The following is a 213509-nucleotide window of genomic DNA, read 5'->3' on the forward strand; positions in this document are numbered from 1 at the left end:
TTGCGATATTTAACCGAACATCTTTCAAAAAATAAATGCCGTCCAAAAATTCCTTGAATTCCATAAAACGTTTCGCTGGAACGGAAAGCTGCGCATTGATGCCCTCGTGCGCCACATAAATTCGGCCCAAAACGTCCTGCTCGTGCCAGGCTACAAAAAGATGATTTCTGAAAAGATGCGGGTTGCCTATCTTGGCATATTGATAAAAAGAAAGGGTAAGCCGTTCCTCTCCGGCCTGTTCCAAAAGTGTTTCCCTTTCCTTTGCACTTAGTTTATTGTACAGTTGCATGCTATACTTTTTTTAGGTGAAAAGAATTGATTTTAATAAATAAGGCGGCAAAAATAATCATTTCATTTTTTGTTAACAAAAAACAGTTTGCTGGACTTTTTACTTTTGTATCAAAAGCAAAGAAATAGTACATTAGCCTACTACTTTTATTTCATTAAAAACACTGAAAATGAGCACTGAAAAAGACGCCAAACTGAAAGCTTTAAAGCTAACCTTAGATAAATTAGATAAAACCTACGGAAAGGGAACCGTAATGAAAATGGGTGATAGCGCTGTGGAAGATGTGGACGTAATCCCCACCGGTTCATTGGGGCTCGACGTTGCCCTCGGAGTAGGAGGCTATCCCCGCGGCAGGGTAATAGAAATCTACGGCCCGGAATCCTCGGGTAAAACAACCCTAACATTACACGCGATTGCTGAAGCACAAAAAAAAGGCGGAATTGCCGCTTTCATTGACGCTGAACACGCATTCGATAGGAGTTATGCCGAAAAGTTGGGTGTAGATATCGAAAATCTCATCATTTCACAGCCAGACAATGGCGAGCAGGCTTTGGAAATCGCAGATAATTTAATCCGAAGTGGCGCAATTGATATTGTAATTATCGATTCGGTTGCGGCTCTTACTCCCAAAAGCGAAATTGAGGGCGAAATGGGCGACAGCAAAATGGGCCTGCACGCCCGCTTGATGAGCCAAGCTTTAAGAAAACTTACTGGCTCTATCAGCAAAACCAAATGTACCGTAATATTCATTAACCAATTGCGTGAAAAAATTGGCGTAATGTTCGGAAACCCAGAAACTACAACAGGTGGAAACGCTTTGAAATTTTACGCTTCGGTACGATTGGACATTCGCCGTTCCACACAAATTAAAGATACCGACAGCAACGCAACCGGAAACAAAACTCGCGTAAAAGTGGTGAAAAATAAAGTTGCGCCACCTTTCAAGCAGGCCGAATTTGACATTATGTATGGTGAAGGAATTTCAAAAGTGGGCGAGGTAATTGATCTTGGCGTTGATTTTGAAATAATTAAAAAAGCGGGTTCATGGTTCAGCTATGACGATACCAAACTGGGTCAAGGTCGCGATGCCGTAAAAGCCCTTTTACTGGACAACCCTGAATTGATGGACGAGCTCGAAAAGAAAATCAAAGACGCCATTGCGACAATAAACCAATAATTTTTCAGCGAGCTACGCAACCCTTTTAATACACCGGTATCTACAAAATGTAGGAACCTTGATTATTACGGTTGCCCTCTAAAATAACGGAGGTATTTACAACAAACCAAACTCACGGTACCGCATTTGACGTTAGACGAGCTCATAATACAATGTAAGCAGCAGAATGCAAGCGCACAGGGCGAATTGTACAAGCAATACAATAGAATATTATTCGCCATTTGCCTTCGGTATTCGCCAAATTATACCGAAGCCGAAGATAATTTGCAGGATGCGTTCCTTACAATTTTTAAAAAAGTTGGGCAGTACAATGGCAAAGGTTCTTTTGAAGGTTGGATGAAACGGGTAACCGTAAATACCGTCCTTCAAAAATACAGAAAGCAGCGTTCTTTTGAAATTGTTGATGAAGGGCAGATTCAGGATGAGGAAGAAGTAGAAATTGAAACGGACGAAATTCCGTTGGAATTTCTTCTGAAAATTGTTCAAGAATTGCCAGACAGATACAGATTGGTTTTTAGTATGTACGTGATGGACGGCTATCAGCACAAAGAGATAGCAGAAATGTTGGGAATCAGCGATGGTACATCTAAATCAAACCTGGCCCGCGCCAGAATAATTTTACAAAAAAAGATTGAAGAATATAATGCGAATAACGACACTTAAAGCATTATTTATTTTGAATATTTAGAATAAAAAAGCCCCTGCTGAAGGGTAGGGGTTTTAAAAAGGGATTTCCGCTGAAGTCAATCTTGAGCGAAGCCGAAAGGCGGAAATGACAATGAAAGAAAAGAAAAACATAGACAATATTTTTAACGAAGGTTTCAAAAATTTTGAAGCCACTCCTTCCCCGCGCGTTTGGGAAAACATCCAAGCGCAACTTAAAAAGGAGAAAGAAGACCGCAAGGTTATCCCATTGTGGATAAAATTGGGCAGCGTTGCTGCGTTGCTAGCTGTTATGCTTTCCGTTGGCAACTGGGTTTTTAGTCCATCAGATTTAGGATCTCCTTCCATTACCGATGAAAATGTTCAAAAGACTGAAGAAAAACTGCACGAAGATTCAAAGTTTGAAAAAGAAATAAGAGCGAACGAAACGCAAGTTGCTTCCGAAGAAAATACCCTGCAAAATGAATCTACAAAGGATTTGACTATTTTTGAAGATAAGGCTACAATAAACGAAAATAAAGCAAAATCTTCCGATAGAAATAATATTAAGTCTTCTGAAAATTCAAATCTTACCGTAATCGCTTCAAGTAATTCGGATAATAAGAATTTGAAATCAAAAGATAATTCACGTAAGGATTTGATTGATAAAAATTCGCAGAAAAATAAGGTAAATGAAAGAATTGCAAATTCCGATAAATCTTCTGAAAAAATTAATGCCGACAAAAAGGAATATAATGAAACCCTGATAAATACTGATAAATCTGTTTTCGATTACAAAAAAGAAGGTCTTGCCATTAAAGGCAATTCGGAAAAGAATAAATCCAAAAAGAATTTAGTAAAAACGGAGGAGGAAGTTGCTGAAGATTCCAAAAATAAAAAGTCAATTTTCGATGCCATTGCGGAGAAAGATGAACTTGCACCACCAACTGAAAAATCGAAAAAAGAAAAACCCGAACATCGATGGAATGTAGCGCCCACGGTGGCTCCTGTTTACTATAGTAGCCTGGGCAATGGCTCCTCCATTGATCCAGCTTTTGCTGACAATCCGCAAAAGGGAGATGTGAATATGAGTTACGGAGTGCAAGTAAGTTACGCTCTGAACAATCGCTTGAGCGTGCGCACCGGCGTTAATAATGTTGATTTAAGTTATAGCACTTCAGACATTGAAGTGGGAACCGGTCCCGTAGCTTATGCATTATCTTCTGTGGATTATGGTGGAAGAAATATAGTAACTACAGTGGTAGACAAAGGCGCTTTTGCGACTGCCGCTCCGTCAAATGGTTTTGGAGATGTAAGACCAAAATCTACCCAAGGAGACGCAAGGCTTATACAGAATATAAATTATTATGAAGTGCCGGTGGAGTTGAAATATGCAGTTTTGGATACAAAACTGGGCGTGAATGTAATTGGCGGTGTGAGCACTTTATTTTTAGGAAGCAATGAAGTTTCGGTTAAAGCAGATAATTTTAATACTGTGCTGGGAGATGCCAACAATCTCTCTTCCGTAAGTTTTTCAACTAACGTCGGGCTGGGATTGGACTATAAACTGTCCAAGAAATTTACGTTTAATATTGAGCCAATGTTTAAATACCAGCTCAACCCCTATACCGATTCTTCTGTAAACTTCAAGCCTTATTACTTAGGAGTTTATAGTGGATTGAGTTTTAAATTTTAGGTTAGTTTTTAGTTGAACTTGTTTGATTTTATACTTCAAACAGAATGATTGAAAAGACCGTTCTTCGCCATAGGACGGTTTTTTTATGGACTGAATTTACCTCAGCAATTATTCTAAACTGATGCATTCAGCAATTCTCCCAAAATAACATCGCGGGTTTGTTTCTTTAATTCCTTTCTGTTTTCCAAAGTTAAATTTGTAGTGGGAATTAGTTGATGAATTTTTGCTCTCATTTTTCCCGGACTGCCAATAAAAAAGGAATACGGCAACCGTTTTTTGTTATCGTGAAATGTCATGGGCGCAATGGGAATTTGATGTTCAATGGAAAGCCGAAATGCGCCATCCTTAAATTCATCCAATAATATTGAAAGATCATCCGGCACACCGCCCTCTGGGAAAATGCAAACGCTTAAACCCTCGTTCAAGCGAATTTCTGCCCTTCGAAAAGCTTCAACTCTGCTTTTTGTATTTCCGCGATCTACCAAAATACAAGTTCGTTTATAAATATACCCAAACAGCGGAATCTTGGCCAGTTCCTTTTTTCCCACGAAAACAAAGGGGTTTTTGGTGGCGTAAAACATCAACATAATATCTGTCATCGACGTATGGTTGGCCACGAACATGTAACTCTTTCCTTTTTCGTACTTAATTTCCCTTTTTATAATAGGAAAACACCCAATACCATAAAGTATGAAGGCAGACCAAGTGCGTGCAACCTTAAAAAAAAATGGATACCAGGAATATTTCAAAATACTGATTAGTAGAAAAGGAAAGAGGATAATTGTGGCAAGCGCTATTATTAAATAGAACCAAAGGCGATAAAACGTGGCAAAAATGGAAGACAATATTTTCATCAATAACCAAAAGTAATAATTTGAATGATGCCAATTAATCAAATAAAGTACCTTTGCTGAAAATTTTCAAAACAATGTCCAGAATCCTTACAGGAATACAAAGTACCGGTACGCCACACCTCGGAAATATTTTGGGAGCAATCATTCCCGCGATAGAAATGGCGAACGATCCAAAAAACGATTCCTTTCTATTTATTGCAGATATGCACTCGTTGACGCAAATAAAAAATGCAGAAACCCTACGTGAAAATACTTACAGTGTGGCCGCAACTTGGTTAGCCTTTGGGTTGGATATTGAACGTGTGGTTTTTTACCGCCAAAGCGATGTGCCGCAAACGGCAGAACTTTCGTGGTATTTAAGTTGCTTTTTCCCATTTCAGCGATTGACGTTGGCGCATTCCTTTAAAGACAAAGCTGACCGTTTGGAAGATGTGAACGCTGGGCTTTTTACATATCCAATGCTTATGGCGGCGGATATTTTATTATACGATGCCGAAATTGTGCCCGTGGGCAAAGACCAAATGCAGCACATTGAAATAACGCGCGATGTTGCGTCGCGTTTCCACACCCAAATGGGCGAAACATTTGTGTTGCCGGTGGGGAAAGTGCAGGAAGAAACCATGTATATTCCCGGCACCGATGGCGCTAAAATGAGTAAATCGAAGGGAAATATTATCAATATTTTTTTGGATGACAAGCAACTTCGAAAGCAAATAATGACTATTGAAACGGATAGCACTCCGCTTGAAGAACCCAAAAATCCGGACACATGCAATGTGTTTTCACTTTATAAAATATTAGGTTCCAAAGATGAAGTTTCACAAATGCGAAGAAATTACGAAGGCGGAAATTATGGGTACGGGCATGCAAAGCAAGCGTTGTTTGAATTGATTGTTGAAAAATTTTCTGAAGAAAGATCTCGCTACAATTATTTTATGAAAAATCTACCTGAAGTTGATGCGGCTTTGGCAACCGGCGCCGATAAAGCAAGAAAAGTAGCTGATGAGGTTTTGAAAAGAGTACGCGAAAAAGTGGGGTACTAAATCAATTGAAATAACTTCCCCGGCAACGGGCGAATAACGCCTTTCAATTCCATATTCATCAATACACTCGCAGTTTTAAATGCGGGGAGGTTGCATTCCAAAGCAATGATGTCCAGGAGTTCTTTTTCCCTTTCTTTTAAAAAATGGAAGATCACTTTTTCTTCCTCATCCAATTCAACGAATAGCTGGGTTTGTTTTGGTTTTTGTGCTGTTTTCAATTCCCAGCCCAACATATAAATTATATCGGCGGCGCTCGTCAATAACTGTGCTTTTTGTTGTTTTATCAAATTATTGCAGCCACGACTTTGACTGTCCGTTGCTCTTCCCGGAACAGCAAAAACTTCGCGATTGTATGAATTTGCAATATCGGCCGTAACCAAACTTCCGCCTTTTTCGGCAGATTCAATTACAATGGTTGCTTCGGAAAGACCCGCTATAATTCTATTTCTTTTCAGAAAATTATTTCTGTCAAAGGTATCGGTGCTCCAAAATTCAGTAATAAATCCACCATTTTCCTCTATTTTCTGAACATACTTTTTGTGATCCTTTGGATATACTTGATTTAGCCCGTGGGCCAAGCAAGCGATATTCTGCAAATTGTTGGCGATTGCGGCTTTATGTGCGCAAATATCTACCCCGTATGCCAACCCAGAAATAATAACAGGATTTAATGGCGCGAGTTCTTCAATGAGGTTTTCGCAGAATGCATTTCCATAACTGGTAATTTTTCGAGTTCCCACAATACTTATCATTTTCTTCCCCGCCAGATCTATATTTCCGCGATGGAAAAATAGAATGGGGCCATCTAAACAATGTTTTAATCTTTCCGGATAAGTCATGTCTTTAAAATAGCTGAATTCAATGTTATTGTCTTCAATAAATTTGAGCTCATTATCTGCATCTTCCAATTGTTTATTGAGATTGATGTCCTTTAGGCGCAAAAGTCCAATTCCATCAATCTTTGCGAGATTGCTTTTTTTCTCGGCAAAAACGGCCTCTGCGGAACCCATTTTCCGAAGCAATTTTTTCGCAGAAATATCCCCTAAATTTGGAATTCGCTGCAAGGCCAGCGTGTAACGCAGTTCATTTTTTGAAAGCATACCATTGAATTTTTTTAGGTGGGGAGGAAATCTAAAAATACACATTTTTGCGTTGTTAATAAATTACCAAAACAAAAATTGGATTGCCTCCAAAAAAGGCTAATTTTGTTAATATGCAACTTACAACCTACATAGCAGATCTTCTTTATCGATACGAATGTGTGATTATTCCCGGTTTCGGCGCTTTTTTGACGCGGTACAAATCTGCACATATTGACGATGTTTCAAATACGTTTCATCCGCCTTCAAAAATTGTTTCATTCAACAAACAATTGCAGGCCAATGATGGATTGTTTGCCAATTATGTAGCTTCGGTTGAAAAGTGCAGTTACGAAACCGCTTTGCAAAAAATTCGGATTTTTACAGCCGAAATTTCGAAAGAGCTGACTGAAGGAAAAACTATTTCCTTCAAAAATATTGGACAATTTTCCTTGAATGCTGAGAAATCCATTCAGTTTGAACCTTTGCAGCAGCAGAATTATAGCACTTCAGCTTTTGGTCTTTCTTCGTTTGTTTCGCCAAAAATAAGCCGTGAAGTTTACCAAGAAAGTATTGATACTTCGGAAGAAAAGGCTCCAATAATTTTCAGGCCCGAAAGAAAAGAAGCGAGGCCTTATTTAAAATATGCCGCGGTGGCCGTAATTGCTATTTCCGCAATAGGTTTCGGAAGTTTGAAGCTTTATGAAAACCAAGTTCAAAAATTCAATTATGCGGAAAGACAGAAGGCAAATTCTTTAGTAGAAAACCAAATTCAGGAAGCAACTTTTGTTATTGAAAATCCGTTGCCGGTACTAAATCTGCAACTTCCCAAACATATGGGTATGTACCATATAGTGGCCGGGGCGTATCGGGAGGAAGAGAATGCAAATAAAAAAATTGAACAGCTGCGTGAAAAGGGATATTCTCCATATAAAATGGATGCCACCCGTTATGGGCTGCATCAGGTTTTGTATGCAAGTTTCGAGGACCGTTTGGAAGCGTTGGCAAAACTTCGCCAAATTAAACATTCAGAAAATGGCGATGCCTGGCTTTTGGTTCAAAAAATACAGTAGTTTTTTCATCCCTTAAACCAGTTTTTCTTTCCTCATTTTCTCTTCTCTTTTTTCCGAACTTAGGTATCTTTGCGAAAAAATTTTCAGATGCACGCGAAAACTCCAAAGGATTCACATACGATTTATACAGACATGGTGCTTCCCAGCGAAACCAACCCCATCGGGAATATGTTCGGAGGTGAACTTTTGGCCCGAATGGACCGAGCTGCCAGCATAGCCGCGCGTCGCCACAGTCGTAGAATAGTTGTTACTGCCTCGGTTAACCACGTGGCTTTCAACAAAATGATTCCCTTGGGAAGCGTAGTGACCGTTGAAGCAAAGGTCTCACGGGCGTTTTCGAGTTCTATGGAAGTTTATATGGATGTTTATATTGAAGATAGGGAGAGCGGGGAGAGAAGCCTTTCAAATGAAGCAATCTATACTTTTGTGGCTGTCGATGAAATGGGCAATCCCGTTAGAGTGCCTGAACTTATTCCCGAAACCGAGATTGAGAAGCAACGTTTTGATGCCGCGCTCCGCAGAAAGCAATTGAGTCTTGTGCTTGCCGGAAAAATGAAACCGGGGGATGCGACGGAATTGAAGGCGCTTTTTCAATAAAATAGCTTTATAATCATCGATTTTGTCGATTTCTATAGGAATTTTGGTTGCGGCCAATCGATTATTTATGGTGAAAATTTCCGAGCGACTTTGAGATGAAGGCTAAAATCACTTATAATAGTCTCCCGATAAGTTTTGTGGAATTATAATTTTGATAATTTTCATTGCAACTTCTTTCATTTAAATCACTGATTTATATGTTAAAAGACAATTATTTCTTCAAATGATAATTGATTTTTTGCGGTTATTAAATATATTTGGAATCCTTTCATAAAAAACAGCTTTGTTTTTTTCAGAAATATATTTTCAACCCTTTCAAAATCTTTAATCGATGAAACAAAAATCTACTTTATCTACATTCCGAAATTTTGTTTTTGTGACGATGACCTTAGTGTTTTCATTCTCATTTGGACAAAATAATTCTGAAATAAATTTTCAGGGCGAAACTTTCAATATTCCTGAAAATATTGACACATTTCAATGGAACCAACTGTCCGAAGCTGCCAAACTGGCCAATGGTTATGTTGCATGGCTTCAGTTTTATGAAACGCCCACCCAGAACGTGCAAGATCTCTTTAAACAGCAAAAAATAGAATTGTTGGAATATATTCCCCACAAAACATATTTGGCATTCTTTCCAAAAAACACAGACGTAAATTTATTGCGAAACAACGGGGTACGCAGTATTATAACGGTACCGGCAAATGCAAAAATTGCGGCATCACTTAAATATCCACCTTATGATAATTATGCGATGGATGGAAATAATATTTTGGTTACCCTTCAATTCCATAAAAATGTTTCGGCAGAATATGTAATCCAGCAGCTGGCTGAAAAGCAGATCGCGGTGAAGCAACAATATAAAGGGTCGAATATCATAGATCTTGCCATACCCGATAATTGTTTGGAAGATTTGGCGAGCCAACCGTTTGTTAAATGGGTTGAACTTATTGTGGCTCCATCAACTCCAGACGACACTCGAGGGCGTAGTCTGCATCGCTCAAGCAATTTGGATACGCAGACTTCGGCAGGAAGGAATTATACCGGTTTGAATATTGGGGTAATGTGCCGCGATGATGGTATTGTGGGCCCGCATATTGATTTTAAGGGAAGAATTGACAATTCACTTGCCAGCGGTACAGGCCAAACACATGGCGACGGTGTTTCGGGCATTATGTCCGGCGCCGGGAATTTGAATCCCTCCAACCGAGGTATGGCTGCAGGTTCCTTGCTTTATGTAGTAAATTATCAACCCAACTTTTTGGATTCGCCAACAGTTTCGCTAATCAATAGCGGCGATGTACTTATCACGAATTCATCATACAGCAACGGCTGTAATGACGGCTATACCACTATCACCCAAACGGTTGATACACAAGTTCACAATATGCCGAATTTGCAACATACTTTTTCCGCCGGTAATTCCAATGGTAATAATTGTGGTTACGGTGCCGGAAGCCAATGGGGAAATATTACCGGAGGCCATAAACAGGGCAAGAATGTGATTGCAACGGCAAACGTTTATTTTGACGGTTCCCTAGTAACATCCAGCAGTCGCGGCCCGGCTCATGATGGAAGGATAAAACCGGACATAGCGGCAAACGGACAAAATCAAATTTCAACTGCTGAAAATAATACCTATCAAAGTTTTGGGGGTACTTCGGGAGCTTCGCCCGGAATTGCCGGAGTTTCTGCACAGTTATATCAGGCTTATTCCGAAGCAAATGGAAATGTTCTTCCTCCTTCTGCGCTTATAAAGGCAACTTTAATGAATACGGCGAACGATGCGGGGAATGTTGGGCCAGACTATAAATTCGGCTGGGGAATCGTGAACGGATTACGCGCCGCGAAACTTATTGAGGACAATCGTTATCTTTCCAGCACTATTTCCCAAGGGGGATCAAACGACCATTCCATAAATGTACCTGCTGGAACAAAACAGGTTCGATTTATGGTTTATTGGAGTGATAGCCCTGCTTCCCCAGGCGCCAATCCTGCTTTGGTGAACGACTTGGATCTTTTGGTAACTGACCCATCCAATAATGATTTGGAACCTTATATTTTAGATCATACTCCCAATCCTGTTACCTTGGATCTTCCCGCTACAAATGGTCCCGACCATTTGAACAATGTTGAACAAGTATTGGTAAACAATCCTGCTTCGGGCAATTATAATATCAATATTTCAGGATTTAATGTTCCGATGGGACCTCAGGAATATTTTGTAGTATATGAAATAATTTCTGACAACATAACTGTAACATATCCAAATGCAGGCGAAAGCTTCGTGCCCGGTGAAACTGAATCCATTCATTGGGATGCAGTTGCCGTCAATACCACTGGAAACTTTGTTCTTGAATATTCCACCAACAACGGTAGCTCTTGGAATGCTATTGCTACAGTTCCGAACACAACTACTAATTATGGGTGGACGGTTCCAAATTCAGTAACTGGTGATGCGCTAATTAGAGTTACCAACGGTTCGTCGCAGGACGTAAGTGATGAAACGTTCTCCATAGCACCTTTGGTTACCAATGTGCAAGTTACACAACTCTGTCCCACGGAGGCCACTTTTTCGTGGACTGCGGTGAGCGGAGCGGAATCGTATGATTTATATATTTTGGGCGAGAAATATATGGAAGTTGCGGGCACTTCAACTACCAATAATATTACCGTTACAATTTCGGATCCTTCAGCCCCAATGTGGTATGCTGCAGTTGCAAAAAATGCTGCGGATGATTGGGAGGGAAGAAGGAGCATCGCTGTATATTATGCTGGCGGATTGCTGAATTGTTCTCTTGCGAATGATTTGTCCATAGAAAGCAACAATGACCCGAGTGATTTCAATCTGGTTTGTAATCCTGGTCCAGCTATTGTTTCGACCACTATTAGAAACTTTGGAAGTACTACTGAAAGCAATTTCGAAGTAAGCTATCAATTGAACAGTGAACCGGCCGTTGTGGAAACCTTTACGGGATCGATAGCTCCCGGCGGACAGGCTGTTTACGATTTTACCGAACCGCTGAATATTATCGCCTCCGGCAATTATACTCTTACGGTTTCAGTCAATCTAACTGGCGATGAAAATCCAAGTAATGATGAAGACGTTCTAAATTTCTATGCTGCTACTGATGCCGAACCATTGGATTTTGAAGAGCCGTTCGATAGCAACGGAGTTCCGCCTCCGGGCTGGAATATTCTTAATGCCGATAACCAGGATACTTGGGTAGAAAGAAATGGTATCACCGGTAGTGATGGCGCTTCGACGACAGCCGCATATTTGGACAATTTTTCTTATAATGCTGCTGGCGAAGAAGATGCTTTGGAGACTTTATTTATAGACTTGTCCACTGCTACTTCTGCCGCTTTAGATTTTGATTTGGCAAAAGCCCAATTTTCCACAAGTTTCTCAGACGCATTCAGAGTTGATATATCAATAGATTGTGGGGCAACTTTTTCACAAATTTATTTCAAGGATGGCCTGGACCTTTCAACCGTTTCCGGTTATCAGTCTAGCACTTGGACCCCGACTTCTGCCTCCCATTGGCGAACAGAAACAATTGATTTAGCACCTTATTTGGGTGAAAAAGTACAGTTCCGTTTTGTGAACATAAATGGATATGGCAATAGTACTTTCGTAGATAACATCAATGTTAGGGGCTCATTGGGCATTTCCAAGCAAGATTTTGGGAACATTACAATGTTTCCAAATCCGGCCTCTAGCGAAGTATTCATCAATTTGAATACTGTTCGGAACAATGTATCAATTACATTATTCAACAGTTTAGGCCAACGTTTACACGTTATTTCAGAGGCGGAAATGACCGGGAAAACGCAGGCGGTACTGAATGTCTCCAACTACGCATCGGGTATTTACTTTGTAAAAATCAAGTCGGGAGAAAATATGGCTACCAAAAAATTGATAGTTAATTAGTATTCCAAATAAAAATTGAGATAGTAAAAGGGAGCCAGTTAGGCTCCCTTTTTTTACATTCTGTAAATCCAATCTGCCGGATTTATTTTTGTTTTGTTTTGATAAATGTAGAACTTCAAAACTGTTTTTCCCTCTGTTGGGCTTTTTGCCACCAAACCAATAGTTTGTTTGGTTGAAACCTTATCGCCCTTTTTAACCGACACCGAAGCGAGATTACTATAAACCGAAATATAATCCCCGTGTTGAATAAACACAACCTTATTCGCCCCTTTAATTACTTGAATGGACATAACCTGCCCTTCAAAAATTGAACGTACGGCAGCATTATCGGCAGTGGCGATTTCCACTCCGCTGCTGTTTGTGGTTACGTTCGGAAATTGTGGGTGCTGATGCGTTCCAAAACTTTTTACTACCATTCCCTTTTCAACCGGCCATGGCAACTTTCCTTTATTACTCGTGAAACTTGCCGCAAGCGCTTTATCTTCGGCGGTTAATGCAAATTCCTCAGTTTTTGCGGGTTTTGTTACTTCAGTTTTTGTTGACGGTGTTGCGGTATTCTCTTTTTTCTTTGCTTCGGCAAGCGCTTTTTCCCGCGCTATTCTGTTTGCTTCCTCAATTGCGGCTTTTATTAGCGCATCAATTTGTCGGTCAATTTCATCGGCCTGTTTTTGTTTGGTGCGTATTTGAGCGGTGAACTTGCTTTCGTCTTTTTTCAACGTGGCCACTAAATCCTGCTGGTCTTTGCGCTCTTCGGTCAAACGTTTTTTGGCCAATTCATTTTCGGCAATAAGCTTTTGCTTTGTCTTTTTTTGTTCAATCAAATCTGCATTGAGTTGCTGCAGTTCCTCCGTTTTCGCTTTGATGCCCTCGCCCTGTTTTTTTCGGAATTTGGCATATTGCTTCATATATTGAACGCGCTTGTATGCCTGTAAAAAATTTTCCGAAGAAAGCAAAAACATTATTCGGCTTTGTTGGCTCTTGCTTTTGTATGATTTTTGGATCATTGCGGCATAGTCGGCCTTCATTATTTTCAATTCCTCGCGAAGGGCACTTATCCGGTTAATATTGTCGTTTATATTTCGCGTAAGCAAATTTGCTTGTTGGTTGGTCACCCGAATTAAATTTTCCGAAGCCGAAATACGTTGATTTAAATCCTGAACTTGCGTTAACACCGATTTTTCCTCCTTTTTCGTTTTGAATAGGAGTGAATTGATCTGCTTTATTTCCTCAAGAATTGCCTGTCTTTTTTCTTCCAATTCTTTCTGTTTGTCAATTTGGGCGGAAACGGTAGAAACCGCAATCAGACAGAAAAAGAAAAGATATTTGCGAAAATGATTCATTTAGTTTAGTTGGATTTGATCGTAACCGGCAGGAATTTCAAACGGAAAGCTCACGTCCACATTCAAGTCAATTTTTTTGTAGTTGATTTCAATCTTTGTTTTTTCGCCTTTTTCCGAAGTATCAATTAATATTGTGGATGGAAAAAACTGTCCTTCCAATTTTTGATAATCACCGTAGCGAATGCTCAGCAATCGGTCATCCTGCGGCTGTGAAAGCGTTTCGGAAGCAATTTTGAAGTTTTCAGGATTTAAAAAGAGCGAATGTATAAAATTTTGTGCCTGTTGTTTTGGCTGCACTTTAAATTTATTCTGAAAAACTCCCGCCGAATATTCCGAAGCATTTAAGGTGAAAATGGATTGGCCCAATAGTAGGCTCTGCGCTTGCTGAAAATTGATGGGCGTCCCGATCCAGTCGCCGAGCAAGGCAAAATCGCCTTCAAAATAAGTTTTACCAATGGTTTCATAATAGCTAACGCGCGTTGGTGTAATTAGAACTTTGGCAATGGTAATTCCCAAAACGGAAGCTTTCACCCAAATATTTTTATCCTTTTCCATCCGTAGGCTGACGGTGACGCTCTGCAGTTTTGCATCGGTTTCATAAACGAGTTGCACGCGACCGGCCAGCGTTTTAAACTCCGGCGCGGCCGCTTTATGGGCGGCAATCACTTCTTTTGCGGAAACATCTTCAACATTTGAAATATTTTTCGTGCCGCCGCAGGAAGTTAGTACAATTAAAAGTAGAATATATACCGATTTAAATTTCATAGTTTTCAATTGGGCATTTTAATGGAAGATGCTTTTTCAGAATACAGCTTCGCTTTTTTTGAATCGCCTTTTGAGGTGTAGGCCACACCTAATTGTTGGTAAAAATCGACTTCCATTTTTGGGTCTTCCAAAATGAAATCGAGACCGGTTTCCAAACTTTCAATGGCGTCATCACTTTTGTTGAGACCGTTGTTTGCAACGCCGTTCAATAAATATAGCAACGCTTGCGCGGGAAATATCTCCAAGCCCTCGGAACTCAATTTTTCGGCGGCATCAAATTTTTTAAAATCGATTTGAAACAGCAACGTGTTTTTTAGAAGATTGTAATTATCCGGATCGGTTGCAATACCTTTTTCGTACGCATTCAGCGCATCTTCCTTTCGGTTCTTCGCCGCATAATAATCACCGAGCTTTTCATAAACACGCGCATTTTCGATGGAAAAATTTTCAACGATTGTGGCCAATTCGCTTTCGTATTGCGGATTTTCATTTACAAACTGAATAAAATCGCCCAATACTTTATACTTCGTTTCCTTATCAACTTCTTCCGAGGCAAAAACCGTTTTCATTGATTTTATTGCTTCGGGAGCATTGCCCTCATCCAAATAAAATTTATAAAGAGCCAAATGGACGAGTTCCGATTTTGGATTGTTACTCAATAGATTTTTTGCGGCCTCAAACGCTTTTTCTGAATTTCCTTGTTCGCTGTAAAGAAAAATAAGGTTGAGATATTCCTTTTCGTTTTTTGGATTGGTTTCAATTTTTTCTTCCAGATTTTCAATGGCACCGCTGGTATTTCCTGTTATTCGGTAAATCTGCGAGCGCAGCGCATTTCGAATATCGCTTTCGCCCCACACGTCATCCAATTCATCCAGTTGCGCCAGAGCCTTATCGTATTGCTTCGTTAAGGTATAAAGATTGGCAAGATCTTCTTTGTAATCGTCATCAAATGGAATAAGTTTCTGCACCAACGGAATTGACTTTTCATATTCCTTTTGCTGATAGTACAGTTCGTAAAACTGCTCCAGAACGTCCAGTCTGTCGCCTTCGGTTTTTAAAACCTTATTGAAATTTTCCTCGGCTTGCGCATATTGCTTCAAATAGGTGTGGTTTTTCCCCATTTCAAAATAAACCACCGATTTGTTTTTTTCCGTATTTGCGACTTTTTCGGCTTTGTTCAATGCAATCAATGCCAATTCATAATTTTCAATTCCCTTTTGTTTTAACGCTTCAAAAAAGTTTTCCTGAAATGCATCGGTAACGTTTCCGAGATTGTCGGACTGTGCCGCAATGGAATCATTTTCAATTTCTTGGGAATACGATTGCTGCGGAAGAATTGTTCCGAAGAAAATTAGAAGTATGTATATAAATTTTCGTTTCAAATTTATTGTCTGTTCGAGCGCAGTCGAAACCTATATTTTAGCACCCCTTGATTATGCTCTGGGAAGCATTTTTTTTGTTATTTCAATTCGGAATAATCGCCGATACTCACATTGGTAAATTTTCCATCAAAAGTAGCGTAATTGCCAATCATTGCGTTGTCCAAAGTAGCATTTTTGATTTTTGAATTGGTTTGGATTATACTGTTTTTAACAGTGCTGTCCTCAATTACTGTGCCTTCGCCAATGGAAACGTGTGGCCCAATGGTGCTGTTATTCAAAATCACGCCATCCGCGATAAAACAGGGCTCAATTATTTTTGAATTTTTATTCGTAATGTTTTTTGAAATCAACGCTTCCTTTGCTGCGGAAAGAAAGTCGAGCATTCTTTGGTTAGTTTCAATTGTAACGTCCTTATTGCCGCAGTCCATCCATTCATCCACCGTTCCGGTTTTGAAAATTTTGCCGTCGGCCATCATTCTTTTAATGCCATCATTTATTTGGTATTCGCCGCCATTGATGATGTTGTGGTCTAAAACAAATTGCAGCTCATTTTTCAATTCCGAAACATCCTTAAAATAGTAAATACCAATAACGGCTTGGTCGCTCACAAATTCTTTTGGCTTTTCAACAAGCTCAATTATTTCATTTTTATCATTAAGATTTACCACGCCGTAGGCCTCGGGATTTGCTACTTTTTTAGTCCAAATGACGGCATCGGCGTTTTTGTCCAAATCAAAATCAGCGCGAATCAATGTATCGGCATAAGCAATAACCGCAGGACCGGAAAGCGATTCCTTGGCGCACATAATGGCGTGGCCCGTTCCCTTAGGGTCGAGTTGGCGATAAATGGTTGGTTTTGCACCCAGATTTTCAGCTAGCTTTTTCAAACTTTTAACCACATCCTCCCCAAAAAAAGCTGGATCGCCGAGAATGAAAGCGATTTCGTCAATATTCTGGTTCAAAACTTCGGCGATATCTTCCACCAACCGATGGACGATTGGTTTTCCCGCAACGGGAATCAACGGCTTTGGAACCGTGAGTGTATGTGGGCGAAGGCGGCTGCCGCGACCTGCCATTGGGACTATTATTTTCATTTTTTATACCGCGAAAGCGGGAATTTTTTTAATTGAACTTCAATTTATTTCTTAGGTTAAAAAAGTTTTAGATTCCCGCCTTCGCGGGAATTGGTCATTTCAATCCGGTACTTCCAAATCCGCCAACGCCGCGGGTGGTTTCTCCCAGCGCCTCAACTTCTTCCCAAACGGCGCGCTCGTGTTTCGCGATTACTAATTGTGCAATACGCTCGCCGTGCTCAATAGTGAAATCCTCATTGGAAAGATTTACTAAAATCACTCCAATTTCACCACGATAATCGGCATCAATTGTTCCGGGAGAATTTAAAACTGTAATTCCTTTTTTCGCCGCCAAACCGCTACGTGGGCGAACCTGTGCTTCGTAACCGACGGGCAATTCAATAAAAAGTCCAGTTTTTACGATAGCTCTTTGCAATGGTTTTAAAGTTGAAGGGCCATCAACGCAGGCTCGCAGATCCATTCCTGCGGAGGCGATTGTTTCGTAATTTGGTAATGGGTGGTTGGATTTATTAATTATTTTTATGCTCGCAAAGGCGGGCATCTCTTGATTTTTACTCATATTTCAATTTTAAAAAAGGTCTCATCTGTGCTCGACCAGAAATATTTATTTTCGGATGATTTTCATAAACTCTTTCTTTTCAGAATAGAACATAATTGCGGCAAATACTAATAACAACGCAGTTCCCGTCCAAATATTTCCATTAAATCCGTAAAAGGAAATCGCGGAAAAACTGATTGCCAAAACCAAATACCCGCTTATTTTTTTTACTTCGTATGGTACGTTATAATATTTACGGCCGTAAAGGTACGAAAGGACCATCATACTTCCATAGGCGGCGAGCGTTGCGATCGCTGAACCCATATAACCAATTAATGGAATTAAAATATAGTTCAAAACAAGCGTCACAACGGCTGCAAAAATCGAAATGTATGCACCAAACTTTGTGCGGTCGGTAACTTTGTACCAAACAGAAAGGTTGTGGTAAATGCCCAAAAATAGATTTGCCAAAAGAATGAGCGGGACGATTTTCAATGCTTCCCAATATTGACTGTTTGGGATTAAAATTCTTTTAAAAATATCAATATAAACAACCACTACCAAAAGAATCAAACACCCAAAAAAGGTGAAATATTTTGTTATGGTAGCATAGGTATTTTTTGCGTTTTCGTTTCCGGAATGGTTGAAGAAAAAGGGTTCAATGCCCAAGCGGAAAGCCATCACGAAAAGTGTCATAAACATTCCCAATTTGTAGCAAGCGGAATAAAGCCCTACTTGCGTTTCGGCAATATTTTCGGGCAAAAGATATTTCAGTAGAATCCTATCAAAAGCTTCGTTTATGCTGAAAGCGATGCCGGCGATAAGCACTGGAACGGCATATTTCATCATTTGTTTCCAAATAATCTTGCTGAAACCAAAACCAATTTTCAAATAAAGTGGAAGCAAAACCAAAAGCGTTACAGCGCTCGCAATTAAATTCGCAATAAAAACGTAGGCAACTTTATTTTCCGGGAACCAAAGTGAATTCCAATAATTACTATTTTCTGCAAGTTTTGGAAGCAGTAAAAGGAAAAATAAATTGAGTGCAAGATTTATAGCGACATTGAAAATTTTAACGACCGCATATTTCATTGGTTTTTCATTGGCGCGGAACCAAACAAAGGGTAACACTACTAATGCATCCAATGCTAAAATTAGCAATCCGTAGGTGACATACTCGGGTTTAAAATCGGAGACTTCTGCGATGTAATTTGTAAAAAGCAATGTAATTCCCAAAAAAATAAGTGTCGAAACCGTAAGCGAAGTAAGGGTAGTGGATTGTACAATTTTTTGTTGTGATTTGTCTTTCGTTACAAATCTGAAAAACGCCGTTTCCATTCCGTAGCTCAGCAAAACATTCCCCAAAATTAAAAAAGCCATTACGGTTGAATAAATTCCGTATTCTTCCGGCAACAAAACTTTTACATACAGCGGAACGAGAATTACCGTTAAAATCCGCGGCAGCACAGTGGCCAATCCGTAAATAAAAGTTTGTTTGAAAAGTTTTTTGAAAACGCTCAATGCGGTGCGGTTTTATTGGGCAAAAGTATTGAAAATAATAGTCTTGAAAGGGAATTCTTTCCTTTCATATTCAAATGAAGAGTTGGGAAATTTCCCCTGTAATTTTAATAGGGCGAAAGGTTTTCGCATCCAAAAAGCACCAAAGTGTTTTGGCTTCCACAATAGTCTTTCCATCGGAAGGGCGAATAATTTTGTAACATCTTTCGCTTTTTACTCCTTCATAATTATCAATCCACGTTTGGGTTTCAAGTTCTTCGCCCAAAAAAGATGGGTTTTTATAGGAAATGGAATGCTCCAAAACTACCCAAACATATTCCTCTCGTTGCTTTTCAGAAGTTTTGGAAATCCAGTGCGCTTCCGCGGCATCCAGGCACCACTGCAAATAAGTAACGTTATTTACGTGGTTTAAGCCGTCGATGGCTGAATCTGGAACGGTAAATTTTTGCTTAAAAATAAAGGGTTTCAAAATCCAAGAATTAATTTCGCAATTAGAAAATAGGTGAGAATTCCAAAAACATCGTTGCTTGTGGTAATAAATGGACCCGTTGCTACGGCTGGATCAATGCCTTTTTTGTCCAAAATAATTGGTATAAAAGTGCCAATGAGTGCCGCCAAAATTATTACTGAAATAAGCGCGATGCCAATGCTGATGGATTCCAAATAAGTGGTGAAAAATAGAAAATGGCTTATTACCAAAACTACCAAAGCAATCGCCAAACCGTTAACGAGCGCAAGCCCTGATTCCCGCAAAAGGCGCGTTAAAATGTTTCCTCTTAAAGTATCATTTGCCAAACCCTGCACTACAATTGCACTGGACTGTACGCCCACATTTCCCGCAGTTGCCTGTATTAGTGGAACGAAAATTAGAAGTTTAGGAAAATTTTCTAAAATTGTCTGAAATCCTGAAATAATACTGGCTGCGCCGAGGCCGCCCAGCATTCCAATCATAAGCCAGGGAAGTCGGGCACGGGTTTGTTTAAAAAGACCGTCATCGGCTTCCACATCTTGCGAAATACCTGCGGCCATTTGGTAATCTTTTTCGGCTTCTTCTTTTATGAAATCCACAATATCATCGATGGTGATTCTTCCCACCAAAACGCCGTTATCATCAACAACGGGAATGGCTTCCAAATCGTATTTCTGCATAATTCGGGCAACATCCTCGGCTTCGGTGTGCACATTTACGTAATCGACCTTTGGAATGTAAACCTCGCTAATATGCGCCTTTCCGGGGGCTGTGAGCAAATCTTTTAGCGAAAGTCTTCCTTTCAGTTTTCCTTCTTTATCGGTAACATAAATAGAGTGCACACGGGTAACGTTTTCGGCCTGCCGGCGCATTTCGCGAACGCAACCGGCCACGGTCCAGGTTTCTTTTACTCGTACCAATTCCTTCGCCATTAAACCCCCAGCGGTATCTTCATCGTAACGCAAAAGGTCCACAATATCGGCGGCGTGCTCTTCGTCCTCAATGTGGTCAATTACCTGTTTTTGAACATCGTCGTCCAATTCCGCGATGATATCTGCTGCATCATCGGTGTCCATTTCGTCGAGCTCATCGGCAATTTCAGAAGGGGAAAGATTGTCCAAAATTCGCTCACGGAAATCGTCATCCAGCTCCATGAGCGCTTCGCTGGTAATTTCGCTGTCGAGAAGTTTTATGAGATAAGTTGCTTCTTCGGTATCCAATTCGTGAAGCAATTCGGCAACATCGGCAAAGTGAAAATCGTGCAAAAGTTCGGTCAGCGCATTGCGATTGTCATCGGCAATGTGCTGTTCAACCTGCTCGATAAATTCATCTGTCAGTTGAAATTGCATCATTTTCCAGTTTTTGGGTGAGGGCTATAAATTGCGAAACGGAAAGTTGTTCCGGGCGTTGCCCAAAGATAGCATCTTCTTTTATTTTATCGGAAAGATTGAAGGATTTTAAACTGTTGCGAAGCGTTTTTCTACGTTGCTGAAAGGCGGTTTTCACCACTTTATAAAGCATTTTTTCATCACAAGGAATGGCAAAATTTGCCTTTCTTTTTAAACGAAGTACGCCGCTCTCAACTTTTGGCGGCGGATTAAAAACAGATGGCGGCACGGTAAAAAGATATTCGGCCTCATAAAAAGCCTGCGCCAAAACTGAAAGAATTCCATAGGTTTTGCTGCCTTCCTTTTCACATATTCGTTGCGCAACTTCTTTTTGGAACATTCCCGTAAATTCTGGAATCTGCTCTTTCCATTCCAGCACTTTAAAAACTATTTGGGTAGAAATATTATATGGAAAATTGCCCGTTATGGCGAATTGTTCCGTTCGGAAAAGTTGCGAAAGGTCATGCTTAAGAAAGTCTGCTTCAACAATTTGAAGGTTTTTATTGAGAAAGTTTTTTTCCAAATAGACGATGGATTCCGTATCTAAATCCATGGCAATAACTTCAATGTTTTTTTGAATCAAATACTTTGTGAGTACGCCCATTCCCGGGCCAATTTCCAATACATTTTCATAGCCTTTCAAAGTCAGTGTATCGCCAATTTTTTCAGCAATAGCTTCATCCTTCAAAAAATGTTGGCCGAGATGCTTTTTGGCCCGTACAGTATTTGATTCCGAATTTTCTTTTGGCTTTTTGGAGTGGTCTTTTTTCATTTAAAAAAATTGGAATCTGTTTGCATCGAAAAAATAATTGCAGCGAATTAATCTTTTTTAAAAAGTTCGTTGTAGGCTTCCCCGATTACTTCCATTTCGGTACGAAATGCCACAAATTTCCCTTCAAAAGGTTTGCCTTGTGCACGCAGTTCTGGCGCGTTTTCGTTGTAATATTTTTCCAGGGTTTGCTTACTGTCTGTCGTGTATTGAACTGAATAAGTAATTCCGCCCATTTCTTCCTCGATAACCACGCGCGTCATCAACGCTTTGCTGAATTTTCCAGTGGCGAGCATGGCGGGAATATGTTCAGTTTTCATCCATTGGAGCCAACGCTCGTGTACGCTTTCTTCTATGTTTATGGTTACGTTGTAGATGTACATATTTTTTAGATTTCAAAAATCAAGCAGCAAATACCAAATGTCCTTTTGGAATTTAATTAATTTCATCGCCCCGAAGCGACCTGAATTTTTTTCGGGCTTCCACAAAATAAATGCTGTCCGCATAATTGAAAATAATCTGTTCGTATTCCTGCTTTGCTTTTTCGGGCTGGTTGAGCTTTGTTTCGTAGAGTTGCGCCAAACGGTAATGCGCATCATCGGCCAAAATGTCTTCTTTGTAAAATTCAATAATTTTCAAATAATTGGTTTCTGCTTTTTCAAATTCGCCAGTTTTTTCAAAAAGTTTTCCCTGCTTCAACAGGGCCTCATCCTCAATTTTTTCGCCTTTGTTGTTTGTTAAAATATCTTCCAAAACAGCGATTGATTCTGAATTTTTGTCTTGAAAAGCCAGTAAATCTGCCCGTGCATATTTTCTGAGAGCAGTTTGAGTGGAGTCTTCCAACGAGTTGTCACGAATCAAGAGGCTGAGTTGCATGGCATCGTTCGCCATTAGCTGTGAGGTGGATTTCTTGAGCACGTCCAACTGTACTTGCGCCCATTCAAAATCGCCTTTGAAATAGCTAGTTTGTGCTACTTTAAAGCGGGCTTCCTGCGCTAGCACATCGCTTTGCACTTTTTTCTGGATTTGGGAATAGTAAATAAGCGCTTCGTTGAATTTCTCGTCAAAAACCAAAATATCTGCGAGTTCCATTTTTACCCGTGCTTCCTGATAGGCATTCAATTGATCTTTTGCGAGTTTTTTGAGATTAGAGATAGCTTCTTCCTTTCGATTGTTTTGAAATGCCAAAAAATGGTTGTAATCAATTTGCAGCAAATAGGTTTCGCGGCCTCGACCGAATTCCTCAAACAGTTTTTCAAACTTTTTTTCTACTTCTGGGTATTGTTTTGGCGTGGCGGTTTTTACCTCCATTTTCATCAGGATCTGATTGCCTTGAAGTTTATTTTCCGGCGTATAGGAATTTTCAATAATGAAATTTACAATTTCCCTGCCGGTTTCATAATCTTCATCTGCAATGGCAATATAAGCCAGATCCGTAATTCCGGAGAGATCCTCCCCAATGCGCTTGTAAATTGCTTTTTCCTGCACAAAAGCTTTTTTATATTCTTTTTGCTGTATAAACAGCCAGCTAAGCAAATCGTTATAAAGAATGTCCGGATTTTGTTGCGACCGCTGTAGCAGGATTTTTTTGAAAGTAATGTTCGCTTCGTTTGTGGGATTTTCAGTGATATAAATGCTGAAATAGCGCTGCGCCACAGCTTTGAAACTCAAATTTTTGACAATAAGGTTTAAATAGCTGTCGAACATTTTCTCTAGCTTGCCCTGTTCCCCATAAATTTGCGCTAGATGTGAATTGAAATCCACTTTGTCACTCAAAGACATTGCTTTTTCATATATGGTGACGGCTTGGTCCAGCATACTATATTTTTCGAAAGCGGCGCCAACATTATATGCGTAACTTGGATTGGTATTCAATGTTTCAATCGCTTTAGTGTAATAATCTGTGGCCAATTCCTGTTTATTTTGAAGGACATAGTTGTGTCCAATTTCCACAAACAGCTGAGGAAAATTGCGACCGTCACCAAGTTTTTCCTTTAACAATTTTTCAGCTTCTGAAAATTTTTCAACTTGTTGGTAAGATGCTACCATCGCCAGAAAATAGTCTAAACGATATGGATTTTGATTGCTTAGTTTTTCGTAAATGGTTAAAGCCTTTTCAAACTGTCCCTGTTCGAAATAATTTTTTGCCAAGGCATCGCTTTGAGAAAAAGCTTTGGAAATACCGAAAAAAAGTAGAATAAATACAAAATTGCGCATGGCGTAAATATAAGCAAATGGCCGGATAGCTATCGGTTTCTGAAAATAATTATCAAAAACGGAGCCGCAATGATACTCGAATAAATAAAAAAAGGACCGCTATGAAGCAAAGTCCTTTTCTCTCAACATCAAAAAATCAACTCTTATTTTTTAACGAATTTATGAGTGGCCGATTTACCGTTGATGGTTAATTTCAAGATATATACACCCGGATTAAATGAAGCTACATTAATAGTTGCCTCATTTTGTTGGGGCGAAATTTCCAAAACTTTTTGGCCCAATACGGAATAGATTGAGACATGCTCAATATAATTTTGTGCTGAAAGGTTCAAAACTTCTTTTGAAGGATTGGGATATAATTTAAAATCATTTATGGTATTGTTTTCAGTCCCTAAAACGAAATTAGCAGAATCAAAATAAAGATTATATCCAAAACCTCCGCTGGACCCTGCGAAAGCCATGCAAGGGCTTGCATCGATTGTTTCGGCTACTGCGGAGGGAAAGCCATCGAAAACATGGATTAGCTCATCAGCAACGGTTTCGGAAGGTTGAAAATTAGTTCCATTAAAGGTCATCAATCTGTTTTGGTTGTTTAAAGTGTTGGAAACATGTTTTAATACATAACTAGTTTGAATTATTTCAGAATTCGTGGATCCTTTTCGTATCCAACTGTCCGTATGGCTTACGCTGTAGCCGGGTTCCGGCTCAACTTCACTAAAAACCGTAAACGTTCCTTCGTTTTCACGTAAATAGGCAATTCCTTTATATGCATCTGTGGAACCTGCATCTCTAGAAGAGGCGAAAATTAAAACTTTGTCGTCCACAATTTCATTTCTTGTGGCACGAATAGTTGGATTGAGTATTTCCGTTACGGCGCTATCTGTGATTGTTAGGTTTGTACCCCAAGATGCGGGATCGTTATAGCTATCATTTACGTTAGCTCGTAAATTTTTTGAATTATAACCTAAAAATGTTGTGTAGCACGAACCATTCAACCCATAAGTAAAGGCCAACTGTTCACCTAAAATTCCTAATGACACTTCATCTGCCCAATTGAAACCATAGCTTCCAGCGGTACTTCTGGCGGAGTATACAGAATTATCGGTTTTAATATATGTGGCAAAAACGCGTTGGCTGGCAGAACCGGAATAATTTGTATCCACGCTAAAATCCTCTACCCCTGAAACTATTGTATCAAAGCTGTAATTGCCATTGCTCATGTTCCAACGGAGCGCGGTAAATTGTCCATTGTCAAAAAGTATATATATAAGTATAAAATCTTCACCTGAACCAGAATCGTCAATAGAAATCATTTGAATTTTCTTTATCGCTGGTCCCGCACTCACTTCCTCATGGCCAAAAAGACTCCAAGAGATTCCATTGTCAGTAGACTTGTAAATTGAGACTGTATGGGAACTTGCTCCAGGTAAACTTTCGAACATTCCAATATAGAGGTCGCCAGAAAAGGCTACATCCATATCCAATCCATCTACATAACCTTCGTGAATTAATATGTCTGTGTTCCATTCAGGACGTGAAACTGGTTGTGGTTCTGTGCGGCTCACACTATTGGTGGAAGGTTCGGCCGCTTCGCCGGAAGGCCCAAATATAGGATCTGAGCCTATCAGAGGCTTGTAAAGCGCCGCAATATTTGGATCAATTAATTGCCAAGCCGCTTTGGTAGCCGCAATATTTGCATTTATTTCGGCGGCTGTTCCATTTCCATTAAGATACTCTGCTTGTTGGTAAAGGGCTTCTAATTCTGGCGTTTTTTCAGGAATTATTAATGTTTTCTGACTTAAATCTGATTGTGAAATACCTGTAAAAATACAAAGTGAACACATCAATAAGGTAATTACGTTTTTCATTATTTCATTATTTTAATTAAAATTATTTAATTCTTTAGTGTGGAAACATGAAAGAAGTCAACACCTGCGCAGATCTTTTTTTATACTCATTGTTGCTGAATGAACAAGTCTCTATTTTGAAAAAATTATTTTGTCGAATTCAGGAAATAAAAAAAGGACCGCGATAAAGCAAGTCCTTTTCTCTCAAAATTAAACAATCTCCTCTTATTGTTTAATGAATTTATGAGTGGCCGATTGGCCATTAATGGCTAATTTCAAAACATATACACCCGGTGTGAGTGAAGCTACTTGGATGATCGCTTCATTGTGTTGAGGCGAAGTTTCCAAAACCATTTGTCCCAATATGGAATAGATTGAAACATGCTCAATATTATTTTTGGCAGAGAGATTCAAAACTTCTTGTGCAGGATTTGGATAGAATTTGAAGCCGTCGAAACTGTTTTCATCAACGGACGCGGTAGAATTCTGGGCATCAAAATAAAGACCGAAACCAAAAATCCCACCTCCACTGGATCCGGCAAAAGCCATACAAGGATTTTCGTCAGAAGTTTCCGCAACTGCAGAAGGGAAGCCATCAAAAACATCGAGGCCACTATCGCCTACTCCTTCAAATGGACCAAATGCAGTGCCGTCATATTGATGGGAACGGTTTAGGTCGTTCTCCGAATTATCGATATCATCACGAACATAAGCCGTCTCAATTTTTTCCGAATTATTCACTTTTTGCATCCAGGATTCAATGTGGCTCACGCTTGCATCGGCACCCGCCGTAATGTAATTTAAAGGTGTGTAGGCAGCCTCATTTTCTCGCAAGTATGCTTGCCCGGTATAGGAATCTGAGCTTCCCTCGGGCCTGGATGAGGTGATTATAACCACTTCATCGCTTGGTAGTGATTTGCGTGTGGATCGAATGGTTGGATTCAAAGATTCGATAAGTGCACCGTCTGTAATTGTTTCGTTTGAGGTCCAAGAAGCGGGGTCATTGTTACTGTCACTAACATTGGCGCGCAGGCTTCGGCTATTGAAGCCAATGAAAGCCGTGTAGCAGCTGCCTACATAACCATAACTGAATGCCACTTGTTCCCCTACAATTCCCAAGGAGGTTTCATCGGCCCAGTTAAATCCGTAGTCTCCGGAGGTACTTCGAGCTGAATAAATGGTATTGGTATTTTTTCGGTAGGTTGCAAAAGAACGTTGTGAACCTGTGCTTCCCGGGTAATTGGTGTCTACTTCAAAATCTATCACGTCACTGGCAATTACTTCAGCAGTAAAGGCACCATTTGCCATGTTCCAACGCCATGCCTGAAGATTTTCCGTTGCCGTTACGAGATAGGCTATTAAATAGTTGTCTCCGCCAGCCTCATCATAAGTGATTAGTTGCAATTTGCGCATAGGAGCGGTTACCCCCACTTTTTGCCACTCTTGGAAAGTCAATCCGCCATCTTGGGAGCGATGGATAAAAATAGAATCAAACGTTCCGCCGAAATCAATTATGTTTTCGTAGGCAGCAATATAAATGTCTTTTGACGATCGGCCTGCATCCATATCAATTCCATCAATATAGTCATTTCGCAATAGCTGGTCAGTCCCCCATTCAGGAATGATTCCAGGGCCATCGCGCTCAAGTATTTCCGACGGCGTGTAAACTCCATTTATTGGAAAATTTTCGACGGTTTCGGGCAATTTGTTAGTTACAATTGGATTGTAAAGGGCTGCAACATTAGGGTCAATTTCCTGCCATGCATTTTTTATGGCAAGAATATTAGCATTGATTTGGGCTGCCGTTCCAGTTTCTTCAAGTGCTTTTGCTTGTTGGTAAAGAACGTTAAGTTCGGGTGTTCTTTCAGGAACAATTAGCGCGTTCCCGGTTTCATCTGATTGTGCTATCCCTGCGATAATACAAAGTGAGCACATTAAAAAGGTAATTACATTTTTCATGATTACATGTTTTTTTAATTAATACTTGTTTTTTCACTTTATAATTGGGGAGAAATGATATGAGTGATTTTATTCTGAAACAAAAGTATGGCAGCTTATAAATCTTGTATATAACAATTGTAACAAAGACTGTAACATATGTAACACCCACAAAAAAAGCCGAAAACACATAGGTTTTCGGCTTTCTTGGAATAGCGGTTTTTATTTTTTTACCCTAATTTTTCCAAATTTATTTCTTCAACGGCATCCCAAGTTTCATCCAAATCCATATTATTTCCTTTTGCCTCGAGGTAGAACCGATTCTTTTTCATTAGTTGAATAGTACTATTATTATTGCCGGAGCGGTATTCCTCAATGGCTTTTGTGCCATTTTTGGTTATGGTCTTTCGGGAACCCGTTTCCGTTTCTTCTTCAAAATCTTGGCTCATCAACATTCGAAGACCTGCGGTAGCGGCCGCACCAACTTGTCCGGCACCATCAATTACGTGAATAGAGAACTTTTTGGATTTGTCCTCGTTTGCATAAGTAGCTTCAATGGAGGCAATGCCCATCATTCCTGCTTGACCCGCTTTAAAACTAATGCGCTTCATTCCGTTAACCTCGACGGGCAACCACTGTTTTAATTGGTCATTGGTAAGCGGGGTGGTTTCTTGCAGCTCCTGAATATCGTCCTGCATTTTGTTCATTTCTTCCACGGCATTGGTGGTGTTTGAAACTGTTTCGCGCGTTTCTCTAATTTTTTTGCTTACGGGATTGTCCTTGCAGCTTATGGATGCCGAAAAAACAAAAAGAGCGAGTACAAACTTTTTCATATTTGATGCTATTAGTTATAATTGATAAATTGAATTTCACCAGCTAATATAGTCAAAGTCAATAAAATAGAACTAAATGAGGAAGTTGTAGTGAATAAACTACATTTCAGAAGCTGTCTTTTCAAGCTCAGCATACCAATTTTCACCAAATTTTCGAATAAGTGCGGTTTTCACAAATTTATAAACCGGCACTTGAAGCGATTTTCCTAATGAGCAGGCATCATCGCATATTGGCCAGCGGTGATAGTTAACCGCCGAAAATTCGCTATATTCTTGCACCCGAACTGGGTATAGATGGCATGAAATTGGTTTTCTGAATTCAATTTCCCCAGCGTTGAAAGCGTCTTCAATGCCACAGCTGGCAACGCCTATTTCCGTGAAGGTAACGTAGGCACATTCCTTGCCTTCCACCAAAGGAGTTTCAAGTTCGTTGTGCTCCGTTTCAATATGGGTGCCTTGGATTTCAATAGCCGCAATTCCTTCGGGACGCAGAAAGGGCTTCACTTTTGGATAAATTTCTTGTAGAATATGAACTTCTTCCGCGGTGATAGGTGCACCGGCTTCACCCTCGATACAGCAGGCGCCTTTACAAGCGTTGAGGTTGCATACAAAATCCTTTTGTATTAAATCTTCGGAAACTATTGTCTTGCCCAATTGAAACATGTGGCAAAGATACTTTGTTTCCATAATTCCTTTGAAAGAATTTTACTTTTATTACCATTCTTTATTATAAGCTAAAGGGAATATTTGCCTAATTTTGGGGCCTTAAATAAAAAGGAATGGATTTTAATTTTAAGCAAATTGCCACGGCCACCATGGTTCTTTTTGCGGTTGTGGATATAATTGGGAGTATTCCAATTATCATTGGGCTGCGCGAAAAGGCGGGGTATATTAATTCCGGCAAGGCGTCCATCATTGCTGCAATTGTGATGATCGTTTTTCTTTTTTTGGGTGAAAGTATTCTGCATCTTATAGGTGTAAACGTAAACGAATTCGCTGTTGCGGGATCTTTGATTCTGTTTTTTATTGCGTTGGAAATGATTCTTGGCGTTACGCTGTTTAAGGAAGGAGATACAAGTCCAGACTTGGCTTCCATTTTTCCTTTGGCGTTCCCCTTGCTTGCCGGCCCCGGCAGTTTGACAACCTTGCTTTCGTTGCGTGCGGAATATGCCATACAGAATATTATAGTGGCAATTCTCGTAAATATTATTATTATTTACGTGGTTCTAAAAACCTCCGGAAGGTTGCAGCGTTTTCTCGGGAAAAATGGGATTGCTGTAATCCAAAAGATTTTTGGTGTAATTTTGTTGGCCATTGCGGTGAAGCTTTTTACTTCGAATATTCAGGAACTTTTTAATTAAATGGGGAGCCAAAAGATTGCCTTAATGATGGGTTCTCTTAAAAAAAATCATAAAAATCGAAACTATGAAAATTCTAATTTACATTTTAATGGTTTGCGCTGCAGGTCTCGTTGTTTTTAACTTGACAAAATTGGATTTTGACCATTTGCTGGAGGGCGATAGCTCCATTGCGGCGGTTGGTATTTTGGCAGGGATGTGCGCAATCTTGGCGCTGGGGATATTGCTTATTTCGAAAATGATTGCTTGGAAGGTAAAAAAATAGCGACTTCGCTTTTAGTCCAAATGGTTTTTCGCTTCCAATTCAAGAACCTTTAAAATCATTGGATCGGTTTCGTTCAGAATTATTTCGTATTCATTGGGGCCATAAAGTTGTTGGGCAATATTGGCCTTTAAGGTTCTTTTCAATTCTTCGGTATAATTTGAAAGGTCTATTTGTGCTTCGTTAAACTTGGCATATTCAATAAATTCCTTTGAAAGTTTTTCGTCCACTTTAAAATTCTTTCTGAAGTCGTCAAATTTTATTCCCTTGAACATCATTCTGTTCTTTTCTAGATATTCAAATATAAAGTAGCTCATAAATCCGCTACGGGCCACATATTGCAGGGTTTCATTCTCCACGCTTGTATCTTTCGGCACGAACACATCGGGGATAATTCCACCGCCGCCGTAAACTACTTTTCCTTTTGGAGTTGTGTATTTTAAAGAATCAGCAACCTTAATACTGTCCGCATGTATCAATTCGCCATTACGGTAGCGTTTTTCATAATCACTATAGTAGGTGTCGTTTCCCTTTCCGTACGGACGTTGGATGGATCGGCCCGTGGGGGTATAATAACGTGCAATTGTTAACCGAACTGCACTACCATCGCCTAAAGCCATTTCACGCTGCACCAAACCTTTTCCGAAGGAACGGCGACCAATAATAGTACCTTTATCATTATCCTGAAGCGCACCGGCCACAATCTCACTAGCGGAAGCGGAGTTTTCGTTTATTAATACATATAGTTTCCCATGTTCAAAATCCCCACGGCGGGTGGCGTAGGTTTTATTGATATCACCACTTTTGTTTTTTGTTATCAGTACCAATTTGTCTTTTTCCAAAAACTCATCAACCACGCGCTCCGCTGTTGAAATGTACCCGCCCGGATTGCCACGAAGGTCTAATACCAATTTTTTAATTCCTAGATTTTTTAATTTTTCGAGGGCACTTTCGAATTCTTTAAATGTTGTTTCGGAAAAACGGTTGAGTTTTATGTAGCCTAAGTCGTCACTCAATTTATAGGATGCGTCCACGCTCACCAATGGAACTTGTTTTCGTCGCACGTTAATTTCCAAAGTTTTATTTTCACTGGGGCGGTAAACGTCTAAAGCAACTCTGCTATTTATTTCACCTTTTAAATAATTTGAAATACTATCGCGGTGCACCAACTGGCCAAAAAGTTTTTTTCCATCGGCATAAAGAATTCTGTCGCCTCCTTTTATTCCTGCTTTTTCTGCCGGACCACCTTCAATTGCACGAATTACAGCAATGGTATCATTGTAAACATAAAAACTTACCCCAATACCTGTGAAGGCGCCGCGCATATCATCTGCGTTGTGGGCATATTGGCTTTTCGGAATATATACGGAGTGGGGGTCCAGGTTTTCAAGAATACCGTTCACGGTAACATCAACAATGCTGTCTGTATTTACATTATCAACATATTCATAATCTATATAATCTATAAGTCGGTTGAGCTTATCTTTTTTGGAACTTGTGGCAAAGATTTTTTCAGTATTGTCATCAAAATTGAGCTTGGACCCGATAAATACCCCCATTGCAAGAGCTAACCCAATCCATAGAGGCAAATATTTTCTATAGTTTCCCATTATTCTATTTCCAAATCTGAAATATGTTGTATGCTTACTCCGGCCTTCTCTAAAAAAGCAATTCCGGCGTTGTCTTTATATTCATTAAGGTAAACCATTCGTTTAATACCGGCTTGGTGTATAAGTTTGCTGCATTCTTTACACGGTGACATAGTGATATAGAGTGTTGCGCCTTGGCAAGCCTGTGTGGAAGAGGCTACTTTCAAGATTGCATTGGCCTCGGCGTGTAGTACGTACCATTTTGTATAGCCTTCGTCATCTTCACAAATATTCTCAAAACCGGTGGGCGTACCGTTATAGCCGTCGCTGATAATCATTTTATCTTTTACAATAAGCGCGCCAACCTGTCTTCGTTTGCAATAGGAAAGTTTGCTCCATTCTTTCGCCATCCGTAGATACGCAATGTCATATTTGCGCTGTTTGCTGTCTTTCATACAATTATATAGGTAGCGAAATTAATGGGAAGTTACGCGACAGCCAAAAAAATTGTTGTTAACTTCTTGCCAAAGTGAAAGGGCGGTGAATCGATGGGTTATGAATTCATGTGGTTGTGGAAATTATTTAGAAAATCCAATTGTCGATCAGCATTGGGACAATCATACCAATGACTAGCGAAGAAACCACCAAAACCCAATCGCGCTTGTTAAAACGGAAAATAGTTTGGAAAATAAACCCGATTATTAAAAGGATTAGAACCACAATTATTTGTGCGGCTTCGATGCCAAGGGCGAATTCCAGCAATGGCAGGATTTCTTTTCTTCTGTCCAATGCATTAAAAAAGGAGGCAAAACCAAGTCCGTGGATTAATCCGAAAAAAATGGTAACAATATAAAAAATGCCCATCTTTTCCATTTTTTTCTCCTTTCCGGCCGTGAAAAGGTTAAATAGGGCAGTTACCAAAATAGTTACAGGAATTAAAAACTCAATAAGTTTCCCCGAAACCGTTACCACATTGTAGCTGGCCAATAACAATGAAATTGTGTGGCCAATGGTAAACATAGTTATCAAAACCAGCAGTCTTTTCCAAGCCGAAAAATTATAGGCCGCGCAGAGAACTATCAAAAAAAGTATGTGATCGTAGGCTTTCCAATCCAATACGTGGTGAAGCCCTAAATTAAAATACAACCAGAAATCAGACATTGGGGGTGGTGGTTTTTCAAGGTTTGCCCAAATATACGTATTGTGTGGAAGATTTCAATGTATTATTTATCATCGAAAATATTTCAATATAAATCGATTCAGATTACAGCGGTTTTTTCACTATTAAAATATGGAAAAAGCTTTCTTTTAACATCTGTTCTGCAAAATCATATTTTGATATATTAAATCGCTGAAATTGCCCGCCATATTTACGCCCGTGGTTGTTTCTTGGGATTTGTAAGCATCATTATTAATTGATAGATTTGGCGCCTATTTTAAATATCAATAAAACATTTAATGATGAAAAAATTACACCTTTACTTAGTATTGCTATTGGCAGCCGAGACTGTTGCCGAAGCACAAACTTATCCCACAACATTCTGGAGTGACTTAGCCGACACGAGTTGGTATGATGCCGCCCAGGACGAATTTACACTCACCTCTGCCGAAACCTTGGCCGGCTTGTCCCAACTGGTTGCCGATGGCAATTCATTTGAAGGCAAAACCATTTTAATTGGAGCCGACATAGACCTCGACGGCAATTTATGGAGCCCAATAGGTGTAGAATTCAATATTCCTTTTTCTGGTACGGTTAATGGAAATGATTACAAAATAAGTAATGTATGGGTAAACATGCCGTCGATCCCGATGGCTGGCCTTTTTGGACATACCGATGGTGCTTCCTTTTCGAATATCAATTTAGACACAGCCTATATTATCGGTGAAGACAATACGGGGGCTTTAGTAGCAAATCTTTATAATGGTGGTTCCATTATAAACTGTAGTGCTATAAATGTGGACGTTACGGGTGAATACACTACTGGCGGTTTGGTTGGTGGATTTTTAACCAATTCTTCTATTTCAAAAAGTTATTCAATCGGCAGTGTAAATGGTTTTGCACAAGTAGGAGGCCTAGCTGGAACTGGCTGGGACAATGTAACCGTTACCGAGTGTTATTCTGAAGGAACAGTTACCGCCGAGGTGTTGACTGGCGGATTAATTGGATCTTTTCCATTTGCATTTTCTGGCCAAAGTGTTGTAGATAATAGCTATTCCAGAGCTGCTGTAGTTTCTCTTATGGATCGTGCCGGTGGTTTAATTGGGGGTGGCGACAATGCCTTGCTAATTAAAAACTCCTACGCAACCGGTACAGTTACTGCGCCTGACAGTGCTGGTGCCATTATTGGTTTGTGGGGAGGGATTAATGCTGAAAACATGTATTTTGATTCTGAGTCCTCTGGAATGACAGAAGGAGTTGGCGTTATTCAAGGGCCACCGGTTACCCCGGATATTACCGCAAAAACTACGTCTGAAATGAAATCTACTGAATTAGTAGATTTGTTGAACGCAGGTTCAAGCGCAGCACCGTGGTCTATTGATCAGAACACGAATGATGGCTACCCAATACTAAATGCTGTTTTGAGTGTACAGGAAAATGATTTAGCTGCAGCGGCGGTAAAAGTATATCCAACCATTTTTGAAACTTCTTTTACAGTTTCGTCAACTGTGGGATTGGAATCTTACAACATTTACAATTTGGCTGGTGCATTAATTTCAAAAGGTACTTTAATCAATACTGTTTCAACGGTATCGGCGGGCAATCTTACAGCGGGAACCTATATTTTGGCTATCCAAACAACGGAAGGAAAGATTTCAAAAAAGATTATTAAGAAATAATAATTCTGTTATATATAGTATAACAATGGGATAAACCTCGTTACAAAATCCCCGGAAAATTTCTGGGGATTTTTTTATGGGCTACTATTTTATGGAGCTCCATTTATTATTCGCGAAAAATTTGGCGCAAAAAAAGCCTCAACATCCAGTCAAGGCTTTTGTACTCGAGGTGGGAATCGAACCCACACGTCCTAAAACACAGGATTTTGAATCCAGCGCGTCTACCAATTCCGCCACTCGAGCAAACGGGAGGCAAAAATAAACAATTATTTATAAACTACTAAAAATTTTATTCAGCTATTTTTTTAAATATCGCTAATTATTAATTTTTACCTTTACAACCTTTTAAAAACCTAAACAAATTGTTATGTCGACGGCCATTCCCGAACCAAAGATTTTTGCCTGCAAACAAAGTGAGGCGCTAGCGCAAGATATTGCAAAAGCCTTCGGAATACCGTTGGGCAGTGTAATTACAGCACACTATAGCGATGGAGAATTTCAACCTTCGTTTGAAGAATCCGTTCGCGGAAGCCGTGTGTTTCTTATCGGTTCCACATTTCCGAATAGCGATCATTTAATGGAGCTTTTGTTGATGATCGATGCCGCAAAACGAGCTTCGGCAAGACATATTACGGCAGTTTTGCCTTACTTCGGATGGGCGCGCCAGGACAGAAAGGATAAACCCCGTGTGCCAATTGCTGCGAAACTCGTTGCCAAAATGCTGGAAACGGCGGGCGCCACTCGAATAATTACTATGGATTTGCACGCCGACCAAATTCAAGGTTTTTTTGAAAAACCCGTGGACCATCTTTTTGCTTCCACAATATTTCTTCCCTATTTACGAAGCTTGAATTTAGACAATTTAACGATTGCTTCCCCAGATATGGGTGGATCGAAACGTGCTTATGCCTATTCCAAATTCTTGGAAAGTGATGTGGTAATTTGCTATAAACAGCGTGAAAAAGCCAATGTGATTTCACTAATGGAACTTATTGGCGATGTGAAGGGCAAAAACGTTGTGTTGGTCGATGATATGGTAGATACTGCCGGAACCCTAACCACCGCCGCCGATTTGATGATGGAGCGAGGCGCGCTAAGTGTTCGCGCCGTATGTACCCACCCGCTTCTTTCGGGAAATGCTTATGAGCGAATAGAAAAATCGCAATTGTTGGAACTTATTGTTTCAGATTCTATTCCCACCAAACCTAGCAAAAAGATTCGAGTCATTAGCTGTGCAAAACTTTTTGCAGATGTTATGTTAAGCGTAAATGCCAACAAATCTATCAGCGGGAAGTTTTTGATGTAGTTTGGAATTGGAGCAAAGACGAAAGGTAGCCACGAGTTAAGACGCTTTTTGTAAACTAAATGATGTTTTTTTCTGAGAGTCTTTTTCTATTAATCCATTAATCGTATTTGGGCCGCACTTTAGTCCTCTTTGCTATTTCATTCGAATCTTGTTTCAAAAAATCGGAAATCGCAAATCGTAAGTCCAAAATAAAACATATATTTGCCGTCCTTAAAAAATGGGTTTTTTAATAACCCAATAACTTAATAATTAATAACTTTTACAATGAAATCTATTACAATTAAAGGATCACAAAGAGAAAGCGTGGGCAAGAAGGCAACCAAAGCCCTACGTAATGCTGGAATGGTTCCTTGCGTAGTTTACGGAGGGGATGAGCCAATTAGCTTTTCAGCAGAAGAAATTGCATTTAAAAACTTGGTTTACACTCCAGACGTACACACGGTTGTAATCAACTTAGGAGGCACGAAAATTAATGCCATCCTTCAGGATATACAATTTCACCCGGTGACTGACCGTATTCTTCATATTGATTTTTATCAAATTTTTGAAGACAAGGAAGTTACTATGGAAATCCCAGTTCGTACCGTTGGTAATTCTCGCGGTGTGCGCAGCGGTGGGGTTTTGCGTATTGTGAATCGTAAACTTCGTGTTAAGGCCTTGCCAGAAAATCTACCGGATTTTATTGAGGCTGACATTACCGATATGCGAATTGGTAACAAGATGTACACAAAATCGCTTCAAACCGATAATTATAAAATAATGCACCCGGATAACACCGTGATTTGTCAAGTTAGAACTTCACGTACAGCAATTGCTGATGAGGTGGAGGATGATGCAGAAACAGCTGAGGGCGCAGAAGGAGAAGAAGTTCCAGCCACAGAGACAGATGATGTTGCTGCAGTAAAGGAATAAATTTCTTTTTAAGAAGATAACCTAAAAGCATCCCGTTAATTCGGGGTGCTTTTTTTATTTTTACCGAAGTTAGTCAACTGTATGTTTTCATTCATCAAAAAACTTTTTACGGCAAAAGATGCCGATCTTATTTCAGAAGAAACCGATCCAATGAAAAAATTTCTTATTGTAGGTTTGGGCAATATTGGCCCTAAATATGCAAACACTCGGCACAACATTGGCTTTAAAATGGTCGACTTTTATGCCGAAAAAAATTCGCTATCGTGGGAAACCGGTAAGTTGGGCGATATTACCACGCATAAACTAAAAGGAAGAACCTTAATTTTTCTTAAGCCGAGCACCTATATGAACCTAAGCGGAAAGGCTGTAAATTACTGGCTGGACAAAGAAAAGGTTCCCTTGGAAAATATGTTGATAATTACGGACGATCTAAATTTGGCATTCGGCACCATACGTATAAAAACCAAGGGAAGCGACGGTGGCCACAACGGTTTGAAAGATATCCAAAATACCTTGCAGACTACAAACTACAATCGATTTCGTTTCGGGATAAGCGATGCGTTTTCAAAAGGACGACAAGTAGATTATGTGCTGGGTGAATGGAACGCGGAAGAGGAAAACCAACTGCCCGAGCGAATGGAATTAGGATGCAATATTATAGAGTCATTTGTTCTTGCGGGAATCAACATTACTATGAACACCTTTAACGGAAAATAATTTTGAAGCAGTATTCTTCCGCATCGGCATATAAAAATACCCGTCAAAGTGTTGTCACAATCGGTACTTTCGACGGTGTGCATATTGGCCACAGGGCAATTTTGAAGCGCGTGGTTGAAACCGCAAAAAATGAAAATCTCCAATCAACTGTGCTCACCTTTTTTCCACATCCAAGAATGGTGCTGCAAGATAATGCAGAAATCCAGCTCCTAAATACCATTGAGGAACGCGCCCAATTGCTTAACAAAACGGGTCTGGACCATTTGATTATCCATCCTTTCACCCATGCCTTTTCCCGCTTGACTGCACTTGAATACGTTCGCGATATTTTGGTGACTAGCCTAAAGGCGAAAAAAATTATTATAGGATATGACCATCGTTTCGGGAGAAATAGAAATGCAAACATTGATGATTTAAAGGAATATGGCAAAACCTATGACTTTGGGGTAGAGGAAATTTCCGCGAGGGAGTTGGACGATGTTGCCATTAGCTCCACCAAAATCCGAAAAGCACTGAACCAGGGCGATGTGGAAACTGCCAACAAATATTTGGGTTATAATTTCATGATTTCCGGCACGGTGGTGAAGGGAAAAGCCATCGGTCGTACCATTAAATATCCAACCGCCAATTTACATTTGGCGGAATCTTATAAACTCATTCCCAAAAATGGAGTTTACGTGGTGCAATCCCAAATTGATGGCGAACTAATTTATGGTATAACCAGCATTGGTACCAACCCAACTGTGGGAGGAAAGGAAAAAACCATCGAAACCTATTTTATTGATTTCAATAAGGATTTGTACGGTACCGAAATTACCGTTGAGTTTTTAACATACATTCGCGAAGAAACTTCCTTTGATTCCCTGGAAAGTCTTCGACTAGAAATTATTAATGACGAAATTATTGCGAAGCAATTTATAAAAGACCGTGAATAGGTTTCTTTTCAAACAAATCGACAACATTGGTCTCGTTCTTTTTAGGGCGGTGTTCGGGCTTTTAATTACCATCGAAGCTTTTGGCGCAATTGCCACGGGATGGGTGCGGCGCACTTTGGTGGAAACCCCGTTCACCTTCAATTTTATTGGTTTCGATTTTTTGCAACAGCTGCAAGGCCCGGGCATGTACTATTACTTTGCCATTATGGGAATTTTTGGAATTTTCGCTACCATCGGTTTCAAGTATAGAATTAGTATGGTTGTCTATGCCGTAATGTGGACTTGCGTCTATTTAATGCAGAAAAGCAGCTATAACAACCATTATTATTTAATGATGCTGTTGTGCTGGATAATGGCTTTTTTGCCGGCGCATCGCTGGTTTTCCGTTGACGCGAAGATGAACCCGGAAATTAAAACGCCCTCCATGCCGCGATGGGTGCTTTTGATTTTAATCCTGCAAGTTTGGATAGTCTATACATATGCCTCTGTTGCCAAGTTATACCCCGATTGGCTCGATGCATCCATGGCCGCATTGTTGATGGAAGGAAGAAAGCACTACTGGCTCATCGGCGATTTGCTTCAGCAAAGCTGGGTGCACTGGGCAATTGCCTATACGGGAATTTTGTTTGATTTGCTTATAGTCCCTTTAATGCTTTGGAAACGTACCCGCCTTCTTGGATTTATCGTATCAATATTTTTTCATCTTTTCAATTCAATCGTTTTTCAGATTGGCATATTTCCCTATATGTCCATTGCTTTTGCCCTGTTTTTCTTTTCTCCGGAAATTCTTAGAAAAAGATTTCTTCCAAAGAAAATATTATATACGGGCAATGAAGTGATAGTACCAAATTATAGGAACGGATTAATTGCGGTTCTTGCTATTTACTTTGCCTTTCAAATCGGTTTGCCGCTGCGGCACTGGTTTTTTAAGGACGATGTACTCTGGACGGAAGAAGGACACAGGCTTAGCTGGAGAATGATGTTGCGCTCCAAAAGCGGCTCACTCACGGTTTTTGTAGTTGATAAGGCAAAGGGCGTGCGGGAAAGATATAATTACAGCGTCCTGTTGGGCCCAAAACAACAGCGTTCCGTGGCTACAAAACCTGACATAATGTGGCAACTTGCGCAAAAAATAAAAACAATCGAAGCCGAAAAAGGGCGCGATGTTGCTGTTTTTATGGAGGCCATGGTTCGGGTGAACAATGGGAAATATCATCCATTGACCAATCCGCAGGTAGATTTGGCTGCAGAGAAATGGTCGCATTTTACACATAGCGAATGGATTTTGCCATCGCCAAAGGATTATAATGAAAAGCCTGACACAGAATAACGTGATTTTTCTAACTTTGCGCTTCAATCTAAATCTGCAATATGCTACAGGTAACCGACATTCGCGAAAACAAGGAAAAATATATAAAAGCACTCGCTAAGCGGGGCATTGACGCAACTTCAGTTTTAGAAGAAGTTTTAAATGCCGATGAAGAACGCCGAAGCTCACAGGCACAATTGGATGAGGTTTTGGCGCAGAGCAATTCTTATTCAAAGGAAATCGGGAAACTATTTCAAACCGGCGAAACCCAAAGAGCGAATGAACTGAAAGAAAAAACAGTTCAGCTGAAAGAATCTTCAAAACAACTGAATGAACAAATGCTCGCCGCTGCCGAAAAATTGCAGCAATTGCTGTATTCCCTGCCAAACATCCCAAATGAATTGGTGCCGGCCGGAACCGATGAAAATGACAATGAACAAGTTTATGCTGAAGGAGAGATACCAAAATTGGTTGATGGGGCATTGCCACACTGGGAACTGGCAAAAAAATATGACCTGATTGATTTTGAGCTCGGCGTTAAAATTACCGGCGCTGGATTTCCGGTTTATAAGGGAAAAGGAGCGCGTTTGCAAAGAGGTTTGATTTCCTATTTTCTTGATAAAAACACTTCCGCTGGCTACACTGAATATCAAGTGCCACATCTGGTGAACGAAGCGTCCGGCTTCGGAACGGGACAATTGCCCGACAAGGAAGGGCAGATGTACCACGTGGGCATTGATGATTTATATTTAATTCCAACGGCAGAAGTTCCCGTAACAAATATGTTCCGTGGCAATTTGCTAACCCATAGCGAATTGCCCATAACCTGCACCGGATACACTCCGTGCTTTCGAAGAGAAGCTGGAAGTTACGGCGCCCATGTTCGAGGGTTAAACCGATTGCATCAATTTGATAAAGTTGAAATAGTTCGAATTGAACATCCCGATAATTCCTACGCTGCCTTGGACGGAATGGTGGCACATGTAAAAGAAATTCTGCGCGAGCTGAAATTGCCGTATCGCATTCTTCGACTTTGTGGTGGCGATTTGGGTTTTACCTCTGCCTTGACATATGATTTTGAAGTATTTTCCACGGCACAGGACCGTTGGCTGGAAATTTCTTCGGTTTCGAATTTTGAGACTTTTCAGGCCAATCGATTGAAACTGCGTTTTAAGGACACCGATGGCAAGAATAAACTTGTGCACACGTTGAACGGAAGTGCCTTGGCATTACCAAGGGTTTTGGCGGGTATTCTCGAAAACTATCAAACTGACAAGGGCATCAAAATTCCGGAAGTATTGGTGCCATATTGTGGATTTGATTTTATTGATTGATTTTTTTCCTATTCAATTTTACAATGGAAACTCTAATTTGAATAATACGGCTAGTTTTCCTGTGAAAGCGTTGTACATAATTGCATAAAAAAAAGGAGCCGCTTTGGGGCTCCTTTTTTCTGATTTATAGAATGAAGTTTAGTTATGATTTTTTATAACTTGAATAATATTCATCCATCAAATTCATTAATGCCTTCACCAAATCTTTTGTTTCCAGCAAAATACTGAAATATAAGGTAGTGTTTTTAGGGCTCGACTCCTCTGTTCGGGTGCGCGCTATCTGCTTTTCTATCTTATTTGAAAGACTTGTAAAAATTTCCTCCTTTTTTGCCAGTACATTTTTTATGCGCTGGAACTCTTTTTTGTGGAAGATGTCATCGATCTCATTCAAAAGTTCTTCCAAATGCTGATCTATTTCCTGCAAATCCTTTATTTGATTAAAACGAAGCGCCTTGTGGTTATTATTCACGTGCTTATAACTGGCCTTCGAAATAAATTCCAAGGATTGCACCACATCCGTTAGATAGCCTAAAATTATAATATAAAAGTTACTGCCGCGAACGCTTGTTTCATCCAGGTTTTTAATGAAATAGAAAATGTTGTCGCGCAATTCCTCTACTTCATCGGTTAGTTTGCTTACTCCCTTTTTGCTCTTTTTCAGTTTTTTGGTATCCTGTTTGGCTAAGCCACGAAGCATATCGCTATAAATTTTATTCGTACGGGAAACCACGTTGCTAATATTTTCGGCACTTTCCTGAATGATGCCTTGTACCGTTTTGCTCTCTGTTTTCTTTAGTCCGGATTTGTCCAGCTTCACTTTCACTTTGTTTTTATGGGATAGGTAGTTGCGAACCAATAAAAGAATGGCCATTAATAATAGCACGGCAATCATTGCTCCTCTACCTATATATATAAGATAGGTAAGCGTTCCGGCTGCAGCAAAGGCCACAAATGCTGTAAAAAACCAGCCACCTATAACGTTCAGTACTCCGGCCACTCGGTAAACAGCGCTTTCGCGACCCCAAGCTCTATCTGCCAAAGATGTTCCCATCGCTACCATAAACGTTACGTAGGTTGTTGAAAGTGGCAGTTTCATTGAGGTGGCGGTAGCAATCAAAATTCCGGCAACAACAAGGTTTATGGAAGCTCGAATCATATCAAAAGCCGGCAATTCATAAGTTTTATGTTTTGGAAGGTTGATTACAGGTTTTTCAAAACGTTTGTCCAATTTTTGTTGAAGAGATTGCGGCACGATGTAATTGAAATAGTTAGAGAGCTGGGTGCCGGATTTAACCAGAATTCGCGCAAACATGTTCGGATTGAATTTCTCATGCCCTTCTCCCTGTCGTGCAAGATCAATTTCAGTATCGGAAACGGAGCGTGCTTTTTTCGAAAACCACAGCGTCAGCACCATTATACCACCCGAAAGGAAAAGTAAAAGAGGTTCTGCAGGAACTTGTTGTGCAAGGCTGTCCATGCTGTATTCAGTGGCCGCTACTCCCGAGGTGGACCAATCAATATAACTGTGGTATGCCGCCATGGGTACCCCAATAAAATTCACCAGGTCATTCCCCGCAAAAGCGAGCGCAAGACTAAAAGTTCCCGCAGCAATTACAACAATGAGAATATTCTTTTTGAAAATCATCATAAATAGCTGGGAAAAAACGGTCCAAACAATGAAGCTAATGCCTATTAACAACCACGTGTCCGCTTCCACTACACCTTTAAAATTATCGTAAAATGGCGTTCCCTTTAAGCCTTTCATCAAAATGAAATAACTTATGGAAGTAAGGGCAAGACCTCCGAAGATTGCGCCAAAATATTTCATGCGCTGCTCTGCGTGGAAGGTGAAAATAAGTCGGGACAGGTATTGCACAACCATCCCCACAGTAAAGGCAATACCCACGGAGGCAACAATTCCAAAAATAATATCCGGCACCTTATCTGCATTAATATAATTGACGAGCGCGGAAATGCCTTCGGTATCGGAATGTCCTATTTTTATGAGAGCCATAATGACCGCGGCTCCCAAAAGTTCAAAAACTATGGAAACTGTAGTGGAGGTGGGTAATCCAATGGTATTGAAAAAATCCAGCAACAAAATATCGGTTATCATCACTGCCATGAAAATGATCATAATTTCATCAAAATAGAATTGCGAAGGTTGAAAGATTCCATTTCGCGCCACTTCCATCATACCACTGGAAAAACTGGCGCCAATAAAAATGCCGAGACTGGCAATAAGCAATATTCCCTTAAAGGGAATTGCTTTGGAACCGATTGCTGAATTCAAAAAGTTTACCGCGTCATTGCTCACGCCAACCACTAAATCTGCAACGGCAAGTGCCGCAAGGGCAACGATCATTAATAAATAAATATTATCCATTTGTCTATTGATTAAGTTGGTGCAAATTTCCCATAATAAACAGGATTGATTGTTACCAAATGGTTAAGTGTATATTTTTAAAAATGCAAATCAAATCCCAAGCGATATTCTATAAAACTGCTTTCACCCCCTACGGTTGCATAGGTTACATCGGTTTGCACTTTCAACTTATGCCCAACAATATATTTTGAACCGCCCAGGGTAAATAGATTTTGTGCATCATTATCTGAAAAATTAGTGTCGGGAATAATGGATGTAAACCGTCCGGCAACTTCCCAATTCGACTTAAAAACATAGCCGGCCTGAAAATTAAATCCCTGCCCGATATATACTTCTTGTTGAGTAAAGGAACCATCGCTATTTTTTGCAAGCGGGTCTTCAGCATCGCGATAGCTATATTCCCCCATGACGGAAAATCCGTTGTATTTAAACATTGCATCAATAAAGAGCGTGCTAATGTTGGTTTCGTAAAAACCAATGTCGTTTTCCATATAACTGCCTTGGTTACTTCGGGTTTTTACGGCATCCACATTAACGTCAAAGGTTGCGCCGATGGAGAGTTTTGGAGTTTTTTCGCGATAAATATCACCGCCAATATAGTCGCCCTTTTCAATAAACTTGCCAAATGGAAGAATTTCCACTCGAGTTGTGTATTGCAGACCGCCGAGATTTCCAGTAACCACATTTCTTCCTTCACCTTGGGACACGGCAAACATTTCTCTTATATGAAAATTTTCGGCGGCCTTAAAATTATGGCGCAATTGGAGGCCCAAATCTCTATCAATGTTGAATAAACTATTCATTCGGGAACGGTCTATAAACTGAAGATTTGCTGAAGAAACAACGCGCTCCCTGTTCCCCGGAAGCTTGGTCTGTCCGGCCCAGAGCTCCAAATTTTTGTAGAAATTCCACATTATTACGGCATCATAAATAATTCTTGGTGCATTACCGGTGAATTCTGATTCGCCCGCCATATCAAAATTTGAAAATCCCAGCTCAATTTTATACCGCAGTTTTGGAGAATATGCGAATCCGTCAAACTTAAGCCGGGCGCGGCGGATGTTGAAACTTTGGGTACTCTTTCCAAATCGATCCTCTTCATATTCCCAAAGAGAAAGTGCGCGCATTTGAATTCTTGGCGCAAAACGTACGCTCCACGTGCTGTCCTTGCCAACAAAGTTCAACATTCCCTCGCCGAATTTTGGAGTTGTTATTTGCGAATGGGCCGTGGATAGGGAAAATATTAAAATCCCAAATAGAAATATCTTACGGTTCATTAAAATTCGTTTTTAGTTTTTGTCGCTGCAAAGGACTTACTTTTCGGGAAAATGAATGTTTCCGAAATGTTAAGCAACCTTTCAAACTTCTTATAAATTTATAAAAAAAAGGGCTGTCCAAGAAGAACAGCCCATTTTGGAAATCTAGTCGACAAAAACTAAACGATTTCAACAATTGCCTTTTTATAGGCAAAACAAAGAAAGAATTTAATTTCTTTCACCATATAGAATTAGGTTTACCAAATCGTTAAATCATAATATGCATTTCGAAAATGTTCTTTAACAAACTATAAAACAATAGAATAGCGCCTCAAAGTTAATTTAAGGTTATGAAATAGTTTTCCTGAGGTTAATTTTATTCATTAAGGGAAAACCTTGCACGGCGAAAATAAAAGAGTCTCCTGTTTTCGAGAGACCTTTTTAAAAATTGAACGATGCGGGATTGATTAATTATGTATCCAGTCCCAACCAGAAATATCTACCGGAGTTCCGTTGAAGACCTCATCTTCGGGCGTTGATAGTGGCGTACCGTTAACCACTATATTTTGGAGCGGTCCGTCATCTTTCATATCCACATTGGTGCCATAGCCCGTTAATTGGATATTCGTGAAAGTTCCCCCAGATTCTTTTTTAAATTGAAATGCGATGCCACTTCCGGGACTGCTAGTGTTGACCGCCGTTAAATTAACAAATGACGGATTGTTATTGTCGCCATCGCCCTCTATGGCAGTGGAAAAACTAGAGCCATTGTTCAATATATAGGTGTTGGTAATTGTACCGCTCCAACCCTCAGTCCAATCTACGGAGTCATCTTCATTATTTTCAAAATATAAATTAGTTGCGGAAACAGTTCCGCCGAAAAACTCAATGCCGTCATCGGCACCATCTATCACCGCAACATTTTCGATTTGCGTGCCAGAGCCTACCGCATAAAGTGTTAAACCATTGTACTGCGATTCGGAATTGATTTGTGCTCCCGCCCCGCGAATTATCAAATATTTAATGGAGCCCGAATTATCGGCATCATCATTTCCTCCGTAGATTAATCCACCAACTTCCCCGGTAACATTTATACCTTCCGTTGTTGTTGCTTTTCCGCAGAGCAGTAAACCGCCCCAATCGCCGGTGTTGTTATTTGCAGATCGCATTACGACAGGGTTTGATGAGGTGCCCTGAATATCGATTTTTCCTCCCTGTTCCACGGCAATATAACGATCCGTTCCTACTTGGGAAATGATAGTGGTTCCTGCAGGAATGGTGAGTTTGGCGCCGGCCTTTACAAGGTATGGACCCGTTAGCGTGTATTGCTCGGAGGCTATTAAAATTCTATCCGATTGCAATGAGCCGGAGAGTTGTGTGTTTTCAATAGGTTCTTCTTCAGTTGTTGAAAAATCGTCGTCACTGCTACATCCCGAAAGGAATAGAGTGCTTATTGTTGCCATTGCCAATGTAAAATTTTTAATGTTTTTCATTTTCGTTTTTAGTTTAAGTTAGACATTCGTTGTTTAAAAGTTATAATTTAGGTTTATGCCCAATAGCGCACCTTGGGTGTATGAAAGCACTGTTTCTTCGGTCTCAATTTGCGTGGTGCTTGGCTTTATAAGTTGGGTGCGTTCTATTTCCGGGTTTAAAATATTTTTCGCTGAAATCCCTATTTTGAAATTCTGTGAGATTTCTTTACTGAGTATCAAATCCAGCGTTATATATCCTTTTTCAATAATTGCATCGTTATAATTCACATCGCCCGAAGTTTGAAAAGCAGGCGAGCCAAGAGCATAAATTTTTTCAGAGGAATAATTGCCGGAAATAGTGGCTTCGAATGGATTCTGGCTGCCTTTTCGGAAATTCAGCGAGCCGTTTATTATCCAATTCGCGGCTCCTTGAAGGCCGGTTTCGGTGAGACCCTTATACCGGAAAGTTCGGATTAAATTACCGGCTTCGTTAAAAACTTCTTTTAAATCCTGTTTGTGCCACATTCTTGCAACATTAACATTGAGTTTTAAAAGGGGGTTTTCATCGCTGGACAAAATATTTACACGCCCTTCCATTTCTAAGCCATAAACCTCGGCTTGGTTCCCCGCATTGAAATAAGAAAAAACCCCCGCAGCACCCCTGTCCAACACTTTATTGATTGGGTTTTCAATTTGTTTGTAAAAGCCTGTAAGGGATAGCAATTGATCTTTTGTGGGAAAGTATTCCCATTTAAGATCGAAATTTCTGTTTAGGGAAGCTTCAATTTCGGGATTCCCTCGCGTAACTTGGCCAATAGGAGAAACATATTCAAAGGGAGCAATTTCTTTAAATTCGGGAAGGGTAGTGGTATAGCTGTTCGCGAAACGAATGTTTTGTTTTTGATTTAGGGCATATTTTAAATTGACCGATGGAAATACCCTACGGTACTCTTTTTCCGTGCTGCCTTTTCTACCGGGGAAATTGTTGACGTCCCAGTTAACATCAATATTATCACTTTGAAACCTTAAACCGGCCTGCACTGTTATTTTCCCACGAACTCCGGTAACGTTTGCATATCCCGCTATGGAATTATGGGTTCCGAAATAGATATCGGGCGGAAGCGTGTTTCTTTTTAAAAGACCATTGTTGAAGTTTTGTTGTGTGAATATTCCAGACATTTCATCAATGGAGGGCGGGTTGACAGCATTCGTAACTGTTTCTTCCACACCATAAAATTGCGAACCAAAATCACGGGTTTTGTTCCGGAAAGTGCCACCAATGTTTATGTTGAAAATGTCCTCGTCACCATTTATAATTTTGAGTAAATTGTCCAACCGTCCATTATATTCAATATCTTCAATTTTTTGTACACTTTTTCGTTGCTGAAAACCACCATTACGCCCCAGTTGAACCAAGTTTTCATTGAAATTCAATTCATTGCGGATACGGTTTGGTTCGTCAGCATTTAAAAAATTGTATCCGGCGGCCCAGTTCAAATCATATTTTTCATGTAAAGAGTGCTCGGCAATAAACTGGGTCACGGAAAGTAGGGTTTGCTTGAGGTTTTGGTCCCGAACAAATTGTGACAAACCTTCCTGCGGATCCGTTTCCTCATAAATAATGGCCTCGCCGGAACGTCCGCCTTCGAAAACTTCGTCCTCAATTTTGTTTATCAATAAAGTGTTCAATTGAATATTGTGCCTGTCATTAGCCCTAAATCTGAGATTAAATAATCCCGAAGTGGCTATTTCTTTTTTCCACGAAATGGCATCTGGAATTATATCGTCCAAAAAGTTGGAACGATATTGTTTAAAAACCCCTTCCTTATATTCATAATCCGTTGTTTGTCCCGCGGTTAAAAGGACGCTCAATTTATTGCCAATTCTTGTTCCGGCACTGAGGGAATAGGAATTGTTTATTGGGAATTCCGCAGGGTCCGGATCCCAGCTTTGTTTCGTGATTGCCTGATATGTGGGCATACTTTTTTTATAGAAACCGAGCGATACATCTTTAAAATTGGGCGAAACCTTAAAATTCTTGAACACGTCCTCCTTCATAATATTCGTATTAACGGAACCGCTGACCCCTAAAGTGAGGAGCTTGCTGCCCGAAAGTTGCCCGGTTTTAATGTCAATATTTCCGGCGGCCTGATCAGCAGAAATATTTGGCGATGTGGTTTTACTAACTTCAATGCTTTCAATAAGTCGGGTGGGGAAGAGATTTAGGTTTATATTCTTTCTTTCAATATTATCCGAAGGAATAGGAAGTCCATTAAGGGTGGTATATAAATATCGGTCGCCAAGCCCGCGAACGAAAATAGCATCGTTGCCTTCCGATTTGGTAATGCCCGAAATTTTAGAAGTTGCCGCTGCGGCATCGGAAACGCCCAGTTTTTGCAATTGTTCAGCGCCAATACTTTCCCTGATTTCTACGGCTTTTTTCTGGTCCAATAATAGGGCGACCTCACTCACCCTTCGTGTTGTGGTTTTTACAACCACTTCCTCAAGAGCCGCCGCGCTGGCGCTCATGGGCACATTTAAACTTGTAATTTCCTTGGCATTGACGGTAACATTCGGAATTTCGACGCTGTTGTAGCCAATAAAACTATAAACTACTGTATAAACGCCGGGTTTTAAATTTTCAATTTTATAAAAACCATCCATAGCTGAGGTTACGCCAATGGAAGTGCCTTTTAAAACAACATTCGCAAAGGGTAGCGGTTCATTATTATAGTCTGAATCTGTCAGTTTGCCTACAATTGCCCCACTTTCCTGGGCATAGATTAATGTGGAAAAAAAGAGTAGAAAAAGTTGAAATGTAATCTTCATTTTTGTCGGTTTGATTTATTGGTGCAAAGAAAACTTTCCAATGTAAAGTCGGGGTTAAATGGCTATTACCAATTAGTCATTTTAGGGTTATCGGAAGGTTAATTTGAATTAAAAAAAATTGTAATCCTGGTATTGAAAATGGTATCTTGTCGCAAATTTTAAAGAATATGATGCAATGGGAACAGCTGCTCTCCTTACGGAAGCAGGGCATTAAAAATAAAAGGATCAGAATAGAAGAGAACGAAACCCGTTTGGGCTTTGAGGTGGATTATGACCGCGTTATTTTTTCGGCTGCTTTCCGAAGTTTGCAAGACAAAACCCAAGTAATACCACTTTCAAAAACCTCATTTGTACACACACGACTCACGCACAGCCTTGAGGTTTCCGTAGTTGGGCGCTCGTTGGGAAGAATTGTGGGCAAGGAAATATTAAAGAAACATCCGCACTTGCAGAATGTGCACGGTTATCAATTCAATGATTTTGGCGCCATTGTAGCCGCCGCCGCGCTATCTCACGATATTGGAAATCCACCATTTGGGCACAGTGGTGAAAAAGCCATCGGCGATTATTTTTTGAATGGAAATGGCCTTCGTTTCAAAAACCAACTTTCCGAAAAGGAATATCAGGATTTAGTGGATTTTGAAGGAAACGCGAACGGATTCAAAATTTTGACCGAAACAAAAAACGGAGTAGCGGGTGGATTGCGATTGACTTATGCCACACTTGGCGCTTTTATGAAATACCCAAAACAGTCACTTCCCAAAAAACCTTCAGCCCACGTAGCCGATAAAAAATTCGGCGTTTTTCAAAGTGAATTGGATTTTTTTGATGAAGTGGTCACGGAACTCGGCCTCTCGAGCCGAAATGAAAATTGCTACGCGCGCCATCCATTAACCTTTTTGGTAGAAGCGGCCGATGATATTTGTTATACCCTAATAGATTTTGAGGACGGGATAAATCTCGGTTTAATTGAAGAGGAGATTGCATTGGAATACTTGATCAACCTAGTTCGGGACAACATTCGGAAAGATGTTTATTACAGCCTGAAAACTTCGCAGGATAGATTGGCCTACTTACGTTCCCTTGCCATAAATACCTTAATTTCTGAGGCTGCTAATATTTTTGTTGGCAATGAAGACGAAATATTAAAGGGGACTTTTTCGGAAGGCTTGCTTGAAAAGAGCCAATATCGTGCACAGATTGCGGATATTATAAAAATCAGTGTTGAGAAAGTTTACCAAAGCGCCGAGGTGAGGGAAAAGGAAATCGCTGGTTATACGATACTTTCTACCTTACTCGATGTTTTCACTACGGCTTATGAAAATCATTATCTCGGAAAAGCCCGTCATTATGACAACCTATTATTGAAAATGTTAGAAGGGGATCTTTCCCAAAAGCCCAATTCGGTTTATGCTTATGTTATGGAATGTTGCAGTTTCATTTCAAGACTTACGGATGGAAATGCTCTACAAATTTTCCAGAAAGTAAAAGGAAATTTATAGTTGTTGCGCTTCAACGAAAGAAAGAATGTTAAAAGTTAAACTTAGATAGGTTTAATCACCAATTTTATGATATTTTTATAAATTCTATTTTTAGAAATTTTATATCAAAACAATTTTGGTCAATCATTTCTGATCGTAATCACCTAAAAACTTAATTTTTATCTTATGAAAAAAATTTTTTACTTAATTATCATTTTTGCTGTAAACGTATCCTTTGGTCAGGATTACAGCAGTGTGATAAAATCGTACCTTCAACAGAACCGAACGCAATTTTCGCTACAGCAGCAGGATATTTCGGATATTTCCATTGCCTCTCAAGGTTCCTCAAAAACCATGAATGTGCACAATGTGTATGTTGAACAGCGTCACCAAGGAATTAAAGTTTTCAATTCCGTATCTCCTTTCGTTATTAAGGATGGAGCAGTTTTAAATGCAAAACTTTCCTTTACCGAAAATGTAGCGGCTAAGGTTAACAGCAAAACTCCATCCATTTCTGCGGTAATGGCCATTTCAAAAGCGGCAAACGCCTTGGGCTTGGACAATCCTTCAAACCTAAATTTGGTGGAAACGGTTTCCGATACTCGTTATATCTTCTCAAACGGAAATATTTCCTTGGAAAACATTCCCGTTGAATTGGTGTATCAAAAAATGGATGACACTGGCGCCCTAAAATTGGCGTGGGATTTAAGCATATATCTTTTGGATGCCTCTCATTATTATAGTGTTCGTATTGACGCACTCACAGGAAATTTATTGGACTCACACGATTGGGTTGTAAGCTGTAATTTCGAAGGCTCGCATTCCCACACCAATACTGGCAGTCTTCTTTTTGCAGATACTAAAGTAGAAAATGCTAGCCGTACGCTTGGCGATGGCGCTTCCTACCGTGTTTTTGCTCTTCCGCTAATTGCGCCAAATGATGGTGCCGACCAAATAGTTTCAGACCCGTCTGATCCTGTGGCGTCTCCATTCGGATGGCATGATTGGGACGGTGTTGCCGGCCCAGAATTTACTGAAACAAAAGGAAACAACGTTTTAGCTAATGAGGATAGAAACGGAAATAATGGTAACGGCGCAACCGCTGAAGGTGGCCCGACGCTTACTTTCGATTTTCCTTACAACCTTCCTCAAACTCCCGTTAACTTTTTAGATGCCGCAATCACCAATTTGTTCTATATGAACAACATGATTCACGATATTTTATACCACTACGGTTTTGATGAAGAAAGTGGAAACTTCCAAAAAAATAATTACGGCAACCCAGGAAACGGTAATGATTTTGTTGTTGCAGATGCCCAGGACGGCAGCGGGATGAACAATGCGAACTTTGGAACTCCTCCTGATGGTGGCGCGCCAAGAATGCAAATGTATCTTTGGAATGCTCCAGGTAAAATATTGGGAACCTTCCTTACTGTAAACAATGGTCCGTTGGCTGGAGTTTATTATGCAGCAGATTCGAATTTCGCTCCACCATTGCCAGTTTCCCCTCTAACCGCAGAGCTTGAAGTTATATCTGATAGCAGTGGCGATCCGCACGACGGTTGTAACACTATAACAAATGGCGCAGATTTGAATGGTAAAATAGTGGTGATTAGAAGAGGAACCTGTGCCTACAACATTAAAACACTCGCTGCGCAAAATGCGGGAGCTATTGCCGTTATTGTTGTGAATGATGTTCCCGGTGATCCACTTGCCATGGGAGGAAACGGATCAGGTATCACGATTCCTGCCGTTATGGTATATCAATCGGACGGAGAAGCTCTAATTTCTTCAATATTAAACGGAGATACCATTAACGCCACTTTAGAAGATGACGGTTCTGGAAACGACCCTTTCCAAAGAGATGGAGATCTTGACAATGTAATTATTGGCCACGAATATGGCCATGGCGTTTCAAACCGATTAACAGGTGGACCAAGCCAAGCCGGTTGTCTTCAAAATGAAGAGCAGATGGGTGAAGGTTGGAGTGATTATATTGGACTGATGTTAACCATGAAAGTTGGTGATTCCAGAAACGATTATCGCGGAATAGGAACATATGCACTTGGTGAAGGAATCGGCGGAAGAGGTTTAAGAACCAAATATTACAATACAGATTTTGCAGTGAATGATTTCACTTACAATAGTATTAAAACCCAAGCCGTTCCACATGGAATAGGTTCTGTATGGGCAACAATGTTATGGGATCTAACTTGGGACTTGATAGACCGTTACGGTTTTGATCCAGATGTTAAAAATGGTACTGGAGGAAATAACATTGCACTTCAATTAGTAATGGATGGAATGAAACTGCAACCATGTAGTCCCGGATTTGTGGATGGCCGTGATGCAATTCTTGAGGCAGACCAATTGTTGTATGGTGGTGTTAATAGATGTTTGATCTGGAGAGCTTTTGCTAAGAGAGGTCTTGGAGAAAATGCAATCCAAGGAAACACCAATAGTAGAGCTGATGGAACTGAAAATTTTGATGTTCCCGCTGGTTGTGAGTTGGGCGTTTCAGATAATGACGCGAACGGAATCAACTTTATTATTTATCCAAATCCTTCAAATGGAGAGCTTAGCATCCAATCTAGAATGGATGTTGGAGAAGCCGCAATCTCTATTTTTGATATGAATGGAAGAAAAGTGTTCAATCAAACTGTGGAACTTCGTCAAAGCGCCACTATCAATGCTTCTGGACTTACTTCTGGTATTTATTTAATGCAGATTGATAGTGCAGAAAGATCACAGACTACCAAATTGATAATCAATTAATTTTCCATCAAATAAATAAAGTTAAAAGAGGCTCAATCGAGCCTCTTTTTTTTATAGGTTTCGTTGAAATATTTCCTTAATTTTTTCAACTGAAATTCCAGTGATTTCCTGCAATTCTTGAATACTTCCATGCTCGGGAAACATATCGGGAATACCAACAATTTCAATTTTATTTTTATACCCGTTCGCAGCAGCGAATGAAGCTACGGAGGCGCCAAGACCCCCAACAATAGTGCCTTCTTCAACCGTAATAATTATTTTATGTTTTTTAAAAACCTTGTGTAGAAGCACTTCGTCAATCGGCTTAAGAAAACGGATATCAATCAAACTAAATTTCTTCCGTTGCTCCAACGGCAAGAGTGCCGTTGCTTCCAGGGCATTTTCTATTATTGTGCCAATGGTCAAAACAGCAATATCGGTTCCCTCTGTCAAGATGGTTGCTTTTCCTATTTCAACCAAGTCAAGTGGTTTTTGCCATTCCAGAATTTTTCCCCTCCCGCGCGGATAACGTATAAAAATTGGCAAGTCCAACCCTTGCTCAGCGGTGAACATTATATTACGAAGTTCAATTTCATTTCTTGGCGAGAAAATGATGAGGTTTGGAATACAATTGAGAAATGCCAAATCAAATATACCATGATGTGTGGCGCCGTCTTCCCCTACCAAGCCAGCACGATCCAGACAGAAAATTACCGGAATTTTTTGTAAACAAACATCGTGAATCACCTGGTCATAGGCCCTTTGCAAAAACGTGGAATAAATATTACAAAATACAACAAACCCCTGGGTGGCAAGGCCAGCTGCAAAGGTTACCGCATGTTGCTCTGCAATCCCGACATCGAAAGCTCTTTCGGGAAATACTTCCATCATGAATTTTAGGGAACTTCCCGTTGGCATTGCAGGGGTTATCCCTATTACCTTTTCATTTTTAGAAGCAAGCTCCACAAGCGTTTTTCCAAAAACATCCTGAAATTTTGGAGCAAGAATTTCCTTGCTTTTTGGCGCCAAATCACCGGTCAGGGAATCAAATTTCCCCGGGGCGTGATATACAACTTGGTTTTCTTCAGCCTGTCGTAGCCCTTTTCCCTTTGTGGTTATCAAATGAAGAACTTTTGGGCCGGATACATTTTTAAGTCGTTCCAATGCTGAAATTACGAGCATTAAATTATGGCCGTCAATGGGGCCGGAATAATTAAAATTTAGGGCCTCAAAAATATTGTCAGCTTCCTTTGCATTATCAAGCTTTACTTTCGTAAAATAGTTTTTCAACGCGCCAACACTGGGGTCAATTCCAATGGCATTGTCATTTAAAATTACGAGAATATTAGTATCCGTGTCCCCTGCGTGATTGAGAGCTTCGAATGCCATTCCGCTTGCAATGGAGGCGTCACCTACCACGGCAACATGTTGTTTTGAGAAATCTCCATTTAATTTGGAAGCGATCGCCATTCCTAGTGCTGCTGAAATCGCGGTACTACTGTGTCCTACTCCAAAAGTATCGTATTTGCTTTCCTCACGTTTGGGAAAACCGCTTATGCCGCCCAATTGTCTATTGGTGTGAAAAATATCTTTTCTGCCTGTGAGGATTTTATGGCCATAAGCTTGATGCCCGACATCCCAAACCAAGATATCATCAGGCGTATTGAACACATAATGCAAGGCAATGGTAAGTTCCACCACGCCTAAACTGGCACCCAAATGGCCTTCCTTTGTGGCCACAATATTTATAATAAATTCACGAAGCTCCTGCGCTAATTGCGGCAATTTTTCCTTCGGAATTTGCCGTAAGTCAACCGGCGTTTCTATTGTATTTAATATCTTTTCTGACACACAGTAAAGATACAGTTATTGCGAAATTGTTATTTGGTGAATTCGTTAATTTGTATTTTCGTTCCTGCTATTACCAAAAAATTCCTTCAACTTGAAAATAATTGATCCATACGACGATGCTTATTTTATGAAGCGTGCCCTTCAGGAGGCGGAAGCGGCTTATGAAAAAGGCGAAATTCCCATTGGTGCCGTCATTGTAATTAACAATCAAATAATCGCCCGTTCCCACAATCTTACCGAAACTTTGAACGATGTTACTGCACATGCCGAGATGCAAGCAATTACGGCAGCTGCCAACTTTTTAGGTGGAAAATATCTAATAAATTGCACGTTATATGTTACCATCGAGCCGTGCCAAATGTGTGCGGGGGCTCTTTTCTGGAGCCAAATTTCAAAAATTGTTTATGGCGCGCGGGACGAATTGAGGGGTTGTATTTCACTAAATACCAAATTGCATCCCAAAACAAACCTTATCGGGGGGATTATGGCAGCGGAGGCATCGCAACTGTTAAAACGGTTTTTTATCGAGAAAAGAAATTTGAATTAAAACAAAAAAGCCTTTCTCCAATGAAAGGCTTTTACCATCCGTAACGTATATCTTTAGTCGTGGATTACGCGAACTTTAGCCGCAACACGTCCTTTTCTTCCTTCTTCTTCTACATATTCTACTTTGTCGCCTTCATTAATAGCTTCGCCGTTAAGGCCGGTTACGTGTACAAAAATGTCCTTCCCGGTGTCGTCGTTTGTGATAAAACCGAAACCTTTTGATTCGTTAAAAAACTTTACTGTTCCTTCCATTTTAAAATAAAAAATAAATTAATACTCATACAAATGTATAATAAATCTGAATTCAAATGTTAAGGAAATCAAAATATTTTAATCGACTATATTTTTTTGTTTTTTTGATAATCGTGCATTTTTTGAATATTTTCCTTGGTTAGCATGTAATCTTTTACATTGCGGTTTTTCCATCGATAGTAGATGAAAAGAGGCATCAATACAAAAAATCCGGCCATTAGGCTTATTCCTATTACTAAATTCCCGGTTGCCTCATTGGTAGCTTTCACGTAGAATCCAATTCCTAAACTGATAAGAATTAAGATGAACAGAATGGTAAGGAAATATTTCATATTTTTTTTAGTTTTAGGTCCACTGGATATCTTGGGCGTTCTGTTATTTTCCGGAAAAATCGATCAGTTTTCTTCGGTACGCTGTTAGTAATTTTGATTTCGAAACAAAGCCGTAATAGGCCCCATTCTTAATCACAGGAAGATTCCATGCCGCGGTATCCTGAAATTTTTTCATTACTTCGGTCATTTTATCCTTATCCAGATCAATCAGGCCCGGCGGACTGTTCATAAACTCTTTTGCCTTAATTTCCTTATAGAGTTTTTGGTCGAACATTACAGGCCGCAAATCATCCAATAGAATTATTCCTTCCAAAGCGTTTGTCTCCTTGTTTAACACGGGAAAAAGATTTCTCTTTGATTTTATTACAGCTTGGTGCACAATATCGCCGAGATCCATTTCAGGATATATAGCGATAAAATCGCGCTCGATTACGGTGGTAATGTCCATTAATGTTAATACCGCGTGATCTTTATTATGTGTTATAAGGTCACCTTTTCTTCCCAATTCCATTGCATAAACAGAATGGGGAATGAAATGTTTGGTGAGCGAAAAGGAAATGGCTGCAGTAATCATTAGCGGAATAAAAAGTTCATAGCCACCGGTTACTTCCGCAATTAAGAATATGGCGGTTAATGGCGCATGAAGCACTCCGGCCATTAAGCCCGTCATTCCAACCAATGTAAAATTACTTTCGGAAACCGGGTTGTTAAGTATTCCAATATTATTTAAAATCTTGGCAAAACAGTTGCCCATGAGGCTCCCCATAAAAAGAGTTGGTGCAAAAATTCCGCCCACGCCTCCCGCTCCGAAAGTGAGCGCGCTGGCAATGATTTTAAAAATTACCAAGCCGGCCAAAAGCAGAATTACCACCCAAATACTGGAAAGATCCAAATTAAAAAAATTGTTCTCCAAGGCGGCTTTGGGATTGCCTTGCACGAGATTGTTTATAACATCAAACCCTTCGCCATAAAGAGGCGGGATAAAATATACCAAAATTCCAAGACCGATGCCGCCGATTAACAAACGTTTGGTGGGACTTCCTATTTTTTCAAAGAAATCCTGAATTTTGGTGTACATTTTTGTGTAATAAATAGAAACCAGGGATGCCACCAAACCCAATAAAATATAGAAAGGAATATCGTTAATTTCGAACTTATCTGAAACTTTGAATGGAAGTAAAATATCGGTTCCCAAAAAAAAATAGGAAGTGGTAATGGCCGAAACGGAGGCCAGGAGCAAAGGCACCATGGAAGCCAGGGTAAGGTCCAAACTGAAAACTTCCACCGCAAAAATAATGGCGGCAATGGGTGCTTTAAAAATTGCGGACATTGCGCCGGCCCCTGCACAACCAATCAATAAGGTGCGCGTGGCTTGATTCATATGAAAAATTCGGGAAAGATTGGAACTTAAAGCGGCTCCCGTTGCCACCGTGGGACCCTCGAGACCCACCGACCCCCCAAAACCAACGGTAATGGGTGCCGTAATCAAACTGCCGAACATTTGGAACGGCCGCATAAGGCCCTTACGTTTGGAAATCGCAAATAAAGTGGAAGGTATTCCATGGCTTACCTTGTGACGGATTATTAGCCGCATTATAAGCATTACTATAGTGAGGCCAATAAGTGGGAAAATAAAATAGAAGGCTGTTTGATAATGGGCAATTAAATTTCCCTCTAAAAGCTGTTGGATTAAATGAGTGAAATTTTTGAGAATTACCGCGCCTGTTCCGGCGAGCAGACCCACCACTATGCTTAAAATTAGCACGAATTGTTTGTGGGAAATATGTCTAATTCTCCAAATAAGAAACCGCGTAAGTAAATTCCGTTTTTGTGTTGGCATCTTTAAAGCTATTAAAAAATCCCGCTTTAACGGGATTTTTCATTAGGATTTTATAACAACATTTAAATGTAGCTCATCCAATTGCTTATGGTCAATGGGCGCGGGCGCATCGATCATAACATCACGGCCGGAATTGTTTTTTGGGAATGCAATAAAATCGCGGATGGTTTCCTGTCCTCCCAAAATGGCAACTAGTCTGTCCAGACCAAAAGCAATTCCCCCGTGCGGTGGTGCGCCGTATTGGAAGGCATCCATTAAAAATCCGAACTGCGCTTTTGCTTCTTCGGGTGTGAAACCTAAATAATCAAACATTAACGCCTGTGTTTTTTTGTCGTGAATACGAATTGATCCCCCGCCGATTTCATTTCCATTTAAAACTAAATCGTAAGCATTTGCTTTTACTTCGCCGGGATTTGTGTCCAATAGCTCCAATTGTCCCGGTTTTGGGGAAGTGAACGGATGGTGCATGGCGTGATAACGGTTTGTTTCCTCGTCCCATTCCAAAAGTGGAAAATCAACAACCCAAAGTGGGGCGAATTCATTGCTTTTTCTTAAACCGAGTTGTTCTGCCAAGTACATTCTCAATGCGCTCAATTGGGTTTGTGTTTTATTTTTTTGCCCGGCCATTATCAGCATTAAATCTCCAGGTTTTGAATTGCATTTTTCAGCCCATTGCTTTAAAATTTCCTCACCAAAGAATTTATCGATTGAGGATTTTAACGTTCCGTCTGCATTATATTTTACCCAAATCAATCCTGTAGCACCAATCTGTGGGCGCTTTACCCAATCTACCAAAGCATCTATTTGCTTTCGGGTATATTCGGCACAGCCTTCTACATTAATGGCAACTACCAATTCTGCATTGTCAAAAACAGGAAATCCTTTAGGTTCAAAAGTTCCCACAACTCCCCCTTCGGTAGTTAGGGGGCAAAACTCCATTCCGAAACGAATATCCGGTTTATCATTTCCGTATTTTTCCATTGCTTCGTCATACGTCATTCTTGGAAACTCTGAAATCTCAACGCCGTTTATTTCTTTCAATAAATGTTTTGTCAACCCTTCAAAAGCGTTCAAAATATCCTCCTGTTCCACAAAGGCCATTTCGCAGTCAATTTGTGTGAATTCCGGCTGGCGGTCTGCGCGCAAATCCTCATCACGGAAGCATTTTACTATTTGGAAATATTTATCCATTCCGCCAACCATCAACAATTGCTTAAACGTTTGCGGACTCTGCGGAAGTGCATAAAACTGTCCTTCATTCATTCGGGATGGCACTACAAAATCGCGTGCGCCTTCCGGAGTGGATTTTATTAAATACGGAGTTTCAACCTCAATAAATCCTTCCTTCGAAAGATAATTGCGAACCGCCATCGCAACTTTTGAGCGGAAAATAAGATTATCTCGAACCGGTTTTCTGCGAATGTCGAGGTATCTATATTTCATTCGCAAATCCTCGCCGCCGTCGGTGTCGTCCTCAATGGTGAAGGGCGGGGTTTCGGATTGATTCAGAATAGTCAATTCAGAAACCAAAATTTCTACATCGCCGGTGGGCATGTTTGCGTTTTTGGACTCGCGCTCAATGACAGTTCCTTTTACTTGGATTACAAATTCGCGGCCAAGTTTTGTGGCTTTTTCAATTACCTCCTTTGAAGTTCTTTCCTCATCAAAAATAAGCTGGGTGATGCCGTAGCGGTCCCGAAGGTCCACCCAAACCATAAAACCTTTGTTGCGGATTTTTTGTACCCATCCTGCGAGGGTTACTTCTTTATTAATGTGTGCCGCGCGAAGTTGGCCGTTGTTGTGCGTTCTGTACATTTTCTTCTGAGAAAAATTTAGGTGGCAAATTTAATAAGTAATAAATGAATAGTTGTGAATTGATGGGATTATTATAATTTGAATAATAAAAAACCCTTTCTATTGAAAGGGTTTTTGTCAATGCTTATTCTGAAATCTGCTTCAACCGTGCTTTTTTCTGCTTTTCATCTGCAAACCTAATTTTCGCCCTGTTCAATAAATAGAACATTGTGGGCACAATTACCAACGTCAGGAATGTGGCAAAAGTAAGCCCGAAAATGATGGTCCACGATAGCGGACCCCAGAAAATGGTATTGTCGCCACCAATATAAATCTGCGGATCAAACTCGGTAAATAGCGTAAAAAAGTTGAGGTTGAAACCAATAGCTAACGGAATCAATCCCAAAATAGTAGTTATTGCCGTCAACAATACTGGGCGCAAACGGTTTTTTCCTGCCGCTATTATCAGCTCTCGGTAATCTTCGCGCGTGAGCAATTGTTCCTGTGGAATGCCGAGTTCTTCTTTTCTGCGGTCAATCAGTAATTGGGTATAATCTATAAGTACGATGGCGTTGTTCACCACAATTCCCGCGAGGGCAATGATACCCATCATCGTCATAATTACCACAAAATCCATTTGGAAAATAACCAACCCGAAGAGCACGCCAATAAAACTTAGCACAATGGCCACAAAAATGATAAACGGTTTTGAAATGGAATTGAACTGCGCCACAATAATCAAAAGAATTAATGACATTGCAATTACCAATGCCATGGAAAGGAATGCCAAGTTTTTGGCTTGTTCTTCCTGTTCGCCCGTAAAGTCATACGAAATATCCTGCGGCATTTCATAAGTTTTCATTGATCCTTCGATTTTTTGGACAATTTCAGTTGGGTTGAAACCTTCCAAAACATTGGAATAAATGGTGATTACCCTATCCAGATTTTTTCTTTTTATGGAACTGAACGTTGCGATATTCTTGGTGGTTACTAAAGAGGAAATTGGGATTGTTTTTAGATTTCCGTTGGTGTCCCTAAACGTAATATTTTGGTTGAAAAGCGCGCTTTGGTTATAACGATTTTCATCGCCAAATCGAACGAAAATATCAAAATCGTCATCGCCTTCCTTGTATGTTGAAGCGTCAAAACCGTAGATAGCGCTTCGCAAAGCTTGCCCAACCTGAGACGTGCTTACACCGAGTTCGCCCGCTTTTTTTCGGTCTACATAAACTTCCATTTCGGGTTTATTCTGGTTTACGTCCAGCTTCAATTCCTCAATTCCGGGAATGGAAAGGCTATTTATGTACGTCCGAACTTTTTCGGCTTCACTTAAAAGTTCGTCATAATCCTCGCCTTTCAATTCAAGATTAATGGCGTAACCGGCCGGAGGGCCGTTGGCATCCTTATCCACAATTACACTCACGCCGGGATAGCCCTGCACCGCCTGTCGCATTTCGGTCAAAACATCGGCGCTGCTTATCTTGTCGCCATCTTCATTATAGCGATATTTATATTCGCGAAAAAGCACAGTAACCTTACCCTTGTTGGGCATTTCATTTGAGGATGCGCCGTCTGTTTGTGGATTTCCGGCACCTTCACCTACTTGTGAAATGATGGACTCCGCCATAAAATTATATGGCTTTCCATCTTTTTCATATTGATATTTTCCCAATACATCAAACACTTGTTGCTCGATGGTTTTGGTCATTTCGTTGGTTTTTTCAATGTCCGTTCCCTCGGGATATTCAATATAAACAATAGCTTGATTTGGCTGGTTCTCCGGGAAGAAAAGTACGTTCGGAGTGGCAATGCCGAATACTATAAATGAAAGAATCAATAATCCAAAAGTTCCAAATACAAATTGATAGGCTCTACCTCCTTTTAAAGCAAACTCCAAAAATTTATGATATCTTTTTTCAAATGCCGGTAAATATTTGTACTGGAATTTACGAGATGCCGGGGTTAGAACGTATTTGAAAAACCAAAGCAAGATTGCCACGAAAACGAAAAGGTTTCCAAAGCCGGTAAGCGCTTTTGGACTTCCAACAAAACCGAGAATCAGAAACAGAACTCCAAGCGCCAAAAGGCCCAACCCTCTTTTTAATAGATAGGTTTTTTCACGGTTTCGCCAACCTCTATAGCACCAAAAAATCGCTAATAGTGTAACTATTGCTCCCAGTATTTGAAAAATAATATGCGTTTCGGTAAGTCCTGAAATAATCAGCAATATCCCAAAAATTAGGAGCGCGCTACTAAGTTTTATCAAATCGGAGCGCTTCAGTTCGCCTTCTTCGGTTTTCATAAAGGCCGAGGTGAGCATCGCATTCATCACCAGTGCTATTAATAGGGAGGAAAACAAGACTGTGGCAAGGGTAAGCGGGAAAAATATCATAAATTTTCCCATAATTCCCGGCCAAAAACCGAGCGGTAAAAAAGCCGCAATGGTGGTAGCAGTGGATGCAATAATTGGCCACGCGATTTCACCGACGCCTTGTTTTGCAGCTTCTAGTCGCGGCACGCCTTCATCCATCAAACGGTACACGTTTTCAACTACCACAATTCCGTTGTCCACGAGCATCCCCAAGCCCATTACCGTCGCGAAAAGTACCATTGTATTTAGGGTGATGTTCATTCCCAAGAAATCTCCCAAAATAGGAAGCAGCATAAAATTCAATAAAATTGAAAGTGGAATGGCAATACCCACAAAAAGTGCATTTCGGAAACCCAGGAAGAACATTAAAACCCCAACCACGAGCAATACCCCGAAAATGATACTATTCTCAAGTTCGGCAACCTGTGCCTCGGTACGGGTAGATTCGTCACTGGTTATGGAAATTTCAAGATTATCTGGAAGATATTCGCCTTTTGCTTCGTCTATTAAAACTTTGATTTTTTCCATGGCGACAATCTGGTTTTCGCCACTTTTTTTCTTTATGCTCAGCATCACCACCGGCTCGCCATATTCGCGGGCGTAGGTGGTTCGATCCTTTTCCCTAAAATTGATATTGGCAATGTCACGAAGCAAAACAACGCCACCGTCTTCTTTCACCACAACATTTTGAAGGTCCTCTGGCGCTTCAATTTCACCGATTACACGAATGTTTCTGCGCAGCCCGTTTTCAATTACGTTTCCGCCGGAAATGGTTACATTTTCATTCTGAATAGCGGCAATAATCTGGTTTATGGTGGCGTTTGCGGCGGTCATTTTGTAAACATCCACGGCTATTTCAACCTCCTTGTCCTGCACGCCCAAAAGCGTTGCTTCCTTTATTTCCGGCAAATCCTCAATTTCATCCTGTAAATCCTCGGCATAATCCTTCAGTTGTTGGGAAGGGTAATCGCCACGCAGGTTTATTTGCGCAATGGGCATTATTTCAGAAATATTTAGATCGAAAGCGTTCGGTTCTACCTTCGCTCCTCCGTCAATTGTGGGCCAATCCTGTTGTGCCTTTACGGCGTCAATCTTGTCCTTTACCTTTATTTTTGCGGCTTCGGGAGTGATGTCTTCCTCAAATTCCACGGTAATCATGGAATAATCCTGAAGTGAGTTTGAAGTAATTTTCGTTACTCCGGTAATATCATTCAATTCCTCTTCGAGCGGTTTTGTAATCAATTTTTCAACATCTTCCGCCGCATTTCCGGGGAAAACCGAACTCACGTAAATTTTTGATTCAATAACCTCCGGAAAGGATTCCCTTGGAAGATTCATATAACTCATCAATCCGCCGATGAGCACGATGGCAATGAGCACAAAGACCGTCATGCGGTTTTCGATGGCCCAGTTTGAAACGCCGAAATATTTTTTCTTAGTTTGTTCCATTAGGAAGGTTGTTTGTGGTTTCTTTGATTTTTACGGCAGAACCATCATTTAGCGTAAGCGCGCCTTCATTCACAATAGTTTCGCCGGGTTTTAGTCCGGAAATAACTTCTACCATGCCTTCATATTTTTTTCCAGTTTCTATTTGTTTACGAACAGCTTTAGCTTCATCAGCAACTCTTTCGGTTAACACAAAAACATATTTATCGCCTTTGCTGTTTTCCTGAATGGCGTTTGCAGGGATGAGTTGGGCATTTTCTTGGCTGTAGTCATTAATCTCGAGCTTGGCTACCAAATTTGGCTTTATTGCTTTGTCCTTATTGGGAACATCAATTTCAATCTGGAAGGTGCGGTTGTTTGGATTTATGTAATTGCCTACGTTTTTCACTTGGCCTTCCACAACTTTATTTATGGCCGGAAAAGTCATTTTCACTGAAGTTCCTTTTGCAATACTTCCTAAATAAGCTTCCGGTACGGAGGCTTTTACATACATATCGCCAAGTGCAACAATTCGCATTAACGGTTGGCCACCGGGACCTACCACGGTTCCTTGTTCCGTTATAATTTCATCAATGGTTCCAGAAAATGGCGCCCTAACCGTAGTTCTGCCCACTTGGGCGCGCATTTGGTCCACCGAACTTTTGGCGGCTTCCATATTTGCTTTTGCCTGTAAGTACTGAATTTCACTACCTATTTTTTGATTCCAAAGACGCTCCTGTCGCTCAAAGGTAGTTTTTGCCAAATCGTATTGCGTTTCCATTTGAGCCAGTTGGTTTGAAAGTCCACCGTCGTCAATGCGGGCAAGGGTTTGGCCTTTGCTAACCTTGTCGCCTTCGTTCACCAAAACACGTGTAAGCACCCCTTGGTATTCGGGATAAATCAAAAGATTTTGATCAGTCTCCACATTTCCTTGGATGTCAATGAAATGTTGAAATAAAGTGTCTTTTAAGGTGAAAGTTGTTACCAGTGGATATTTTTTCAAAGTATCTTTTTCGGTAATGGCTTTTTCCAGTCGGCCCAAGACTTGAGCAATGCTGTCATAGGACTTCAACACCTGTTCTTTCTTTGCCTTCATTGCGGAAAGGTCGCCGGATTCAATAACGGCTTCAACGGAGCCGGGGTCTTTTTGGCCGCAACTTACCATTATTAAACCTGCAAATAATATTGTGATTGTAGTTTTCATTAGTTTAGAAGTTGAAAAGTTTATGAGTTTAAAGTTGATTGTGTATACTTTTTGTTGACCTGATTTTTACAAAGACCATCCGGCATTGCTGCTATTTCTGAAATGTCTTCCGTATATTTTGATATTCTTCTTCTGAAATTTTTTGATAGACTTAATTGGTTTAAAAGTTCCAAAACTGAACCATAGTAAATCTCGGTAAATCGGGATTTATCTTTATATGAATATCTGTCCGTTACCTCAGCAATATTTGACGAAATTGAAATAGAAGCTCGCTGCATCTGACTTGTAATCCCAATTTTTTCTTCTACGTCAAAATATTTGGAGCATTTATAATTGTTTATTGAAAGTCGTCGCGCCTTTTGCCGAACCTGTAATTTTTCAAATGAAAATATTCTCATCGTTTCAATTTTTCTAAATTTTTGACCTAATAAACGTTTAAACCCTTCAACTTTTTAATATTTTCCCTTTATTTCCTCCGAAGAAATGCGGAGCTGGGGAATATTTAAAATCGTTTCCAAGTTTGCCTTTTCGTTAATAATGTCCAGCATTGACTGAAAATACTGCTGTTGGGCGGTATAAAGTTGGGTTTGCGATTGCCTCAAATCGAAACTGGATGAAAGGCCTTCCATAAATTTTATCTGGTTCTTGTTTTCAACCCGCTCTGCCAATTGCAGGTTTTTTTTGGCATTTTCATATTTTTCAATTGCAAAAAGGTAATTGCTCCGTGCAGTGGTTAGATCCAGTTTTATTTGTTGTTTTGTTTGTTCAAAATCTGTTTCGGCCTGGTCCAGCGCAATTTCTGATCGTTGGGTGCGGGCGCTCCGCATTCCGCTGCTGAATATTGGCACATTTAAGCTTACGCCCAATACAGATGATTGATACCATTTTTGGTCACCGTTTAAGAAAGTGAAGTCATTGTCATTTGCTGAGGTGCCATAGTTCACAAATGCGGAAAGGCTTGGAAGGAATTTGCTTCTTTCCAGCCTCATTTCAAAATAACGCTGTTGCACCAGATTGTTGGCAATTTTATAATCTACGTTCTCTTCCATGGTCAATGCGGCGTCCAATAAGGAAAGACTAATATTTTTGTCAGCAAGTTCATTTAACGAATCGGTTAAGATTACGGGTGCTTCCACATCAATGCCCAAGGAAAGGTTGAACATTTGTTTTGCAATGGATTGACTGCGGCGTACGTTGTTCAATTGGGTGTCCAGGTCTAAAAGTGTGATTTCCAACTGTTCAACGTTTTCTTCTTCCGTAAGACCGTTTTCGAAAACTTTGCGCGTTTCATTGAGGTTATTTTCCAGAGTTGCTTTGTTCTTTTCGAAAATATCCACCAATTCCTGAGCCAACAAAACGCTTCCGTAGGCATTGACTACGCCTCTTCTAACCTCTAAACGGGTTTTTTCATTTGCGTTTTCGGAATAATCCAAAAATGCCTTTGCCGCCTTTAGACCTACCAAATAGCTTCCATCAAAAATCAATTGGTTCAACGTTGCCACGGCGTTTGCGTTTTGTCTTGTTCCGAAGGTAACCGGAACAAATGTGCCAGCCTCGCCACTTCCGAACTCTGCAGGTATAAGGGTTACGGGCTGTTTTAAATTATTGTTGTACGATATATTTCCATCAATCTGTGGCAAGCCGGTTGCGGTTGTTTCCCACTTTTGTTGCAGGGCTTTTGCTATATCGCGTCGGGCATTTATGGAGGCGTAATTGCTGTCCAGTGCAAAAGTTACGGCTTCTTCCAAGCTAAATGAGTAATTTTTTGGTTGTTGAGAAAAACCAAAGGTTACGCTTAAAATTAAACTGAAGGTTGCGAGTGTTTTAATCATTTGTGTGGTGCTCTTTGATGAATTTTTTTAGGGTTAGAAAACCTTCGGCAGTAACTATGCCCCGAAGATGGTATTCAAGATATTCCTCTGTGACGAATTTTACGGGAAATTTACTTTTTGGAAATAAGCTCTGATCCTTTATTCCATGAATGCCCAAAAAGTAGAGCCTTGCCACAAAATCTGGATCCAAATTTCTTCGGTATAACCCTTGTTCGATGCCTTTTTTTACGTTTTTCCGGGTGCAATCCATCATTTTTTCGAATTGGCTTTGGTGCAATTTTTGGCTGATTTCCGGATAGTATTTTTGCAATTGGTATTGTGGCGAGGATTGGTCATCTTCAAGCCTGCGTAAAATAAATTTCTTTATTTCGAAAAGTTCCTCGATCGGGTTTTGATCCAACGAACAAATTTCATCAATACCGGTGGTAATGCTGTCCATAACGCAAAAGGTACATTCCTTTACTAATGCCGTTTTGTTTTTAAAATGAGTATAAATGGTCTTTTTGGAAATGGCCATTTCATTGGCAATATCATCCATGGTAACGCTCTTAAAACCTAATTTTAAGAATAGATCCGTGGCCTTTTGAATAATTTTATTTTTCATAATGGAGGGCAAAGGTATGTCGCGGAAACTTTTAAAACAAAAAAAGTTTCCAAAGTTTTATTTTTATTAACATAAGCTTAACGGTACAGGCATTTTGAAACAGAATCGTGTGGCCTTTTGCCAAGCTTGTTTTACTTTAGCCGAAATTTTTGCACCATGGAAATTCTGAAAAAATACAACTCTGTTCTTCAAGATTCTCTGGCCGATGCCATTGCCATTGAAGAGCCACACCAGTTATATGACCCAATAAAGTACATACTCGCCTTAGGGGGAAAGCGCATCAGACCTGCGCTTACGTTGATGACTTGTGATTTTTTCGGAAAAGATTTTAAAACAGCAATCAATGCCGCCCTGGCTATTGAGCTATTCCATAATTTTTCTTTGATCCATGATGATATAATGGACAATGCACCCATACGAAGAGGAAAAAAGACAGTGCACGAAAAATGGGATGTGAACACCGCAATCCTATCCGGCGATGCGATGCTTATTTTGGCCTATCAGTTTTTTGAAAATTATGAGCCGAAAATTTTTCAAGAACTTGCCAGGTTATTCAGCCGGACCGCTTTACAGGTATGCGAAGGGCAACAACATGATATGGATTTTGAAACCCGCGACAATGTTACCATGACCGAATATATACATATGATTGATCACAAAACTGCGGTTCTATTGGGCGCAGCAATGAAAATGGGAGCAATTGTGGCTGAAGCCCGGGATATTGATAAAAATAAAATCTATGAATTTGGAAGAAACTTGGGTATCGCATTTCAGTTACAGGATGACTATCTCGATGTTTTCGGGAATCCCGAAACTTTCGGAAAGCAGGTTGGCGGTGATATTATTTCCAACAAAAAAACTATTTTGTATTTAATGGCCATTCAGAAGGGTACCGTAGCGGAAGCTGAGGAATTGGAGCATCTTTTCAGCATAAATCCGAAGAATCCTGAGGACAAAATAGCAACCGTTCGTGAAATCTTTCTTTCATCTGGGGCCGCCCAGGCCACACGAACCGAAATTGAAAAATACAGCGTGAAAGCTTTTGCCCTGTTGCAGGAAATAGACATAACGGAGGAAAGGAAAACTATGTTCCGTAATTTTGGAAACAGTTTAATGCAAAGAAATGTTTAGCGAATTCATCAATATAAGGCCGCAAAAGCAATAGGGTAAAGGCGAGGGAAAACCTCAATACATTTCAGTTAATGGGTTTATCGCCGTCCAATAATTTCTGGATTCAGCACTCTCGAATTCCGTACTAAAAAAGAGGGATAATAATTTGCAAAATTACTTTGTCAACATGCATAAATCCAGACATTATCATTATGAATACTTTAAGATTTTCGAATTATAAATATATATGTTGAACACGGGTAGTTTGGGTAATTGTTGTATTTTTGTACCGTTTTATAAATAAGACCCATTTGTATATTTATCATGGATAAATTTTCATTCTTAAACGCGATCCATCCTTCCCAAATCGCGGAACTTTACGAGAAATATTTACAATACCCAGATAGCGTTGAGCCAAGTTGGCGCGCATTTTTCCAAGGCTTTGACTTTGGTTCGGAGAATAGTGCGCAGGAATTTTTCGGTGTTAATGAAGCTGCAGAGGCCCCAGAACTTCCAGAAGGCGCCAATTGTGAAGATGTTATTAAGGAATTTCAGGTTATAAGATTAATCGATGGTTACCGAACCCGTGGCCATCTCTTCACAAAAACAAATCCAGTTCGTGAACGCAGGCGGTATACACCAACATTAGCTTTGGAAAATTTCGGCCTATCACAACACGATCTGAAGGCCACCTTTCGTGCGGGTGAAATTATTGGTATAGGAGAAACCACGCTGGAAGAAATCATAAAACACCTGGAAAGTATTTATTGCGACTCCATCGGAATTGAATATATGTACATTCGTAAACCGGATGAAATTCAATGGATTCAACAGAAACTTAATGTAAACGATAATCAGCCTAACTTTTCCACCGAACATAAAAAACATATCCTTAAAAAATTAAACGAAGCCGTAGCTTTTGAAAGTTTTCTTCACACAAAATATGTTGGGCAAAAGCGGTTTTCGTTGGAAGGCGGTGAAAGCCTGATTCCTGCCTTGGACAGCCTAATTGAGAATGCAGCGGAAAAAGGCGTAAAGGAATTTGTGATGGGAATGGCCCACAGAGGTCGATTGAGCACATTAACCAATATTTTCGGAAAAAGCGCTAAGGATATTTTCAGCGAATTTGACGGAAAGGATTATGCTCAGGACATCTTTGACGGTGATGTGAAATATCACTTGGGTTGGACCTCAAAAAGAAAAACCCAGTCCGGAAAAGAAATTAACCTAAATATTGCTCCAAACCCTTCCCATTTGGAAACGGTGGGAGCAATTGTTGAGGGAATTACAAGAGCAAAACAGGACGATCATCATAAAGAAGAGCCAAATAGGGTCCTTCCAATTATTGTTCATGGAGACGCAGCAATAGCCGGTCAGGGTATTGTTTATGAAATAATACAGATGGCACAGCTCGATGGATATAAAACACAAGGGACCATCCATATTGTAGTTAATAATCAAATTGGCTTTACCACAAACTACTTGGATGCACGCTCCTCAATTTATTGTACTGATGTTGGAAAAGTTACCCTTTCGCCCATATTGCACGTAAATGCTGATGATGTTGAGGCAGTAGTCCATGCAATGAACTTTGCCTTGGATTTCAGAATGGAGTTTGCTCGCGATGTTTTTATCGATCTTTTGGGCTACAGAAAATACGGCCACAACGAAGGGGATGAGCCACGTTTCACGCAGCCTAAACTGTACAAGGCAATTGCCAAACACGACAACCCGAGTGATATTTATGCCAAAAAACTTATTGCCCAAGGCATTATAGATGAAGGCTATACCGATAAATTAGAGCAGGAATACAAAAACAAATTAGAGGAAAATCTCGAAATTTCAAGAAAAGAGGATAAGACCACAATCACACCGTTCATGAAGGATGAGTGGGAAGGTTACGACTATGCTGAAGAAGATAAGATGATGACGGCCGTCGATACCACTTTTGATCAAGACAAACTGGATGAAATTGCCGAAGTTATCACTAAGCTGCCAGAAGATAAAAAATTCCTCAAAAAAATAGCCAAACTGGTGGAGGCAAGACACACCATGTATTTTGAAGACAACAAGTTGGATTGGGCCATGGGAGAACTTTTGGCTTATGGCTCTTTATTAAAGGAAGGACACGACGTTCGGATGAGCGGCCAGGACGTGGAACGGGGAACCTTTTCGCACCGTCATGCGGTTATAAAAGTTGAGGACAGTGAGGAAGAAGTGATTTTGCTGAACAATTTGAAAGGAGAACAAGGAAATTTTTATATATACAATTCATTGTTATCGGAATATGGAGTAGTTGGGTTTGATTATGGATATGCAATGGCCAGCCCCAATTCGCTCACTTTATGGGAGGCACAATTTGGTGATTTCAGCAATGGGGCCCAAATTATGATTGATCAATATATTTCAGCGGCTGAAGATAAATGGAAACTTCAAAATGGATTAGTGCTGTTATTGCCCCACGGTTATGAGGGGCAAGGCGCGGAACATTCATCTGCAAGAATGGAGCGCTATCTTCAATTGTGCGCCTCGGACAACATGTTTGTGGCCGATGTTACCACTCCAGCAAACTTTTTTCACCTGCTTAGAAGACAATTGAAAACGGACTATCGCAAGCCATTGATTGTTTTTACCCCAAAAAGCTTGTTGCGCCATTCAAAGGTGGTTTCAACAAAAGAAGAAATGGCAAATGGCACCTTCCAAATGGTAATAGATGACGCAGACGCAAAAGTTGCCAAAGTAAAATCCCTGGTATTCGTTACGGGCAAATTCTATTATGACCTAATTGAAAAAAGAGAAGAGTTGGATAGATATGATATCGCCTTCGTGCGCGTAGAACAGTTGTTCCCACTACCCACCGAAGCAATGAAAAAAATCATCAAAAAGTATAAAAACGCAGATGATGTGGTTTGGGCACAGGAAGAGCCCAAAAATATGGGTGCCTATTCCCACATATTAATGCATTTTGAAGAATCAAAGAATTTTAGAGTCTGTAGCAGAAAAATGTATGCTGCGCCTGCCGCCGGAAGCACGGTCAGGTCCAAAGCACGTCATGCAAAAGTGATTGAAAGTGTTTTTGATAAGACTATGGAGTAAATTTCTTTACGGAAAATCATTAATTTTAAGGCTCCCTTTTTAAGATGAAAGAATAAAGCGCAAATCACAAAAAGTATATTGAAAGACCGCCACGAAAAACACGCAATTAAAATAGTGACCCCACGGTTGCAAAAAAGATAAAATTATGGCATTAGAAATGAAAGTCCCCTCTCCGGGAGAATCCATCACAGAAGTTGAAATAGCCTCCTGGCTTGTAAAGGATGGCGATTATGTTGAAAAGGATCAAGCAATAGCCGAAGTGGATAGCGATAAAGCAACCCTTGAGCTTCCAGCGGAGGCAAGCGGCATCATCACCCTAAAAGCAGAAGAAGGAGATACCGTTGCCGTTGGTGATGTGGTTTGCATTATTGACACCGATGCGAAAAAACCCGGTGGGCAAGATGATGAAACAGAAACCTATAAAAAACCCGGCGATGAGAGTGGCGGGGAAAACGCCGCACCAGATTTAGATAAGGCGAAAGCAAAGGAAACAGAGAAAAAGGAAAAGAAGGAAGAGCCGAAAAAAGCAGAAGCTGAAAAACAAACTCCTTCAAAATCTTCTACGCCCAATCAGGAGCAGGATAAAAAAACATACGCAACAGGTTCGGCTTCACCCGCCGCAAAGAAAATCCTAGACGAAAAAGGAATGGATTCCAAAGATGTAAAAGGAAGTGGCCGCGACGGTAGAATAACAAAAGAAGATGCTGCCAGCGCAACCCCGTCAATGGGAACGCCAGGTAAAGGTAGTCGCGGTAGCGAACGCAAAAAACTTTCTATGCTTCGCCGGAAGGTAGCGGAGCGATTGGTAACTGCAAAAAATGAAACGGCAATGCTCACCACTTTTAATGAAGTGGATATGACCGCAATTTTTTCACTTCGCAATCAATACAAAGAACAGTTTAAGGAAAAGCACGGGGTGGGCCTTGGGTTTATGTCCTTCTTTACCATGGCTGTGGTGCGGGCACTTGATCTTTTCCCAGATGTGAATTCCATGATTGATGGCGATTACATGATTACCTATGATTTTAAGGATATATCAATAGCAGTTTCGGGTCCCAAAGGCTTAATGGTTCCGGTTATCAGAAATGCTGAGAATTTAAGTTTTAGAGGAGTGGAAGATGAAGTAAAGCGACTTGCAATTAGGGCTCGCGATGGCCAGATTACTGTGGATGAGATGACCGGTGGCACCTTTACTATTTCCAATGGAGGAGTTTTTGGGAGCATGCTCTCTACCCCAATTATCAATCCTCCTCAATCGGCAATTTTAGGAATGCATAACATTGTGGATCGAGCAATTGTTCGCGATGGTGGAATAGTGGTTGCGCCAATAATGTACGTAGCCCTTTCATATGATCATAGAATTATCGATGGACGGGAATCCGTCGGGTTTTTAGTGGCTGTGAAGGAAGCCTTGGAAAGTCCTGAAGAATTACTTATGAATAATGATGTTAAGAAGGCCTTAGAGCTATAAACCAAAATACGAAATAAAAAATCCGGCAAGTGCCGGATTTTTTTTGGTTAGCTAGGAAACATCTTATCAGCTAAAAAAAATAGTATTAATCAAATTGAGCAACAAAACCAATACTACTGAAACAGTAATTACTATAACTCCTGGTTTATAAGAAGTTGTAGTATTGTTGTAATCCTTCTCTTTTTCTTCTATATAAACTGTTTCTTTCATAATGTAAATATCCGGCTTTATATAGAATTATCAAATACGTGGTAACACGTAAATTTATTCCGCCATAAATATTTCTCTATAGCAGTTTTTCATGATGCTCTTTTGCCCAGATAAGTAGACTGTTGGTTTTAGGCTCGATATTAAGTTTGGTAATTATATTGCTTCTGTGTTTTTCAACGGTTCGATAGGATATGAAAAGCTGTGAGGCTATTTCTTTATTGGTTTTGTCCTGCGCTATTAATTTTAAAATCTTTTTTTCCGAAGGGGTAAGCGTATTCAATTCCCCGTCATCAACAAAAACAACACCTATCAATTCCTTTATTTTTTCGCTAAAGAAAGGATTGCCTTCGGTTACTGTCTTGATGCAATTCTCGATCTCTTCAAGCGCAAATTCCTTTAGGATATACCCGAATATATTTAGTTCCTGTGCTTTTTGATAGAGGTCTTTTTCTTTATGGAGGGTTATCAAAACAATTTTGGTCTGAATGTCCAGGCCTTTGCATTGTTGGGCAATTTCAAGGCCGGACATATATGGCATTTGAATGTCCAAAATCGCGATATCCGGCTTTTTTTTGGCAATGAGGTTATATGCCTCACGGCCGTCCTTGCCACTCCCTAACAAGTTGTAGCCTTTTTCAATTAAAAAGTCGCTGAGGCCTTTCAATAATAAGGGGTGGTCGTCTGCAATAATGATGGATGGTGTAGTGTTGTTCATAATGGAAATTGAAATTCTATCACGGTGCCGGTGTCCTTTTTAGAAATTACTTTCATTTGACCTTTGAGGAATTTGGTTCTTTCTAATAACGTTTTTAGCCCCAATGATTTTACGTCCTGATATTTTTCTGAAAAATCAAATCCCACGCCATTGTCCCGAATGGAAATGAGGATATTGTTAGTGAATTTTTTCACGGAAACCTTTCCCGCCTCGGCGTTCGCGTGTTTTAGTATATTGCTCAAACTTTCCTGGATGATGCGATAGATGTTTACTTCATCTTCCTTGGAGAATATGTTGTCAATGTTGTCTATTTCTGCCGAAATGAAAAGCGTGGTGTTCTCATCTATCATATTTATGGTGTATTCAATCGCTTTTGTGATGCCGAGCTCTTGAAGTTGAAAAGGGTGCAAGTCCCGGGAAATTGCGCGAACCTCTTCAATGGTATGGTCCACCAATTGTTTGGAATCTTCATCACCGCTGGCCATAAGCTTGTTTTTTATAACTAATAACTGTTGCCCGATACCGTCGTGCAGATCTTTCGAAATTCTACGACGCTCACTTTCTTGGGAAATTAATAGTTCTTGGCTAAATTTTTCCTGTAGAATTTTGTTGCTTCTTAAATGGCGCTGATTGCGGAAAAGCAGGATCAACCCGAAGCCCAAGAGTATGGCTATGCCGCCAAAGAGCATTGCTTTTTTAAAACTTTCGTTATCCTTTTCGAGCAAGCTTATATTGGTGGATTTTTCAACCAGTTCCTTTTCTTTTTTCTCAGTTTCATAAAGAGTTTGGTAATAGGCTAAGGCATTAGCGGTACTTCGGTTATAAATAGAATCCTTGATAGCGTTGGAGGCTTGGTTGTTTTCCACGCTTTTTTTGAATTCTCCCATATCAAAATATAGTTCTGCCAAAAAGGAATAGGAACTCATTATTTCATCCTCAAGGCCTAAAGTTTTGGCAGCGGCAAGTTTTTCTTCGGCAAGCGCCAATGCTTCGTCCAGTTTTCCGGTGGTTTGCAGATATTTAGCCTTTCCGCCCAAATAATTCAGTGTTGCGGACGGATTTCCCGCAAGGTCATATTCTAAACTTTCAATTAGTTCCAAGTGTTTTTTTGCTTCAATTAGCTGGTTGTGCTCACAATAATATTCGATCAATCTGGAATGTATACCTATGAATAATGATTGGTTGGTGTTGTTCTTTTCAAAATTTTTATCGGCTATAAGCAATGATTTATATTCTAATTCGCGTTTCCCCATTTTTTTATAATCCAGTGCCTGATTATAATATTCATTAGCTAGAAATCTGTTTAATCCCAAAGCCTTCATTTTTTTGATAAGTGCCTTGCGCTCTGCTTTTGCCTTTTCATAGAAACCATTCATGCTGAACATGCTGATGATGCCTTGCTGGGCATACACCATATAATCATATTCCTCTTTGTCCTCATAAATTTTGAATGCTTTTGTAAAATCATCTCCCGCCAAAACAAACCTTCCCAAATTTGAATATGCCTGCCCTCTGAAAAGATAGGTGTCCGCAATGTTAAGGGAGTCATTTTTTGAAAAATTTTCCAGCGCCATGTTATAGTCTTCTATGGCTTTTTTAAAATCTACTTTCGTATTGGCCTTGCCACGTTTAATATAAAGACCGCCCAACAATAGGCTGTCCTTGATTTTATATTTTCGGGCCAGCACACTATTTATTATTGTAATTGCATTTAACGGGTCATTGGCATAGGTAGTTAGCGGAAACTGAAGGTTCATCGCTTTTTTGGCCGCGGCTTCAATGCTATCCATTTCTTGGGCTAGTGCAATATACTGCATACTATATTTTATAAAAGCAGCAGTGTCAGTTTTAAAAGTAAGGGATAACAAACTATCCAGAGCTTGCAGACTTTCTGTTTCGTTTTTGGCTGAAACCAATTTTTTTTGATAAAACGAAATGTCCTGACAATTTCCAGAAGAGGTGGAAAAGAATATAATTAATAATAAAAGTCCTATATTTTTTAGCACAAAGGAAACATTTCAGATGAAGTTAAAAGTACTTAATTTATTGTAAATAAACCATATCAACAGCTCCAATCTATTTTATATAGAAGCAATTTCGGCCATAATCGATTACGGCCCGATGGTGTTTCAAAAAATCTGCGCCAATAATTCCGTGAACAGGACCTTCATTTACCTGCGCCAATGCCTCATTAACATGGGAAAGATCAAAAAGCACAAAATCCATGTTTTTTATTTCCCAATGTTGAATCTTAAAAGCGTTGTTCCGGGATAGCATTGTTTCCATATTTATAGCCCCTGCACCGGCTGCTTTTATAATGCTCTCTTCACTAATCAACAGAAAATGTGCGCTATGCTTGAAACCGACACAGCTGGTGGAGGCCCCGGTGTCCAAAATAAAATCGCCCAAAACTTGGTTTATTTTTGCCGAAAAAAGATAATGTCCCGTGGCTAATTTTTTAAGGGGAATTCGGAAGAAGCCTTGTTTTTCAAGAAAATTGCGTAACTGCATCAATATTTTTGTGTAAAGATAGCAAACAAAATAAGTAGCTTTGCACCCAATGTTGACCGACACACATACACATTTATATAGCAACGCATTTGATGGGGACCGCAATGAAATGATGAACCGGGCCCTAAACGCGGGAATCACCCGGTTTTTTGTCCCGGCTATTGATTCCACTTATACGCAAGCAATGTATTCGCTGGAAAGGGAGTATCCAAAAAATGTATTTTTAATGATGGGTCTGCACCCAACTTCGGTTAAGGAAAATTTTGAGGAAGAGCTGGCCCATGTGGAGCTGCAGTTCCAAGCCCGAAGGTTTTACGCGGTGGGGGAAATTGGAATAGACCTATATTGGGATAGCACCACTTTGGAAATTCAGAAAATTGCCTTTAAAAAACAGATTCAACTGGCAAAAAAATACAAACTCCCCATTGTGATCCATTGCCGGAATGCCTTCGATGAAATTTTTGAGGTTCTGGAAACCGAAAAAGCAAACGACCTTTTTGGCATCTTTCACTGTTTCACCGGAACATTCGAACAGGCAGAGCGGGCCATATCCTATAATATGAAATTAGGTATTGGCGGCGTAATTACTTTTAAAAATGGAAAAATTGATACTTTTTTAGAAAAAATTCCATTAGAGCATATTGTTCTGGAAACCGATTCGCCTTATCTGGCGCCTGTACCGTATCGGGGAAAACGCAATGAGAGCAGCTATATGGCATTAATTTCTCAGAAGGTTGGAGAAATTTATGGTATCTCCCATAATGAATTGGCACGCATAACCACAGAAAATTCCAAGTCCGTTTTTGGAATATAGATAGTTTAATGATTATGAAAAAAAAACCCAACATTTTACTCATTTACACCGGAGGCACCATCGGAATGATCAAGGATTTTGAAACGGGAGCACTTCGCAATTTCAACTTTAATGAGTTGTTGAGCTACATTCCCGAACTTAAATTGTTGGACTGCAACATTACTACCACTTCTTTTACAAATCCGATTGATAGTTCCAATATGAACCCCAAATATTGGATGGATATTGCCAAAATTATTGAATCCAATTATGAAAGGATGGATGGATTTGTAGTGCTTCATGGCAGCGATACTATGAGCTATACCGCTTCCGCATTAAGTTTTATGTTGGAAAATTTGAGTAAACCCGTAATTTTTACGGGCTCGCAACTACCCATTGGTGATTTGCGTACGGACGCGAAAGAAAATTTGATTACTTCCATCCAGATTGCCTCGCTTCAGGAAAAAGGCGTTTCAAGAATCGCAGAGGTCGGTCTTTATTTTGAATACAAACTATATCGGGCCAACCGTACCACAAAGATCAATGCGGAGCATTTTGAGGCCTTTGCCTCTCTCAATTACCCTGAATTGGTACAGAGCGGCGTAAATTTAGTGGTTAACGATGAATCGCTTTACAAACCAAATCGAAAAAAGAAACTAAAGGTGCATACGAATTTGGAAAGTAATATAGTATTGATAAAGATGTTTCCGGGGATGGATGAAAAAACTATAGAATATCTTTTTGATTTTCCCGATATGAAAGGATTGGTGCTTGAAACATATGGCAGTGGTAATGTTACGAATGCCCAATGGTTTATTAGTTCCCTAAAAAAGGTTATAAAAAAAGGCATACCTGTTATCAATGTTACCCAATGTAGTGGCGGAAGCGTAAACATGGGATTATATGAAACTAGCACAGAACTCAAAAAAATGGGCGTAATCAGTGCAAATGATTGTACCACAGAAGCGGCACTGGCAAAACTGATGTATTTGTTGGGACAGAAAATTACCGCTAACAGCTTCAAAACCATATTTGAAACCTCCCTGCGTGGAGAAATGCGATAAATTTACCTGCTAAATTATTTTATGGCGTTATTTTTTTTGTGATATTTGGCACTCGTTTTATAAAAATGCCGTTCCGTCCCTAAAGGGTGTCATTTTCTAGAGATTTTTTGAAATGTACATTTGCACCTTTTAGGGTTGGGGCGTAAAATTTTAGAGAGGTGGCCGAGTGGTCGAAGGCGCACGCCTGGAAAGTGTGTATACGCCACAAGCGTATCGAGGGTTCGAATCCCTTCCTCTCTGCAATAAATCGAAAGCCTATTATCACACCCATAGCGAGTGTACTTAATATTCTTGTAGATTTACTAAATTATTTTATATCTTTAAACCTTTAACTAAAAACAAACTTTAAGTCGATAGCAATGAAAAAATTATTTTCTATTCTGGCGCTTGCCGCAATCGTTTTTGCAGGCACTTTAAACGCAAATGCTGCAACAGCGCAAACAATGCCAACCAGTTCACAAGCCTTGGTAACAGCAGCTACATTCACCATTATTCAAGATGAAGCGGCTCCCGCTGCCGATACAGATAAGGGGTTTCATCAAGAATTGAAGGAACGTTTTGTTGAAGGTGGTCCTGGATTTATGGGAATCGTGCTTTTGTGTCTTATTCTAGGTTTGGCTATTGCTATTGAAAGAATTATTTATCTTAACCTCTCTACAACAAACACACAGAAATTAGCGCAAGATGTTGAAGATGCCCTGAACAGTGGTGGAATTGACGCAGCCAAAGAAGTGTGCCGTAACACTAAAGGCCCCGTGGCCTCCATTTATTATCAAGGTTTAGATCGTGCCCACGAAGGTATTGACATTGCTGAAAAGGCGGTTGTAGCATACGGAGGCGTGCAGATGGGTCAACTTGAAAAAAATGTATCCTGGATATCCCTTTTCATCGCTTTGGCTCCAATGCTTGGTTTCATGGGAACTGTAATCGGGATGATTATTGCTTTCGATAAAATTCAGGCAGCTGGTGATATGAACCCATCACTTGTAGCAGGAGGTATTAAAGTGGCTCTTCTAACTACGGTATTTGGTTTGATTGTTGCCATCATCCTTCAAATTTTCTACAATTATATTATTGCTAAAATTGATAGCATCGTTAATAGTATGGAAGATGCTTCCATAACATTAATTGATATGCTGTTCGACTACAAACAAAAAAACAAAATCTAAACAAACCACAAGATGGCATTACATAAAATTTTAAAAATAGTAGCGTTGCTTCTTAGCGTTGCAGGGATTATATTTCTTGCAATGATCATCGTAAAAGGTGATGAGGCTGTAACCGCTACAGGTGAAGGTGTTGATGGGTTCCTATATGTGGCATATATAACGTTTGCTATTATTGTAGTATTTGTATTATTTTTTGTACTGAAAGGAATTTTCGCCGGAAATATAAAGAACACATTGATTTCAGTAGGGGCTTTTTTACTTGTAATAGTGGTAGCATATGTATTGGCCGATAGTTCGCCAATGGAAATGCAAGAGGGTGAAATGCTTTCTGAAAGCGGCTCAAAATGGGTTGGAACTGGTTTAATTGCATTCTATATACTGGCAGTATTGGCAGTAGGCGCTATGGTTTTTAGCGGAATTAAAAAAATAACAAAATAATGGCAAGAAGAGCAACACCTGAAGTAAATGCAGGGTCGATGGCTGACATCGCTTTCCTCTTGCTTATCTTTTTCTTGGTGACTACCACCATAGAAAAGGACAAGGGTATAGCACGGCAGTTACCGCCCAAAGAACCGCCAACGGACGAACAGGTAAAGATTAAGGAGAAAAACCTTTTTATCGTTAATGTTAATCGAAGCGATCAGTTACTCGTTGAAGAAAAATTAATGGAGCTTAAGGATTTACGCGAAGCAGCCATTGCATTTCTTGACAACGGAGGAGCACCAGCTGGTTCCCCCGAATACTGCAACTACTGTAAGGGTAAAAGAAATCCAGAGTCGTCGGACAATCCTGACAAAGCGGTTATATCCGTTCAAAATGACCGCCTCACCTCCTATAAAATGTACATAGCCGTTCAAAATGAACTTGTTGCTGCTTATAATTTTTTAAGGGACCGGGAATCAGAACGTCTATATGGCTGGAAATTTACCGAAATGACAAAGGATCTTGATGAAGGAAAAATAAAAGGTGAAACTGCCAAAGAAGCTTTGCAGGAAAAATTGGAGACTATTCAAAAATTATTCCCACAGAAACTTTCAGAAGCAGAACCTAAAAAATCGGGACAATAATATTAAGAATATGTCAAAATTCACAAAGAAAAAAAGCAGCGAATTGCCAGCAATTTCTACAGCATCCCTTCCGGATATTGTATTTATGTTACTATTCTTTTTTATGGTGGTAACCGTATTGCGTGATGACAATTTGCTGGTTCAAAACAAACTGCCGAAAGCTGATCAGGTAGAAAAATTGAAAAAGGATCGATCAGTTTATATTTATGCCGGAAAGCCAAGTTCAAGATATCAGGACAAATATGGTTCAGAAGCTAAAATACAAATTGGGGATAAGTACACGGACCTTTCCAATATTAAGTTTGCACTCACCGAAGCGCGCCAAAAATTGTTGCCTGAACTACAGGACAAAGTAATGGTTGCGCTAAAAGTTGATGAGAAAACAAATACTGGAATGGTCACGGACATTAAACAGGAATTGCGGGATCTAAATATGTTGAAAATAATTTACATCACCACTCCTGGAAATGAAGTAACGCAATAAGCGATTTGAAAAATAATTCATAGCGCCTTGACCTATCTTTTTAGGCTCAAGGCGTTTTTTTATTCGCATTATTTTTAAAAAATTACATATATCTTTACGGGCATGCAAAGGATATTAAAATTTTTTCTACCAATATTTTTAATCTTTCCGGTCTGTACAATATTATCGCAGGATACAATTCAGCGTGCTACTGTCGATTCTTTGTATAGGGAGGACCAGTTTTATGTCGGTATCACCTACAATGCCCTTTTGGACATGCCCGATGGCGTAAACGCGCGAGGTCTTTCCGGTGGAATTCAATTTGGTTTTCTTAGGGATATTCCATTAAATAACCGGCGAAATATAGCCTTGGCAATAGGTGCGGGAATTGCTCTCGATCAATTTGGTGAAAATCTCTTTATTGGCGAAACTAATGATGATGAAACTATTTTTAGAGTTTTGGATGAAAATGTAGATTATAATCGTAATCGTTTCAATATGGCTATTATTGAAGCCCCACTGGAATTCAGATGGAGAACTTCCACACCTTCAACCTATAAATTTTGGCGGGTGTATGCTGGGTTTAGAGTTGGCTATGCATATTGGTACAAGGCAACTTTTAAACAGTCCGGCAATAATGTGAACCAAACTAAAATAGCTGAATTTGATCCGCTACGGCTCTCTACAACCTTAAGTTTTGGATATAGCACTTTTAATTTGTTTGCCTCCTACAGCATCAATCCTTTCTTCAAAAATGCTGAAACCATTGATGGTGCTGTGGTTGAGTATAGAACACTAAAACTCGGGTTGATGTTTTATATTCTATAGCCAGAAATTAAAAAGAATAAACTGTGGGATGATGCCCAAAAGGAACCCAGCTCCTAGCTCTGGATAAGTGTGTGAATCCTTATTAAGCCTAGAGGAAGCTACCCAGCCGTTTACAAAAAGAAAAAAGCTTATGGAAATTAGCAAGTTTATCTTAAAATGGGCACTCAAGCCCACAATGAACATTAATATTCCAGCTACTCCCATTTGATGCAAACTTACCTTCAACTTAAAGAATACCATTATTAATGCGCTGAAGGCAGAGAAAAGAATGCCGACAAAAAAATAATACAGCTCCGCATCTTCGTATGGATCAAACACCATTTTTAGAATGAGCAGTAATAAAATGCACTGAATCATTAATGGAAATTTGCGCTCTTTTACTTCCTTTAAATAAATAGTTTCAACCACCTTTAAATTTTTCAAAAGGAAAAAGATTACAATGGGAATTAAGAGTGTTATAATGGCAATAGCAAAAAATTCTACACGGATTAATTGTGGGTCTACGTATTTTGGTGTGACACTGTAATAGAGAAAAGTGCCCAACAAAGGCATCAACAAAGGGTGAAAAATATAAGATGCAGCTTTTAGAAATAGGTTCATCAAATTTCCTTTCGTAGTCTTGCCACCGGCAAATCCAGTTGTTCTCTATATTTTGCGATGGTCCGTCGTGCAATGGGATATCCTTTTTCCAACAGGATTTTGGCCAATTTATCGTCCGTAAGCGGTTTGCGTTTGTTCTCTTCGGAAATAGTTATTTCAAGAATTTTTTTGATTTCCTTAGTTGAAACGTCCTCGCCTTGGTCATTTTTCATGGATTCGCTGAAAAAGTCCTTAATCAGTTTTGTGCCGTAAGGTGTGTCAACATATTTACTATTAGCCACGCGTGAAACGGTGGACACGTCCATATTAATTTTGTCCGCAATATCTTTTAGGATCATTGGCCTGAGTTTTCGTTCATCCCCACTCAAAAAGTATTCTTCTTGGTAATGCATAATGGCATTCATTGTAACGAAAAGGGTTTGTTGCCGTTGTTTTATGGCATCGATGAACCATTTTGCGGCATCCAATTTTTGTTTAATGAAAAGCACGGCATCCTTCTGTGCTTTAGATTTTTCCTTAGCCTCTTTGTAGCCTTTCAGCATATTGGTGTAATCATGGCTCACGTGAAGTTCAGGAGCATTTCGTCCGTTTAAGGTTAAATCCAATTCGCCGTCAATAATTTTTATTGCAAAATCTGGAACAACGTGCTCCACTATTCTTGTGTTTCCGGAATAGGTGCCACCTGGTTTTGGATTTAAACCTTCGATTTCATGAATGGCATCCCGCAATTGATCTTCGGAAACGTCGAATTTTTGTATGAGTTTTTTGTAATGCTTTTTGCTGAACTGATCGAAGGAATCTTCAATGATATTTATGGCCAAGGTAACCGAGGGCGTAGGTTCTTTCCGCTCAAGCTGAAGCAGGAGGCACTCTTGCAAATCACGAGCCGCAACGCCTGCGGGATCTAATTCCTGAACTATTTTAAGGACTTTTTCAACCTTGTCTTCAGTAGTGTAGACGTTCTGGGTGAAAGCCAAATCATCAACAATGTCTTGAATTTCCCTTCTTATGTAGCCACTTTCATCCACACTACCAACTAGAAATTGCGCAATTTCTTCTTCCTCCTCATCAAGCCGATAGGTGCTTAGTTGTTGCATTAAATATTGTGTAAAGGAGGTTCCGGCGGCATAAGGCATTTGCCTTTCTTCATCGTCAGCGCTATAGTTGTTCGCGGAAAGTTTATAACTCGGTATTTCATCATCGCTTAAGTAATCATCAACGTTTATATCGGTTTCAATCACTTCATTGCCTTCGTCAAAATTCTCATCAAACTGATCATTGTTAAACTCATCATCAAAATTTTCACTTTCTTCTTTTCCGCCTTCCAGTGCCGGATTTTCTTCCAATTCCTGGGCAATTCGTTGTTCAAATGCTTGTGTGGGCAATTGAATCATCTTCATCAACTGTATTTGTTGAGGAGATAATTTTTGGGAAAGTTTAAAGCTTAATTGTTGTTTTAACATGATTAATTTTACTTCTTCATAAAGTTAAAAAAAACCAGCTACTAAAATAGTTAAGTAGCCAGTTTTAATACAATCTTATGTTTTAAAATTTAGAACTCTGCGTTGCCGGGAGTCCTTGGATAAGGAATAACATCACGAATGTTGGACATGCCGGTAGTGAACTGTACCAAACGTTCAAACCCAAGTCCGAAACCACTGTGCACGGCTGTTCCGAACTTTCGCAGATCCAGATACCAGTACAATTCTTCTTTGTCAATATTCATGGTTTTCATTTTTTCCAGGAGCACATCATAGCGTTCCTCCCGCTGCGAACCGCCAACAATTTCACCAATGCCCGGAAATAGCACGTCCATTGCTCGAACAGTTTTTCCATCGTCATTTAGGCGCATATAAAATGATTTTATATTTGCCGGATAATCGAAAAGGATAACAGGGGTTTTGAAATGTTTTTCAACCAAAAATCGCTCGTGTTCGCTTTGTAGATCCGCACCCCAATCCTCAATTATATATTTGAACTTCTTCTTTTTGTTGGGGGCTGAATTTTTCAAAATATCAATAGCCTCGGTGTAACTTACTCGTTTAAAGTTATTTTCAAGTATAAAATGTAACTTCTCACGAAGTTTCATCTCACTACGTTCCGCCTGAGGTTTTGTCTTATCTTCTTCCAACAATCGATTTTCGAGAAATTCAATATCATCCGCACAGTTTTCCAAGGCATAGTTTATTACGTATTTTATAAAATCCTCAGCCAGATCCATGTTGGCGTCCAAATCGTTAAATGCTACTTCCGGTTCTATCATCCAAAATTCTGCGAGGTGGCGGCTTGTGTTGGAATTCTCGGCCCTAAAAGTTGGTCCGAAGGTATATACTTTGCCAAGGGCCATGGCATAAGTTTCGGCTTCAAGTTGCCCACTTACTGTGAGATTGGCCTCTTTTTCAAAAAAATCTTCCTTAAAATTTACGTTCCCTTTTTCATCGAGTGGCGGGTTTCTGGCATCTAGTGCGGTAACCCTGAACATTTCGCCGGCACCTTCGGCATCGCTGCCGGTTATAATGGGTGAATGCATATAGTTGAACCCGTTTTTCTGAAAATATTGGTGAACCGCAAAAGCCAGTTTTGATCGGGTTCGCATTACGGCGCCAAAGGTATTGGTTCGAATTCGCAAATGGGCCTGCTCACGAAGGGTTTCGAGTGAGTGCTTTTTGGGAGAAAGAATGGTGAGTTTTACGTCCTCCGGATTTGCTTCGCCCAAAATGGTCAATTTTGAAACTTGTATTTCAATATTCTGACCTTGGCCCTGGCTTTCCACCAACGTTCCTTTCACTTCTATTGCGGCGCCAACGTTTACTTTTTTAAGCAATTCTTCGCTAAAATTTTCAAAATCTACAACGCATTGCAGGGTTTTGATTGTGGAACCGTCATTCAGGGCTATAAACCTGTTACTTCTGAAGGAGCGTACCCAACCGCGAACTGTTACCTCCACATGGGTCTTTTCGCTTTTCAACAATTTAGCTATTGTTTTGTCTTGCATGGTCATTTTTTAAGAGGAGCAAATATACTTCAAAATATTTCCAAAAAAGAAAATACCAAATTCCAAAAAACGCAAATGGGCCATAAAAAATGCCCGAACAAAGAATGAAGAATTACAAATCCTCTTCCTCGTCCGTCAAGATTTCCATTGCCGGTTTTTTCATCGTTTCTTTATTGGCGATACTTTTTTCCAACGAAAGAAGGAGGACGGGCAGCAACAGCAAATTGGACAACATTGCGAAAAGCAATGTGATGGAAACCAATGCTCCCAAGGCAACCGTGCCGCCAAAACTGGAAATGGTGAATACGGAAAAGCCGAAGAAAAGAACAATGGAAGTATAGAACATACTCACGGTGCTTTCCCGCAGTGCCGCGTAGACCGATTTTTTTATTTTCCAATTATTGGCGATGAGTTCCTGCCGGTATTTGGCCAAAAAGTGAATGGTGTCATCCACGGAAATTCCGAAGGCAATGCTAAAAACCAGAATTGTGGAAGGTTTTATCGGCACGCCCACAAACCCCATTACCCCGGCTGTAATGATTAACGGGAGGAGATTGGGAATTAGCGAAACCAAAATCATTTTAAAGCTTCTGAACATCCAGGCCATAAATATTGCAATTAGGCAAATGGCCAGCGAAAGTGAAAGAATTAAATTGTTCACTAAATAATGTGTTCCTTTTTGAAATACCAAGGCTTTGCCCGTAACCGAAACATTATAGCGCTCCGGCGGAAAAACTTTGTTTATTTCATTGTGAAGGTTTTCCTCTATGCGGTCAAACCTGTCTGGTTTGGTATCTTTCATGAAAGTAGTAATGCGTGCAAATTGACCCGTACTATCCACATAGCTGCTCAATAGGTTGGCATTGGTGCCGCTGCTTTTGGCGTAGCTTAAAATGAAATTTTTTTCTTGGCTGTTCGGAAGCTGATAGTATTCTGGATTGCCGTTGTAATAGGCTTGTTTTGAATATTTCACCAGTTCAACAACGGATAGCGGCTTCGCAAACTCAGGGATTTCCTTAATATGGTCCTGTAGTTCATCTATGCGTTTTAGGGTGGAAAGACTCATGACGCCTTTTTTCTTTTTGGTGTCCACCATAATTTCCAGAGGCATAATGCCTTCATATTCCCTCTCAAAAAAGCGGATATCATCAAAGAAGCCAGTATTCTTCGGCATATCCTCAATTATGCTTCCCGAAATTTTAATGTTGAAAATACCAATTATGCTCGTGCAGAGTAAAAGCACGGCAACAATATAAATAGTGATGCGCCGGTCGCGAACCATGCGTTCTATCCAGAGTACAAATTGGTTGATCCATATTCTGTTCAAATGCTTTAGGTGCTTCTCCTTCGGCACAGGCATATAACTGTAAATAATGGGAATAATGAGCAGACTCAACAAAAAGATGGCCACAATGTTGATGGAGGCCACAATACCAAATTCACTTAAAAGCTCGCTTTTCACCAAAATAAAAGTGGCAAAACCGGAAGCAGTGGTGAGATTGGTCATTAGCGTTGCGTTTCCAATTTTGGTAATTACCCGCTGTAAAGATTTTGCCTGATTTCCGTGAAGTCTAATTTCCTGTTGGTATTTGTTTATAAGGAAAATGCAGTTGGGGATTCCAATTACAATGATAAGTGGCGGAATGAGTGCCGTAAGTACAGTAATTTCATAATGCATCAGTCCCAAGAACCCGAAGGACCACATAACTCCAATTATAACTGTGACCATGGAAATTATCGTAGCCCGGACGGAACGGAAGAAGAAAAAGAAAATGAGGGAAGTAACAAACAGCGCCGCACCAATAAACAGGCCTATTTCATCAATGATGCTCTGGGAATTGAGGGTGCGGATGTATGGCATTCCGGAGGTATAAACTGTTATGCCAGTTTCGGACTCAAATTTTTTGATCAATGGTATTAAATCCTCTATCACAAAATCCTTTCGGGCTGCCGTGTTCACAATTTCCTTTTTCATGTAAATTGCCGAGCGAATGCTTTGTTTGTCGGGGCTGTAGATTAGGCCGTCATAAAACGGAAGCTTGTTGAACAGTTCGTCCTTGTATTGTGCAAGCGATGCATCAGTAAAAACCGAATCCTGAATGAATGGCACGAGTACAAAACCTGTGGTATCCGTCTTTTTTTCAAGCTTTTTAAGGTTTCCCACAGAAAGGGTTAATTCCACTTCATTGAATTTTTCAATGTCCTGCGTTAGCTTGTTCCATGCCGCAAAATTCTTTGGTGTAAAAAGTGATGAATCTTTTACACCCATTACAATTAAATTGCCCTCTTCCCCGAAGTGTGATAGAAATTGGTCATATTCCAGATTGATGGGATGGTCGTCCGGAAGCAGATTTGCCTCGGTATAAGTGAAGCGCATGTTTTTCCACTGCAGTGCCAGTAGGATGGTAATGCTTAAAATAACCAATAAAATCCAGGTGCGGTTGCGTAGTATAAAGCGCGCAACCCAACCCCAAAAACCAATGCTGAAAAGTTTGTTCAAAACAATTTTTTTATAGTATCAACAAAGGTAAGTATTCCCAATTAGTAGGGCATTTTTTTTTTTTTGGGAATTTGGATACAACATTCAGCAAAAGGCCAATGCGAACTGCCTACAGCTTCAGATTGAATGTAAACTTAAAGGAAATATTATCCTCTAAATCCGGTAAATTATAAAAACCATAACGGTATGCAAAGCTAAGCCCGAAACCAAGGGCAATCTTGTTGAGTTCAAAACCGGCTTCGTTGTAAAAATGGTCCAGCTGGTTAAAGGAAATTCCAAAGTGATCTTCCGGATTGCTCATTTCGCCAATAGCGTGCCGTGATAGCAAGACCAATTCTGGTTTCCAATTTTTTGCGAGCTTAAATCTTCTAAACGTATGCTTCAATTGGAACATCGCCAGTTTATCGGAATAGAATTCCCCAAAATACATGGTTTCAAAACTCTGCACCCCCGCCACCGAAAATCTATTGAAAAGCCTTTCCTTAGTGGGTTGGTTGGGAAACGCATGGAATAAATGAGTTAACGGAACATCCCCATTGGCAAGCACTCCCTGCAATAAAAAACTGGTTCGGGACAAATTTTTCCTTTCAATATCGTAGTCCAATTTTAACCCAAACTTCGCATAATTGAAATCACTTCCTGCAATTCCCTTAAACCCTTTAGTAATTTGGGCGCTCACTTTTGGCAAAACATCCGTGGCCACTTTCTTTCCATCGGAATTCACAATGGAATCAGTCCGCAATTTCACACGAAAAGCCAGAATTGCTTCTGCGAGCTGGTATTCGTTATAGCCCCTGCCGTCATTAATGAAATAATATTCCTCGAAATTGCCAACATCGGAATGTTGTACCCGTAGCTCGGTGAGAATTTTTGGCGAAAGTTCGCTTTGTATGTTGGCCTGCCACTTGGTGTATTTATAAAACTGAATAATATTTAGCAATCGCGGTTCAAAAAGAGAATAAAATCTGGCGTCGGTCAAGAAATCATACGTGCCTATTTCTTTGATATCATCAACATAATAAAGGCTTACCCAAGCTTTTTTCTCTTTATTTAAAAGAGCGCTCCCGCCCAGGCTATATTTAAATGTTTGGTCTTTAAACCCGTATGCCACATAGCCGCCAAGGTTGTAGTTCTCAAATAATTTTTCATTGGTAACCCCACCGATTCCCAATCGTAATCCTTCGTGTATATTGTATTTAAATAATGTTTTGAGATCTATGTCGAAAAAACCAACGGGAAGATAACCGGTGGTGAACGGATGTCCTTTTTTCTCGGAAAAGTCAGCGATTGTTTTTTTTATTCCTGAAACAGAATCCTTCTCCGTTCCATTGGTTTCTTGCCCAAAAGCCGAAATTGTTATCAGCAATGAAAGAAGAAATATTAGTATACGCATAAGATTATTGGGAAGTTTCTTTTGGTTTAAAAGTAAAAAGAAAGCGGCATAGTAGCCGCTTTATTGTATATAGTTTAACGAAAACAGAAGTTTAGACTGTCATTATTTCTTTTTCTTTTTTCGCTAAAATCTCATCGATTTTTTTAATATGTTGATTGGTCATTTCCTGAATATCCTCTTCCAGACTTTTCTTCAAATCTTCCGAAATTTCCAAACCTTTAAGCTCATTGTTGGCGTTTTTCCGGTCATTGCGGACTCCAATTTTTGCTTCCTCGGCAGCGGCTTTGGCTTGTTTTGCTAAATCCCTTCGGCGTTCCTCCGTTAATGGCGGAACTGAAATAATAACACTTTCACCATTGTTCATGGGGTTAAAACCAATGTTGGCCAAATGGATGCCGCGCTCAATTTCTGGAATCATGTTTTTCTCCCACGGTTGTATGGTAATAGTCATTCCATCAGGAGTGCTCACGTTTGCCACTTGGCTCAGGGGCGTTTGGCTTCCATAATAATCCACCATAACGCTTCCAACCATTGCCGGTGACGCTTTGCCGGCGCGAATGTTCACCAATTCTTTTTCAAGATGTTTTATGGCATTGCCCATTGCTTCTTTGGCGCCATCAATTAAAAAATCTATTTCGTCTTCCATAACATGCCCGAATTTCGACTCCGCTCAATATAAACTGCGGCGGGTACCTTTTAATTAAACTTAATTTTTATATTTATTTTTTCCCATTGGGAGTAAGGGGACTACAAATTCACTTTTGTCCCGATCTTTTCTCCGGAAACCACTTTCAACAAATTTCCTTTTGTGTTCATATCAAAAACTATAATTGGTAATTCATTTTCCTGGCTAAGGGTGAAGGCGGTCGTGTCCATGACCTTCAGGCCTTTCTGCAACACATCTTCAAAACTGATAAAATCGAATTTTGTTGCAAGCTTGTCTTTTTCGGGATCGCTGGTATAAATTCCGTCCACGCGGGTTCCTTTTAAAATAACATCTGCGCCTATTTCTATGGCGCGTAGAACTGCAGCCGAATCAGTAGTAAAATAAGGATTTCCCGTTCCTCCGCCGAAAATAACAACGCGTCCTTTTTCCAAATGGCGAATGGCTTTTCTTCGGATAAAAGGCTCGGCAACTTCATTTATGTTTATGGCGCTTTGCAACCGTGTGGCAACTTCCTCATTCTCCAACGCGCTTTGCAATGCCAATCCATTTATAACGGTTGCAAGCATGCCCATGTGGTCCCCCTGCACTCTGTCCATGCCACTGCTGGCACCGGAAAGACCTCTAAAAATATTTCCGCCACCTATAACGATGGCAACTTCCACACCTTTGTTGATAATCTGTTTTATTTCGTGTGCATATTCTTTAAGCCGAACGGGATCTATACCATATTGTTGGTCACCCATCAAGGCTTCACCGGAAAGTTTTAAAAGAATTCTTTTGTAGTACATGTCCTTTTTTTACAGCGCAAAAATAAAGAAAATTATTGATGCGATGTGAGAATTGGAAAAAAGTAGTTCAGAAGTAGTCGTTCTCCAAATGGCCATAACCGGATTTTTTTTGATGACATTTTCCAAAGCATTCCGATTCCTAAGTAGTGATTCAATTAACCTTTTAAAAACCATCAAAATGAAAATACAATTACTTTTTTTATTATTGGGCGGTTCATATTTTATGACAGCTCAAAACCTGGATTTACAAGCTCCCGCAAGTTCCGTTACTTTTCATCCCGTTTCCTTGCCGAAAACGGAATGTATATCCGATGCGCAACGAGCCGAGATTTGGCAGGAAATAGATTATAACAAGCCTGCTATTCTTAAAAAAAACCCGAATGTTTATGAACATCGCGGGGCGCATCCTTTATTTATACTGCCGTTTAAACCCAAACAAGGTTTTAGCGATTATGGGTACTATTCCCTGTTTAACCAAGTGGATCATAACATAACGCCTAACGGAAATTTGCTGGATTACAATTGTGGGCAAAGAACCTATGATCAAGCTAACAGCAATCACAAAGGCACTGATTATGTAGTATGGCCGTATCCATGGAAAAAAATGGATGAGAATGTCATGGAAATAATTGCCGCTGCCGCTGGAACCATTGAAGTTAAAAGAGATGGCAATTTTGACCGCGGCTGTGAAAATAACGGAAATAACAATTGGAATGGAATACAACTAATCCATGCTGATGGTTCCCGAACATTTTATTGGCATTTTAAAGATGGTTCACTAACGTCTAAAGAGGTGGGCGATACGGTAGAAGTGGGAGAATTTTTAGGCCATGCCGGTAGCTCGGGTAGCAGTGACATACCCCACTTGCATTTTGAGGTTTATGATGCTAGCGTTTCTAGAATAGACCCCTATGCTGGGCCTTGCAATAATTTGAATGCAGATAGCTGGTGGATTGATCAGCCGGATTATTTTGTTCCCGAAATATTAACGCTCTCCACCCATAACTCAGACAATTTTGACTCAGAGTGTGGCGTAGCTGAAAATACCTATGAGGAACTGAATTTTGAAAATGGAGAAACCATCAGATTCCGAATATTTTATCGCGATCTCCAATTAAATTCCAATACCCATATCACAGTTAGAAAACCGGACAACAGCATTCTTTATGAGTATGACTTTGATTCCCCTTGGCCAGATTACACAGCGGCGTGGGCACAATGGAATTTCCCAGTGGATGCTTCTTGGCCAACCGGAGTATATACCGTTTCGGCGGATTTTGGCGGTAATTCCTATGAAACTATCTTTGGGGTACGAACTAATTTAGGTCTTGAAGATTTAACTCAAAACGAAATAGTGCTATATCCAAACCCAACTTCGAAAACCATATTTGTTGAAGCCAGTTCGCAAATTGATAAGATTCAAATTTTTGACTTAACTGGGAGGAAAGTTTTAGAAATTCCCTCTTTGGGTAAAAAGGCAGAATTGAATTTGGGTTATTTAACAACCGGAATCTATATGGCAGTTATTTCTTCCGAAGGAAAAAAGGCAGTTAAGAAGATTGTGAAAGAATAACTCTTGAAATAATACCATAAAAAAAGAGGCTGAAATTAATCAGCCTCTTTTGTTTTAAATATGTTGAAAAGCTTATGCCAAAGAAACTCTCTTAAAGCCAACAACCTCAACATCGCCATACGTTTTTACGTAATCTGCAACGTTCTTTTTGTCGTCTTTAATAAAATTTTGGTCAAGCAACGCTTTTTCGTGATCCATTGTAGTATTGTCGCTAATAAAACGCTCAATTTTTCCTGGAAGGATTTTATCCCAAATTTGCTCTGGCTTGCCTTCAGCTTTCAATTCCGCTTTTGCGTCAGCTTCAGCCTGCGCCAAAACTTCTGGAGTCAATTGTGCTCTTGAAATGTACTTAGGAACGTTTTTAAGTGTCTTGCCCAAACGGCCAAGCTCAATGTTTTCCTTTTCAATTTCAGCAATTCTTGCCTCAGTTTCTGATTCAATAAAAGCTGGGTCAAAATCTTTGTACGAAAGGGTAGAAGCGCCCATTGAAGCCACTTGCATCGATACATCCTTCGCCAATTCCTCAGCGTTGTTCACAGATTTTGAAAGACCTGTTAACGCAGCAATTTTGTTACCGTGAACGTAGGAACCAACGAATGGAGCTTCCAAAATTTCGTAGCCACCAATCTCGATTTTTTCACCAATTACACCAGTTTGTTCAGTTAATTTCTCCGCAACGGTAATGCCATCAAACTTTGAATTCAAAAATTCTTCTTTTGAAGAAGTGTTCAATGCAATCTCGGCCATTTTGTTTGCCATTTCAACGAAAGAATCATTTTTAGCAACAAAATCCGTTTCGCAGTTCAAGGAAATAGCCACTCCTTTAGTGTTATCACTATTCACTTTTGCTGTTGCAACACCTTCGCTGGAATCGCGGTCTGCTCTTTTTTCGGCAATCTTCTGTCCTTTTTTTCTAAGGATGGTGATTGCTTCTTCCATATTTCCGTCTGCCTCTACCAATGCCTTTTTACAGTCCATCATTCCGGCGCCGGTGGCTTGTCTAAGTTTATTTACTTCTGCGGCTGTTATGTTTGCCATTTTTTTAAATTTTAAAAGTTTAAGATTAAAAAAAGTCGTTCAATATGTTTTCAGTAAAGAAAAGAACCAAACGACTTTTAAATTTTAAGATACCGTTATTATTCTTCTTCGTTAAGAACTTCCTTTTTCGATTTTTGACGAACAGGCTGCTTTGCTTCCTCCATTGCCTCAACATCTTCTCCATCTGTGGAAGGAACTTCTACGTTAGTTCGTGCTCTTTTGCCATCAGTTCTCGGAGTTTTCGCTTTCTTTGCCATTCCTTCTTCCTCGTCCTCATCTTCTTCCTTGCCCGATTTTCTTTCGGAAAGACCTTCAATAATGGCTTCGGAAACAAAGCCCATAACGCTTTCAATAGATTTTGAAGCGTCATCATTACTTGGAATTACATAATCAATAGATCGTGGATCGCTGTTAGTGTCAACCATTGCGAAAATTGGGATATTAAGTTTTAGTGCTTCAGCAACCGCAATATGCTCACGGGTGGTGTCAACAATAAAAAGTGCTGCGGGAAGACGGCTCATATCAGAAATGGAACCTAGGTTCTTTTCCAATTTTGCGCGAAGACGATCAACGGCCAAACGCTCTTTCTTTGAAAGGGTGTTGAAAGTTCCGTCCTGCTTCATTCTATCTATAGAAGCCATTTTCTTTACGGCCTTACGGATAGTTACAAAGTTGGTAAGCATACCACCGGGCCATCTTTCAGTGATGTAGGGCATGTTCGCGTTCTTTGCTTTTTCAGCAACAATGTCTTTCGCCTGTTTTTTGGTAGCTACAAAAAGGATTTTGCGTCCACTGGCTGCAATTTTTTTAAGGGCTTCATTGGCCTCTTGGATTTTTGCAGCGGTTTTGTAAAGGTTGATAATGTGGATCCCGTTGCGCTCCATATAGATATAAGGCGCCATGTTCGGGTTCCATTTGCGGGTAAGGTGGCCAAAATGCACACCAGCTTCAAGTAAGTCTTTTACTTCTACTTTTTTTGCCATTTTTGTTTTAGTTTACGTTCTGTGAAAGGATAGCAACCGTTTCTAAAAATGAATTTGGTTTAGATGCTAAACTAACTCCCGAATTTTTCGAGTTAACAGCTTTTTAATTAATAATGAATATGAACTTGGTTTTAAATTATTGGTTACTGAGTTATTAATTGTTTGTAATAACCCAGTAACACAATAACCCAATAATTTATTAACGTTTAGAGAACTGGAATTTCTTACGGGCTTTTTTCTGTCCGAATTTCTTGCGTTCTACCATTCTTGGATCTCGTGTAAGCAAACCTTCTGGTTTCAAGATTCCGCGGTTTTCGTCATTTAAAGTGCACATAGCGCGGGAAATGGCAAGGCGAATTGCTTCGGCCTGTCCTGTAATTCCACCGCCAAACACGTTTACGGTGATGTCGAAAGTTTTTTCGTTATCTGTAAGTGTTAAGGGTTGTTTCACTTTATACTGAAGGGTTCCCGTTGGAAAATAATTTTCTAACTCACGCTTGTTGATGGTGATGTTTCCTTTACCTTCTTTAAGGTACACACGTGCAACAGCGGTTTTTCTTCTGCCTATTTTGTGGATGGTTTCCATTATTTGCTGTTGTTAATAAGGTTAATAGTTCGAGGTTTTTGAGCTTCCTGTCCGTGGTTTGCATCAGCATACACTTTCAGGTTTCTGAACATTTCTGCTCCCAATTTGTTTTTTGGAAGCATCCCTTTTACAGCTTTTTCAATAAGCCTTGCAGGATCTTTTTTGTACATCTCCGTAGCGGTAAGGCTGCGTTGTCCACCAGGATAGCCCGTGTGGCGGATGTACGTTTTGTCGTTCCATTTGTTTCCGGTTAGGTTTACCTTGCCGGCATTAATAATAATTACGTTATCACCACAATCTACGTGAGGGGTGAAACTTGGCTTGTGCTTTCCGCGCAGCAATACTGCAACTTGGGTAGCAAGACGACCCAATGCCTGGCCGTCCGCATCTACTAGCAACCATTCTTTTACAACGGTATTCTTGTTAGCAGATACTGTTTTGTAACTTAATGTATCCATTTAGTTTTTTGTCAAAAAGGTTAATAAAATCATTGTTTTCTCACCCTCAAACAAAACAGATTTTGTCTAAGAGGGGTGCAAATGTAAGGTTATTTATTTGAAAAGCAAGAGGTGGGAAATAAATTTTGTTGTGAAAAAGACTTAAGACCGCTTCGCTGAAAGACGTAGGATAAAGGACTGTTTCGTTTTCCTCCCGATAACTATCGGGATCGTTTTCAAAAGCTTATTCTTTCACAAACTTTTTCAACGCCACATTTTTCCCGGAATACAATTGAATATAATAAACGCCTAAAGCTAGGCTTGAAACATCCACTGTTGGGGAAACGGTTTCAACATCCAGTTGTCGCACTAGGCTGCCCAAAATGCTGTATATATTTATTTTGTCAATAATTTTGTCTTGGCTATTAACCTGCAATATATTTTTTACGGGGTTTGGATAAATTGATATTGTAGAAGCAAAAACATTTTCATTTATCCCTAGGGTCGCGTCGTGTTTTATGATCCAGTAATCAAATCCCCCTCTAGAATTTTCAGTCTTATCTCCCGAAATATCTGAATTGGAATATCCAACCGTTAAAAAATCTCCATCACTCGTTTGAATTGAATTTCCGCCATGTTCGGATCCTCCACCACCAATTGTATTTTGCCATTCAATGATGCCTACATTATTAATTTTAACAACCCAAAAATCTGAACCTCCAATGGAATTCTCTGTTTTATCGCCAGATATATCGGAATTTGAATTTCCAGATAAAAAATAACCCCCGTCGTTGCTTTCAGCGATTGAATGAATATTTTCATTGACTGCACCTCCAATTGTATTTTGCCAAATAATATTTCCAGTTTCATCTAATTTCAAAACCCAATAATCAAAAGATCCATTTATTGCGTCTTCGGTTTTGTCGCCAACAGCATCAGAATTTGAACCTCCAGCCACAATATAACCACCATCTGTAGTTGATTTTATTTTAGGATATAAGTCTATTTTATCCCCGCTTATAATTCTATCCCAAACCTGATTTCCAGAAGCATCTATTTTTAGTATCCAAAAGGGATCTAATGGGTTACCGCTAATGTCTAAATTTGAACTTATAATAAAACCCCCATCATTAGTTTTGTCTAGGCCATAAACTGTAACTGCATTTTCAATATTGTATGCATTTTGCCACATAATTGCTCCAGATGAATCTAATTTTAGAACCCAAGCATCAGAAAAACCTTGCCGCGCTACCGTACGGTCACCAGATATAGGAGAATGGGAATGACCGGCCAATAAATAACCTCCGTCATTTGTTTTTACTAGTGAACCCAGTCTATCATATTCGTTACCACCAAATGTTTTTTGCCATTCTATATTTCCATTGGAGTTTAATTTCAAGATCCAGTAATCATCATCTCCTCTAGAATTTTCAGTTTTATCACCAGAAATGTCCGACTTAGAAACTCCCCCAATAATAAACCCGCCTTCACTAGTCTGAAGGGCTGAAACAAGGACGTCATCGGCACTACCGCCATAAGTTTTCTGCCAGAGGATATTACCATTATTATCTAGTTTTAGTACCCAAAAGTCTTGTCCTCCTCTAGAATCTTCAGTCTTTTCTCCAGAGATATTTGAATCTGAAGTTCCGCCAATAAAAATTCCACCATCCGTGGTTTCTATTATGGACCATAAAAGTTCTGTGCCACTGCCACCAATAGTTTTTTGCCATTGAATGTGTGGGTCTTGGGCGTTAATGGTAAGTAAAGAAAGCAATAGTGCTAAAAGAGTAGTCGTAGTTTTCATAATAATGGAATTTAAATTTAACCTACTATCAGTTAGTAAGATACAATTTTTTTAAATGAAAAATCCTAAAGTTTGAATTAAAAAATTAATCCTTCACAAACTTTTTCAACGCCACATTTTTCCCGGAATACAGTTGAATATAATAAACGCCTGAAGCCAAGTTGGAAACATCCACGGTAGGGGAAACGGTTTCAACATTCAGTTGCAACACTTTGCTGCCCGTCATGGTGTAAATGTTTACTTGGTCTATTGTTGTCCTGGGCATTTATTATAAATACGGAATAAAGCTAAAAGCGTAATTTTTTTCATCTCAAATAGAATGAATTTAATTGCATAAAATAATGAATTTCTTCTTCCGAAAAAACAAAAAGTTAAGAGTTTCTTAATTTCCCTATAAAACTATCCTAAATGTTACTTAAGCATTTAATAAATAGTTACGCTACAAATCTCGGAATTATTTCATTTGACATTCCTAACAGTAAACTTTAATATTATGAAACGATTAATGAGTGTATTATGTATGGCGATTTTGTTCGCATCATGTTCTTCCGATGATGATTCTTCTTCTTCTGAAATCAATCTCGAAGGTTCTTGGACCTTGACCCAAGCAAATTTGGGCGCGCCTGTGGATTTTAATAATGACGGTACCGCCGACCCTAATTTTATTGTTGAAGTACCCTGCTTTGAGGGTGATATAACCTTCAACGCAAATGGATCATTTACGCAAAACTTCAGTAGGGTGGAAGCCGAGGAAGTTAACGGTGAAATAGTTTATGTATGTAATGGTACCGTAACAAATGCCGGTAGTTATGAATTAAACGGAAACCAGTTGACTACCACTATAAACACGGCCACTGGGCCCGAAGTTAACACTACCACTATTAATTTGAACAATAATGTTTTAAAAGCAACATTTGACTATGAGGAGTATGGCGATATTGAATTTGTTTACCAAAAAGATTAAAATAATTTCTTTTTAAAGAATATGAAAATGACGTTTCAAGAGAAACGTCATTTTTTTATGTAGATATGTGAACCGCACTATGAGAAATTGAAAATTATCAATGCGCCTCCAACCAATTCTCCCCAAAGCCCAAATCAACATCCAGCGGCACGGTTAGCTTATAAGCATTTTCCATTTCGTGTTTTACCATCGTTTTTAATTTTTCCAGTTCGGGTTTGAAGGCATCAAAAACAAGTTCATCGTGTACTTGAAGCAACATCTTGCTTTTGTAGTTTTCTTCGGAAAGTTTTTGGTGGATATTAATCATCGCTATTTTAATAATATCCGCAGCACTTCCTTGAATTGGGGCATTTACGGCATTTCGTTCCGCGGCACCGCGCACCACTTGGTTGCTTCCATTGATGTCCTTTAAATAACGTCTTCGGCCCATAACCGTTTCCACATAGCCATTTTCACGCGCAAACTGAATTTGTTCGCTTATGTAATTCCGGAGTTTTGGGTAGGTTTTATAATACGTCTCAATCAAATCTTTCGCCTCGCCTCGGGAAAGATCGGTTTGGTTGCTCAATCCGAAAGCGGAAACGCCGTAAACAATCCCGAAATTCACCGTTTTTGCATTGCTTCGTTGCTCGCGCGTCACTTCATCTATCGGCACATTAAAAACTTTTGAAGCCGTGGAAGCGTGAATATCCTCTCCTTTTCTGAAAGCTTCAATCATCGTATCTTCTTCGCTTAGTGCAGCAATAATGCGCAATTCTATTTGTGAATAATCCGCCGCCATCAAAACATAATCTTCGTTTCGAGGAATAAATGCTTTCCGAACTTCGCGTCCACGCTCGGTTCTAATTGGTATATTTTGAAGATTTGGATTATTGCTACTCAAACGTCCCGTTGCAGCCACAGTTTGCATATAATCTGTATGCACGCGGCCGGTCGATTTTTCAACCTGCCCAGGAAGCGCATCCACATAAGTGCTTTTCAATTTTGAAAGTCCGCGGTATTCCAGTACATCGCGGATAATTTTGTGGTCTTTTGCCAAAAATGAAAGTACATCTTCCGCCGTGGAATATTGCCCGGTTTTGGTTTTTTTCGGTTTATCGATCAACTTCATTTTTTCGAAAAGAATTTCGCCCAATTGTTTTGGGGAGGCGATATTGAAAGTCTCGCCAGCCTCTTCGTAAATGTGTTGTTCAAGCTGAAGGATATCCTTATCCAATTCCTTGGAAAGTTTTTTCAGAAAATCCTCGTCGAGATTGATGCCTTCCAATTCCATATCGGCCAAAACCCGGAGCAGTGGCACTTCAATTTCATCAAAAAGTTTTTGGGTATTGGCCTCACCCAATTCGTTCACAAAATGTTCCTTTAATTGAAACGTAACATCGGCATCCTCAACGGCATATTCGGTCTGTTTTTCAATCGGCACGTCACGCATACTTAATTGATTTTTACCCTTTTTGCCAATAAGCGCTTCGATGGAAACGGGAGTATAATTCAGGTAGGTTTCGCTCAAAACGTCCATATTATGGCGCATATCGGGGTTTATTAAATAGTGCGCGAGCATGGTATCAAAAAGTTTCCCTTTTACATTTACGTGATATTTTGCCAGCATTTTGAAATCATATTTCAAATTCTGTCCGATTTTCTCAATAGTTTCATCCTCAAAAAAGGGTCGCAATTCCTCAATTAAAAGCTGGGCATCGAGTTTGTTTTCTGGGAATGGCACATAAAATCCCTTCCCTTTTTCCCAAGAAAACGCAATGCCAACCAGTTCCGCTTCAATGCAATTTATGCTTGTAGTTTCCGTATCAAAACACACACTTTTCTGTTTCATCAAATTCTGAAGAAACAATTTTCTGCCCATTCCGGGTTGAACGGTTTGATAAAAATGTTCGGTATTTTCAATGGTTGCCCGACTGTTGAAACTTTTTATTTCTGTGGCAGTTTCATTGTCGCCGCCAAAAAGTGAAAACTGTCCGCTGCCCGCCGAAGTTGCGGTGGCCCGTTTTGCCGTTTCCGAATTCGAAATCTGTGTAACCCTTTCCGTAGTGCCTTCCTCAGAAAACAATTTCAAAAACTGCTCCTTCAGTCTGCGGAATTCCAACTCCTCAAAAATCTGCTGCACTTTTTCGCCATCGGGCATCGATAGTTCGTAATCCTTTTCATTAAATGTAACGTCGCAAGTGGTGCAAATGGTAGCGAGCTTTTTAGAAAGCAAACCCAGTTCTGCGTTGGCTTCAACTTTCGCCTTCATCGCACCTTTCAGCTTATCGGTATTTGCCAAAAGATTCTCCATAGAGCCAAATTCAGCAATAAATTTCATAGCCGTCTTTTCGCCAACGCCGGGCAATCCGGGAATATTATCGCTGGCATCGCCCATCATTCCCAAATAATCAATTACCTGCTCTGGGCGTTCCACTCCGAAACGTTTCTGCACCTCCGGTATGCCCCAAATTTCAATGGCATTGCCCATTCGCGCGGGGCGGTACATAAAAATATTTTCAGAAACCAACTGCCCAAAATCCTTATCGGGCGTAACCATAAAAACTTGGTACCCCTGTTTTTCGGCCTGTTGCGCGAGAGTTCCTATAATATCGTCAGCCTCCAAACCCGAAAGTTCAACGCAGGGAATGTGCATTGCCTTTATTATTTCCTGAATAATTGGGATGGATTGGCGAATAACGTCGGGCGTTTCGTTGCGGTTTGCTTTGTATTCCGCAAAAAGTTCAGTTCGTTCCGCGCTGCCATCCTTGTCAAAACACACGGCCAAATGGTCGGGACGCTCGCGGCGGATAACATCAAAAAGGGAATTCATAAATCCCAAAATGGCCGAGGTATCCTGCCCTTTACTGTTTATGGTTGGATTTTTTATAAATGCGAAATAGCCACGGAAGATTAGGGCGTAGGCATCGAGAAGGAAAAGTCGTTTTTGGGTGGACATGAATGAATTTTTAGACGAGTTTCAAAACTACAAAACTTCTGCCGTGGGGCGAAATTAATTGGATTGCAATTCGTATTTTTCGCCCCTAAAATAATTCCGAATGAAAAAATTTTCAATGGTAATCCACGGCGGCGCCGGCACACTTGTGAAAGGCTTGATGACTCCCGAAAAAGAAGAGCAATATAAAGCCGCTTTAAACGAAGCCTTGGAAAAAGGATATGCCATTTTGGAGAATGGCGGAAGTGCCTTGGATGCGGTTGAAACTGCCGTAAATTATTTGGAAGATTCCCCGCTTTTTAACGCCGGAAGGGGAAGCGTTTTCACCAATGATGGCACCCATGAAATGGACGCAGCTATTATGGATGGCAAGACTTTGGATGCTGGCGCGGTTTCCTTAATTTCGGGAATTAAGAATCCGGTGTCATTGGCGCGTGCTATTATGGAAAAAACCGACCACGTTTTTTTGGCCGGAGATGGCGCAATGCGTTTCGCAAAAAGTTTGGATTACAAATTGGAAACCCCAGAATATTTTTATGACGAACACCGCTACCAGCAATGGCAAAACATAAAGGACAGCGATAAATTTCAGTTGGACCACAGTCTGAAAAAGGAAGGCAAATTCGGAACGGTGGGTGCCGTGGCCTGCGATAAAAATGGAAACATTGCCGCCGCAACTTCAACCGGCGGAATGACCAATAAAAAATGGGGAAGAATTGGTGACAGCCCAATGATTGGCGCCGGAAACTACGCCAATAACAAAACTTGCGCGGTAAGTTGCACGGGCAGCGGCGAATTTTTCATTCGTGGCGTGGTGGCTTACGACGTTTCCTGTTTGATGGAATATAAAGGAATGACTTTGGAAGAAGCAGCTTCCGAGGTAATTAACAAACGCGTTTTGGAAATTGGTGGCGATGGCGGCCTAATTGCCGTCGATTCTGATGGAAATATTGCAATGCCGTTCAATACCGAGGGAATGTACCGAGCCTTTAAAACTTCCGAAGGAAAAAAAGAAATTGGGATTTATAAAGATTAAATTAACTCGATTTATAGCCTAAAGCCTAAAGCCTAAAGCCTACAGCCTATAGCTACAAAGCCTGCGCATCCGTCATTTGAATGTGCATAGGGGAAATCTTGATCTTGTTCTTCTTTATGTCCAGTTTGTCGCCATTGGCGAGAATATGGGTTTTTAGATTGGTAAGTGACATCGGGGAACCTTCCACAACTACATTTTGATTGTTGTGCTTCAATTTTCGGGGGTCAAAAAGAATGACCATTCCGGAACCAATCACTTCCGCCATATTGCAATTTTTTATTACCAAACCAGTATCTTCCGCCAAACCGATGCCTATCATTTCGGGGAAACGCGCAACGGCTTCGGCAAGCCTTCCAAAGCGGCCACGACGAATAAAATGCGAATCGATAATCAGGTTTGGGATAAAACCCATTCCTTCGCCCATCAACACGGCTCCTTTTGTAAATGCTTCTTTAATGCCCCCGCCTTTTATCATTTCCTGGCTCATACACATAGCTCCAGCGCTGGTTCCGGCAATTACGAAATTATCGTCTTCGTAACGTTGCTTAATAATTTTATGCAATAAACTTCCGCCAATATATTGTACGATTTTGGATTGGTCGCCGCCTGTAAACATAACGCAATCGGCTTTTTTTATCAAATCCAGATTTTTCTTTTCTTCGGAATCCTCACGATTTCGGATGTCCATGATATGAACATTTTCGCAGCCCAACTTTCCAAAAGCGTTCAAATAATTTTGGCTCACTTCATTAGGAATGCTTGATGCTGTTGGAATCACAATTATCATAGCATCCTTGCCTCCGCTTTCCCGAACTACGCGCGAAAGAATCCCTTCCTGAATATATTCCAGCGTATAAATTTCGCTTTGTTCAATGCCTTTATCTTCATTTCCACCTATGGGGATCAGTGTGCCTTTTACGCTCATGAATTTATTTTATTTGCCCGCAAAAATACAGCAATTGTTATAAAAATTAATCATATATTTAACAAATTCGATCCTAATATAAAAATTCACCATCCTATGAGAATACGCGAAATCAATGCCATGCGAGGGCCAAATTACTGGTCCGTACGCCGCCATAAATTAATTGTAATGGTTTTGGATTTGGAAGAAATGGAAGAGCTTCCCACCAATAAAGTTGATGGTTTTTTGGACCGATTGAAAATGATGTTTCCAAGCATGTACAGCCATCGATGCAGCGTGGGCGAGCCGGGCGGATTTTTCCAAAGAGTGGAGGAAGGCACGTGGATGGGCCACGTTATTGAGCACATCGCGCTTGATATTCAAACCTTGGCGGGAATGGACACCGGCTTCGGAAGAACGCGTGGTTATGGCGAAAAAGGTGTATATAATGTGGTGTTCAGCTATATCGAAGAAAATGTTGGGCGCTATGCCGCAAAGGCTTCGGTTGATATTTGCAGGGCGATTATTTCTGGCGAAAATTACAATCTTGAGGATGATATTCAAAAAATGCGGGAGCTTCGCGAAGAGGAACGTCTTGGCCCAAGCACAGGTTCCATCGTTGAGGAAGCCGAAGCGCGCGGAATTCCGTGGATTCGGTTAAATAAATATTCCCTTTGCCAATTGGGTTACGGCGCAAACCAAAAAAGAATACAGGCTACCGTTACTTCGGAAACAAGCAGCATCGGGGTGGAATTGGCGTGTGATAAAGAAGACACCAAATTTCTTTTGGAACAGGCTGAAGTTGAGGTGCCACGGGGCGATATCATCAGTCGCGAAAGCAGTTTGGAGGAAGCCTGTAAATATGTGGGTTTTCCTTTGGTAGTTAAACCCGTGGACGGAAATCACGGCCGCGGAATTACCGTGAATATCAAAAACTATGAAGATGCGTTGGTAGCTTTTCGCGCAGCTAAAAATGTGGCTTCAAAAATTATTATCGAAAAATATATCACCGGCGAAGATTATAGATTGCTTGTTATAAACAATGTTTTGGTCGCCGCCGCAAAGCGAAGTCCGGCGCATGTAATTGGCGATGGAAAATCGACTATAAAGGAATTGGTGGATGAGGTAAATAAAGACACGCGCCGCGGTTACGGCCACGAAAATGTACTTACGCAGATTACAATTAATGACCTCACTAAAACCATTCTGAAAACAAAAGGATACACCGAAGAATCAATTCCTAAGGAAGGCGAAAGAGTGATATTAAAAGATACCGCAAATCTCAGCACCGGCGGTACCGCTGAAGATGTTACCGATATAGTGCATCCATCCAACGTCTCCATGGCGGAACGTATTTCCAAAATTATCGACCTCGACATCTGCGGAATTGATATTATGACAACCGATATCAGTCAACCATTGCACGAAACCGGCGGAGCCGTTCTCGAAGTGAATGCGGGCCCAGGTTTTAGGATGCATTTGGCCCCAACCACAGGTTTACCGCGCAATGTTGCCGCGCCGGTGGTTGATAAATTGTTTCCAATTCAGGGTGATACAGGAAGAATTCCTATAATTGCCGTGACCGGTACAAATGGAAAAACTACCACTACGCGATTGATTGCCCACATGGCAAAAATGAAAGGATACAGAGTGGGCTATACCACGAGCGATGGGGTTTACATTCAAAATAGATTGCTGATGAAAGGCGATTGCACCGGCCCGGCAAGTTCAGAATTTGTGCTGAAAGACCCAACGGTAAATTTCGCGGTTTTGGAATGTGCCCGAGGCGGCTTGCTGCGCGCGGGTCTCGGTTTCAAAAAATGTGATATCGGTATCGTTACAAACGTGGCAAGCGACCATTTGGGGTTGAAGGGAATCCATACTATCGAGCAATTGGCGAAGGTTAAGGGCGTAATTCCCGAGACCGTTTTACCAAACGGTTATGCCATTTTAAATGCGGACGACGATTTGGTTTACGATATGCGACGAACAATAAATTGTAATCTCGCACTATTCTCGATGGACGAGGAAAATCCGCGTATAAAGGCACTCCAAAAACTTGGTGGAATTACGGCTATTTACGAAAATGGTTACGTAACCCTTTGCCGAGGCACGTGGAAAATGCGCGTGATGAAGGCCGAAAACATTCCGCTTACCTATGGCGGAAGAGCAACTTTTATGATACAGAATATTCTTCCGGCTGTAATTGCCGCCAACGTTCGCGGCATTGGCATCGAGGATATGAAAGTGGCCTTGGAAACTTTTATTCCATCGGCCTCCCAAACGCCGGGAAGATTGAATCTTTTTCAATTTGAAAACTTCAGCATTTTGCTGGACTATGCCCATAACCCTGCGGGAATGCGCGCACTCAAAGCTTTCACCGATTCATTTGATGCCACTGAAAAAGTTGGAATTATTGCTGGGGTAGGCGATAGAAGGGAAGAGGATACAAACGAATTGGGAAGCATTGCCGCCGAAATGTTTGACCAAATAATAATCAGACAGGATAAAAACCTTCGTGGAAAAAGTGAAGAGGATTTAATAAGAATGTTGGACGATGGCATTAAAATGAAGGATCCAAACAAAAAAACCACGATCATTCCTTCAGAAAAAGAAGCTATTACTCATGCCGTAAACAATGCTAAAAAAGGTTCATTGATTATTTGCTGTAGCGACGTAATCCCGGACGCACTGGATTTGGTAATGAAATTTAAGGAGCAGGAAACTCGGGGCGAAAAAATGTTTGCGGTATAAAAAGCAAAAGTCGCTCCTCAAAAGCGGCTGACTTTTATGCTGGCTAACTAAAATCAGCTCAATTACCGTCTATAAAATAGGCGGTTTTTTTGTTTACAGATTTCTGCTATAGTTAAATTAATGGAAGGATTTTCGAATGAATTTTATTGAAGTGCGATAATTTTTTTCCGCTTAAATATTCCGAAGAAAAGAATGTAGCCATAACAGGCAATTATCAAAAACAGCGCGAACTTAAACCCAATGGTATCAGTCAAAAATCCATAAGCGGGCGGGATGACAGCCCCGCCCACAATTGCCATACAAAGCAATCCCGAAGCTTGCGGTTTTAAATCGCCCAAACCATCAATCGTCAACGCAAAAATGGTGGGGAACATAATTGAGTTGAAAAGCCCAACCGCCAAAATTGACCACATTGAAACTAATCCGTAGGTGTGCATTGAAATGAGTAACATCAGCACTGCCAAAAATGCAAATATTGAAAGCACTTTTGTGGGTTTCATAATTCGGGTTAAATAAGCCCCGATAAATCTTCCAATCATTGCGCCGCTCCAATAAAAAACGATAAATGCACCAACAATAGCTTTGCTGTCTATGGAAGCTAAATCAGTATTTAGAAGCCTTTCAGCGATGTATTTCATAGTTTCGTTTTGCTGGATTATTTCAGAAAGATTCATACTTAGGAAATAATTCACCAAATAACTGCCAATCGCAACTTCGGCGCCAACATAAACGAAAATTCCAAAGGCGCCGAGCATCACGATTTTGTTTTTTAAAAGTTTTCCGTAGCCGCCCACGGGATTTTTCTCCAATATTTTCGGAAGTTTTATAAACAGGAATAAAAGAGCCAAAAAGCCGATGAAGGCAGCAATAAAAAGAAACGGCGTTTGAACGGCAGAAGCTTCGGAAATATAATAAGCACTTCGATCAATATCGGTCAAAACCGAAATTTCTTCGGAAGACATTATTGTATCGCTCAGCAAAAACGAAGCTCCAATCAATGGCGCAATTGCCGTTCCCAAACTATTAAATGCCTGTGAAAGATTCAATCTGCTTGATGCGCCATCCTCGCTTCCCAAAACTGAAACATATGGATTTGCAGCAACTTGCAGAACCGTGATTCCCCCAGCGAGGGTAAAATACGCCACCAAAAAAATCCAAAATTCCCTTTCCGACGCTGCGGGATAAAAAAGCAAACAGCCAATTGCCATCGTAATCAACCCGACAACTATTCCTTTTTTATAACCAATCCTTGAAAGCAAAGCTCCCGCGGGAACTGAAATTATTAAATACGCCAAAAAGAAAGCAAACTGAACCAAACCCGCTTGAAAATAAGTAAGTTCAAAAACATCTTTTAAACGTGGAATTAAACTGTCCACCAAAACGGTAATAAATCCCCAAAGGAAAAAAAGTACGGTAACGGTTATAAATGCGGAGCGGAAGGATTTTTTTTCGGACATATTTTAATGATACGATGAATGCTGTTATTGCTATTGGTTCTTTATTTTTTAGGTTTACTGCTCATTTCAAAAACAATTTCTTTGCTCTTTGTAACCTCATCGTGCGTCAAGTAATTTCTGTGCAATTTCTTTCCATCAACTGAAACGCTTTTCACATAAATATTTTTTGGGCTTTGGTTTTTCGCCACGATTTTCACTGAATTTCCATTATCCAAATGCAAAATAGCTTCCTCAACCAACGGACTTCCCAACGCATAATTCGGCGAACCGGGAGTTACGGGATAAAAGCCCAAAGCACTGAAAATGTACCAAGCGCTCATTTGTCCGGCATCGTCGTTTCCGCAAAGGCCATCCACTTTTGGAGCGTACATTTCGTTCATAATTTTCCGCACGCGCTCTTGCGTTTTGTAATCTTTTCCCGTCCAATTGTATAAATAGGGAATGTGGTGGCCCGGCTCATTTCCGTGAACGTAATTCCCCATAATACCGTCGCGTGTTATGTCCTCATTTTTTTCGATGTATTTATCGTCAAGTTCCATTGTGAAAAGCGAATCCAAATGTTTTGAAAAACGCTCTTTTCCGCCCATCATTTCAACCATTTCATCTAAATTTTGCGGCACGTAAAGCCCGTAATTCCAAGCATTCCCTTCAATAAAACCTTGTCCATGCGTGTCCAAAGGATCAAATTCCTTTCTGAATTTTCCATCGGAAAGTTTTGGTCGCATATACCCAATTTTAGGATCGTACACATTTTTGAAATATTCCGAACGCGCCAAATACTCCTTTTCTGCTTCAGTATTGCCAACACTTTTCGCTATTTGCGCAATGCACCAATCGTCATAAGCGTATTCCAAAGTTTTCGAAACTGACGAACTGCTTTTGTCTTCGGGAACAAACCCCATTTTTTTGTATTCGCCAACTCCGTCAAAATAATCAACATTCGCGGTATTTATGGAAGCCTCCAAAGCGTGGTTTTTATCGAAATTGCCCACGTTTTTCACAACCGCATCCGCAATTACCGAAGTGGCGTGATAGCCAATCATGCACCAGTTTTCATTGGCATAATGGCTCCAAATGGGCAACATTTTATGCACGCTTTGGTCGTGATGTGCGAGCATACTTTTTATCATATCGTTGTTCCGTTGCGGGTGGATTATATTGAAAAGCGGATGCAACGCCCGATAGGTATCCCAAAGTGAAAAAATGGTGTAATTGGTAAACCCATCCGAAGTGTGGATATTTTGGTCGAGACCGCGGTATTGCCCATCAACATCTTCATAAGTAATGGGGCTCAGCATCGAATGATAAAGCGCGGTGTACAAATTGATTTTGTCTCCGGGAGTGATTGATTTTACTTCAATTTTTGAAAGTTCTTTGTTCCATTTTTGCTTGGTTTCGGCTTTGGTTTTTTCAAAATCCCAATGCGGAATTTCGGCTTTTAGATTTTTCATCGCGCCTTCAGTACTTACTGATGAAAGCGCAAATTTTATTGATATTTTTTCGTTTTCTTCGGTATCGAAATTGAAGAAAGCTCGAATTTCCTTTCCAGCCATTTCGGGGAAATTTTCTTCTTCATTGAATTTTCTGTAAAAGCCGTTGTATTTGGCTTTGTTATATTTTTTATGACCGTAACTTTTGAAGGGTTTTGAAAATTCCATCACAAAATAAACAGTGCGGGTTCGCGCCCAACCGTGGGTTTGACGATATCCCGTAACGGTTGAATCATTTTCTACCCGAACAAAAGTCCAAACGTTTTTATCGTCGTGGCCGTAAACGTTGTAAACCATATCGAGAATAATGTGCGCTTCATCACTTTTCGGAAAAGTATATTGATGAAAACCCACGCGATCACTGGCGGTAAGCTCTGCGGAAATATTATAATCGTCCAATTTCACTTTATAATAACCCGGCGAAGCCATTTCGTTTTTATGTGAAAATGTTGAAACAAAACCTTTTTCGCCAGTTTCAGTTATCAGCGGATCTAAAACCAATTTTCCAACGGTTGGCATCACCAAAAAATCGCCCAAATCTGAATGTCCCGTTCCGCTAAAATTAGTGTGCGCAAACCCAATAATCGTGGAATCTGCATATTGATAACCCGCGCAATATTCATAGGTTTTCTGATTGTAAGTTCCATCGGCTTGATACATCGTTTGCACATTCGTTTGCGGACTCAATTGCACCATTCCAAACGGAGTTGTAGCTCCGGGAAACGTGTGGCCCATTCTGTCAGTTCCGATAAATGGATTTACGAATTGGGTAAAATCTTTGGTTTGTGCAAATGTCATCATGCAACTGAAAATTGCAATTAGGGCAACTTTTTTTCTGTTCATTTTTTATCAATTATAAAGATTGGAGGTAGTTTTTTTTCCTGTGAAATTTGAAAAAAGAGGTAGGCGAGATTGAGTGCATTACGAAGGAATATTTTGAAAAGATACTAAAACCGTTAAAATAAAGTGAAGGCACAAATCAATTTTTTGAAACTTGTTACCTTTAAAAATTCTTTCTCCTATGCGTTGGTTTCTTTTTATACTATTTTACATTTTGGTGGATATTTATGCCTTTCAGGCGGTAAAAACTATTACAAAGAGTCCACTGATTTATGGTTTTTACGTTGTTATTTCGCTTATGGTTTTGGCGGGATTGATTTACGAACTGTCATTTTTCGGTTCATCCAAAATGATGCAGCCGCCCAAAATGTATTTCTTCGGAATATTTCTGGCCGTTTTTGTACCGAAATTGTTGCTCGTTATATTTATGTTCGGCGAAGATATTCTAAGATTTTTCGTGGGTTTATTTATGAAAATTTATGGCAGCCAAGGTGATTTCTATATGCCATCACGCCGAAAATTTGTTAGTACTATTGCCTTGGGAATTGCTGCAATTCCTTTTGCATCCCTGCTTTATGGAATGATTCAAGGGAAGTATGATTATCGCGTTTTGAAATATGCCCTGGAATTTGACGATTTGCCAGATGAATTTGACGGCTTCACGTTAACGCAGATAAGTGATGTGCACTGTGGAAGTTTCGACAATCGAAGAAAAGTGGAATATGCCGTAAATCTCATTAACGAACAGCAAAGTGATATCATACTATTTACGGGTGATTTGGTGAACAATACCGCCGATGAATTGCACGATTGGAAAAATCTATTTTCAACGTTAAAAGCTCCGCAAGGTATTTTTTCGGTATTGGGAAATCACGATTATGGTGATTATGTAAAGTGGAAAAGTGCGTCCGCAAAAGCCGAAAATTTCCGTAGACTTATAGATTCCCAAAAGGAAATGGGATGGGATTTATTGCGGAATGAAAACAGAATTTTGGAAAGAAATGGACAGCAGATTGCAATAGTTGGCGTTGAAAACTGGGGCGAAAATGGATTTAAACAATCGGGAGATTTGGACAAAGCTAGTGAAGGAATTTCCGGAAATATGTTCAAAATTTTGTTGAGCCATGACCCTTCCCATTGGCAGTCAAAAGTAAAGACAGATAGGCGCAACTTTCAGCTAACCTTGAGCGGCCATACTCACGGAATGCAGTTTGGCATTGAAATTCCCGGTATAATTAAATGGAGCCCCATAAAGTATAGGTATAAAAATTGGGCTGGAATTTATGAGGAATTTGGAAGATATATAAATGTGAACCGTGGTTTCGGATATTTAGGCTATCCCGGAAGGATTGGCATTTGGCCAGAGATCACTGTAATTCAACTTAAAAAGAAACAGAATACTGTATAATAATAGGGAAATGTTATATTTGTAAATACAAATGTTCCACTAATACATTATGTAAATGTCAAAATTTGGAGAATTAATTGAAACTCGAATTCCCGTGCTGTTGGATTTTTATGCAGAATGGGATGAAGCTTGCAAAATTATGAATCCGGTACTTAGAGATGTTGCGGCAGCGCTTGGCGATAAGGCCCGAGTTATAAAAATTGATGTTGACAAAAACAAGGAACTTGCAGAAGCACTTCGGGTGAAAGGCCTACCCACGCTAATGATCTACAAAAATGGCGAAATGAAATGGCGCCAGAGCGGCGAACAGGATGCAGATACGCTCATTGGGCTCATTAATGAATATATTTAGTGTCAAAATGCTCAATAAACAATTTGATTTATTCTTAAAAACGTGCTGATAATATAAACTTTTGGCATAATATTCTACATATCCTAATCTACTGTTAATGATTTAACGGTATTCCCACAAATAAGTTAAAAATTATAAAATTTACCGTTAAAGTGATTGTTAATTCCGATTAAGTCGTTTAATTTGTCGGAAAAAATTTACTTTATCCCCAAGCGTCATGAAAAATTCCTACTTCTCACTTTCCGTTTCGGGTAGTGTATTTTCTCTTTTAATCTTTTTGTTTACTGTTTCTGTTAATGCCCAAGTGGGTATTGGGAATACCAATCCAGCAGCTTCATCAGTATTAGATGTTACTTCAACGGATAAAGGAATGTTAGTGCCTCGGATGACTACTACTCAAAGGTTAGCTATTACAACTCCCGCCAACAGTCTTTTAGTATACGACACAAACTTGGAATCTTTTTTCCATTTTGATGATACTCCCCCTCCAGGAAGCTGGGTTAGAATAAATTCTACCACAAACCAAAGAAGTAATTATAAGTTAGTAAAAACTGTAGCAGATTTTCCTGCGCCCTTAAGCGGAAAAATCACTTTGCAGACAAATACTTACTATGAAATTAACGGACTGATTAACCTTACGACTCCGATTGATTTAAATAATGCCTATATTTCTGGAATGGATGCAAATGAAGATATTCTGTCATTTGCCGGGGGAACTGTTTTTGAAGGAAATACTGGCGGCAGTATTCGAAACATTACAATCAAAGGAGCGAGAGCCTTTAATATTGTTGGTCCCGGAGCCGCCACTCCGTCTTCTCTTCTTATTCAGAACACCATTATTGATGGAATGACAACTCGTGTAGGAACTATTTCGTCATTGGGACTATATTTTGGAAATATTGTTCAGTTTATAAATAATGTTGGCGGTATTACTTATACCAATATAGGAAATTTGCTCTTAAATAACCAAGCCTGGTTAGGTACTAACTTAGGTACTTTCGAAACGTACACTGGTACCTTTGGATTAATAGAAAAAGTGAGCGGATTTAGTACTGTTCCCCTCAGTGCCACTGCATTAGATGTTAGTAATACAGGATTAACCGTAGGTACTGGTGTTTTGTTGGGAACGGTTTTTTCCGGAGGGGGCACGTATGTAAAACCTTATCCTGCAGCAAGCACTTATCCTGGCTATAATTTTTCAACGGCTTGGACCGTAAACAGCCCTGGGATTCCGAGAGAGGCTGATGATGCGGCTACAGGCGATATAAATCTATCAGCAGCAGTAGGTACAGGAGCTGAAACTTCTTTTGGTTCAAATGGAACTCCAATAAAGGTACTTGGAACAACCACTTCGAATAATCTTTTTCGCTTTGAAAATCCAGTAAATAATCGAATAACCTATAGAGGATCAAAGAAAAGATATTTTCAAGTCACTGGTTCGGTTTCATTCCAGTCTGAAGCGGAACCTACGATTATTTTATATATAGCTAAGAATGGAGTTGTTCTTCCTGAAACAAAGGTTTATGGACGGGGGGCTAGTGGGTTTTTGCTTAATAATTCCGGAATCTTAGCCCTACCGATAGTTGGAACTGTTGAACTAAAAAATGGAGATTATATTGAAATATGGGCAGAACGTTTTTCTGGTACAGGTAAGATGAATACAGTTTCTCTAAATCTTACCGCTAGATAAATAAGAATTTTGGTTTATTGATTTACACAACAAATCTCTCTCCCTAATAAACCCCAAAACCTTCGGCAAAACATACCGAAGGTTTTTTTCTGCCTTTAGGCTGTCGTGAAACACAACTACGCTCCCCGATCTTAAATTTTTCAATACATTTTGAAGGCATTTTTCTTCGGAAACTTTTGCATCGTAATCATAACTTATAATATCCCACATCACAATTTTAAACCCTTTTTGCTGGAGTATTTTGGCCTGCTGCGAAGTTACTTTTCCATAGGGCGGACGGAATAATATTTCAGAATTCTTGATTGTGAATTCAGAATTAAGTAGTTCTTTAAATTTCAATACATTTTCTACATATTCCGACGTTTCAGTTCTCCAGCCATTTAAATGGTTAAAAGTGTGATTGCCCACGGAATGCCCTTCGGCAAGAATTCTTCTAAAAATTTCGGGATGCTTTTGCACGTTTTCGCCTATGCAAAAGAATGTTGCTTTTGCTTTGTGCTTTTTCAGCTCGTCCAAAACCCAAGAGGTTACTTCTGGAATTGGGCCATCGTCAAAAGTTAAATAAACTGAATCCTTGGAATCCGAAAATGCCCAAATTCGCTCAGGGTATAACCCCTGGATGAATCTGGGCATTTTTATTAAATTGAATTTCAATCTTTTCTAATTTACAGGAATTTCTGTTTCAATATTTTGAATTGGTTCTTCTTCCATTTTTTTTAGGAGATTGGAGTCTAATGGAATTTCAATAGTTGAATCTGTTCTAAATTCCTTGTCCAGATCAATTGCTTCATCCGGGGAATAGAAGTGTCGGAACAGTTTCAGGTAGTCATTGAATTTCTTGGCTTCCTCCCGCGCAAAGGTTTCATCGTCATACATTACGGCCAGTTGAACCAAGCTTCGGTATCGTTCCACGTCACTTATAATGTCTGAAGCAATGTTGCGTTGGTTGTTGAATTTTAAACTGTTGTAATACACTAGATGTTCCTGATATAATTTTGTAACATCTTCATAGACTTTGCGGGCCTTTTCGGGTATGTCCAATTCGTAATAGCCTATCACGAACGGTTCCAGCAAACTGTAGTATTCAAAATATTTAACTGGCATTTTATCCATTGCCAGGTCGAGCACTTTCTCGGCTTTTCCGTTTTCGCCATTGTTGATGAGTGCTTCGGCAAGTCGGGCTAGGTTGCTTCGGTAGGTTATTCCATTCCTGCGTGTTTCGGTATCGTGGTATATGTCCGGACTTCCGCTATTGCCCCAATCCCACGACATCACGATATCATACATTTTGTTGGCATCTATTCGGCCCATATCAAAAGGATTCCGTTTGTTTAATGGCGTTTTTATTGGAACCAGTTTGTAAACAACGCCGTCCAGCTGCAAATAATCCTTCATCCATAGATAATCGTCATCGCCAAAGCTACCACCGCTGAAATAAATGGGACGTTCCCAATTGTTATTGGCAATAATATCCAGCATCATCATTCGGTTTTTATAAATAATGTCGCCTTTTAAATTGATATCGATGTAAGGCACAATTTTATCTGCGTCCTTTTGGTCCACAATTCCGTTTCTGAGCACTGCTTCTTTGTCCACTGGAATGCGGATAACCTTGGACGGGAATGTGTTTATCACTTGTCCGCTGGGCAGCTCCATTTGTGTAGCGGGGCTATCATTTGCAACAAAGTTCATCCAGGTTTTTATATCAATGGTATCCTTTGTTGTTTGTTGGAAAATAAGAAAGTCTCGTGTTCCGTAGCGGTATTTTTCGTGTGTCAATTGCGATGGAATTGGATCACTCGTGAAGGCTTTCTTCTTCATATCATCAATATACCAATCGGTTTGGAACAAACTCGTGTTCACTATCCGAACGTCCTGACGATAGCCCTCAACATTCTGTGCATACCACAGGGCGAAGGTGTCATTATCGCCAATGGTGAAAAGTATGGCGTTTTCATCACAGGAATCCAAATACATTTTGCCCATGGACTGGGCGGTATACCGGTTGCTTCGGTCGTGGTCGTCCCAGTTTTGGGTAGCCAACAATACGGGGGCGGCCAAAGTGGTAGCAATAAGCACCACTGGCAGGGCTACCTTCGGTTTCAAATAATTTTTCAATATGTCGAAAAGTGCATAAACGCCATAGCCTATCCACATTGCGAAAACATAGAAACTTCCCACTAAAGCATAGTCGCGCTCCCGCGGTTCAAAGGGTCGTTCGTTGAGGTATATTTTGAGGGCAAGCCCCATAAATAGAAACAGCACCAGCAACACCCAAAAACTTTTTTGGTCGTTTTTGAAATGAAAAACCAAACCAATTATACCCAAAATCAGAGGAAGGAAAAAGTAGGTATTGCGAGCTTTGTTGTTTTCCATATCACTGGGCAAGGCCTCCTGATTGCCCAGCCGCAGGGCATCAATGAACTTAATTCCACTCAGCCAGTTTCCGTGGAGGTCCGTATATTGGCCCTGAACATCGTCCTGTCTTCCGGTAAAGTTCCACATAAAGTAGCGCCAATACATGTAGCCAAATTGAAACTCTAGCATAAACTGTATATTCTGTAAAAAGGAGGGTTTTTGAATGTCCAGATATTGGCTAAAATTCTTCAGAAATTTATCATACCCTTCCTTGTCCACCAAATCCTGGTTGTATGCCTGCTTGAATTTATTTACCTCTTCCACAAGTCGTGGCTCGCTTAAATATTCACTTTTAATGGAAAAATCCAAACCGTTGGTAAACTCCAAATAGTTTTTGCTATGCTCGGTGCTCCACATTCGTGGCAAGAAACCTTTTTGGGAATCTTCAGTGTTCTGGGCTGCGTTTTTATAATTGTTTACAATAACATATTTGCCAGTTGCTTCATCCTTTTCATAATTTGGCTTTTCGTCCCTATAAGGATTGTCTTCATCTAAACCTACATAACTTTCCGTGAAAAGCGGTCCGTAGAAAAGATGTGTCTCAGGATATTGTTCCCTATTATAGTATGCCAATAGTTCGCGGGCATTGTTCGGATTATTTTCATTTATCACTGTTCCCGCATTTGCGCGAATTGGAAGCATTAGCCAACTGGAAAATCCAATAAATATGAAGAGTACACACAGCAGTAACGTATTCAGTTGGGCATATCCTCTTCTTCTCGTAAAGCGCAACCCGATAATAAAAAGTACCACAAAAAGCAATGCAGCAAATATGGTCCCGGAGTTAAAAGGGAGCCCGATGCTGTTTACAAAAAACAATTCAGAAGCGCTAAAGAATTTCATTGTCCACGGCAATAAAAGCTTAAAAATTAAAAGAAGTATAGCGACGGCTACAATATTTGCAACTATGAAATTCTTTACGGTAACGGTTTTGTAATGTTTGAAGAAATACAAAAAACCGATAGCAGGAATGGTTAGCAATGCCATAAAGTGCACTCCAAAGGAAAGCCCTATAATAAATGCGATAAGGATAACCCAGCGGTTGCCACGGGGTTCCAGCATATCGCGTTCCCAACGCAAGGCGGTATAAAATAGCACCGACATTAAAAAGATTGCACTTGCGTAAACCTCAGCTTCCACTGCGTTGTACCAAAAACTATCCGTAAAGGTAAATGCTAGCGAGCCTACTGCGGCACTTCCAATAATTGCTATTGCATTGTTTCTTTTTATTTCGTGATGTTTCGAAACAATATTGGTTAGCAAAATTGTGAGTGACCAAAACATAAACAAAATGGTGAATGCACTGGAAAAAACGGACATTAAGTTAATGGTAAGTGCAATATATGAAGCATCCGGTGCGAATATGGAGAAAAACGCCCCCAATAATTGAAAGAGCGGTGCGCCCGGCGGATGGCCCACCTCAAGATTGCTGGATGTGGCAATATATTCACCCGCATCCCAAAAACTTACTGTCGGTTCCACGGTTAACCAATAGGTAGTAAGGGCAACGGCAAAGACAATCCAGCCAGTAATTTTGTTCCATTTTGTAAAGTTGAAAGAACCCATAAGCAATTTAAATTTGAACGGGACGAATTTACTAATAATATACATAGCCCCAATTATGTTATTGAGGTAACGTAGAATATGGTGCTATATTTTTAATGATGCCAATGTGGGACAGTACAAATTTTTTGCAATAAAATATTTGTACAAGCCAAAGTTTGTATTAAATTTGCCACCTCATTATTGCCCCGCCACAATTGGGGATGGAATGATGGCCCATGGTGTAACTGGCAACACGTCTGATTTTGGTTCAGAAGAGTCTAGGTTCGAGCCCTAGTGGGCCAACAAATTAGAATCCCAATCTTAAAAAAGTTTGGGATTTTTTATTTCATAAATTTTTATATAAATGGTGAAGAATTCTATTATCTATCATATATACGAAGCAATACAGATAAGTTTATTTCAGTAATAAATTCAAAAACTGGAGAAGTAATACATACGGTATATCGTCCAATGTCATACAATTTCAGTGATAAGGACATGAAGATAATCCAAGAAGATATTGAGAAGTAAATAAAGATTGCTGCTTAGCTTACCTCTTCGTTCTCCATATCAATAACCTTCGCAACCGTTTTTACAAGGCGGTTGTGGTTTTTTACGAAGGGATTGGTTTCATCCCAAACGTAACCTGCAAGAACCGCACAAATTTGTTCTTTTATTACCGGATTCTCAGGACGATGGAAGAATATTTTCTGAAGATTTCCCGTGTACCATTCACTAACGTAGGTCCTGAAAACATCAACACCTTTCATAATGTAGCCCGTATATTCTTTTTCCCAATCAACTTTTTCGCCGTTCAATTGTTTCGTTATTAATTTGGCGGCCTTCACACCAGATTCGGTCGCAAAGGTTACGCCCGATGAAAATACCGGATCCAAAAATTCAGCACTGTTGCCTGTCAATGCGTAACCTTTGCCATAAAGCTGTTTTACTGCTTTTGAATAATTTTTGATTATATGCGGCTCAAAAAGGAATTCCAAATTTTTTAATCTATCATAATAATAATCCGAAGTTTTGAGCATTTCCCTAAGCTTTTCAGCATTTGTACCGCTGAAGGATTCAATATATTCCGTGGGCCCGACGAATCCGATACTGGTGTTTCCGTTCGAAAATGGAATCACCCAAAGCCATACTTCATCCTTCACAACATCAAAGGTTATGATGGTTCCTTCCACACCTTCGGGACGGTCTGGTTCGCTAACGTGTGTGAATATTGCCGAGTTTGCCTCTAAGGAAGAAGGTTTATCCAAATCCAACAAACGTGGCAAAACCCTTCCATAGCCGCTGCTGTCTATGATGAATTTGGCATGAATTTTATATTCATTTCCATTTTCATCCTTTACCGTGGTGGTGGAGTGGCCGTTGGCATCAAAATCTACAGCCGTTACTTCGTGTTGGAAAGAAACATCCACCCCTTTTTTAACGAGCTCCTTGGCAAGAGTGTTGTCAAAATCGGCGCGTGGAACCTGCCACGTATAATCCCAGCCGGGCGTGTGTTTCTGTGCAAAATCAAAATTACAAACAATGTCATTTTTTAAGAATCTTGCGCCAGCCTTAATTTCAAAATTCTGATCCATCAAACACGCTAATAGTCCGGTTTCCTCAAAATGGTCCATGCATCGAGGCAAAAGGCTTTCGCCAATCACGAAACGCGGAAACTTACTTTTTTCTACTACTTTGGAGCTTATTCCGTTGTTTTTTAGATAGGCAGAAGCAACGCAACCGGATGGGCCAGCGCCAATAATTAACACATCAACAGCAATATCATTCATATTATTAATATATAGATTGTTAAAAAATTCTAAATTTGCAATGCAAAATAAATATTTTTTTTGAGCAACTTTAATTTTTAATCGAACACACATTCAACCGTAAATGCCAACATTACAAGGAAAACTGGAATTAACCGATTTTGAGAATGTTATAATCAAAAACGAAACGGTCCAACTTCACAAAGATATAGTAGATAGGGTTCAAAACAGTTTTGATTTTTTGAAAGAATTTTCCGAAAACAAAATTATTTACGGAGTCAACACCGGTTTCGGGCCCATGGCGCAATACAAAATAAAGGATGACCAGCGCATCCAACTTCAATATAACCTTATCCGAAGCCACGCCTCGGGCACCGGCAATGCCATACCAGCGCAATACGTAAGGGCGGCAATGCTTGCACGAATGAACACTCTGAGCCTTGGAAATAGCGGTGTACATCCATCAGTAATAAAATTGATGGGTGAATTGCTCAATAAAAACATCATCCCACTTATCTATGAGCACGGAGGCGTGGGCGCCAGTGGCGATTTGGTGCAACTGGCACATTTGGCCTTGGTACTTATTGGGGAGGGAGAAGTTTTTTACAAAGGTGAAAGAAGAAATACCGAAGACGTGTTCAAGCTTGAAAATTTACAACCCATAAAAGTAGCCCTGCGCGAAGGCTTGGCCTTGATGAACGGAACTTCAGTAATGACGGGCATTGGATTGGTAAATGTGATAAATACAAAACATATAATGCGGTGGATGATCACAGCATCCTCGGCCATTAATGAAATTGTAAAGGCATATGATGACCACCTTTCTTTCGAACTAAACCAAACCAAAAAACACGAGGGCCAGCGAAAAGTGGCTGAAATGATGCGCGCACATTTAAAGGACAGCAAACTAACACGCAAGCGCGAGCATCACCTTTATAGCGGAGCCAGCAATGAGGAGGTTTTTATCGAAAAAGTCCAGGAATATTACTCTCTGCGCTGTGTTCCACAAATCTTGGGTCCTGTTTTGGACACGCTGAATGGCGTTGAAAAAATATTGATTGAAGAAGTAAATTCAGCAAATGACAACCCAATTGTTGATGTTGAAAAGCGCCACGTGTATCACGGCGGAAACTTTCACGGCGATTATGTTTCGCTTGAAATGGACAAACTGAAAATAGTGGTAGCAAAAATGACAATGCTTGCCGAACGGCAGTTAAATTATCTGCTAAATTCAAAATTGAATGAGATTCTTCCACCATTCGTTAATCTTGGGAAATTGGGGCTCAATTTTGGAATGCAGGGCGTACAATTTACTGCAACTTCAACTACTGCGGAAAGCCAAATGCTCAGCAACCCAATGTATGTACACAGTATTCCAAACAATAATGACAATCAAGATGTGGTAAGCATGGGGACCAATGCTGCGCTTATTACTAAAAAAGTAATTGAAAATGCATTTGAAGTGCTTGCCATAGAGCTAATAACAATAGTTCAGGCCATAGAATATTTAGGGGTTCAGAACGATGTTTCCTCGGAAACAAAGAAAATGTATGATGAAATTCGCCGAATAGTACCCGTTTTTAAGGAGGACGTCGTGATGTATCCTTACGTAAATAGCGTAAAGGAATTTTTGATGACCTCTGTAAATCAAGAATAAACTAAATTTGCAAAAAGACCATATCCCCTTAACTAACTAAAAACCAAGATAATTATGAAATCAATTTTTTTCTTCGCGCTTACTTTAATTATGGGAACAAGTGCAATTTCTTCACAGGAATTGGCGCTGGTCCGTGACAATGATCAATTTGGATACATCAACAAATCGGGTGAATATGCCATCCAGCCGCAATTTGAAAAAGCCGCAGATTTTTCTGGCAAATATGCCGCGGCAATGAAAGACAAGAAGTGGGGCTTCATCAACACCACTGGACAATGGGTAATACAGCCAGAATATGATCGAGTGAAGGAATTTAATTCCGGATATGCCGTTGTAATGCAATATGACCAATGGAAATACATCAATGATAAAGGTGAAACCTTAAGCATACCTGCCACGGACAAGGTCTACGATTTTGACAATGGAGTTGCCGTAATTAGAAACGGGGACAAAATAGGATTGATTGACACCAACGGCAAGACCATTTTAGAACCAAAATATGATGAAATAAAAGGTTACAATAATGGATATGCAAAATATAAAAACGGAGCGACTTGGGGATTGCTCAACAATAAAGGTGAAGTTTTTGTGCCCGCGGAATACGATGAAATCGGCGATTATAGTAAGAATGGTATTTGGGCCCGAAAAGGAGAAAGCTTTGGCGTGATTAATAATGGCTCTTTTACTCCAATTGCCGGAATAGATAAAATATGGGATTTCACGAACGATTCCGCATTAACCTATGCCCGAAGCAACAAGAAAATGGGCTACATAAATGGAAAAGGGGAGTGGGTAATTCAGCCAACTTATGATAAAGTAAGAGCTTTCAATGCTGGTCTTGCACCTGTAAATAATGGTAAACTTTGGGGTTACATAAATGAAAAAGGAGAAACTGTTACAGAAATTAAATACAGCGATGCCGAAATTTTTTCTGACAATGGTCTCGCCCCGGTGAAGGAGAAAAAATTATGGGGCTTTATTGACAAAACCGGAAAACTGGTTATCCCTATGGAATATGACATTTCCTCGGGATTAGGATTTCTGCAAAGCGGGTCAGACAAAGGTTTCATCAATGGTATTGCCAAAGTAAAAAAAGATAAAAAATGGGGGTTTATTGATGAAAATGGAAAAGTGTTGGGCCAGTGGCACCAAAATGCAGAAAATTTTGTTGACACATCAAAATAAATAGGCTGCCTCAGGTCCAAAATTTTTCTGAAAAAATATGGAGGAAAAGAAAAATAAAATAAAATACGCATTAATAACCGGCGGCTCCCGTGGTATTGGACGTGCAATTTGCATACAATTGGCGAAGGATTTGGAGTACCAACTACTAATTAACTATAACGGCAATAAGGAAGCCGCCCAGCAAACCTTAATGGAAGTTGAGGCCAACGGCGGAAAAGGAGAAATTATTCAGTTTGACGTTACCAATCCTGAAGCCGTCAATAAGGCATTTGACTTATGGCACGAAAAAAATAAGGAAGCTATCATTGAAGTAATTATAAACAATGCCGGAATTACTAAAGATGGTATGTTTATGTGGATGAAACCTGAAGACTGGCATAGCGTGATCAATACTAGTTTGAATGGATTTTACAATGTAAGCAATGCTTTGATCCAAAAATTATTGGTCAATAAATATGGAAGAATTATCAACATGGTTTCAGTTTCTGGATTAAAAGGAACTGCTGGTCAGGTCAATTATTCCGCTGCAAAAGGTGCAGTAATTGGAGCCACAAAGGCACTTGCGCAGGAAGTGGCCAAACGGAACATAACCGTGAACGCCGTTGCCCCAGGATTCATAAAAAGCGATATGACCGCCGAACTTGACGAAAAAGAACTAAAAAAATTAATACCGGCCAATCGATTTGGAGAAACCGCGGAAGTAGCTCATCTTGTTAGCTTTTTGGCATCACCAAAAGCATCCTATATTACCGGGGAGGTTATTAATATTAATGGTGGAATTTATTCCTAAAATTGAAGGAGAAGTGAGAAGAGTAGTAATAACCGGAATGGGCATTTACTCCTGCATCGGCAAAAACCTGCAGGAAGTGAAGGAGTCTTTATACCAAGGCAAGTCAGGAATTATTTATGACGAAAAACGAAAGGATTTCGGCTATCGTTCCTGCTTGACTGGATGGGTCGAAGAACCAAATTTGAAGGATCAGCTATCCCGCCGCGAACGCGTAAGTATGGGTGAGGAAGGCGCATATGCATATGCTGCCACCATTGAAGCCCTTAAAAATGCTAAAATAGAGCAACAATTTCTTGATGAGAATGAAGTGGGAATTCTATATGGAAATGACAGCACGGCAAAGTCCGTAATTGAATCCGTTGATAAAATCCGCGAGAAAAAAGATACAACCTTGGTTGGATCGGGTGCCATTTTTAAGGCTATGAATTCATCGGTAACCATGAACCTTTCAACCATTTTCAAACTGCGAGGGGTCAATTTTACTATCAGTGCGGCCTGTGCCAGCGGTTCACACTCCATCGGGATGGCATATTTTCTTATAAAAAATGGCCTGCAGGATTGCATTATTTCAGGTGGTGCCCAGGAAATCAATGAACTTGCAATGGGAAGTTTTGACGGCCTCGGTGTTTTTTCAACACAAAATGATCCCGCCAAAGCGTGTAGACCGTTCGATAAAAACAGGGATGGACTTGTGCCCAGTGGCGGCGCCGCGACTTTAATTGTTGAAAGCTATGAAAGTGCCGTAAAAAGAGGTGCTCCAATTTTGGGTGAAATCATTGGCTACGGTTTTTCTTCAAATGGGGAACATATTTCAACTCCGAATATTGATGGTCCGGCCAGGGCAATGAAAATGGCTTTGGAACAAGCCAATATAAAAGCGACACAAGTTGATTATGTAAACGCCCATGCCACCTCAACCCCTGTTGGTGACGCCAACGAGGCACTCGCAATCGCAGATGTTTTTGGCGAAAATGGCCCCTTGGTAAGCTCCACAAAATCCATGACCGGCCACGAATGTTGGATGGCCGGCGCAAGCGAAGTTATTTACTCAATGCTAATGATGGAAAATTCCTTTATAGCACCAAACATCAATCTAGAAACCCCCGACGAGGCGGCATCAAAATTAAACCTTGTTAAGAAAACGTTAAATAGAAAAATTGATGTATTTTTGTCCAATTCTTTCGGATTTGGGGGAACCAATTCCGCATTAATTATTAAAAAGTGCACACATTAAAAATGAATAAAGAAGTTATAGTTGAGAAGATAAACTACTTTCTTGTAGATGAGTTTGAGGTTGAAACCAATGATATTGAACCTAGGGCCAATCTCAAGGAAACATTGGAGTTGGATAGCTTGGATTTTGTGGATTTGGTTGTGGCTATTGAGGCCAACTTTGGGGTTAAGTTGACAGGTGAGGATTTCCTAAACGTGATTACGCTTCAAGATTTTTACGACCTTATTGAAACCAAAATCTGCTGAAATTTGCAATAACAGTTTATGGCTGGTGAGTGGGAAGGCAAGAGCAAAGGAACCGTTCTAGGGTATAAAATTTTTATATTCTTTATTCGAAAACTTGGTGTTGGCGCTGCCTACGTCCTCCTTCTTTTTGTAGCACCGTATTACGTATTCTTCGCAAGAAAAAGTACCCGCTCCATATTTTATTATTTCCGCAAAAGATTGAAATATTCCCTGCCAAGAAGTCTTTGGTGTATTTTCAAAAGCTATTTTATATTCGGAAAAACGATTATCGACAAGGCTGCAATCGCTTCAGGACTGAAAGGACGATTCACATATGAGTGTGATGGGGTCGAAAACATTATTGACCTCCTCGACAAACAACAAGGTGGAATTATGATAAGTGCCCATGTGGGCAATTTTGAAATAGCAGAATTTTTCTTTGAGGAAATTGATACCCGTTCCCAAATAAACCTGGTAACCACCGATGCCGAACATAGGCATATAAAGGAATATATGGAAAAAGTCACAATGCGTACCAACGTAAAGTTCATTTTGGTGAAGGATGACATGTCTCATATTTTTGAAATCAACAACGCCTTGGGTAGCGGTGAATTGGTTTGTTTTACTGGAGATAGGTATATGAAAGGTCAAAAGGTTTTGACCGAAACGCTTATGGGAAAAAATGCAAACTTTCCCGCTGGACCATTTTTATTGGCTAGCAGGCTGAACGTTCCAGTTTTGTTCGTATATGTTATGAAAGAAACGAACAAACATTATCATCTTTACGCCCGAAAGGCTGAGGTGAAAAACCGAGATGCGCAGGGACTTCTGAAAAAATATACACAAAGTGTGGAATGGATGCTCAATAAATATCCTTTGCAGTGGTTCAACTACTACAACTTTTGGGAAACAGACAGTTAGTTTATGAAGGAAGTGTTAATAATATACTATACGCAGACCGGCCAGCTGTTAGAAATTCTAAAGCAAATAGCTTCTAGTATTGCAGATGAAAACACTAATATTTCCTATTGTGAACTAATCCCCAAAGAGAAATTCCCCTTTCCTTGGACACAATCAGAATTTTATGGCGCTTTTCCTGAAACCTTCCTTCAAATTCCGGTGCCAATGGAGGAAATCCCATTTAATATTCGTCAAAAGAAATATGATTTGATAATACTGGGCTACACCACATGGTACTTAACGCCCTCAATACCCGTCAATTCATTTCTGAAATCTGAACAGGCAAAAAATCTCTTGGCAAATACACCTGTTGTCACGGTTTCCGCAAGCCGTAATATGTGGATTATGGCACAAGAAAAGGTAAAGAAATTGTTGGTTGCGAATAAGGCGAAATTAGTAGGCAACATTGCATTGGTGGACAAAAATATCAACCACATTAGCGTCATCACAATTGTCCATTGGTTAATGGGCGGTAAGAAAACTAGAATGCTGGGTATTTTTCCAAAGCCTGGCATTGCTGCTGCCGATATTATTGCATCTTCCCGTTTTGGGAAACCAATCAAAACGGCATTGCACACAGCTAATTTCGATACCCTACAAAAAAACCTTTTATCCGAAGGTGCTGTAAAGATTAATCCTTCTCTTATAGCCACGGACATTCGTGGCAACGTTGTTTTTACCAAATGGGCAAATCATTTAATCAAAAAAAAAGGGAGGGAACGGAGCAAATGGCTCGTGTTTTTTAAATATTATTTGTTATTTGCAATATGGCTTATTGCACCAATAGTATTTATTGTATTTTTGCTCACTTATTTCCCAAAGTATCGTAAAATAAAGCGGGATAAAGCTTATTATTCATCTGTTGCATTAAAGCAAGATTAATGAAGAACGTATACATTACAAGGATTGCGAAGTTTTTGCCCAATGAGCCCGTGGACAACGAGCTAATGGAGGAAAAGCTTGGAGTAATCAATGGCCAGACCTCCAAGGCACGCCGCATAATTCTTCGCAATAACCAAATAAAAAAACGATATTACGCTCTTGATTCCCAAGGAAATGTAACACATAACAATGCACAATTGGCGGCCGAGGCGGTTAATGCCTTGTGCGATGATTCTTTTTCAAAAAATCAGATAGAATTGCTTTCCTGTGGGACTTCCAGCCCCGACCAAATTTTGCCCAGTCATGCCGCAATGGTCCATGGTTTTCTTAAAAACGGCAATCTTGAAATAAACTCTCCTTCAGGCGCCTGCTGCAGTGGAATGAACGCTTTAAAATACGGATATATGGCCGTGAAATCTGGTCAGGTAAACAATGCCGTATGCACCGGTTCCGAAAGAACTTCCTCATGGATGAAATCGGATATCTTTGAGGACGAAGTGGCACATTTAAAAGAGATTGAAGAACAACCAATATTAGCGTTTAATAAAGAATTCCTACGATGGATGCTGTCGGATGGGGCTGGTGCCGTGCTTTTGGAAAGCCAACCCAACGGAAACCTTCCGTTAAAAATAGAATGGATGGAAGGCTACAGTTACGCCTTTGAACTGGAAACTTGTATGTATGCAGGGGGCGATAAACAGGAGGACGGGAGTTTAAAACCTTGGAGTGAATTTCCTGCCGATGTCTGGGGAAAAATGTCCCTTTTCGCAATGAAACAGGATGTGAGACTCCTAAGCGAAAATATTCTTCAAAAAGGAGTGGAAAGCCTAAAACAAGCAATGGCAAAGCACAACATCACGGAGGACGAAATAGATTTTTATCTTCCCCATATTTCCTCCTATTATTTTAAAGAAAATTTATACAATGAAATTGAGCGCCAGGGTCTTCACTTCTCTTGGGACAAATGGTTTTTGAACCTGCAGAAAGTAGGCAACGTTGGTGCCGGTTCCATTTATCTAATGTTGGAAGAGTTGGTGCATTCCGGCAAGCTTAGAAAAGGCAACAAAATCTTGCTGCAAGTGCCTGAAAGTGCCAGATTTGCTTATTCCTATGCCTATTTAACAGTCGTTTAAATGAATGCTTTCACAAGCAAAATAACGGACCAAGATTTCATCGGAAAACTGATTCCGCAGAAAACGCCGTTTGTAATGGTGGACAGCTTGCTTCACTTTGAAGAGAAAAAAGTAGTAGCGGGCCTAACAATTTCCGAAGAAAATATTTTTACCCATAATAACGAATTTACGGCGCCGGGGCTTATTGAGCATATGGCACAAACGGTTGCTCTTTATACGGGATATCAATTTTTTTTGAAAAAAGAAGATGCCCCAACAGGCTATATTGGCTCCATTAAAAAAGCAGAGGTTTTCTACCTTCCCGCGGTTGGGAAGGAACTTACCACTACCGTAAATATTCTACACGAAATTATGGGCGTAACTTTGGTAACCGCTGAAACGATGTGCGAAGGAAAAATTATTGCAACCAGCGAAATGAAAACCGTATTGGCTTCCTAAATGAAAAATACGGACGTTTCAAATATTGACGTTTCTAACTATTTACCACATCGGGAACCAATGCTTATGGTTTCTTCCGTTTTGGAGATTGATGACAACTCCGTTACAACACAATTCCATATTTCCAAAGAATGTATTTTCCTAAAGGAAGGGAAACTCTCGGAATCTGGCCTAATTGAAAATGCCGCACAGGCCGCGTCGGGCGTGGTTGGGCAAAGCTTTTTTGAGAAGGATGATTTTGAAGGAACAGGTAATAAACTGGTTGGCTATATTAGTGCCGTTAAGAAAGTGGAGATTTTTCAGCTTCCAAATGTGGGAGATATCATTATTACAAAGGCAAATCTAATTTCTCGCTTCGATACCGGTGAAGTAACCCTCTGTAGCCTCGAAGCGCAAACCTTTCTCGATAAAAAATTAATTGTATCTTCTACCATGAATTTTTTAATCCATGAAGTCTGATTATGAAGAAAAAGGAAGTTCCCCAAGACAAAAGTAATCTGGAATCCGCCAATTTTCGTGAGCTATGCTACGCAGTGGATGAAAACGGCGAATATACTACAGAAAATAGCACGGGTTGGGAACCCAAAACTGTGGCATTGAATAATGCAATTGAAGAAATACACGAACGCATTGAAGACGCCAAACACCGAGTAATTAAAGGCGAAACAAGCCCAATTGAATATTACATGGAGCTTCACAAAATGGACGTGGGCATTTTAGCAAGCTATGTTGGTTTTTGGCAATGGAAAGTAAAACGGCATTTTAAACCATCGGTATTTAAAAAGTTAAGCGAAAAAACGCTTCAGAAATATGCTGAGGTTTTTGAAATTTCAGTTGAGGAATTGAAGTCGATGCATCGGTGATTTTCTACTTTCGAAAATTTATAAAGGGCAATAAAAAATAATAGAATCATAGTATCCGAAGAATCCTCGCATCAACAGGGATCCATAGCATCAAAATTAAAAAACTGAAACTTGAAACACGAAACCAAAATTGACTTCACCCACCACCAATCTGCTCATTGCGAAAACGGCGTTGTTTCAAATTTAATGAAGCATAACGGTTACAACGTGAGCGAGCCGATGGTTTTTGGCATTGGCAGCGGACTCTTGTTTTGCTATATTCCGTTATTGAAAGTGAATCACGCCCCCGTGATAACATACCGTGCACTCCCGGGACATATTTTTAAAAAATTCGCAAATCGCACTGGCGTAAAAATGAAGCGCGAAAAATTTAGCAACCCGAAGGATGCAAAAGCGCGGCTTGATGAAAATCTTGAAAAAAACAATCCTGTCGGGCTGCAAGTTGGCGTTTATAATTTGGTGTATTTCCCCGATGAATACCGTTTCCATTTCAACGCCCATAATATGGTGGTGTATGGGAAGAAAGAAAATCGTTATTTAATCAGTGATCCAGTTATGGAGGATGTTACTTCCCTTTCTGAAAAAGAATTGGAAAAAGTGCGGTTCGCCAAAGGCGCTTTCGCGCCCAAAGGACATATGTATTATCCAATTTCCTTCCCCGAAAAATTGGAGCTTGAAAAAGCAATCATAAAAGGAATTAAGGACACTTGCAGATCTATGCTGGCGCCAGTGCCTTTTGTAGGTGCAAAGGGTATACACAAAATTGCGGGATTAATCCGCAAATGGCCCAAACAAAAAGGAATTAAAACCGCTAACCATTATCTCGGACAAGTGGTGCGAATGCAGGAAGAAATAGGCACTGGTGGCGGCGGTTTCCGATATATTTACGCAGCCTTTTTGCAGGAAGCCGGAAAATTATTAGAAAATGAAAAATTAATAGCACTTTCAAAAGAAATGACCGAGATTGGCGATTTGTGGCGCGATTTCGCATTGGAAGCTTCCCGAATCTACAAAAACCGAAGCGCCCAAACCGACAGCTATAATAAAGTTGCCGACCAATTGGACCACATTGCCGATTTGGAAAAGGTGTTTTTTAAGAAGTTAAAGAAATCGATATAAAAAGTCCACCTTTGGGGGATTTAGGGGGCTTATGATAGAAATAAACCAACTTTCAAAAAAGTACAAAAACGCCGATTTCTTTTCGGTAAGAAACCTCGATTTGAAAGTTGAAGAAAGTGAAATTTACGGGCTGCTCGGCCCAAACGGCGCAGGAAAAACCACGCTTATCTCCATGCTCACCTCCCTGCTGAAACCCACTTCCGGTACGTTCACCATAAATGGCTTGAATTTTAGGGAAAACAAAAATGAATTAAAGAAATTAATTGGTATAGTTCCGCAGGAATACGCACTCTATCCCACACTCACGGCTTTTGAAAATTTGCAATATTTCGGGAGTATGTACGGAATTAAAGGAGAAATTCTCAAAAAATCCATTGCAGAACATTTGGAAATTATGGGGCTTTCCAAATTCGCCAATAAGAAAACTTCTACATTTTCCGGCGGAATGAAACGTCGCGTAAACTTAATTGCTGGAATTTTACATAATCCAAAAGTTGTTTTTTTGGATGAACCCACTGTGGGAGTAGATGTGCAATCGAAAAATGCTATTATCGATCATTTAAAATTGTTGAACTCGCAAGGCACCACAATAGTTTACACCTCGCACCATTTAAACGAAGCCGAGTTTTTCTGCACCCACGTTGCAATAATAGACAATGGCGAAATAATTTTAAAAGGCATTCCTTCCGAATTGATAAAAAATCAGGAAAACGCCACCAGTTTGGAAGAAGTTTTTTTGGCAAAAACCGGCAAAGCCCTCCGCGATTATGCATAAACTTTGGGCCTCAACATATAAAGAATTTCTGCTTCTTGTCCGCGATTTGGGCGGAATTGCCATCCTCTTTATTATGCCTCTATTGCTTCTGATTGTAATTACATTAGTGCAGGACAGCACTTTTAGAACAATTAGCGATGTAAAAATTCCGGTGCTTTTGGTGGATAATGACAAAGGAGAAATTTCCAAAAACATTATTGAAAATCTATCAAATTCGAATTCTTTTGAAATTCTGCAAGAATCATCGGAAGTGGAAGCTAAAGAAGCGGTTTTCGCGGGTAAATATCAACTCGCAATTATCATTCCTGAAAATCTATCAGCTTCACTCCAAAAGAAAGTGGACCAAAATGTGGAAGGAATTTTATCAAAATTCGGTTTGGAGGAAAATTCGTCGTCAATTGCAAAAAAAGTAATTCCGCAGCAAGAGGTCCGTTTGTATTTTGATCCCGCAACCCAAACAAGTTTTAAATCGTCAGTGAAAAACGGCATTGACAAAATGATTTCAAAAATTGAAACCGAAAGCATTTATAAAGCGTTTCAAAATGAATTGGGCGAAGAAGATTCCGAACCCATATTCGACACCGAAAATTTTATCGCATTCAAAGAAATTTTTCCCACTAAAAATAACGTGGAAATCCTCCCAAACTCAGCGCAGCACAACGTTCCGGCATGGACGCTGTTTGCTATTTTTTTCATCATAGTTCCGCTTTCAATCAATATGGTTAAGGAGAAAAATCAGGGAACTTTTGTGCGATTGCGCACCCAGCCAATAAATTATGCCACGGTTCTGGGTGGAAAAACTATTGTTTATTTAGGTGTTTGTATTATTCAATTTACGCTAATGTTGCTTGTAGGAATGTATCTTTTCCCAGCAATTGGCCTTCCGGGAATTGATGTTTCCGGCAAATTGCCGATGCTGTATACAGTTGCCCTTTTTTCGGGTTTGGCGGCGGTTGGGTTGGGACTTATGCTTGGCACCATTGCAAAAACACAGGAACAGGCCGCGCCGTTCGGCTCTACCTTGGTTGTTATTTTGGCTGCGCTCGGCGGGGTGTGGGTGCCTGTGTTTGTGATGCCGAAATTGATGCAATTTGTTTCCATGATTTCTCCGATGAACTGGGGCTTGGAAGCATTTTATGATGTTTTTTTAAGAAATGTCGGTTTTGTTAAAATCCTTCCCGAAATTTCATTATTATTGTTGTTCTTCCTTTTAATGCTCCTAATTTCAATCATTTATAATAGAAGAAAAAATGCCGTCTGACAGCAAAAATGAAATAAGTTTCACCTCAGAAATTCGGGTACGGTTTACCGAAACCGACCCGTTGGGAATTGTATGGCACGGCAATTATATACAATATTTTGAGGATGGCCGCGAGGCTTTTGGCCGTGAGCATGGCATTTCCTATTTGGAACAAAAGGCAAACGGCTATACTTCACCCATTGTAAAATCGTCTTGCGAACACAAACTGCCACTGCGTTACGGCGACGTGGCAACCATAAAAACAACATTCGTAAATTCCCCCGCGGCCAAAATGATTTTCCGCTATCGTATTTTTGATCCGAAGGGAAGATTGGTATGTTTGGGCGAAACCATACAAGTTTTTTTGAATGAACACGGCGAACTTTCTTTAACGAAACCGCTGTTTTTTATTAACTGGAAAAAGAAAATGGGACTTTAAATAATGACTGAAATCTTCATTTCATATAACAATATTTTCAGCAACCTTGGCTTTGATAGTGAAACTGTAGTGGCCCAAATAGAAAATGGAAAATCCGGACTTCAAAAATTAGAGAACAAGTCACTTTTGCCCGAACCCTTTTGCGCCGCAATGCTTTCCGCAGAAGTGATAAAAGAAGAATTCATTAAAATTGGCGATGCTTCAAAGTTTACAAAGCTTGAACAGATGCTCATTTTCTCTTTGAAAAAAGTCATTGACGCTGCAAACATTCCTTTAAATGAAAAAGTCGGTTTAGTAATTTCAACCACAAAAGGCAATATTGATTTGCTTGAAAAAGAAAATAACTTTCCGGAAAATCGCGCTTATTTAAGCGAATTGGGCAAAACCATCCAAAACTTTTTCGAATTTGAAAATGAGGCGATTGTTCTGTCAAACGCCTGCGTTTCGGGAGTTTTGGCCATTTCCGTAGCGAAACGCTTTATTGCCGAAGGAAAATACGAGCACGTTTTCATTACCAGCGGCGATTTGGTATCGAAATTCGTGCTTGCTGGGTTCGATTCTTTTCAGGCTTTGTCCGCCGAACCGTGCAAACCATACGATAAAAATCGCACGGGCATCAATTTGGGCGAGGTGGCCGCGAGTGCCTTGGTTACTTCTTACAAAGAAAATCTTCCAAAGGAAGCCGTTGCAATTTGGGGCGATGCAACCTGTAATGACGCCAACCATATTTCCGGCCCATCGCGCACCGGCGAAGGACTTTTCCGGAGTGTGAAAATTGCCCTAAACGAATCAAAAATTGCGGCATCACAAATTGATTATATTTCCGCACACGGCACCGCCACGCCCTTCAATGACGAAATGGAGGCAATCGCCTTTAACAGATTGGGGATGGAAAACATTCCCCTCAATAGTTTGAAGGGTTATTTTGGGCACACATTGGGCGCTTCGGGATTGTTGGAAACTATTGTGGGAATGCATTTTATGGCAAAAAATATTCTTTTTTCTTCTAAAGGTTTTTCCGACCTTGGCGTTTCGAAAAGTATCAAAATCATCAAAACCAATACACCGAAACCACAGCAAATTTTTCTAAAAACCGCATCAGGTTTTGGAGGTTGCAACACAGCGGTGGTCCTCAAAAAAGTAAACAACTAACCAATCATAAATGTCAAATCCAATAAAAAAATTGAACGCCGTTGAAGCTCTGGAAGAGGCCCACCGGATTGCCTTTGCACCCTTTGTCTTTCAAGCGTCGGTTTCGCTTCGGAAACTTGGGATTCTCGATTATATTTTCGACCAACGTGAAAATGGCGGTCCAACCGTCAATGAAATTTCAGAAAACCTTTCCATTTCACCATATGGCGTGGGCGTTTTACTGGAAATTGCGGAAACTTCAAATATTGTGCTTAAAACTAAGGAACAATATGAACTCACAAAAGTTGGTTACTTCTTGAACTATAACACAACCACCGGTGTAAACCTAAATTTTGCCCACGACGTCTGTTATAAGGGGTTGTTTCACCTAAACGATTCTATAAAAAATGGAAAACCCGAAGGACTGAAAGAGCTTGGGCAGTGGAAAACCATCTATGAGGGCCTGTCGCAATTGACCCCCACCGAGCAGCAATCGTGGTTTGATTTTGACCATCATTATTCCGATGATATTTTCGCGGATGCGTTGGAGCGTATTTTTGAGCGAAAGCCAAAAAACCTATTTGACGTGGGCGGAAACACGGGCAAATTTTCCATTAAATGTTGCAATTTTGACGAAGATGTTAATGTGAAAATTGTGGATTTGCCGGGACAATTGGCGATGGCTCTGGCCAATGCAGAAAGTCATGGATTTAAGGATAGAATTTCCGGACACGCCATTGATTGGCTTTCGGAGAATCCCCAAATTCCGAGCGGAGCAGACTTGATTTGGATGTGCCAGTTTTTAGATTGCTTTTCAGAGGATGAAATTGTAAAAATTTTGAGTACTTGCTCTGAGTCCATGGATGACAAGGCCCAACTAATAATTGTAGAAACCTTTACGGACAGGCAGGCCTTTCGGGCTTCGCAATTTATTTTGGAAGCCACATCACTTTATTTTACGGTGTTGGCAAATGGAAACAGCAAAATGTACCCTTCAACCGTTTTTTTAAGACTTATTGACAAAGCCGGTTTGCAACTCAGGGACGATATACAGTTGGGCGAATATCACACCATGCTTGTTTGTGAAAAGAAAACCGCCACGATAAGCGCTTAATAGGATTTCAATTTTAATGAGTTTGAACCAAAACTATCGCATAAAAAGTTTTTGCCACCTGAAAAACCAGTCACTTACGGTGAATGGGCAATCCGTTTTTGACGATGCTTCGGAAGATTTTCAAACATTTATTAAAAATGCCTATAAGTTTTTAAAGACCGATTATCCCAAATTTTTCAAAATGGATAGTCTAAGCAAATTGGCATTTTTAGCGGCAGATGTTTTACTGAAAAGAGAAAATCTGAACGAGGAAGAAAATAACATCGCCTTAATATTTTCAAATAGAGCCTCCAGTTTGGATACCGACCGAAAGCACCAAGCGGCCATTGAAAATGAGGAGGAATATTTCCCAAGTCCAGCGGTATTTGTTTACACCCTTCCCAATATTTGCTTGGGCGAGATAAGTATAAAACACAGGCTTTATTCTGAAAATAGTTTTTTTATCTTTGACCACTTCAACGCTGAACATTTGCATCTGTACGCCAATAGTTTATTGCGAAACGAAAAAGCAGAAAAGGTACTTTGTGGCTGGGTAGATTTGGACGAAAACGGTTATGAAGCCTTCCTCTATTTAGTTGAAAACGAAGGCGAAATAGAACATAATATTAAACAAATAAATAGAATATACACATTATCATGAGCGACCTGAAACAAGAATTAAAAGAAAAAATAATAGAGCAATTGAACCTTGAAGAGATATCGGTAGCTGATATTGCCGATGATGACGCGCTTTTTGGCGACGGATTGGGGCTAGATTCCATCGATGCGTTGGAACTTATTGTTATGTTGGACAAAGATTACGGCATTCGTCTTAGCGACCCGAAAGAGGGAAGAAAGATTTTTGAATCTGTGCAAGTAATGGCAGATTATATTCAAGAACATCGCACGAAGTAATTTCCGAAAACTTGATGAGCAAAGGCGTAGCCATAACCGGAATGGGCATTATTTCTGCCATTGGCAACAATGTGCCGGAAAATTATGATGCGCTCATAAATGGAAAAAAAGGCATCACCCGCGTTGATAACATCGATACAATTCAGCGTGATGAAATTATGGTTGGCGAAGTGAAATTTACCAACGATGAGTTAATTGCCCAACTAAATCTTCCACCAGAAAACAACTATTCCCGAACTGCTATGCTCGCAGTAATTGCCGCAAAGGAGGCTTTTGCAAATGCTGAAATTACCGATATAAAAAAACACAGAACGGGCATTATATCTGGCACCAGCGTAGGCGGAATGGATATGACCGAAAAATATTACTACGAATATCTAACCGAAAAACCTTTTCAAAAATATATTGAAAGCCATCACGCCGGCGATTCAACGCAAAAAATCGCCGAACAATTGGGCATTGAGGAAAGTTTGGTTACAACCATTAGCACCGCCTGCTCTTCCGCGGCAAATGCAATTATGCTTGGCGCACGACTTATAAAATCCGGGAAATTGGACCGTGTTTTGGTGGGTGGCGCGGATTGCCTCTCAAAGTTTACCATCAACGGTTTCAAAACCTTGATGATTTTAAGCGATACTTTCAACACTCCTTTTGACGAAAACCGAAAAGGATTAAATCTTGGCGAAGCTGCTGCCTTTCTAGTTTTGGAAAGTGACGAAGTTGTAAAAGTCGAAAACAAAAAAGTGCTAGCTTACGTAAAAGGTTACGGAAATGCCAACGATGCCTTTCACCAAACCGCATCTTCGGACAATGGCGATGGCGCCACTTTGGCGATGGAAAAAGCATTGAAAGTTGCAAATTTAAAACCTTCGGAAATTGATTACATAAACGCCCACGGCACCGCCACCGGTAATAACGACCTTTCGGAAGGCAGGGCGATTCTTCGGATTTTTGGTGAAAATGTACCGGAATTCAGTTCAACAAAAGCATATACGGGCCATACTTTGGCTGCGGCTGGAGCAATTGAAGCGATTTATTCCGTATTGGCGTTGCAACATAATGTGATTTTTCCAAACCTGAATTTTAAAACCCCGATGAAGGAATTTTCAATGGTTCCCCAAACGGAATTGAAACAAAAAGTATTGAAAACGGTACTTTCCAATTCGCTTGGTTTTGGCGGGAATTGTTCAACGGTTATATTTTCAAAAGAAGCTTAATGAAGAAGGTTTTCATAAATAGCATCGCTTCCATTTCCTCCCAAAAAACGTTTGATAACAGTGTTTTTTTGAATGAAATAATCGATTATAACAATACCGTAATTTTCGCGCACGACCCAGATTACAAACAATACATTCCACCCGCCGCTGCCCGACGAATGGCGAAAGGGATAAAAATGGGAGTTGTAGCTTCTAAAATCGCAATGGACGAAGCGGGAATTGAAACCGTCGACGCCATAATCACAGGTACGGGAATGGGCTGTATGATTGATTCCGAAAAGTTTGTGAGCGCGATTATTGACAATAACGAACAATATTTAACGCCAACATCATTTATTCAAAGCACCCACAACACTGTTGCAGGGCAGATTGCTTTGGGAATGGAATGCAAAGCTTATAATTTTACGTACGTTCACTCCGCGATTTCCTTTGAATCGGCTTTGCTCGACGCAAAAATGCAGCTTGAAAATGACGAAGCCGAGCATATTTTGGTGGGAGGTGTTGAGGAATTGGGCGAACATACCACAAAAGTTCACCGAACAATAAATCATATAAAACCTGAAGCCGTTACTATTTCAACAGTTTTAAATTCTAAAACTGAAGGCGCTGTTTTTAGCGAAGGGGCCAATTTCTTTGCGGTTTCCAACGAAAAAAGGGAAAGTTGCTACGCGGAATTGCTTGCGGTTGAAACTTATAATACCCTCCAAAAGGAAAGGGTTTCTGAAACCATCGAATACTTTTTGGAAGAAAATAATCTGAAAATTGACAACATCGATTTAGTGGTTTTGGGAAACAACGGCGATGTGGAATTTGATAGTTATTACACCCAACTTTCCGAAGGGATGTTCCGCCAAACCCAACAGGTTTTTTACAAACATTTGGTTGGCGAAAACAATACCGTTTCGGCTTTCGGGATTTGGCTGGCTTCAAAAATTATAAAAATCCAAAGTATTCCTGAAATTTTGAAAATCAACAGTATTGCTACTTCCGAAGTTAAAACGGTTTTGTGCTACAATCAATATCGCGGCCAAAACCACAGCCTTGTTCTACTAAAAAAATGCTGAGGTTTTATACCATAAATGCGCTCGCATTGGTAATCTTTTTTGGATTACTGCTTGCGGGTTTTTTCGGTGACATTCCCGTGTGGCTTTATGTTTTGTTTGTTGTGATTTGGGTTTTGATTACCGCAATCGGTTCGTTTCAAATTAAAATTAACTACCATTTCCAATCCTTAAACCACAATTACAAAACTTCAGAAAATCATATTTCAATCACTTTTGACGATGGGCCAAATCCAGATTTTACACCAAAAGTTTTACTTCTTTTAAAAGAATACAATGCAAAAGCAACTTTCTTTTTAATTGGAAAAAATGCTGAAAGGCATCCGGAAATTGTTCGCCAAATTATTGAAGAAGGACATACAATCGGCAACCATTCGTACTCACATTCCAAAAACTTCGGGTTTTTTTCTTCGGAAAAAGTCGCAGCTGAATTGAAAAAAACGAACGCAGTTTTAAAGGAAATCACAGGTAAGGAAATTAAAATGTTTCGTCCCCCCTTCGGTGTTACAAATCCGAACATTAAAAAAGCGTTGAAAAAAACGGGTCATTTTTCCATCGGTTGGAGCAAGCGTAGTTTGGACACGACAAACCATTCCCAAGAAAAAATTCTGAATCGCATTACTGCGAATTTAAAAAAGGGCGACATTATTCTACTTCACGACAGCAGCGCGAAAACCGTTGCCGTATTGGAACAGTTATTGTTAACTTTGCCTCCGCACAAATTGCAGTCCGTTCCCGTGGATCATTTACTTGAAATTGAAGCCTATGCGTAGTTATTTTTTATTGTTATTTTTTATTGTTTTTGGCAGTGCAATGCAAGCGCAGGAAACCGCGATGAGCACTTCGGAAATTGCTTCCTTTAAAGAAAAAGTGGTCGCTTCCGCAAAAAATACCCAAACAATTAAATCGGATTTTACCCAATACAAACATCTCGACTTTTTAGCCGACGATGTGAAAACTTCGGGGAAAATGGTTTTCAAAGCTCCCAATTTGGTGAAGTGGGAATACACAAATCCGTATAAATACAGCGTAATTTTTAAGGAAGACCAACTGCTGATAAACGATGGCGGCACCAAAAGCAAAGTGGATATTGGCAATAGCAAACTTTTCAAAAAACTGAACCAATTGATCGTTAACAGCGTAAAAGGGAATATGTTCAGCGATGCCGATTTTACGGTTTCCTTCTTTAAATCTCCCAAATACAACAAAGCGGTTTTCATTCCAAAGGACAAAAAAATTGCGGGTTATATTGCTTCCTTTGAATTGCTTTTCAATAAAGATGACGCGCAAGTTTATGAAGTGAAAATGGTGGAGCCGTCGCAGGATTTTACCCGAATTATTTTCAGTAATCGCGTTTTAAACAGCACCATAAATGATTCGGCTTTTAGCAATTAGTTTTTTTTCGATTTTTATATTTTCTTCGTGTGCATTAAAAACCACGGAAGGGCTTCGACAGGTGCATTTCAATGAAATAACGGTTGAGAATCCATACTTTTCAAATGCGAAAATAGACTATGTTTACAAAGCGAAAATCGAGGTTTACAGAAAGAATTTCGGCGGAATTTTGATTATAAAAAAGATTGCGGCAGATAACCATCGTATTGTTTTTACTACGGAATTTGGGAGCAAACTGTTCGATTTTCAGTTTGAAGGCGACACTTTTACCAAGCATTTTGTGGTTGAGGATATGGATAAAAAATTTATCGTGAATATTTTAAAGGAGGATTTTAAAATATTGGTAAACGAGAGTGCAAAAGTTTTGGCAGTGTATGAATCTAAAAACCAAAGAATCTATAAAACCGAAAGTGGTGATCGATTCAATTTTTATTTCTTGGATGAAACTTCGGAACAGCTTGAAAAAATTGTAAATACCTCAAAAACGAAGGAAAAAGTAACGATTGATTATAATTCTGCCGACGGAAAAATTGCAGATACGATATCAATAAAACACAACAATATCAAATTGAAAATTGACTTGGAAAAATTCAAAAAACAATAATATGCTCATCGAAGGATTATATAAGGTTACCGCATATGAAAAGACCGCCGAGGGGATTTTGGCAATGGTCCATTTGAACAAGGATCACGCAATTTTTAAAGGCCATTTTCCGGGAAACCCTGTAATGCCGGGCGTTTGTATGATTCAAATTATTAAGGAATTGACTGAGGAAGCAACTGGGAAAAATTTGTTTTTGGCGGTTTCGTCAAACATAAAATTTATGGCAATTATCAATCCCGATAAAAATCCGGATTTGAAAATTTCCATTGATATTTCGGAGGATAATGGGGAAGTAAGGGTAAAAAATACTACTACTTTTGATGAGACCGTAGCGTTAAAACTTAACGCAATTTTTAAAATTATCGATTGATGAAGCACTTACTTTTTCTGCTATTTTTTGTTTCCTTTTTTTCTAACGCGCAGGACTTGAAGGAAATTCGTTCGCAGTATCCACAAGCGGTGGAAAGCGTCGAAAACACTTCAAAACTTGACCAAACATTTTCAGCAATAAATGTTTCGAGCAACCCAATTTTGAGGGCTTATAAAGGCGCAGTTTTAACTTTGAAAGCTAAATTCTCAAAAAAGAAAAGCGATAAAAAAGAATTTTTCAAAGAGGGTGTTTCATTAATTGAAAGCGCCGCAAATGCCGAACCTTCCAATATTGAAATACGTTACATCCGATTGAGTGTGCAGGAAAACTCGCCTAAATTTTTGGGATACGATAATAATATTGAATCGGACAAAAATTTTATTTTGAAAAACTGTGCGAATATTTCTTCAAAAGAATTGAAGAATATTATTAGGGAATTTGCTCTGAACTCCCGAAATTTTTCGGATAGCGAAAAATTGATTTTATCAAAATAAATCTTACGAAATAGACGCTACTTATAATATTTTTAATATTTTACCATTTCTTTAACACTTTCGTTGTTTGGGACGATTAGTGTTCTAAAATACTGTAAATGAGAAAAATATTATGTCTGCTTCTTTTTGCCACGGCGCTTTGCGTGGCCCAAAAAAATTCTGACCCAACCCCAGAGGAGATTTCTGAAGCAAAAATTCTAAAACTTCAATATCCAAATGATGATCTCGTGCTTATGAAAAGTAAAGATTTTGTGACATTTGGTTTTAATGATAAAGATCAACAAGTTTCGGTGCAGCGACAAATTAGTGAGGAAATGATGAACGTTTCCTCAAGAACGGATATCCAAAAACATATTTTTTATGATGGCCAATCAGAGATAGTCAATTTCGGTTTAAAATATAGAAATAATAAATCTGCCTTTTTTAAAATTAAGGATGAGGCTTTCACCATTGAGGAGTTTTTCTATAACGACGCCCGTGTGAAATATGCCAGTGTGGATTTCCCGGTACAGGGATATAAATATTTTTTTGAAGCGACAAAAAATATATTTGATATTAAATATTTTACCTCGGTTTATTTTACGGATTCGTACCCCATTCTTAATAGGGAAATCACTCTTGTAGTGCCCAAATGGCTAAACCTCGAAATTAAAGAAATGAATTTCGATGGTTACGAAATTTCAAAAACTACGAATTTTGACGATAAACAAAATGCCGATATCATTACATATACTGTTTCGGGACTGGATGCTGTTTATAAAGAAGAGCAATCCCCAGGCCCCAGCTATCTTTATCCACATTTGCTGATTTTAGCAAAATCCTACACCCATGACGGCAAAAGCTTCACCTTGTTCAACGAAACAAAGGATCTGTACAGTTGGTATAAATCCTTAATTGACGACATGAATGATGATCCCTCGGTTTTAAAAGCAAAAGTTGAGGAACTTACCGCAAACGCTCAGAACGAAGAGGAAAAAATCCGGAATATATATTACTGGATTCAAGACAACATTCGATACATCGCTTTTGAGGATGGTTTGGCAGGTTTCAAGCCAGACGAATGCCAAAATGTTTATAAAAAGAGATATGGCGATTGCAAGGGAATGGCCAACCTTACCAAACAAATGCTGATTGAGGCTGGTTTCGACGCGCGGCTGACGTGGTTGGGAACAAAGCGAATTGCGTATGATTATTCCACCCCCTCATTGTCTGTGGACAACCATATGATCTGTACGGTATTTTATAATGGAAAAAAAATATTTCTTGACGGCACTGAAAAATTCAATCCGTTTGGGGAATATGCCGAACGTATTCAGGGCAAACAGGTCATGATTGAAAATGGAGACTCATTTATCTTGGAAACCGTGCCCGTAGTGGCTCCCGAAACTAATAGGGAAACACATGTTTTTAATGCAAAAATCAATAATAATGCCTTGGAAGGAAACGTATCGCTTACTTATTCCGGGGAAAGCAGGGCCACATTTCTTTACGTTTTTAACAACTTAAGGACCGAAATGAAAAACGAGGCTTTGGAATATTATTTAAAAAGGGCCGATAGAAATATGATGGTCGAAAATATAAAAACTTCCAATTTGGAAAATCGGGACGACCAACTTTCAATTAATTTCAGCTTAAAGCAGGATAACGCAGTTTCTTCCTTTGATGATGAAATTTATATAAATCTGGACCATTACCAAGAATATGGCAAATGGATTTTTAATGAACGTAATACCGACTATGAGTTTCCGCATAAGGAATTTCTGTCGTCGGAAATAAATTTAGAGTTACCCGAGGGATATAAAGTTTCCGAATTGCCACAGGGGATTGACGTTAACAATAAAAACTATAAAATTTTCATAGATTTTGAACTTAAGGACAACATGCTTCACTATAGAAAAGAGTTCGTGATGAAGCAAGCCGTTGTGAAAAAATCAAACTTTAAGGAATGGAATGAAACCATCCAAAGTCTTCAATCCATTTATAACCAACAAATCATTCTTGTAAAAGAAGATTAATTTCTAACTACCCAACTACACTCCAAATAGTATGACAAAAAATATTCTATGCATTGCAATTTTTGCTTTATGCTCGATAACTTCCATTGCACAATCAAAAAAAGAAACCGAAAAACAGGAACAAGTAAAAAATCTGGTTTGGAATGAAAATGATCCATACAGAAATGTGATGGAGATTTCTGAAAACTGGAAAAATGAATCGGCCGTTTTCCTTGTCAAAACTGTAAAGTATATCTATAACCGCCCCGGCAATAGTATTGAATATACTAAAATTGAAAGAGAGAGGATCAAACTTCTGGATCAAGCCGCCGTTACGGAATATTCTGAATTTGCATACACCGAAGGCAAGGTTTTCTATAGGGAAATGAGCCGGGTAACCAACACCTTTCATCTGGGAGTTAAAGTGATAAAACCTGATGGCGAGGAAATTGAAATAGATGTGAACCAAGAATCCGTAACTACAAATAATGAAAAGAAAATAGCAATTCCGTCCCTGGAAAAGGGTGATATTATTGATTATTATTTTTACACCAATACAATTGTTGGCGAGAATGACCTATATCAATATGAACCTGTGGAGAACACAATTGGCGACAACTATCCCATTGCAAAATTTGAGTTTTTGCTGGAAACGGAAGATGATTTCTTTATAAATTTCAGCACTTATAATGGCGCGCCAAAACTTCAGCAAATAGTGGAGCCGACCAAAAAGGACAAAAAAAGGGTATATTCCTTTACGGCCGAAAATGTGGAAAGAAATGATTTTCCACGTTGGTTTTTCCCATTGGTGGAATTGCCCTCCTATAAATTTCAGGTGCTTTTTGCCCGCTCCGGAAAATATGAAAAAAAGGCATATGCCTTTATCCCGGAGGATGTGAACACCGTAAAAACAAATGTTTCGAAAGAAGAAATCTTTAATCTTTACGAAGATAAATTTAGGCCATATGGAGAACTTGGCGATGTGGAGCGATTCCTAAAAAATAAAAATTTTGCCACAAACGAAGAGAAGGTGAAAGAAGTTTTTTATTACATCCGCCATGCTTATTATACCAATTATGTGGAAGCCTTCGTGATGGACGAGGCGAACATTATGTACCCTTTTATGCTTTATGGAAAAAATCCAATAATCTTCAACAATGAAGTAGATTTCGTGCGTTTCTTCACGGCTTTTTTAAAGGATAATAAAATAGATTATGAAATTATTGTGGGCACCCAGCGATATAATGGCGATATAAAGGATCTACTCTTGGAAAGCAACATCAATTTTATTCTAAAAGTAAATACCGAAAAACCCGTTTACATCGAATTTTTTGATGCTTACGCCACACCAAACCAATTGTCACCGCTATTGGAAAACACCAATGCCTACACCCTAAAGGTTGTAGATAGAAAGCATATTGAAAATATAGAAACGGTAAAGTTGCCAACAACTACTTATAAAGAAAACAACTCAACCGAAAAAACAGAACTCACTTTTGCCCCAGATTTTTCAGGTATTGATATTAACCGTTCTTTTGAATACAACGGGCAAACGAAAATTGATGAGCAAAAAAGCATATTGATGTATTATGATTACGTTTATGAGGACCATGCAAAATATGAAACCGAGCCAATCCTGGACAGGGTAAAAAATAAAAGGGATCAGGAGAAATATAAAAACGAATATGCGGCCCTGCTGAAAAAACTAAAAAACAATCAACAGGAAAAAATAAAGGAACGGACTGCCGGCGAATACAATCTGAAAATTGATAATTACAGTTTTAAAATCATAAAAAATGGAAGGTTTGGAAAAGAAGATTCCTTTGAATATACCGAGAATTTTACCATTGGCAATGATTTGATCAAAACCGCAGGCAAAAATTATATATTGGATATTGGCAAATTATTGGTGAGTCAGGTAGATTTAAGCAATAAAGAAAAAAACAGGACAAACAATATTTATATGAGCTACCCCCGCTCCTTCAATTATCAAATAGTCGTAAACATACCCGATGGCTATTCCGTTTCTGGTTTGGAAAACCTTGCGGGTAATGTAGAAAATGAAACGGGAGGATTCAAAAGTTCAGCAGCTTTGGATGGAAATAGATTGGTGGTAAAAATTCAAAAATTCTATAAGAACAATTATGAGCCTAACGCCAAGTGGCCGCAAATGGTTGCATTTTTGGAAGCGGCCTCCCAGTTTACCCAAGCCAAAATTTTGCTGAAAAAAGTATAGGAAAAAGCTTGTTTGATTTTATAGTTTCCCAACTGCACATTTTCGGCAAATAAGAATTTTTAATGAAATAACTCCTGGCGAAACTAAGACCAAAATGTTTGATGGGGATAAAAAATTTCAACAAATTCTTCAAAGAAGATTAAATATTATATTTGCGCCATCCCTCTGCGCCTTTCGGTGAAATTTCCCGTGAAGACTCAAAGAACGCAACGAACAAAATTCCCAAATGGACCAAAATCTAATTTCAGAAAAATTCAACACCCTGAAATGTTGCGTAATTATTCCCACTTACAATAATTACAAAACGCTGCGTAAAGTGGTGGAAGGAGTTTTGGAATACACTCAAAATGTAATTATCGTAAATGATGGCTCCACCGACTCGACTTCTGAAATATTGCAGCAATTTCCCCAAGTACAGCAAATACACATTCCGCAAAATAAAGGAAAGGGCAATGCCCTTCGTTTGGCATTTAAAGCTGCTCAAAATCTAGAATATCGCTACGCGATTACAATTGACAGTGACGGGCAACATTTTCCGACAGATCTGCCCGTGTTTATAAATGCCTTGGAAAAGTCAGAGAATAAAAATATCCTGCTCATCGGTGCGCGAAATATGGACCAATTAGGAGTTCCCAAAAAAAGTAGTTTCGGCAATAAGTTTTCTAACTTTTGGTTTTGGGTGGAAACTGGAATTCGCCTGCAGGATACCCAATCTGGCTTTAGACTGTATCCAATTTTTTCAATGAAAGAACTGAGGTTACACACCAAGAAATTTGAATTTGAAATTGAAGCCATCGTAAAAGCTGCGTGGAGTGGAATTGAGGTGAAAAATATTCCCATCCAAATTCATTATGATTTGGAAAATAGAGTGTCCCACTTTCGGCCGTTTAAGGATTTTAGCCGTATCAGCGCATTGAATACTTGGTTTGTGCTGGTCACTTTTCTTTACATCAAACCGCGAAACCTTTTCAGAAAATTAAAAAAAAAGGGTCTTAAAAGATTTGTGCTCGAGGACCTTTTAGGGAGCGATGACTCCGCTGAAAAAAAAGCACTTTCCATCGCGTTGGGGATATTTATCGGACTTTCGCCTCTTTGGGGTTTTCATACTTTGACAGTTATTTTTTTGGCTTTGCTTTTAAATTTAAATAAAATAATTGCCTTCGCATTTTCGAACGTGAGCCTACCGCCGTTCATTCCTTTAATCCTTTACTTTAGCCTGAAATTAGGCAGTTGGCTTTTAGGCGAAAATTTTGTGCTCTCCATTCATGAAATTGATCCAAGTATAGAACTGGTAAAATATTTAAAATCCTATATTGTTGGCAGTTTGGTGCTTTCGGTAACTTCAGCAATCGCTTGCGGACTGCTTAGCTACATTTTTTTGAAGTTGTTTGAACGGAAAAAGATTCTCAACAATGGGTAAATGGTTCTTTGTTTCATATCAATTTTTATTTAAAAATCGGATTGCGAGTGCTTTAGTTTTTCTTTGCTTGCTTGCCGCTCTCGTGATGTTGGTTTCTAAAATTCGATTTGAGGAGGATATTTCGAAATTGATACCTATTAATTCCGAAAATCAGGATTTTCAAAAGGTTCTGAAAACCGTGAATTTCACGGATAAAATTATCGTTACCATTCGCCAAACGGATTCCTCTCAGGGTAATAAACTTACGCAATACGCCACCGAATTTGTAGATAGTTTGCAAGCGCATTCTGCACCGTATATTAAAAATATTCGCGGAAAAGTGAACGAAGACGATTTACAGCGAACCATGGACTTCGTTTATGAAAACCTACCATTGTTTTTGGATAAAAAAGATTATACATCCATTTCAGAAAAACTTCCGAAAGACAGCATTGTCGCAACCACCGAGGCAAATTACCATACCCTAATTTCTCCCTCGGGCATAGTTTCGAAGAAAATGATTTTGCGGGACCCATTAGGGCTTTCCTTCATTGCTTTAAAAAAACTGCGCCAACTTGGCGTTACTGATGATTTTATCCTAAAAGACGGTTTTTTGATGAGTAAGGATAAAAGGAATATTCTATTGTTCATTACACCTAAATTTTCAAGTAGCGAAACAGCGGAAAATGCTCAATTTGCTAAAAATTTATATTCCCTTCAGCGAACACTGAACCAAAAATATTCCGGCAACGTGAGCAGTGAATATTTTGGCGCAGCGCTAATTGCAGTGGCAAATGCGCAACAAATAAAAAAAGATATTCAGTTTACCGTTGGCATTACCCTCTCGTTGCTAATTTTAGTGTTTATCGTTTTTTATCGAAAAATTTATGTGCCACTCATCCTCTTTGTGCCAACACTTTTTGGAGGCCTTATGGCAGTTTCATTATTGTACTTGGTTCGGTCGGAGATATCAGCCATTTCTTTGGGAATCGGTTCCGTACTGTTAGGGGTTACCCTCGACTATTCGTTGCATATCCTAACCCACATCCGCAATAACGAAACTCTTGAAAGCCTATATAAGGATGTAACGGAGCCAATTTTGATGAGCAGTTTAACCACAGCTTTGGCGTTTTTATGTCTTCTGTTTTTAGATTCGCAAGCTTTGCAGGATTTGGGAATATTTGCGGCCGTTAGCGTGTTGGGCGCTTCGGTTTTTGCGCTTTTCTTTATTCCGTTGGTTTATAAAAACGCCAATTCACAACAGCGAAAAAAAAATGTTTTGGACAAAGCGGCGGAATATGGTTTTCACAAAAACAAATGGTTGTTGTGCGCTTTGGCTGCGGTTATGGTTATGAGCCTTTTCACATATCACAGCGTGGGGTTCAACAAAGATATTTCGAAATTGAATTATGAACCTGCAGAAATAAAAGTGGCAATGCAACATTTGGATGAATTGACTGATATTTCTTCCAAATCCGTCTATTTGGCTACTTATGGAAAATCTGTTGAAAGCACCCTGCAACTGAACGATTCCATTCATGAAACTTTGGTAATTTTAAAAGAAGAAGGCAAAATCGGCAGTTTTAGTTCCATTGGCGCCTTGGTGCATTCACAGCGTGACCAACGTTTAAAAATTGCTGCGTGGCAACGCTTTTGGAACGCGGCCCGAACGGATTCATTACAAAACAATTTAATTGAAAGTGGCGAAAACCTCGGGTTTAAACCAACCACATTCAACGGTTTTTTTAATTTTTTAGACCGTGATTTTCAAACTTTGAAACCTGAAGATTACCAACAAATACCCGCCGTGCTCTTGGAAGATTACATTGCCACAGAAACAGATTTTACAACCATCACTACCCTCATAAAGCTCGACAATGAGAATGCTGCTTCTATAAAAAATACCTTTAAAAAAATTCCGAATACCATTGTAATTGACCGGCAGGAAATGAACGAGACATTTTTGGGAAATTTGAAAAACGATTTCAACAGCTTAATTGGATATTGCTTGCTCGCGGTACTATTCATCCTTTTTCTTTTCTTTCGAAGTTTCTCGCTTACGCTTGTTACTGCTGTTCCCATATTCCTCACTTGGTTTTTAACATTGGGAATTATGGGACTTTTCCACATTGAATTTAATATTTTCAACATTATTATTTCCACTTTCATTTTTGGATTGGGCATAGATTACAGCATTTTTATGACCAAAGGAATGTTAAAGGAACTGCGCACGGGAGAAAGGGTAATGACCACGCACAAAACATCCATAATGCTTTCTGTTCTGACAACAATTTTGGGAGTGGGCGTTTTGGTTTTTGCCAAACATCCCGCGCTATATTCTATTTCAATAGTCTCGATAATTGGCATTTTTTCCGCAATGATTCTATCTTTTGCCCTACAACCTTTATTGTTTAAACTTTTTATCGGCAGTTCCACAAAAAGGCCTATAATGCCTCGAATGTTTTTCCATTCCATTTTCTCATTCGGGTACTTTGGTTTGGGGGGCATTTTTCTATCACTGTATAGTGTCACGCTAATGCCGGTGCTGCCCATCAGCAAAAAAATTAAAATGGGATGGTTCCACAAAGTGATTTCAAAATTTATGAAGTCGGTGCTGTACACTAATCCATTCGTAAAGAAAACGATAATCAATTCAACGAATGAGGATTTTTCAAAACCCGCCGTTATTATTGCCAACCACACAAGTTTTCTTGATATTTTGGCTGTGGGAATGTTGCATCCAAAAATTTGTTTTTTGGTGAACGATTGGGTATATAATTCGCCTATTTTCGGAAAAGCCGTACAGCGGGCAGATTTCTATCCCGTTTCCAGCGGCATTGAAAATAGTTTGGAACCGCTTCGCGAAAAAATAAAACAAGGGTATTCCATTATGGTTTTTCCCGAAGGAACGCGCAGTCAAACCAACAAAATCAAACGTTTTCACAAGGGCGCATTTTATCTGGCCAATGAATTTAATTTAGATGTTCTTCCTGTGCTCATTCACGGTAACAGTGAAGTGAACCCCAAAGGTAGTTTTATAATAAAGGATGGGAGTATTACGGTTGAAATTTTGCCGCGCATTCATTCCATTAGCAACGCTTTTGGGCAAAACCATACCCAACAAGCCAAAAAAATTGGTGCATATTTTAAGATGGAATTTCTGAAACTAAGAAAAACCGTGGAAGGTCCGCATTATTTCCATAAAATTATTTTGGAGGAATACCGCTATAAGGGCGATGCGCTTTACCAAACCGTCAAAAAGGATTTGAAGGCGAACGCGGAACTTTATTTTGAAACTGTTTGGCAGCTCAATAAAAGTGGAAATATTGCCCACATTTCCCACGGTTCGGGCCCGTTGGATTTCCTGTTGGCGATGGACGGCCCGGATAGAAAAATTTACAGCTGGATTGAAGATGCCGAAACACGAGCGATACTTCAAAACAGTTACCTAACTAAAAAATTTGACAGGCTGTATTTTAAATCTTCTATTTCCGAAATTCCGTTTCAGGATATTGAAACTGTGATTATTTCTTCGGAAAAAATGCCCGCGGAAGTAATTATAAAACTTCCCAATTTATCAGTAAAAACAATAGTTTTGTTACACGAAACCGTTAAGGCCCAAACCGATAATATTACTACATTGGGCTATCAAATTGAATATCACGATACTAATATTAGTATCTTTAAACCTTTGGGAAACAAAGCAAAATGAGTGAAAAATATGATGTAGTTATCATCGGCAGCGGCCTTGGCGGACTGGTTTCGGCAATTATTATGGCCAGGGAAGGATACAGCGTATGTGTGCTCGAAAAAAACCAACAGTTCGGCGGTAATCTGCAAACCTTTGTTCGTGAAAAAACAATTTTTGACACCGGCGTCCATTACATAGGGGGCCTTTCTGAAGGGCAAAATCTGTACAGATATTTTAAATATTTGGATATTTTAGATGACATTACCCTACAGAAAATGGATGAAGATGGTTTTGATAGAATCACTTTTGACAATGATCCCAAGGAATATAGGCATGCCCAGGGCTATGAAAACTTCAAAAAAATTCTGCTTGAGGAATTTCCGGCAGAGGAAGAAGCCATTGATGCCTATTGTCAAAAAATGAAGGAAACCTGCAGTTTTTTTCCGCTTTACGGATTAAAACTCGGTAAACCGTATTATGAAAACACCTCTCTTTTTGAAGTAAAGGCGAAGGAGTTTATTGATTCCATAACCAATAACGAAAAATTGAAAGCGGTTTTGGGAGGAAGTAATTTGTTATATGCCGGCGAAGGCTCGCGTACTCCGTTTTATATGCACGCGCTCTCAGTAAACTCCTATATTGAAAGTTCTTATCGCTGCATCAACGGGGGGAGCCAAATCACCAAAGCGCTACTGGCTCGCTTTCGCGAAAGCGGCGGGAAGGCCCTTAAACGCCACGAAGTAACTAAATTCATTACAGAAAATGGAGTGGTTACTGCAGTGGAAACCTCAAACGGTAAAACTATATACGGCGATACATTTATTTCAAACGTAGACCCAAAAATGACGCTGCAAATGATTGGTCACGACCATTTCAGAAAATCATATACCAGCCGCATTGAAAATATTGAAAGCACCGTGGCCGCATTCAGTCTTTACTTGGTTTTAAAGCCCAATTGCTTTAAATATTTAAACTACAATTACTATCATTTTAAGAATTACCGGGCTATTTGGGACGTGCATAATTACACCCAAGAAAGTTGGCCGGAAGCGTATATGATTTCCATGGGAATCAAAAAGGACAAAGAGGAATATGGCGATAATCTCACGGTAATGACGTATATGCGTTTCGATGAAATGGAACCGTGGATAAACACCTTCAATACTGCAGCACAAAAGAACGAAAGGGGACAAACTTATGATGAGTTCAAGGCCTATAAATCTGAAATTATCATCACGGAATTGGAGAAGAAATTCCCCCATCTTCGCAATTGTATTCAGTCGGTTCACGCCTCCACGCCACTTTCATATCGAGATTATATTGGCTGCAACCGTGGGTCGATGTACGGTTATGTGAAGGACGCGAACAATCCCCTGAAATCATTTGTTTCGCCCCGAACAAAAATCAAGAATTTGTTTTTCACGGGCCAGAGTTTGAATATGCACGGAATATTGGGCGTTACCATCAGTGGTGTGGTAACCTGTTCCGAAATTTTGGGAGGCGAGTATTTGTTGAATAAAATCCTGGAAGCCACAAAAAAAGAAGAAATCACCTAAAGGTTTTCCATTATGGGACAAATAAAAACCACCCCTATTGAACGGGTCCGGAATATTTCAAAAGAAGATTTCATAAAAAATTATTACAGGCCCCAAAAGCCTGTTTTAATTGAAGGTTTGACCGAGAATTGGGCGGCTTTTCAAAAATGGAATTTGGATTATATTAGGGAGCGCGCCGGCAATCAAGTTGTTCCGCTTTATAATAACGAACCCACCAAAGGAAAACAAAATTCCGCGGCACCGGCAACCGAAATGAAAATGGCGGATTATATTGATTTGATAAAGACGGCGCCCACTGATCTTCGTATCTTTTTTTATGACCTAAAAGTGAAGCTGCCCGAACTTTTAAAGGATTTTGAATACCCAGATATTGGGCTAAAATTCTTCAAGCGTCTCCCAGTACTTTTCTTTGGGGGCCAGGGTTCCAAAGTGTTGCCACATTATGATATGGATTTGGCAGATTTGGTGCATTTTCACTTTCATGGCACCAAAAGCGTCACCCTTTTTTCTCCGAAGCAAACAAAGCTTTTGTATAAAATTCCTTTTGCGGTCCATAATTTGGAAAGTATAGATTTTGACAAACCTGATTTTGAAAAATTTCCTGCGCTACAGTACGTACAAGGGCTGCACACCACTATGAAACATGGGGACGCACTCTACATGCCCAGCGGTTACTGGCATTATATTAAATATTTGGACGGTGGTTTTTCCATGACGCTACGGGCGTTTCCCCGGCATTTAGGGCGGTTTGGCAACATGCTTTACAATGTGTTTTTTATGCGGCATTTTGAAAACCTAATGCGAAGATCTTTTGGCCAAAAATGGATCGATTACAAAGAAAACAGGACATTTTTAAGAACAAACAAGCGCGCCACCAAACTCAAAAAAAATTGATTCAAAATGAAGCTTTTTCGGATTATTTGGATTGGTGTTTTTTTAGGTTTTTTCCTGAATTCATGCGGGGTTTCAAAATCAATTCACAATAGGCCGGATATCAGTAGTTTTGATTCAGCAATCCCTGAAAAAGTAAAAATTAACGACTCCACATTTATTGCCGGAAACAATTTTCTACTGAAAAATAAACATGGCCAATGGGAACTCTATGTGGAGGGAAATCCATTGCAAATAGGAAAAATTACCGGAAGCCTCACACAGGATTTGATGCAAAAACAGGAAGCAATTTTCTTTGAAAAGGTAAATGATCTGGTGCCGTCAAAAACGCAGCAATTTTTGCTTCGGAAGTTTTTGGCGTGGTACAACCGCAAAATGCACCTTCATATTCCCGAGGAATATAAAGCAGAACTTTACGGGCTTTCCCAATATTCCTCGGAAAATTTCGGTGAAATTGCCGAACCATATCTGCGGCTGCTTTATCTGCACGGCGCCCACGATATTGGCCACGCCCTGCAGGATTTGATGCTCGTGGGCTGTTCCAGTTTCGCGGTTTGGGACGAAAAAACGGTGGATGGGGAATTGCTCATTGCACGAAATTTCGACTTTTACGCAGGTGATGATTTTGCGGAGGAAAAAATAATCGCTTTCGTAAATCCTTCCGAAGGGCATAAATTTATGTCTGTCACGTGGGGCGGGATGATTGGGGTGGTTTCGGGAATGAATGAGGAAGGATTGACGGTTACAATAAACGCCGGTAAATCGGAAATTCCAATGACGGCGAAAACACCGATATCCATTGTAACGAGAGAAATCCTGCAATACGCTTCCACGATTGAAGAAGCAATTGCCATTGCAAAAAAGCGCGAAGTTTTCGTTTCGGAGGCTATTTTTGTGGGTAGCGCCAAGGATAAAAAAGCCGCAATAATTGAAGTTGCGCCCGAAAATTTTGGCGTTTACGAAGTTGAAAATACCGAACAATTAATTTGTTCCAATCATTTTCAAAGTGAACCCTACAAAAATGACAAGCGCAATATTGAATGGATTGCCGAAAGCCACTCGATGTACCGTTTTCAGCGGATGGAGGAATTAATCTCAAAATCCGAAAAATTGGATGTTAATGGCGCGGTTTCCATTCTTCGGAATAAAAAAGGATTGGACGAAAAGGAAATTGGTTTCGGAAATGAAAAGGCTTTAAACCAGCTTTTGGCACACCACGGCATTATTTTTAAACCGGAAAGTAAAAAGGTCTGGGTATCGTCAAATACTTATCAATTGGGGGAATTTGTGGAATATGATTTAGATGAAATTTTTAAGAATAGGGTAGGAATTTCTGGGAAAAGTATTTCAAATGCCATCGGAACCATTGCAGAAGATCCATTTATCCATTCAAAAGAATATAAAAATTACGAAGAATACCGAATTTTGGAGCGGGAAGTGGAGACGGCAATAGAAAAGGGGGAAACTATTTCACCCGAAATACTTTCAGAATTACAGCAAAAGAATCCAGAATATTGGAAGGCGTATTATTTGACAGGGAAATATTATTTTGAAAAAAACTACGATGCCGCCGCAAAAAATGCATTTAATATGGCTTTGGTGAAAGAGATTACAACCGTTCCCGATAAAGAAAATATTGAAAAATATTTAAAGAAATTATGAAACAGATCCCCGAAATAGAAAAGGCATCCAAAGAAGAAATCAAAATTTTTCAGGAAGGAAAACTGAAAGAAATGCTTCATTATTTGGATGAAAATTCTCCATTCTACAGACGATTTTTTGAAGAGAACGGCATTGCAATTTCAGAGATAAAAACTTTGGAGGAACTTCAAAAAATTCCCGTTACTACCAAAGATCACCTTCAGCAATTCAATGACGATTTTATTTGTGTCCTGAAATCTGAAATCATTGATTACGTAACTACCTCGGGCACTTTGGGCGATCCCGTTATTTTTGCCTTGACCGATAAAGATTTGGAACGGTTGGCGTATAACGAGGCAATTTCCTTGGCGTGCTGCGGCGTTGGAAAGGATGATATTTTGCAATTAATGACCACGATGGATCGGCGGTTTATGGCGGGGTTGGCTTATTTTTTGGGCGCGCGAAAGCTCGGTTCGGGAATTATTCGCGTAGGTTCAGGCATTCCGGAATTGCAGTGGGATTCAATTTTGAAGTTCAAACCCACCTATTTACTGACGGTTCCATCCTTTCTTTTGAAACTCATTGAATATGCACAACAGCACGGAATTGATTTAAAAAATTCTGGAGTGAAAGCCGCTATCTGCATAGGTGAGCCCATTCGTGAGCAGGATTTTACATTAAATATGTTAGCAAAAAAAATAAAAAAGGACTGGAATATTGAGCTATTTTCAACTTACGCTTCCACTGAAATGAGCACAGCTTTCAACGAATGCGAAATGCACAACGGCGGCCATCACCATCCAGAACTTATTATTGCAGAAATTCTGGATGATAACAATTTGCCTGTTTCGGAAGGGGAAATAGGTGAGTTGACCATCACAACGTTGGGCGTCGAAGCAATGCCCTTGCTGCGTTTTAAAACTGGCGACATGGTCCAGGCTTACAATCAACCATGCAAATGCGGCAGAAACACCATGCGCTTGGGACCAGTTGTGGGCCGAAAAAAACAGATGATAAAATATAAAGGAACCACGCTGTATCCACCCGCAATGTATAATATTCTCAATGATTTTGGGGGGATTGAAAGTTACGTGATTGAAATTTTCCACAATGAATTGGGAACGGACGAAATACTTATTCGAATTGCTTCGGAAAACGTTTCCGAGGATTTATTGTTGGAAATAAAAGATCACTTTCGAGCAAAATTGCGCGTCGCGCCAAAGATAGAATTCGCTACACCCCAAGAAATTGAGGTGCTCCGTTTTCCTCCGTTAAGCAGAAAGCCTTGTGATTTGATTGATAGAAGAATTTAGGCTAAAACAATGGCTTCATCTATATTTTAAAGGTGATTACCGGCATATTGGCGTGGTTCACCATGTCTTCACTAATGCTGCCATTAAAAAAATGTGATAGTCCCTTACGGCCGTGGGTCCCCATTCCAATTAGTTGTGCATTGATGTACTTCGCAAAATTTAAAATGCCCTTTTCTACGGAAGTATCATTATAAATATTCAAGGAATAGTTCTCAACTCCCATTCCTCTGATAAATTTTTCCATTAAATCCTGAGATTCAGTTGAAGTTTTAAAGTTTGCGGGAGTATTTACGTAAAGAAGATGCATTTTTGCACCAACCTTTTTAGCGAATTTTTGCGCCTTATCCATTGCGCCTCTACCTTCTTCAGAAAAATCGGTAGCAAAAATAAAATCTTCGATATCAAAAACAGGATGGTGGTTTTTAATAACAAGCACAGGAGTTTTGGACGTACGCACCACTTTTTCTGTATTGCTGCCCACAAACATCTCTTTAAAACCGCTGGCTCCCGTGGAACCCATAACTATAAGGTCTATATTATTTGCTTTGCAGGCCGCTTCAATATCCTCATATATTTCATTGTGGCCAATGGCTTCATTGATGGTAATTCCGTCCAAATATTTCTTGTTTCGAAGGTCTCCAAATCTTTTTTCCGCAAGTTTGATAAAAAAAAGTGATTCGGGAAGGCTTCCAGAATCACTGCTTGTAGCCAGATGTAGGGGCATTTCCATTGAGTGGAGCACAAAGATTTGGCTGTCGTGTTTTTCTGCTAGTTTGACGGCCACCTTGAGGGCATTTTCAGCTTGTTCGGAAAAATCCGTTGGGACGAGAATTCGTTTCATAAAAAGGGTAGGTTTAATATTTCCAACCCTTAAATTACAAAAATAATTCGGTTGCCGTTGGTTTTTATAATATTAAAAAATATAGTATATTTGCCCCGAATTTGATACGAAACTATCTGAGGGGACTAAAGTCCCCTCTTTTTATAGCTAAAAATGATGCGTGAAAAAGTAGCAAAACTGCTGGAAAATGCGCTGGAAGAAAACACCTCGCTGTTTTTGATTGACTTAAATATTTCTGACGACAACCAAATACGGGTAATTCTGGACGGCGATACTGGCGTTACGGTTGAAGATTGTATTGCCATTAGTCGTGCAATTGAACACAATCTGGACCGTGAAGCATACGACTTTTCTTTGGAAGTAATGTCCGCCGGTGTTTCGGAACCCTTAACGTTACCTCGGCAGTTCAAAAAAAATATTGGGAGAAATATAAAGGTGAAAACCACAAACGATGAAAAATTTGAAGGAGAGTTAATCTCCGCGAACGAAGAAAACTGTACCTTAACATGGTCCGCACGTGAGCCAAAGCCCGTCGGGAAAGGTAAAGTGACCGTTCAAAAAGAGGCTACCTTGCCTTATAAGAATATTATGGAAGCAAAAGTGATGATAACATTTTAATTGGATTGATATGGAAAACCTAGCACTAATCGATTCTTTTTCGGAATTTAAGGACGATAAACAAATAGATAGAGTAACGCTAATGGCGATACTGGAGGACGTTTTCAGAAATGCATTGAAGAAGAAGTACGGAAGCGACGATAACTTTGATATTATCGTAAACCCGGACAAAGGCGATCTTGAAATTTGGAGAAACCGAATTGTTGTTGCCGATGGCGAAGTGGAAGATCCAAACGAGGAAATTTCATTGAGCGCAGCAAGAAAAATTGAGCCCGATTTTGAAATAGGCGAGGATGTTTCGGAAGAAGTTAAACTTATTGACCTTGGTCGTCGTTCCATTTTGGCGCTTCGTCAAAACCTTATTTCAAAAATACACGAGCACGACAATACCATTATTTACAAACAATTCAAGGATCTTGAGGGCGAAATTTATACTGCGGAAGTGCATCACATCCGTCACCGTGCCGTAATCCTTTTGGATGATGAAGGCAATGAGATTATACTTCCGAAGGAAAAACAAATCCCTTCAGATTTTTTCAGAAAAGGTGACAACGTTCGAGGAATTATTGAAAGTGTGGACCTTAAAGGAAACAAGCCCACTATCATTATGAGCCGTGCGAATCCCGTTTTTCTTGAAAAGCTTTTCGAACAAGAAATCCCGGAGGTTTTCGATGGCTTGATTACCGTTAAAAAAGTAGTGCGCATCCCCGGCGAAAAGGCAAAAGTAGCTGTAGATTCATACGATGACCGTATTGATCCAGTAGGAGCTTGCGTTGGGATGAAAGGCTCTAGAATCCACGGAATAGTTCGCGAATTGGGCAACGAAAATATTGATGTAATCAATTACACAACCAACCTAAATCTATATATCACGCGTGCTTTGAGTCCGGCAAAAGTGACTTCAATTAAAATAGACGAGGCAAAAAAACGTGCTGAAGTAATCCTTCGCCCAGAAGAAGTGAGCAAGGCTATCGGCCGCGGCGGGCACAACATTCGTCTAGCTGGCCAATTGACTGGTTATGAAATTGACGTTCTTCGCGAAGGCGCCGAGGAAGATGTGGAGTTAACCGAATTCTCAGACGAAATAGAAGGATGGATCATCCAAGAATTCCATAAAATAGGGCTTGACACGGCAAAAAGCGTACTCGAGCACGACATCAATGATTTGGTGAAACGCACCGATTTGGAAGAAGAAACCATCCGCGATGTAATAAATATATTAAAAGAAGAATTTGAGGAGTAGTTGAAACTTTAATTACTTTTATACAAATTTTTTAAAAAGAAAAAACAGGAAAAGCATTTATGGCTGAAGTAAAAACGAAAAGACTAAGTCAGGTATTACGTGAGTTCAACATCTCGTTGGATCGTGCCGTGGAATTTTTGGGTTCCAAAGGGTTCGATGTGGACGCAAGTCCCAATACCAAAATTACGGGTGAAGAATACGAAGTTCTTTTTGAAGAGTTTGAAACCGACAAAAGTAAAAAAGTAGCTTCAAAAGAAGTAGGCGAAGAAAAACGCAAAGAAAAAGAAGAATTACGTTTGGAGCGCGAGCGGGAGCTTGAAGAAAAACAGAAAAAGGAGGAAGCCTCACGCGTTATTAAGGCAGAAGCCAAACTTGAAGGTCCCAAGCAAGTAGGGAAAATTGATTTGGATGCCGGAAAACCAAAAAAGGAGCCTGCCAAAACCGAGGAAAAGCCCGTCGAACCCAAAATAGAAGCGGAACCTGAGATTATAGCTGAAAAGCCCGAGGCGGAAATCCAGCAATTAGAGCCGAAAGAAGAACCAGCACCCATCGCTCCCCAAAAAGTGGAAAAGCCGATCAGTGTTGAAAAACCTAAAGAAAAAGCAGAAGAAACCCCTACGCCAAAGGAGGAGCCTCAGAAAGAAACACCTAAAGAATCCGATACCGTAACCACGCAATATCGAAAACTTGAGGGCCCCAACTTTACCGGACAGAAGATAGATCTTACCCAATTCAAAAAACCGGAAAAGAAAAAGGAAACAAAGACTGACGATAAAAAGGACAAAAAAGGGAAAAGACGCCGCATAAGTAAGGAAGCCCCTAAAAATGCAACTACCGGAAATACCAATAATTTTAAGGACAACCGTGGTCCAGCTAGAAAAGGAAGAAGCACGGCACCAAAAGAAGAGCCCAGCGAAGAAGAAGTACAAAAACAAGTGCGCGAAACCTTGGAGAAACTGCAAGGCAAATCTTCCAAAGGGAAGGGCGCAAAATACCGCCGCGAAAAGCGGGATACACACCGTCAAAAATTTGATGAACTTGCCCAACAAGAGGCGGATAACAAACTTATAAAAGTTACCGAGTTCGTTACAGCAAGTGAAATGGCAACTATGATGGATGTTCCTGTCACCAAAATTATTTCAGCTTGTATGAGTTTGGGAATGATGGTGACAATGAATCAGCGTTTAGATGCCGAAACCTTAAGTATTGTTGCCGAGGAATTCGGATATGAAGTAGAATTTGTAACCGCAGACATTGAAGTGGCCGTCGATCAAAAAACAGATGCGCCGGAAGATTTAATGCCGCGTGCGCCAATCGTTACCGTAATGGGACACGTTGACCACGGAAAAACATCACTACTGGATTATATTCGAAAGGAAAATGTTATAGCGGGTGAGTCCGGTGGAATCACACAGCATATTGGTGCCTACGGTGTTGAACTTGAAGGAGGCCAAAAAATAGCATTTCTCGATACTCCCGGTCACGAGGCATTTACTGCAATGCGCGCCCGTGGAGCTCAAGTAACGGACCTTGCAATTATTGTTGTAGCGGCAGATGATGATATAATGCCCCAAACCAAGGAAGCAATCAGCCACGCCCAAGCGGCTGGAGTTCCGATTGTTTTCGCCATCAACAAAATAGATAAGCCAAGCGCAAATCCGGAAAAAATCAAAGAAGGTCTTGCTCAAATGAATTTGCTAGTCGAAGACTGGGGCGGTAAAATTCAATCGCACGACATTTCTGCCAAAACAGGTGCAGGTGTTAAAGAGTTGTTGGAGAAAGTACTTCTTGAAGCAGAATTGCTCGAACTTACTGCAAATCCGAACCGTCAAGCATTCGGAACCGTCGTGGAAGCATTCTTGGACAAAGGTCGTGGATATGTTTCCACCGTACTTGTTCAAGGAGGAACACTTAAGGTGGGTGATTACGTTCTTGCCGGCCAGAACAGCGGAAAAGTTAAGGCAATGCAAGACGAACGCGGCAACAATATTAAAGAAGCGGGGCCATCAACACCAGTTTCTGTTCTTGGCTTGGACGGAGCGCCTCAAGCGGGGGATAAGTTCAATGTATTCGATGACGAGCGGGAAGCAAAAGCTATCGCTACCAAAAGAACGCAACTTCAACGGGAGCAATCAGTCAGAACTCAGCGCCACATTACGCTGGATGAAATTGGAAGACGTATTGCACTTGGCGATTTCAAGGAATTGAACATTATCCTGAAAGGTGATGTGGACGGTTCAGTGGAAGCGTTAACAGATTCCTTCCAAAAACTTTCAACGGAAGAAATTCAAGTAAATATTATCCACAAAGCAGTGGGTCCCATAACGGAAAGCGATGTATTGCTGGCCTCGGCTTCCGATGCCATCATTATTGGCTTCAACGTTCGGCCAATGGGCAATGCGCGCCAAATTGCCGATAAGGAAGAAATTGATATCCGAACATATTCCATCATTTATGATGCTATAAACGACGTGAAAGATGCGATGGAAGGAATGCTTTCCCCAGAAATGAAGGAAGAAATTACCGGAACCGCTGAAATTCGCGAAACGTTCAAAATATCAAAAGTGGGCACCATTGCAGGCTGTATGGTACTTACCGGAAAAATATTCCGAAACTCGGGAATACGATTAATCCGCGAAGGCGTGGTAATTTATACGGGAGAACTCGCCTCTCTAAAACGTTTTAAAGATGATGTGAAGGAAGTAGCCAAAGGTTATGACTGCGGAATTCAAATCAAAAATTACAATGACATTTATGAAAATGATATTATTGAAGCCTTCCAAGAGGTTGCAGTAAAGAAAAAGTTGAAGTAATTTAACGTTCAATATATTTTGTAAAACGACCCAAGAAGTATTTTTTTGGGTCGTTTTTGATTTGGATCAATTTTAATATTCCAAAAATTGTAACATCCACTTTTTTTGCGTGTCTATTAAGAAAACTTTCAAATGAAATTTTTCTTTAGGGCATTTCTGTTCACAGTTGCCATATTTTTCGGTCTTAGCACACATTCCCAAACTTCTGACAGTATTCCACGGAAAAAAATAACTATTCCCCGAATATACGAAGCTCCTAAAATTGATGGAATTTTAGATGATCCCGTTTGGCAAAATGCTCCCATTGCTACCGATTTTGTTGAGCGAATGCCAACCAATGGCAAGCCAATTCCAGATAGTCTTAAAACTGACGTTAAAATTGTATATGATGATTTGGGAATATACTTCGGTGCCAAAATGATGGACCCGAATCCCGATCAAATCCTAAAAGAATTAACCGAAAGGGATGGCATCGGCAACGATGATTTTTTCTTTATTCTTTTAAATGGCTACAATGACCGACAACAAAGTCTGCAGTTTATAGTCACGGCCGCCGGAGTGCAGTATGATGCTAAAATGACAAATGACAACGAAGACAGTTCTTGGAATGGAATATGGTATAGCGCCGTAAAAATTAACGAAGATGGATGGGTTGCCGAAATATTTATTCCCTATTCCGAGGTGCGGTTCCCAAGTAAGAGCAAGCAGTTATGGGGCCTAAATATGGAACGTGAATTCCGAAGGGACAGGATTCGCTATTCATGGAGTCCAATTGATAATACCAAAGGATCCTTTTCAATTTACGATGGAGAAATTTATGGAATTGAGAATGTGCAATCTCCCATCAGACTTTCGTTCCAGCCTTATGTATCGGCCTATGTGAATGATTACGACGGCAAGACCGAAACAATTATTAATGGCGGAATGGATCTTAAATACGGCATCAATGACGCCTTCACCTTGGATATGATTTTAATTCCAGATTTTGGGCAATCAAAGTTTGACGCAGAGGTGTTAAACCTATCTGCGTTTGAAACACAATATGAAGAAAATCGTGCTTTTTTTACCGAAGGAACGGAATTGTTTACAAAGGGCAATCTCTTTTATTCCCGCCGTGTAGGTGGCTATCCTTCGGGAAATCCAAATCTTAATGAAAACGAGGAGATTGAGGTCTATCCTTCTACGGTTGATTTGATAAATGCTTTTAAAATTTCTGGAAGAACGGAAGATAATCTAGGAATTGGAATATTTAACGCCATTACTGAACGCACTTATGCCGATATCAAAAATGTCGAAACCGAAGAAACACGCAAGGAATTAGTGGAGCCATTGGCAAATTATAACATAGTGGTTTTGGACCAACGCTTCGGGGATAGTTCTTCGGTTTCATTTGTGAATACCAACGTAGTCCGTGAAGGTGATTTTCGCGATGCGAACGCAACGGGCCTGTATATGGACCTCACCAATAAAAAGAACACCTATAATTATTATGCCAGTGCCGAGGGCAGTTGGGTGAAGGAGGGCGATGTAAAATTTGGTGTTGAAGGTATTGGCGGAATGGCAAAAATTAGCGGTAAAAACAGGTTTTCCGGAGAAATCAATTTTCGAACTAAGAATTATGATATTAATGATCTGGGATATTCAAGCAATGTGAATTTCATAACGTATTCCGGATATTATGGATATCGCTATCTTCAGCCGAAAGGAAATTTGAACAATCTATTCCTGAATTTTAATTTGAACTATACGCGAAGGCTCGAAACTGATCTTTACAACAGGCTTCTTTTCAATTTCAATTCCAGTTTCACCACAAAGGAATTTTTCGGCTTTGGCGGCGGTTTTGAAACGACTCCCTTTGGAACAAATGACATATACGAACCGAGGGTAGCCGGAAAATACGTAATTGTTCCCGACTATTATGATGTTTGGGGTTGGATTTCTACCGACTACAGAAAAAAACTTGCCGTAGATGCCACCATTGATTGGTATAAATATAACGAACCCGGCCGCGGGGAATTAAGGCTGGAACTGAAACCACAATATCGCATATCAGATAAATGGAAACTGTTTTTAAGCACCAATGTCACGCTTTCAGACAAAGAAGAAGGATTCGTGGATTTGGTTGAGGAAGATATAATTTTTGGAAAACGGGATAGAAATACCGTAATAAATTCATTGGAGTCGCAGTATATTTTCAACAATACTATGGCGCTCAATTTGGCCTTCCGACATTATTATTCCGAAGTGGATTATAGCCAATACCTCACATTGCAGGATGACGGAACTCTTCTCATAAATACAGACTACAGCCAAAACCAAGATGCAACATACAATAACTGGAATGTAGATGTTCGCTTTTCTTGGTGGTTCGCGCCAGGCAGCCAACTTTCACTGCTTTACAGAAATGCAATGGAAAGTTATATTAGCGATTCCCGGGTAAATTTGACAAACAATTTCAAGAATCTTTTTGATGAACCGCAGCTCAACAGTCTTTCCTTGCGCGTTAGCTATTATTTGGATTACAACAGAATGAAGAATTGGTGGGGCCCAAAGTCCCAATCGACGGGCGTTGACACTAATTTAATTAATTCAAAAATGGGAAAAGCAACCCATAACGGATAACGGCCTACAGGTTCTTATTTTCGTCTTTCGGGCTTTAAAATGAATGCCGATGCAAAGTTATTCTGAATTTCAATTAAGGCACGTTCCGCCTCAATGCGCGTGGTAAAGTTTCCTGCCCATACTTTGTAGTTGGGCGTTTCATATTCTATTGATGCGGGCCAATTGCTATAGCTCCCTTTGTATTTTCTCAGAACTTGATTCGCTTTATCCAATTCTCCGTAATAAAGTTGAATTGTATATCCATCGGAAAATTCCCGGTCCTTTTCAAGCGCCTTTTTCAGCTCCAGTAATTCTGTAATTTTTGGATCTTGGTTTACCGTTAAAGTCGCGCTCTGTGCAACGGCTTTTCCAGAGACAAAAAACAATAAAATACTGACGATAAATATTTTCGGAATCGGGTGGGAATTCATATTAATTTATATTTAATGCAAATGTAAAACTTAATAACTTCGGGAAGGCCGAAAAAATTATTTAGAACAAATATAAATTAAGAGTTAACACTTTGTTTGGATTTTCAAAATCGACTTTATAATGTACTTTTGTCCCTTTATTTGAGGTGCAGAACGACCCTTATGATTACATTTGTTCGTAAATGTTTCTGTTCCAATTTAGACCATAATTTAACCATTAGTATGAAAAAGGTGAATTTTATACATCTACGCTCAAAATTGCCATTTCTTCTGTTAGTGTTTTCACTAACTTTTTCAACTACCATATATTCTCAAGATGAAGCGGCCGCCGGAGGCGATGTTGCGGCAGGTGATGTTGCAGCTGGAGAATCCTTATTTAAAGCCAATTGTGCTGCTTGTCATAAATTGGACGGCAAAGCAGTGGGGCCACCACTTAGAGGGGTAGCTGAAAAATATGATCGTGACTGGCTTCAGGATTGGATCCACAACAGTCAGGCAATGATTGCTAGTGGCGATCCGGTGGCAATAAAAATATTTGAGGAATATAACAGGGCCATAATGACTCCTTTTCCGGGACTTTCAGCTACTGATATTGATAACATTCTAGCCTATACCAGCCAGCCGAAAGCTGCGCCACAAACTCCCACTACAGCTGCTACTACCGGGACCTCAACAGGTGATGGTGGTGGAGTTTCGAATAGTTTAATTTTAGGTGCTTTAGCGCTCATTTTTCTTTTGCTTGTAATCACGCTTTATTTGGTTACAAACACTCTCAAGAAAATAGCGGAAGCACAAGGGGTAGTGTATGAGGAAAAAGTGAAACGCACCCCAATTTGGAAGGCCTTTGTACAAAATCAATTTTTGGTGCTTTCAGTATCTATCTTTCTTATTCTTGCCGCAGGATATTTTGCTTATGGCTATCTGATGCAAGTGGGTGTGGATCAGGGATACTCTCCCGTTCAGCCCATTCACTATTCGCATAAAATACACGCTGGAGACAATCAAATAGACTGTAATTACTGCCATAGCTCCGCAAGACAGAGTAAAACTGCAGGCATTCCTTCTTTAAATGTTTGTATGAATTGTCATAAAAATATTTCTGAAGTTGCCCCAGAAACAGCAACTGCGGAATATTCAAAAGAATTTTACGATGGCGAAATTGCCAAATTATACAAAGCGGTAGGTTGGGATGTAGAAAACCAAGCTTATACTGGTAAAACTGAGCCAGTGAAATGGGTGCGAATCCATAACCTTCCAGATTTTGTTTATTTCAACCACTCACAGCACGTAACTGTTGCGGGCGTTGCCTGCCAGACCTGTCACGGAGAAATCCAGGAGATGGAAATTGTGGAGCAGTTTTCACCACTTACAATGGGATGGTGTATTGATTGCCACCGCGAGACGAATGTGAATTTGGAAACGAATGAATATTACGCCAAAATCCACGAGGAGCTTTCAAAGAAGTATGGTGTGGCAAAACTAACGATTGCCGAAATGGGTGGATTGGAATGTGGCAAATGTCACTATTAATTAATTAATTAATTGCATTATTACATATACTAATATGGCATCAAACAAGAAATACTGGAAAAGTGTTGAAGAGCTGAATGAAGACAGCGTAATTGTTAAGGCGCTACGGGACAATGAATTTGTAACGGAAATCCCTACAGATGAATTTCTTGGCAACAAAGAAGTGTTGGGAGCTTCCTCAACTACTCGTCGCGATTTCTTAAAGTATGTAGGTTTTTCTACTGCGGCGGCTACCTTGGCTGCCTGTGAAGGGCCGGTGGTTAAATCAATTCCGTATGTTGTGCTGCCGGATGAAATTGTTCCGGGTGAAGCGAACTATTATGCCTCCACAATGGCAGATGGTTTTGATTTCGCAAATGTATTGGTAAAAACACGTGAAGGCCGCCCTATCAAAATTCAGAAAAACGATTTGGCCCAAAACGGCGGAAGCGTGAATGCCCGAGTGCATGCTTCAATACTATCACTATACGATAAAAATAGATTGACAGGTCCAATGGTGGACGGCAATCAAGTAAGCTGGGCTGAATTTGATACTGCGGTAGCCCAAAAATTGGATGCAATGGCTGGAAAAGATGTGGTGCTTTTGACCCAAACTTTTGCAAGTCCTTCCACTTCAAAATTAATTTCTGAATTTACGGCGAAGTATCCCAATGTGCGCCATGTGGTATATGATACGGTTTCCTGTTCCGCCGCACTTGATGCTTTTCAAGCCAAATATGGAACTAGGGCTTTGCCAGATTATGATTTTTCAAAAGCAGATGTAATTGTTTCCGTGGGGGCCGACTTTCTTGGAGATTGGCAAGGAGGTAGCTATAGCAAAGGCTATGCGCAAGGCCGCATTCCGAAAAACGGTAAAATCTCAAGACATATTCAATTTGAGGCCAATCTCACATTAACGGGAGGAAAGGCAGACAAGCGAGTTTTGGCAACACCAACCCAGCAACATCAAATTATGAAGGCCTTAACCGGTGGCAGTGCCTCTGGTTTGCCCCAACATCTTGCCGCTGCTGTAAACAGGGCAAAGGCACAACTTCAAAGTGCTGGAAGACGGGCGATATTGGTAACAAGTTTGCCCGACGTTGAATCCCAGACTATGGCTTTAAATTTTAACTCCAATAGTGAAGTAATTGATGTTAACAAACCTTTGCTTATTAGACAGGGAAGCAACAGTGAAGTGATGAACGTTATAAATGGCGTTGTTTCTGGAACCATTAAAGGATTGATTACCGTGGGAGTTAACCCGGTTTATTCCTTTCCAAATAATGTAGCATTTGCAGAAGCATATAAAAAACTTGAAATGACTCTTGCGTTCGCCATGAGAATGGACGAAACTGCATCCTTGTCAAAAATGGTTGCCGCCACCCCTCATTATCTAGAATCTTGGGGCGATGCGCAAATAAAAAAAGGCACCTATAGCCTTATGCAGCCCACAATTCGTCCTTTGTTCAACACGCGTCAATTTCAAGATTGCTTGATGCAGTGGACCGGAAAGGCACCGAATTATTTTAATTATATAAAAGAAAATTGGACTGCCTCCATTTTGGAAGGCGGATCATGGAACAAAGCATTGGAAGCTGGAGTTTTGGCCAGTAGCGCCGAAGTTACGATGGAGGAGTTAAAACCTGCCGCCGAAGGTGCTGGTGCAATGGAAACGAGTACTACAAACGGGGCGCTTTCGGCACTAATGCAAGATGGAAAATATGAACTCACACTTTACACATCCACAGGTTTGGGTGATGGTCAACAAGCTAACAATCCTTGGTTGCAGGAGTTTCCGGACCCCCTTACAAGAGCTTCTTGGGACAATTATCTTACTGTTTCAGCAGCTGATGCTGAGGAACTGGGTCTGGAAAATTATCATGTTTCCAATGGCGCTTTGAACGGAAGTTATGTAAACATTAGTTTGGGCAACATTAAGGTTGAAAATGTACCTGTTATTATTCAGCCAGGTCAAGCTAAAGGTTCAGTAGGCTTAGCTTTAGGCTATGGTAAAACGGCTGCCATTCAGGAAGAAATGCAGACTGGCGTAAATGCATATCCGCTATACCAGAACTTCTCTGACATCCAAAAGGTAAATATAGAAAAGACTAGTGGTGTGCACGAATTTGCATGCGTTCAGCTACAGAGTACAATGGCTGGACGAAGCAATGAAATTGTAAAAGAAACAACTCTAGAAATTTTCAATACTAAAAATATAAGCGAGTGGAATGCGGTTCCTGTTGTGGATTATGACCATGCACCTATTGAAGTTCGCGACAGAAAGGCTGATATATGGAGCCCATTTGAGGAAACAGTTGGGCATCATTTCAACCTTTCAATCGATTTAAATTCCTGTACTGGTTGTGGGGCTTGCGTCATCGCTTGTCACGCAGAAAACAATATACCGGTTGTGGGTAAAGATGAAGTTAGAAAATTCCGCGATATGCACTGGCTGCGTGTTGATAGGTATTATTCTGCAGGGGAAACTTTTAAAGAAGAAATTGAGAAACTTGAAAATCTTCCCGCTTTTCAAACCTATGAAACCGTGGAAGTTCCGGCATACGAAAACCCACAGGTTGCATTTCAGCCCGTAATGTGCCAGCACTGTAATCACGCGCCGTGTGAAACAGTTTGTCCTGTGGCGGCAACATCTCACGGTCGCCAAGGCCAAAACCAAATGGCGTACAATCGATGTGTCGGTACAAGGTACTGTGCAAATAACTGCCCTTATAAGGTGCGTAGATTTAACTGGTTTTTGTATAGTGAGAATGATGAATTTGACTACAACATGAACAATGACCTTGGTAGAATGGTGCTTAACCCAGATGTGGTTGTGCGTTCACGCGGGGTTATGGAAAAATGCACCCTCTGTATCCAAATGACTCAAAAAACAATTCTTGACGCGAAGCGCGAAGGGAGAGCAATAAAGGATGGCGAGTTTACTACGGCATGTGCAAATGCCTGTGAAACTGGAGCAATGGTTTTTGGAGATGTAAATGATGAATCTTCTGAAATCGTAAAAATGAAGAAGGATAACAGAATGTATCACCTCCTTGAAAGTACTGGAACAAGACCGAATGTTTTCTATCAAATGATAGTTAAAAACACAACTGAAGCATAAAAAAGTAATAAAGAACCAATTATTTAAGTATTATATATGTCGTCACACTACGAAGCACCTATAAGAGAACCTCTGGTTCTGGGAGATAAGACCTACCACGATATCAGTGTAGATGTAGCTGCTCCTGTTTTGGGGAAAGCCAATAAATCTTGGTGGATTGTCTTTACCATTGCCCTCGTTGCGTTTCTATGGGGATTGGGTTGTATTATTTACACAGTCTCAACTGGAATTGGCGTTTGGGGATTAAATAAAACCATCGGTTGGGCATGGGATATTACCAACTTCGTTTGGTGGGTAGGTATAGGTCACGCAGGAACGTTAATTTCTGCCGTATTGTTGCTTTTCCGTCAAAAATGGAGAATGGCGGTTAACAGATCTGCGGAAGCAATGACGATTTTCGCCGTGGTCCAGGCAGGACTTTTCCCTATTATACACATGGGGCGCCCTTGGTTGGCTTATTGGGTTCTTCCAATACCAAACCAGTTTGGCTCGCTTTGGGTGAATTTTAATTCTCCTTTACTTTGGGACGTATTCGCAATTTCCACCTACTTATCTATATCGTTGGTTTTCTGGTGGACTGGCCTTTTGCCCGATTTCGCAATGATCAGAGATAGAACCCAAAGCCCATTTCAGAAAAAGATATATGGAATTTTAAGTTTTGGATGGAGCGGTCGCGTTAAGGATTGGCAACGTTTTGAAGAAGTATCCCTGGTTTTGGCAGGATTGGCAACACCTTTGGTTCTTTCGGTACACACCATCGTATCTTTTGATTTTGCCACCTCGGTGGTTCCGGGATGGCACAGTACCATTTATCCACCTTATTTTGTGGCTGGGGCCATATTTTCCGGATTTGCGATGGTGCAAACCTTGCTTATTATAATGCGAAAGGTTTCGCATCTTGAAAGCTACATTACCGTGCTGCACATTGAATATATGAATAAGGTTATCTTGTTAACGGGAGGTATTGTTACTGTTGCCTATGCAATTGAATTTTTTATTGGATGGTATTCCGGCGTGCCTTATGAAAACTATACTTATTTATCCTTTGGTGCTGCCACCGGTCCCTATTGGTGGGCATTCTGGGCATTGATAACCTGTAATTTCATAGTGCCATTAACGCTTTGGGTGAAATCCTTAAGACGAAATATCATGTGGACATTTATTGTTGCATTGATCATTAACATAGGAATGTGGTTTGAACGTTTTGACATTATTGTAGTAAATATCAGTAAAGATCGATTGACTTCATCTTGGACAATGTTCCAACCTACCTTTGTAGACATCGGAACTTTTATTGGAACTATAGGTTTCTTCTTCGTTCTTTTCCTGCTTTATGCGCGAACCTTCCCTGTTATTGCACAGGCAGAAGTGAAAACAATTATGAAGAGCTCGGGCGAAGCTTTCAAAAGATTGCGTGCCCAACATGGTGATGACCATAGCCACGTGCAACACGTAGAACAATATCCTGCTGATGCAGGGCCAGCATCGAACGTGGAAAAACATTTTGATTCCACTTTTGATGAAGCTACTCCTGAAGCATTAAATATTGACGATGTTGATTATGAGCAAAACAAAGGTAGAATCGAAATGTTGCTGAACAGCGTCGGCACGTTTGAGCCTTCCCTTCAGAAGCAAGATAATCTTCAAAAAATCAATGGCATTGGTCCTGTCTTGGAGCAAAAACTTCACCAGATAGGAATATTTACTTTCGACCAGATAAGTAGAATGACCGATCGTGAATATGAACTAGTGGAAGAGATAATTAGTGAATTTCCCGGAAGTCCAAAACGTGATGATTGGGCTGGACAGGCATTAACACTAAAAAATAAGAATTAACAATGGCTGCAACTAAAATATACGCAATTTATAAGGATGATGACCTGTTGATGCAAGCTGTAAAACAGACTCGCTCAGCGAACTATCATATTTCAGAAGTTTTTACGCCTTTTCCGGTGCACGGTCTGGACCATGCGGTGGGCATTGCACCTACCCGCATTGCAATTACTGCATTTCTTTACGGATTGGTGGGTTTAAGTGTGGCGGTAGCTATGATGAATTTTATGATGATTCAAGATTGGCCCCAAAACATTGGCGGGAAACCGAGTTTTACCTTTTATCAGAACATGCCTGCCTTCATTCCAATTATGTTTGAGCTAACAGTATTTTTTGCCGGGCATTTAATGGTAATAACCTTTTATATGCGAAGCAAGCTATGGCCATTCAAAAAGGCTGAGAACCCAGATCCCCGTACCACTGATGACCATTTTTTGATGGAGGTTGATGCGGAGAACCATGATTTGGAAATGCTAACCAAATTTTTATATGATACGGGTGCATCGGAGATTAGTTTAATTGAAAAAGAGGAAGACCATTAATATGAAAACACTTTTAAACATAGTACTTGCTGTTGTAGCTTCAATTAGTCTGGTTTCTTGTTTTAACGATAAAAAGCCTAACTACCAGTATTTCCCGAATATGTATGAACCAGTACCCTATGAAACCTATGGCGAATATGGTATCTTTCCGAATCAACAACAGGCAATGACTCCACCGGAACATACAGTTCCGAGGGGATATACTCCCTATGACTATGAAAACAGTACTGCCGGACTTGAATTGGCAAAAACCGAGTTGCAAAGCCCCTATGAAGTAAGCGAGGAAAACCTTGTGGTCGGGAGCCAGTTATACACGCTTTACTGTGCTGTATGTCATGGAGATAAAGGTGATGGCAAGGGTATCTTGGCAACTCGAGAGAAATTTTTGGGAATTCCTAGCTTTGCTGATCCGGGAAGAAATATTGTTCTCGGCGGAATTTATCACGTCGAAACGTACGGCCTTAACGCTATGGGATCTTATGCATCACAGACCAGTGAAAAGGAACGTTGGCAAATAGCCATGCATGTAATGGACCTTAAGGCTGCACTAAATGGAAATCCTGGAATGCTGGAGTTATCAAATGCTGGAACTCCTACAGACAGTACTGTGGTTGAAACCAATTTGGCCGAAACAAATAATGCTTCCGAATAGGCACTAAATATAGATTTAAAAGAGAATAGCTAAAGATATGTACACGCTACCAAGAAATTTAAAACTGTTTTCTATTGTTCTGATAGTCTTAGGGCTTGCAGGAATAATCTTCGGGTTTTTGACTACGCCGAAAACTATTGATGATGTTAAAAAAATAATGGCCGAACAAGAAGGCCATCATGGAGATGCTCACCACACTGCAGGCCATGGAGATGGCCAAACTGCTAACTTTGTTGATGAGGCAAGAGGGCAAGAGGGCTACTCCCAAAATGCGATGAAGCATGCCACAGATTTAAACCCTGAAGGTCACGGGGCCACTTCGCACGAAGAACATGTTTTGCACCAATTGCAAACTAGGCCTTGGTCCGCAACATTCGTGGCAGCCTTTTTCTTTATGATGATTGCTTTGGGCGTATTGGTTTTTTATGCTATTCAATTTGCTTCACAAGCCGGCTGGTCTCCGGTCCTTTATAGAATTATGGAAGGCATTACATCATATTTGTTGCCAGGTTCTATCATCGTATTTTTAATTGTTGTTTTTGCTGGCACACATTTTTATCCGTGGCAGGACCAGGATTTGGTGGCGAACGATAAAATACTGCAGGACAAAGCAGGCTATCTCAACTTTCCCTTCTTCATTATTCGAGGTGTAATCTATCTTTTGGGATGGAATATCTATCGTTATTTTTCAAGAAGAAATTCATTGGCTCAGGCAGACGCAAATAATTATGACGCATACAGAAAAAACTTTAAGGCTTCGGTATTTTTCCTCATATTCTTCTTATTGACAGAGGCAACTATGGCTTGGGATTGGTTTATGTCGTTAACGCCGCACTGGTATAGTACTTTATTTGCTTGGTATATTTTTGCAACTATGTTTGTATCTGCCATCACGGTCATTGCCTTGGTTACTATATATTTAAAAAGCCGAGGACTTATTCCTTTCGTCAGTGATAAGCACCTACATGATCTTGCTAAGTATATGTTCGCCTTCAGCATTTTCTGGACATATCTATGGTTCAGTCAATTTATGTTGATTTGGTACGCCAATATTCCTGAGGAAGTAACCTATTTTATTATAAGAATACAGGAGTATAAAGTATTGTTTTTCGGAATGCTTATTCTTAATTTTGTGTTTCCTATTCTGGTTTTGATGAATAGCGATTATAAAAGAGTTCCGTGGTTTGTAGTTATAGCGGCCGTATTTATTTTGGTAGGGCACTATATAGATGTATTCCTATTGGTAATGCCATCCACTGTGGGCCATAACTGGTATTTCGGAATTCCGGAAGTTGCAGCAATACTGTTCTTCTTGGGCCTTTTCATTTTAGTTGTAGGGACCGGCCTGGGCAAGGTTTCTTTAAGGCCGAAGAACGACCCATTTATTAAGGAAAGTGAAAACTACCATTTTTAATCATTTAGTTTAAAGAAGAAATTGTAAAGATGACCGCATTTTTAGTTGTATTAGTACTCATTCTTTTTGGAATCTCTGTTTGGCAGATGAGCCGTATTTTTAAACTGGCCCAAGTAAAGCCAACCATCTATTCCGAAATAGCCACGGATAAGGATAACAATACCCAGGGCTACCTGATGATGGGCTTTTTGGTTTTTATTTATATTCTCACAATCGTTAGCTTTTGGTTATGGGGCGATACCCTTTTGCCAGAATCTGGTTCCGAACACGGTTCGCAGATTGACAACCTTATGCTTATTTCGATGATCCTGATCTTCTTTGTAGGCATTATTACCCAAGCCGTTCTGCATTATTTCGCCTTCATTTATCGTGGCAATAAAGTGGAAAGAGCAACTTTTTATGCCGATAACGATAAGCTGGAATTTATTTGGACCATAATACCTGTAATTACTTTGGCCGGCCTCATTATTTATGGATTGTTTACCTGGACAGATATTATGAACGTGGATAGAGATGATGACCCCCTAATTGTAGAACTTTATGCACAACAATTTAATTGGAAAGCACGCTATGGCGGAAATGACAATACTTTGGGTGATGCCAATGTCCGGCTCATACAAGGGGTGAACCAATTGGGTGTTGATCCCGCTGATCCCAACGGCCAAGATGATAAAATTGTTACTGAACTGCATCTACCCGTGGGAAGAAGGGTATTATTGAAGATGAGATCACAGGACGTACTTCACTCTGCCTATATGCCCCATTTTAGAGCCCAAATGAACTGTGTTCCTGGAATGATTACACAATTTGCCTTTACTCCAACTATTACGACAGAGGAGATGAGACAAAATGATTATATGGTAGAAAAAGTAGCAAATATAAATAACATCCGTTCAGAAAAAAGTAAGGCACTTGCCGCGGCTGGAGAAGAAGCCCTGGAAACATATGAATTTGATTATGTATTGATCTGCAACAAAATTTGCGGAGTCAGCCACTATAACATGCAAATGAAAATTATTGTTGAATCTGAAGAAGATTATAAAGCTTGGTTGGCAGAGCAGCCAACTTTAGCAGAACAACTTAGCAACGAAAATAAATAATTTTAGTTTAAAAATTTATGTCAGCACACGCACAGGTCCACGCAGCAGAAGATCATCACGATGATCACGGACATCATCATAAACAAACCTTTGTAACTAAATATATTTTTAGTACCGATCATAAAATGATCTCAAAACAATATATGATCACCGGTATTTTTATGGGGGTCATTGGTATTTTGATGTCATTGTTGTTCAGATTGCAATTGGCTTGGCCGGATCACAAGTTTACAATGTTCGAAATATTCCTAGGAAAATGGGGGACAGACGGTGTAATGGACCCAAGCGTATACCTAGCCTTGGTTACAATACACGGAACTATAATGGTATTTTTTGTGTTGACGGCTGGCCTGAGTGGAACTTTTAGTAACTTATTGATCCCGCTTCAAATTGGTGCGAGGGACATGGCTTCAGGATTTCTAAACATGGTTTCCTATTGGCTATTTTTCATTTCCAGTGTTATTATGTTGGGTTCTTTATTTGTAGAAGCTGGACCCGCTTCCGCAGGATGGACTATTTATCCGCCATTAAGTGCACTGCCTCAGGCAATACCAGGATCTGGTGCGGGTATGACCTTGTGGTTAATTTCTATGGCAATATTTATTGCCGCATCGTTGTTAGGTTCTCTAAACTTTATTGTAACGGTTCTGAACCTTCGAACAAAGGGAATGTCTATGACAAGACTGCCACTAACTGTTTGGTCATTTTTCTTAACGGCTATTATCGGGGTTGTTTCTTTCCCTGTTCTTTTCTCTGCCGCGTTAATGCTTATTATGGACAGAAGTTTCGGTACTTCTTTCTTTTTATCAGACATATATATTGCGGGAGAAGTCTTGCATCATCAAGGTGGTTCACCTGTTCTGTTTGAGCACCTTTTTTGGTTTTTGGGCCACCCGGAGGTTTATATTGTAATATTACCTGCAATGGGTATTGTTTCTGAAATTATGGCTACCAATTCACGTAAACCAATTTTCGGTTATCGTGCAATGGTGGCATCTCTTTTAACAATTGCATTCCTTTCTACTATCGTGTGGGGCCACCATATGTTTATTTCCGGAATGAATCCGTTTTTAGGATCCGTTTTTACATTCACGACCCTACTGATTGCAATTCCTTCTGCCGTGAAATCCTTTAACTGGATCACCACATTATGGCGCGGAAAATTACAGATGAATGTTGCAATGCTTTGGTGTATCGCGTTCGTTTCTACTTTTATTACGGGTGGTTTAACAGGTATAATTATGGGTGATAGTGCGTTGGATATTAACATTCACGACACCTATTTTATCGTAGCCCACTTTCACCTGGTAATGGGAATTTCTGCAGCATACGGATTTTTGGCTGGTGTTTATCACTGGTTCCCAAAAATGTTTGAGGGAAGAATGATGAACAAAAAATTGGGCTATATCCATTTCTGGGTAACCTCTATTGGAGCTTATGGAATTTTCTTTCCGATGCACTTTGTTGGTTTGGCCGGCCTTCCCCGAAGGTATTACACAAACACCAATTTCCCGTACTTTGATGATTTGGCGGATATAAACGTGGTGATGACTGTATTTGCCATCATTACCATTGCAGTTCAAATTCTCTTTTTATATAACTTCATCCATTCCATGTTCTACGGTAAGATGGGGCCAAAGAACCCTTGGAATTCAACCACGTTGGAGTGGACTGCGGAAGTAAGGCATATCCACGGAAATTGGGATGGTCCTATTCCCCACGTTTACCGCTGGTCCTATGACTATAGCAAGCTCAATAAGGATGAAACTGATTTTGTTATTCCCGGACAGGATTATATTCCTCAACACATTCCCTTACAGGACAATGAGGATGAGTTGGATCATTAACTACATAAACCACTGAAAAATTGATAAATATGCCCTTCACTTATATGAAAGGGCATATTTTTTTCTACTTAATTATTAAGTAGTACCACGTACAATTATTTATTCAGCTATGCCTTATCTTTGTTTCGTTGAGTTAATAGTAAGTAGGAAGTGAGGAGCCTACAAATTTAATTTTATGAAGATCGTCTGAACTAAAATTTGGGCGATCTTCTTTTTGTTTAAGATTATAGTCAATTGCCCATTTTTCTCCCATAAATCTTTACAGAGGATTATGCAGCGTTTCCCTATATTTGTGCTATGAACGAAAACCTTGATCCCACTGGAGAAAACCTATCTCCTCAGGAACTGGACCTTGAAAAAAAACTACGTCCGCTTAGTTTTGACGACTTTACAGGGCAGGATCAGGCTTTGGAAAATCTCCAAATATTTGTACAGGCCGCGAACTTGCGGAGTGAGGCTTTGGACCACACCCTTTTTCATGGACCTCCGGGCTTGGGAAAAACAACCTTGGCCTATATACTAGCCAATGAGTTGAACGTAAACATTCGGGTTACATCTGGACCCGTGCTGGACAAGCCTGGTGATCTCGCGGGGTTGCTTACAAATTTAGAAGAACGCGATGTGTTGTTTATTGATGAAATTCATCGATTGAGTCCCATTGTGGAAGAATATCTTTATTCTGCAATGGAAGATTTTAAGATCGATATAATGATTGAATCCGGTCCCAATGCCCGTTCCGTACAAATCAATCTCAATCCATTTACCCTCATTGGCGCTACAACCCGCTCTGGCTTGTTGACTGCGCCTATGCGAGCTCGTTTCGGAATTTCTTCACGACTGCAATATTACACAACCGAATTGCTAACCACCATTTTACAAAGAAGTGCCGGAATATTGCAAGTTCCTATTACCATGGAAGCGGCCATAGAAATTGCTGGAAGAAGTCGGGGTACCCCACGAATTGCGAATGCTCTTTTAAGAAGAATTCGTGATTTTGCACAAATAAAAGGAAATGGAAAAATAGACGTCCAAATAGCCAAATTTGGGTTGGAAGCGCTTAACGTAGATGCGCATGGGTTGGATGAAATGGACAACCGAATCCTGCGAACCATAATCGAAAAATTCAAGGGCGGCCCAGTTGGAATTACCACAATTGCCACAGCCGTATCAGAAAGCACTGAAACTATTGAGGAAGTATATGAGCCATTTTTAATCCAACAGGGTTTTATTATGCGCACGCCTCGTGGCCGTGAAGTTACCGAGGCAGCCTACAAACATCTCGGAAAACTGAAAGGCCCAACGCAGGGAGGTCTTTTTTAACTTGCCGCATTACCTCCAAAATTCCGAATTTTTTAGGAAGCACACTTCACTAGTAATGGATAACCGCAAAAAACATACGGAACTTATAAAAGCTGAAGCCAAGCGTCTCGGGTTCATTTCTTGTGGAATCAGTAAAGCTGCCTTCCTTGAGGAAGAAGCTCCGCGTTTGGAAAACTGGCTAAAAAACCAAATGAACGGCGAAATGGCTTATATGGAAAACCATTTCGACAAAAGGCTCGATCCCACACTTCTGGTTCCCGGTTCCAAAAGCGTGATTTCTCTATTGCTCAATTATTTTCCATCGGAAATTCAAACCTCGGAAGCCTATAAAATATCGAAATACGCCTACGGTACCGATTATCATTTTGTAATAAAAGATAAACTCAAGCAATTAAGGGAATTTATTTCCGAAGAAATTGGCCAAGTAGACGGCCGAGCATTTGTTGATTCGGCTCCGGTTTTGGACAAAGCCTGGGCGGCCAAAAGCGGATTGGGTTGGATCGGGAAGCACAGTAACCTGCTCACGAAACAATTAGGTTCCTTTTATTTTATTGCTGAACTCATCGTGGATTTGGATTTGGAATACGATCCTCCCACAACCGACCATTGCGGCAGCTGCACGGCGTGCATAGATGCCTGTCCCACCCAAGCAATTGTGGCTGATAAAGTGGTGGATGGTAGCAAATGCATTTCCTATTATACAATTGAATTGAAAAATGAAATCCCCATTTCCGAAAGAGGAAAATTTGACGAATGGATTTTCGGATGTGATGTTTGCCAGGACGTCTGTCCCTGGAACCGTTTTAGTAAACCACACAGCGAACCGCTTTTTAACCCCCACCCCGAACTACTTTCAATGTCAAAAAAGGATTGGGAGGAAATTACTGAAGACATTTTTCAGAAAATCTTTAAAAAAACTGCCGTTAAAAGGACGAAATTTTCCGGATTGACCCGGAATATAAACTTCGTGAAAGATTAACCAAAAGTTTATTCTTTAAATAGAACCCGTTACCTTTGTTGGTTTCTTCGTTCAATTTTTGAAGAATAGGCGCGAAAATCGCAATCATAATTAGATAAACATGAGCAAACAGAGCAAACGCAGAGAAGCCCTTTTATATCACGCAAAACCTAAACCTGGAAAAATACAGGTGGTTCCCACAAAAAACTATTCCACCCAGCGCGATCTTTCATTAGCCTATTCGCCGGGTGTGGCAGAGCCCTGCCTTGAAATTGAGAAAGAGAAGAAAAACGTATATAAATATACCAACAAAGGCAATCTGGTGGCAGTAATTTCAAACGGAACCGCTGTTTTGGGATTGGGAAATATTGGACCCGAGGCTTCAAAACCAGTGATGGAAGGAAAAGCATTGCTCTTTAAAATTTTTGCGGATATTGATGTTTTCGATATTGAAATAAACACCGAAAATATTGATGAATTCGTCGCAACCGTAAAGAATATAGCACCAACTTTTGGAGGAATAAACCTTGAGGACATAAAGGCTCCCGAAGCTTTTGAAATTGAAAGAAGGCTAAAGGCTGAACTGGACATACCCGTTATGCACGACGATCAGCACGGAACGGCAATAATTTCAGCGGCAGCTTTGCTGAATGCCCTGGAATTAACGGGAAAAAATATTGAAGATGTAAAAATTGTTATCAGTGGCGCGGGCGCCGCAGCGGTTTCCTGCACTCGATTGTATAAGGCTTTTGGCGCAAAGGCAGATAATATTGTAATGTTGGACAGTAAAGGGGTGATTCGGCAGGACCGAGAAAATCTTTCCGATGAAAAGGCTGAATTTGCTTCCCACCGAAAAATAGACACTTTGGAGCAAGCAATGATAGATGCCGATGTGTTCGTCGGTCTTTCTGTAAAGGATATAGTTTCGCCCAATATGTTGCTCAGCATGGCTGCAGACCCAATTGTTTTTGCAATGGCGAATCCCGATCCCGAAATAGAATATGACCTCGCCATTAAAACCAGAAAGGATATAATTATGGCAACTGGCCGCAGTGACCATCCAAATCAGGTAAACAATGTGCTAGGATTTCCTTTTATTTTCCGTGGCGCTTTGGATGTGCGTGCTACAAAAATTAATGAAGCCATGAAAATGGCGGCGGTGAAGGCATTGGCAGATCTTGCCAAGGAACCTGTGCCAGAGCAGGTAAACATTGCATATGGCGAAACCAAACTTGCATTTGGAAGAGATTACATAATCCCAAAGCCTTTTGATCCGAGACTTATAGCCGCCGTGCCCCCTGCTGTGGCCAAAGCTGCTATGGAAAGTGGCGCGGCCACAGCGGAAATTGTAGATTGGGAAAAATATCAAGACGAACTGTACGAACGAATGGGTAGCGACAATAAAATCGTACGGTTACTATTAAATCGGGCAAAATTAAATCCGAAACGAATAGTTTTTGCAGAAGCCGATCAATTGGATGTTTTGAAGGCCGCACAAATTGTTTTTGAAGAAGGTATTGGAATTCCCGTACTGCTGGGCAGAAAGGACATCATTCTTGAATATATGCAACAGTTGGATTTTGATGCGGAATTAGAGATAATCGATCCAAAAAGTGATGAACATTCCGATAAGTTACAGCACTACGCCCAAAAACTATGGGAAAAGCGAAGAAGAAGTGGCATCTCACTTTACACCGCCGAAAAACTAGTTCGCGAACGAAATTATTTTGCCGGAATGATGCTTGATTTAGGTGACGTAGACTGCATGATTTCGGGCTATTCCCGTTCATATCCTTCAGTGGTAGTGCCTGTGTTTGAAACTGTGGGTAGGTTTGAGGGGGTGTCAAAAGTTGCTACCACCAATTTGATGTTAACTAAACGTGGCCCCCTATTTTTTTCCGATACTTCCATAAATATTGATCCATCCGCAAAGGAGCTGGCAAAAATTGCCCAAATGACTAATTATACCATGAAAATGTTTGGGCTGCAACCTGTGATTGCAATGATTTCTTATGCAAATTTCGGTTCTTCCAAAGACGTCCATGCCACCAAGGTTCGCGAGGCAGTTTCACTCCTGCACAAAAGCAATCCAGATATGATTGTAGATGGAGAACTGCAGGCAGATTTCGCCCTGAACCCAGAATTGCTTCAAAAGAAATTTCCCTTTTCCAAATTGGCAGGCAAAAAGGTAAACGCCCTCATCTTTCCAAACCTGGATTCAGCCAACAGCAATTACAAATTGTTGAAAGAGCTCAATAATGTTGAATCTATCGGTCCCATTATGTTGGGAATGCGCAAACCAGTGCATATTTTACAGCTGGGAGCCAGTGTTGAGGAAATGGTAAACATGAGTGCTGTTGCGGTTGTGGATGCCCAGCAAAAGGAGAAGCGGGAACGGGATTTAAAGCGCAATTAGTAAGGTTATTTTCACATCAACATTTTACCAAAAACCCCAATGGCTGTTGCAAATATTTATACTATATTTGAGCCTTTTAGTTTTCGTTAACATATGATAACCCATATTCAGGGCAGACTAGTTGAAAAAAATCCAACCGACGTAGTGATAGATTGCAATGGAGTAGGATACTTTATCAACATTTCTTTGCACACATTTTCTGAAATTCCACCAAATGAAAATGTTAAACTGTACACACATTTGCTTGTTCGGGAAGATGCCCATACGCTGTACGGTTTTTCCAGTGTTGCGGAACGTGAAATATTTAAGTTGCTGATCAGTGTCTCCGGAGTGGGAGCCAGTATCGCCAGAACAATGTTGTCGTCATTAGCACCGGAACAGGTTTTGGATGCCATTTCAACAAATGATATTGCAACAATACAATCTATAAAAGGAATAGGAGCCAAGACCGCCCAACGGGTAGTATTGGATTTAAAAGATAAGATTTTAAAAGTGTATGGCTTAACGTCTATTTCTGCCGGAGCAAGCAATACGAACAAGAATGAAGCGTTATCTGCTTTGGATACTTTGGGCTTTGTTCGCAAACAGGCTGAAAAAGTGGTAGATGCGATTGTTAAGGAGGCGCCACAGGCTTCGGTAGAAATGATCATTAAACAAGCTTTAAAAAATTTGTAAAATTTGAAGGCAAAAAATTACGTTTACAAGAATAGCTTCTTTAAGCTTATAGTAATAATAAGTTTCATAATGGCTGGCCAAGCATCGCTGGCACAGGATTCAACAGCAGTGGGGAACGAAATGGGAAGGATGGATCTTCCAACTCCCGCCAGCATCCAGGATTTATATACCTATGATCCCATTACGGACCGCTATATTTACACCCAAACCTTGGGAGGTTTCAATATTACCTATCCTATTATTCTTACTCCCCAGGAATACCAGCGCCTCATACAAGAGGAACAGATGAAGGATTACTTCAAACAGAAAATTGATGCAGCCGACGGCCGCAAGGAAGGATCTGAGGAACAACAGAAAAATTTATTGCCAACCTTTTATGTGAATTCAAATTTCTTTGAATCCATTTTTGGGGGAAATACAATTGAAGTAATTCCTCAAGGTTCCGTGGAAATGGATCTCGGTCTGCTTTACACAAAACAGGATAATCCCGCATATTCCCCACGAAACCGAAGCAATTTTTCCTTCGATTTTGACCAGCGAATTAGCTTAAGCCTTTTGGCGAAAGTGGGAACAAGACTTCAGGTTACCGCAAATTATGACACTGAAAGCACCTTCGATTTTCAAAACCAAATAAAACTGGAATACACACCAACGGAGGACGATATAATTCAAAAAATAGAAGTCGGAAATGTGAGCATGCCGCTGAACAGTTCGCTCATTCAGGGTGCGCAAAGTCTTTTCGGGGTGAAAACCCAACTTCAGTTTGGCAAAACCACCATTACAGGAGTATTCTCCGAACAAAAGTCCGAAACACGAACCGTGACTGCGGAAGGTGGAGCCACTATTACGGACTTTGAACTTTTCGCGTTGGATTATGACGACAACCGTCACTTCTTTTTATCACATTATTTTCGGGATAATTATGATCGCGCATTAAAGCAATATCCTTTCATTAACAGTAATGTTCAAGTTACCCGAATGGAAGTTTGGATCACCAACCGGACCAGCCGTACGGATAATGTTCGAAACATTGTGGCATTGCAGGATATTGGGGAATCGGATCCAACCAATATCGGATTGACAACTCCTCCTGGGGGCTTTATTCGGGCAACCCGAAATGCCTACCCAGACAATACTAACAACCTATTTAATCCATTTGGAATAAATGGCGGAGCGCCTTCACTGTTAAACCCTGCAATCCGAGATATTGCGAGTGTTCGTCAGGGTTTCACAGGAGTACAGGTTAGTGAAGGTATTGATTATGTTACCCTGGAAAATGCACGTAGGTTGGATCCGGGAGAATATTCCCTAAACTCACAGCTGGGATATATTTCCTTAAACCAACGATTGACAAATGATGAAGTTTTGGCCGTTTCATTTCAATTTACTGTAAATGGAAAAGTATATCAAGTGGGTGAATTCTCAAATGATGGGGTTGAAGCAAACGGAGGCACAAACAACAATAACGGCGGGGGCAACAACCCACCCGGTGGTGAAGTTGGCCTAGCGCAGAACCTTGTAGTAAAGCTATTGAAAAGCAGTATCACCAACGTTCAAGAACCGGTATGGGATTTAATGATGAAGAATATTTATCCTATTGGCGCCTACCAACTTGAAAAGGAAGATTTTAGATTGAATATTTTATATACAGACCCATCACCCCTCAATTATATTGAGCAGGTGCAGGGTGGTCCAGAACTCCCGGATGATGTCAAGGATCAAATTCTGCTGAAGGTATTTAATCTTGACAGATTAAATTTTACGAATGACCCCGTTCAGGATGGTGATGGATTTTTCGATTTTCTTCCAGGTATCACGGTTGATGCACAAAACGGAAGAATCATTTTCACCACGGTGGAACCTTTTGGGGAACACCTTTTTGAGAAATTGGACGTGCCCGCTGTTTCGGCAAACTATGACCTTCCCGCTACTTACAACGCAAATCAGTCCAAATATGTTTTCCGCACCTTATATACCAGCACCAAAACCCAAGCAGAACAGCAAGAAAGTGAGAAAAATAAATTTCAATTAAAAGGAAGCTATAAATCCACAGGAGCTGATGGAATTCCAATTGGCGCTTTCAATATTCCACAAGGTTCGGTTACCGTTACCGCAGGCGGAAGAACGTTGGTTGAAGGTGTTGATTACACCGTTAACTATCAACTTGGAAGAGTCCAGATTTTAGATCCTGCGTTGTTGAACAGCAATATACCTATTTCGGTAAGTACCGAAAACAATTCGCTTTTTGGCCAACAAAGCAAGCGATTTACAGGTTTGAACGTAGAACATAAATTTAGTGATAAACTATTGGTGGGGGCAACCTATCTAAATTTAAATGAACGTCCGTTGACCCAAAAGTCTTCTTATGGCGTTGAACCTATCAATAACAGTATTTATGGAATGAATGTGAATTATGCCACAGAAGTTCCATTCCTTACTAGAATGGTAAACCACCTTCCAAACATTGATACGGATGTGGAATCGAACATTTCCTTACGTGGTGAATTCGCCTATTTAAACCCCGGTGCGCCAAAAGTCTCAGAGTTTGATGGAAAAACCACCGTATATGTGGATGATTTTGAAGCTTCGCAAACAGGCAATGACATTAGTACTCCATCCAGTTGGTCTCTGTCCAGTGTGCCTATTGGTTTGGGTGGCGAGTTGGCAAATGACAATTTAGGGTATAACTATAACCGCGCAAAATTGGCATGGTACACAATTGACCCAATATTCTACAGTACGCAAAGGCCTGAAGGAATTAATGATGAGGATTTATCATCTCCCTTCACGCGTCGTGTTTTTAGAGACGAAATATTTCCGGAGCAAGATATTATTCAAGGACAAACACAAGCCCTTTTTACTCTGGACCTGGCATATTATCCATCCATTCGAGGCGAATACAACTATAACCCAGCGGCGGCCGGAGGCAATACACTTCCGAATCCGGAAGATCGTTTCGGCGGAATAATGCGCCCATTGACAACAACCGATTTTGAAAAGTCCAATGTAGAATACATTCAGTTTTGGGTTATGGATCCCTTTATATATGAGGAGAATAACGGAAATCCAGGCGGGTCCCTAAATTTCAACCTTGGAAGCATTTCTGAAGATGTATTGAAGGACGGAAGAAAGCAATATGAAAATGGACTTCCAAAGGACGGAAGCGATGACAATACCACAAGCACTGCATGGGGTAAAGTGCCCACCAACCAATCTTTGGTCTATACTTTTGATTCTGATGGGCAGGAGCGAATAAACCAGGATATCGGTTTGGACGGTCTGGATAATTCTGACGAAGGTGCGCAATTTCCAGCTTTTGCCGGTTTGCCCGATCCCGCAAATGATGACTATCAATATTTTCTGCAAGCAGATGGAAGCATATTGGACCGGTACTTAAAATATAACGGAACTCAAGGCAACTCGCCTGTGGAAGTGTCAAACACCAATCGAGGCAGTACCGCCCAACCTGATGTTGAGGATATAAATCGTGACAATACCATGAACACGATTGACAGTTATTTTGAATACAACGTTCCCTTATTCCCAGGAATGAATAGGGACAATAACAAGTACATCACGGATGTTAAAAGCCAGCAAGTAACAACACCCGATAATAATACCATTGATGTGCGATGGATACAGTTCAAAGTGCCGATTAGCAAACCGGACCAGGCCATTAATGGAATTTCTGACTTTAGATCTATCCGATTTATGCGAATGTTCATGTCGCAATTTTCACAGAACACGGTTTTGCGTTTCGGGACCATGGAATTGATTCGTGGCGACTACCGAAGATTTGAAAAAACGCTTGACAACGTAACCTTTGAAGACCCTGCAAATGACGACACTCTCTTTGAAGTGGGGTCCGTCAGCATTGAAGAAAATGAAAATAGAGAGCCAATTCCATACGTGTTGCCTCCAGGGCTTCAGCGTGAGCAGTTAAACAACAATAACAATATTATTCGCGAGAATGAACAATCTCTTTCGCTGCGTGTCTGTGGCCTAGAGCAGAATGACGGCCGCGCCGTATATAAAAACTTCAATGTGGATATGCGCCAGTATAAAAACCTGGAAATGTTTATCCATGCCGAATCCATAATAGACAATACCAATTCAACTGAACTTCAGAATGGACAACTGGTTGCCTTTATGCGTTTGGGGAATGACCTTACCAATAACTACTATGAAGTTCAGATTCCGTTGAACCCGACAAATTTTGGTGCAAGAACTGCCGAAGAAATTTGGCCCGTTGCCAACCGGATAAACTTGCCGTTGGAATTACTTCAACAAATAAAAACAAAGGTACTTGGCGATCAAAGTTATGATCAGACCGTTGTAAACTTTTTCAATCAATCTGAACTTGGCGCAGGCCCCGCGAATGGAGAAAACGAAATGAGGATAGGGATTATAGGAAATCCAAGTTTCGGAAATGTAAGAACTATTATGTTGGGGGTTCGTAACAGCACAAATAACGAATTGTGCGGTGAAGTTTGGTTCAACGAACTAAGAATGTCTGAACTGAAGAACGAAGGAGGCTGGGCAGCAGTTGTAAGTATGGATGCCAACATTGCCGATTTTGCGACTATTAGCGCCACGGGAAAAAGAAGCACTATTGGTTTTGGATCCTTAGAGCAAGGGCCGAACCAAAGAAGCCGTGAAGATCTTCAACAATATGGTTTAGTTACCAATTTAAATCTTGGTCAACTATTGCCGAAAAAATGGGGAGTGCAGGTGCCATTCAACTATGGTCGATCAGAGGAATTAATCACGCCACAGTACGACCCAGAATTCCAGGATATTGAATTGGAAACAAGATTGGACAATGCCGAAGACGAAGAGGATAAAGAGCGAATAAAGAACCAATCGGTGAATTACACTAAACGGGAAAGCGTAAACTTAATAGGCGTGCGAAAGGAAAGAACGGGCGATTCCAAAGCGCGCGTTTATGACATAGAAAATTTTACCGCGTCCTTCTCCTACAACCAAACGGACCACCACGATTTTGAGGTGGAAGATGCGCTGGAACAAAACGTTAGGGCGGGTGCAACCTATAATTATAATTTCACCGCAAAACCCATTGAACCTTTCAAAAAGAATGACTCCTTATTTACCGGTCAATATTGGCGATTCCTGAAGGATTTCAACTTTAATTATTTGCCTACAAATATTTCCGCGAGTTCCAATATTACCAGGCAGTATAACGAACAGAAATTTAGGGAGCTTGATTTGGAAGCTGGAAATATTGGTCTGCCCAGATTGTACCAACGCAATTATCTTTTTGACTGGCAATATACCATCAATCACAACCTCACCAAATCCTTGCGTTTAAACTTTACCTCTTCGAGCAATATGATCGTAAATAACTATTTGAGTGATGACGGTATAGTTAACAATGAAATTGGCGTTTGGGATGACTTCTTCAATGTGGGCGATCCAAACCAACATTTCCAATCGCTACAGTTAAATTATGATTTGCCATTCAGCAAATTCCCGTTCCTGAAATTTATAAGAGCGACCTATTCCTATACGGGCGATTATCAGTGGCAGCGCGGTAGCGAGCAATTCAACAATATTCCTATTGAGCTTAGTGACGGTACCGTAAACACTTATAATTTAGGAAACTCCATCCAGAATGGAAGTACACACCAGATTAATTCTAATTTGGATATGAACGGTTTTTATCGATACATCGGCCTAACAAAAATCAGAAAGAGTAAGACTAGAGCTTCAGCAGAAGGAGGAGGCAATGAGAGGGAAAATCGAGAAGCGAAATTGGAAGCAGAGGAAAAAGGATCACTCTCCAACGCAAAAACCGGATCGCCGAGCGTGCTTGGCAGAGGTGCCGGCGCTGAAGGCGGTTTAAATGCTGGTGACAAGGCCCTGAACACGGCCATCGGTTTTGCAACTATGTTGAAAAAAATACAATTGAACTATCAGGAAACCAACGGTATTTATTTGCCAGGCTATATTCCATCCATCGGTTTTATCGGTACTCTTAAACCAACCGCCGGATTTGTTTTCGGAAGCCAGGCAGAGGTAAGGGAATTGGCCGCGGAAAAAGGTTGGTTAACCTTATATCCGGAATTTAATGAGCAATATACTGAAGTGGAAAGCCGCCAATTGGATGTTCAAGCCAATTTGGAACCAATAAAGGATTTGACCATTGATGTAAACGGAAGCAGGATTTATTCAGAAAATTATGTGGAGAACTACATTGTTCAGGATGGCCTGTACAACTCGCTTACACCAAATACTTTCGGGAATTTCAACATTTCGACCATTCTAATTAAAACGGCTTTCAGCACGAGCGACGAAGTTAGTTCTGCGGCATTCGATGATTTCCGTAGCAACCGAATTACAATCGCCAATAGGCTGGCGGAAGACCATTACCAAGGTCGCCCGATTCCTCGCGATTCCCTTGGCTTCCCTATAGGCTTTGGCCGAAACAGTCAGGATGTTCTTTTGCCATCATTTCTTGCGGCATACAAAGGCACGAATGCTTCAAAAGAGAAAACAGGTATTTTTAGGGATGTTCCGCTTCCTAATTGGGACATTAAGTACACCGGATTGATGAACATCCCGTGGTTTAAGAAGAACTTCAAGCGTTTCTCGCTTGCGCATGGCTATAGGGCTAGTTATACTGTAAACCAATTTCAGTCCAATTTGGATTATGACCCCAACAACCCTGAGGCGCCAGATCAATCCGGCAATTTCAAGGTAGAGACTTTATTGACGAATGTAAACCTGACAGAACAGTTTTCGCCGTTGTTGCGTATGGATTTTGAAATGAACAATTCAGTGCAGATATTAGCAGAAATGCGAAAGGATCGTGCGCTATCCATGAGCTTCGCCAATAATTTATTAACCGAAATTAAAGGAAATGAATATATTATTGGGCTTGGGTACAGAGTTAAGGATTTGCGTATTTCCACCAACTTCGGCGGGAAAAAGTCAGTCATAACAAGTGATCTGAACTTTAAGGTGGATCTTTCAAGAAGGGATAATATAACAGTAATTAGGTATTTGGATATTGAGAACAACCAAACTACGGCAGGACAAACCATTTATGGCGCACAATTGTCCGTTGATTATGCCCTGAGCAAAAATCTAACGGCCCTGTTCTATTACGACCATACCTTTTCTAAATATGCCATCTCCACGGCGTTCCCGCAAACAACTATTAGAAGTGGTTTTACCCTTCGCTATAACTTTGGAAACTAAAATTTTTATATTGAATTTGTTATGAATATACCATCTAATTTAAAATACACAAAGGACCATGAATGGGTTCTAATTGAAGGTGATTTGGCTACAGTTGGCGTAACCGATTTTGCACAAGGTGAACTTGGCGATATTGTATATGTTGAAGTTGAAACTGTAGGCGACACTATGGAAAAAGATGAAGTTTTCGGCACGGTGGAAGCCGTAAAAACAGTATCAGATTTGTTTTTGCCGCTTTCAGGGGAAATTATTGAATTCAACGAAACCTTGGAGTCTGAGCCTGAAAAGGTAAATACTGACGCCTACGGAGCAGGGTGGATGATAAAATTGAAAATTTCAAACCCCAATGAAATTGCAGATCTTTTAGACGATGCCGCATATAAAGCACTTATTGGCGGATAAACCACTTTTGTTTATTGCCCTATTATATAGTTGCGCCATCTCAATTCTTTTTTTTATACCCAACCCAGAATTGCCGAAAGTCCATTTCTCTGCAATGGATAAAGTTGCGCACAGTTTAATTTATTTTATACTGGTAAATCTTTGGATGTTATATCTGTTCATAAAAAACAACTTTATATTTAGCAATAGATGGATATGGATCGTGCTGCTTTCAGTATTGTTGTATGGCATAATAATTGAGATATTTCAACAACTTTTAACCACATCCCGCAGTGCAGATATTATGGATGTAGCCGCCAACCTTGTTGGTTCAGTAATTGGCATCTATTTTTTCAGAAGCATTAAAAATAAATTTAAAGTTTAAAATTTCGATTAAGTTTTAGATTGAATGATAATTTCTATATTTTAGCAACAAGTTAAACTCACTATTATGGAACCCAAAAAAAATCCGAAAGCAGACGTTAGTCGAAGGAGCATGCTCTTTTTCCAACTCGGAATGGTTGTTATGCTTTTTCTAGCTTGGCAAGCAATTGAATGGAAATCTTATGATAAATCCGATACTGATTTCGGAAAACTTGATGTAGGGGAAGACCTTGAAGAAGAAATTCCAATTACCCAACAGTTAACTCCTCCACCGCCACCGCCACCGCCACCGCCAGCTCCGGAAGTGATAGAGGTGATGGAAGATGAAGTTGAAGAAGAAGAAACCGTAATTGAGTCTACTGAAGCCAAACAAGATGAAAAAATTGTAGAGGTAAAGGAGATTAAGGAAGAGGTGGTTGAAGAAGAAATTGCCGACGTTCCTTTCGCAGTTATTGAAAATGTGCCAATCTACCCAGGTTGTGAAAATGAAAAAGGGAATGATGCAAAAAAGAAATGCATGTCTTCAAAAATCAGTGAGTTTATCAACAAAAAGTTTGATACTGATTTAGCCTCAGATCTTGGTCTTGACGGCCGTCAGCGAATCGCAGTTCAATTTAAGATTGATAAAAATGGTAGGGTAATAGATGTTCGCGCACGCGCTCCGCACCCAAGATTGGAAAAAGAAGCCGTTAGCGTGGTACAATCATTACCAAATATGACTCCTGGAAAACAACGCGGAAAACCGGTTGGAGTACTTTACTCTCTACCTATCGTTTTCGATATTCAATAAAAAATTTTTAAAACTTTTTACAAACCCTGTGTTTGCTTGAGCAAATACAGGGTTTTTTCATTTTGGCACAACAGTTGTAAATCACAGAATTTAACCTTTTAAATTCCAAATTATGAAAGCAACATCCCATAATGCCCGTAACAAAAGAGACGAAAAAAAACAGATTAACATCAAATGGAATTCACGATTGTTTTTCCAGATGGGAGTCATCGCCAGTTTATTGGCAGTTTTCTTTATAATGCAAACCGATTTTGAAATGAGAGTGGCCGAATTTAAACCACCAACATCCGACGGTCTTGAGGAGCCACCTTTCAAAAACTATGTAATTGATTTGGATATACCAAAACCCGCTGTACCAGTTAAAAAAGTAAGTGCAAAACTACCGAAGCCAAAGGTCGTACCATTCAATACAGTTGTCGTAAAGCCAAACAACACTACAGATGCTGAAACCCCAATTGATGTAACAGACAATCCAATAATGGAGGCACCTGCCGTAGTAAAGCCCACTACACCGGCTGAGGACAATACTCCTAGAAACATGATAAATGTTGAGTTTGTCCCTGTTTTCCCTGGTTGTGAAACTTATGGTTCAAACGCGGAAAAAGTAGCATGTATGTCTTCCAAGATCAATCATTTTATAAATGAAAACTTTAGAAAGGAAGTGTTAGAAGATCTAAAGGCCAACGAAACCTATAAGATTTATGTGAATTTTAAAATAAACGCCCAGGGCTTTGTGACTGATGTTAAAGCACATAGCCACAGTGGAAAATTAAAGAAAGAGGCGCAACGTGTTGTAAACACACTTCCCGTTATGAAGCCGGGAAGGCAAGGCTCCAAAAATGTAGATGTGGTTTATACCGTTCCCATCACTTTTAAAATTAAATAGCATTTTTTCAATGCATGGCGGGCTCCCATAAAAAGGGAGCCTTTTTTGAATTTCGTCATTATAAAAAAACAGTATCTTTCGGCACTAAACAGTTAAACCCCGATGAAACAGTTTTTATTTCTTTCCTTTTTTCTCATTTCAGTATTTTCCTTTGCGCAAGTAACTTCGGCTCAATATGAAAAATATCCAGTTTTTGCAGAATGTAAAAAGGTGGAGGTAACGGTTCTGGAAAGTTGTTTTATCATTACCCTGCAACAATTCATTTTCGACAATTTTCAAGTTCCGCAAAAGGTGTTTACTGAAAAGTATGTTGGAAATGTAAATGTACTATTTGAGGTAACAAAAGAAGGCGAATTCAAAGTTTTGTATGTTGATGGAATTTATGATGAATTGAAAGAGGAGGCAAGGCGTGTGTTTGCGTCGCTACCAGAAATTGAACCGGCCACATATAACGGCGCGCCAACTTATGTACAGTTCACCCTTCCCATTGCAATTCCTTTGGTTGCACCGGGGAAAAGCATCGTCCATAATTCTGAAATTCCTATGAATGAAAGAGAGCTACTAGTTGATGAATATGATCAAATTGAAAACCTTCCTTATGAAAATGAAGAGTATAAAAGCAACATAAACATTCCGCTTTCCCATCACAATTACAGCCTTTTTGATCCGGCAATTAACCGCGTGGGACTTAACAACCACACTGCCCAAAAGCCATACGTTTACAGTGAAGTAAATAAATATTACGATTTTGAAGCCGCAAATAAGGAAATATTAAAAAACAAAACTTCATGGTTTGGCCGAAAACTCTGGAACGAACATCTGGTTACCATCAAAGGAGAGGATTATTGGTTAACGCTGGACGCCGGAGTGGACCTGCAAGCAGGAAAGGATTTTGACGCGGATATAGATACTTATAACAATACCCGTTTGGTGTATACGCAAGGGAGCATTGGCAAGCAACTTGGCTTTTTCGGTGTTATTTACGAAAGCCAAGGCCGCTTTGCAGATTATTTCAACCGCTATGCCGAATCCATACGTCCCGACGGGGGCAATCCGGCTATAATTCCGGGACGCGGCATTGCAAAGCAATTCAAGTCTGACTCTTATGATTATCCCATTGCCACGGGCCACATTTCGTATACACCTTCAAAATATTTCAATATTCAATTGGGGCACGGCAAGACATTTCTGGGAGATGGCTATCGTTCATTATTTACCAGTGATAATACCAGCCCGTATCCATTCTTCAAAATAAATACCACCTTTTGGAAATTGAAATACACAAACACGTGGATGTCACTTCGGGATGTACGCCCCGAAGTAACGGAGGACGGTTCTTTCCGAACAAAATATATGGCGAATCACTATTTAAGCTACAACATTACCAAACGATTGAATATTGGCCTTTTTGAATCGGTCATTTGGCAAAATGACAATGATCGTGGTTTCGATTTCAACTATCTCAACCCCATAATATTTTACCGCGCCATTGAATTTTCCACTGGCTCCAGGGGCGGTAATGCCTTGATTGGAATTAGTGCGAAATATAAAGTTAATGACCGTATTAATGCGTATGGCCAATTAATTATTGATGAATTTTCCAGTAGCGATGTTTTTGGCGGAGAGGGTAGTTATAAAAACAAAACCGGCTATCAATTGGGTATAAAATATTATGACGCTTTTGGCCTGAAAAATCTTTATTTGCAAACGGAATACAATAGAGTTCGGCCGTATACCTATTCCCACAATACGGTAGTGCTGAATTATGGCCATAACAACCAGTCCATGGCCCATACGCTTGGCGCCAATTTTTCTGAATTTATAGCCATCGCGCGTTACCAACGTGGGCGAATTTTTGGCGATGCAAAAGTCATTTTTGCCAAACGTGGCTTTGAATTCAACACTCCCGAAGATTCAAAATTTTACGGAGGAAATATTTACGGAAGCGAGGACAATAGAATTTCTGATGATGGAAATGAATTGGCCCAAGGTAACACCACCAATTTTTTCCACACGGAACTGCAGGCTGGCTATATTATAAATCCGGCTACCAATTTAAAGATTTACGGCAGCTTAATTTTTAGGGATTTTGATCCGGAGGTTGATACGGAAACCATATTCAAAAATCAAACAATGTGGGTGAATTTTGGAATCCGGACGGATTTATTCAACTGGTACTACGATTTTTGATCGGGTTGCGGTAGAATTAATGATGAGTAGATAATTCTAAATTTTAATTCTTTTCTTTTTGCTCTTGTTCCTTCATCATTTTCTCTACCTTTTCACGTGCCTTTCGATTTTTTTCCGCATTGCTATCAATTGAATTACGCTCCTCAGCGACATTCTTATATACCATTCTCAAAAAGGCATCTGTACTAATGAAGCCAGAACCATAGCCTTTGGCGTCATATTCCTGAGTTATATCAGTCATCTTGGCCACTTCCTCTTCTGATTTTTTATTTGCGTAATGCGTGTAAACTCTTTTGTAAACTGTGGTTAGCATATTCGTTCCCGTCTGAAGATCTTTAAAAGTGGCAATATTTCCATGACCGGGAATAATTTTCGTATCCTCATTTATGATGTTGAGAGCCTTTTCCATGGCGCTAATATTGCCCATCAAACTGCCTCCATTTTGCTCATCAATAAATGGATATTTCCCATTGAAGAAAACATCGCCGGTGTGAAGCACATTGCTGTCCGTAAAATAAATCATTGCGTCGCCATCAGTGTGGGCGTTGTGCACGTGGAAAACATAAATTTTTTCACCGTTGAAATGAAAGGTAAGATCCTCTGAAAAGGTTACCAAAGGAAGGGCATCCTCGGGCATTTTTTTTGTTTCCTTTCGCATTACCTCCAAAAGTCTTTTGCGCACATTTTCATGGGAAAATAATACCGTTCCCGATTTCGCCATTCCGGCATTTCCGCCGGTGTGGTCCCCGTGGAAATGGGTGTTCACCAAAAACCGAACAGGTTTATCACTTATCTTTTTTATGTCCTTTTGAATCTGTTCAATTTCCTCCGCAAATTGATCGTCAATCATGAATACGCCGTCATTGCCAACACTCAGCCCAATATTTCCGCCATTGCCCTGCATCATGTAAATTTTGTTGCTCACTTTTATAAGTTTATTACTGGCCTTCTCGCCGGTATCTGTTTGTGCATATGAATTTATTGCAATTAGAAAAAGAAAGCTGGAAAGGATTGCTTTGGAAAACATAATTTTTTTGGATTTAAAAGTGGTTGAAAATACTAAAAATGCCGAAATATAAAGAACATTGTCAAGAATATATTGCGGAAAAATTACAGGAAGCGTATCTTTGTCCCGCTTAAATAAGAATGAATTTGTCCGTTTCCCGATCCCCATCCATTTCACAATCCGCATTGCGGAATTTTATTGAAATCACTAAGTTTCGGCTTTCCGTTAGCGTAGTATTCTCCTCCGTTGCGGGGTATTTGTTGGGCGCAGATGTTATAGATTTTTATATACTTTTTCTTCTATGTGTGGGGGGTTATTGCATGGTGGGCGCATCCAATGTTTATAATCAAATTATTGAACGCGATCTGGACGCGCTTATGGACCGAACCAAAAACAGACCACTGCCCTCCGGTAAAATGAAGGTTCAACCTTCATTTATTTTGGCTGCAATTTTAACTGTTGTTGGCATCGTAGTTCTTTATTCAATAAATCCAATTACGGCAATGTTTGGCGCCATTTCCATATTTATGTACGTGAGTCTTTATACGCCGTTGAAAACCCGAACGCCTCTTTCGGTTTTTGTGGGTGCTTTTCCTGGAGCTATTCCATTTATGTTGGGCTGGGTGGCCGCCACCGGTAACTTCGGAATTGAACCCGGAACATTGTTTATGATCCAATTCTTTTGGCAATTTCCTCACTTCTGGGCTATCGGTTGGTTTCTATTTGACGATTATAAAAAGGGAGGATTTTTTATGCTTCCAAATGGAAAACGAGATAAGGGCACTGCAATACAGGTAATTTTATACACCATTTGGACGGTTCTCGTTTCGCTTATTCCAGTTTTGGGAATTACCGGAAAATTATATTTAACGCCTGTTTCGGGCATTTTGATTGGCATTCTTGGGATAGGTCTGTTTTATTATGCACTTCTTCTATACAAGAAAAAAACTTCAAAGGCAGCAAAACAGCTGATGCTTGCAAGTGTAAGTTATATAACACTTTTGCAAATAATTTATGTAGCCGATAAATTTTTGCGCTGAAAGATGAATGTAAACAATGAACATGCCTGACTAATAAAAAACAAGAATAACTAAAATGGATTTAACAGAAGGAACCGAGGAAATAAAGAAAAATAGAGCAAAGAAAAATATTCTTTGGTTTGGAATAATTAGCTTGACCATGAGTTTTGCGGGACTAACCAGTGCATACGTAGTAAGCAAGGAAAGGCCGGATTGGATTGCGAATTTCGAGATTCCGCAAGCTTTTTTTATTAGCTTAGGATTGATTTTAACCAGTAGCATAACCTTTCATTTTGCGCATAACGCAATAAAAAAGCAGCAAAACCGAATGGGAATGCTTCTATTGCTGTCAACGCTCATATTGGGAATTCTTTTTGTAATATTTCAATTTGTCGGCTTTTCCGAGATTGTGGAAAGTGGCTATTATTTCACGGGTCCGGCAAGCAGCATTACCACATCATTTATTTATTTAGTAGTGTTGTTGCACGTGGCACACGTTTTTGGGGGGCTAATTGCACTTTTGACCGTAATTTATAATCATTATAAACTGAAATACGAAAACGGTAAAACCCTTGGTGTTGAACTTGCTGCAACATTTTGGCATTTTGTGGATGTAGTGTGGATTTACCTGTTTTTATTTTTATATTTCGTTAAATAAAAATTAAACGTATTTTTGAACCTTATTTAAAAACCAAATTAGTTTTATGGAAGCTACTGTTGTTAAAACAGGTACCGAAGGAAAAACCTGGGGCGGCGGAAACAGTCCCCTAAAGGCGAGTTACGGCAAAATGATGATGTGGTTTTTCATCCTTTCAGATGCTTTAACTTTTTCAGGATTCCTTGCCGCTTACGGATTTTCAAGATTCAAGTTTGTTGATGCATGGCCAATTCCGGACGAAGTGTTTACGCACTTCCCATTTCTGCACGGGGTAGATGCGCCAATGTATTATGTGGCATTTATGACCTTCATTTTGATTTTTTCATCTGTAACCATGGTACTGGCAGTAGATGCGGGCCATCAAATGAAGCAAAATAAAGTTATTCTTTATCTATTTCTTACTATTATCGGGGGCTTTATTTTCTTGGGTTCCCAAGCTTGGGAGTGGGCAACCTTTATAAAAGGTGATTATGGTGCGGTTGAAACCAACGGTGGCCAGATTGTTCAATTTTTGAACAAAGATGGTGAGCGCGTGGCATTACGAGACTTTGCCGTAACTGCCACTGGTGCACGAGTAGAGCAAACGAGGGAAAATGGAATTTGGTTCAAAGAGGAAGCGGAGTATTTCCCGACAGTATCTTTTGAACAGGTAAAAGCTGGCTTATTAGCTAATGACAATATTTTAGTTAGAGTCCAAAATAAAGATGAACACGGACAGCACATAGTTTTGAGCCGTGAAGAGTCTATAGCGAAAGTTATGAATGACGGCGTTATGGTGGTAGAGGGTGCAAACCTTCGGCATAACGAATATGGCCATCCTCTCTTTGCGGACTTTTTCTTTTTCATAACAGGTTTTCACGGCTTTCACGTTGCCACTGGGGTGTTGATAAATTGCATCATTTTCTTTAACGTTATAATAGGCACCTACGAGCGTCGCGGCCACTATGAAATGGTAGAAAAAGTGGGTCTATATTGGCACTTTGTAGATTTGGTATGGGTTTTTGTATTTACCTTCTTTTATCTTGTATAAAAATTTTATTGTAGAAAAATGGCACACGAACATAAATTAGAGATTTTTAGAGGCGCTTTAAAATTCAAGTCGAACGTCAGCAAAATTTGGGGAGTATTTATCGTGCTTTCCATTGTAACCATTGTTGAAGTGGTATTGGGTATTATCCGTCCGGCCTTTTTGGTGGAACATAACTTTTTGGCCTTAAAACTACTTAACTGGATATTCATCATTCTCACAATATTTAAAGCATATTACATTACTTGGGACTTTATGCACATGCGCGATGAAACCGTAGGTCTTCGAAGAGCGGTAATCTGGACTGCAGTATTTCTTATTATATATTTGGTTACCCTTATTCTTATTGAGGGAGACTATATTTATGAAGTGTATAAAAACGGATATGTAAAATTTGATTTCTAAACCTATTTAGATCATCTTTAAAAGCCCTCCTTTCGAGGGCTTTTTTTATTGAGTTAATCCTCCCGAATATTTCTGCATAGCTCAAAACGAACAAAATATCAATTCCAAAAATTAAAAAAGTTCGAAAAAATCGAATTAATCATTCATTTAAGCAATAGCGAAAGGAATTGTTTTTTTCTGTAATAGGAAACAAGCTTATAAGAATTATAGTGATTGTTTCGCTGTTTCGCTGTTCTACCTTCTTAATGATTTTATTTATTTCAACAAAAGTTCCGAACAATTTTGTCAGGAATTCAACCGCTATCCAAAATAATAAAATTAACACCCTAAACTTTGCCCAACCCCCTTTTACCCTGTATTTTTGCAAAAGCAAAAAAAATGCAATAATGAAAAAATATATAGTGCTCGGCATCTTGTTTATCTTGCCCATAACGGCGTATATTTTTTTTGCGATGAGCACCAATTATTTTAAACCTTTACCCATACTTACTCATTCCGTGGCCGAATTGGATGGTTTTACGGACCGCGATGGAACACCGGTTCAGCTACAAAACCGCATCACGGTATTGGGTTTTTTCGGAAAAAATTTAGAAGAACACAAAGCTTATGCCTACAACCTCGCCCAAAAAATATATAGCAAAAATCACGAATTTAATGAATTTCAATTTGTGATTCTTTTGCCTAACGGCGCAGAGGAACAGGCGAGAAAACTTGAGCAAAAGCTAAAACAGATTGCGCCCACCGATGCGTGGTTTTTCGCTTTTGGTTCTGAAATAGATATCAGTCGGGTTTTTCAATCGCTGAACTCAAATCTTATATTAGATTCAAATTTGTCTACCCCATATGTTTTCATAATAGATAAGGAGCGAAGCCTTCGTGGCAGAAAAGATGATGAGGACGCAGGAGTTATGTATGGTTTTAACTCCAGCAACATTGCGGAAATTAACAACAAAATGAGCGACGACGTGAAAGTGCTTTTGGCAGAATACAGACGCGCCCTAAAAAAATATAAAGCCAATCGGGAAATATAACGGAAAATTGGAAATAAGGGAAGGGTACTGAGACGTAGTTTCACATTTTCAACAGATTATCCGAGAAAAGAAAATAGGCCAAGGACATCAGAAAACAAAAATTTTTCAAGTGAAAAAGAATTATTCATACATAGGCATATCTTTTATTGTTTTAATATTTGGAATCTGGGCCGTGCCAAAAATTGTAGATTACCTTTCAAAGCCAGATCTTGAAACTATTGGGGCTGTACCAGATTTTAGTTTTACGAATCAGGACGGCAAAATTATTTCTAATAAGGATTATAAAGGAAAAGTGTATGTGGTGGAATTTTTCTTCACAACCTGCCCGAGCATTTGTCCAATCATGACCGAGAACATGATCAAGATCCAAAATGAATTCCTTGGCAATCCTAATGTTGGCATTGCGTCATTTTCCATTGATCCGGCATATGATACGCCACAAGTTTTAAAGGAATACGCCAAAACAAAAGGGATAACCAAACTACAATGGCATTTAATGACTGGCGAAAAAGAAAAAATATTCAAGCTAGCCAATGAAGGTTTCAATTTATACGTTGGCGAAATGCCTGAGGCCGAAGGTGGTTTCGAACATTCCGGCTTTTTTGCGCTTATTGACCAAAACGGGAATATCCGCTCCCGTATTGACGAGCATGGTAATCCAATGATATATTATGATGGTTTGGATGATAAGCAAATTCAATTATTAAAGGAAGACATCAAAAATCTTTTGTAGAATATGGAAACTTCCGTCAGGGATACAAAAAAATATAATCTTTGGATTTGGATACTTTCCATCGCCATTCCCTTGGCGGTTGCTGCCTTGTTTTCCGTAAAAATTCCGGGCGTGCAGCGGTTGGGTTTTCTGCCGCCAATATATGCCAGTATTAATGCTTTGACTGCTATTTTGTTGGTGGTTGGGGTATATCAAATTAGAAAGGGAAATCGCAAGTTGCACGAACAACTCATGAAAATTGCTATCGGCTGTTCCGTTATGTTTTTGATGCTTTATATGGCCTATCACATTACATCAGATTCAACCGCTTATGGTGGGGAGGGGATGTTGAAATATGTGTATTATTTTATACTTCTTACGCATATATTGCTCTCGATTATCGTTATACCATTTGTATTAATAACTTATGTTCGCGCCATTGCGGGTCAATATTACAAACACCGAAAAATTGCGCGCATCACCTATCCGCTGTGGCTGTATGTTGCGGTTAGTGGCGTGGTTGTATATTTAATGATTTCGCCTTATTATTAGCAAAATAAATAAGAAACCATCTATGAAGCTTAAACTTCTTTTTGTCATTTTTCTGTTGTTGGTAGCCGCATTTCCCGCCGAAGCGCAATGTGCAATGTGCCGAGCTGTTTTGGAAAGCGAAGAAGGCGGTCAAGCGGCAAAAGGCATAAACAATGGCATTGTTTATCTAATGATTTTTCCATATCTGCTCGTTGGTGGCGTAGGCTACATTATTTATAGAAACCGAAAAAAGGCACGTGCCCAGGAAAATTCCTGAATAATTAACGTTTTCTGTAACAAGCATCGGCATTTGGAGTCTTATGATTAGACCCGAAATATTTAAATTAAAGTCTCAACAATAAATTAAAAGCAATGGGATTTCCCTATTGCTGAAAATTCCTATAATATTCAGGATGATAGAAATTAAAAACCTTCATAAGTCATATCATATGGGCAAAAATTCGCTGCATGTTTTAAAGGGCATAAACTTCTCAGTTTCCGAAGGGGAAATGGTTTCCATCATGGGTTCCTCTGGATCCGGAAAATCAACTTTGCTGAACATACTCGGCATTCTCGATGAAGCCGATGAAGGTACCTACACCCTGGACGGCACAATGATCAAAAATTTGAATGAAAAAGTGGCCGCGCGATATCGGAACAAATTCCTAGGTTTTATTTTTCAATCTTTCAACCTGATAAATTATAAATCTGCCTTGGACAATGTGGCGATGCCTCTATATTATCAAGGTGTAAAACGAAATGTCCGCACCGACAAGGCAATGCACTATCTCGAAAAAGTGGGATTGGCAGATTGGGCTTCCCATTTGCCCAACGAACTTTCCGGGGGTCAAAAACAACGTGTGGCCATTGCCCGCGCTTTGGCCAGTGATCCTAAAGTTTTGCTTGCCGATGAACCTACCGGCGCACTTGACACCAAAACTTCCTATGAGGTAATGGAACTAATACAAGGCATCAATGACGAAGGAAAAACCATTTTGATCGTAACCCACGAGGACGATATTGCCCACATGACAAAGCGGATTGTAAACTTAAAGGATGGGCTTATAATAGACGATTCGGTCGTGAGTCAGGTTCGCGCCAAAACCGAGAGCTATGTTTAATATTGAACGCTGGCAGGAAATTTTTGAGGCTATTCGCAAGAATAAATTGCGTACGTTCTTAACTGGACTCTCAGTTGCCTCGGGGATTTTCATTTTAGTCATTTTGCTCGCCATTGGCGAAGGTATGGCCAACGGAGTGGAAAAAGAGTTTGAACGCGACGCCACCAACCGAATCAGTGTTTGGACCAATGTTACATCGGTTGAACATAAGGGTATGAATCCCGGAAGAATTATTGAAATGGACAATCGGGATTATGACATGGCTGTTAACAAAAACAGTGATAGGATTGAGTTGAAATCGGGTGTTTTCAGTAGATGGGGGCAGTTAACAACTTATAAAAGAGAAAACGGAAGCTATCGGGTGGAAGGTGTTTTTCCCGACTATCAATTTTTAGAAAACGAAACCTTGGTAGCCGGAAGATATATAAACCAAAGTGATATCAATACAAATGAAAAGGTGGCAATAATCGGAAACCAAGTTTATTTGGATCTGTTTAAGGAACAAAACGCCCTGGGTGAATATATTGATATAACGGGAATTAAGTTTAAAGTTGTTGGTATTTACAGCGACCCCGGTGGCGAACGCGAGGAAACCCGTATTTTTATTCCGCTTACAACCGCACAAAGAATTTATAACGCAGGCAATAAACTTCGGTCAATGGCCTTTACCCTCGAAAAACAAGATAATTTTGAGGATGCTTTGGCGGCCTCCGAAGCTTTTTCTGCACAAATAGAATCCGATATAAAAACAAAACATTCCATCGCGCCCAATGATGAAAGGGCGGTGAACGTTAATAATACTTTAGAAAACACCAAAAAATTCTACGACTTGAATAATATGATCCGGTGGTTTTTTTGGGGCGTGGGCATCTGCACAATTATTGCGGGTGTGGTTGGTGTGAGCAACATTATGCTCATTATTGTTAAGGAACGAACAAAGGAAATTGGCATCCGAAAGGCCATTGGCGCTCAGCCGTGGTCTATAATAGGCATGATTTTGCACGAATCTATTTTCGTTACCGCCATCGCTGGGTTTGTAGGTCTCATTTTGAGTCTGTTTTTATTACAATTGGTAGGTCCACTTATTGAAACAGATTATATTCGGAATCCTTCCGTGGATTTTTCGGTAGCAATCACAACGGTTGTCATTTTAGTCGTGGCAGGAGCCGGGGCTGGTTTTTTCCCCGCATATCGAGCCGCAAACATTAAACCTATTGAAGCACTGCGCGATGAGTAAACTATTCAGCAGGGACAGTTGGGCGGAAATTATTGAGGCCCTCAGCAGCAATTGGTTCAGAACGGTTTTAACCGCTTTTGGCGTGCTTTGGGGCATATTCATTCTGGTTATTCTGCTGGCGGCTGGCAATGGTTTGGAAAATGGTATAAAACAAGGTTTTAATGGCATGGCCACGAATTCCATGTTTATGTGGTCGCAAACGGCATCACAGCCCTATAAAGGCTTGCCAAAAGGGCGCAGATATAATTTCAAAACGGACGATGTTCCAGCTATAAAACAACATGTGCAAGGCCTTCGGTTCGTGTCTCCCCGAAATCAGTTAGGTGGTTTCCGCGGCAGTAATAATGTAGTGCGCGGCCTGCAAACGGGCGCTTTTAATGTTTACGGAGATTACCCCGAAATAATCCAACAACAACCAATGGACATAACTTCCGGCAGGTTCATAAATTATTCAGATATCAATGAAAGGCGTAAAGTTGCCATTATCGGCAGTGGTGTCCAAAGTGCTTTATACGAGACAAATGAGGAAGTAATTGGCTCATACATTAAAATAAATGGAGTAAACTTTATGGTGATTGGCACTTACAAAAAAAAGGGAAATAACGGCGATCCCGAAGAGATGCAAAAGGAAATATACGTACCCTTTACAACTTTTTCACAAGCTTTCAATATGGGGGATATTGTAGGTTGGATGGCAATCACGGCACAGGACGGCTATTCTATCACTGATCTGAAATCTGAAGTTTTCGATGTAATAAAAACCAGGCACACTATAAATCCCAATGACGACCGCGCCGTGGGAAGTTTTGACCTTTATGAGGAATACAGCAAAATTAATGGGTTGTTTACGGCCCTAAACTTTGTTGCCTATTTTGTGGGAATATTGGTTTTACTTTCAGGAATTATCGGAATAAGCAATATTATGCTTATTGTGGTGAAGGAACGCACCAAGGAAATTGGAATCCGTCGTGCACTTGGTGCAACGCCGTGGGGCATTCGCGCCCAGATTTTGTTGGAATCCATTTTTTTGACCATTGTTTCGGGAATGGCAGGAATAATTTTGGCAACCGTGGTTTTGTGGTTAGTCAACTATCAACTAAGTACTATGGACACCAGTGAAATGATGTTTATAAATCCATCGGTAAACATTGGGGTTGTATTTATTGCTTTAACTATTTTAATAGTTTCCGGACTTTTGGCGGGCTTAATTCCCGCACAAAACGCAATAAAGGTTAAACCGGTTGAAGCACTCAGAACTGAATAGAAAGATTTATAATAATCAACAACATAAGAATAATTACAAGAATAACATAAAATGAAAAAAACCAAAACCATATTCATCCTTCTCACAATAGCCATACTATTTGTGGCTTCTATGTATTGGCTCTATTCAAAGAACATGCAAGATCCTGTGGTCTATCAAACAGAGAAACCTGTGGTAGGCTCTATTGTTAAAAAAACCGTGGCCACGGGAAGCATTGTCCCGAAGGAAGAAGTGCTAATCAAACCTAATATTTCAGGAATCATTGATGAAATTTTTGTGGTTGCAGGCCAGGTGGTAAAGGCGGGTGACCTTATTGCTAAAGTGAAAGTGGTCCCCAATGTATCCTCTCTCAATAGCGCAAAAAGCAACATTAACAGCGTGCGGACTCAAGTGGAAACCGCCCGGCTTGCTTTCGAAAATCAAAAAAGTATTTATCAGAGGCAAAAGGCACTTTTCGAAAAAGGGGTAATTTCTGCCAATGAATTTGATACGGCCCAATTAGCGTTCGACCAGGCCCAACAGCGCCTTAAACAGGAGCAAGTTGGCCTGACCGCCGCCAATCAAAACTACGATATCGTTAGAACCGGCACAACCAGCGGAATGGGCGCAGCGGCAAATACTGAAATTCGGGCCACCGTTTCGGGAATGGTGCTGGACGTTCCCGTGAAAACGGGCAACCAAGTCATAGAGGCCAATAATTTTAACGACGGTACAACCATCGCTACCTTGGCAGATGTTGATAAAATGATTTTTGAAGGAAAAGTGGACGAAAGCGAAGTTGGAAAAATAAAGGAAGGCCTTCCGTTACAAATTACAGTGGGCGCCATTTCCGACAGAACTTTTGATGCCGAACTGGATTATATTGCCCCAAAGGGCGTGGATGAAAATGGCGCAATCCAATTCGAGATAAAAGGAACGATGAAAAATTTGGACACTACCAAAACCTTCATCCGCGCGGGCTTGAGCGCAAACGCATCCATAATTCTGGCAAAGGCCGATAATGTGCTTACCATTAAAGAAGCCCTTGTCCAATACGATCAAAACACGCAAAAACCTTTTGTTGAGGTATTGGTTGGAGACCAACAGTTCGAAAAAAGGGAAATAACCTTGGGTGTAAGTGATGGAATTGACGTGGAAGTAAAATCCGGGGTTTCCGAAACCGATAACATTAAAGTGTGGAACCAACTTAAACCAGCACCGGCAGCAGGCGGCAGAAAATAAATTTTACCCGAACTTTATGATATCTTTGTTTCCGCTGTGGAAGAAAGATTTCAACCAATTATTAGATCAAACCAATCAAATCAATATTTAAATTTTGTAACGCAATCGCAATACAAAAGACATATTTCGCAACAATAAAACTTATGAAGAAGATAGCAATCCCTTTCTTTTTTTTGATTCTTTCCGTTTCCATTTCAGCCCAAACCAAGCAATGGACTCTGAACGAATGTGTTGAACATGCACTTATAAACAACATTTCAGTAAAACAGAGCGAACTTGAGTTGGAATTTACTGAAGCAGAAAAGCTGGAGGCCTTGGGCAATTTTCTGCCGTCAATAAATGCCAATATGAGTGCCTCGAAAAATACAGGTTTAAGCCTAAACCCTACCAACAATCAATTGGAGAATACCACCTTTGGCTCTGCTTCCGGAGCAGTAAACGTTGGATACACCCTATTTGATGGTCTTCGAAACGTACGCCAGTTGCAACGGGCAAAGCTTTCTGAACTTTCCGCACAATATCGTTTGGACAAAATGAAAGATGACATTGCCCTGGCGGTGGCAAATTCATATTTACAAGTTTTGCTGAACAAGGCAAACCTAAAAGTAGCAAGATCGCAAAATATCGTAACGCTGGAACAATTTGACAGAACGAATAATCTTGTGGACGCGGGCGTGCTTCCAAGAGGTGATCTTTTAGAAATAAAAGCAACCGATGCCAACGAAAAACAACGAATTGCCGTAGCCGAAAATACCGTTCGGATTTCCTTAATTAGTCTCGCGCAATTATTGTTGATAAAGGATTATGCCAATTTCGATATTGCCGATGAAGAATATAAAATAATTGACGGAGGCATTGCAGATAAAGATGTTGCTGAAATTATTGAAAGTGCCAAACAAACCCGTGCAGAAGTTAGAATTGCACAAAAGGAGGTTGAACTTGCCCAAAAAGATTTGCAGATTGCCCGCGGTGCCTACTTTCCCACGCTTTCGGCATTTTTCGGTTACAATACCCGCTATGCCGATAATGATCCGCTTCAAAAGGATTTTGTGGAGCAGTTATATCTAAACGATGGGATTGGTTACGGTCTGCAACTGAATGTTCCCATTTTTAACGGCTTTTCCGTAAAGGGAAATGTAATGAGAAATAAAATAAATTTAAAAAATACCGAATACCAATTGGAGCAAGCCGAACTGGATTTGGAATCAAATGTATATCAAGCCTATGTGGATGCCAACGGTGCGTTGAAAGCTTATGAGGCGGCCACCGTAGCGTTGGAATCGCAGGAACTTGCATATCAATATGCAAAGGATCGGTACGATGTTGGCCTCACCAATGCCTTCGACTTTAGCCAATCAAAATTGCGTTTTGACAATGCGAGAATTGAGGAAAACAGGACAAAATTTGAATATATTTTTAAACTGAAAGTTTTGGAACTTTACTTTGGCGTGGCCCCAAGCGAATTAAAATTTTAACTATGAAGAAAAAAACTATTATTTGGTTGTCGGTTGCAGTTGCCCTTCTTATTGTTTTACTTCTAGTTGGGAAAAAACAAGGTTGGTTTGGAAAATCCGGTGATTACAAAGAAGTGGAAATCACTAAAATTGAACCAATAAATATTACCGAAACCGTTGCCGCAACTGGGAAAATCCAGCCCGAAGTTGAAGTGGCGCTATCTTCGGAAGTTTCCGGCGAAATTATAGAACTTCCCGTTAAGGAAGGTCAAACTGTTGAAAAGGGGCAGCTCTTGGTTAAAATCAATCCAGATTTGATTCAAGCAGCCGTCAGTCAGTCCCAAGCTGGACTTCAAAATGTTCGAGCCCAATTGTCGCAAGCCCAAGCCAGTGAAAAGAATGCGAAGCTAAATTATGATCGTAATAAATCGCTTTTTGAAAAAGGAGTGATTTCCAAAGCGGAATGGGACAGATCTGTGGCTGATTATGACATGGCCCAAGCAAATTCCAAAGCAGCATTTTACAATGTGCAAAGTGCTGCGGCAAACGTAAAGCAATCTGTGGACAACCTTTCCCGAACAAGCATTTATGCGCCAATGAGCGGAACCATTTCCAAACTTTCCGTTGAGTTGGGCGAAAGGGTAGTGGGGACCGCCCAAATGGCCGGTACTGAAATTGTGCGCGTTGCCAACCTTCAAAAAATGGAAGTTGAAGTGGATGTTAATGAAAACGATATTGTAAAAGTGGCCGTTGGCGATTCCACAATTGTAGAGGTTGATGCATACTTAAAACGGGAATTCAAGGGTGTGGTTACTGCCATTGCCAACAGTGCAGAAAGCGCGTTGACCGCGGACCAAGTCACCAATTTTAAAGTGAAGGTTAGCATTCTGCCGGAATCCTACAATGATCTTACCGAGGGCAAACCGGAAAGTTTTTCGCCGTTTCGCCCGGGTATGACTGCTACCGTAGACATTATTACCAACCAAAAAAATAACGTTATCGGCGTTCCCATCAGTGCCATTGTTATAAAAACAGATACTACCGATTCCAAAAAACCAACTGTGGGGGAAGTGAATCCGAACGCGGAAAAATTTGAGGCCGTGTATGTAATGAATGGCGAAGAAGCAAAACTGCGTGTAGTGAAAACGGGTATCCAAGACGATTCAAACATTGAGATTCTCTCTGGCTTAAAGGAAGGTGAAACAGTAATCACCGGTCCTTACAACACCGTTACCAAACTTCTGAAACAAGGCGATAAGGTTCAGGTTACAGCTCCCGAAAAGGATAAAAAGAAAAAATAATGGCTATTATTTTATGTCTTGAAACAGCAACCGTAAACTGTTCCGTGGCCCTTGCCGTCAACGGGGAGATAAAAGCAATTCGTGAAGAGAATGACCAGAAATTCTCACATGCGGAAAAACTGCACGTTTTTATTGATGAGGTTTTAAAAGAAGCGAAAATTGCAAAAGCCGGTCTGGATGCTATTGCCGTTAGTAAAGGTCCGGGTTCCTACACTGGCCTGCGTATCGGCGTTTCTGCGGCTAAGGGCCTATGTTTTGCATTGGACATTCCTTTAATATCCACCTTTACATTGGAAGTTTTGGCGCAACAAGTGAATCCAAAAGATGGATTTATTATTCCACTGCTCGATGCGCGAAGAATGGAAGTATATTCAGCAGTTTTCAATGCTGAAAAAAAACAAATAAGAGAAACTCGGGCAGAAATTCTGAACGAAAATTCCTTTAGCGAATTTTTAAAAGCAGGGAATACGGTTTTTCTGGGCGATGGCGCCGATAAGCTGGAAGCTATTTGCAATAGTGAAAACGCACGCTTTCACCAACGCTCTTTTCCCTCAGCAGCTGATATGGCCCAATTGGCGGAAGCCAAATATAAAATAAGCGACACCGAAGATGTCGCTTATTTTGAACCTTATTATTTAAAGGAATTTATGCTGGGTTAATCCAGTTTCTTATAATAGGGAATCGAAATAGGAAACTAATGCTATCATATCCGCTTCCTTATCAATATCAATGTTATTTTTCTTTATGTACGATTTAATTTCATCACTCTTCTTATCCATCATTTTAAGCACTTTGGATTTGCTGCTGGGCATTTCCAAAAATGTACCGTTGTGTACTAAATAATAGGTGGTAGTTTTAACGAAGGAAGGGGGTAAATCTCGTTCATAGCTTGTTTTAGCCTTTTGAGGTTCCCTGAATATGGCCGTTGTTTTCTTGTACAGGTCATACGTTTGTCCGTCGATCAGCACATTGAAATATCCGCCTTTTTCGTTGCTTCCTTCAAAGGGCACAAAGTGAAAAAGATCATTTCCCATTTTTACGAATATGTTTGGATCCTGCACAAGTGCGCTGTAGTTTTCATCAAAATTGTTTTTCTTTATTTCAATTTCGTCGGCAAAAGCATTATAACGCATTGGCACATTATCTTTTATCAACTTGTCCACTTGATAAATATTCCCGGAAATGAAATTCGGGTTTAGGTATGCTTCATCCTTTATAACGTTAAATTCTGCTTCGGTTAAACCAAATGCCAGCGACTTTTGGTTAAGGTCAATGGTGCGGGAGTACATATCATAATGACTGTTTCCTGCATAACTTCCCGCTTGTGAAAAAGCCGAAATGCCCGCAGTAATACAAAGTACGGTGATTACTATTTTTTTCATGATAACTGTTTTTTATTAATAATTCCAGTGAATATTTCCACAAATTAAGCATTATTTTTTTAATGTTTCCAAATTAAAATGATGCACATCGCGTTGTGGGTATGGAATTGTGATTCCGGCAGCTTCCAATCTTGCTTTACTTTCTTCTAAAATATACCAACGTAGCTCCCAAAAATCCTCGTTTTTCGCCCAATACCGCAAGGTTAAATTTACGGAACTGTCACCCAATTCCGCTACTGCAACCATAGGCAATTTATCTTCAATTTTTAAAACAGTTTCCTGCTCCATCACCAAGCTTAGAAGTATTTCTTTTGCTTGCTTTATGTTGTCATCATATCCAATACCTATGGTCAGACTTTCCCGTCGAATTCCTTCTACGGTATAATTGATAATATTTTCATTGCTCAGTTTACCGTTTGGCAAAATGGCAAGCTGGTTGCCGAAAGTGGTGAGCTTTGTGTTGAAAATACTGATTTCCTTTACTGTCCCGTCCACACCTTGGGCGCTGATAAAGTCGCCCACACGAAAGGGTTTCAATAATAGAATAAGAATCCCTCCGGCAAAATTGGCAAGCGAGCCCTGAAGTGCCAAACCAATGGCAAGTCCGGCGGCACCAATGATGGCGACCAATGAAGCCGATTCAACACCCAATTGTGTAATTACCAAAACGAAGAGAATTATTTTAAGCCCCCAATTGATTAGGGTTGCGATGAAATTTTCCAAGGCGGGATCGTATTCCTTTCTATCGAAAAACTTGTTAATAAAACTATTGAGGAGTTTTATAAGCCAAAAACCTACTAAAAGCATCAGCGCAGCGCCGATAAGGTTTGGCAAAAAGTCAATTAGTTTTTTTCCGTATTCTTCAATGTAGATATCCCAATCTTTAAATTTTTCCATAAATTTTATTCGTTTTTGTTTATTGATTCAATTGCAATTTTAGAGTCGTGAACCGGGAGTTGGCAAGTGTTGTTCTTGCAAACATATATATAGGTTTCTTTCGGTGAATATCGATTTTTGAATAGTGGGCCGTTGTTGGCCGTTATGCTTCCGGCAATAATTTTATTGGGAAGATACACTTGGTTCAGTTCCTTTATTTTTTCCGGGGCCATTTCGCCTATTACTACTATTTCGTAAAAACTGCTCTGGAAATTCAGCAACAAATCCATCCAATTTGAAAAGCCGCTGGGGTACTGTTCCATTTCGGGCAGAACATTTTTCAGCATTTGACGGGAAATTTCCTCAAATTCCTTTTCTTCCAGATATTTAGAAAGCTGAAAAAGATTTTTCGCCATAACAGAGTTTGACGCCGGAATCACATTGTCCCTATATTCAAAATTTCGAATGACGATGGCCAGATCTTGTTTGGAAGTAAAGTAGAACATCATTTTTTCATCGTCAAAAAAATTGGCCATTGCATAATCCGTCATTTTCTTTGAAAGGTCCAGCCAATTGTGATCCATCGTTACTTGATAAAGGGCGATATAGGCTTCAACGGTAAAGGCATAATCTTCCAAGAATCCATTTATGCTGCTCTTCCCATTTTTATAATTATGGAAAAGGGCACCATTTTTTTGAAGTTGATTTTCCGAAATGAATTGGGCATTTTTTAAGGCCGCCGCTAAATATTTTTCGTCATTGAAGGTTTTGTACGCATCAATATAGCCTTTCAACATAAGGGCGTTCCACGAGGTAAGCGTTTTGTCATCCAACCGCGGTTTTGATCTTTTATTCCGGTGGGCAAGTAGGGTGATTTTCCAATTTTTCTTTTTTTGCTGAAATGCTTCGGAGGTAATTTTGAATTCATTTTGAATGGCTTCATCCGACCTTTTGCGAATCAGCACATAATTGTCCTTTTCCCATTTTCCATAGTCGTTAAGGTTATAATATTCCTTAAAAATTTCAAAGTCATTTTGCAACAATTTCTGTAACTCTTCTGAATTATATACATAAAAAGCGCCCTCCTCAAGATTACCTGTTTCATCTTTGCTATCTGCATCCAAAGAGGAATAAAAACCGCCATTTTCGTGTGTCAATTCCCGTGAAATAAAATTCAGTGTCTCTTCTACCACTTCTTTGTATAACTCTTTTTGGGTTACCAAATAGGCATTGCTGTAAAGACTCACAAGTTGGGCATTGTCGTATAGCATTTTTTCAAAATGCGGCACATGCCATTTTTCATCAGTGCTATAGCGCGCAAACCCGCCGCCCATTTGGTCATACAGTCCGCCATACGCCATTTTGTCCAAAGTTAGGGTTACGTAATTCAATAGTTCGATATCATTTTTTTCGACAGCTTGGCGCAAAAGAAATTCCAGATTGTTTGGCATCATAAATTTCGGGGCGCCTTTATATCCGCCGTATTCCGAGTCAAAGTTCTGTGACAAATTCTTCAAAATTCCCGAAATTTGAACCGTTGTAAAATCTATGTCCTGCATGTTCAAATGTATTAGATCCATACTTTTGAGACCTGCTTCCAAACGGTTGGCATAGGCTATCAATTTTTCGGGTTCATTGTTATAAATTTCGTGGATTTGTTCTAATGCATTTATCCAATCATTCTTTCTGAAATAGGTGCCGCCCCACACCGGTCTTCCGTCGGGTAGCGTAACTACATTTAAGGGCCAGCCCGCGCTCCCCTTCATTAATTGAACGGCATTAATGTAGGTTTGGTCCACGTCCGGCCGTTCCTCCCGATCCACTTTAACCGATATAAAATTTTTGTTCATTACCGCGGCAACAGTACTATCCTCAAAACTTTCGTGCTCCATCACGTGGCACCAATGGCAGGCGGCGTAGCCAATACTTATAATTATAAGCTTTTTCTCATTTTTTGCCTGCTTTAATGCGGCATCGCCATAGGGTTTCCAATGCACGGGATTGTGCGCATGTTGCAGCAGATAAGGACTGGATTCGTGAATTAAATCATTGGTATGGGGATGTGTTTCCAAGGGCTCTTTTTTTGAGGAATTGCAACTAAAAAATAAGAATAATGCCAAAAAGGCAAGCAGCATTCGCATCTTGTGAATTTTGTAAAACAAAAATACGCTTTTGAATTTTCAAAAGCGTACTTCAAAAATTCACCATTTGGTTATTTAAATTGAAATCAAAATACAATTATTCAAAATCATTTGTTTGAAAATTAAGTTAAAAACCATCCCTTATTCCTTAAAATAATAATTGATGAAGCTCTTACCCATTGATGGCAACAACCTGATTTATTTGTCCGTGGAGCATTTCCTTCAACATGGTTTCAATACCATTTTTAAGTGTGATGGTTGAAGATGGACAACCGCTGCAAGCTCCCTGTAGTACAACTTTTACAGTTTTGGTATCCGCGCTGTAAGAGTCAAAAAGAATATTGCCTCCATCGCTCGCTACGGCAGGTTTCACGTATTCGTCAAGTATTGCGATTATTTCCTTTTCAATGGCGGTATGGGGTTTTGCTTTTGTTTCCGGTGAATTTTTATCCAATGAAACATTTGAGGTAGTAGCGTTTATTTCTGGCATGTCTTCCGCAAAGACTGGGTTTCCCTCCTGAAGAAATTGTTGGATAAATTCGCGCATTTCCATTGAAATTTCTTGCCAATCCGCCCAATTATGAATCATAATAGATATAAAATTGCCGCTGATAAAAACCTCCTTTACGAATGGAAAATTGAAAAGATTCTTTGCCAATGGCGAAATGGCCGCATCCTCAGCTTGTTTGAATTCAAAATTACCGGAAGCTAATGTTTTGTTGGCAATAAATTTCATGACCGACGGGTTTGGAGTACTTTCGGCATAAATGCTGCTCGGTGTTTTTTTGGCTGCGTTTGGTAGGGAAATCACGGCTTTACCACTGTTTAAATAGTCCGCAATAGATTCTGCTACTTCCTCTTGCACATCCTTCCATTCCACAATATCATATTTTTCAATAGCCACAAAATTCTGTGAGATATAAACTGTTTTTACAAAGGGAAGATAAAAAAGTTGTTGGGCCAGTGGACTGCTTTTTGCCTCGTCAATATTGCCAAATTCATGGCTCGTAGAGCGAGTTAACAAAGAATTAGCAATAAATTTAACAATATTTTGGTTGCTCGTTTGCGAAATAGCTATGTTAAATTGGGACATTTCCTAGTTTTTTTTGCGAAATTATAAAAAGAAAAACAATGTATTCAATATATTTGGCATCTTAACAGCTGAATTATGAAAAAATTATTACTTCTATTTCTTATCATATTTCCTCTTTTTGTTTTTTCACAACCCGTACAATTATTTCAGCAGTTTAATGGAAGATATGATTTTACAGCCGTTGGAAATACCCTGAATGCACAGCCCAATTTTAACGGATATTGTGGCCAGATGCTACAAAGCAGTGCCAATTTGGCCCTGAGCCCCGGACAAAATTTTGTTTCTGCACATCTTTATTGGGGTTCTATTGGCACGGGCGATTTTGATGTTGCCATAAATGGAAGCCCTATTAGTGCACAACGAATTTTTAGCCATACATTTAATTCACAGCCCTATTTTTCTGCATATGCAGATGTAACCGCTTTGGTTGGCGCTACGGGTAATGGAACTTACACTTTTTCTGACATGGACGTTCAGGCATTACTTCCTGGCTATTGCGGAACTAATTTTGGAGGTTGGGCCATATATGTTATTTATGAAGACGCCTCGCTGCGACTCAATCAAATTAGTTTGTTTGATGGGTTGGAAAGTGTATCCGCCAATAATAATAACTTGAGCATTACCTTGACCAATATTGATGTAAGTTCTGATGTACTCTCCAAAATCGGTTTTTTGGCTTGGGAAGGGGAAGCCGAAATCGCCAATGGGGAGAGTTTATTTATTAATGGCAATTTAATATCAAATGCCTTGAATCCCGCCAACAATGCTTTTAATGGGACCAATTCCTATCCACCTCCCGGAAATGCACAGAACTATAACATGGATTTGGATTTCTATAGTTTAACAGGAATTGTTGCTCAGGGAGATCAAACCATTCTTATTGAATTGGAATCATTGCAGGATTTCATCATGGTAAACAATATCATTACCAGTGTAAATTCGGAACTTCCCGATGCTACCATTGAAATTGATGATCTCGGAGTACTATGCCAAAATAATGATATAGATGTAGAATATACTGTCTATAATGTCAACAGTACTAATGAATTGCCAGCCAATACCCCCATTGCTTTTTATGCAGATGCCGTATTGATCGGCCAGACTGTTACCAACAATATTATTCCAATAGGAGGTTCTGAAAGCGGAACTATAACGCTGAACATCCCAATTGCTACTCCCAACAATTTTAATTTACGAGCGGTTGTTGATGATATTGGTAACGGAACTGGTATTGTAGCAGAAACTAATGAATCCAATAATGAATTTATTTTTCCTGTAGATCTCAGCACCGCTGGAATTCTTCTGAATCCAGGCCCCGCGTGTCTGGGACGTCCAGTAATTTTGGACTCTGGTGTAACCGATCCACCTTTCAATATTCAATGGTTTAGAAATGGAATTGCCATTCCTGGAGCAACAAACCCAACGCTGGTAGTTACTACCGATGGAATTTATTCTGTTGAAGCAGTAGACGGAATTTGTAGAGTTGATAGTAATTCTGTTGTAATAACTTTTAGGCCCCAGCCCATCGCCAACCCACCCGTTGATCTTTTCCAGTGCGACTACGGCACTACGTCCGGGGTCTTCGACCTCCGTGACAACGACGCCAATAT

The 213509-nt window shown here is 40.0% G+C and carries 173 protein-coding genes and 3 tRNA genes (1 of these 176 only partly in view); 110 read left to right on the forward strand and 66 right to left on the reverse strand.

Annotated features, from left to right (window positions below; translation table 11 throughout):
- Window positions 1-289 carry the 5' end (the start) of an oxygen-dependent tRNA uridine(34) hydroxylase TrhO gene (trhO, locus tag QRD02_RS02440; protein WP_290253307.1) on the reverse strand. The gene continues 743 nt to the left of window position 1, outside the view, so the window shows 289 of its 1032 coding nt (coding positions 1-289); it begins with the start codon at window positions 287-289; its stop codon lies beyond the left edge, outside the window.
- Between the two features lie 169 nt (window positions 290-458).
- Between trhO and recA the strand changes: the two genes are divergently transcribed.
- From recA to QRD02_RS02455, 3 genes are all read left to right on the forward strand, one after another.
- Window positions 459-1466: a recombinase RecA gene (recA, locus tag QRD02_RS02445; RefSeq protein WP_290253308.1), complete on the forward strand. Its 1008-nt coding sequence runs from the start codon at window positions 459-461 to the stop codon at window positions 1464-1466.
- A 126-nt stretch (window positions 1467-1592) separates the two neighbouring features.
- On the forward strand, window positions 1593-2129 hold the full coding sequence (locus QRD02_RS02450; protein WP_290253309.1) for an RNA polymerase sigma factor: 537 nt from the start codon (window positions 1593-1595) through the stop codon (window positions 2127-2129).
- 115 nt (window positions 2130-2244) lie between these two features.
- Entirely contained in the window at window positions 2245-3804 is a 1560-nt protein-coding gene (locus QRD02_RS02455) for an outer membrane beta-barrel protein (protein WP_290253310.1), read from the forward strand.
- Between the two features lie 113 nt (window positions 3805-3917).
- Here the strand turns inward: QRD02_RS02455 and QRD02_RS02460 are convergent, their stop codons facing one another.
- Complete coding sequence (locus QRD02_RS02460) at window positions 3918-4658, reverse strand: lysophospholipid acyltransferase family protein (protein WP_290253311.1); 741 nt, start codon at window positions 4656-4658, stop codon at window positions 3918-3920.
- A 74-nt stretch (window positions 4659-4732) separates the two neighbouring features.
- On the opposite strand from QRD02_RS02460, the gene trpS reads away from it, so the two are divergent.
- Window positions 4733-5701, forward strand: a complete 969-nt coding sequence (trpS, locus tag QRD02_RS02465) for a tryptophan--tRNA ligase (RefSeq protein ID WP_290253312.1) — start codon at window positions 4733-4735, stop codon at window positions 5699-5701.
- Here trpS and dprA read toward each other — a convergent pair.
- Entirely contained in the window at window positions 5698-6801 is a 1104-nt protein-coding gene (gene dprA, locus QRD02_RS02470) for a DNA-processing protein DprA (protein ID WP_290253313.1), read from the reverse strand. The two genes, trpS and dprA, sit on opposite strands and share 4 nt — an antisense overlap.
- Window positions 6802-6914: 113 nt before the next feature.
- On the opposite strand from dprA, the gene QRD02_RS02475 reads away from it, so the two are divergent.
- The 3 genes from QRD02_RS02475 (at window position 6915) to QRD02_RS02485 (ending at window position 12384) form a co-directional block, all read left to right on the forward strand.
- Window positions 6915-7853, forward strand: coding sequence for an HU domain-containing protein (locus tag QRD02_RS02475; RefSeq protein ID WP_290253314.1), 939 nt, complete (start codon window positions 6915-6917; stop codon window positions 7851-7853).
- Window positions 7854-7940: 87 nt separating this feature from the next.
- Window positions 7941-8450 (forward strand): acyl-CoA thioesterase, encoded by a 510-nt coding sequence (locus QRD02_RS02480; protein WP_290253315.1) that lies wholly within the window; start codon window positions 7941-7943, stop codon window positions 8448-8450.
- Between the two features lie 331 nt (window positions 8451-8781).
- Window positions 8782-12384, forward strand: coding sequence for a S8 family serine peptidase (locus tag QRD02_RS02485; protein ID WP_290253316.1), 3603 nt, complete (start codon window positions 8782-8784; stop codon window positions 12382-12384).
- A gap of 53 nt (window positions 12385-12437) precedes the next feature.
- Here QRD02_RS02485 and QRD02_RS02490 read toward each other — a convergent pair whose 3' ends face one another.
- The 15 genes from QRD02_RS02490 to QRD02_RS02560 all read right to left on the reverse strand — a co-directional run bounded on the left by QRD02_RS02490 (window position 12438) and on the right by QRD02_RS02560 (window position 29145).
- Window positions 12438-13724, reverse strand: a complete 1287-nt coding sequence (locus QRD02_RS02490) for a murein hydrolase activator EnvC family protein (protein ID WP_290253317.1) — start codon at window positions 13722-13724, stop codon at window positions 12438-12440.
- Complete coding sequence (gene lolB1 / locus QRD02_RS02495) at window positions 13725-14489, reverse strand: lipoprotein insertase outer membrane protein LolB1 (protein ID WP_290253318.1); 765 nt, start codon at window positions 14487-14489, stop codon at window positions 13725-13727.
- A 5-nt stretch (window positions 14490-14494) separates the two neighbouring features.
- The gene (locus QRD02_RS02500) at window positions 14495-15871 is read right to left on the reverse strand and encodes a tetratricopeptide repeat protein (RefSeq protein WP_290253319.1); all 1377 of its coding nucleotides are present in this window, start codon (window positions 15869-15871) and stop codon (window positions 14495-14497) included.
- 77 nt (window positions 15872-15948) lie between these two features.
- Complete coding sequence (locus QRD02_RS02505; RefSeq protein ID WP_290253320.1) at window positions 15949-16965, reverse strand: sugar phosphate nucleotidyltransferase; 1017 nt, start codon at window positions 16963-16965, stop codon at window positions 15949-15951.
- Window positions 16966-17059: 94 nt separating this feature from the next.
- Entirely contained in the window at window positions 17060-17506 is a 447-nt protein-coding gene (gene dut / locus QRD02_RS02510) for a dUTP diphosphatase (RefSeq protein ID WP_290253486.1), read from the reverse strand.
- Window positions 17507-17569: 63 nt separating this feature from the next.
- Window positions 17570-19024 carry an oligosaccharide flippase family protein gene (locus tag QRD02_RS02515; RefSeq protein WP_290253321.1) on the reverse strand — a complete coding sequence of 485 codons (1455 nt, stop codon included), beginning with the start codon at window positions 19022-19024 and terminating at the stop codon, window positions 17570-17572.
- Between the two features lie 70 nt (window positions 19025-19094).
- The gene (locus QRD02_RS02520; protein ID WP_290253322.1) at window positions 19095-19490 is read right to left on the reverse strand and encodes an acyl-CoA thioesterase; all 396 of its coding nucleotides are present in this window, start codon (window positions 19488-19490) and stop codon (window positions 19095-19097) included.
- Window positions 19487-20842 carry a magnesium transporter gene (mgtE, locus tag QRD02_RS02525; RefSeq protein ID WP_290253323.1) on the reverse strand — a complete coding sequence of 452 codons (1356 nt, stop codon included), beginning with the start codon at window positions 20840-20842 and terminating at the stop codon, window positions 19487-19489. Before mgtE ends, QRD02_RS02520 begins: the two co-directional genes overlap by 4 nt.
- Window positions 20817-21650: a 16S rRNA (adenine(1518)-N(6)/adenine(1519)-N(6))-dimethyltransferase RsmA gene (rsmA, locus tag QRD02_RS02530; RefSeq protein ID WP_290253324.1), complete on the reverse strand. Its 834-nt coding sequence runs from the start codon at window positions 21648-21650 to the stop codon at window positions 20817-20819. The genes mgtE and rsmA overlap by 26 nt, the downstream gene beginning before the upstream one ends.
- A 47-nt stretch (window positions 21651-21697) precedes the next feature.
- Window positions 21698-22030 carry a DUF4286 family protein gene (locus QRD02_RS02535; protein ID WP_290253325.1) on the reverse strand — a complete coding sequence of 111 codons (333 nt, stop codon included), beginning with the start codon at window positions 22028-22030 and terminating at the stop codon, window positions 21698-21700.
- A 52-nt stretch (window positions 22031-22082) separates the two neighbouring features.
- Complete coding sequence (locus QRD02_RS02540; protein WP_290253326.1) at window positions 22083-23864, reverse strand: tetratricopeptide repeat protein; 1782 nt, start codon at window positions 23862-23864, stop codon at window positions 22083-22085.
- Window positions 23865-24007: 143 nt separating this feature from the next.
- On the reverse strand, window positions 24008-25732 hold the full coding sequence (locus tag QRD02_RS02545) for a T9SS type A sorting domain-containing protein (protein ID WP_290253327.1): 1725 nt from the start codon (window positions 25730-25732) through the stop codon (window positions 24008-24010).
- Between the two features lie 204 nt (window positions 25733-25936).
- Window positions 25937-27670, reverse strand: a complete 1734-nt coding sequence (locus QRD02_RS02550) for a T9SS type A sorting domain-containing protein (RefSeq protein WP_290253328.1) — start codon at window positions 27668-27670, stop codon at window positions 25937-25939.
- Between the two features lie 209 nt (window positions 27671-27879).
- A complete protein-coding gene (locus tag QRD02_RS02555; protein ID WP_290253329.1) occupies window positions 27880-28482 on the reverse strand; it encodes a hypothetical protein in 603 nt (200 codons plus the stop codon).
- Window positions 28483-28581: 99 nt separating this feature from the next.
- A complete protein-coding gene (locus QRD02_RS02560) occupies window positions 28582-29145 on the reverse strand; it encodes a DUF3109 family protein (RefSeq protein WP_290253487.1) in 564 nt (187 codons plus the stop codon).
- A 116-nt stretch (window positions 29146-29261) separates the two neighbouring features.
- Between QRD02_RS02560 and QRD02_RS02565 the strand changes: the two genes are divergently transcribed.
- Together QRD02_RS02565 and QRD02_RS02570 are read left to right on the forward strand one after the other, a co-directional pair.
- Window positions 29262-29843 carry a MarC family protein gene (locus QRD02_RS02565; protein ID WP_290253330.1) on the forward strand — a complete coding sequence of 194 codons (582 nt, stop codon included), beginning with the start codon at window positions 29262-29264 and terminating at the stop codon, window positions 29841-29843.
- A gap of 64 nt (window positions 29844-29907) precedes the next feature.
- Window positions 29908-30105, forward strand: a complete 198-nt coding sequence (locus QRD02_RS02570) for a hypothetical protein (RefSeq protein WP_290253331.1) — start codon at window positions 29908-29910, stop codon at window positions 30103-30105.
- Window positions 30106-30116: 11 nt separating this feature from the next.
- Here the strand turns inward: QRD02_RS02570 and QRD02_RS02575 are convergent, their stop codons facing one another.
- From QRD02_RS02575 to QRD02_RS02585, 3 genes are all read right to left on the reverse strand, one after another.
- Window positions 30117-31712, reverse strand: a complete 1596-nt coding sequence (locus tag QRD02_RS02575; RefSeq protein ID WP_290253332.1) for a S41 family peptidase — start codon at window positions 31710-31712, stop codon at window positions 30117-30119.
- Window positions 31712-32146 (reverse strand): deoxycytidylate deaminase, encoded by a 435-nt coding sequence (locus QRD02_RS02580; RefSeq protein WP_290253333.1) that lies wholly within the window; start codon window positions 32144-32146, stop codon window positions 31712-31714. Before QRD02_RS02580 ends, QRD02_RS02575 begins: the two co-directional genes overlap by 1 nt.
- A 127-nt stretch (window positions 32147-32273) precedes the next feature.
- On the reverse strand, window positions 32274-32852 hold the full coding sequence (locus QRD02_RS02585; protein WP_290253334.1) for a HupE/UreJ family protein: 579 nt from the start codon (window positions 32850-32852) through the stop codon (window positions 32274-32276).
- Between the two features lie 297 nt (window positions 32853-33149).
- Here QRD02_RS02585 and QRD02_RS02590 point away from each other — a divergent pair, with 297 nt between their 5' ends.
- Window positions 33150-34529: a T9SS type A sorting domain-containing protein gene (locus QRD02_RS02590; RefSeq protein ID WP_290253335.1), complete on the forward strand. Its 1380-nt coding sequence runs from the start codon at window positions 33150-33152 to the stop codon at window positions 34527-34529.
- A 161-nt stretch (window positions 34530-34690) separates the two neighbouring features.
- On the opposite strand, the gene QRD02_RS02595 is transcribed toward QRD02_RS02590, so the two are convergent.
- A tRNA-Leu gene (locus QRD02_RS02595) sits at window positions 34691-34772 on the reverse strand.
- Window positions 34773-34896: 124 nt separating this feature from the next.
- On the opposite strand from QRD02_RS02595, the gene QRD02_RS02600 reads away from it, so the two are divergent.
- The 6 genes from QRD02_RS02600 (at window position 34897) to serS (ending at window position 41042) form a co-directional block, all read left to right on the forward strand.
- Window positions 34897-35835 carry a ribose-phosphate pyrophosphokinase gene (locus QRD02_RS02600; RefSeq protein ID WP_290253336.1) on the forward strand — a complete coding sequence of 313 codons (939 nt, stop codon included), beginning with the start codon at window positions 34897-34899 and terminating at the stop codon, window positions 35833-35835.
- A 264-nt stretch (window positions 35836-36099) separates the two neighbouring features.
- Window positions 36100-36747, forward strand: a complete 648-nt coding sequence (locus QRD02_RS02605; RefSeq protein ID WP_290253337.1) for a 50S ribosomal protein L25/general stress protein Ctc — start codon at window positions 36100-36102, stop codon at window positions 36745-36747.
- Window positions 36748-36828: 81 nt separating this feature from the next.
- The gene (gene pth, locus QRD02_RS02610) at window positions 36829-37464 is read left to right on the forward strand and encodes an aminoacyl-tRNA hydrolase (RefSeq protein ID WP_290253338.1); all 636 of its coding nucleotides are present in this window, start codon (window positions 36829-36831) and stop codon (window positions 37462-37464) included.
- 2 nt (window positions 37465-37466) lie between these two features.
- Window positions 37467-38399, forward strand: a complete 933-nt coding sequence (locus tag QRD02_RS02615) for a bifunctional riboflavin kinase/FAD synthetase (protein ID WP_290253339.1) — start codon at window positions 37467-37469, stop codon at window positions 38397-38399.
- Complete coding sequence (locus QRD02_RS02620; RefSeq protein ID WP_290253340.1) at window positions 38392-39729, forward strand: HTTM domain-containing protein; 1338 nt, start codon at window positions 38392-38394, stop codon at window positions 39727-39729. The genes QRD02_RS02615 and QRD02_RS02620 overlap by 8 nt, the downstream gene beginning before the upstream one ends.
- 41 nt (window positions 39730-39770) lie before the next feature.
- Entirely contained in the window at window positions 39771-41042 is a 1272-nt protein-coding gene (gene serS, locus QRD02_RS02625; protein WP_290253341.1) for a serine--tRNA ligase, read from the forward strand.
- 142 nt (window positions 41043-41184) lie between these two features.
- Here serS and QRD02_RS02630 read toward each other — a convergent pair whose 3' ends face one another.
- The 4 genes from QRD02_RS02630 to QRD02_RS02645 form a co-directional block, all read right to left on the reverse strand.
- Complete coding sequence (locus QRD02_RS02630) at window positions 41185-43428, reverse strand: inorganic phosphate transporter (RefSeq protein WP_290253342.1); 2244 nt, start codon at window positions 43426-43428, stop codon at window positions 41185-41187.
- Window positions 43429-43505: 77 nt separating this feature from the next.
- Window positions 43506-44705 (reverse strand): porin, encoded by a 1200-nt coding sequence (locus QRD02_RS02635; RefSeq protein WP_290253343.1) that lies wholly within the window; start codon window positions 44703-44705, stop codon window positions 43506-43508.
- A 446-nt stretch (window positions 44706-45151) separates the two neighbouring features.
- A complete protein-coding gene (locus QRD02_RS02640; RefSeq protein WP_290253344.1) occupies window positions 45152-46177 on the reverse strand; it encodes a beta-helix domain-containing protein in 1026 nt (341 codons plus the stop codon).
- Between the two features lie 33 nt (window positions 46178-46210).
- Window positions 46211-48985, reverse strand: a complete 2775-nt coding sequence (locus tag QRD02_RS02645) for a TonB-dependent receptor (protein ID WP_290253345.1) — start codon at window positions 48983-48985, stop codon at window positions 46211-46213.
- Window positions 48986-49155: 170 nt separating this feature from the next.
- Between QRD02_RS02645 and QRD02_RS02650 the strand changes: the two genes are divergently transcribed.
- Window positions 49156-50487 carry a deoxyguanosinetriphosphate triphosphohydrolase gene (locus QRD02_RS02650; RefSeq protein WP_290253488.1) on the forward strand — a complete coding sequence of 444 codons (1332 nt, stop codon included), beginning with the start codon at window positions 49156-49158 and terminating at the stop codon, window positions 50485-50487.
- Window positions 50488-50652: 165 nt separating this feature from the next.
- Window positions 50653-53241 carry a T9SS-dependent M36 family metallopeptidase gene (locus tag QRD02_RS02655; RefSeq protein WP_290253346.1) on the forward strand — a complete coding sequence of 863 codons (2589 nt, stop codon included), beginning with the start codon at window positions 50653-50655 and terminating at the stop codon, window positions 53239-53241.
- A 51-nt stretch (window positions 53242-53292) separates the two neighbouring features.
- Here the strand turns inward: QRD02_RS02655 and QRD02_RS02660 are convergent, their stop codons facing one another.
- Window positions 53293-55071, reverse strand: a complete 1779-nt coding sequence (locus tag QRD02_RS02660; RefSeq protein WP_290253347.1) for a 1-deoxy-D-xylulose-5-phosphate synthase — start codon at window positions 55069-55071, stop codon at window positions 53293-53295.
- A gap of 97 nt (window positions 55072-55168) precedes the next feature.
- Between QRD02_RS02660 and QRD02_RS02665 the strand changes: the two genes are divergently transcribed.
- A complete protein-coding gene (locus QRD02_RS02665) occupies window positions 55169-55618 on the forward strand; it encodes a nucleoside deaminase (protein ID WP_290253489.1) in 450 nt (149 codons plus the stop codon).
- Between the two features lie 53 nt (window positions 55619-55671).
- Here the strand turns inward: QRD02_RS02665 and QRD02_RS02670 are convergent, their stop codons facing one another.
- From QRD02_RS02670 to QRD02_RS02710, 9 genes are all read right to left on the reverse strand, one after another.
- Window positions 55672-55869, reverse strand: coding sequence for a cold-shock protein (locus QRD02_RS02670; RefSeq protein ID WP_290253348.1), 198 nt, complete (start codon window positions 55867-55869; stop codon window positions 55672-55674).
- 86 nt (window positions 55870-55955) lie between these two features.
- Entirely contained in the window at window positions 55956-56201 is a 246-nt protein-coding gene (locus QRD02_RS02675; RefSeq protein WP_290253349.1) for a hypothetical protein, read from the reverse strand.
- A 43-nt stretch (window positions 56202-56244) separates the two neighbouring features.
- On the reverse strand, window positions 56245-58041 hold the full coding sequence (locus tag QRD02_RS02680) for a chloride channel protein (RefSeq protein ID WP_290253350.1): 1797 nt from the start codon (window positions 58039-58041) through the stop codon (window positions 56245-56247).
- Window positions 58042-58083: 42 nt separating this feature from the next.
- Window positions 58084-59856 carry an aspartate--tRNA ligase gene (gene aspS / locus QRD02_RS02685; RefSeq protein WP_290253351.1) on the reverse strand — a complete coding sequence of 591 codons (1773 nt, stop codon included), beginning with the start codon at window positions 59854-59856 and terminating at the stop codon, window positions 58084-58086.
- A gap of 124 nt (window positions 59857-59980) precedes the next feature.
- A complete protein-coding gene (locus QRD02_RS02690; protein ID WP_290253352.1) occupies window positions 59981-63655 on the reverse strand; it encodes an efflux RND transporter permease subunit in 3675 nt (1224 codons plus the stop codon).
- Window positions 63642-64835 (reverse strand): efflux RND transporter periplasmic adaptor subunit, encoded by a 1194-nt coding sequence (locus QRD02_RS02695; RefSeq protein WP_290253353.1) that lies wholly within the window; start codon window positions 64833-64835, stop codon window positions 63642-63644. The genes QRD02_RS02690 and QRD02_RS02695 overlap by 14 nt, the downstream gene beginning before the upstream one ends.
- 20 nt (window positions 64836-64855) lie before the next feature.
- Window positions 64856-65233 carry a four helix bundle protein gene (locus QRD02_RS02700; RefSeq protein WP_290253354.1) on the reverse strand — a complete coding sequence of 126 codons (378 nt, stop codon included), beginning with the start codon at window positions 65231-65233 and terminating at the stop codon, window positions 64856-64858.
- Window positions 65234-65287: 54 nt separating this feature from the next.
- Entirely contained in the window at window positions 65288-66667 is a 1380-nt protein-coding gene (locus tag QRD02_RS02705; protein ID WP_290253355.1) for a TolC family protein, read from the reverse strand.
- A complete protein-coding gene (locus QRD02_RS02710; protein WP_290253356.1) occupies window positions 66660-67271 on the reverse strand; it encodes a TetR/AcrR family transcriptional regulator in 612 nt (203 codons plus the stop codon). Before QRD02_RS02710 ends, QRD02_RS02705 begins: the two co-directional genes overlap by 8 nt.
- 156 nt (window positions 67272-67427) lie before the next feature.
- Between QRD02_RS02710 and QRD02_RS02715 the strand changes: the two genes are divergently transcribed.
- The 3 genes from QRD02_RS02715 to odhB all read left to right on the forward strand — a co-directional run bounded on the left by QRD02_RS02715 (window position 67428) and on the right by odhB (window position 72948).
- On the forward strand, window positions 67428-68402 hold the full coding sequence (locus tag QRD02_RS02715; RefSeq protein WP_290253357.1) for a polyprenyl synthetase family protein: 975 nt from the start codon (window positions 67428-67430) through the stop codon (window positions 68400-68402).
- Between the two features lie 303 nt (window positions 68403-68705).
- Window positions 68706-71477 (forward strand): 2-oxoglutarate dehydrogenase E1 component, encoded by a 2772-nt coding sequence (locus tag QRD02_RS02720; protein ID WP_290253358.1) that lies wholly within the window; start codon window positions 68706-68708, stop codon window positions 71475-71477.
- Window positions 71478-71622: 145 nt separating this feature from the next.
- Window positions 71623-72948: a 2-oxoglutarate dehydrogenase complex dihydrolipoyllysine-residue succinyltransferase gene (odhB, locus tag QRD02_RS02725; protein WP_290253359.1), complete on the forward strand. Its 1326-nt coding sequence runs from the start codon at window positions 71623-71625 to the stop codon at window positions 72946-72948.
- A gap of 286 nt (window positions 72949-73234) precedes the next feature.
- On the opposite strand, the gene QRD02_RS02730 is transcribed toward odhB, so the two are convergent.
- The 3 genes from QRD02_RS02730 to QRD02_RS02740 form a co-directional block, all read right to left on the reverse strand.
- Complete coding sequence (locus tag QRD02_RS02730; protein WP_290253360.1) at window positions 73235-73873, reverse strand: response regulator; 639 nt, start codon at window positions 73871-73873, stop codon at window positions 73235-73237.
- A complete protein-coding gene (locus QRD02_RS02735; protein ID WP_290253361.1) occupies window positions 73870-75789 on the reverse strand; it encodes an ATP-binding protein in 1920 nt (639 codons plus the stop codon). The genes QRD02_RS02730 and QRD02_RS02735 overlap by 4 nt, the downstream gene beginning before the upstream one ends.
- 160 nt (window positions 75790-75949) lie before the next feature.
- Window positions 75950-76384 carry a retropepsin-like aspartic protease family protein gene (locus QRD02_RS02740; protein WP_290253362.1) on the reverse strand — a complete coding sequence of 145 codons (435 nt, stop codon included), beginning with the start codon at window positions 76382-76384 and terminating at the stop codon, window positions 75950-75952.
- A gap of 49 nt (window positions 76385-76433) precedes the next feature.
- Here QRD02_RS02740 and QRD02_RS02745 point away from each other — a divergent pair, with 49 nt between their 5' ends.
- The 8 genes from QRD02_RS02745 to QRD02_RS02780 all read left to right on the forward strand — a co-directional run bounded on the left by QRD02_RS02745 (window position 76434) and on the right by QRD02_RS02780 (window position 81768).
- Complete coding sequence (locus QRD02_RS02745) at window positions 76434-77198, forward strand: TatD family hydrolase (protein ID WP_290253363.1); 765 nt, start codon at window positions 76434-76436, stop codon at window positions 77196-77198.
- 14 nt (window positions 77199-77212) lie between these two features.
- Window positions 77213-78241, forward strand: a complete 1029-nt coding sequence (locus QRD02_RS02750; RefSeq protein ID WP_290253364.1) for an asparaginase — start codon at window positions 77213-77215, stop codon at window positions 78239-78241.
- Between the two features lie 152 nt (window positions 78242-78393).
- Window positions 78394-78481, forward strand: a tRNA-Ser gene (locus QRD02_RS02755).
- Between the two features lie 119 nt (window positions 78482-78600).
- Window positions 78601-79410, forward strand: coding sequence for a MotA/TolQ/ExbB proton channel family protein (locus QRD02_RS02760; protein ID WP_290253365.1), 810 nt, complete (start codon window positions 78601-78603; stop codon window positions 79408-79410).
- 12 nt (window positions 79411-79422) lie between these two features.
- The gene (locus QRD02_RS02765; RefSeq protein WP_290253366.1) at window positions 79423-79848 is read left to right on the forward strand and encodes a hypothetical protein; all 426 of its coding nucleotides are present in this window, start codon (window positions 79423-79425) and stop codon (window positions 79846-79848) included.
- Window positions 79848-80477: an ExbD/TolR family protein gene (locus tag QRD02_RS02770; RefSeq protein WP_290253367.1), complete on the forward strand. Its 630-nt coding sequence runs from the start codon at window positions 79848-79850 to the stop codon at window positions 80475-80477. Before QRD02_RS02765 ends, QRD02_RS02770 begins: the two co-directional genes overlap by 1 nt.
- Window positions 80478-80487: 10 nt before the next feature.
- Entirely contained in the window at window positions 80488-80961 is a 474-nt protein-coding gene (locus QRD02_RS02775) for an ExbD/TolR family protein (protein ID WP_290253368.1), read from the forward strand.
- Between the two features lie 102 nt (window positions 80962-81063).
- The gene (locus QRD02_RS02780) at window positions 81064-81768 is read left to right on the forward strand and encodes a porin family protein (RefSeq protein WP_290253369.1); all 705 of its coding nucleotides are present in this window, start codon (window positions 81064-81066) and stop codon (window positions 81766-81768) included.
- On the opposite strand, the gene QRD02_RS02785 is transcribed toward QRD02_RS02780, so the two are convergent.
- From QRD02_RS02785 to pyrH, 7 genes are all read right to left on the reverse strand, one after another.
- Window positions 81763-82368 (reverse strand): hypothetical protein, encoded by a 606-nt coding sequence (locus QRD02_RS02785; protein WP_290253371.1) that lies wholly within the window; start codon window positions 82366-82368, stop codon window positions 81763-81765. The genes QRD02_RS02780 and QRD02_RS02785 overlap by 6 nt on opposite strands.
- Complete coding sequence (rpoN, locus tag QRD02_RS02790) at window positions 82368-83831, reverse strand: RNA polymerase factor sigma-54 (RefSeq protein WP_290253372.1); 1464 nt, start codon at window positions 83829-83831, stop codon at window positions 82368-82370. The genes QRD02_RS02785 and rpoN overlap by 1 nt, the downstream gene beginning before the upstream one ends.
- Before the next feature lie 89 nt (window positions 83832-83920).
- Window positions 83921-85363 (reverse strand): asparagine--tRNA ligase, encoded by a 1443-nt coding sequence (asnS, locus tag QRD02_RS02795; protein WP_290253373.1) that lies wholly within the window; start codon window positions 85361-85363, stop codon window positions 83921-83923.
- 112 nt (window positions 85364-85475) lie between these two features.
- On the reverse strand, window positions 85476-87863 hold the full coding sequence (locus QRD02_RS02800; RefSeq protein ID WP_290253374.1) for an efflux RND transporter permease subunit: 2388 nt from the start codon (window positions 87861-87863) through the stop codon (window positions 85476-85478).
- Between the two features lie 109 nt (window positions 87864-87972).
- Entirely contained in the window at window positions 87973-89256 is a 1284-nt protein-coding gene (locus QRD02_RS02805; protein ID WP_290253375.1) for a DUF5686 family C-terminal domain-containing protein, read from the reverse strand.
- A gap of 91 nt (window positions 89257-89347) precedes the next feature.
- Entirely contained in the window at window positions 89348-89902 is a 555-nt protein-coding gene (frr, locus tag QRD02_RS02810) for a ribosome recycling factor (protein ID WP_290253376.1), read from the reverse strand.
- A gap of 101 nt (window positions 89903-90003) precedes the next feature.
- Window positions 90004-90711, reverse strand: coding sequence for a UMP kinase (pyrH, locus tag QRD02_RS02815; protein WP_290253377.1), 708 nt, complete (start codon window positions 90709-90711; stop codon window positions 90004-90006).
- A 178-nt stretch (window positions 90712-90889) separates the two neighbouring features.
- Here pyrH and QRD02_RS02820 point away from each other — a divergent pair, with 178 nt between their 5' ends.
- Window positions 90890-92284: a T9SS type A sorting domain-containing protein gene (locus QRD02_RS02820; RefSeq protein WP_290253378.1), complete on the forward strand. Its 1395-nt coding sequence runs from the start codon at window positions 90890-90892 to the stop codon at window positions 92282-92284.
- A gap of 72 nt (window positions 92285-92356) precedes the next feature.
- Here QRD02_RS02820 and tsf read toward each other — a convergent pair whose 3' ends face one another.
- From tsf to QRD02_RS02850, 6 genes are all read right to left on the reverse strand, one after another.
- Window positions 92357-93322 carry a translation elongation factor Ts gene (gene tsf / locus QRD02_RS02825; protein WP_290253379.1) on the reverse strand — a complete coding sequence of 322 codons (966 nt, stop codon included), beginning with the start codon at window positions 93320-93322 and terminating at the stop codon, window positions 92357-92359.
- 98 nt (window positions 93323-93420) lie between these two features.
- Complete coding sequence (rpsB, locus tag QRD02_RS02830; protein WP_290253380.1) at window positions 93421-94305, reverse strand: 30S ribosomal protein S2; 885 nt, start codon at window positions 94303-94305, stop codon at window positions 93421-93423.
- A gap of 199 nt (window positions 94306-94504) precedes the next feature.
- On the reverse strand, window positions 94505-94891 hold the full coding sequence (rpsI, locus tag QRD02_RS02835) for a 30S ribosomal protein S9 (RefSeq protein ID WP_290253381.1): 387 nt from the start codon (window positions 94889-94891) through the stop codon (window positions 94505-94507).
- Window positions 94891-95349 (reverse strand): 50S ribosomal protein L13, encoded by a 459-nt coding sequence (gene rplM, locus QRD02_RS02840; RefSeq protein WP_290253382.1) that lies wholly within the window; start codon window positions 95347-95349, stop codon window positions 94891-94893. Before rplM ends, rpsI begins: the two co-directional genes overlap by 1 nt.
- 223 nt (window positions 95350-95572) lie before the next feature.
- Window positions 95573-97132, reverse strand: a complete 1560-nt coding sequence (locus QRD02_RS02845; RefSeq protein WP_290253383.1) for a T9SS type A sorting domain-containing protein — start codon at window positions 97130-97132, stop codon at window positions 95573-95575.
- 85 nt (window positions 97133-97217) lie between these two features.
- Complete coding sequence (locus QRD02_RS02850) at window positions 97218-97397, reverse strand: T9SS type A sorting domain-containing protein (RefSeq protein WP_290253384.1); 180 nt, start codon at window positions 97395-97397, stop codon at window positions 97218-97220.
- Window positions 97398-97625: 228 nt separating this feature from the next.
- On the opposite strand from QRD02_RS02850, the gene QRD02_RS02855 reads away from it, so the two are divergent.
- A complete protein-coding gene (locus tag QRD02_RS02855; RefSeq protein WP_290253385.1) occupies window positions 97626-98096 on the forward strand; it encodes a lipocalin family protein in 471 nt (156 codons plus the stop codon).
- A gap of 97 nt (window positions 98097-98193) precedes the next feature.
- Here the strand turns inward: QRD02_RS02855 and polA are convergent, their stop codons facing one another.
- The gene (gene polA / locus QRD02_RS02860; protein ID WP_290253386.1) at window positions 98194-101034 is read right to left on the reverse strand and encodes a DNA polymerase I; all 2841 of its coding nucleotides are present in this window, start codon (window positions 101032-101034) and stop codon (window positions 98194-98196) included.
- A 100-nt stretch (window positions 101035-101134) separates the two neighbouring features.
- Between polA and QRD02_RS02865 the strand changes: the two genes are divergently transcribed.
- Complete coding sequence (locus QRD02_RS02865; RefSeq protein WP_290253387.1) at window positions 101135-102067, forward strand: isoaspartyl peptidase/L-asparaginase family protein; 933 nt, start codon at window positions 101135-101137, stop codon at window positions 102065-102067.
- Between the two features lie 52 nt (window positions 102068-102119).
- On the opposite strand, the gene QRD02_RS02870 is transcribed toward QRD02_RS02865, so the two are convergent.
- Window positions 102120-102992, reverse strand: a complete 873-nt coding sequence (locus tag QRD02_RS02870; protein WP_290253388.1) for a cyanophycinase — start codon at window positions 102990-102992, stop codon at window positions 102120-102122.
- Window positions 102993-103088: 96 nt separating this feature from the next.
- On the opposite strand from QRD02_RS02870, the gene cphA reads away from it, so the two are divergent.
- Window positions 103089-105725: a cyanophycin synthetase gene (gene cphA, locus QRD02_RS02875; RefSeq protein WP_290253389.1), complete on the forward strand. Its 2637-nt coding sequence runs from the start codon at window positions 103089-103091 to the stop codon at window positions 105723-105725.
- A 143-nt stretch (window positions 105726-105868) separates the two neighbouring features.
- Here cphA and QRD02_RS02880 read toward each other — a convergent pair whose 3' ends face one another.
- Complete coding sequence (locus QRD02_RS02880; RefSeq protein WP_290253390.1) at window positions 105869-107182, reverse strand: sugar MFS transporter; 1314 nt, start codon at window positions 107180-107182, stop codon at window positions 105869-105871.
- 41 nt (window positions 107183-107223) lie between these two features.
- Window positions 107224-109515 (reverse strand): GH92 family glycosyl hydrolase, encoded by a 2292-nt coding sequence (locus QRD02_RS02885; RefSeq protein WP_290253391.1) that lies wholly within the window; start codon window positions 109513-109515, stop codon window positions 107224-107226.
- 178 nt (window positions 109516-109693) lie between these two features.
- Between QRD02_RS02885 and QRD02_RS02890 the strand changes: the two genes are divergently transcribed.
- From QRD02_RS02890 to QRD02_RS02900, 3 genes are all read left to right on the forward strand, one after another.
- Entirely contained in the window at window positions 109694-110920 is a 1227-nt protein-coding gene (locus tag QRD02_RS02890; RefSeq protein ID WP_290253392.1) for a metallophosphoesterase, read from the forward strand.
- Between the two features lie 55 nt (window positions 110921-110975).
- Entirely contained in the window at window positions 110976-111272 is a 297-nt protein-coding gene (locus tag QRD02_RS02895; RefSeq protein WP_290253393.1) for a thioredoxin family protein, read from the forward strand.
- A gap of 217 nt (window positions 111273-111489) precedes the next feature.
- Window positions 111490-112962, forward strand: coding sequence for a phage tail-like protein (locus tag QRD02_RS02900; protein ID WP_290253394.1), 1473 nt, complete (start codon window positions 111490-111492; stop codon window positions 112960-112962).
- On the opposite strand, the gene QRD02_RS02905 is transcribed toward QRD02_RS02900, so the two are convergent.
- Window positions 112942-113595 (reverse strand): polysaccharide deacetylase family protein, encoded by a 654-nt coding sequence (locus QRD02_RS02905; RefSeq protein WP_290253395.1) that lies wholly within the window; start codon window positions 113593-113595, stop codon window positions 112942-112944. The two genes, QRD02_RS02900 and QRD02_RS02905, sit on opposite strands and share 21 nt — an antisense overlap.
- Window positions 113596-113622: 27 nt before the next feature.
- On the reverse strand, window positions 113623-116946 hold the full coding sequence (locus tag QRD02_RS02910; protein ID WP_290253396.1) for a glycosyltransferase family 117 protein: 3324 nt from the start codon (window positions 116944-116946) through the stop codon (window positions 113623-113625).
- 209 nt (window positions 116947-117155) lie between these two features.
- On the opposite strand from QRD02_RS02910, the gene QRD02_RS02915 reads away from it, so the two are divergent.
- A tRNA-Gln gene (locus QRD02_RS02915) sits at window positions 117156-117228 on the forward strand.
- A gap of 242 nt (window positions 117229-117470) precedes the next feature.
- Here QRD02_RS02915 and QRD02_RS02920 read toward each other — a convergent pair.
- Window positions 117471-118715, reverse strand: a complete 1245-nt coding sequence (locus QRD02_RS02920) for an NAD(P)/FAD-dependent oxidoreductase (RefSeq protein WP_290253397.1) — start codon at window positions 118713-118715, stop codon at window positions 117471-117473.
- Window positions 118716-118818: 103 nt separating this feature from the next.
- Between QRD02_RS02920 and flxA the strand changes: the two genes are divergently transcribed.
- From flxA to flxY, 34 genes are all read left to right on the forward strand, one after another.
- Entirely contained in the window at window positions 118819-120351 is a 1533-nt protein-coding gene (gene flxA / locus QRD02_RS02925) for a flexirubin biosynthesis tyrosine ammonia-lyase FlxA (RefSeq protein ID WP_290253398.1), read from the forward strand.
- A gap of 54 nt (window positions 120352-120405) precedes the next feature.
- Window positions 120406-121536 carry a WG repeat-containing protein gene (locus tag QRD02_RS02930; protein WP_290253399.1) on the forward strand — a complete coding sequence of 377 codons (1131 nt, stop codon included), beginning with the start codon at window positions 120406-120408 and terminating at the stop codon, window positions 121534-121536.
- A 58-nt stretch (window positions 121537-121594) separates the two neighbouring features.
- On the forward strand, window positions 121595-122326 hold the full coding sequence (gene flxB / locus QRD02_RS02935; RefSeq protein WP_290253490.1) for a flexirubin biosynthesis SDR family reductase FlxB: 732 nt from the start codon (window positions 121595-121597) through the stop codon (window positions 122324-122326).
- Between the two features lie 13 nt (window positions 122327-122339).
- Entirely contained in the window at window positions 122340-123560 is a 1221-nt protein-coding gene (locus QRD02_RS02940; RefSeq protein ID WP_290253400.1) for a beta-ketoacyl-[acyl-carrier-protein] synthase family protein, read from the forward strand.
- Between the two features lie 2 nt (window positions 123561-123562).
- Window positions 123563-123805 carry an acyl carrier protein gene (locus QRD02_RS02945; protein WP_290253401.1) on the forward strand — a complete coding sequence of 81 codons (243 nt, stop codon included), beginning with the start codon at window positions 123563-123565 and terminating at the stop codon, window positions 123803-123805.
- A gap of 18 nt (window positions 123806-123823) precedes the next feature.
- Window positions 123824-124705, forward strand: a complete 882-nt coding sequence (locus tag QRD02_RS02950) for a lysophospholipid acyltransferase family protein (protein WP_290253402.1) — start codon at window positions 123824-123826, stop codon at window positions 124703-124705.
- 3 nt (window positions 124706-124708) lie between these two features.
- Window positions 124709-125626 (forward strand): dialkylrecorsinol condensing enzyme DarA, encoded by a 918-nt coding sequence (locus QRD02_RS02955; RefSeq protein WP_290253403.1) that lies wholly within the window; start codon window positions 124709-124711, stop codon window positions 125624-125626.
- Complete coding sequence (gene darB, locus QRD02_RS02960; protein WP_290253404.1) at window positions 125626-126759, forward strand: dialkylresorcinol biosynthesis protein DarB; 1134 nt, start codon at window positions 125626-125628, stop codon at window positions 126757-126759. The genes QRD02_RS02955 and darB overlap by 1 nt, the downstream gene beginning before the upstream one ends.
- Window positions 126760-127197, forward strand: a complete 438-nt coding sequence (locus tag QRD02_RS02965; protein WP_290253405.1) for a hotdog family protein — start codon at window positions 126760-126762, stop codon at window positions 127195-127197.
- Entirely contained in the window at window positions 127198-127656 is a 459-nt protein-coding gene (locus tag QRD02_RS02970) for a hotdog family protein (protein WP_290253406.1), read from the forward strand.
- 2 nt (window positions 127657-127658) lie between these two features.
- Window positions 127659-128060: a flexirubin biosynthesis protein DarG gene (DarG, locus tag QRD02_RS02975; protein ID WP_290253407.1), complete on the forward strand. Its 402-nt coding sequence runs from the start codon at window positions 127659-127661 to the stop codon at window positions 128058-128060.
- A 111-nt stretch (window positions 128061-128171) separates the two neighbouring features.
- Window positions 128172-129179 (forward strand): BtrH-related acyltransferase DarH, encoded by a 1008-nt coding sequence (darH, locus tag QRD02_RS02980; protein WP_290253408.1) that lies wholly within the window; start codon window positions 128172-128174, stop codon window positions 129177-129179.
- Between the two features lie 31 nt (window positions 129180-129210).
- Window positions 129211-129954: an ABC transporter ATP-binding protein gene (locus QRD02_RS02985; protein ID WP_290253409.1), complete on the forward strand. Its 744-nt coding sequence runs from the start codon at window positions 129211-129213 to the stop codon at window positions 129952-129954.
- A complete protein-coding gene (locus QRD02_RS02990; protein ID WP_290253410.1) occupies window positions 129947-131215 on the forward strand; it encodes an ABC transporter permease in 1269 nt (422 codons plus the stop codon). The genes QRD02_RS02985 and QRD02_RS02990 overlap by 8 nt, the downstream gene beginning before the upstream one ends.
- Entirely contained in the window at window positions 131205-131633 is a 429-nt protein-coding gene (locus QRD02_RS02995) for an acyl-CoA thioesterase (RefSeq protein WP_290253411.1), read from the forward strand. Before QRD02_RS02990 ends, QRD02_RS02995 begins: the two co-directional genes overlap by 11 nt.
- 3 nt (window positions 131634-131636) lie before the next feature.
- Window positions 131637-132785 carry a beta-ketoacyl synthase N-terminal-like domain-containing protein gene (locus QRD02_RS03000; protein WP_290253412.1) on the forward strand — a complete coding sequence of 383 codons (1149 nt, stop codon included), beginning with the start codon at window positions 131637-131639 and terminating at the stop codon, window positions 132783-132785.
- A gap of 10 nt (window positions 132786-132795) precedes the next feature.
- A complete protein-coding gene (locus QRD02_RS03005) occupies window positions 132796-133878 on the forward strand; it encodes a methyltransferase (RefSeq protein WP_290253413.1) in 1083 nt (360 codons plus the stop codon).
- 16 nt (window positions 133879-133894) lie between these two features.
- Complete coding sequence (locus QRD02_RS03010) at window positions 133895-134518, forward strand: 3-oxoacyl-ACP synthase (RefSeq protein ID WP_435373012.1); 624 nt, start codon at window positions 133895-133897, stop codon at window positions 134516-134518.
- Window positions 134515-134772, forward strand: coding sequence for a phosphopantetheine-binding protein (locus tag QRD02_RS03015; RefSeq protein WP_290253414.1), 258 nt, complete (start codon window positions 134515-134517; stop codon window positions 134770-134772). Before QRD02_RS03010 ends, QRD02_RS03015 begins: the two co-directional genes overlap by 4 nt.
- Window positions 134773-134786: 14 nt before the next feature.
- Window positions 134787-135989 (forward strand): beta-ketoacyl-[acyl-carrier-protein] synthase family protein, encoded by a 1203-nt coding sequence (locus tag QRD02_RS03020; protein WP_290253415.1) that lies wholly within the window; start codon window positions 134787-134789, stop codon window positions 135987-135989.
- Window positions 135989-137053, forward strand: coding sequence for a beta-ketoacyl synthase N-terminal-like domain-containing protein (locus QRD02_RS03025; RefSeq protein ID WP_290253416.1), 1065 nt, complete (start codon window positions 135989-135991; stop codon window positions 137051-137053). Before QRD02_RS03020 ends, QRD02_RS03025 begins: the two co-directional genes overlap by 1 nt.
- Window positions 137047-137823 (forward strand): polysaccharide deacetylase family protein, encoded by a 777-nt coding sequence (locus tag QRD02_RS03030; RefSeq protein WP_290253417.1) that lies wholly within the window; start codon window positions 137047-137049, stop codon window positions 137821-137823. Before QRD02_RS03025 ends, QRD02_RS03030 begins: the two co-directional genes overlap by 7 nt.
- The gene (gene lolA2, locus QRD02_RS03035; RefSeq protein WP_290253418.1) at window positions 137816-138445 is read left to right on the forward strand and encodes a flexirubin biosynthesis/transport protein LolA2; all 630 of its coding nucleotides are present in this window, start codon (window positions 137816-137818) and stop codon (window positions 138443-138445) included. The genes QRD02_RS03030 and lolA2 overlap by 8 nt, the downstream gene beginning before the upstream one ends.
- Window positions 138423-139049 (forward strand): flexirubin biosynthesis protein LolB2, encoded by a 627-nt coding sequence (lolB2, locus tag QRD02_RS03040; protein ID WP_290253419.1) that lies wholly within the window; start codon window positions 138423-138425, stop codon window positions 139047-139049. The genes lolA2 and lolB2 overlap by 23 nt, the downstream gene beginning before the upstream one ends.
- 1 nt (window position 139050) lies before the next feature.
- Window positions 139051-139419 carry an ApeI family dehydratase gene (locus QRD02_RS03045; protein ID WP_290253420.1) on the forward strand — a complete coding sequence of 123 codons (369 nt, stop codon included), beginning with the start codon at window positions 139051-139053 and terminating at the stop codon, window positions 139417-139419.
- Window positions 139419-139913, forward strand: a complete 495-nt coding sequence (locus QRD02_RS03050; protein ID WP_290253421.1) for a hypothetical protein — start codon at window positions 139419-139421, stop codon at window positions 139911-139913. Before QRD02_RS03045 ends, QRD02_RS03050 begins: the two co-directional genes overlap by 1 nt.
- Before the next feature lie 98 nt (window positions 139914-140011).
- A complete protein-coding gene (locus QRD02_RS03055; RefSeq protein WP_290253422.1) occupies window positions 140012-141928 on the forward strand; it encodes a DUF3858 domain-containing protein in 1917 nt (638 codons plus the stop codon).
- 31 nt (window positions 141929-141959) lie between these two features.
- On the forward strand, window positions 141960-144143 hold the full coding sequence (locus QRD02_RS03060) for a DUF3858 domain-containing protein (RefSeq protein WP_290253423.1): 2184 nt from the start codon (window positions 141960-141962) through the stop codon (window positions 144141-144143).
- Between the two features lie 226 nt (window positions 144144-144369).
- On the forward strand, window positions 144370-145563 hold the full coding sequence (locus QRD02_RS03065) for a DUF2062 domain-containing protein (RefSeq protein ID WP_290253424.1): 1194 nt from the start codon (window positions 144370-144372) through the stop codon (window positions 145561-145563).
- On the forward strand, window positions 145556-149254 hold the full coding sequence (locus QRD02_RS03070) for an MMPL family transporter (protein WP_290253425.1): 3699 nt from the start codon (window positions 145556-145558) through the stop codon (window positions 149252-149254). The genes QRD02_RS03065 and QRD02_RS03070 overlap by 8 nt, the downstream gene beginning before the upstream one ends.
- Window positions 149251-150789, forward strand: a complete 1539-nt coding sequence (locus QRD02_RS03075) for a phytoene desaturase family protein (protein ID WP_290253426.1) — start codon at window positions 149251-149253, stop codon at window positions 150787-150789. The genes QRD02_RS03070 and QRD02_RS03075 overlap by 4 nt, the downstream gene beginning before the upstream one ends.
- Window positions 150790-150801: 12 nt before the next feature.
- Window positions 150802-151683, forward strand: coding sequence for a cupin-like domain-containing protein (locus tag QRD02_RS03080; protein ID WP_290253427.1), 882 nt, complete (start codon window positions 150802-150804; stop codon window positions 151681-151683).
- Between the two features lie 6 nt (window positions 151684-151689).
- On the forward strand, window positions 151690-153342 hold the full coding sequence (locus tag QRD02_RS03085) for a C45 family autoproteolytic acyltransferase/hydrolase (protein ID WP_290253428.1): 1653 nt from the start codon (window positions 151690-151692) through the stop codon (window positions 153340-153342).
- Entirely contained in the window at window positions 153339-154634 is a 1296-nt protein-coding gene (gene flxY / locus QRD02_RS03090; protein WP_290253429.1) for a flexirubin biosynthesis putative acyl-CoA ligase FlxY, read from the forward strand. The genes QRD02_RS03085 and flxY overlap by 4 nt, the downstream gene beginning before the upstream one ends.
- Window positions 154635-154653: 19 nt before the next feature.
- Here flxY and QRD02_RS03095 read toward each other — a convergent pair whose 3' ends face one another.
- A complete protein-coding gene (locus QRD02_RS03095; RefSeq protein ID WP_290253430.1) occupies window positions 154654-155475 on the reverse strand; it encodes a universal stress protein in 822 nt (273 codons plus the stop codon).
- 153 nt (window positions 155476-155628) lie between these two features.
- On the opposite strand from QRD02_RS03095, the gene rimP reads away from it, so the two are divergent.
- The 4 genes from rimP (at window position 155629) to QRD02_RS03115 (ending at window position 162771) form a co-directional block, all read left to right on the forward strand.
- Window positions 155629-156093: a ribosome assembly cofactor RimP gene (rimP, locus tag QRD02_RS03100; RefSeq protein ID WP_290253431.1), complete on the forward strand. Its 465-nt coding sequence runs from the start codon at window positions 155629-155631 to the stop codon at window positions 156091-156093.
- A gap of 10 nt (window positions 156094-156103) precedes the next feature.
- Complete coding sequence (gene nusA / locus QRD02_RS03105; RefSeq protein ID WP_290253432.1) at window positions 156104-157336, forward strand: transcription termination factor NusA; 1233 nt, start codon at window positions 156104-156106, stop codon at window positions 157334-157336.
- A 59-nt stretch (window positions 157337-157395) separates the two neighbouring features.
- Window positions 157396-160149, forward strand: coding sequence for a translation initiation factor IF-2 (gene infB / locus QRD02_RS03110; RefSeq protein WP_290253433.1), 2754 nt, complete (start codon window positions 157396-157398; stop codon window positions 160147-160149).
- 132 nt (window positions 160150-160281) lie between these two features.
- On the forward strand, window positions 160282-162771 hold the full coding sequence (locus tag QRD02_RS03115) for a DUF5916 domain-containing protein (RefSeq protein WP_290253434.1): 2490 nt from the start codon (window positions 160282-160284) through the stop codon (window positions 162769-162771).
- A gap of 14 nt (window positions 162772-162785) precedes the next feature.
- On the opposite strand, the gene QRD02_RS03120 is transcribed toward QRD02_RS03115, so the two are convergent.
- Window positions 162786-163181: an SPOR domain-containing protein gene (locus tag QRD02_RS03120; RefSeq protein WP_290253435.1), complete on the reverse strand. Its 396-nt coding sequence runs from the start codon at window positions 163179-163181 to the stop codon at window positions 162786-162788.
- 222 nt (window positions 163182-163403) lie between these two features.
- On the opposite strand from QRD02_RS03120, the gene QRD02_RS03125 reads away from it, so the two are divergent.
- The 18 genes from QRD02_RS03125 (at window position 163404) to QRD02_RS03210 (ending at window position 192420) form a co-directional block, all read left to right on the forward strand.
- Entirely contained in the window at window positions 163404-164711 is a 1308-nt protein-coding gene (locus QRD02_RS03125) for a c-type cytochrome (protein ID WP_290253436.1), read from the forward strand.
- A 34-nt stretch (window positions 164712-164745) separates the two neighbouring features.
- Complete coding sequence (locus tag QRD02_RS03130) at window positions 164746-167811, forward strand: TAT-variant-translocated molybdopterin oxidoreductase (protein WP_290253437.1); 3066 nt, start codon at window positions 164746-164748, stop codon at window positions 167809-167811.
- A gap of 36 nt (window positions 167812-167847) precedes the next feature.
- Window positions 167848-169647 carry an NrfD/PsrC family molybdoenzyme membrane anchor subunit gene (gene nrfD, locus QRD02_RS03135; protein WP_290253438.1) on the forward strand — a complete coding sequence of 600 codons (1800 nt, stop codon included), beginning with the start codon at window positions 167848-167850 and terminating at the stop codon, window positions 169645-169647.
- Window positions 169648-169649: 2 nt separating this feature from the next.
- Window positions 169650-170186: a DUF3341 domain-containing protein gene (locus tag QRD02_RS03140; RefSeq protein ID WP_290253439.1), complete on the forward strand. Its 537-nt coding sequence runs from the start codon at window positions 169650-169652 to the stop codon at window positions 170184-170186.
- A 1-nt stretch (window position 170187) separates the two neighbouring features.
- Window positions 170188-170838 carry a c-type cytochrome gene (locus tag QRD02_RS03145; RefSeq protein WP_290253440.1) on the forward strand — a complete coding sequence of 217 codons (651 nt, stop codon included), beginning with the start codon at window positions 170188-170190 and terminating at the stop codon, window positions 170836-170838.
- A gap of 37 nt (window positions 170839-170875) precedes the next feature.
- On the forward strand, window positions 170876-172252 hold the full coding sequence (locus tag QRD02_RS03150; RefSeq protein WP_290253441.1) for a quinol:cytochrome C oxidoreductase: 1377 nt from the start codon (window positions 170876-170878) through the stop codon (window positions 172250-172252).
- A gap of 29 nt (window positions 172253-172281) precedes the next feature.
- Window positions 172282-173352, forward strand: coding sequence for a cytochrome c oxidase subunit II (locus QRD02_RS03155; RefSeq protein ID WP_290253442.1), 1071 nt, complete (start codon window positions 172282-172284; stop codon window positions 173350-173352).
- Between the two features lie 17 nt (window positions 173353-173369).
- Window positions 173370-175199, forward strand: a complete 1830-nt coding sequence (locus QRD02_RS03160) for a cytochrome c oxidase subunit I (protein ID WP_290253443.1) — start codon at window positions 173370-173372, stop codon at window positions 175197-175199.
- Between the two features lie 297 nt (window positions 175200-175496).
- Window positions 175497-176519 (forward strand): Holliday junction branch migration DNA helicase RuvB, encoded by a 1023-nt coding sequence (ruvB, locus tag QRD02_RS03165; protein ID WP_290253444.1) that lies wholly within the window; start codon window positions 175497-175499, stop codon window positions 176517-176519.
- A gap of 55 nt (window positions 176520-176574) precedes the next feature.
- A complete protein-coding gene (gene queG, locus QRD02_RS03170) occupies window positions 176575-177498 on the forward strand; it encodes a tRNA epoxyqueuosine(34) reductase QueG (RefSeq protein WP_290253445.1) in 924 nt (307 codons plus the stop codon).
- A 100-nt stretch (window positions 177499-177598) separates the two neighbouring features.
- Complete coding sequence (locus QRD02_RS03175; protein ID WP_290253446.1) at window positions 177599-179893, forward strand: NADP-dependent malic enzyme; 2295 nt, start codon at window positions 177599-177601, stop codon at window positions 179891-179893.
- Window positions 179894-179986: 93 nt separating this feature from the next.
- Window positions 179987-180568 carry a Holliday junction branch migration protein RuvA gene (gene ruvA, locus QRD02_RS03180; RefSeq protein WP_290253447.1) on the forward strand — a complete coding sequence of 194 codons (582 nt, stop codon included), beginning with the start codon at window positions 179987-179989 and terminating at the stop codon, window positions 180566-180568.
- 69 nt (window positions 180569-180637) lie between these two features.
- Window positions 180638-187789, forward strand: coding sequence for a T9SS outer membrane translocon Sov/SprA (sov, locus tag QRD02_RS03185; RefSeq protein WP_290253448.1), 7152 nt, complete (start codon window positions 180638-180640; stop codon window positions 187787-187789).
- 21 nt (window positions 187790-187810) lie between these two features.
- The gene (gene gcvH, locus QRD02_RS03190; protein ID WP_290253449.1) at window positions 187811-188191 is read left to right on the forward strand and encodes a glycine cleavage system protein GcvH; all 381 of its coding nucleotides are present in this window, start codon (window positions 187811-187813) and stop codon (window positions 188189-188191) included.
- Window positions 188192-188285: 94 nt separating this feature from the next.
- Window positions 188286-188555, forward strand: coding sequence for a VanZ family protein (locus tag QRD02_RS03195; RefSeq protein WP_290253450.1), 270 nt, complete (start codon window positions 188286-188288; stop codon window positions 188553-188555).
- A 66-nt stretch (window positions 188556-188621) separates the two neighbouring features.
- Window positions 188622-189344: an energy transducer TonB gene (locus QRD02_RS03200; protein ID WP_290253451.1), complete on the forward strand. Its 723-nt coding sequence runs from the start codon at window positions 188622-188624 to the stop codon at window positions 189342-189344.
- 112 nt (window positions 189345-189456) lie between these two features.
- A complete protein-coding gene (locus QRD02_RS03205; protein WP_290253452.1) occupies window positions 189457-190230 on the forward strand; it encodes an energy transducer TonB in 774 nt (257 codons plus the stop codon).
- A 102-nt stretch (window positions 190231-190332) separates the two neighbouring features.
- Window positions 190333-192420, forward strand: a complete 2088-nt coding sequence (locus tag QRD02_RS03210; protein WP_290253453.1) for a gliding motility protein RemB — start codon at window positions 190333-190335, stop codon at window positions 192418-192420.
- A 43-nt stretch (window positions 192421-192463) separates the two neighbouring features.
- On the opposite strand, the gene QRD02_RS03215 is transcribed toward QRD02_RS03210, so the two are convergent.
- Complete coding sequence (locus tag QRD02_RS03215) at window positions 192464-193447, reverse strand: MBL fold metallo-hydrolase (protein WP_290253454.1); 984 nt, start codon at window positions 193445-193447, stop codon at window positions 192464-192466.
- A 119-nt stretch (window positions 193448-193566) separates the two neighbouring features.
- Here QRD02_RS03215 and cyoE point away from each other — a divergent pair, with 119 nt between their 5' ends.
- The 15 genes from cyoE (at window position 193567) to tsaB (ending at window position 207066) form a co-directional block, all read left to right on the forward strand.
- Entirely contained in the window at window positions 193567-194466 is a 900-nt protein-coding gene (gene cyoE, locus QRD02_RS03220; protein WP_290253455.1) for a heme o synthase, read from the forward strand.
- A 55-nt stretch (window positions 194467-194521) separates the two neighbouring features.
- Complete coding sequence (locus QRD02_RS03225; RefSeq protein ID WP_290253456.1) at window positions 194522-195103, forward strand: cytochrome c oxidase subunit 3; 582 nt, start codon at window positions 194522-194524, stop codon at window positions 195101-195103.
- A gap of 46 nt (window positions 195104-195149) precedes the next feature.
- A complete protein-coding gene (locus QRD02_RS03230) occupies window positions 195150-196133 on the forward strand; it encodes a cytochrome c oxidase subunit 3 (protein WP_290253457.1) in 984 nt (327 codons plus the stop codon).
- Between the two features lie 18 nt (window positions 196134-196151).
- Window positions 196152-196535, forward strand: coding sequence for a cytochrome C oxidase subunit IV family protein (locus QRD02_RS03235; protein WP_290253458.1), 384 nt, complete (start codon window positions 196152-196154; stop codon window positions 196533-196535).
- Between the two features lie 386 nt (window positions 196536-196921).
- Window positions 196922-197566, forward strand: a complete 645-nt coding sequence (locus tag QRD02_RS03240; protein ID WP_290253459.1) for a hypothetical protein — start codon at window positions 196922-196924, stop codon at window positions 197564-197566.
- Between the two features lie 109 nt (window positions 197567-197675).
- Complete coding sequence (locus tag QRD02_RS03245; RefSeq protein ID WP_290253460.1) at window positions 197676-198299, forward strand: SCO family protein; 624 nt, start codon at window positions 197676-197678, stop codon at window positions 198297-198299.
- 3 nt (window positions 198300-198302) lie between these two features.
- Window positions 198303-198830: a DUF420 domain-containing protein gene (locus QRD02_RS03250; RefSeq protein ID WP_290253461.1), complete on the forward strand. Its 528-nt coding sequence runs from the start codon at window positions 198303-198305 to the stop codon at window positions 198828-198830.
- A gap of 22 nt (window positions 198831-198852) precedes the next feature.
- Window positions 198853-199086 carry a hypothetical protein gene (locus QRD02_RS03255; protein WP_290253462.1) on the forward strand — a complete coding sequence of 78 codons (234 nt, stop codon included), beginning with the start codon at window positions 198853-198855 and terminating at the stop codon, window positions 199084-199086.
- 136 nt (window positions 199087-199222) lie between these two features.
- Window positions 199223-199930: an ABC transporter ATP-binding protein gene (locus QRD02_RS03260; protein WP_290253463.1), complete on the forward strand. Its 708-nt coding sequence runs from the start codon at window positions 199223-199225 to the stop codon at window positions 199928-199930.
- Window positions 199923-201167 carry an ABC transporter permease gene (locus QRD02_RS03265; RefSeq protein WP_290253464.1) on the forward strand — a complete coding sequence of 415 codons (1245 nt, stop codon included), beginning with the start codon at window positions 199923-199925 and terminating at the stop codon, window positions 201165-201167. Before QRD02_RS03260 ends, QRD02_RS03265 begins: the two co-directional genes overlap by 8 nt.
- Window positions 201160-202431: an ABC transporter permease gene (locus QRD02_RS03270; RefSeq protein WP_290253465.1), complete on the forward strand. Its 1272-nt coding sequence runs from the start codon at window positions 201160-201162 to the stop codon at window positions 202429-202431. The genes QRD02_RS03265 and QRD02_RS03270 overlap by 8 nt, the downstream gene beginning before the upstream one ends.
- 51 nt (window positions 202432-202482) lie before the next feature.
- Window positions 202483-203652, forward strand: a complete 1170-nt coding sequence (locus tag QRD02_RS03275; protein WP_290253466.1) for an efflux RND transporter periplasmic adaptor subunit — start codon at window positions 202483-202485, stop codon at window positions 203650-203652.
- A 143-nt stretch (window positions 203653-203795) separates the two neighbouring features.
- Window positions 203796-205127: a TolC family protein gene (locus QRD02_RS03280; protein ID WP_290253467.1), complete on the forward strand. Its 1332-nt coding sequence runs from the start codon at window positions 203796-203798 to the stop codon at window positions 205125-205127.
- A 2-nt stretch (window positions 205128-205129) separates the two neighbouring features.
- Entirely contained in the window at window positions 205130-206407 is a 1278-nt protein-coding gene (locus QRD02_RS03285; RefSeq protein WP_290253468.1) for an efflux RND transporter periplasmic adaptor subunit, read from the forward strand.
- The gene (gene tsaB, locus QRD02_RS03290) at window positions 206407-207066 is read left to right on the forward strand and encodes a tRNA (adenosine(37)-N6)-threonylcarbamoyltransferase complex dimerization subunit type 1 TsaB (protein WP_290253469.1); all 660 of its coding nucleotides are present in this window, start codon (window positions 206407-206409) and stop codon (window positions 207064-207066) included. Before QRD02_RS03285 ends, tsaB begins: the two co-directional genes overlap by 1 nt.
- 9 nt (window positions 207067-207075) lie before the next feature.
- Here tsaB and QRD02_RS03295 read toward each other — a convergent pair whose 3' ends face one another.
- The 4 genes from QRD02_RS03295 to QRD02_RS03310 all read right to left on the reverse strand — a co-directional run bounded on the left by QRD02_RS03295 (window position 207076) and on the right by QRD02_RS03310 (window position 211899).
- A complete protein-coding gene (locus tag QRD02_RS03295) occupies window positions 207076-207789 on the reverse strand; it encodes a hypothetical protein (protein ID WP_290253470.1) in 714 nt (237 codons plus the stop codon).
- Between the two features lie 51 nt (window positions 207790-207840).
- Window positions 207841-208686 (reverse strand): mechanosensitive ion channel family protein, encoded by an 846-nt coding sequence (locus QRD02_RS03300; protein ID WP_290253471.1) that lies wholly within the window; start codon window positions 208684-208686, stop codon window positions 207841-207843.
- Window positions 208687-208691: 5 nt separating this feature from the next.
- Window positions 208692-210806 (reverse strand): thioredoxin domain-containing protein, encoded by a 2115-nt coding sequence (locus QRD02_RS03305; protein WP_290253472.1) that lies wholly within the window; start codon window positions 210804-210806, stop codon window positions 208692-208694.
- Window positions 210807-210978: 172 nt separating this feature from the next.
- Entirely contained in the window at window positions 210979-211899 is a 921-nt protein-coding gene (locus QRD02_RS03310; RefSeq protein WP_290253473.1) for a NifU family protein, read from the reverse strand.
- Window positions 211900-211974: 75 nt separating this feature from the next.
- On the opposite strand from QRD02_RS03310, the gene QRD02_RS03315 reads away from it, so the two are divergent.
- On the forward strand, window positions 211975-213509 hold a 1535-nt coding region (locus tag QRD02_RS03315; protein WP_290253474.1), incomplete at its 3' end, for a CARDB domain-containing protein.

Source organism: Aequorivita aurantiaca (assembly GCF_030410135.1).
Classification (GTDB): Bacteria; Bacteroidota; Bacteroidia; order Flavobacteriales; family Flavobacteriaceae; genus Aequorivita; species Aequorivita aurantiaca.

What these genes read in the sequence shown, in the direction of transcription:
- QRD02_RS03120 (WP_290253435.1), bottom strand. Translation starts at nt 163,181, where the DNA reads ATGAATTCCCACCCGATTCCGAAAATATTTATCGTCAGTATTTTATTG.
- QRD02_RS02770 (WP_290253367.1), top strand. Translation starts at nt 79,848, where the DNA reads ATGGCAAGAAGAGCAACACCTGAAGTAAATGCAGGGTCGATGGCTGAC.
- QRD02_RS03210 (WP_290253453.1), top strand. Translation starts at nt 190,333, where the DNA reads ATGAAACAGTTTTTATTTCTTTCCTTTTTTCTCATTTCAGTATTTTCC.
- QRD02_RS03275 (WP_290253466.1), top strand. Translation starts at nt 202,483, where the DNA reads ATGAAAAAAACCAAAACCATATTCATCCTTCTCACAATAGCCATACTA.
- QRD02_RS02680 (WP_290253350.1), bottom strand. Translation starts at nt 58,041, where the DNA reads ATGCCAACACAAAAACGGAATTTACTTACGCGGTTTCTTATTTGGAGA.
- QRD02_RS02865 (WP_290253387.1), top strand. Translation starts at nt 101,135, where the DNA reads ATGAAAAAATTTTCAATGGTAATCCACGGCGGCGCCGGCACACTTGTG.
- QRD02_RS02545 (WP_290253327.1), bottom strand. Translation starts at nt 25,732, where the DNA reads ATGAAAAACGTAATTACCTTATTGATGTGTTCACTTTGTATTTTTACA.
- rimP (WP_290253431.1), top strand. Translation starts at nt 155,629, where the DNA reads ATGATGCGTGAAAAAGTAGCAAAACTGCTGGAAAATGCGCTGGAAGAA.
- QRD02_RS02945 (WP_290253401.1), top strand. Translation starts at nt 123,563, where the DNA reads ATGAATAAAGAAGTTATAGTTGAGAAGATAAACTACTTTCTTGTAGAT.
- trpS (WP_290253312.1), top strand. Translation starts at nt 4,733, where the DNA reads ATGTCCAGAATCCTTACAGGAATACAAAGTACCGGTACGCCACACCTC.
- QRD02_RS03055 (WP_290253422.1), top strand. Translation starts at nt 140,012, where the DNA reads ATGAGAAAAATATTATGTCTGCTTCTTTTTGCCACGGCGCTTTGCGTG.
- QRD02_RS02690 (WP_290253352.1), bottom strand. Translation starts at nt 63,655, where the DNA reads ATGGAACAAACTAAGAAAAAATATTTCGGCGTTTCAAACTGGGCCATC.
- QRD02_RS03285 (WP_290253468.1), top strand. Translation starts at nt 205,130, where the DNA reads ATGAAGAAAAAAACTATTATTTGGTTGTCGGTTGCAGTTGCCCTTCTT.
- QRD02_RS02880 (WP_290253390.1), bottom strand. Translation starts at nt 107,182, where the DNA reads ATGTCCGAAAAAAAATCCTTCCGCTCCGCATTTATAACCGTTACCGTA.
- QRD02_RS03305 (WP_290253472.1), bottom strand. Translation starts at nt 210,806, where the DNA reads ATGCGAATGCTGCTTGCCTTTTTGGCATTATTCTTATTTTTTAGTTGC.
- QRD02_RS02605 (WP_290253337.1), top strand. Translation starts at nt 36,100, where the DNA reads ATGAAATCTATTACAATTAAAGGATCACAAAGAGAAAGCGTGGGCAAG.
- cphA (WP_290253389.1), top strand. Translation starts at nt 103,089, where the DNA reads ATGAGAATACGCGAAATCAATGCCATGCGAGGGCCAAATTACTGGTCC.
- flxY (WP_290253429.1), top strand. Translation starts at nt 153,339, where the DNA reads ATGAAACAGATCCCCGAAATAGAAAAGGCATCCAAAGAAGAAATCAAA.
- QRD02_RS03265 (WP_290253464.1), top strand. Translation starts at nt 199,923, where the DNA reads ATGTTTAATATTGAACGCTGGCAGGAAATTTTTGAGGCTATTCGCAAG.
- QRD02_RS02820 (WP_290253378.1), top strand. Translation starts at nt 90,890, where the DNA reads ATGAAAATACAATTACTTTTTTTATTATTGGGCGGTTCATATTTTATG.
- asnS (WP_290253373.1), bottom strand. Translation starts at nt 85,363, where the DNA reads ATGCAAGACAAAACAATAGCTAAATTGTTGAAAAGCGAAAAGACCCAT.
- QRD02_RS03000 (WP_290253412.1), top strand. Translation starts at nt 131,637, where the DNA reads ATGACTGAAATCTTCATTTCATATAACAATATTTTCAGCAACCTTGGC.
- QRD02_RS03205 (WP_290253452.1), top strand. Translation starts at nt 189,457, where the DNA reads ATGAAAGCAACATCCCATAATGCCCGTAACAAAAGAGACGAAAAAAAA.
- QRD02_RS03160 (WP_290253443.1), top strand. Translation starts at nt 173,370, where the DNA reads ATGTCAGCACACGCACAGGTCCACGCAGCAGAAGATCATCACGATGAT.
- QRD02_RS03255 (WP_290253462.1), top strand. Translation starts at nt 198,853, where the DNA reads ATGAAGCTTAAACTTCTTTTTGTCATTTTTCTGTTGTTGGTAGCCGCA.
- QRD02_RS02845 (WP_290253383.1), bottom strand. Translation starts at nt 97,132, where the DNA reads ATGAAAACTACGACTACTCTTTTAGCACTATTGCTTTCTTTACTTACC.
- darB (WP_290253404.1), top strand. Translation starts at nt 125,626, where the DNA reads ATGAAGAACGTATACATTACAAGGATTGCGAAGTTTTTGCCCAATGAG.
- QRD02_RS02765 (WP_290253366.1), top strand. Translation starts at nt 79,423, where the DNA reads ATGGCATTACATAAAATTTTAAAAATAGTAGCGTTGCTTCTTAGCGTT.
- QRD02_RS02505 (WP_290253320.1), bottom strand. Translation starts at nt 16,965, where the DNA reads ATGAAAATAATAGTCCCAATGGCAGGTCGCGGCAGCCGCCTTCGCCCA.
- QRD02_RS03060 (WP_290253423.1), top strand. Translation starts at nt 141,960, where the DNA reads ATGACAAAAAATATTCTATGCATTGCAATTTTTGCTTTATGCTCGATA.
- QRD02_RS03310 (WP_290253473.1), bottom strand. Translation starts at nt 211,899, where the DNA reads ATGTCCCAATTTAACATAGCTATTTCGCAAACGAGCAACCAAAATATT.
- QRD02_RS02565 (WP_290253330.1), top strand. Translation starts at nt 29,262, where the DNA reads ATGGATTTTAATTTTAAGCAAATTGCCACGGCCACCATGGTTCTTTTT.
- QRD02_RS02640 (WP_290253344.1), bottom strand. Translation starts at nt 46,177, where the DNA reads ATGAAAAACATTAAAAATTTTACATTGGCAATGGCAACAATAAGCACT.
- QRD02_RS02580 (WP_290253333.1), bottom strand. Translation starts at nt 32,146, where the DNA reads ATGAAAGACAGCAAACAGCGCAAATATGACATTGCGTATCTACGGATG.
- QRD02_RS02780 (WP_290253369.1), top strand. Translation starts at nt 81,064, where the DNA reads ATGCAAAGGATATTAAAATTTTTTCTACCAATATTTTTAATCTTTCCG.
- QRD02_RS03130 (WP_290253437.1), top strand. Translation starts at nt 164,746, where the DNA reads ATGGCATCAAACAAGAAATACTGGAAAAGTGTTGAAGAGCTGAATGAA.
- QRD02_RS02630 (WP_290253342.1), bottom strand. Translation starts at nt 43,428, where the DNA reads ATGGATAATATTTATTTATTAATGATCGTTGCCCTTGCGGCACTTGCC.
- QRD02_RS03240 (WP_290253459.1), top strand. Translation starts at nt 196,922, where the DNA reads ATGAAAAAATATATAGTGCTCGGCATCTTGTTTATCTTGCCCATAACG.
- lolB2 (WP_290253419.1), top strand. Translation starts at nt 138,423, where the DNA reads ATGATTCGGCTTTTAGCAATTAGTTTTTTTTCGATTTTTATATTTTCT.
- QRD02_RS03145 (WP_290253440.1), top strand. Translation starts at nt 170,188, where the DNA reads ATGAAAACACTTTTAAACATAGTACTTGCTGTTGTAGCTTCAATTAGT.
- QRD02_RS02965 (WP_290253405.1), top strand. Translation starts at nt 126,760, where the DNA reads ATGAATGCTTTCACAAGCAAAATAACGGACCAAGATTTCATCGGAAAA.
- frr (WP_290253376.1), bottom strand. Translation starts at nt 89,902, where the DNA reads ATGGAAGACGAAATAGATTTTTTAATTGATGGCGCCAAAGAAGCAATG.
- QRD02_RS02540 (WP_290253326.1), bottom strand. Translation starts at nt 23,864, where the DNA reads ATGCGCAATTTTGTATTTATTCTACTTTTTTTCGGTATTTCCAAAGCT.
- dprA (WP_290253313.1), bottom strand. Translation starts at nt 6,801, where the DNA reads ATGCTTTCAAAAAATGAACTGCGTTACACGCTGGCCTTGCAGCGAATT.
- polA (WP_290253386.1), bottom strand. Translation starts at nt 101,034, where the DNA reads ATGTCCACCCAAAAACGACTTTTCCTTCTCGATGCCTACGCCCTAATC.
- dut (WP_290253486.1), bottom strand. Translation starts at nt 17,506, where the DNA reads ATGCCCGCCTTTGCGAGCATAAAAATAATTAATAAATCCAACCACCCA.
- sov (WP_290253448.1), top strand. Translation starts at nt 180,638, where the DNA reads ATGGCTGGCCAAGCATCGCTGGCACAGGATTCAACAGCAGTGGGGAAC.
- QRD02_RS03295 (WP_290253470.1), bottom strand. Translation starts at nt 207,789, where the DNA reads ATGAAAAAAATAGTAATCACCGTACTTTGTATTACTGCGGGCATTTCG.
- QRD02_RS02575 (WP_290253332.1), bottom strand. Translation starts at nt 31,712, where the DNA reads ATGGGAAACTATAGAAAATATTTGCCTCTATGGATTGGGTTAGCTCTT.
- QRD02_RS02590 (WP_290253335.1), top strand. Translation starts at nt 33,150, where the DNA reads ATGATGAAAAAATTACACCTTTACTTAGTATTGCTATTGGCAGCCGAG.
- QRD02_RS02700 (WP_290253354.1), bottom strand. Translation starts at nt 65,233, where the DNA reads ATGAGAATATTTTCATTTGAAAAATTACAGGTTCGGCAAAAGGCGCGA.
- ruvB (WP_290253444.1), top strand. Translation starts at nt 175,497, where the DNA reads ATGAACGAAAACCTTGATCCCACTGGAGAAAACCTATCTCCTCAGGAA.
- QRD02_RS03095 (WP_290253430.1), bottom strand. Translation starts at nt 155,475, where the DNA reads ATGAAACGAATTCTCGTCCCAACGGATTTTTCCGAACAAGCTGAAAAT.
- flxA (WP_290253398.1), top strand. Translation starts at nt 118,819, where the DNA reads ATGCCAACATTACAAGGAAAACTGGAATTAACCGATTTTGAGAATGTT.
- QRD02_RS03025 (WP_290253416.1), top strand. Translation starts at nt 135,989, where the DNA reads ATGAAGAAGGTTTTCATAAATAGCATCGCTTCCATTTCCTCCCAAAAA.
- QRD02_RS02695 (WP_290253353.1), bottom strand. Translation starts at nt 64,835, where the DNA reads ATGAAAACTACAATCACAATATTATTTGCAGGTTTAATAATGGTAAGT.
- DarG (WP_290253407.1), top strand. Translation starts at nt 127,659, where the DNA reads ATGAAGAAAAAGGAAGTTCCCCAAGACAAAAGTAATCTGGAATCCGCC.
- QRD02_RS03150 (WP_290253441.1), top strand. Translation starts at nt 170,876, where the DNA reads ATGTACACGCTACCAAGAAATTTAAAACTGTTTTCTATTGTTCTGATA.
- QRD02_RS02910 (WP_290253396.1), bottom strand. Translation starts at nt 116,946, where the DNA reads ATGGGTTCTTTCAACTTTACAAAATGGAACAAAATTACTGGCTGGATT.
- rpoN (WP_290253372.1), bottom strand. Translation starts at nt 83,831, where the DNA reads ATGTTAAAACAACAATTAAGCTTTAAACTTTCCCAAAAATTATCTCCT.
- QRD02_RS02955 (WP_290253403.1), top strand. Translation starts at nt 124,709, where the DNA reads ATGAAGGAAGTGTTAATAATATACTATACGCAGACCGGCCAGCTGTTA.
- tsaB (WP_290253469.1), top strand. Translation starts at nt 206,407, where the DNA reads ATGGCTATTATTTTATGTCTTGAAACAGCAACCGTAAACTGTTCCGTG.
- QRD02_RS02650 (WP_290253488.1), top strand. Translation starts at nt 49,156, where the DNA reads ATGCAATGGGAACAGCTGCTCTCCTTACGGAAGCAGGGCATTAAAAAT.
- infB (WP_290253433.1), top strand. Translation starts at nt 157,396, where the DNA reads ATGGCTGAAGTAAAAACGAAAAGACTAAGTCAGGTATTACGTGAGTTC.
- nrfD (WP_290253438.1), top strand. Translation starts at nt 167,848, where the DNA reads ATGTCGTCACACTACGAAGCACCTATAAGAGAACCTCTGGTTCTGGGA.
- mgtE (WP_290253323.1), bottom strand. Translation starts at nt 20,842, where the DNA reads ATGATGCAATTTCAACTGACAGATGAATTTATCGAGCAGGTTGAACAG.
- QRD02_RS02635 (WP_290253343.1), bottom strand. Translation starts at nt 44,705, where the DNA reads ATGAACCGTAAGATATTTCTATTTGGGATTTTAATATTTTCCCTATCC.
- QRD02_RS03175 (WP_290253446.1), top strand. Translation starts at nt 177,599, where the DNA reads ATGAGCAAACAGAGCAAACGCAGAGAAGCCCTTTTATATCACGCAAAA.
- QRD02_RS02460 (WP_290253311.1), bottom strand. Translation starts at nt 4,658, where the DNA reads ATGAAAATATTGTCTTCCATTTTTGCCACGTTTTATCGCCTTTGGTTC.
- QRD02_RS02600 (WP_290253336.1), top strand. Translation starts at nt 34,897, where the DNA reads ATGTCGACGGCCATTCCCGAACCAAAGATTTTTGCCTGCAAACAAAGT.
- QRD02_RS02720 (WP_290253358.1), top strand. Translation starts at nt 68,706, where the DNA reads ATGGATAAATTTTCATTCTTAAACGCGATCCATCCTTCCCAAATCGCG.
- QRD02_RS03250 (WP_290253461.1), top strand. Translation starts at nt 198,303, where the DNA reads ATGGAAACTTCCGTCAGGGATACAAAAAAATATAATCTTTGGATTTGG.
- QRD02_RS03045 (WP_290253420.1), top strand. Translation starts at nt 139,051, where the DNA reads ATGCTCATCGAAGGATTATATAAGGTTACCGCATATGAAAAGACCGCC.
- QRD02_RS03260 (WP_290253463.1), top strand. Translation starts at nt 199,223, where the DNA reads ATGATAGAAATTAAAAACCTTCATAAGTCATATCATATGGGCAAAAAT.
- QRD02_RS03155 (WP_290253442.1), top strand. Translation starts at nt 172,282, where the DNA reads ATGACCGCATTTTTAGTTGTATTAGTACTCATTCTTTTTGGAATCTCT.
- QRD02_RS02730 (WP_290253360.1), bottom strand. Translation starts at nt 73,873, where the DNA reads ATGAACAACACTACACCATCCATCATTATTGCAGACGACCACCCCTTA.
- QRD02_RS03080 (WP_290253427.1), top strand. Translation starts at nt 150,802, where the DNA reads ATGGGACAAATAAAAACCACCCCTATTGAACGGGTCCGGAATATTTCA.
- aspS (WP_290253351.1), bottom strand. Translation starts at nt 59,856, where the DNA reads ATGTACAGAACGCACAACAACGGCCAACTTCGCGCGGCACACATTAAT.
- lolB1 (WP_290253318.1), bottom strand. Translation starts at nt 14,489, where the DNA reads ATGAAATTTAAATCGGTATATATTCTACTTTTAATTGTACTAACTTCC.
- QRD02_RS03300 (WP_290253471.1), bottom strand. Translation starts at nt 208,686, where the DNA reads ATGGAAAAATTTAAAGATTGGGATATCTACATTGAAGAATACGGAAAA.
- QRD02_RS03085 (WP_290253428.1), top strand. Translation starts at nt 151,690, where the DNA reads ATGAAGCTTTTTCGGATTATTTGGATTGGTGTTTTTTTAGGTTTTTTC.
- QRD02_RS02475 (WP_290253314.1), top strand. Translation starts at nt 6,915, where the DNA reads ATGCAACTTACAACCTACATAGCAGATCTTCTTTATCGATACGAATGT.
- QRD02_RS02585 (WP_290253334.1), bottom strand. Translation starts at nt 32,852, where the DNA reads ATGTCTGATTTCTGGTTGTATTTTAATTTAGGGCTTCACCACGTATTG.
- QRD02_RS03215 (WP_290253454.1), bottom strand. Translation starts at nt 193,447, where the DNA reads ATGTTTTCCAAAGCAATCCTTTCCAGCTTTCTTTTTCTAATTGCAATA.
- pyrH (WP_290253377.1), bottom strand. Translation starts at nt 90,711, where the DNA reads ATGTACTACAAAAGAATTCTTTTAAAACTTTCCGGTGAAGCCTTGATG.
- QRD02_RS03125 (WP_290253436.1), top strand. Translation starts at nt 163,404, where the DNA reads ATGAAAAAGGTGAATTTTATACATCTACGCTCAAAATTGCCATTTCTT.
- QRD02_RS02670 (WP_290253348.1), bottom strand. Translation starts at nt 55,869, where the DNA reads ATGGAAGGAACAGTAAAGTTTTTTAACGAATCAAAAGGTTTCGGTTTT.
- QRD02_RS02710 (WP_290253356.1), bottom strand. Translation starts at nt 67,271, where the DNA reads ATGAAAAATAAAATTATTCAAAAGGCCACGGATCTATTCTTAAAATTA.
- QRD02_RS03280 (WP_290253467.1), top strand. Translation starts at nt 203,796, where the DNA reads ATGAAGAAGATAGCAATCCCTTTCTTTTTTTTGATTCTTTCCGTTTCC.
- QRD02_RS03020 (WP_290253415.1), top strand. Translation starts at nt 134,787, where the DNA reads ATGAGCAAAGGCGTAGCCATAACCGGAATGGGCATTATTTCTGCCATT.
- QRD02_RS02760 (WP_290253365.1), top strand. Translation starts at nt 78,601, where the DNA reads ATGAAAAAATTATTTTCTATTCTGGCGCTTGCCGCAATCGTTTTTGCA.
- QRD02_RS03140 (WP_290253439.1), top strand. Translation starts at nt 169,650, where the DNA reads ATGGCTGCAACTAAAATATACGCAATTTATAAGGATGATGACCTGTTG.
- QRD02_RS02550 (WP_290253328.1), bottom strand. Translation starts at nt 27,670, where the DNA reads ATGAAAAATGTAATTACCTTTTTAATGTGCTCACTTTGTATTATCGCA.
- QRD02_RS03270 (WP_290253465.1), top strand. Translation starts at nt 201,160, where the DNA reads ATGAGTAAACTATTCAGCAGGGACAGTTGGGCGGAAATTATTGAGGCC.
- QRD02_RS02970 (WP_290253406.1), top strand. Translation starts at nt 127,198, where the DNA reads ATGAAAAATACGGACGTTTCAAATATTGACGTTTCTAACTATTTACCA.
- QRD02_RS02890 (WP_290253392.1), top strand. Translation starts at nt 109,694, where the DNA reads ATGCGTTGGTTTCTTTTTATACTATTTTACATTTTGGTGGATATTTAT.
- QRD02_RS03015 (WP_290253414.1), top strand. Translation starts at nt 134,515, where the DNA reads ATGAGCGACCTGAAACAAGAATTAAAAGAAAAAATAATAGAGCAATTG.
- QRD02_RS02805 (WP_290253375.1), bottom strand. Translation starts at nt 89,256, where the DNA reads ATGCGTATACTAATATTTCTTCTTTCATTGCTGATAACAATTTCGGCT.
- lolA2 (WP_290253418.1), top strand. Translation starts at nt 137,816, where the DNA reads ATGCGTAGTTATTTTTTATTGTTATTTTTTATTGTTTTTGGCAGTGCA.
- QRD02_RS02900 (WP_290253394.1), top strand. Translation starts at nt 111,490, where the DNA reads ATGAAAAATTCCTACTTCTCACTTTCCGTTTCGGGTAGTGTATTTTCT.
- QRD02_RS02705 (WP_290253355.1), bottom strand. Translation starts at nt 66,667, where the DNA reads ATGATTAAAACACTCGCAACCTTCAGTTTAATTTTAAGCGTAACCTTT.
- QRD02_RS03200 (WP_290253451.1), top strand. Translation starts at nt 188,622, where the DNA reads ATGGAACCCAAAAAAAATCCGAAAGCAGACGTTAGTCGAAGGAGCATG.
- QRD02_RS02990 (WP_290253410.1), top strand. Translation starts at nt 129,947, where the DNA reads ATGCATAAACTTTGGGCCTCAACATATAAAGAATTTCTGCTTCTTGTC.
- rplM (WP_290253382.1), bottom strand. Translation starts at nt 95,349, where the DNA reads ATGGATACATTAAGTTACAAAACAGTATCTGCTAACAAGAATACCGTT.
- QRD02_RS02895 (WP_290253393.1), top strand. Translation starts at nt 110,976, where the DNA reads ATGTCAAAATTTGGAGAATTAATTGAAACTCGAATTCCCGTGCTGTTG.
- odhB (WP_290253359.1), top strand. Translation starts at nt 71,623, where the DNA reads ATGGCATTAGAAATGAAAGTCCCCTCTCCGGGAGAATCCATCACAGAA.
- QRD02_RS02745 (WP_290253363.1), top strand. Translation starts at nt 76,434, where the DNA reads ATGTTGACCGACACACATACACATTTATATAGCAACGCATTTGATGGG.
- serS (WP_290253341.1), top strand. Translation starts at nt 39,771, where the DNA reads ATGCTACAGGTAACCGACATTCGCGAAAACAAGGAAAAATATATAAAA.
- queG (WP_290253445.1), top strand. Translation starts at nt 176,575, where the DNA reads ATGGATAACCGCAAAAAACATACGGAACTTATAAAAGCTGAAGCCAAG.
- QRD02_RS03195 (WP_290253450.1), top strand. Translation starts at nt 188,286, where the DNA reads ATGGATAAAGTTGCGCACAGTTTAATTTATTTTATACTGGTAAATCTT.
- QRD02_RS02950 (WP_290253402.1), top strand. Translation starts at nt 123,824, where the DNA reads ATGGCTGGTGAGTGGGAAGGCAAGAGCAAAGGAACCGTTCTAGGGTAT.
- QRD02_RS02785 (WP_290253371.1), bottom strand. Translation starts at nt 82,368, where the DNA reads ATGAACCTATTTCTAAAAGCTGCATCTTATATTTTTCACCCTTTGTTG.
- QRD02_RS03230 (WP_290253457.1), top strand. Translation starts at nt 195,150, where the DNA reads ATGGAAGCTACTGTTGTTAAAACAGGTACCGAAGGAAAAACCTGGGGC.
- QRD02_RS02750 (WP_290253364.1), top strand. Translation starts at nt 77,213, where the DNA reads ATGAAAAAAAAACCCAACATTTTACTCATTTACACCGGAGGCACCATC.
- QRD02_RS02930 (WP_290253399.1), top strand. Translation starts at nt 120,406, where the DNA reads ATGAAATCAATTTTTTTCTTCGCGCTTACTTTAATTATGGGAACAAGT.
- QRD02_RS02885 (WP_290253391.1), bottom strand. Translation starts at nt 109,515, where the DNA reads ATGAACAGAAAAAAAGTTGCCCTAATTGCAATTTTCAGTTGCATGATG.
- QRD02_RS02995 (WP_290253411.1), top strand. Translation starts at nt 131,205, where the DNA reads ATGCCGTCTGACAGCAAAAATGAAATAAGTTTCACCTCAGAAATTCGG.
- QRD02_RS02675 (WP_290253349.1), bottom strand. Translation starts at nt 56,201, where the DNA reads ATGAAATATTTCCTTACCATTCTGTTCATCTTAATTCTTATCAGTTTA.
- recA (WP_290253308.1), top strand. Translation starts at nt 459, where the DNA reads ATGAGCACTGAAAAAGACGCCAAACTGAAAGCTTTAAAGCTAACCTTA.
- QRD02_RS02740 (WP_290253362.1), bottom strand. Translation starts at nt 76,384, where the DNA reads ATGCAGTTACGCAATTTTCTTGAAAAACAAGGCTTCTTCCGAATTCCC.
- QRD02_RS02920 (WP_290253397.1), bottom strand. Translation starts at nt 118,715, where the DNA reads ATGAATGATATTGCTGTTGATGTGTTAATTATTGGCGCTGGCCCATCC.
- rpsI (WP_290253381.1), bottom strand. Translation starts at nt 94,891, where the DNA reads ATGGAAACCATCCACAAAATAGGCAGAAGAAAAACCGCTGTTGCACGT.
- QRD02_RS02985 (WP_290253409.1), top strand. Translation starts at nt 129,211, where the DNA reads ATGATAGAAATAAACCAACTTTCAAAAAAGTACAAAAACGCCGATTTC.
- QRD02_RS03235 (WP_290253458.1), top strand. Translation starts at nt 196,152, where the DNA reads ATGGCACACGAACATAAATTAGAGATTTTTAGAGGCGCTTTAAAATTC.
- rpsB (WP_290253380.1), bottom strand. Translation starts at nt 94,305, where the DNA reads ATGGCAAAAAAAGTAGAAGTAAAAGACTTACTTGAAGCTGGTGTGCAT.
- tsf (WP_290253379.1), bottom strand. Translation starts at nt 93,322, where the DNA reads ATGGCAAACATAACAGCCGCAGAAGTAAATAAACTTAGACAAGCCACC.
- rsmA (WP_290253324.1), bottom strand. Translation starts at nt 21,650, where the DNA reads ATGAAAAAAGACCACTCCAAAAAGCCAAAAGAAAATTCGGAATCAAAT.
- QRD02_RS02455 (WP_290253310.1), top strand. Translation starts at nt 2,245, where the DNA reads ATGAAAGAAAAGAAAAACATAGACAATATTTTTAACGAAGGTTTCAAA.
- QRD02_RS02775 (WP_290253368.1), top strand. Translation starts at nt 80,488, where the DNA reads ATGTCAAAATTCACAAAGAAAAAAAGCAGCGAATTGCCAGCAATTTCT.
- ruvA (WP_290253447.1), top strand. Translation starts at nt 179,987, where the DNA reads ATGATAACCCATATTCAGGGCAGACTAGTTGAAAAAAATCCAACCGAC.
- QRD02_RS02870 (WP_290253388.1), bottom strand. Translation starts at nt 102,992, where the DNA reads ATGAGCGTAAAAGGCACACTGATCCCCATAGGTGGAAATGAAGATAAA.
- QRD02_RS03010 (WP_435373012.1), top strand. Translation starts at nt 133,895, where the DNA reads ATGAGTTTGAACCAAAACTATCGCATAAAAAGTTTTTGCCACCTGAAA.
- QRD02_RS03050 (WP_290253421.1), top strand. Translation starts at nt 139,419, where the DNA reads ATGAAGCACTTACTTTTTCTGCTATTTTTTGTTTCCTTTTTTTCTAAC.
- gcvH (WP_290253449.1), top strand. Translation starts at nt 187,811, where the DNA reads ATGAATATACCATCTAATTTAAAATACACAAAGGACCATGAATGGGTT.
- QRD02_RS02485 (WP_290253316.1), top strand. Translation starts at nt 8,782, where the DNA reads ATGAAACAAAAATCTACTTTATCTACATTCCGAAATTTTGTTTTTGTG.
- QRD02_RS03070 (WP_290253425.1), top strand. Translation starts at nt 145,556, where the DNA reads ATGGGTAAATGGTTCTTTGTTTCATATCAATTTTTATTTAAAAATCGG.
- nusA (WP_290253432.1), top strand. Translation starts at nt 156,104, where the DNA reads ATGGAAAACCTAGCACTAATCGATTCTTTTTCGGAATTTAAGGACGAT.
- QRD02_RS03115 (WP_290253434.1), top strand. Translation starts at nt 160,282, where the DNA reads ATGAAATTTTTCTTTAGGGCATTTCTGTTCACAGTTGCCATATTTTTC.
- QRD02_RS02905 (WP_290253395.1), bottom strand. Translation starts at nt 113,595, where the DNA reads ATGCCCAGATTCATCCAGGGGTTATACCCTGAGCGAATTTGGGCATTT.
- QRD02_RS03065 (WP_290253424.1), top strand. Translation starts at nt 144,370, where the DNA reads ATGGACCAAAATCTAATTTCAGAAAAATTCAACACCCTGAAATGTTGC.
- QRD02_RS02480 (WP_290253315.1), top strand. Translation starts at nt 7,941, where the DNA reads ATGCACGCGAAAACTCCAAAGGATTCACATACGATTTATACAGACATG.
- QRD02_RS02645 (WP_290253345.1), bottom strand. Translation starts at nt 48,985, where the DNA reads ATGAAGATTACATTTCAACTTTTTCTACTCTTTTTTTCCACATTAATC.
- QRD02_RS03030 (WP_290253417.1), top strand. Translation starts at nt 137,047, where the DNA reads ATGCTGAGGTTTTATACCATAAATGCGCTCGCATTGGTAATCTTTTTT.
- QRD02_RS02535 (WP_290253325.1), bottom strand. Translation starts at nt 22,030, where the DNA reads ATGTACATCTACAACGTAACCATAAACATAGAAGAAAGCGTACACGAG.
- QRD02_RS03225 (WP_290253456.1), top strand. Translation starts at nt 194,522, where the DNA reads ATGGATTTAACAGAAGGAACCGAGGAAATAAAGAAAAATAGAGCAAAG.
- QRD02_RS02855 (WP_290253385.1), top strand. Translation starts at nt 97,626, where the DNA reads ATGAAACGATTAATGAGTGTATTATGTATGGCGATTTTGTTCGCATCA.
- QRD02_RS03005 (WP_290253413.1), top strand. Translation starts at nt 132,796, where the DNA reads ATGTCAAATCCAATAAAAAAATTGAACGCCGTTGAAGCTCTGGAAGAG.
- QRD02_RS03075 (WP_290253426.1), top strand. Translation starts at nt 149,251, where the DNA reads ATGAGTGAAAAATATGATGTAGTTATCATCGGCAGCGGCCTTGGCGGA.
- QRD02_RS02555 (WP_290253329.1), bottom strand. Translation starts at nt 28,482, where the DNA reads ATGAAAAAGTTTGTACTCGCTCTTTTTGTTTTTTCGGCATCCATAAGC.
- QRD02_RS02850 (WP_290253384.1), bottom strand. Translation starts at nt 97,397, where the DNA reads ATGCCCAGGACAACAATAGACCAAGTAAACATTTACACCATGACGGGC.
- QRD02_RS02715 (WP_290253357.1), top strand. Translation starts at nt 67,428, where the DNA reads ATGGAAATTCTGAAAAAATACAACTCTGTTCTTCAAGATTCTCTGGCC.
- QRD02_RS02655 (WP_290253346.1), top strand. Translation starts at nt 50,653, where the DNA reads ATGAAAAAAATTTTTTACTTAATTATCATTTTTGCTGTAAACGTATCC.
- QRD02_RS02490 (WP_290253317.1), bottom strand. Translation starts at nt 13,724, where the DNA reads ATGAATCATTTTCGCAAATATCTTTTCTTTTTCTGTCTGATTGCGGTT.
- QRD02_RS02570 (WP_290253331.1), top strand. Translation starts at nt 29,908, where the DNA reads ATGAAAATTCTAATTTACATTTTAATGGTTTGCGCTGCAGGTCTCGTT.
- cyoE (WP_290253455.1), top strand. Translation starts at nt 193,567, where the DNA reads ATGAATTTGTCCGTTTCCCGATCCCCATCCATTTCACAATCCGCATTG.
- QRD02_RS02560 (WP_290253487.1), bottom strand. Translation starts at nt 29,145, where the DNA reads ATGTTTCAATTGGGCAAGACAATAGTTTCCGAAGATTTAATACAAAAG.
- pth (WP_290253338.1), top strand. Translation starts at nt 36,829, where the DNA reads ATGTTTTCATTCATCAAAAAACTTTTTACGGCAAAAGATGCCGATCTT.